The sequence below is a fragment of the Sulfuriflexus mobilis genome (assembly GCF_003967195.1).
Taxonomy (GTDB): Bacteria; Pseudomonadota; Gammaproteobacteria; order AKS1; family AKS1; genus Sulfuriflexus; species Sulfuriflexus mobilis.
The window spans coordinates 2,232,063-2,458,829 of the sequence record NZ_AP018725.1; the positions used below are offsets into that span (position 1 = coordinate 2,232,063).

240 protein-coding genes, 7 tRNA genes and 2 pseudogenes (1 of these 249 cut by a window edge) are annotated in these 226,767 nt (G+C 54.4%); 71 read left to right on the plus strand and 178 right to left on the minus strand.

Translation table 11 applies throughout. The features are described 5' to 3' along the window. On the plus strand, positions 1–630 hold the 3' portion of the coding sequence (folE2, locus tag EL386_RS10895; protein WP_197722067.1) for a GTP cyclohydrolase FolE2. 174 nt of this gene lie to the left of the window's left edge; the window shows 630 of its 804 coding nt (coding positions 175–804); the start codon falls outside the window, past its left edge; its stop codon occupies positions 628–630. A 173-nt stretch (positions 631–803) separates the two neighbouring features. Here the strand turns inward: folE2 and EL386_RS10900 are convergent, their stop codons facing one another. The 23 genes and pseudogenes from EL386_RS10900 to dapA all read right to left on the minus strand — a co-directional run bounded on the left by EL386_RS10900 (position 804) and on the right by dapA (position 28,028). Beyond that, a complete protein-coding gene (locus EL386_RS10900; protein ID WP_126456150.1) occupies positions 804–1,451 on the minus strand; it encodes a retropepsin-like aspartic protease family protein in 648 nt (215 codons plus the stop codon). After that, positions 1,451–1,825, minus strand: a complete 375-nt coding sequence (locus tag EL386_RS10905; RefSeq protein ID WP_197722068.1) for a hypothetical protein — start codon at positions 1,823–1,825, stop codon at positions 1,451–1,453. The genes EL386_RS10900 and EL386_RS10905 overlap by 1 nt, the downstream gene beginning before the upstream one ends. A gap of 107 nt (positions 1,826–1,932) precedes the next feature. After that, entirely contained in the window at positions 1,933–2,421 is a 489-nt protein-coding gene (locus EL386_RS10910) for a phosphatidylglycerophosphatase A family protein (RefSeq protein ID WP_126456152.1), read from the minus strand. Continuing rightward, the gene (thiL, locus tag EL386_RS10915) at positions 2,418–3,410 is read right to left on the minus strand and encodes a thiamine-phosphate kinase (RefSeq protein ID WP_126456154.1); all 993 of its coding nucleotides are present in this window, start codon (positions 3,408–3,410) and stop codon (positions 2,418–2,420) included. Before thiL ends, EL386_RS10910 begins: the two co-directional genes overlap by 4 nt. A gap of 35 nt (positions 3,411–3,445) precedes the next feature. Then, entirely contained in the window at positions 3,446–3,886 is a 441-nt protein-coding gene (gene nusB, locus EL386_RS10920) for a transcription antitermination factor NusB (RefSeq protein ID WP_126456156.1), read from the minus strand. A 30-nt stretch (positions 3,887–3,916) separates the two neighbouring features. Continuing rightward, the gene (ribH, locus tag EL386_RS10925; protein ID WP_197722070.1) at positions 3,917–4,396 is read right to left on the minus strand and encodes a 6,7-dimethyl-8-ribityllumazine synthase; all 480 of its coding nucleotides are present in this window, start codon (positions 4,394–4,396) and stop codon (positions 3,917–3,919) included. 21 nt (positions 4,397–4,417) lie between these two features. Further along, a pseudogene (ribBA, locus tag EL386_RS10930) lies at positions 4,418–5,529 on the minus strand (bifunctional 3,4-dihydroxy-2-butanone-4-phosphate synthase/GTP cyclohydrolase II). A gap of 28 nt (positions 5,530–5,557) precedes the next feature. Then, positions 5,558–6,229 (minus strand): riboflavin synthase, encoded by a 672-nt coding sequence (locus EL386_RS10935; protein WP_126456158.1) that lies wholly within the window; start codon positions 6,227–6,229, stop codon positions 5,558–5,560. Positions 6,230–6,246: 17 nt separating this feature from the next. Continuing rightward, entirely contained in the window at positions 6,247–7,365 is a 1,119-nt protein-coding gene (gene ribD, locus EL386_RS10940; protein WP_126456160.1) for a bifunctional diaminohydroxyphosphoribosylaminopyrimidine deaminase/5-amino-6-(5-phosphoribosylamino)uracil reductase RibD, read from the minus strand. Beyond that, positions 7,365–7,895, minus strand: a complete 531-nt coding sequence (nrdR, locus tag EL386_RS10945) for a transcriptional regulator NrdR (RefSeq protein ID WP_126456162.1) — start codon at positions 7,893–7,895, stop codon at positions 7,365–7,367. The genes ribD and nrdR overlap by 1 nt, the downstream gene beginning before the upstream one ends. Before the next feature lie 67 nt (positions 7,896–7,962). Then, entirely contained in the window at positions 7,963–9,219 is a 1,257-nt protein-coding gene (gene glyA, locus EL386_RS10950; RefSeq protein WP_126456164.1) for a serine hydroxymethyltransferase, read from the minus strand. A 160-nt stretch (positions 9,220–9,379) separates the two neighbouring features. Further along, complete coding sequence (locus EL386_RS10955; RefSeq protein ID WP_126456167.1) at positions 9,380–11,920, minus strand: PAS domain S-box protein; 2,541 nt, start codon at positions 11,918–11,920, stop codon at positions 9,380–9,382. A gap of 53 nt (positions 11,921–11,973) precedes the next feature. Beyond that, positions 11,974–12,417 carry a response regulator gene (locus EL386_RS10960; protein ID WP_126456168.1) on the minus strand — a complete coding sequence of 148 codons (444 nt, stop codon included), beginning with the start codon at positions 12,415–12,417 and terminating at the stop codon, positions 11,974–11,976. Further along, positions 12,414–14,645 (minus strand): sensor histidine kinase, encoded by a 2,232-nt coding sequence (locus EL386_RS10965; protein WP_126456170.1) that lies wholly within the window; start codon positions 14,643–14,645, stop codon positions 12,414–12,416. The genes EL386_RS10960 and EL386_RS10965 overlap by 4 nt, the downstream gene beginning before the upstream one ends. 2 nt (positions 14,646–14,647) lie before the next feature. Next, positions 14,648–15,445: a phosphate/phosphite/phosphonate ABC transporter substrate-binding protein gene (locus EL386_RS10970; RefSeq protein WP_126456172.1), complete on the minus strand. Its 798-nt coding sequence runs from the start codon at positions 15,443–15,445 to the stop codon at positions 14,648–14,650. 203 nt (positions 15,446–15,648) lie between these two features. Further along, the gene (locus EL386_RS10975) at positions 15,649–16,248 is read right to left on the minus strand and encodes a protein-methionine-sulfoxide reductase heme-binding subunit MsrQ (protein WP_126456174.1); all 600 of its coding nucleotides are present in this window, start codon (positions 16,246–16,248) and stop codon (positions 15,649–15,651) included. A gap of 2 nt (positions 16,249–16,250) precedes the next feature. Continuing rightward, positions 16,251–17,234 (minus strand): protein-methionine-sulfoxide reductase catalytic subunit MsrP, encoded by a 984-nt coding sequence (gene msrP, locus EL386_RS10980; RefSeq protein WP_126456175.1) that lies wholly within the window; start codon positions 17,232–17,234, stop codon positions 16,251–16,253. An 83-nt stretch (positions 17,235–17,317) separates the two neighbouring features. Then, the gene (gene purL / locus EL386_RS10985) at positions 17,318–21,208 is read right to left on the minus strand and encodes a phosphoribosylformylglycinamidine synthase (RefSeq protein ID WP_126456177.1); all 3,891 of its coding nucleotides are present in this window, start codon (positions 21,206–21,208) and stop codon (positions 17,318–17,320) included. Between the two features lie 114 nt (positions 21,209–21,322). Next, positions 21,323–22,897, minus strand: coding sequence for a methyl-accepting chemotaxis protein (locus tag EL386_RS10990; RefSeq protein ID WP_126456179.1), 1,575 nt, complete (start codon positions 22,895–22,897; stop codon positions 21,323–21,325). 39 nt (positions 22,898–22,936) lie between these two features. Next, positions 22,937–24,988 (minus strand): methyl-accepting chemotaxis protein, encoded by a 2,052-nt coding sequence (locus tag EL386_RS15640; RefSeq protein ID WP_232020196.1) that lies wholly within the window; start codon positions 24,986–24,988, stop codon positions 22,937–22,939. Positions 24,989–25,192: 204 nt separating this feature from the next. Further along, a complete protein-coding gene (locus EL386_RS11000; protein WP_126456181.1) occupies positions 25,193–25,957 on the minus strand; it encodes an MBL fold metallo-hydrolase in 765 nt (254 codons plus the stop codon). A gap of 9 nt (positions 25,958–25,966) precedes the next feature. Beyond that, on the minus strand, positions 25,967–27,154 hold the full coding sequence (bamC, locus tag EL386_RS11005; RefSeq protein WP_197722072.1) for an outer membrane protein assembly factor BamC: 1,188 nt from the start codon (positions 27,152–27,154) through the stop codon (positions 25,967–25,969). Then, positions 27,144–28,028: a 4-hydroxy-tetrahydrodipicolinate synthase gene (gene dapA / locus EL386_RS11010; RefSeq protein WP_126456183.1), complete on the minus strand. Its 885-nt coding sequence runs from the start codon at positions 28,026–28,028 to the stop codon at positions 27,144–27,146. Before dapA ends, bamC begins: the two co-directional genes overlap by 11 nt. Before the next feature lie 179 nt (positions 28,029–28,207). On the opposite strand from dapA, the gene EL386_RS11015 reads away from it, so the two are divergent. The 6 genes from EL386_RS11015 (at position 28,208) to EL386_RS11040 (ending at position 32,702) form a co-directional block, all read left to right on the plus strand. Continuing rightward, a complete protein-coding gene (locus tag EL386_RS11015; protein WP_126456184.1) occupies positions 28,208–29,305 on the plus strand; it encodes a galactose-1-phosphate uridylyltransferase in 1,098 nt (365 codons plus the stop codon). Between the two features lie 36 nt (positions 29,306–29,341). Then, the gene (locus EL386_RS11020; protein WP_126456186.1) at positions 29,342–29,872 is read left to right on the plus strand and encodes a glycine cleavage system transcriptional repressor; all 531 of its coding nucleotides are present in this window, start codon (positions 29,342–29,344) and stop codon (positions 29,870–29,872) included. A 24-nt stretch (positions 29,873–29,896) separates the two neighbouring features. Next, a complete protein-coding gene (locus EL386_RS11025) occupies positions 29,897–30,376 on the plus strand; it encodes a peroxiredoxin (protein WP_126456188.1) in 480 nt (159 codons plus the stop codon). A 34-nt stretch (positions 30,377–30,410) separates the two neighbouring features. Next, positions 30,411–31,817, plus strand: a complete 1,407-nt coding sequence (locus EL386_RS11030) for a PhoH family protein (protein ID WP_420856716.1) — start codon at positions 30,411–30,413, stop codon at positions 31,815–31,817. A 38-nt stretch (positions 31,818–31,855) separates the two neighbouring features. Next, entirely contained in the window at positions 31,856–32,104 is a 249-nt protein-coding gene (locus EL386_RS11035) for a hypothetical protein (protein WP_126456189.1), read from the plus strand. A 148-nt stretch (positions 32,105–32,252) separates the two neighbouring features. Next, on the plus strand, positions 32,253–32,702 hold the full coding sequence (locus EL386_RS11040) for a L,D-transpeptidase Cds6 family protein (protein WP_126456190.1): 450 nt from the start codon (positions 32,253–32,255) through the stop codon (positions 32,700–32,702). A gap of 22 nt (positions 32,703–32,724) precedes the next feature. Here the strand turns inward: EL386_RS11040 and EL386_RS11045 are convergent, their stop codons facing one another. The 3 genes from EL386_RS11045 to EL386_RS11055 are packed head-to-tail and all read right to left on the minus strand — an operon-like array spanning position 32,725 to position 35,098. Beyond that, positions 32,725–33,789 carry an AI-2E family transporter gene (locus tag EL386_RS11045; protein WP_126456191.1) on the minus strand — a complete coding sequence of 355 codons (1,065 nt, stop codon included), beginning with the start codon at positions 33,787–33,789 and terminating at the stop codon, positions 32,725–32,727. Positions 33,790–33,807: 18 nt separating this feature from the next. Continuing rightward, positions 33,808–34,155 carry a Crp/Fnr family transcriptional regulator gene (locus tag EL386_RS11050; RefSeq protein WP_126456192.1) on the minus strand — a complete coding sequence of 116 codons (348 nt, stop codon included), beginning with the start codon at positions 34,153–34,155 and terminating at the stop codon, positions 33,808–33,810. A 34-nt stretch (positions 34,156–34,189) separates the two neighbouring features. Beyond that, the gene (locus EL386_RS11055; RefSeq protein ID WP_126457338.1) at positions 34,190–35,098 is read right to left on the minus strand and encodes a LysR family transcriptional regulator; all 909 of its coding nucleotides are present in this window, start codon (positions 35,096–35,098) and stop codon (positions 34,190–34,192) included. 147 nt (positions 35,099–35,245) lie between these two features. Between EL386_RS11055 and rnt the strand changes: the two genes are divergently transcribed. Then, complete coding sequence (gene rnt / locus EL386_RS11060; protein WP_126456193.1) at positions 35,246–35,878, plus strand: ribonuclease T; 633 nt, start codon at positions 35,246–35,248, stop codon at positions 35,876–35,878. 66 nt (positions 35,879–35,944) lie between these two features. On the opposite strand, the gene EL386_RS11065 is transcribed toward rnt, so the two are convergent. Next, positions 35,945–36,703, minus strand: a complete 759-nt coding sequence (locus EL386_RS11065) for an SDR family NAD(P)-dependent oxidoreductase (RefSeq protein WP_126456194.1) — start codon at positions 36,701–36,703, stop codon at positions 35,945–35,947. Positions 36,704–36,805: 102 nt separating this feature from the next. Between EL386_RS11065 and EL386_RS11070 the strand changes: the two genes are divergently transcribed. Then, a complete protein-coding gene (locus EL386_RS11070; protein ID WP_126456196.1) occupies positions 36,806–37,150 on the plus strand; it encodes a winged helix-turn-helix transcriptional regulator in 345 nt (114 codons plus the stop codon). Positions 37,151–37,379: 229 nt separating this feature from the next. On the opposite strand, the gene EL386_RS11075 is transcribed toward EL386_RS11070, so the two are convergent. From EL386_RS11075 to EL386_RS11110, 8 genes are all read right to left on the minus strand, one after another. Continuing rightward, positions 37,380–37,895, minus strand: coding sequence for a GlcG/HbpS family heme-binding protein (locus tag EL386_RS11075; RefSeq protein ID WP_126456198.1), 516 nt, complete (start codon positions 37,893–37,895; stop codon positions 37,380–37,382). Between the two features lie 97 nt (positions 37,896–37,992). Beyond that, positions 37,993–38,790, minus strand: a complete 798-nt coding sequence (locus EL386_RS11080) for an AraC family transcriptional regulator (RefSeq protein ID WP_126456200.1) — start codon at positions 38,788–38,790, stop codon at positions 37,993–37,995. 126 nt (positions 38,791–38,916) lie between these two features. Next, positions 38,917–39,936 carry an MBL fold metallo-hydrolase gene (locus EL386_RS11085; protein ID WP_126456202.1) on the minus strand — a complete coding sequence of 340 codons (1,020 nt, stop codon included), beginning with the start codon at positions 39,934–39,936 and terminating at the stop codon, positions 38,917–38,919. Between the two features lie 222 nt (positions 39,937–40,158). Then, the gene (locus EL386_RS11090) at positions 40,159–40,620 is read right to left on the minus strand and encodes a thioredoxin domain-containing protein (protein WP_126456204.1); all 462 of its coding nucleotides are present in this window, start codon (positions 40,618–40,620) and stop codon (positions 40,159–40,161) included. Positions 40,621–40,870: 250 nt separating this feature from the next. Next, positions 40,871–41,209, minus strand: a complete 339-nt coding sequence (gene grxD, locus EL386_RS11095; RefSeq protein ID WP_126456206.1) for a Grx4 family monothiol glutaredoxin — start codon at positions 41,207–41,209, stop codon at positions 40,871–40,873. Between the two features lie 139 nt (positions 41,210–41,348). Beyond that, a complete protein-coding gene (locus EL386_RS11100) occupies positions 41,349–43,130 on the minus strand; it encodes an N-acetylglutaminylglutamine amidotransferase (RefSeq protein WP_126456208.1) in 1,782 nt (593 codons plus the stop codon). Positions 43,131–43,187: 57 nt separating this feature from the next. Next, positions 43,188–43,556, minus strand: coding sequence for a BON domain-containing protein (locus EL386_RS11105; RefSeq protein WP_126456211.1), 369 nt, complete (start codon positions 43,554–43,556; stop codon positions 43,188–43,190). Beyond that, the gene (locus EL386_RS11110) at positions 43,553–45,085 is read right to left on the minus strand and encodes a hydantoinase B/oxoprolinase family protein (protein ID WP_126457339.1); all 1,533 of its coding nucleotides are present in this window, start codon (positions 45,083–45,085) and stop codon (positions 43,553–43,555) included. Before EL386_RS11110 ends, EL386_RS11105 begins: the two co-directional genes overlap by 4 nt. A 151-nt stretch (positions 45,086–45,236) precedes the next feature. Between EL386_RS11110 and EL386_RS11115 the strand changes: the two genes are divergently transcribed. The 5 genes from EL386_RS11115 to EL386_RS11135 all read left to right on the plus strand — a co-directional run bounded on the left by EL386_RS11115 (position 45,237) and on the right by EL386_RS11135 (position 50,007). Next, positions 45,237–45,830 (plus strand): urate hydroxylase PuuD, encoded by a 594-nt coding sequence (locus EL386_RS11115; RefSeq protein ID WP_126456212.1) that lies wholly within the window; start codon positions 45,237–45,239, stop codon positions 45,828–45,830. A gap of 170 nt (positions 45,831–46,000) precedes the next feature. Continuing rightward, entirely contained in the window at positions 46,001–47,197 is a 1,197-nt protein-coding gene (locus EL386_RS11120; protein WP_126457340.1) for an acetylornithine transaminase, read from the plus strand. A gap of 11 nt (positions 47,198–47,208) precedes the next feature. Beyond that, positions 47,209–48,114, plus strand: coding sequence for an ornithine carbamoyltransferase (gene argF, locus EL386_RS11125; RefSeq protein ID WP_126456214.1), 906 nt, complete (start codon positions 47,209–47,211; stop codon positions 48,112–48,114). Positions 48,115–48,158: 44 nt separating this feature from the next. Next, positions 48,159–49,208 carry an ABC transporter ATP-binding protein gene (locus tag EL386_RS11130; protein ID WP_126456216.1) on the plus strand — a complete coding sequence of 350 codons (1,050 nt, stop codon included), beginning with the start codon at positions 48,159–48,161 and terminating at the stop codon, positions 49,206–49,208. Between the two features lie 118 nt (positions 49,209–49,326). Then, positions 49,327–50,007, plus strand: a complete 681-nt coding sequence (locus EL386_RS11135) for a TIGR04211 family SH3 domain-containing protein (protein ID WP_172597711.1) — start codon at positions 49,327–49,329, stop codon at positions 50,005–50,007. Positions 50,008–50,227: 220 nt separating this feature from the next. Here EL386_RS11135 and EL386_RS11140 read toward each other — a convergent pair whose 3' ends face one another. After that, entirely contained in the window at positions 50,228–51,058 is an 831-nt protein-coding gene (locus EL386_RS11140; protein ID WP_126456220.1) for a class I SAM-dependent methyltransferase, read from the minus strand. Positions 51,059–51,165: 107 nt separating this feature from the next. On the opposite strand from EL386_RS11140, the gene EL386_RS11145 reads away from it, so the two are divergent. Both EL386_RS11145 and EL386_RS11150 read left to right on the plus strand, forming a co-directional pair. After that, complete coding sequence (locus EL386_RS11145) at positions 51,166–51,537, plus strand: antitoxin Xre/MbcA/ParS toxin-binding domain-containing protein (protein ID WP_126456222.1); 372 nt, start codon at positions 51,166–51,168, stop codon at positions 51,535–51,537. A 5-nt stretch (positions 51,538–51,542) separates the two neighbouring features. Further along, positions 51,543–52,235, plus strand: a complete 693-nt coding sequence (locus EL386_RS11150) for an MBL fold metallo-hydrolase (RefSeq protein ID WP_126456225.1) — start codon at positions 51,543–51,545, stop codon at positions 52,233–52,235. Positions 52,236–52,430: 195 nt separating this feature from the next. Here the strand turns inward: EL386_RS11150 and EL386_RS11155 are convergent, their stop codons facing one another. From EL386_RS11155 to EL386_RS11165, 3 genes are read right to left on the minus strand one after another with little or no spacing between them, the layout of a single operon-like run. Continuing rightward, on the minus strand, positions 52,431–52,838 hold the full coding sequence (locus EL386_RS11155) for a hypothetical protein (RefSeq protein WP_126456227.1): 408 nt from the start codon (positions 52,836–52,838) through the stop codon (positions 52,431–52,433). Between the two features lie 21 nt (positions 52,839–52,859). Next, positions 52,860–53,189, minus strand: coding sequence for a hypothetical protein (locus EL386_RS11160; RefSeq protein WP_126456229.1), 330 nt, complete (start codon positions 53,187–53,189; stop codon positions 52,860–52,862). Positions 53,190–53,226: 37 nt separating this feature from the next. Continuing rightward, positions 53,227–53,811 (minus strand): hypothetical protein, encoded by a 585-nt coding sequence (locus EL386_RS11165; protein ID WP_126456231.1) that lies wholly within the window; start codon positions 53,809–53,811, stop codon positions 53,227–53,229. A 54-nt stretch (positions 53,812–53,865) separates the two neighbouring features. Between EL386_RS11165 and EL386_RS11170 the strand changes: the two genes are divergently transcribed. After that, the gene (locus tag EL386_RS11170; RefSeq protein ID WP_126456233.1) at positions 53,866–54,765 is read left to right on the plus strand and encodes a TraB/GumN family protein; all 900 of its coding nucleotides are present in this window, start codon (positions 53,866–53,868) and stop codon (positions 54,763–54,765) included. 205 nt (positions 54,766–54,970) lie between these two features. On the opposite strand, the gene EL386_RS11175 is transcribed toward EL386_RS11170, so the two are convergent. After that, positions 54,971–55,318, minus strand: a complete 348-nt coding sequence (locus tag EL386_RS11175) for a gamma-butyrobetaine hydroxylase-like domain-containing protein (protein WP_126456235.1) — start codon at positions 55,316–55,318, stop codon at positions 54,971–54,973. Positions 55,319–55,567: 249 nt separating this feature from the next. Between EL386_RS11175 and EL386_RS11180 the strand changes: the two genes are divergently transcribed. Continuing rightward, entirely contained in the window at positions 55,568–55,762 is a 195-nt protein-coding gene (locus tag EL386_RS11180; protein ID WP_126456236.1) for an Alvin_2107 family globule sulfur oxidation protein, read from the plus strand. Between the two features lie 279 nt (positions 55,763–56,041). Here the strand turns inward: EL386_RS11180 and EL386_RS11185 are convergent, their stop codons facing one another. Then, complete coding sequence (locus EL386_RS11185) at positions 56,042–56,317, minus strand: hypothetical protein (RefSeq protein WP_126456238.1); 276 nt, start codon at positions 56,315–56,317, stop codon at positions 56,042–56,044. A 117-nt stretch (positions 56,318–56,434) separates the two neighbouring features. Between EL386_RS11185 and EL386_RS11190 the strand changes: the two genes are divergently transcribed. Both EL386_RS11190 and ttcA read left to right on the plus strand, forming a co-directional pair. After that, positions 56,435–56,776 (plus strand): DUF1820 family protein, encoded by a 342-nt coding sequence (locus EL386_RS11190; protein ID WP_126456240.1) that lies wholly within the window; start codon positions 56,435–56,437, stop codon positions 56,774–56,776. A gap of 4 nt (positions 56,777–56,780) precedes the next feature. Next, on the plus strand, positions 56,781–57,593 hold the full coding sequence (ttcA, locus tag EL386_RS11195) for a tRNA 2-thiocytidine(32) synthetase TtcA (RefSeq protein ID WP_232020198.1): 813 nt from the start codon (positions 56,781–56,783) through the stop codon (positions 57,591–57,593). Between the two features lie 20 nt (positions 57,594–57,613). Here the strand turns inward: ttcA and EL386_RS11200 are convergent, their stop codons facing one another. The 16 genes from EL386_RS11200 to EL386_RS11275 form a co-directional block, all read right to left on the minus strand. Next, positions 57,614–58,654 carry a thioredoxin family protein gene (locus EL386_RS11200; RefSeq protein WP_126456244.1) on the minus strand — a complete coding sequence of 347 codons (1,041 nt, stop codon included), beginning with the start codon at positions 58,652–58,654 and terminating at the stop codon, positions 57,614–57,616. Positions 58,655–58,731: 77 nt separating this feature from the next. Further along, positions 58,732–59,340 carry a hypothetical protein gene (locus tag EL386_RS11205; RefSeq protein WP_126456246.1) on the minus strand — a complete coding sequence of 203 codons (609 nt, stop codon included), beginning with the start codon at positions 59,338–59,340 and terminating at the stop codon, positions 58,732–58,734. Positions 59,341–59,417: 77 nt separating this feature from the next. After that, positions 59,418–59,855 (minus strand): DsrE family protein, encoded by a 438-nt coding sequence (locus tag EL386_RS11210; RefSeq protein ID WP_172597712.1) that lies wholly within the window; start codon positions 59,853–59,855, stop codon positions 59,418–59,420. Between the two features lie 136 nt (positions 59,856–59,991). Further along, positions 59,992–60,765 carry a substrate-binding periplasmic protein gene (locus EL386_RS11215; protein ID WP_126456250.1) on the minus strand — a complete coding sequence of 258 codons (774 nt, stop codon included), beginning with the start codon at positions 60,763–60,765 and terminating at the stop codon, positions 59,992–59,994. 1 nt (position 60,766) lies between these two features. After that, entirely contained in the window at positions 60,767–61,054 is a 288-nt protein-coding gene (locus EL386_RS11220) for an encapsulin-associated ferritin-like protein (protein WP_126456252.1), read from the minus strand. A gap of 90 nt (positions 61,055–61,144) precedes the next feature. Next, entirely contained in the window at positions 61,145–61,726 is a 582-nt protein-coding gene (locus EL386_RS11225) for a M23 family metallopeptidase (RefSeq protein WP_172597713.1), read from the minus strand. A 120-nt stretch (positions 61,727–61,846) separates the two neighbouring features. Then, on the minus strand, positions 61,847–62,569 hold the full coding sequence (locus EL386_RS11230) for a ZIP family metal transporter (RefSeq protein WP_126456256.1): 723 nt from the start codon (positions 62,567–62,569) through the stop codon (positions 61,847–61,849). A gap of 134 nt (positions 62,570–62,703) precedes the next feature. Beyond that, positions 62,704–63,171, minus strand: coding sequence for a GyrI-like domain-containing protein (locus EL386_RS11235; RefSeq protein ID WP_126456258.1), 468 nt, complete (start codon positions 63,169–63,171; stop codon positions 62,704–62,706). A gap of 137 nt (positions 63,172–63,308) precedes the next feature. Beyond that, entirely contained in the window at positions 63,309–63,740 is a 432-nt protein-coding gene (locus EL386_RS11240; RefSeq protein WP_172597714.1) for a GNAT family N-acetyltransferase, read from the minus strand. A 71-nt stretch (positions 63,741–63,811) separates the two neighbouring features. Next, the gene (locus tag EL386_RS11245) at positions 63,812–64,210 is read right to left on the minus strand and encodes a phosphate-starvation-inducible protein PsiE (protein WP_126456262.1); all 399 of its coding nucleotides are present in this window, start codon (positions 64,208–64,210) and stop codon (positions 63,812–63,814) included. 117 nt (positions 64,211–64,327) lie between these two features. Further along, on the minus strand, positions 64,328–64,930 hold the full coding sequence (locus EL386_RS11250; RefSeq protein WP_126456264.1) for a YdeI/OmpD-associated family protein: 603 nt from the start codon (positions 64,928–64,930) through the stop codon (positions 64,328–64,330). Positions 64,931–64,999: 69 nt separating this feature from the next. Next, positions 65,000–65,854, minus strand: coding sequence for an IS3 family transposase (locus tag EL386_RS11255; RefSeq protein ID WP_126456266.1), 855 nt, complete (start codon positions 65,852–65,854; stop codon positions 65,000–65,002). Then, positions 65,851–66,222 (minus strand): transposase, encoded by a 372-nt coding sequence (locus EL386_RS11260; RefSeq protein ID WP_126456268.1) that lies wholly within the window; start codon positions 66,220–66,222, stop codon positions 65,851–65,853. The genes EL386_RS11255 and EL386_RS11260 overlap by 4 nt, the downstream gene beginning before the upstream one ends. Before the next feature lie 95 nt (positions 66,223–66,317). Further along, the gene (locus EL386_RS11265) at positions 66,318–67,028 is read right to left on the minus strand and encodes a hypothetical protein (protein WP_126456270.1); all 711 of its coding nucleotides are present in this window, start codon (positions 67,026–67,028) and stop codon (positions 66,318–66,320) included. 81 nt (positions 67,029–67,109) lie between these two features. Further along, positions 67,110–67,409 (minus strand): hypothetical protein, encoded by a 300-nt coding sequence (locus EL386_RS11270; protein WP_126456271.1) that lies wholly within the window; start codon positions 67,407–67,409, stop codon positions 67,110–67,112. Positions 67,410–67,506: 97 nt separating this feature from the next. Beyond that, positions 67,507–67,833 (minus strand): hypothetical protein, encoded by a 327-nt coding sequence (locus EL386_RS11275; RefSeq protein WP_126456273.1) that lies wholly within the window; start codon positions 67,831–67,833, stop codon positions 67,507–67,509. A gap of 151 nt (positions 67,834–67,984) precedes the next feature. Between EL386_RS11275 and EL386_RS11280 the strand changes: the two genes are divergently transcribed. Then, positions 67,985–68,974 carry an integron integrase gene (locus EL386_RS11280; protein WP_126456275.1) on the plus strand — a complete coding sequence of 330 codons (990 nt, stop codon included), beginning with the start codon at positions 67,985–67,987 and terminating at the stop codon, positions 68,972–68,974. Between the two features lie 19 nt (positions 68,975–68,993). On the opposite strand, the gene EL386_RS11285 is transcribed toward EL386_RS11280, so the two are convergent. Continuing rightward, positions 68,994–69,284, minus strand: a complete 291-nt coding sequence (locus tag EL386_RS11285; RefSeq protein WP_126456277.1) for a hypothetical protein — start codon at positions 69,282–69,284, stop codon at positions 68,994–68,996. 65 nt (positions 69,285–69,349) lie between these two features. After that, positions 69,350–71,029 carry a dihydroxy-acid dehydratase gene (gene ilvD, locus EL386_RS11290; protein ID WP_126456279.1) on the minus strand — a complete coding sequence of 560 codons (1,680 nt, stop codon included), beginning with the start codon at positions 71,027–71,029 and terminating at the stop codon, positions 69,350–69,352. A gap of 171 nt (positions 71,030–71,200) precedes the next feature. Here ilvD and EL386_RS11295 point away from each other — a divergent pair, with 171 nt between their 5' ends. The 3 genes from EL386_RS11295 (at position 71,201) to EL386_RS11305 (ending at position 73,105) form a co-directional block, all read left to right on the plus strand. Continuing rightward, positions 71,201–71,407: a YgaP family membrane protein gene (locus tag EL386_RS11295; protein WP_126456281.1), complete on the plus strand. Its 207-nt coding sequence runs from the start codon at positions 71,201–71,203 to the stop codon at positions 71,405–71,407. Between the two features lie 356 nt (positions 71,408–71,763). After that, positions 71,764–72,171 (plus strand): hypothetical protein, encoded by a 408-nt coding sequence (locus tag EL386_RS11300; RefSeq protein ID WP_126456283.1) that lies wholly within the window; start codon positions 71,764–71,766, stop codon positions 72,169–72,171. A 67-nt stretch (positions 72,172–72,238) separates the two neighbouring features. Next, entirely contained in the window at positions 72,239–73,105 is an 867-nt protein-coding gene (locus EL386_RS11305; protein ID WP_126456285.1) for a dienelactone hydrolase family protein, read from the plus strand. Between the two features lie 140 nt (positions 73,106–73,245). Here the strand turns inward: EL386_RS11305 and EL386_RS11310 are convergent, their stop codons facing one another. Together EL386_RS11310 and EL386_RS11315 are read right to left on the minus strand one after the other, a co-directional pair. Then, entirely contained in the window at positions 73,246–73,461 is a 216-nt protein-coding gene (locus EL386_RS11310) for a hypothetical protein (protein WP_126456287.1), read from the minus strand. Between the two features lie 128 nt (positions 73,462–73,589). Next, on the minus strand, positions 73,590–74,060 hold the full coding sequence (locus EL386_RS11315) for an Rrf2 family transcriptional regulator (protein WP_126456289.1): 471 nt from the start codon (positions 74,058–74,060) through the stop codon (positions 73,590–73,592). 286 nt (positions 74,061–74,346) lie between these two features. Here EL386_RS11315 and EL386_RS11320 point away from each other — a divergent pair, with 286 nt between their 5' ends. After that, positions 74,347–75,825, plus strand: coding sequence for an AAA family ATPase (locus EL386_RS11320; RefSeq protein ID WP_126456291.1), 1,479 nt, complete (start codon positions 74,347–74,349; stop codon positions 75,823–75,825). Here the strand turns inward: EL386_RS11320 and EL386_RS11325 are convergent. Continuing rightward, on the minus strand, positions 75,822–76,325 hold the full coding sequence (locus EL386_RS11325) for a CBS domain-containing protein (protein WP_126456293.1): 504 nt from the start codon (positions 76,323–76,325) through the stop codon (positions 75,822–75,824). The genes EL386_RS11320 and EL386_RS11325 overlap by 4 nt on opposite strands. A 153-nt stretch (positions 76,326–76,478) precedes the next feature. On the opposite strand from EL386_RS11325, the gene EL386_RS11330 reads away from it, so the two are divergent. After that, positions 76,479–77,435: a 2-hydroxyacid dehydrogenase gene (locus EL386_RS11330; RefSeq protein WP_126456295.1), complete on the plus strand. Its 957-nt coding sequence runs from the start codon at positions 76,479–76,481 to the stop codon at positions 77,433–77,435. Between the two features lie 18 nt (positions 77,436–77,453). On the opposite strand, the gene EL386_RS11335 is transcribed toward EL386_RS11330, so the two are convergent. Beyond that, positions 77,454–78,224: a tetratricopeptide repeat protein gene (locus tag EL386_RS11335; protein WP_126456297.1), complete on the minus strand. Its 771-nt coding sequence runs from the start codon at positions 78,222–78,224 to the stop codon at positions 77,454–77,456. 152 nt (positions 78,225–78,376) lie between these two features. Here EL386_RS11335 and EL386_RS15705 point away from each other — a divergent pair, with 152 nt between their 5' ends. Beyond that, on the plus strand, positions 78,377–79,390 hold the full coding sequence (locus tag EL386_RS15705) for a DUF4870 domain-containing protein (RefSeq protein ID WP_197722073.1): 1,014 nt from the start codon (positions 78,377–78,379) through the stop codon (positions 79,388–79,390). 57 nt (positions 79,391–79,447) lie between these two features. Further along, on the plus strand, positions 79,448–80,773 hold the full coding sequence (gene argA, locus EL386_RS11345) for an amino-acid N-acetyltransferase (RefSeq protein WP_126456298.1): 1,326 nt from the start codon (positions 79,448–79,450) through the stop codon (positions 80,771–80,773). Between the two features lie 97 nt (positions 80,774–80,870). Here the strand turns inward: argA and EL386_RS11350 are convergent, their stop codons facing one another. Then, entirely contained in the window at positions 80,871–81,350 is a 480-nt protein-coding gene (locus tag EL386_RS11350; RefSeq protein WP_232020199.1) for an RNA pyrophosphohydrolase, read from the minus strand. 143 nt (positions 81,351–81,493) lie between these two features. Between EL386_RS11350 and EL386_RS11355 the strand changes: the two genes are divergently transcribed. From EL386_RS11355 to EL386_RS11370, 4 genes are all read left to right on the plus strand, one after another. Next, positions 81,494–82,156: a histidinol-phosphatase gene (locus tag EL386_RS11355; protein WP_126456302.1), complete on the plus strand. Its 663-nt coding sequence runs from the start codon at positions 81,494–81,496 to the stop codon at positions 82,154–82,156. 108 nt (positions 82,157–82,264) lie between these two features. Beyond that, complete coding sequence (locus EL386_RS11360) at positions 82,265–84,643, plus strand: putative bifunctional diguanylate cyclase/phosphodiesterase (protein WP_126456304.1); 2,379 nt, start codon at positions 82,265–82,267, stop codon at positions 84,641–84,643. Positions 84,644–84,695: 52 nt separating this feature from the next. After that, complete coding sequence (locus EL386_RS11365) at positions 84,696–85,253, plus strand: cob(I)yrinic acid a,c-diamide adenosyltransferase (RefSeq protein WP_126456306.1); 558 nt, start codon at positions 84,696–84,698, stop codon at positions 85,251–85,253. 141 nt (positions 85,254–85,394) lie between these two features. After that, positions 85,395–86,168, plus strand: a complete 774-nt coding sequence (locus EL386_RS11370) for a ketopantoate reductase family protein (RefSeq protein ID WP_126456308.1) — start codon at positions 85,395–85,397, stop codon at positions 86,166–86,168. 3 nt (positions 86,169–86,171) lie between these two features. On the opposite strand, the gene ampE is transcribed toward EL386_RS11370, so the two are convergent. The 3 genes from ampE to egtD form a co-directional block, all read right to left on the minus strand. Next, complete coding sequence (gene ampE / locus EL386_RS11375; protein WP_126456311.1) at positions 86,172–87,071, minus strand: regulatory signaling modulator protein AmpE; 900 nt, start codon at positions 87,069–87,071, stop codon at positions 86,172–86,174. 78 nt (positions 87,072–87,149) lie between these two features. After that, a complete protein-coding gene (gene ampD / locus EL386_RS11380; RefSeq protein WP_126456313.1) occupies positions 87,150–87,704 on the minus strand; it encodes a 1,6-anhydro-N-acetylmuramyl-L-alanine amidase AmpD in 555 nt (184 codons plus the stop codon). A gap of 49 nt (positions 87,705–87,753) precedes the next feature. Then, complete coding sequence (gene egtD / locus EL386_RS11385) at positions 87,754–88,758, minus strand: L-histidine N(alpha)-methyltransferase (protein WP_232020200.1); 1,005 nt, start codon at positions 88,756–88,758, stop codon at positions 87,754–87,756. 157 nt (positions 88,759–88,915) lie between these two features. On the opposite strand from egtD, the gene egtC reads away from it, so the two are divergent. Next, positions 88,916–89,695, plus strand: coding sequence for an ergothioneine biosynthesis protein EgtC (egtC, locus tag EL386_RS11390; RefSeq protein ID WP_126456317.1), 780 nt, complete (start codon positions 88,916–88,918; stop codon positions 89,693–89,695). Between the two features lie 2 nt (positions 89,696–89,697). Beyond that, positions 89,698–90,885, plus strand: coding sequence for an SUMF1/EgtB/PvdO family nonheme iron enzyme (locus EL386_RS11395; protein WP_126456319.1), 1,188 nt, complete (start codon positions 89,698–89,700; stop codon positions 90,883–90,885). Here EL386_RS11395 and EL386_RS11400 read toward each other — a convergent pair. The 3 genes and pseudogenes from EL386_RS11400 to EL386_RS15710 form a co-directional block, all read right to left on the minus strand. Then, positions 90,880–91,284, minus strand: coding sequence for a CBS domain-containing protein (locus EL386_RS11400; protein ID WP_126456321.1), 405 nt, complete (start codon positions 91,282–91,284; stop codon positions 90,880–90,882). The two genes, EL386_RS11395 and EL386_RS11400, sit on opposite strands and share 6 nt — an antisense overlap. Continuing rightward, entirely contained in the window at positions 91,281–91,631 is a 351-nt protein-coding gene (locus tag EL386_RS11405; protein WP_126456323.1) for a P-II family nitrogen regulator, read from the minus strand. Before EL386_RS11405 ends, EL386_RS11400 begins: the two co-directional genes overlap by 4 nt. Positions 91,632–91,645: 14 nt before the next feature. Next, a pseudogene (locus EL386_RS15710) lies at positions 91,646–93,186 on the minus strand (DUF1538 domain-containing protein). Between the two features lie 68 nt (positions 93,187–93,254). On the opposite strand from EL386_RS15710, the gene EL386_RS11420 reads away from it, so the two are divergent. Genes EL386_RS11420 through EL386_RS11440 form a run of 5 tightly spaced genes read left to right on the plus strand, consistent with a single transcriptional unit; the run spans position 93,255 to position 97,082 of the window. Further along, the gene (locus EL386_RS11420; protein WP_126456327.1) at positions 93,255–93,782 is read left to right on the plus strand and encodes a retropepsin-like aspartic protease family protein; all 528 of its coding nucleotides are present in this window, start codon (positions 93,255–93,257) and stop codon (positions 93,780–93,782) included. 26 nt (positions 93,783–93,808) lie between these two features. Next, on the plus strand, positions 93,809–95,179 hold the full coding sequence (locus EL386_RS11425) for an alanine/glycine:cation symporter family protein (RefSeq protein ID WP_420856717.1): 1,371 nt from the start codon (positions 93,809–93,811) through the stop codon (positions 95,177–95,179). A gap of 40 nt (positions 95,180–95,219) precedes the next feature. Next, on the plus strand, positions 95,220–95,570 hold the full coding sequence (locus EL386_RS11430) for an FKBP-type peptidyl-prolyl cis-trans isomerase (RefSeq protein WP_126456329.1): 351 nt from the start codon (positions 95,220–95,222) through the stop codon (positions 95,568–95,570). Continuing rightward, entirely contained in the window at positions 95,571–96,413 is an 843-nt protein-coding gene (nadC, locus tag EL386_RS11435) for a carboxylating nicotinate-nucleotide diphosphorylase (protein WP_126456331.1), read from the plus strand. A gap of 3 nt (positions 96,414–96,416) precedes the next feature. Then, the gene (locus EL386_RS11440) at positions 96,417–97,082 is read left to right on the plus strand and encodes a nitroreductase (protein WP_126456333.1); all 666 of its coding nucleotides are present in this window, start codon (positions 96,417–96,419) and stop codon (positions 97,080–97,082) included. A 140-nt stretch (positions 97,083–97,222) separates the two neighbouring features. Here EL386_RS11440 and EL386_RS11445 read toward each other — a convergent pair whose 3' ends face one another. After that, positions 97,223–97,489: a hypothetical protein gene (locus EL386_RS11445; protein ID WP_126456334.1), complete on the minus strand. Its 267-nt coding sequence runs from the start codon at positions 97,487–97,489 to the stop codon at positions 97,223–97,225. A gap of 88 nt (positions 97,490–97,577) precedes the next feature. Here EL386_RS11445 and acs point away from each other — a divergent pair, with 88 nt between their 5' ends. The 3 genes from acs (at position 97,578) to EL386_RS11460 (ending at position 104,603) form a co-directional block, all read left to right on the plus strand. After that, positions 97,578–99,524 (plus strand): acetate--CoA ligase, encoded by a 1,947-nt coding sequence (gene acs, locus EL386_RS11450; protein ID WP_126456336.1) that lies wholly within the window; start codon positions 97,578–97,580, stop codon positions 99,522–99,524. A gap of 400 nt (positions 99,525–99,924) precedes the next feature. Continuing rightward, positions 99,925–102,039: a TonB-dependent receptor plug domain-containing protein gene (locus EL386_RS11455; protein ID WP_126456338.1), complete on the plus strand. Its 2,115-nt coding sequence runs from the start codon at positions 99,925–99,927 to the stop codon at positions 102,037–102,039. 194 nt (positions 102,040–102,233) lie between these two features. Continuing rightward, positions 102,234–104,603, plus strand: a complete 2,370-nt coding sequence (locus EL386_RS11460) for a response regulator (protein WP_172597715.1) — start codon at positions 102,234–102,236, stop codon at positions 104,601–104,603. 20 nt (positions 104,604–104,623) lie between these two features. Here the strand turns inward: EL386_RS11460 and EL386_RS11465 are convergent. The 3 genes from EL386_RS11465 to thiO all read right to left on the minus strand — a co-directional run bounded on the left by EL386_RS11465 (position 104,624) and on the right by thiO (position 106,360). Next, positions 104,624–104,699 (minus strand) — tRNA-Thr (locus EL386_RS11465). 65 nt (positions 104,700–104,764) lie between these two features. Next, complete coding sequence (locus EL386_RS11470; protein WP_126456342.1) at positions 104,765–105,181, minus strand: Fur family transcriptional regulator; 417 nt, start codon at positions 105,179–105,181, stop codon at positions 104,765–104,767. Positions 105,182–105,247: 66 nt separating this feature from the next. After that, entirely contained in the window at positions 105,248–106,360 is a 1,113-nt protein-coding gene (thiO, locus tag EL386_RS11475; RefSeq protein WP_232020201.1) for a glycine oxidase ThiO, read from the minus strand. A 166-nt stretch (positions 106,361–106,526) separates the two neighbouring features. Between thiO and EL386_RS11480 the strand changes: the two genes are divergently transcribed. The 7 genes from EL386_RS11480 to EL386_RS11510 are packed head-to-tail and all read left to right on the plus strand — an operon-like array spanning position 106,527 to position 113,979. After that, positions 106,527–107,021, plus strand: coding sequence for a GspH/FimT family pseudopilin (locus EL386_RS11480; RefSeq protein ID WP_126456345.1), 495 nt, complete (start codon positions 106,527–106,529; stop codon positions 107,019–107,021). Next, on the plus strand, positions 107,012–107,551 hold the full coding sequence (gene pilV / locus EL386_RS11485; protein WP_126456347.1) for a type IV pilus modification protein PilV: 540 nt from the start codon (positions 107,012–107,014) through the stop codon (positions 107,549–107,551). The genes EL386_RS11480 and pilV overlap by 10 nt, the downstream gene beginning before the upstream one ends. Beyond that, entirely contained in the window at positions 107,548–108,654 is a 1,107-nt protein-coding gene (locus EL386_RS11490; RefSeq protein ID WP_126457345.1) for a PilW family protein, read from the plus strand. Before pilV ends, EL386_RS11490 begins: the two co-directional genes overlap by 4 nt. Beyond that, entirely contained in the window at positions 108,655–109,233 is a 579-nt protein-coding gene (locus EL386_RS11495) for a pilus assembly PilX family protein (protein ID WP_126456349.1), read from the plus strand. A gap of 37 nt (positions 109,234–109,270) precedes the next feature. Beyond that, a complete protein-coding gene (locus EL386_RS11500; RefSeq protein ID WP_126456351.1) occupies positions 109,271–113,110 on the plus strand; it encodes a pilus assembly protein in 3,840 nt (1,279 codons plus the stop codon). Positions 113,111–113,158: 48 nt separating this feature from the next. Further along, positions 113,159–113,515 carry a hypothetical protein gene (locus tag EL386_RS11505; protein ID WP_148103031.1) on the plus strand — a complete coding sequence of 119 codons (357 nt, stop codon included), beginning with the start codon at positions 113,159–113,161 and terminating at the stop codon, positions 113,513–113,515. Next, a complete protein-coding gene (locus EL386_RS11510) occupies positions 113,515–113,979 on the plus strand; it encodes a type IV pilin protein (RefSeq protein WP_269471106.1) in 465 nt (154 codons plus the stop codon). The genes EL386_RS11505 and EL386_RS11510 overlap by 1 nt, the downstream gene beginning before the upstream one ends. 6 nt (positions 113,980–113,985) lie before the next feature. Here the strand turns inward: EL386_RS11510 and ispH are convergent, their stop codons facing one another. The 6 genes from ispH to murJ all read right to left on the minus strand — a co-directional run bounded on the left by ispH (position 113,986) and on the right by murJ (position 121,642). Continuing rightward, complete coding sequence (gene ispH, locus EL386_RS11515; protein ID WP_126457347.1) at positions 113,986–114,918, minus strand: 4-hydroxy-3-methylbut-2-enyl diphosphate reductase; 933 nt, start codon at positions 114,916–114,918, stop codon at positions 113,986–113,988. A 5-nt stretch (positions 114,919–114,923) separates the two neighbouring features. Next, complete coding sequence (locus EL386_RS11520) at positions 114,924–115,385, minus strand: FKBP-type peptidyl-prolyl cis-trans isomerase (RefSeq protein ID WP_126456355.1); 462 nt, start codon at positions 115,383–115,385, stop codon at positions 114,924–114,926. A 38-nt stretch (positions 115,386–115,423) separates the two neighbouring features. Continuing rightward, on the minus strand, positions 115,424–115,900 hold the full coding sequence (gene lspA, locus EL386_RS11525) for a signal peptidase II (protein WP_126456357.1): 477 nt from the start codon (positions 115,898–115,900) through the stop codon (positions 115,424–115,426). A 315-nt stretch (positions 115,901–116,215) separates the two neighbouring features. Beyond that, positions 116,216–119,047: an isoleucine--tRNA ligase gene (ileS, locus tag EL386_RS11530; RefSeq protein WP_126456359.1), complete on the minus strand. Its 2,832-nt coding sequence runs from the start codon at positions 119,045–119,047 to the stop codon at positions 116,216–116,218. Positions 119,048–119,080: 33 nt separating this feature from the next. Continuing rightward, a complete protein-coding gene (gene ribF / locus EL386_RS11535; protein WP_126456361.1) occupies positions 119,081–120,016 on the minus strand; it encodes a bifunctional riboflavin kinase/FAD synthetase in 936 nt (311 codons plus the stop codon). A gap of 63 nt (positions 120,017–120,079) precedes the next feature. Next, positions 120,080–121,642: a murein biosynthesis integral membrane protein MurJ gene (gene murJ / locus EL386_RS11540; RefSeq protein ID WP_126456363.1), complete on the minus strand. Its 1,563-nt coding sequence runs from the start codon at positions 121,640–121,642 to the stop codon at positions 120,080–120,082. A gap of 184 nt (positions 121,643–121,826) precedes the next feature. On the opposite strand from murJ, the gene rpsT reads away from it, so the two are divergent. Further along, a complete protein-coding gene (rpsT, locus tag EL386_RS11545; protein WP_126456365.1) occupies positions 121,827–122,090 on the plus strand; it encodes a 30S ribosomal protein S20 in 264 nt (87 codons plus the stop codon). Positions 122,091–122,238: 148 nt separating this feature from the next. On the opposite strand, the gene EL386_RS11550 is transcribed toward rpsT, so the two are convergent. The 12 genes from EL386_RS11550 to EL386_RS11605 form a co-directional block, all read right to left on the minus strand. After that, the gene (locus EL386_RS11550; protein WP_232020202.1) at positions 122,239–122,742 is read right to left on the minus strand and encodes a hypothetical protein; all 504 of its coding nucleotides are present in this window, start codon (positions 122,740–122,742) and stop codon (positions 122,239–122,241) included. A 69-nt stretch (positions 122,743–122,811) separates the two neighbouring features. Further along, complete coding sequence (locus EL386_RS11555) at positions 122,812–123,399, minus strand: DUF302 domain-containing protein (RefSeq protein WP_126456367.1); 588 nt, start codon at positions 123,397–123,399, stop codon at positions 122,812–122,814. A 40-nt stretch (positions 123,400–123,439) separates the two neighbouring features. After that, positions 123,440–123,874: a tetratricopeptide repeat protein gene (locus tag EL386_RS11560; RefSeq protein WP_126456369.1), complete on the minus strand. Its 435-nt coding sequence runs from the start codon at positions 123,872–123,874 to the stop codon at positions 123,440–123,442. A 39-nt stretch (positions 123,875–123,913) separates the two neighbouring features. Then, positions 123,914–124,798 carry a hypothetical protein gene (locus tag EL386_RS11565; RefSeq protein ID WP_126456371.1) on the minus strand — a complete coding sequence of 295 codons (885 nt, stop codon included), beginning with the start codon at positions 124,796–124,798 and terminating at the stop codon, positions 123,914–123,916. Between the two features lie 18 nt (positions 124,799–124,816). Beyond that, positions 124,817–125,440, minus strand: a complete 624-nt coding sequence (locus EL386_RS11570; RefSeq protein ID WP_126456373.1) for a nucleotide-binding protein — start codon at positions 125,438–125,440, stop codon at positions 124,817–124,819. Between the two features lie 3 nt (positions 125,441–125,443). Further along, the gene (locus EL386_RS11575; protein ID WP_126456375.1) at positions 125,444–125,782 is read right to left on the minus strand and encodes a hypothetical protein; all 339 of its coding nucleotides are present in this window, start codon (positions 125,780–125,782) and stop codon (positions 125,444–125,446) included. After that, a complete protein-coding gene (locus tag EL386_RS11580) occupies positions 125,779–126,564 on the minus strand; it encodes a hypothetical protein (protein ID WP_126456377.1) in 786 nt (261 codons plus the stop codon). Before EL386_RS11580 ends, EL386_RS11575 begins: the two co-directional genes overlap by 4 nt. A 69-nt stretch (positions 126,565–126,633) precedes the next feature. After that, positions 126,634–127,116 carry a sulfur globule protein CV1 gene (locus EL386_RS11585; RefSeq protein WP_126456379.1) on the minus strand — a complete coding sequence of 161 codons (483 nt, stop codon included), beginning with the start codon at positions 127,114–127,116 and terminating at the stop codon, positions 126,634–126,636. Positions 127,117–127,237: 121 nt separating this feature from the next. Further along, positions 127,238–127,630, minus strand: a complete 393-nt coding sequence (locus EL386_RS11590) for a hypothetical protein (protein ID WP_126456381.1) — start codon at positions 127,628–127,630, stop codon at positions 127,238–127,240. Then, positions 127,627–128,379 carry a PAT1 family protein gene (locus tag EL386_RS11595; RefSeq protein ID WP_126456383.1) on the minus strand — a complete coding sequence of 251 codons (753 nt, stop codon included), beginning with the start codon at positions 128,377–128,379 and terminating at the stop codon, positions 127,627–127,629. Before EL386_RS11595 ends, EL386_RS11590 begins: the two co-directional genes overlap by 4 nt. A 26-nt stretch (positions 128,380–128,405) precedes the next feature. Continuing rightward, positions 128,406–132,176 (minus strand): efflux RND transporter permease subunit, encoded by a 3,771-nt coding sequence (locus EL386_RS11600; RefSeq protein WP_197722075.1) that lies wholly within the window; start codon positions 132,174–132,176, stop codon positions 128,406–128,408. A 39-nt stretch (positions 132,177–132,215) separates the two neighbouring features. Next, positions 132,216–133,427, minus strand: a complete 1,212-nt coding sequence (locus tag EL386_RS11605; RefSeq protein ID WP_232020203.1) for an efflux RND transporter periplasmic adaptor subunit — start codon at positions 133,425–133,427, stop codon at positions 132,216–132,218. Between the two features lie 291 nt (positions 133,428–133,718). Here EL386_RS11605 and EL386_RS11610 point away from each other — a divergent pair, with 291 nt between their 5' ends. The 6 genes from EL386_RS11610 to EL386_RS11635 all read left to right on the plus strand — a co-directional run bounded on the left by EL386_RS11610 (position 133,719) and on the right by EL386_RS11635 (position 141,833). Next, entirely contained in the window at positions 133,719–135,092 is a 1,374-nt protein-coding gene (locus EL386_RS11610) for a sigma-54 interaction domain-containing protein (RefSeq protein WP_172597716.1), read from the plus strand. Between the two features lie 549 nt (positions 135,093–135,641). After that, a complete protein-coding gene (locus EL386_RS11615; protein ID WP_126456387.1) occupies positions 135,642–135,980 on the plus strand; it encodes a hypothetical protein in 339 nt (112 codons plus the stop codon). A 427-nt stretch (positions 135,981–136,407) separates the two neighbouring features. Further along, positions 136,408–137,151, plus strand: a complete 744-nt coding sequence (locus EL386_RS11620) for an ABC transporter ATP-binding protein (protein ID WP_126456389.1) — start codon at positions 136,408–136,410, stop codon at positions 137,149–137,151. A gap of 4 nt (positions 137,152–137,155) precedes the next feature. Next, on the plus strand, positions 137,156–139,519 hold the full coding sequence (locus tag EL386_RS11625) for an ABC transporter permease (RefSeq protein ID WP_126456391.1): 2,364 nt from the start codon (positions 137,156–137,158) through the stop codon (positions 139,517–139,519). Between the two features lie 6 nt (positions 139,520–139,525). Then, positions 139,526–140,728: an efflux RND transporter periplasmic adaptor subunit gene (locus EL386_RS11630; RefSeq protein WP_126456393.1), complete on the plus strand. Its 1,203-nt coding sequence runs from the start codon at positions 139,526–139,528 to the stop codon at positions 140,726–140,728. Between the two features lie 37 nt (positions 140,729–140,765). Further along, positions 140,766–141,833, plus strand: coding sequence for an alpha/beta fold hydrolase (locus EL386_RS11635; RefSeq protein ID WP_126456395.1), 1,068 nt, complete (start codon positions 140,766–140,768; stop codon positions 141,831–141,833). 325 nt (positions 141,834–142,158) lie between these two features. Here the strand turns inward: EL386_RS11635 and proB are convergent, their stop codons facing one another. From proB to rplU, 4 genes are all read right to left on the minus strand, one after another. After that, complete coding sequence (gene proB / locus EL386_RS11640) at positions 142,159–143,283, minus strand: glutamate 5-kinase (protein WP_420856734.1); 1,125 nt, start codon at positions 143,281–143,283, stop codon at positions 142,159–142,161. Positions 143,284–143,363: 80 nt separating this feature from the next. Continuing rightward, positions 143,364–144,452: an Obg family GTPase CgtA gene (gene cgtA / locus EL386_RS11645; RefSeq protein ID WP_126456399.1), complete on the minus strand. Its 1,089-nt coding sequence runs from the start codon at positions 144,450–144,452 to the stop codon at positions 143,364–143,366. 74 nt (positions 144,453–144,526) lie between these two features. After that, positions 144,527–144,784: a 50S ribosomal protein L27 gene (rpmA, locus tag EL386_RS11650; RefSeq protein WP_126456401.1), complete on the minus strand. Its 258-nt coding sequence runs from the start codon at positions 144,782–144,784 to the stop codon at positions 144,527–144,529. 28 nt (positions 144,785–144,812) lie between these two features. Further along, positions 144,813–145,124, minus strand: a complete 312-nt coding sequence (gene rplU / locus EL386_RS11655) for a 50S ribosomal protein L21 (RefSeq protein ID WP_126456403.1) — start codon at positions 145,122–145,124, stop codon at positions 144,813–144,815. A gap of 214 nt (positions 145,125–145,338) precedes the next feature. Here rplU and ispB point away from each other — a divergent pair, with 214 nt between their 5' ends. Next, positions 145,339–146,307: an octaprenyl diphosphate synthase gene (ispB, locus tag EL386_RS11660; RefSeq protein ID WP_126456405.1), complete on the plus strand. Its 969-nt coding sequence runs from the start codon at positions 145,339–145,341 to the stop codon at positions 146,305–146,307. Positions 146,308–146,313: 6 nt separating this feature from the next. After that, positions 146,314–146,390 (plus strand) — tRNA-Pro (locus tag EL386_RS11665). Positions 146,391–147,330: 940 nt separating this feature from the next. On the opposite strand, the gene ssb is transcribed toward EL386_RS11665, so the two are convergent. The 3 genes from ssb to EL386_RS11680 form a co-directional block, all read right to left on the minus strand. Beyond that, positions 147,331–147,822, minus strand: coding sequence for a single-stranded DNA-binding protein (gene ssb, locus EL386_RS11670; RefSeq protein WP_126456407.1), 492 nt, complete (start codon positions 147,820–147,822; stop codon positions 147,331–147,333). Positions 147,823–147,977: 155 nt separating this feature from the next. Beyond that, on the minus strand, positions 147,978–150,506 hold the full coding sequence (locus EL386_RS11675) for a putative bifunctional diguanylate cyclase/phosphodiesterase (protein ID WP_232020204.1): 2,529 nt from the start codon (positions 150,504–150,506) through the stop codon (positions 147,978–147,980). Positions 150,507–150,728: 222 nt separating this feature from the next. Continuing rightward, positions 150,729–152,102: an MFS transporter gene (locus EL386_RS11680; protein WP_126456409.1), complete on the minus strand. Its 1,374-nt coding sequence runs from the start codon at positions 152,100–152,102 to the stop codon at positions 150,729–150,731. Positions 152,103–152,173: 71 nt separating this feature from the next. Here EL386_RS11680 and uvrA point away from each other — a divergent pair, with 71 nt between their 5' ends. Continuing rightward, the gene (gene uvrA / locus EL386_RS11685; RefSeq protein WP_126456411.1) at positions 152,174–154,999 is read left to right on the plus strand and encodes an excinuclease ABC subunit UvrA; all 2,826 of its coding nucleotides are present in this window, start codon (positions 152,174–152,176) and stop codon (positions 154,997–154,999) included. A gap of 112 nt (positions 155,000–155,111) precedes the next feature. Continuing rightward, entirely contained in the window at positions 155,112–155,825 is a 714-nt protein-coding gene (locus EL386_RS11690; RefSeq protein ID WP_126456413.1) for a response regulator transcription factor, read from the plus strand. Here the strand turns inward: EL386_RS11690 and EL386_RS11695 are convergent. The 51 genes from EL386_RS11695 to birA all read right to left on the minus strand — a co-directional run bounded on the left by EL386_RS11695 (position 155,822) and on the right by birA (position 191,626). Continuing rightward, positions 155,822–156,226 (minus strand): helix-turn-helix domain-containing protein, encoded by a 405-nt coding sequence (locus EL386_RS11695; RefSeq protein ID WP_126456415.1) that lies wholly within the window; start codon positions 156,224–156,226, stop codon positions 155,822–155,824. The genes EL386_RS11690 and EL386_RS11695 overlap by 4 nt on opposite strands. Positions 156,227–156,328: 102 nt before the next feature. Then, positions 156,329–157,051 carry an SAM hydrolase/SAM-dependent halogenase family protein gene (locus EL386_RS11700; protein ID WP_126456417.1) on the minus strand — a complete coding sequence of 241 codons (723 nt, stop codon included), beginning with the start codon at positions 157,049–157,051 and terminating at the stop codon, positions 156,329–156,331. 79 nt (positions 157,052–157,130) lie between these two features. Continuing rightward, entirely contained in the window at positions 157,131–157,532 is a 402-nt protein-coding gene (gene rplQ, locus EL386_RS11705; protein WP_126456419.1) for a 50S ribosomal protein L17, read from the minus strand. 35 nt (positions 157,533–157,567) lie between these two features. Beyond that, a complete protein-coding gene (locus tag EL386_RS11710) occupies positions 157,568–158,569 on the minus strand; it encodes a DNA-directed RNA polymerase subunit alpha (protein WP_126456421.1) in 1,002 nt (333 codons plus the stop codon). A 53-nt stretch (positions 158,570–158,622) separates the two neighbouring features. After that, entirely contained in the window at positions 158,623–159,249 is a 627-nt protein-coding gene (gene rpsD / locus EL386_RS11715; RefSeq protein WP_126456424.1) for a 30S ribosomal protein S4, read from the minus strand. Between the two features lie 16 nt (positions 159,250–159,265). Continuing rightward, on the minus strand, positions 159,266–159,658 hold the full coding sequence (gene rpsK, locus EL386_RS11720) for a 30S ribosomal protein S11 (protein WP_126456426.1): 393 nt from the start codon (positions 159,656–159,658) through the stop codon (positions 159,266–159,268). Positions 159,659–159,685: 27 nt separating this feature from the next. Next, positions 159,686–160,042 carry a 30S ribosomal protein S13 gene (rpsM, locus tag EL386_RS11725; protein ID WP_126456428.1) on the minus strand — a complete coding sequence of 119 codons (357 nt, stop codon included), beginning with the start codon at positions 160,040–160,042 and terminating at the stop codon, positions 159,686–159,688. Between the two features lie 116 nt (positions 160,043–160,158). Further along, positions 160,159–160,272, minus strand: a complete 114-nt coding sequence (rpmJ, locus tag EL386_RS11730; protein ID WP_126456430.1) for a 50S ribosomal protein L36 — start codon at positions 160,270–160,272, stop codon at positions 160,159–160,161. A 55-nt stretch (positions 160,273–160,327) separates the two neighbouring features. Next, the gene (gene secY, locus EL386_RS11735; protein ID WP_126456432.1) at positions 160,328–161,671 is read right to left on the minus strand and encodes a preprotein translocase subunit SecY; all 1,344 of its coding nucleotides are present in this window, start codon (positions 161,669–161,671) and stop codon (positions 160,328–160,330) included. Further along, a complete protein-coding gene (gene rplO, locus EL386_RS11740; RefSeq protein ID WP_126456434.1) occupies positions 161,672–162,106 on the minus strand; it encodes a 50S ribosomal protein L15 in 435 nt (144 codons plus the stop codon). A gap of 2 nt (positions 162,107–162,108) precedes the next feature. Beyond that, positions 162,109–162,294, minus strand: a complete 186-nt coding sequence (gene rpmD / locus EL386_RS11745; RefSeq protein ID WP_126456436.1) for a 50S ribosomal protein L30 — start codon at positions 162,292–162,294, stop codon at positions 162,109–162,111. A 3-nt stretch (positions 162,295–162,297) separates the two neighbouring features. Continuing rightward, entirely contained in the window at positions 162,298–162,807 is a 510-nt protein-coding gene (gene rpsE / locus EL386_RS11750) for a 30S ribosomal protein S5 (protein ID WP_126456437.1), read from the minus strand. A 12-nt stretch (positions 162,808–162,819) separates the two neighbouring features. Continuing rightward, a complete protein-coding gene (rplR, locus tag EL386_RS11755) occupies positions 162,820–163,173 on the minus strand; it encodes a 50S ribosomal protein L18 (protein ID WP_126456438.1) in 354 nt (117 codons plus the stop codon). Positions 163,174–163,183: 10 nt separating this feature from the next. Next, positions 163,184–163,717, minus strand: coding sequence for a 50S ribosomal protein L6 (gene rplF, locus EL386_RS11760; protein ID WP_126456439.1), 534 nt, complete (start codon positions 163,715–163,717; stop codon positions 163,184–163,186). Positions 163,718–163,731: 14 nt separating this feature from the next. Further along, a complete protein-coding gene (rpsH, locus tag EL386_RS11765) occupies positions 163,732–164,127 on the minus strand; it encodes a 30S ribosomal protein S8 (protein WP_126456440.1) in 396 nt (131 codons plus the stop codon). Between the two features lie 21 nt (positions 164,128–164,148). Next, positions 164,149–164,454, minus strand: a complete 306-nt coding sequence (rpsN, locus tag EL386_RS11770; RefSeq protein WP_126456441.1) for a 30S ribosomal protein S14 — start codon at positions 164,452–164,454, stop codon at positions 164,149–164,151. A 12-nt stretch (positions 164,455–164,466) separates the two neighbouring features. Beyond that, positions 164,467–165,006, minus strand: coding sequence for a 50S ribosomal protein L5 (rplE, locus tag EL386_RS11775; protein ID WP_126456442.1), 540 nt, complete (start codon positions 165,004–165,006; stop codon positions 164,467–164,469). A gap of 14 nt (positions 165,007–165,020) precedes the next feature. Next, a complete protein-coding gene (rplX, locus tag EL386_RS11780) occupies positions 165,021–165,338 on the minus strand; it encodes a 50S ribosomal protein L24 (RefSeq protein WP_126456443.1) in 318 nt (105 codons plus the stop codon). 16 nt (positions 165,339–165,354) lie between these two features. After that, positions 165,355–165,723: a 50S ribosomal protein L14 gene (rplN, locus tag EL386_RS11785; protein WP_126456444.1), complete on the minus strand. Its 369-nt coding sequence runs from the start codon at positions 165,721–165,723 to the stop codon at positions 165,355–165,357. 21 nt (positions 165,724–165,744) lie between these two features. Then, positions 165,745–166,014 (minus strand): 30S ribosomal protein S17, encoded by a 270-nt coding sequence (rpsQ, locus tag EL386_RS11790; RefSeq protein ID WP_126456445.1) that lies wholly within the window; start codon positions 166,012–166,014, stop codon positions 165,745–165,747. Further along, on the minus strand, positions 166,014–166,208 hold the full coding sequence (gene rpmC, locus EL386_RS11795; RefSeq protein WP_126457351.1) for a 50S ribosomal protein L29: 195 nt from the start codon (positions 166,206–166,208) through the stop codon (positions 166,014–166,016). The genes rpsQ and rpmC overlap by 1 nt, the downstream gene beginning before the upstream one ends. After that, positions 166,208–166,621, minus strand: a complete 414-nt coding sequence (rplP, locus tag EL386_RS11800) for a 50S ribosomal protein L16 (protein ID WP_126456446.1) — start codon at positions 166,619–166,621, stop codon at positions 166,208–166,210. Before rplP ends, rpmC begins: the two co-directional genes overlap by 1 nt. A gap of 15 nt (positions 166,622–166,636) precedes the next feature. Then, positions 166,637–167,314, minus strand: coding sequence for a 30S ribosomal protein S3 (rpsC, locus tag EL386_RS11805; RefSeq protein ID WP_126456447.1), 678 nt, complete (start codon positions 167,312–167,314; stop codon positions 166,637–166,639). 7 nt (positions 167,315–167,321) lie between these two features. Then, positions 167,322–167,657, minus strand: a complete 336-nt coding sequence (rplV, locus tag EL386_RS11810) for a 50S ribosomal protein L22 (protein ID WP_126456448.1) — start codon at positions 167,655–167,657, stop codon at positions 167,322–167,324. 13 nt (positions 167,658–167,670) lie between these two features. Beyond that, positions 167,671–167,943, minus strand: a complete 273-nt coding sequence (gene rpsS / locus EL386_RS11815) for a 30S ribosomal protein S19 (RefSeq protein WP_126456449.1) — start codon at positions 167,941–167,943, stop codon at positions 167,671–167,673. 16 nt (positions 167,944–167,959) lie between these two features. Beyond that, positions 167,960–168,787 (minus strand): 50S ribosomal protein L2, encoded by an 828-nt coding sequence (gene rplB / locus EL386_RS11820; RefSeq protein WP_126456450.1) that lies wholly within the window; start codon positions 168,785–168,787, stop codon positions 167,960–167,962. An 18-nt stretch (positions 168,788–168,805) separates the two neighbouring features. Next, positions 168,806–169,096 carry a 50S ribosomal protein L23 gene (rplW, locus tag EL386_RS11825; protein ID WP_126456451.1) on the minus strand — a complete coding sequence of 97 codons (291 nt, stop codon included), beginning with the start codon at positions 169,094–169,096 and terminating at the stop codon, positions 168,806–168,808. Then, a complete protein-coding gene (gene rplD, locus EL386_RS11830; RefSeq protein ID WP_420856718.1) occupies positions 169,093–169,716 on the minus strand; it encodes a 50S ribosomal protein L4 in 624 nt (207 codons plus the stop codon). Before rplD ends, rplW begins: the two co-directional genes overlap by 4 nt. A gap of 10 nt (positions 169,717–169,726) precedes the next feature. Then, on the minus strand, positions 169,727–170,371 hold the full coding sequence (gene rplC, locus EL386_RS11835) for a 50S ribosomal protein L3 (RefSeq protein WP_126456452.1): 645 nt from the start codon (positions 170,369–170,371) through the stop codon (positions 169,727–169,729). Positions 170,372–170,399: 28 nt separating this feature from the next. Further along, a complete protein-coding gene (gene rpsJ / locus EL386_RS11840) occupies positions 170,400–170,726 on the minus strand; it encodes a 30S ribosomal protein S10 (RefSeq protein WP_126456453.1) in 327 nt (108 codons plus the stop codon). Positions 170,727–170,731: 5 nt separating this feature from the next. Next, entirely contained in the window at positions 170,732–171,922 is a 1,191-nt protein-coding gene (gene tuf / locus EL386_RS11845; RefSeq protein WP_126456454.1) for an elongation factor Tu, read from the minus strand. A gap of 53 nt (positions 171,923–171,975) precedes the next feature. Next, complete coding sequence (gene fusA / locus EL386_RS11850) at positions 171,976–174,078, minus strand: elongation factor G (RefSeq protein ID WP_126456455.1); 2,103 nt, start codon at positions 174,076–174,078, stop codon at positions 171,976–171,978. A 27-nt stretch (positions 174,079–174,105) separates the two neighbouring features. Continuing rightward, positions 174,106–174,576 (minus strand): 30S ribosomal protein S7, encoded by a 471-nt coding sequence (gene rpsG, locus EL386_RS11855; protein WP_126456456.1) that lies wholly within the window; start codon positions 174,574–174,576, stop codon positions 174,106–174,108. Between the two features lie 19 nt (positions 174,577–174,595). Beyond that, the gene (gene rpsL, locus EL386_RS11860; RefSeq protein ID WP_126456457.1) at positions 174,596–174,970 is read right to left on the minus strand and encodes a 30S ribosomal protein S12; all 375 of its coding nucleotides are present in this window, start codon (positions 174,968–174,970) and stop codon (positions 174,596–174,598) included. A 204-nt stretch (positions 174,971–175,174) separates the two neighbouring features. After that, positions 175,175–179,386 carry a DNA-directed RNA polymerase subunit beta' gene (gene rpoC, locus EL386_RS11865; RefSeq protein ID WP_126456458.1) on the minus strand — a complete coding sequence of 1,404 codons (4,212 nt, stop codon included), beginning with the start codon at positions 179,384–179,386 and terminating at the stop codon, positions 175,175–175,177. A 40-nt stretch (positions 179,387–179,426) separates the two neighbouring features. Further along, complete coding sequence (rpoB, locus tag EL386_RS11870) at positions 179,427–183,500, minus strand: DNA-directed RNA polymerase subunit beta (protein ID WP_126456459.1); 4,074 nt, start codon at positions 183,498–183,500, stop codon at positions 179,427–179,429. Positions 183,501–183,643: 143 nt separating this feature from the next. Beyond that, the gene (gene rplL, locus EL386_RS11875) at positions 183,644–184,018 is read right to left on the minus strand and encodes a 50S ribosomal protein L7/L12 (RefSeq protein WP_126456460.1); all 375 of its coding nucleotides are present in this window, start codon (positions 184,016–184,018) and stop codon (positions 183,644–183,646) included. A 67-nt stretch (positions 184,019–184,085) separates the two neighbouring features. Next, positions 184,086–184,607 carry a 50S ribosomal protein L10 gene (rplJ, locus tag EL386_RS11880; RefSeq protein ID WP_126456461.1) on the minus strand — a complete coding sequence of 174 codons (522 nt, stop codon included), beginning with the start codon at positions 184,605–184,607 and terminating at the stop codon, positions 184,086–184,088. Between the two features lie 284 nt (positions 184,608–184,891). Beyond that, positions 184,892–185,587: a 50S ribosomal protein L1 gene (gene rplA, locus EL386_RS11885; protein ID WP_126456462.1), complete on the minus strand. Its 696-nt coding sequence runs from the start codon at positions 185,585–185,587 to the stop codon at positions 184,892–184,894. A gap of 1 nt (position 185,588) precedes the next feature. Then, complete coding sequence (gene rplK / locus EL386_RS11890) at positions 185,589–186,023, minus strand: 50S ribosomal protein L11 (protein ID WP_126456463.1); 435 nt, start codon at positions 186,021–186,023, stop codon at positions 185,589–185,591. Positions 186,024–186,203: 180 nt separating this feature from the next. After that, positions 186,204–186,737, minus strand: coding sequence for a transcription termination/antitermination protein NusG (gene nusG / locus EL386_RS11895; protein ID WP_126456464.1), 534 nt, complete (start codon positions 186,735–186,737; stop codon positions 186,204–186,206). Positions 186,738–186,753: 16 nt separating this feature from the next. Beyond that, entirely contained in the window at positions 186,754–187,092 is a 339-nt protein-coding gene (gene secE, locus EL386_RS11900) for a preprotein translocase subunit SecE (protein ID WP_126456465.1), read from the minus strand. Between the two features lie 38 nt (positions 187,093–187,130). Continuing rightward, positions 187,131–187,206 (minus strand) — tRNA-Trp (locus tag EL386_RS11905). 75 nt (positions 187,207–187,281) lie between these two features. Next, positions 187,282–188,472 (minus strand): elongation factor Tu, encoded by a 1,191-nt coding sequence (gene tuf, locus EL386_RS11910; protein WP_126456454.1) that lies wholly within the window; start codon positions 188,470–188,472, stop codon positions 187,282–187,284. 120 nt (positions 188,473–188,592) lie between these two features. After that, a tRNA-Thr gene (locus EL386_RS11915) sits at positions 188,593–188,668 on the minus strand. 56 nt (positions 188,669–188,724) lie between these two features. Next, a tRNA-Gly gene (locus EL386_RS11920) sits at positions 188,725–188,798 on the minus strand. Between the two features lie 79 nt (positions 188,799–188,877). Further along, positions 188,878–188,962 (minus strand) — tRNA-Tyr (locus EL386_RS11925). Between the two features lie 126 nt (positions 188,963–189,088). Beyond that, positions 189,089–189,164 (minus strand) — tRNA-Thr (locus EL386_RS11930). A gap of 65 nt (positions 189,165–189,229) precedes the next feature. Then, the gene (locus tag EL386_RS11935; RefSeq protein ID WP_126456466.1) at positions 189,230–189,895 is read right to left on the minus strand and encodes an SPOR domain-containing protein; all 666 of its coding nucleotides are present in this window, start codon (positions 189,893–189,895) and stop codon (positions 189,230–189,232) included. Next, positions 189,892–190,686 carry a type III pantothenate kinase gene (locus tag EL386_RS11940; RefSeq protein WP_126456467.1) on the minus strand — a complete coding sequence of 265 codons (795 nt, stop codon included), beginning with the start codon at positions 190,684–190,686 and terminating at the stop codon, positions 189,892–189,894. Before EL386_RS11940 ends, EL386_RS11935 begins: the two co-directional genes overlap by 4 nt. Beyond that, positions 190,658–191,626, minus strand: a complete 969-nt coding sequence (birA, locus tag EL386_RS11945) for a bifunctional biotin--[acetyl-CoA-carboxylase] ligase/biotin operon repressor BirA (protein WP_126456468.1) — start codon at positions 191,624–191,626, stop codon at positions 190,658–190,660. The genes EL386_RS11940 and birA overlap by 29 nt, the downstream gene beginning before the upstream one ends. 423 nt (positions 191,627–192,049) lie before the next feature. On the opposite strand from birA, the gene EL386_RS11950 reads away from it, so the two are divergent. Further along, positions 192,050–192,250, plus strand: a complete 201-nt coding sequence (locus EL386_RS11950) for a hypothetical protein (protein WP_126456469.1) — start codon at positions 192,050–192,052, stop codon at positions 192,248–192,250. A gap of 2 nt (positions 192,251–192,252) precedes the next feature. On the opposite strand, the gene EL386_RS11955 is transcribed toward EL386_RS11950, so the two are convergent. The 5 genes from EL386_RS11955 to EL386_RS11975 form a co-directional block, all read right to left on the minus strand. Continuing rightward, positions 192,253–193,440: a hypothetical protein gene (locus tag EL386_RS11955; RefSeq protein ID WP_126456470.1), complete on the minus strand. Its 1,188-nt coding sequence runs from the start codon at positions 193,438–193,440 to the stop codon at positions 192,253–192,255. Between the two features lie 43 nt (positions 193,441–193,483). Further along, positions 193,484–195,190: a sensor histidine kinase gene (locus EL386_RS11960; RefSeq protein ID WP_126456471.1), complete on the minus strand. Its 1,707-nt coding sequence runs from the start codon at positions 195,188–195,190 to the stop codon at positions 193,484–193,486. A 110-nt stretch (positions 195,191–195,300) separates the two neighbouring features. Next, complete coding sequence (locus tag EL386_RS11965) at positions 195,301–195,849, minus strand: nuclease-related domain-containing protein (RefSeq protein WP_126456472.1); 549 nt, start codon at positions 195,847–195,849, stop codon at positions 195,301–195,303. A 69-nt stretch (positions 195,850–195,918) separates the two neighbouring features. Next, a complete protein-coding gene (locus tag EL386_RS11970; protein ID WP_126456473.1) occupies positions 195,919–196,590 on the minus strand; it encodes a hypothetical protein in 672 nt (223 codons plus the stop codon). 20 nt (positions 196,591–196,610) lie between these two features. Further along, positions 196,611–197,024 carry an SCP-2 sterol transfer family protein gene (locus EL386_RS11975; protein WP_126456474.1) on the minus strand — a complete coding sequence of 138 codons (414 nt, stop codon included), beginning with the start codon at positions 197,022–197,024 and terminating at the stop codon, positions 196,611–196,613. A gap of 201 nt (positions 197,025–197,225) precedes the next feature. Here EL386_RS11975 and EL386_RS11980 point away from each other — a divergent pair, with 201 nt between their 5' ends. The 4 genes from EL386_RS11980 (at position 197,226) to EL386_RS11995 (ending at position 200,072) form a co-directional block, all read left to right on the plus strand. After that, complete coding sequence (locus EL386_RS11980) at positions 197,226–197,552, plus strand: rhodanese-like domain-containing protein (protein WP_126456475.1); 327 nt, start codon at positions 197,226–197,228, stop codon at positions 197,550–197,552. 13 nt (positions 197,553–197,565) lie between these two features. After that, positions 197,566–197,982 (plus strand): hypothetical protein, encoded by a 417-nt coding sequence (locus EL386_RS11985; protein WP_126456476.1) that lies wholly within the window; start codon positions 197,566–197,568, stop codon positions 197,980–197,982. Between the two features lie 83 nt (positions 197,983–198,065). Further along, positions 198,066–199,127: a quinolinate synthase NadA gene (nadA, locus tag EL386_RS11990; RefSeq protein ID WP_126456477.1), complete on the plus strand. Its 1,062-nt coding sequence runs from the start codon at positions 198,066–198,068 to the stop codon at positions 199,125–199,127. A gap of 99 nt (positions 199,128–199,226) precedes the next feature. After that, positions 199,227–200,072 carry a GNAT family N-acetyltransferase gene (locus tag EL386_RS11995; protein WP_126456478.1) on the plus strand — a complete coding sequence of 282 codons (846 nt, stop codon included), beginning with the start codon at positions 199,227–199,229 and terminating at the stop codon, positions 200,070–200,072. Here the strand turns inward: EL386_RS11995 and phoU are convergent. The 10 genes from phoU to EL386_RS12045 form a co-directional block, all read right to left on the minus strand. Next, positions 199,995–200,690, minus strand: coding sequence for a phosphate signaling complex protein PhoU (gene phoU / locus EL386_RS12000; protein WP_126456479.1), 696 nt, complete (start codon positions 200,688–200,690; stop codon positions 199,995–199,997). The genes EL386_RS11995 and phoU overlap by 78 nt on opposite strands. 29 nt (positions 200,691–200,719) lie before the next feature. Further along, positions 200,720–201,556 carry a phosphate ABC transporter ATP-binding protein PstB gene (pstB, locus tag EL386_RS12005; protein WP_126456480.1) on the minus strand — a complete coding sequence of 279 codons (837 nt, stop codon included), beginning with the start codon at positions 201,554–201,556 and terminating at the stop codon, positions 200,720–200,722. A gap of 42 nt (positions 201,557–201,598) precedes the next feature. Continuing rightward, positions 201,599–203,248, minus strand: coding sequence for a phosphate ABC transporter permease PstA (gene pstA, locus EL386_RS12010; RefSeq protein ID WP_197722228.1), 1,650 nt, complete (start codon positions 203,246–203,248; stop codon positions 201,599–201,601). A gap of 24 nt (positions 203,249–203,272) precedes the next feature. After that, positions 203,273–205,516 carry an ABC transporter permease subunit gene (locus tag EL386_RS12015; RefSeq protein ID WP_126456482.1) on the minus strand — a complete coding sequence of 748 codons (2,244 nt, stop codon included), beginning with the start codon at positions 205,514–205,516 and terminating at the stop codon, positions 203,273–203,275. Positions 205,517–205,717: 201 nt separating this feature from the next. Next, positions 205,718–206,971 carry an OprO/OprP family phosphate-selective porin gene (locus tag EL386_RS12020; RefSeq protein ID WP_126456483.1) on the minus strand — a complete coding sequence of 418 codons (1,254 nt, stop codon included), beginning with the start codon at positions 206,969–206,971 and terminating at the stop codon, positions 205,718–205,720. A gap of 213 nt (positions 206,972–207,184) precedes the next feature. Next, complete coding sequence (locus tag EL386_RS12025) at positions 207,185–208,156, minus strand: PstS family phosphate ABC transporter substrate-binding protein (protein ID WP_126456484.1); 972 nt, start codon at positions 208,154–208,156, stop codon at positions 207,185–207,187. Between the two features lie 107 nt (positions 208,157–208,263). Then, on the minus strand, positions 208,264–209,577 hold the full coding sequence (phoR, locus tag EL386_RS12030) for a phosphate regulon sensor histidine kinase PhoR (RefSeq protein WP_126456485.1): 1,314 nt from the start codon (positions 209,575–209,577) through the stop codon (positions 208,264–208,266). A 2-nt stretch (positions 209,578–209,579) separates the two neighbouring features. Further along, entirely contained in the window at positions 209,580–210,272 is a 693-nt protein-coding gene (phoB, locus tag EL386_RS12035; RefSeq protein WP_126456486.1) for a phosphate regulon transcriptional regulator PhoB, read from the minus strand. Positions 210,273–210,381: 109 nt separating this feature from the next. Further along, positions 210,382–210,561 (minus strand): hypothetical protein, encoded by a 180-nt coding sequence (locus EL386_RS12040; protein WP_126456487.1) that lies wholly within the window; start codon positions 210,559–210,561, stop codon positions 210,382–210,384. 28 nt (positions 210,562–210,589) lie between these two features. After that, positions 210,590–210,826, minus strand: coding sequence for a hypothetical protein (locus EL386_RS12045; RefSeq protein ID WP_126456488.1), 237 nt, complete (start codon positions 210,824–210,826; stop codon positions 210,590–210,592). A 280-nt stretch (positions 210,827–211,106) separates the two neighbouring features. Between EL386_RS12045 and trxA the strand changes: the two genes are divergently transcribed. Next, entirely contained in the window at positions 211,107–211,451 is a 345-nt protein-coding gene (gene trxA, locus EL386_RS12050; protein WP_126456489.1) for a thioredoxin, read from the plus strand. Here the strand turns inward: trxA and EL386_RS12055 are convergent. The 7 genes from EL386_RS12055 to EL386_RS12085 form a co-directional block, all read right to left on the minus strand. Then, on the minus strand, positions 211,448–211,675 hold the full coding sequence (locus EL386_RS12055; RefSeq protein ID WP_126456490.1) for a GDCCVxC domain-containing (seleno)protein: 228 nt from the start codon (positions 211,673–211,675) through the stop codon (positions 211,448–211,450). The two genes, trxA and EL386_RS12055, sit on opposite strands and share 4 nt — an antisense overlap. A gap of 71 nt (positions 211,676–211,746) precedes the next feature. Further along, on the minus strand, positions 211,747–212,139 hold the full coding sequence (locus EL386_RS12060; RefSeq protein ID WP_126456491.1) for a MerR family transcriptional regulator: 393 nt from the start codon (positions 212,137–212,139) through the stop codon (positions 211,747–211,749). 49 nt (positions 212,140–212,188) lie between these two features. Continuing rightward, entirely contained in the window at positions 212,189–213,838 is a 1,650-nt protein-coding gene (locus EL386_RS15645; RefSeq protein ID WP_126456492.1) for a methyl-accepting chemotaxis protein, read from the minus strand. Beyond that, entirely contained in the window at positions 213,835–215,682 is a 1,848-nt protein-coding gene (locus EL386_RS12070) for a GGDEF domain-containing protein (protein WP_126456493.1), read from the minus strand. Before EL386_RS12070 ends, EL386_RS15645 begins: the two co-directional genes overlap by 4 nt. Positions 215,683–215,844: 162 nt before the next feature. Continuing rightward, entirely contained in the window at positions 215,845–216,297 is a 453-nt protein-coding gene (locus EL386_RS12075; RefSeq protein ID WP_126456494.1) for a hypothetical protein, read from the minus strand. Between the two features lie 135 nt (positions 216,298–216,432). Then, positions 216,433–216,801 (minus strand): diacylglycerol kinase, encoded by a 369-nt coding sequence (locus tag EL386_RS12080; RefSeq protein WP_126456495.1) that lies wholly within the window; start codon positions 216,799–216,801, stop codon positions 216,433–216,435. Further along, positions 216,782–217,357, minus strand: a complete 576-nt coding sequence (locus EL386_RS12085) for a mismatch-specific DNA-glycosylase (RefSeq protein ID WP_172597717.1) — start codon at positions 217,355–217,357, stop codon at positions 216,782–216,784. Before EL386_RS12085 ends, EL386_RS12080 begins: the two co-directional genes overlap by 20 nt. A gap of 58 nt (positions 217,358–217,415) precedes the next feature. Here EL386_RS12085 and EL386_RS12090 point away from each other — a divergent pair, with 58 nt between their 5' ends. Continuing rightward, a complete protein-coding gene (locus EL386_RS12090) occupies positions 217,416–217,856 on the plus strand; it encodes a YcgN family cysteine cluster protein (protein ID WP_197722077.1) in 441 nt (146 codons plus the stop codon). Here EL386_RS12090 and EL386_RS12095 read toward each other — a convergent pair. Next, positions 217,853–218,749 carry an ROK family protein gene (locus tag EL386_RS12095; RefSeq protein WP_126456498.1) on the minus strand — a complete coding sequence of 299 codons (897 nt, stop codon included), beginning with the start codon at positions 218,747–218,749 and terminating at the stop codon, positions 217,853–217,855. The two genes, EL386_RS12090 and EL386_RS12095, sit on opposite strands and share 4 nt — an antisense overlap. Positions 218,750–219,182: 433 nt before the next feature. Further along, positions 219,183–219,536: a hypothetical protein gene (locus EL386_RS12100; RefSeq protein ID WP_126456499.1), complete on the minus strand. Its 354-nt coding sequence runs from the start codon at positions 219,534–219,536 to the stop codon at positions 219,183–219,185. Positions 219,537–219,664: 128 nt separating this feature from the next. Here EL386_RS12100 and EL386_RS12105 point away from each other — a divergent pair, with 128 nt between their 5' ends. Beyond that, positions 219,665–220,270 (plus strand): DNA-J related domain-containing protein, encoded by a 606-nt coding sequence (locus EL386_RS12105; RefSeq protein ID WP_126456500.1) that lies wholly within the window; start codon positions 219,665–219,667, stop codon positions 220,268–220,270. A gap of 80 nt (positions 220,271–220,350) precedes the next feature. Here EL386_RS12105 and EL386_RS12110 read toward each other — a convergent pair whose 3' ends face one another. From EL386_RS12110 to EL386_RS12120, 3 genes are all read right to left on the minus strand, one after another. Beyond that, a complete protein-coding gene (locus EL386_RS12110; protein WP_126456501.1) occupies positions 220,351–221,433 on the minus strand; it encodes a hybrid sensor histidine kinase/response regulator in 1,083 nt (360 codons plus the stop codon). A 35-nt stretch (positions 221,434–221,468) separates the two neighbouring features. Then, positions 221,469–221,897, minus strand: a complete 429-nt coding sequence (locus EL386_RS12115; protein ID WP_126456502.1) for a rhodanese-like domain-containing protein — start codon at positions 221,895–221,897, stop codon at positions 221,469–221,471. 143 nt (positions 221,898–222,040) lie between these two features. Further along, positions 222,041–222,934 carry a hypothetical protein gene (locus tag EL386_RS12120; RefSeq protein WP_197722079.1) on the minus strand — a complete coding sequence of 298 codons (894 nt, stop codon included), beginning with the start codon at positions 222,932–222,934 and terminating at the stop codon, positions 222,041–222,043. Positions 222,935–223,205: 271 nt separating this feature from the next. Here EL386_RS12120 and EL386_RS12125 point away from each other — a divergent pair, with 271 nt between their 5' ends. The 3 genes from EL386_RS12125 (at position 223,206) to EL386_RS12135 (ending at position 224,818) form a co-directional block, all read left to right on the plus strand. Next, positions 223,206–223,700: a DsrE family protein gene (locus EL386_RS12125; RefSeq protein ID WP_126456503.1), complete on the plus strand. Its 495-nt coding sequence runs from the start codon at positions 223,206–223,208 to the stop codon at positions 223,698–223,700. Further along, the gene (locus tag EL386_RS12130) at positions 223,697–223,972 is read left to right on the plus strand and encodes a hypothetical protein (RefSeq protein WP_126456504.1); all 276 of its coding nucleotides are present in this window, start codon (positions 223,697–223,699) and stop codon (positions 223,970–223,972) included. Before EL386_RS12125 ends, EL386_RS12130 begins: the two co-directional genes overlap by 4 nt. An 87-nt stretch (positions 223,973–224,059) precedes the next feature. Next, positions 224,060–224,818, plus strand: coding sequence for a carbonic anhydrase (locus EL386_RS12135; protein ID WP_197722080.1), 759 nt, complete (start codon positions 224,060–224,062; stop codon positions 224,816–224,818). A 55-nt stretch (positions 224,819–224,873) separates the two neighbouring features. On the opposite strand, the gene typA is transcribed toward EL386_RS12135, so the two are convergent. Further along, positions 224,874–226,688, minus strand: coding sequence for a translational GTPase TypA (gene typA / locus EL386_RS12140; RefSeq protein WP_126456505.1), 1,815 nt, complete (start codon positions 226,686–226,688; stop codon positions 224,874–224,876). Between the last annotated feature and the right edge of the window lie 79 nt (positions 226,689–226,767).

Here is a 226,767-nt window from a genome sequence, read left to right on the forward strand (position 1 = left end):
CCTCACAATTTCAAGGGCACCCACATGTCACGCTTTGTTGAGATCCTCAACCTGCATGAGCGTGAACTGACCGTGAAGTCCTTCAAGGAAGTTCTGCACGAAATGATTGAGCGCCTCGATGCCGAGGCCGGCCACATTGAGATGAGCTTCCCGTTCTTCGTCAACAAACAGGCCCCCATCTCCGGCGTAAAGAGTCTGCTCGACTATGACGTCACCTTCATCGGTGAGATCAGCCAAAACACCCCGTCTGTAACCGTTAAGGTCGTCGTGCCGGTGACCAGTCTGTGTCCGTGTTCGAAAAAGATCTCCGACTACGGCGCACACAACCAGCGTTCACATGTCACCGTGACCGTACTGCCTAACTGTTTTGTCTGGATCGAAGACCTGATCGATATCGTTGAGAGTGAGGCTTCATGCCAGCTCTATGGCCTGCTCAAGCGTCCGGATGAAAAGCATGTAACCGAATATGCCTATGACAACCCGAAGTTCGTCGAGGACATGGTCCGTGACGTCGCTGCGCGTCTGAATAGCGATGACAGGATCCTTGCCTACACGGTGGAATCCGAAAACTTCGAGTCAATCCATAACCACTCGGCCTACGCCCTGATCAGCAAGGATAAGCGCGACTAATTGGATTGATGATTTATGAATGATGATCGATGAATGAAAAAATCATCATTTATTATTTGGCAGCCGTTCTCAGCCGCACTGTAGAATCCCTTCGGGCTTCATTCAGCACTACTTCACTCCCGTTTAGGTCGTCCATGGCCTTCACGGCATAAGTACATCCCTGTACAAAATCATCAATATTTTTTCTTCAGTTTCATCGCCTCGTTGCTGTTATTCATCTCGAGTCGGCCCAGAAAGGACATGCCAAGCAACACGCCCGAGCTGCTGACGGCATCGATCACCGTACCCTCAACATTGCGAAGTTCCACGTCACCGACCTGGACCTGATCAAGCCGTACCCGCCAGCCACGTTCGAAACCCGAGGCGGTAGAAATCCCAATCGGCGTACCGTGCAGACGGTAATCAATTCCAAGACGATCGGCCTCTTTACGGTTCATGGCCACCGACGAGGCCCCGGTATCGACGAGAAAGTTGACCGGGAAGCCATTGATACTACCGACGGTGGTAAACATGCCACGCTCATTACGAAAAATTGAAACACTCGGTTGCTTATCACGTTTGAAACGTGTGCTGATATGACTGCCGAGTACATAGGTATTGCGACTCCCCTCAAATTCCAGCACCGCGCCGTTACTGTCAGAGGCGATCAGCAATACCCCTTCTGGGCTGGCCTTGCCGGGTTTGAGGATATGTTGCTTGCCATCAATTTTAACAATGGCCTTGTTGCGAAACAGACCCATGACGATAATATCGATGGCCAGTGCATTTGCACTGAGGCCAAACAACAGCGCAAACACGACAAGTCTGAAACGAGGGGACATTACTGACGGCGAATGTGGTAACGATCGCCGCTGGAGGTGCTCAGGTCCACCCTCACCCGCTGCCGGCTCCAGCCATGCTGCTTGTCATGAGCCTCGACAAAGATGATATCGGTGCCTGGCGGGATATTGATATTACTCAGACTGCGGGTAAAGGGCTGTTCATTGACATGTGGGTGATAGAGGACACGGGTAGCGATGAGTTTGCCCGTGGCATTGACGACTCGCCAGGCATCCGCATAATGTTCCCAGCCGGTATCAGCGTGTTTAAGCGTAACCTCGGCCTGCCATGTCGAGTCATGCTGCTGTAAATAGACATTCTGGATCTCGACCTCACCGGCCCGCACCGCAGCCGTGACCAGCAGAGCCGATATCATTGCCCACATCATCGATCGCTTACACAGCCTCACGCGTTTCCCCTTTTCTGAAATTGTCACCGCACCTGACTACTCAGACCGGTATCAGAGCAGAATGTTCATCCTTGTTACAGACTATAGAGGTAGACGGCCAAATGTAACAGGCCCGCGGCATAGATCGCGGCCAGCAGGTCATCAACCATGATCCCGAAACCGCCTCCAACACCTTGATCCAGCAGGCGAATTGGCCAGGGTTTCCAGATATCAAAGAGGCGAAACAGGACAAAACCAAGCGCCATCCAGATCCAGCCGGCCGGTGCCATGAACATGGTCACCAGGTAACCGACCACCTCGTCCCAGACGATGCCGGGATGATCATGCACCTGCAGACGCCTCGCGGCGTGGCCGCACAGGCCGATGCCGAGAATAAAAAAGGCGACCACCAGGAACAGATACAGCCAGGCGGACAGGGGCTGCATGAAATAATATAACGGCAACCCTACCAGGGTGCCGAAGGTGCCTGGCGCCACGCGTGCGGCCCCGGTGCCAAAGCCGCAGGCCAGCCACATGAGCGGGTCACGCCAAATCGTCACAGGCAAAGGTGTTGCCTTGGTCATGAGAGTCCCTCGGTTTCAATCCCGGAAAAGTGTTCGTAGCCCATGCCTGGCGGCGTATAATATTCACCCCGTGCATCGAGGCAACGCAGACCGGCCTCGACTTCGACCTGGCCGATGCGTGTCACGCTGATATCCAGTCCGCTGAGTCTTTCCTGTAAATCGGCTTGCCGTTCCGCAGGCACGCTAAAACACAGTTCATAATCATCGCCGCCGGCCAAGGGCAGACTCCAGTCGCCGCTGTCGGTGATCGCTTGCACCGCGGCAGACAGCGGCAAGGCCTCCAGTTCAAGTCGTGCCCCGACGCCACTCGCCTCGAGGATATGCCCCAGATCGGCCAACAGACCATCGGAGATATCGATCATGGCACTGGCCACGCCGCGCAATGCCTGCCCCAATGCCACGCGGGGCATGGGACGGTGCAATCGCGGCAGGATTTCAGCGATGCCTGGTACGTTCATATTCCCCAATTCATGTTGCAGGGCCAGCCCCGCATCCCCGAGGCGGCCACTGACATAGATCGCATCTCCGGCCCTGGCCCCGTCACGGCGCAACGCCTGTCCTTCGGGGACAAGGCCATGCAGGGTTATGCTCAGGGTCAGGGGGCCTCGCGTGGTATCCCCTCCCACCAGCGCAACATTGTAGGCATCGGCAAGCCCAAACAGACCCTGGCAGAAACCCGTTAGCCAGTCTTCATCCACCCCAGGCAAGGTCAGGGCCAAGGAGGCCCAGCGAGGTACCGCCCCCATTGCAGCGAGGTCACTCAGGTTCACGGCCAGGAGTTTATAACCGATATCTTCGGCAGTGGCGCTGGCGGGAAAGTGCACGCCAGCGACCATCGTATCCGTGGTCACTACCAGCTCATGCCCGGCGGGGACCCGCAAGACCGCAGCATCATCGCCGATACCGAGCACGACGTCATCGTGCCCGCCATGCTGATGGACATGGTGGGCAAAATAACGATCAATAAGGCTGAATTCTGTGCCAGGCATGTGCCTTCCCTATCAGGGGTTCACTCGTGGCCGGTTTATTTTTTTTTCTTCGCCGCAGCAGCAATCTCGACGCTGCGTAACTTGCGAGCCACTCGGTCAAGAATACCATTCACGTACTTGTGGCCGTGTTCTGCACCAAAGGTTTTGGCCATCTCGACGCCTTCGTTGATCACTGCCTTGTAGGGGACATCAAGACGTAACTCAAGTTCGTAGGTACTCATACGCAGGATAGCGCGCTCCACCGGGTCGACTTCATCAATGGGTCTATCCAGATACTCGATAAGATGGTCATCGAGTTCGTGCAAGTGCAAAGGCACCTCACGCAACAACTCGCGAAAATAGTCGACATCGACATTTGCCATATCGTGTTCGACGAGAAACTGTTCTTCGATAGTGCTCACGTCTGCACCAGTCAGCTGCCACTGGTACAGGGCCTGAACAGCATTACGTCGTGCCTTGCTGCGCGCTTTACTCAAAACAGTCTCCTAATAAAGAGAACCGGCATATCAAGCTTCAAACTCACGTAACAGGTTAACCATTTCAATCGCCGACAGGGCCGCTTCACCACCCTTGTTGCCGGCCTTGGTTCCGGCACGCTCGATGGCCTGTTCAATGCTGTCAACAGTCAGCACGCCAAAGGCTACCGGTAACCCATACTGCATACCAACATTGGCCAGGCCCTTGGAGCATTCACCAGCAACAAAATCAAAATGCGGGGTGGCACCACGGATCACGGCACCGAGTGCAATAATCGCATCATAACGGCCACTGGCGGCCATCTTCTGTGCGGCGAGCGGGATCTCGTGCGCACCAGGCACCCAGACGATCTCCATATCTTTCTCGGCAGCGCCGTGCTGCTTCAGCGCATGGGTAGCACCGCTGACCAGCGCATTGACAATAAAATCGTTAAAACGGCTGGCGAGGATACCGAAGCGGGCACCGCGTACTGATAAATCGCCTTCAATAGTCTTAATCGTGGACATCATTCTTACCCCTGCAAAATATTTTTACTCAAAACTCACGTATTCATTTATCTCAAGACCAAAACCGGACAGGCCGTGCAGCTTAATCCTGGAGCCAAGAAGATTCATCTTGCTCACGCCCAGGTCCCGCAGTATCTGAGCACCAAGGCCATAAGTGCGCAAATCATCACTGTGCGCCAATTCTGGTGATTTTACACCTTTATCCTTGTCCTGATAATTCCTGATTTGCTGCAGGATCGCCTCGTTATCATCGGCGTTACGCAATACCAGGATGACTCCGGCCCCCTCTTCGGCGACACACTGCATGGCACTGTGCAGCGGGTGCGAACAACTCTCGAACTGGCCACCGAGTACATCACACAGGGTATTTTGCATATGCACGCGAACCAGTACCGGTTCCTTCATGTCCGGCTCACCATAGATCATGGCCAGGTGCAGGCGTTGATCATAGGCGTCGAGATAAGAGACCAGCCTGAAGTCCCCGAGCGCACTCGTCAGCGGACATTCCTCCATACGCTCGATAGTCTTTTCATTCTCAATGCGGTAGTGAATCAGGTCGGCGATCGTGCCAATCTTCAGACCGTGCTGTGCGGCAAAGACCTCAAGGTCATCACGGCGTGCCATGCTGCCATCTTCATTCAGTATCTCGACGATAACACTGGCAGCCTCGTAACCGGCCAGACGGGCGAGGTCACAACCGGCCTCGGTATGCCCGGCACGAATCAATACCCCCCCGGCTGGGCCATGAGCGGAAAGATGTGACCCGGCATGACGATATCATCGACACCGGCATCCTTGGCTACTGCGGCCTGTACGGTCACGGCGCGGTCCGCTGCAGATATCCCCGTGGTCACACCCTTGGCTGCCTCGATCGAAACGGTAAAGTTGGTGCCATGCATATCACCGGTGTCGGTGACCATGAGCGGCAGACGCAACTGCTGGCAACGTTCCCGGCTCAAAGTCAGGCAGATCAGGCCACGACCATACTTGGCCATGAAGTTGATATCTTCCGGCTTCACGCATTGCGCGGGGATGATCAGATCACCTTCATTCTCGCGATCTTCATCATCCATGAGGACGACCATCTTGCCCTGGCGCATGTCTTCTACAATGTCTTCAATCTTGCTTAATGGCATAAGTTTTACTTCTTGGTCTTGAAATTGTTCAGGCCTTACCGGCAAAGCCGTGTTCAGCCAAAAAGGCGCGGCTCAGGCCGGCGCCACTCACTCCAGGTTGTGCCGCCTTGTCACCGAGCAACATGCGCTCGAGGTAACGGGCGATTACATCGACTTCAATGTTTACATGCCGTCCGACATGATAGTCATTCATGGTAGTCTCGCTCAGGGTATGTGGCACGATGTTCAGTTCGAACACATTACCGTCTACAGCATTCACGGTCAGGCTCACGCCGTCCACGCAAATCGAGCCTTTCTCGGCGATATAACGTGCCAGTTGATCCGGCACACGCACCTTGAAACGTACCGAACGCGCATCCTGACCACGATCAATAACCTCGGCAATACCATCAACATGGCCACTGACCAGATGCCCTCCCAAGGGGGTCGTCGGGGTCAGGGCCTTTTCAAGATTCACCGCATCACCGGGGGCGAGCTTGCCAATGATGGTTCGCGACAGTGTTTCGCCTGAAACATCGGCACTAAAGCCATCGGCATGTTTTGCGATCACGGTCAGGCAGACACCACTGACAGCAATACTGTCACCCAGTTGCACATCTGTCAGCGGCAGCTTGCCCGTGGCGATACGCAACAGGACATCGCCACCCTTTGTCTGGGTACTGGCGATCTTGCCAACTGATTGAATGATTCCTGTAAACATAATCTCTAACTGCCCTTCTAAACCGGCCTGTAAACCGGTCTTGCCGTGATACGCCAGTCGCGGCCCACGGCACGTATATCCATTATTTCCAGATCAATACGATCTGCCATTGCCTCCAGTCCCGGCAGACAGAATAAACCCCGCGCACCATCGCCCATGAGTATCGGCGCCATGTAGATCACCAATTCATCAACCAGCCCCGCCTGCAACATAGCGCCGGAGAGGGTAGCGCCAGCCTCGAGCATGACTTCATTCCTGCCATCCTCGGCAAGCTGCCTGAGCATTGCCGCTAAATCAATCTTGCCATCCACAGCGGCAATGGCGACCACCTCGGCACCGGCCGCGCGCAATGCCGCAGCCTGTGGTGTCGCCGCATTCAGGGTCAGGATACGTGTTGCCCCTGTCTGACGACTTAATATCTTCGCCTGCGGCGACATCTGAAGCTGTGAGTCCAGCACCACGCGTAACGGTGACTCACCATACTGCCCTTCATCGTCTGGCAGACGTACCGTCATCGACGGGTCATCATGCAAGACAGTACCTATACCCGTAACAATGGCAGAACTACGCGCCCGCAGGCGATGTACATCGTTGCGTGCCGCCTCGGCGGTGATCCACTGGCTCTCGCCCGAGGCCATCGCGGTGCGGCCGTCCAGGCTCATCGCCAGCTTGCAGCGCACATAGGGCCGGCCTGTGTGCATACGCATTAAAAAGCCGGGGTTGATGGCCTCGGCCTGTGCCCGCATCAAACCACTTTCGACTGCGATACCCGCCTGCTGCAGACGCGCCAACCCTTGTCCGACCACGCGTGGATTCGGGTCCTGCATGGCGACGACGACACGGCTCACACCAGCATCAATCAAGGCCTCACTACACGGCGGCGTACGGCCATGGTGTGAACAGGGCTCGAGTGTGACATAGGCCGTGGCGCCCCGCGCCTGCCCGGCCCCGGCATTTTGCAAGGCATGCACCTCGGCGTGCCCTTCACCGGCACGCATGTGCCAGCCCTCGCCGACCACATCATTAGCCTTTACCAGTACACAACCCACACGCGGATTCGGGTCAGTGGTATACAAGCCGCGCTCGGCCAACTGCAAGGCACGCGCCATGTAACGATGGTCGTCAGGACTAAACATCAGTCCCTAGACTTTTTATTTTTATTTCTGCCCGCCGAGGGCAGCAGGGACAACTGCTGGCGTCTGACCTCGGCCGAGGGTTCACGCTCGAGCCGTTCGATCTCCTCACGAAAGGCGTTTACGTCTTCAAAGCTGCGATATACCGAGGCAAAACGCACATAGGCGACGTGGTCCAGCTCTCGCAGCTCATCCATAACGTATTCACCCAACAACATCGATGAGACCTCACGGTCACCGGTAGCACGCAGGCGCTGCTTGATGTGATTCAGCGACGCATCTATTTGCTCAGTGATCACTGGCCGCTTCTCCAGTGCCCGCATCATGCCGGCACTGAGTTTCTCTTCGTCAAACGGTACCCGATTGCCATTACTCTTGATGATACGCGGCATCACCAGTTCGGCGATCTCGTAGGTCGTAAAGCGTTCGGCGCAGGTCAGGCACTCGCGTCGACGACGCACCGCGTCACCCTCATTGGCCAGGCGTGAATCAATGACCTTGGTTTCTTCCGCATCACAAAACGGGCAGCGCATGTCAGGACCTTATTACTCTCATGCTTTCTACCTTGGCTACTGTCACGCTGTGATTACCTGTACCCGTTCAGCTACCGTAAACCGGCAGGCGCTGACAGATATCAAGCACCTGCGCCTTAACACGTTCGATTACAGCCGTATCTTCCAGGTTTTCGAGGATGTCACACATCCAGCCGGCCAGCTGGCTGACATCGGCCTCGGTAAAACCACGCGTGGTGATCGCCGGGGTACCAACGCGAATACCGCTGGTCACAAACGGTGACTGTGGATCATTTGGCACAGAGTTCTTATTGGTGGTGATGTTCGCGGCGCCCAGTGCGGCCTCGGCGGCCTTACCGGTAATGCCTTTATCGATAAAGCTGACCAGGAACAAGTGATTATCCGTCCCCTTTGAGACTACATCAAAACCACGTTCCATGAATACCTCGGCCATGGCGCGGGCGTTATCTACCACCTGCTGCTGGTAATCCTTGAAGTCTGGTTGCAGGGCCTCTAGGAAGGCCACTGCCTTGGCGGCGATGACGTGCATCAGGGGGCCACCCTGGCTTCCCGGGAAGATAGCAGAATTCAGTTTCTTTTCGATTTCCGGATTGGCCTTGGCGAGAATGAGGCCGCCACGTGGGCCGCGCAGGGTCTTGTGCGTGGTACTGGTAGTAACGTCAGCGATCTGGGTCGGATTTGGGTAAACACCCGCCGCAATGAGACCCGCAACATGGGCCATATCTACCATCAGGTAGGCGCCGATACTATCGGCAATATCCCGGAAACGTTGCCAGTCAACGATACGGGAATAGGCACTGAAACCGGCAATGATCATCTTCGGCTTGTGTTCCTTGGCCAGTGCCTCGACCTGTGCATAATCAATCTCGCCCGTAGATTCATCAAGACCATACTGCACGGCGTGATAGATCTTGCCAGAGAAGCTGACCTTGGCACCGTGGGTCAGGTGACCACCGTGGGCCAGGCTCATACCGAGCACGGTATCACCCGGCTCGAGCAGAGCCATGTAGACAGCGGCATTGGCCTGTGAACCGGAGTGTGGCTGCACATTGGCATAATCGGCACCGAATAACTGCTTGGCGCGATCGATGGCGAGCTGCTCGGCGACATCGACATACTCACAACCGCCGTAGTAGCGGCGGCCTGGATAGCCCTCGGCATACTTGTTGGTAAGCACCGAACCCTGGGCCTCCATCACTCGCGGACTGGCATGGTTTTCCGAGGCGATCAGCTCAATATGTTCCTCCTGGCGGGTACGCTCGGATTCCATCGCCGACCACAATTCATCGTCAAACCCTGCAATCGTCAAGCTTTTGTCAAACATTCTTCCACCCTCTATTCCACCAGCGAGATTATAACCCACTGTTTAATATAAATAATTTAACTATCTGATAAATGGGCTTCGTGGCCCTGCAAACCCCTAAAAAGGCGCTTAAGGATACCCGATCTGGCCCCCGGTTGCATGGGCTGAAAGCGGGGAGATATCAGTCGCGGGGACCGCAGGGGAGGATAAAACTGAAGGTACTACCCTGGCCGAGTTCGCTCTCGACCCAGATGCAACCGCCATGTAAATCCACAATCTGACGACACAGATGCAGACCCAAACCACTGCCTTCGTAGCGCCGGGTCAGGGAGGCATCGACCTGTACGAAGGGTTTAAAGAGTTTGTCGATATCCTCTGCGGCGATGCCGATGCCGCTATCACTGACACTAAAACGTATAAATACCGACATATACGGTGCCGGCATTTCCGACGCACCACAGTTACTGACAAATTCGTCCATCCCCACCCGCTCAGCCCGGATCGTAATCTGACTGTTCTCGGTGGAGAACTTGATCGCATTAGCCAACAGGTTACTAAGCACCTGCTTTAATTTACGCTCGTCTGCAACAATACTCTTGAGTGACGAGTCTATCTGCGTCAGCAGACTAATGCCGGACTCGCTAGCTTGGCCCTGAAACATGACCAGGGTCGCATCGAGCAATGATTGCACATCAAATGAAGTCGGCTGAATGAGCATCTTCCCGGCCTCGATCTTGCTGAGGTCAAGAATATCATTGATTAACTGCAACAGGTGCCAGGCGCTATCGAGGACATAGCCCAGTTTTTCACGACTTTCACTATTAATGACCTCTTCAGGTTCAATCATCAATAACTCGGTAAAACCGATGATCGAATTCAAAGGGGTGCGCAGTTCGTGTGACATGTTTGCAAGAAATTTGGTTTTCGCCAGATTGGCAGCTTCCGCTACCTGACTGGCACTTACCAATGCCGCTTCAATGCGGCAGCGCTCGGTTATCTCAGATTCCAGCCTGGAGACGACTTCCGTTAACTCCCGGGTACGTTCTGCAACTTTGTCCTCAAGTTGCTCACGATAACGTACCAGTTTTTCATTAGCCTGCTTGCGCTCCGTAATATCCTGACATACCAGCAACACACAAGGCTCAGTGTTAATTTCCAGTAGTTCAATACTACCCAGGGCATAACGGACTTCTTCATTCTTAGTATGAAAGGGGATCTCCAGATCAGTGATACGCCCCTTGCTGCGCAAACCATTAATAATATTTTCCCGCTGTTCCGTATAGATAAACAGGCCAATTTCTACCGCCGAGTGTCCAATCAGTTCCTCTCGGCTATAACCGGTCATGGTAATAAAGCTCTCATTGACATCAACAAATTCACCCTTTGCGAAATCTTCTGTTAAGCGGCTAATACTGATCATTGCCGGGCTGCCATGAAAGGCTTTGCTAAACAATTCTTCCGATTCATGCAAGGCCTGTTCAGTCAATTTACGCGCAGTGATATTTCTTGAAATCCCCTCAACACCTGCCACAGCACCTGAAACAGGGTCATAATAATAATGAGCATTTATTGACACCCAGACAGTGCTGCCATCCTTGCGTCGTAAAGGCGTTTCATAATTAAAAATATTGCCATGACACGCATCGAGTGCCTTTAGAAACTTTTCCCGTCCATCCTCTTCGACGTAAAAGTCAGACAGCCGCTTACCAATAACTTCTTCAGGTCGATAACCCATTAATTGATAGACGGAAGGCGACACATAATCCAGCATGCCATCCCCTCCTACCCGGTAAATGGTATCCTGAATATTGTCGAGGATGCCGCGCAGATATTCTTCAGAGTTCCGTAACTGCGTCTCTACGCTGACACGCTCTATCTCTGCCGCCGCACGCGTAGCGGAATACTGCAGGACATATTCCAGCAAACCGATCTTCGCAAAGGCCTTATCATCCACGGCCACTATCAAACCAATGACCTTGCCCAGGGTATTTCGCAATGGGAAACCCATGTACCCCTGTATAGGCATATCTGCCGGCAGGGAAAACTCCGGATACTGCCCCGCCACATCGTCGAGCAACACGACCTCTCCCTTTACTGTGCGCTCACAGGGCTTGTCAACTAGTGGGTAAGTGAAATTATCCAGAAAAACACCGTCATACCAACTGGACAGGGTATGTACATACTCGCTATCCAAACCAACAAATTCACCGATATGCACATAACGGACACCCAGCACCTGCCCCAGGCATTCACTGAGGGCACAAAAGAAGGCCTCTCCTGTTACCCCATACGTGGCCTGACCAAACATCTCGATCAAATCACGTAGCTGATGGCGTTCGCGACGTAAGGCCGCATCCTTAAGTTCACGTTCGATAGCGGGCATCAGCCGCGCAAGATTATCTTTCATGACATAGTCATGCGCACCCGCCAGCATGGTGGCGACCGCCTTTTCTTCACCGATATTGCCAGAGACAATAATAAAGGGAATATCTTCCCCATGTTCACGGGCAAGCTTGAGTGCATCCAGACCGCTGAAACACGGCATGGTATAGTCGGAAATAATCAGATCCCACTGTTCCGAGGAAAGCGCCGCAAGCATCGTCTCACCGGTTTCAACACGGTGCGCCAGCACTTCCAGCCCCCCCTTTCGCAAGTGCCTGAGCAATAGCTCGGCATCCTGTTCAGAGTCTTCAACAAGTAACAAGCGTAAGGGCGTCGCCAAAAACTTCCCCTGTTATCAACAGCACCTTATATCGGCTGTATTTATCTTCTTATTCAGAACTGTGTCGGACTCTGGTTCAATACCAGCCAGTACATACCCAGTTGTTCTACCGCAGAAATAAACTGCACAAAGTCAACGGGCTTCCGGACATAGCTGTTCGCACCGAGATTATAACTGTCGACGATATCTTTTTCTTCATTCGATGAAGTCAATACCACCACCGGAAGGGCGCTGGTACGCTCATTGGCCCTCATCTCCTTAAGCACCTCAAGGCCATCCACCTTGGGTAATTTCAAGTCCAGCAATACTACCTGAGGCAGGTCATTATCCGTATTCCCGGCGTACTTACCTCTGCAAAACAGATAATCAAGGGCCTCGACGCCATCCCGGGCCACCACAACATCGTTGGCAATATTATGATGTTTCAGGGCACGAATAGTTAGTGCCTCATCATCAGGATTATCCTCAACCAAGAGGATTTTGGTATTCTTTATCATTCATAATCTCCAAGTGTGAAATACACCGTTGCACCCTGGTCAATTTTTCCTTCCGCCCATACATCTCCGCCATGACGGTGCACAATACGTTGCACGGTAGCCAGGCCAACACCTGAGCCCTCATACTCCTGCATGGAATGCAGGCGCTGAAATGGCTCAAAAAGTTTATGCGCATAGGCCTCATCAAAACCCGCGCCATTATCCCTGACATAAAATACCTGCATGCCATCCTGCTCCTGTTTACCAACCTCAACAACCGCCGCAGGCTTGTTGGCAGTAAATTTCCAGGCATTACCCATAAGATTCTCCAGCACCGCGAGCAACAAACGCTCATCACCACGAACATACAAGTCCTCGCCCAGGTGGAATTGCACCTCGCGTTCAGGATAGCGTTCCCGCAACTGGGCATCTACATTGGTGGCAAGCAACGCCAGGTCAACCTGTGCCCGGGTCATCTCTGCACGCACAACCCTCGAGAGCTTGAGCAGGTCATCAATTAATTCTCCCATGCGTTGGGTAGAAGAGCGTACACGACCAAGGTAGTCTTTGGCGGTCCCCTCCAACTGGTCATCATAATCGTCCAGTAATGCCTGACTAAAGCCATCAATACTCCGTAGTGGCGCACGCAAGTCATGTGATACCGAGTAACAAAATGATTCCAGTTCACGATTAACGGCCTTGAGATTATGCGTACGTTCTTCAACCATATCTTCCAGGTGTTCCTGGTAAACATACAATTTCTGTTCTGCCTCTTTACGCTCGGTAATATCCATAATAATGGCAACGAATACCGGTGGGTCTTCCGCACGAGACAATTGCAAATGCACGTCTACCGGGTAGGTCGTACCATCCTTGCGCTGATGCACGGTCTCAAAATTCAGTTCCTCGCATTCATGCCGCAGCAGGGGGCCGACATGCTCGCTGAATTCTTCCTTATCAAAATCCGGCTTGATGTCGTAGACAGTTTTCTGCCGCAGCTCATCGCGGCTATAACCAAGGTTTTCCTGCGCACCTCTATTAACACGCAGAAAATGGAAATCCTCGCTATCAAAAATAAATATCTCGTTTAATGAATCATCGAGAACACGTCCCAGTCTGGCATTGATTTCTTCCGTATGTTTACGTTCAGTGATATCTGTCTGAATGCCGATATACTGATAGGGAGTACCTGCTTCATCAATAAACGGAACGATCGTGGTATCAACCCAGTAGTATTCACCGGTCTTGCGTTTATCCTTTAACTCACCGTACCAGACGCGCCCACTTTGAATGGTCCTCCAGAGATCACTGTAAAGCGATCCCGAGTGTGTGTCAGAGCTGAGCTTGCTATAGCTATTACCCAGTAACTCTTCACGGGTATAACCCGAAATTTCACAAAACCTGTCATTCACATAGGTCAGCTTGCCCTGCTTGTCACTAATACCTACAATCGCATGCGCATCGAGTGCAAATTTGAAGTCATTCAGGGCCTTGTTGATATCATAAAGCCTGCGCGCAGCAAAATTCAGGGCATGCTCAAGTTGCTCGATTTCGTAAGCATTTTTCTCCACCGGCATCATCTTGCCCTGCATCTTATATAACTCGCGGGCAAATTCAGTGGCCTGGTTAATTGACCGCATGGGGCGTCTCAGTAATAGCACCAGTATGGCAATACTGAAGAAAATAGAGATAACTGCAGTAATGATGCCATTTCGCCAGATACTCGTCTGTACGGCATCAATGGTGGCGAGGCTGTAATCCAGCTTTAACCAACCGAGTGTAGCGTTTTCTATTGGCGCCCAGACCACTAGCGCACCGTCCTCAAGGATTGACTGTGTTGCCACCGTCTCGGGCAGGGACAGGGTAGTTTGCTCATACACAGCCTGCGGAATCCCCTGCTGGTTTCTTATTACGTTACCAAAGACCACACCCTCTCTGTCACTCACCTTGATCGCCAGTACTTCACGGTAACTGGCCGACTGAACAAGCAGTTGTTCCAGTGCAGCATAATCCTCAGAGACAATATCGTTTCCAGATGCCGAGGCGATATTTGTTGCCAACGTCTGCGCCTGATCCTGGATCGCACCAAAGGCAAAGTCTGACTGATCATGTACGGTTTTCCAGGCGAACAGGAAGATCGTCATTGCCAGTGCAATACTACCGAGCAGGGTCAATTGTACATAAAGCCGCCGGAAGAACGGCGGCTTACGGCGGCTTACAACTTTCTCTATCTCCGGGTTACGGGTCATGCCTATTCCAGCCCTATTGACTCAAGGGATGAGTAATCACGTTCATAATCTGCATCAATGGGTTGCGTGATTTGCACGGCCTCAAGTAAACCCCGCCCCTCCTCATCTTCAATAAATTTCTTCACTGCACTGACCAGCCGCTCACGGTCTTCCTGCGGTACACGTGCATGCACCGCCAGTGGATGTGCGACAACACCCGGCACCTCGTAGAGGACGCGCAAATGCGCCTGCAGGCGTGGTGGCTGGTTAGCCAGTGTACTGTTTACGCCACTGCCGGCATCCACCTGCCCACGAATCACGTGTCGATAGACATTATCATGCGTGCCGACGTAAAGTGCCTCAAAATCGAGGCCCACCTCTTTGCGCAACCATGCCTGCATATACAGGGAAGCGGCAAAGGCGTTCGGTGACGGGAAGGCGATCGTTTTACCCTGCAACTCATGAATATTGTTGATGGCAGAATCCTTCCTCACCAGCAACAAACCCACCAGCTGCTTGGCAGCATCTCGCAAAAGCGGTTCGTAGTCCTGTGTGCGCCGGGCCAGTACCAGGTGATAGGGGGCAAGGTAACTGAAGTCCGGTTCACCATTACGCAAGGCGTCCAGGAACTGCCGAAAACTTGGGTAAGTTTTGATCTGGAGGTAAATACCGGTTTCCTCAGCCAGGCGTGTCACCAGTGGCTGCCAATTTCGGTAAATCAGTAGTGGCGTATATTGCGGTACCACGGCCAGCGTATAGTGGCGTTCGTCGGCCTGCACCTTGCCCTGCCAGCACAGTGCACAGAATGCCGACAAGAGCATGAGCCAGATCGCCCTATTCCGTCGCCTCACGACTGAGATGTTTGACGTGGATATCCGCAATCCAGCCTCCGCACACAGCTAAACACTGTATTTTATTCTAGTTAATCAGGTAACTATAACAGATGACTCAGGTATTACATCAAGACTAACAGCTATCTCAGCTATTAACCATGTAATTAATGCCAGAACTGCTTGTTTTTGCGTCAAACAGTCCGCTGGTGTCGCTGCCACCAGGCGCGCAGGCCGAGTAATGCGATCAGAATCAGGGCGTAGATAACGGGGTCACGGCTGTCGGCCTTGACCAGCCACAGGTAATGCAACACACCAAAGGCGGCGATCACATAAACACTGCGGTGAAGCCTTTGCCAACGCCGGCCGAGCCGGCGCATGGCATAGCGGTTTGAAGTCAGGGCCAGCGGGATGAGCAAGACAAAGGCAGAAAAGCCCACCGTGATATAGGGGCGCTTACCGATATCGACGAGGATCTCGCTGAAGAGGAATTGCTGGTCGAGCCACAGGTAGGTGAGGAAGTGCAATAACGCATAGAAAAAGGCATACAGGCCGAGCATGCGCCGCAGGCGCAGTAGCCAGACCTGGCCACTAAGCCGTTTTAATGGCGTAACAGCGAGGGTAATGAGCAGAAAACGCAGCGCCCAGTCACCGCTGCGGTGGGTGATATCCTCAATCGGGTTGGCGCTGAGTTGTCCCTGAACAATGTCCCATACCAGCCACAGCAACGGCACCAGGCAGAGGAGGAAGACTGCGGGTTTAATCCCCCAGCGCAGACTACGCTCACTGACCACGCTTAGAAGTATTTACGCAGATCCATGCCTGCATACAGGTCTGCGACCTGTTCGGCATAGCCGTTGAATAGTTTTGTCTCAACCTTCGGTTCGAAGAAACCGGCACCGAGGCGACGCTCGCGGGCCTGACTCCAACGCGGGTGATCGACGCGCGGGTTCACATTGGAGTAGAAGCCGTACTCACGTGGTCCCGCCTTTTCCCACGAGGAGACGGGGCGTTGCTCGGTGAAACGGATCTTGGCAATAGACTTGATGCTCTTGAAGCCGTACTTCCACGGCACAATCAGGCGCAAGGGCGCACCATTCTGATTCGGCAGCACCTCGCCATACAGACCGACTACCATCATAGTCAGCGGGTTCATGGCCTCATCCATACGCAGGCCTTCCGTGTAAGGCCAGTCAAGGACGCGACGGCGCTGACCGGGCATCTGCTCGGGGTCATAGAGGGTCGTGAACTCCACGTACTTGGCCTTCGAGGTCGGTTGGAAACGCTTGATCAGGTCAGCGAGTGGGAAGCCGACCCAGGGCACGACCATCGACCAGGCCTCGACACAGCGGAAACGATAAATACGTTCCTCGAGGTCGTGGGGCTTGAGGATGTCTTCGAGGTCATAGGCACCCGGTTTTTCGACCTCACCCTCGATGCTGACCTTCCACGGCCGGGTCTTCAGGGTATGTGCATTGCGCTCGGGGTCACGCTTGCCGGTGCCAAACTCGTAGAAATTGCAGTAACTGGTGATGTCTTTATAACTGTTTGGGGTATCGGTGCTACTGCTGAACGGGCCGGGCTTGACCCCGGCGATCTTCGCACGCGGGCTGGGTTGTGGCAGTGTGCCGGCCACCAGAGCCGGTGTGGTCAGCGAGGCCGCTGCCGCCAGGGCAAACTGGCCGCTTTGACGGATAAAGTCGCGACGCTGATGATAAACCTCCCGATCCGTGATCTCGGAGGGGAGGATGATATTACGGTCTTTGCTCTTAATCAGCATCGGGCATTCCTTATCACTATAATTATTTTACTTAATCCTATGACCGGTAATGTAGCAAAAAGTTGCGCCCCGTTCTCTCCTGGCTAGCCCAGGGCCACCCGGGCATTACGGAACATGCGCAACCACGGCCCATCCTCGCCCCACTCATCAGGATGCCAGGAGTATTGCAGGCTACGGAAGACGCGTTCCGGATGCGGCATCATGATAGTGAAACGACCGTCGATCGTCGTCAAACCGGTTATACCACCCGGTGAACCATTCGGATTAAATGGGTATTGCTCGGTGGCACGACCGTAGTTATCGACGTAACGCATTGTCACCAGACCCGTTTGCACGGCGCGGTCCTCACTGCTGCGGACAAACTCGGCTCGACCCTCGCCATGTGCGACGGCGATCGGCAGGCGGGACCCGCCCATGCCGGTCAATAACAGGGAGGGTGAACCCAGCACCTCAACCATCGAGTAACGCGCCTCGAACTGCTCGGAGAGATTACGCTCAAACTGTGGCCAGTGTTCAGCCCCCGGGATCAACTCGTGCAGGGATGACATCATCTGGCAACCATTACACACGCCAAGCCCCAGGGTATCGGTACGTTCGAAGAAGCTCGCAAACTGGTCACGCGCCCGCTCGTTAAACAGGACGGATTTTGCCCAGCCCTGCCCCGCACCGAGCACGTCACCGTAAGAGAAGCCCCCACAGGCGGCAAGGCCCTGGAAATCGGCCAGGTCGACACGGCCCTCAATGACATCACTCATGTGCACATCAACCGCCGTAAAACCGGCCCGATCGAAGGCCGCGGCCATTTCCAGCTGACCATTCACGCCCTGCTCACGCAGCACAGCCATACGCGGCCGCTGACCGCTGGCAATATACGCTGCGGCGATATTGTCACTGGCATCAAAACTCAAAAACGGTTGCATGCCCGGATCTTTGGCATCGAGCAGGTGATCGTATTCCTGCCGGGCACAGTCCGGGTTGTCACGCAGGGTCTGCATGCGCCAGGTGGTTTCCGACCAGGCGCGCCGGAAGGCCTGGCGGCTGTCGCTCAGCACCGCCTCGTGATCAAAGGTAAATTCAATCTGGTCCTTGTCATTCAGTGCGCCGATGACATGGCTATAGTGACCGAGACCGGCACGGTGCAGGACCTCCAGCACCTCGTCGGTATCGCTATGCCGCACCTGGATGACAGCACCAAGTTCTTCACTGAACAGGGCCGCCGCCCGGTCATCACCGAGGGCATCGAGTTGCACCGAGACACCCGTGTGGCCGGCAAAGGCCATTTCCGCGATGGTCGCAAACAGGCCGCCATCGGCACGGTCATGGTAGGCGAGCAGTTTTGCCTCGGTATTGAGTTGTTGAATCATCTCGAAAAACGTTTTTAACGCCTGCGGGTCATCGAGGTCGGCCGGGTGATGGCCGACCTGCTTGTAGACCTGGGCGAGGGCCGAGCCACCGAGGCGGTTTTTGCCCTTGCCGAGGTCGATCAGGATCAGGTCTGTATCACCCTTGTCGGTACGCAACTGCGGGGTCAGGGTATGACGACAATCGATAACCGGGGCAAAGGCCGAGATGATCAGCGACAACGGTGCGGTCACGCTGCGCGCCTCGCCGTCCTGCTCCCAGACCGTCTTCATCGACATCGAGTCCTTGCCGACCGGGATACAAATGCCCAGTTGCGGACACAGTTCCATACCCACGGCGCGCACCGTATCATACAGTCCGGCATCCTCACCCGGGTGGCCGGCCGGGGCCATCCAGTTCGCAGAGAGTTTGATATCCGCGAGTCTGCCGATACGTGCGGCGGCGATATTCGTGATCGCCTCGCCGATTGCCATGCGCCCGGAGGCGGCGTGGTGCAACAAGGCCACCGGGGTACGCTCCCCCATGGACATGGCCTCACCGACATAGTGTTCATAACCACTGGCGGTGACGGCGACATCGGCCACCGGTATCTGCCAGGGACCGACCATCTGATCACGTGCGACCAGACCGGTAATACTGCGATCACCTATCGTGATCAGGAAGGTCTTGTCGGCCACACTCGGCAGGTGCAGCACACGCATGGCCGCCTCCTGCAGGTCGATATCTGCGGTATTGAACGCCTGTTTATGGAATGTCCGGTGTTTCACATCGCGTAACATCTTCGGTGGCTTGCCGAGCAGGACATTCAATGACAGGTCGATCGGCGTATTATCAAAATGGCCATCGCCGAGGACGAGTTGTTGTTCCTCGGTGACCTCACCAATCACGGCATACAGGCAGCGTTCACGCTGACAGAGGGCCTCGAATTCTTCCAGACGTGCCGGGTCGATGACCAGCACATAACGTTCCTGGGATTCGTTACACCAGATCTCCATCGGTGACATACCCGGCTCGTCGTTCGGCACGGCACGTAACTCAAATTTACCGCCACGCTGGCAGTCATTGACGATCTCCGGCACAGCATTGGAGAGGCCACCGGCGCCGACATCATGAATACTCATGATCGGGTTGTCGTGCATGGTCGTGCACTGGTCGATCACCTCCTGACAGCGGCGCTCCATTTCCGGGTTACCGCGCTGCACCGAGGCAAAGTCGAGGTCCTCGGCACTGGTGCCGCTGGCCATCGACGAGGCCGCCCCGCCACCGAGGCCAATCAACATGGCCGGGCCACCGAGGACAATGACCGGCGCACCGGCCGGCAGGTCCAGCTTCGCGATATGTTCCTCGCGGATATTTCCCAGGCCACCGGCGAGCATGATCGGCTTGTGGTAACCCCGCACCTCGTCACCGTCCGGGCCCGGGACCCTTTCTTCAAAGGTACGGAAATAGCCGCAGAGGTTCGGCCGACCAAATTCATTATTAAAACCGGCGGCGCCAATCGGCCCCTCGAGCATGATCTCGAGTGCCGAGACGATACGGTCTGGCTTACCGAAATCGGTCTCCCAGGGTTGTTCGCCACCGGGCAGTTTCAGGTTTGAGACCGAAAAACCGGTCAGGCCGGCCTTGAAACGCGAGCCACGTCCGGTGGCCCCCTCGTCACGGATCTCACCACCCGAGCCGGTTGCCGCCCCCGCTGCCGGGGAGATCGCCGTGGGGTGATTATGTGTCTCCACCTTCATCAGGATCGGCATCTCGCCGGCCTCATAGCGATAATCATGCGTTTCCGGGTCCGGCTGGAAACGGCTCGCCGCCGAGCCCGCCATGACGGCGGCATTATCGTGGTAGGCCGACAACACACCCTCGGAGTGCAGTTCATGGGTATTACGGATCATGGCAAACAGGGAACGGTCCTGCTGCTCGCCATCAATGACCCAATCGGCGTTAAATATCTTGTGGCGACAATGCTCGGAGTTGGTCTGGGCGAACATCATCAGTTCGACGTCGGTCGGGTTGCGTTGCAGGGCAATGAAGTTCTCGACCAGGTAATCGATCTCGTCCGCGGACAGCGCCAGACCCAGTTCGGTATTGGCACCGTCCAGCGCCTCACGGCCGCCGCCGAGGACATCGACGCAGCGCAGGGGTGCCGGCTCCGCCTGGCTGAACAGATTGACGGCATCATCGAGGGACGGGAACACCGACTCAGTCATGCGATCATGCAAAAGTGCGGCGACCTTGTTCAATTCGCCCTCGGTCAGTGACTGGTCCTCGGTCTGGATATAGAAGGCCTTGCCGCGCTCCAGGCGCTGGAGCTGACCCAGACCGCAGTTATGCGCGATGTCAGTGGCCTTGCTCGACCACGGCGAGATCGTGCCGGGACGGGGCACCACCAGCAGCAGTTGTCCGCCTGGAAGGCCCTCATCGACCGCCGGCCCATAGCGCAACAGGTGTTCGAGGACCTCGGTCTGGCTGGCAGAGAGTTTCTGCTCAAGCCAGGCAAAGTGCATAAACTCGGCACGGATGGCCGTCACCGCCGGGGCCTGTTCACGAACATTGTTAAGTAACTTATTGAGCCGGAAGGCTGATAGGGCAGGACAACCACGAAGACGCAGCATGAGAACTCTCTTCAATAACGGGGAAATTCCAAGGCTGCTATGATACTGAAAGCGCCGCATCCTAGCCAGCCGCAGCGACCCACGGTTGGCGAAAAAATCCCTACTGGAGCCGATTTACTGAAATTGGCGCACCATGGTCAGCATTTTCGAGGCCAACTGTGCCAGCTGGGCACTGGCCGCCGCCACCTCGCTGCTACTGGCCACGGTTTGGGCACCGGCATCATTGATCGAGGTGATATTACGATTCGCCTCTTCCGTGACCAGGGTTTGTTCTCGGGTGGCATTGGCGATCTGGGTATTCATCTCGTTAATACGTTCAACCGATTGTGTGATGGCGTTCAGTGCCGCCTCGGCCTCGGCGGCCTTCTCAACACCCGTTTGCGCCTGCTCACGGCCGCTCATCATCACCGACACGGCGTTATCAGCGGCCGTTTGCAGGCGTTCAATCATGTCACGGATCTCTTCGGTCGATGCCTGGGTCCGGCTGGCAAGGGTCCGCACCTCATCGGCGACCACGGCAAAACCCCGCCCCTGTTCGCCGGCGCGGGCCGCCTCGATCGCTGCGTTCAGGGCCAGCAGATTGGTCTGTTCGGCAATGCTGCTGATCACCTCGACCACGCCGTTAATGCCTTCACTGTCCTGTTTCAGGGCCTCGATGGCCTCGGCAACACGGTTCACCTCAGCGGCCACCGAACGCATAACGGCAATCGTCGCCTGCATCACCTGTTGCCCTGAAGCCGTATCCGCATTGGCAGTCCGCGCGGCCTCGGAGGCCTGTTCGGTATTGCGTGCCACTTCATGCACCGAGGCGCTCATTTCGTTCATGGCCGTCGCGACCTGGTCGGTCTCACCCTGCTGTCGGGTTATACCATCCAGAGACTGTTGCATGACCTCAGCTGTTTCGGTTGCCGTCTTCTCAAGTTGCTCGGCAGAATAGGCCGTACGTTGCAAAATCGTCGTGCTGCGTGCCTGCAGAAAGTGTTGTACCAGTTGTAACTGGCCGAGTGCGTCCATACGACCACTATAAATAAAACGCATAATCGGGTTATTGAAAATACCCTCGGACTCACGGGCAGCCCTGGTCAGTGGTCTCAGTAACCAGCCTGACAATCCCCAACCAGCGGCCGTCAGACCAGCAAAACCGGCCACCGCGCTCAGCATGTTCATCGAGGTAGTGGCAAACAGGATGCCAAAGGCCAGACCAGCAAGTATGGCAAAACCGAGACTAAAGCGCCCGACCAGACCCGGATGCTTCCAGGCTTGCAGGATCGGCTTGCCGGCATTTATACGCGCATAGAGTTTTTCTGCGCGCTTAACGTGTTCACGATTGGGCACCACCCGCACAGATTCATAACCGGTGATATCCCCCTGTTTATTCAACAGCGGTGTGACATAGGCATCTACCCAGTAGTGATCGCCATTCTTGCAGCGGTTTTTGACGATCCCCATCCAGGGGTGATGACCCTGCTTAATGGTCGTCCAGAGATTATCAAAGGCCGCCGGTGGCATATCCGGGTGACGGACAATGTTATGGTTGGTGCCCTCAAGTTCCTCATGGCTGAAACCACAGACGTCAGAAAAGACATCATTGGCCTCGGTAATAATGCCTTTCAGGTCGGTTGAAGACACCAGCCGATCCGTGTCACTGAAGGTCTTTTCGTTACCCGTGACGGGGAAGTTCTTTTTCATTGTCTTGCTCTCAAGATATTTTTTCCGCGCGCACGCGGCTTATTGCAGTTTGAATTGTGCCAACAAGTCTTGTAACTGCTGTGCGAGTCGTGACTGTTGCTCGCTGGAGGCCGAGGTTTGTTGTGCGTTTTCCATACTCTCATGACCGATGCGGCTGATGTTTATGACGTTACGGTCCACATCCTGGGCGACGTTACTCTGTTGCTCCGAGGCATGGGCGATCTGCGCATTCATGTCATTGATACTGGATACGGCACGGGTGATGGCCTCGAGCGACTCACCGGCCTTGGCCGCCTGTTCGACACTGCCGGCCGCCTGGCTGCGTCCGGACTCCATCGCCGTCACGGCCTGACGGGCGCCCCCCTGGACACGGCCAATGATCTCCATGATCTCTTCGGTAGACTGCTGAGTGCGGCTGGCCAGGGTACGGACCTCATCGGCGACCACGGCAAAACCACGCCCCTGTTCGCCGGCACGCGCGGCCTCGATGGCGGCATTCAGCGCCAACAGGTTGGTCTGCTCGGCAATCCCCTTGATGACATCAATGACCTTACCTATGTCCTCGCTATCCGCTTCAAGCTGATCGATCACCGACGCGGCCTGCTCCACTTCATTGGCCAGGGACTCAATCGAGGATACCGTCGCACTCACCACGCCCTTGCCGTTATTGGCCTCACGATCGGCCTCCTGTGCCGATTCCGCAGCGATCGTGGCATTGTTCGCCACTTCCTGTACGGTGGCCACCATTTCGTTAATCGCCGTCGCCACCTGATCGGTTTCGTTTTGCTGTTCGGTGATCCCGGCATTGGTCTGCTCAGCCGCCCGCGACATCTGAGCCGCCGAGGCAGACAATTCTGAGGTCACACCATTAATGACTATCAACAGGTCAGCCATCTTGCCAACGAAGGTGTTAAAGGCATTGCCCAACTGTGAAATTTCATCACGACCCTTTTCACTCAGTCGCTGAGTCAGGTCACCCTCGCCCTCGGCGATATCCTTCATCGCCGCCACGGCATCGCGCAAACGACCGGTAATGGTAGAGCAGGTCGCCCAGGCACTGCCCAGCCCCATAATCAGGCCAAAGATAAGCATGCTGATCGTCAGGGTGTGCATGGCAGACAGGTCCGCTGACATGGACTCAACCGATTCGTTAACACGACCTTGCTGCAGACTGACCAGTTGCTCAATATTCTTCTTCACCTTGCCGAGCAAGGGGCCGATCTCACTACGCACCAGCCAGGCATCGGTACGCCACTGCTCACTGCCGTGCACGGCGATCAGCTCCTTGAGGTTGCCCATGAACGTCTCAACCAGATCATTGACCTGTGTAAGCGATTCAGACTGATCCAGGGTCAATTCATCGCCGTAGGCGTTCAACCTTCCAATCAGGCTGGTGGTACTCTCGGAATAGAGTTTGACCTCATTCAAGGAAGTCTCGGCACGAAAGGCCATGTAGGCGCGTACGCCATTCATCACATTCGCCCAGGCATAACGCAGGTCATTAATGTCATTGAGGATAGTCTTGCGCCGGGCGCTGGCCTCTTCATCCTCTTCGGCCACCAGCATCTGGCCAAGGTTTTGCAGGATCTGCTGGCTGAGCGGGTTCAGGTTCTGCCCAGCATAGAGCATGCCCGGAATATTCTTTGCCTCATCCCGGGTCAGCTCGATCATCCGCTCCTGATAGCCACGGTAGCTGGCGACATCTTGTGCGATCAAGTCTACCAATGCTGAAGATTCGGCATCGGCCTGCAGACTCGGCATGGCCTGCAACTGACCGACCGTGGCCACGATATCCTTTAAACCATTTTCGTAGGCCACACGGTGCGCGTCCTCTCGACTCAACAGGAAGAAACCCATGCTCTGTGCGCTGCTATTGAGCTGGTCACTCAGTTGCATGGACAGCAACATGGCGGGCTGATTTTCCTCGACAATCCCGGTAAAGGACTTGCGAATCCCCGTTTCGCTGACCAGCACGGTGGTAGAGATCACCACCAGAATGGCCAGGACGGCGATAAAACTTGCCCACAGCTTGTGGCGAATGGAAAAACGTGCAAATAAATTATTCACGGAATCAAACATGACAATCTTCATTGTAACTACCCCGGGGTACTCATCTCGGTCGTAAGGTTAAAGTTTGCATAAGGCGTTCGATCCCTCTCTGCGCACACTGACTGCCCGGTGCGTACTACTACCATTATGCTGCCTTCCTGCTAAGCGTTATCGGCAGGAAAAAAGAAAACTTTATATCCGTAACAAAAAAAAGGTATTGAGATAAATTCTCAGTACATAAGGGGGTTATTGCTGCAGGCTATGCCAGTCGAGGCCGGTGGCCTGCTCGGCGACCCGGACCTCGTCGGCCCGGCAACCCAGCCCCTCCGCGAGGGCCGCACAGGCCAGCGGGGCGGTGTTGTTCTTGTCACTGATATGGGCGGCAACGAGGTAGCGCAACCGTGAGGTATCCAGTTCGGCAATGATATCCCGGGACTGAACATTACTCAGGTGGCCAAAACGTCCGCCGACACGCGCCTTCAGCGAGGCCGGGTATGGGCCTTCGGCCAGCATCCCGGTATCGTGGTTACACTCCAGTATCAGGGCGTCACAGCCGCCCAGGGTATCGAGGATATGCTGGGTGCAACTGCCGGTGTCGGTGAGTACACCCAGGCGCAGGTCGCCATGGGAAAACACAAATTGCACCGGCTCGCGGGCATCGTGGGGAACGGGAAAGGGCTGCAGGTCGATATCGCCAATCGAGAAGGCGTCATGGCTGTGGAACAGGTGGCGCTCGGGCAGTTCACCGGTTTTATTGGCAGCGGCCGTGCCATGCGTCAGGTAAACGGCCAACCCGTGTTTACGTGCCACCGCACCGACACCATTGATATGATCGCTGTGCTCATGGGTGACGACAATCGCAGTGAGATCCGCCGGTGTCAGGCCGAAGGCACCGAGACGCTTGCGCGTCTCGGTCTCGGAAAATCCACAGTCGAGCAGGAGTCGGGTATCGCCTGCCTCAATCAGGGTAGCGTTACCACGACTGCCACTGCCGAGTAAGGCAAAGCGCAAAGGCCGACCTTACTTGAGCTGTTCGTGCAACAGGCTGAGGATACGGTAAGCCGTGTTCGACTTCTCCGTTTCACCCTTGTCATTCAACACCACCACCTGGGTCTGTATATCCTGCTCCTGCAGGCGGATCAGGTAGGTGCTCTTGTCCTGCACGTCGTCATCACCGCTGAAGATGTTGAAGGTCAGCTTGTCGAGCAGGCCTTTCTCTTTCTTCGCATTGCTGTCCTTGATCGGGTCGATGTAACGCACGTAGTACAGGCCACGCGAGCGGTCACGGTCTTCGACAGTAAAACCAACACGGTCCAGCGCCAGGCCGGTACGGCGCCAGGCACGGGCAAAGTCATCCTTCACGGTGAGGCTGGCATCGCCGTCCACACCCTGGCTGAGCACGGCGCGTTCGACCCGGTTCTGACGACTGGCAAACTGGTTGCGGGCCTTGTCTTCCTCGACACCGAAGAACACCATCATACGACGCAGCATTTCCACTTCCAGTTCCGGGTCAGACGGACGCGGTTTCCAGATGGTGCTGCTGCCGGTCGACTGGTCGATAACCTCTTCGGCGCCACGGTGGGTCAGGAACAACTCGGTGGTGCCCGCCTCGCTACCCTGCTCAAGACGCACACGGTACTTGTCGCGCGTGGCCGAGGAATAAATAGAATCAAACAACTTGCTGATATTGCGGGTGATGAAATCCTGCGGGATATCGGCGCGGTTTTCGGCCCAGTCGGTCTCGAGGATACCAATGCGCGGGTCTTCACGTTTAATGAGCAGGCCGCTCTGCAGCCAGAACTCGCGCATGCGCGGCCAGACCTCCTGCGGTGAACCCTGGATCACCAGCCAGCGCGTGTTTTTATCACGCATGACACGGATGTTGTCCTGCTTGGGCAACACACCCGCGGTACGGATGGTCTGCGTATCAACGCGCTCACGACGATAGTCGGAAAGGCTGGCGCTACCTGACGCCGGTGCGATATCGGGCACCACCAGGCCATCATCAATGCTTGACGAGGTCAGGTCGGGCGGGACCTCCAGAGTCGGGGCCTCACTGGCCTCACGGTAATCCGTTTTCTTTTTATCCGGCAGGAACTCTTTCTTAGCCTTATCGAAGGTTCCACAACCGGTCGTCCATGCCAGCACTATACTCACACACAAAATTCTTGCTACGGCCTTCATTATGTTACCCCAGTTACTTTTCATCCAGCACGCCGGCCATTCTCAGCGCAGCGCGTACTGACTCATGATACGGTTCTGACAACAAGGTCATCGGCAGGCGGATGCCGGTCGGGATCTTGCCCATTTCCATTAATGCCCATTTCACAGGGATTGGATTTGCCTCGAGAAACAGGTCCCGGTGCAGTGCCTCCAGTGGCGCATTGATCGCACGTGCCTTGTCGGCATCGCCCGCCAGGGCCGCCGTACACATCGCGTGCATGGCGGCAGGCGCCACATTGGCGGTCACGGAGATATCCCCCTTGGCCCCGGCGAGGATGCAATCCAGCGCGGTCGCATCATCACCACTATAAAGGTCAATCTTATCACCACAGCGGTCAAGAATCTCGCCTGCCCGCGCGAGGTTACCCGTAGCCTCCTTGATACCGACAATATTCGGGATCTCGGCGAGGCGTACCACGGTATCGGGCAGCATGTCACAGGCGGTCCGCCCTGGTACATTGTAAAGGATCTGTGGCACCGGTACGGCCTCAGCCACGGCCTTGTGGTGCAGGTACAGGCCCTGCTGGGTCGGCTTGTTGTAATAGGGCGTGACCAGCAGGCAGGCATCGGCCCCGGCCTGCATGGCGCAGCGGGTCAGTTCAATGGCCTCGCGGGTGGAATTGGCACCGGTGCCGGCAATAACGGGGATCCGCCCGGCGACATGCTGCACGGTCAGGCGGATGACGTGGCAGTGCTCCGCCGGGTCGAGGGTGGCCGACTCGCCGGTCGTGCCAACAATCACAATGGCATCGGTGCCCTGTTCGACGTGCCAGTCGATTAATGCGCGCAGGGATTCCTCATCGACGGCCCCGTCCGGGTGCATCGGTGTGACCAGCGCGACCATACTGCCGTGAAACATCTATAAATCTCCGCAAAAACTTAGCAGGCGCATGGTACTTTCGCCCCCGCCCGAACACAAGCCAAAGCATGCCAACAGGCGATAAACTGTTACTATGGCCGTATTCAGCAATTCAGCGTGTCTTGGTGTAAATAGGCGTGTTTAATGACATAAATCGCCACAGCCATATGGAACACAGCATGAGCCAGGATTCCCCCAAAACGCCGAAAAACGTCCGCGAAATCCGCATCAACCCGGTCCTGCCCAGCGAGTCGGTGCTGGTTGCCACGGCCCGCGGCATGCGCCCACGCAAGGAGGAAGAACGCCTCGAGCGCAAGACCGAGGCCCACGTCGAGCGCTGCCCCTTCTGTACCGGCAACGAGGACAAGACCCCGCCGACTATCGCCGCCTGGCCAAATGAGCAGGACTGGGACGTGCGCGTGGTGGAAAACCTCTACCCGGTGCTCGGCGAAGAACCCCCGGACAGCAACCTGGTCTTCGGCCTGCAACAGGTGATCGTCGGTTATGGTCGCCACGAGGTCATCATCGACCACAGTAACCACGGCATCAGCATGTACGAAATGAGTCGGGAACATCTCGTCACCCTGCTCCTGGCCTACCGCGAACGCATGATTGCCCTTTACGAGGCCGACAAGCGTATTCGCTACGTGCTCGTCTTCAAAAACTTCGGCCCGGCCGCCGGGGCGAGTATCCCGCATACACACAGCCAGGTCATCGCCATGCCGGTGGTACCGGAGAACGTCCTCAACGAGGTGCAATACGCCCGCCTGCATCATGACAAACACCATCAGTGTATCTACTGCTCGCTGATCAACGAGGCCCTGACCTTCGAGGCGACGATTTATGATCGCGACTCCGGCGAGATCCGTCGCAAGATCAATGTTGGCCAGTACATCATCGATCGTGGTGAAAAGTTTATCGCCATCAAGCCCTTCGCCAGTCGTTACGAATGGGAGGTCCACATCCTGCCGCTGCAGCACGAGGCCGATTTCACCAACATCCACGAGGAAGACCTCGAAGACCTGGCGCGTATCCTGAAACGCACCATGGCCCGGCTGGACGCCGTCATCGGTGGCGCGCAGTACAACTTCTTCCTCCACTCGCTACCGCATGGCGAGGAATATGCCGATGGTGCACCGAGTTATCACTGGCACCTGGAGATCTGCCCGCGCACCAGTATCCCCACCGGCTTTGAACTGGGCTCCGGTCTGTTCGTCAGCACCATCAGCCCGGAAGATGCCGCCGCACAACTCCGTGCAGTACAACTTGATGACTGACGTGCTAGACTGGATTTCAGGAGACTGAGCGCGCACATGAATAATTATCTTGTTATATCGGCCATCGGTGCCGACCGGCCAGGCATCGTCAATGCCCTGTCCTCAAACATTCTCGAACATAACTGCAATATCGTCGATAGCCGCATGACCGTGCTCGGTGGTGAGTTCGCAATTATCATCATGATTTCAGGAAGTTGGGACAAGATTGCCAAGCTGGAAGGCTCACTGCCTTCACTCGAAAATAAGCTCGGTTTGACCATCATCAGCAAACGCACCGAACAACGTGGCAAGCCAGGCAAAATGCTGCCTTACCTGGTCGAGGTCATCTCCATGGACCACGAGGGGATTGTCTATAATGTCGCCGAGTTCTTCTCCAGTCGCCAGATCAACATCGAAGACCTGTCCACCGGCAGTTATTCCGCTGCGCATACCGGCACACCGATGTTCAACATGAATATGATCATCAGTATCCCGGCGGAAATCCAGATCGGCGAATTACGTGAACAATTTACTGAATTTTGTGATGCACTAAACCTTGATGCGGTGATGGAACCGGTCAAGGCCTGAGACAAAAAATACGACGAGGACTCTATGGCGAAGGCAAAAACAGGCAAGAAGGTCACCGATATCAAGCTTGAGGCGACCGGTGAACAGGAAATCAAGCTCTCCGACTACCAGGGCAAGAACATCGTCCTGTACTTTTACCCAAAAGACAGTACCTCCGGCTGTACCCGCGAGGGCCAGGACTTTCGCGACAATATTAGCAAATTCCGCCGTGCCGACACCGTGATCCTCGGCGTCTCGCGCGACAGCGTCAAGTCACATGAAAACTTCAAGGCCAAGGAGGCATTCCCCTTTGAGCTGCTCTCCGACAAGGAAGAAAAACTCTGCGCGCAGTTCGATGTCATCAAAGAAAAAAATATGTATGGCAAAAAGGTCATGGGTATTGAACGCAGCACCTTTTTAATAGATAAAAAAGGACTGCTGCGTGAAGAATGGCGCAAGGTCAAGGTCGATGGCCACGTTGATGAAGTCCTTGCCCGCGTCAAGGAGTTGAATAAAAACCCGTAGCAACACCCTCATCGGCAATATGGAGTAAGCAGACTTGCAACACACAGATAGCGGCGAAAAACGCACCTTCGTTCTCGACACGAACGTCCTTATGCACGACCCCACTGCCATCTTTCGTTTCAAGGAACATGACGTCTACATTCCCATGATCGTGCTCGAAGAGCTCGATGACAATAAGCGTGGTACCTCGGAAGTTGCGCGCAATGCCCGTCAGGCCAGTCGTTTCCTTGATGACCTGCTCAAGGGTATGAGCAGTGAACACATCGAGCAGGGTGTCGAACTTCCGCATACGAGTACAACTGAAAACGGTAACGGCATCGGTCGCCTGTTATTACAAACCCAGCTGCTACACGAGGAACTGCCCAACACCCTGCCCGGCGACAAAGCCGATAACCATATATTGGGCACCGCCCTGGCCCTGCAACATACCCGGCCCGAGCTTGCCATCACCCTGGTGTCGAAGGATATTAACCTGCGCATCAAGGCCTCGATCCTCGGTATCCATAACGAAGACTACTACAACGACCAGGTACTCGATGACGTCGCCCTGCTCTATGCCGGTCACAAAGAACTGCCCGACAGTTTCTGGCAGGAGCATGAAAAGAACATGGAGTCCTGGCAGGAAGAGGGTCGGACCTTTTATCGTATCACTGGCCCCCAGGTTGCCGACTGGTATCCGAACCAGTGCCTGTCTATCGGCGGGGAGCGCTTCGAGGCCATCGTTCGTGAAGTCGACGAAGACAGAGCCATCATTGAGCGGAGTGTTAATTACCTGCAACCAAATAATGCCGTCTGGGGGATCATCGCCCGTAATCGTGAACAGAGCTTTGCCCTCAATCTGCTCATGGACCCGGAGATCGATTTTGTCAGTCTGCTCGGCATGGCCGGCACCGGCAAGACCCTGTTGACCCTGGCCGCCGGGCTTGCGCAAACCCTCGACAACAACCTTTATAACGAGATCATCATGACCCGTGTCACCATCCCCATGGGTGAGGACATCGGCTTTTTGCCGGGTACTGAAGAGGAAAAAATGACGCCATGGATGGGGGCGCTGATGGACAACCTGGAGGTACTCACCGGCGTGGAAGAAGAGGGTGAATGGGAACGCGCCGCCACCGATGCCTTATTGCAAAACCGCATAAAGATCCGCTCCATGAACTTTATGCGTGGCCGCACCTTTTTGAACAAATACATCATTATCGACGAAGCGCAAAACCTGACATCAAAACAAATGAAGTCTCTCATTACCCGCGCCGGCCCCGGCACCAAGGTCGTCTGCCTTGGTAATGTCGCCCAGATCGATACCCCGTATCTATCGGAAACCACCTCCGGCCTGACCTATGTTGTAGACCGCTTCAAAAACTGGCCGCACAGTGGACACATTACCCTGCTGCGTGGCGAACGTTCACGCCTGGCGGATTACGCCTCGGATAATTTATAAACCACGCAAGCCAACAACACTATATAGAGGTAATTATTATGACTGGAGAACACATTACAACCGAGGTTGGCGCCCCCGATCCGGAACTGGAAACCTCACCCATTGCCGATGAGGGTGATGAGGAGTTTGACGTCATCGCCCAGGAGGTTGAGGATTTACCCGTCTGTTATTTCAACAGCGTGAGTTACCCGGCGGGTAAATATGTATGCAGCAGCAGCAAGGAATTACTCCAATGCCAGAAAGGCTTGTGGGTACGGATGGGGACCTGTGATCCGGATAACCTGTGACCATACGGGTTTTTTTCATGCCTTCACAGACAGCCTGACCACCTTTTCTGATGAACAGCAGCCTTAACGTTCTTATGCAAATATTTATTCCAGCCCCGGGCCGGGGCGCGGTATTTTTATGTACTGCGGATACCTTTAAGACACTGTTATGTTAATAGCAATAATAAAGAACACTGCACGGTTATTGCTTCCCGGCCTGATCGCATTTGGCATATCTATTCAGCCACTACAGGCCGAAGAGAGTTATATCAATGAATCTCAGCAAATCCTCGATGTCATTGATCGTTGGGCCGAGGCCTGGATCAATCTCGATGCCGAGACCTACATAAGCTACTACAGCAAACACTACCGCCCTGACAACAACACATCACACCGCGCCTGGGTCGGCGGCCGCAAGGAGCGTTTTAGTCAACAGAAATGGGTAAAACTCGGCATCAGCGGCATCGCAATCGCCAAACAGGATGGCGGATTATATACGGCGACTTTTAAACAGCGCTATAAGTCAGACAGCTTTCGTGACAGCGTGCGCAAGGAACTGGTTTTCAAAAGAGAACAGGCACAATGGAAAATCATTGCCGAAAAAATTATCGCCCACTAGGTCTTAGCGTGGTCGAAAAAAACTAGACCGGAGCAACCAGTTCGGCCCTCGGCCAGGCCGTCAACACCGCCTTCACCAGGGTTGCCAGCGGGATCGCGAAGAATACCCCCCACAGCCCCCACAGCCCGCCAAATAGCAGTACCGCAACGATGATCGCAATCGGGTGCAGGTTCACGGCCTCGGAGAAGAGCAGCGGTACAAGTACGTTGCCGTCGAGCGCCTGGATGATGCCATAGGCGACCATTAGATAAATAAACTCATTCGTCGTACCCCACTGGAAGAAGGCGATGATCGCCACCGGAAAGGTTACTACCGCAGCACCGATATATGGCACGATCACGGAAAGCCCGACCAGCGCACCGAGCAGCATCGCATAGTGCAGACCCATGGCTTCAAAGGTGATGTAACTGACCACACCGACAACGAGGATTTCCCAGAATTTACCGCGCACGTAATTGGTTAACTGGCCATTCACTTCTTCCCAGACATTACTCGCCAGGCGGCGGTCTTTCGGCAAGTAACTGCACACCCAGTCGAGAATAAGTTGTTTGTCCTTGATAAAGAAAAACACCAGTAAGGGTAATAACACCAGATACACCACCAGGGTAACGACACTGGTGATCGATGAAAGCGAAAAGGCCAACAGGCCTTGTGCTGCTGCCGCGATCTCGGCACGAATACTGTTCAGCAGGTCGGCCAGTTGTTGCTGGTTGATAAAATCCGGATAGCGTTCGGGCAATTGCATGATTGCGCCCTGCCCCGTGGCGATCATAGTCGGCAGTTCTTTCACAAACTGCGCCACCTGTGTCGATAACAGTGGTACCAGGCCAAAGATCAGGAACACCAACACTACGACAAATAACAGGAAGGCCGTCCATACGCCGATCAAGCGCGGTACGCCGCGCCGTTGCAGCAAACCGATCAGGCCCTCGAGCAGATAAGCAATCACCAGGCCAGCCAATACCGGCGCGAGCATCTCGCCAAGGTAAATAACCACCAGGAAACCAAACAGCAACAGCACGGCCAGCATGACTACCTGCGGGTCGGAGAAGTGTCGTTTAAACCAGCTCCCTATCACCTCAAACATACCAAGCCATCCTTATTATTATTTTTGTTCAATGAGAATTTCGTAATGACGATGAAACAACACCTGAAGGTCGTCAATGACCATATGCGCCTCACGGCCCTGCATGACATGCGCGGACATCAGGCCAGCCGCCTCGTGTAAAATCTTGTCTTTATTCAACATCGGGTAAGTGTCGGATAAGCGACGCATCGCCGCAAGTACGGTCTCTTGCTCGGGACGTGGGATATCCACAGGTTCACGAATCGACAGGGTTTTTGCATGCTCGGAACGTGAGAGCATGAATTCGGCATAGTCGAGCAAGGCCGCTTGTTCATCACGACTCAGTTGGGCGAGGATTTCCAGTAAGCTGTTTTTTACCGATGCCATAATAAGATAAATAAAGACAACGGCTTAACGACCTTCACACCTTGGCTTCTGAATGGGTCTTGCAGTAATTCTGAGCAAACTCAAGCAATTCGTCCATGGCACGCAAGCGGAATTTCTGTTTCTGGTGCACAAAAGAGAACGGCCGTTCCAGAGGCGGTTCCAGTTTCAGCGCCACCAGGGTACCGAGTTTCAGTTCCTTGCTGACTGTGGCGAGTGAGACCACGGAGATCCCCATGCCCGCTTCCACAGCGCCCTTGACCGCCTCGGGGCTGCCCAATTCCATGTTGATATTCAGTGTGCCCTTCATACCATGGCTCTGCATGTACTCGGCGATCACCTCACGGGTACCGGAGCCTTCTTCACGACAGATGTACGGGTAGTCGACCAGCTTGCTGATCTCGACACTGCTTTCCTTGGCCAATGCGTGATCCGTGGGCACGATCAAGACGAGTTGATCCATGCGACAGACTTCCACGGCCAGGTTCTTGTTGCTGACCGGGGCCTCGACCACACCGAGGTCGATGATATTGTTCTCGACCATCTGCACGATGCCATCGGTATTCGACACCTTCAGGCGGACATTCACATCCGGGTACTTGGCCTTGAAGTCACCGAGCAGGGCCGGCAGCATGTATTCGGCGATCGTGGTACTCGCACCGATGATCACCAGGCCGCTGATCTCACCGGTGAGCTCACGCACCGCATTTTCCATTTCCCCGTACAGCTCAAAAATACGATCCGCATAACCATAGACGCGATGCCCGGCATCGGTCAGACTGATGCGATTGTGCGTGCGATCGAACAGACGGGTGTTAAAATACTCCTCCAGTTGTCGAACCTGGAAGGTTACCGCCGGCTGCGTCATATGCAGGGCCTCGGCGGCCTTGGTAAAGCTCAGATGACGAGCAACGGTATGAAAAACTTGTAGTCTGCGATCAGCCATGACGATCCTGTTATCTAATTCTGGGTTATAGTCGACCCACTCAATCCCTGATAGTGGTCTCGGCGCGGTTCCGAACAGGCCGGGTCGGCGATTATATGCCATTTGGCACCCATTAGAACAGTTTATAAAGTATTGACTGATATAGTTATGAGCCCAAGTAACCACACAAAAACTAAAAAATCCGCTATTCACCAGCGTTTCCGCGGCTTTTTGCCCGTCGTCGTCGATGTTGAGACCGGTGGTTTTAATGCCGAGACAGACGCCTTGCTCGAGGTCGCCGCCATTACTATCGGCATGGACAAGGACGGCATGCTCTACCAGCGCGAGAGTGTCTCCGTGCACGTCGAGCCGTTCCCGGGTGCGAACCTCGAGCAGAAATCGCTCGATTTCACCGGCATCGACCCCCATCACCCGTTCCGTTTCGCCAAACGCGAGGACGAGGCGCTGGACAAGATCTTCACACCGATCCGCGCCGAGCTGAAACAGACCGGCTGCAGCCGCGCCATCCTCGTCGGCCACAATCCGTTTTTTGACCTCGGCTTTCTCAACGCCGCCGTCAAGCGCGCCAAACTGAAGAGCCCCTTCCACGCCTTCAGCAGCTTCGACACCGCCACCCTCGGCGCACTCGCCTATGGCCAGACCGTGCTGGCGCGTTCCGTACAGGCCGCCGGCCTCGAATGGGACGAAAAGGAGGCCCACTCGGCCCTTTACGATACCGAGCGGACCGCGGCGCTGTTCTGCAAGATCATGAATACCTGGAATCGCCTGCAACAAAGTTAATACGCCGTAGCCGAGTATAAAAAAACGGCGCCCCGGAAACGGGGCGCCGTACTCTATGGCCCGATTTTAGTGCCGACCTGCAGTAACACCGCCATCAACAGGTAATATTACCCCGGTAATCCAGCCAGACGAATCCTCATCTGCAAGGAACAGTACTGCTCTTGAAATATCATTAGTCACACCATTTCTACCTAAAGGATGAAAACTCTTGAAGGTGGAGAGTTGTTGCCTTGTCATAATCGGGTCATATAGAGGTGTTTCCACAACGGCCGGGGCGATTGCATTAACACGAATATTTTTATGTGCAAACTCGATCGCAAGGTTGCGTGTCAGCGCATGTACTCCGCCTTTTGCCGTTGCCGCAGCACTATTTGGTGTTGCCGCGATGCCCTGCAACGACCACATGGAACCGATATTAATGATAGCGCTATGACGGTTATTCAGCATATTTTTTACTGCCAGTTGAGTAAGAAAGAAGTAGCCGCGTAAAACATTTAAATACTGCTCAAGGTCACTTTCAGTATGTTCAAGAAATGGCTTGGGGAAAAATATACCTGCGTTATTAACCAGGATATCAAGGCCATTAAAACTGGACAGCGCAGTATCGATAATATTCTGACGAGTTTCGTGTTTACCGATATCACCGCTGATACAGGCTATATTATTTCCCTCAGGGTCAATATCCTTGGCAACATCGGATAGTTTTTTGCTATTGCGGCCATTAATGACGACTTTGGCGCCCGAATTAACAAGCTTGCGCGCTATATCGGCACCCATTCCACTGCCACCACCTGTGACTACAGCCACTTTGCCCTGTAAACTCATAAATAGTACTCCCGATTATTAACAAGACTGAAATACTAGGGTGGAATGGATATACTGAACAGCACGCACTTATTTGATAGTCGACTTTCTTTTGTGAAAAAAATGGAAAAAACCAAGACAAAACCAGATGATTTTTCTAACGCCAGCCCGGATGTTGCCCTCACGGTTGAGGCAGTATTTGGCTGTAAGTGGTCATTGCGTATCCTCAAACTGATTTCTGAGGGCACAACGAGACCAGGCGAAATCGAACGTCGCCTGACCGGCCTTACTCCAAAAGTAAAAAATCATTATTTTAAAAGAATGATGGAGTTAGGCATATTAAAGAGAATCGCCTACCCGGAAGTGCCACCCAGGGTCGAGTACCATTTGACAGAATTCGGCAAGGAATTTTTGCCTCTACTGGATGCGATTAAGGAACTACAGTACAAGCTTGAGAGAAAGTCATAATAAAACTCATGTACAAAAGCACAAAAGGGATTGGTGACATATTTAACCTGCAGGATTTGGCTTAGTGCTTATTCCATTACTTAAAGAAACCGTTCCATATGACAATGAATATATACCGGTTAACCAAGGTTCGTAATTAAACTTAAGGACAAATCAAAAAAACGGCACCCCGTTGCCGCGGCGCCCTATTCTGAACCCGGTTTGTCATGTGGCTCAAATGCCGTGCTAACTAGTCAAATTCAAGGTTTTCACGAATAGCCTCAACACCAGCAAGCGCACATGCACCATCAATGCTCTCACGTTCTGATTTCCCGGGAGGCGCCCCAGAGACACCAATGCCCCCAATGATTTCACCCTGTGAGGTTATCAGCACGCCACCACCCACCAGTAATGCCCCAGGATTGTGTTGTACCTGCTCAGGGATAACACCTTGTTTCAGTAATGTCGCCAATTCACCGGTGTTTTGCCGGAAACTGTTTGCTGTCCAGGCCTTGCCTATAGCGGTTTCTGGTGTATGCGGCCCGGCAAACTGATCTCTGAAAAGGGCCTGCACATTTCCACCACGGTCAACCACGGCTGTTGCAACGGAATAACCCCGTTTGCGACAATCCAGTAACGCCTTCCAGGCGGCCTTCGAAGCCAGGTCAACCGATAAACTACGCGTACTAAATATACCAGCGGCTTCTTCTGCCTGAGTTACTGACGATATCAATAAAGTTAACATTAATACTGCTATGCGAGACATGATCGCTTCTCCTGAATGATTGCAACATCCAGTATGGATCAATAGAGACGTGTGAGAATATCCTCAAATAGACACACAATATCGCGTATCAGACATTTCAGTGCAGCGTGAATTTTTTTGCGTAAGTGGAAGGCGTGTGACCCGCTATCTTCTTAAACATGGAAATAAAGGCACTGGCCTGATTGTAACCTACATCAAAGGCCACGCATTTCACGGACTCTCCACCTTCGAGCAACTCAATTGCCTTTAATACTCGCAAATGATGTAGCCATTGCACCGGAGTCAGGCCGGTTTCTTTCTTGAACAACCGTGCAAGAGTCCTCTCACTCATTGATAACCTGGTTGCCCAGTGCGTCATATCAATGCCCTCTGCCGGATTATTTATGAAGTGCTCCACCATCACATACAGGCGTTCCGAGGACGGAACGGGCACCGCAACCTGGGTCGGTTGCAGTAACTGTAATTGATCCAGTATAACCGCATTAAGCCGTTCCTCGGCACCCGTCACACAAGAATGATCATCTTCCGCCGCAGTCCTTGTCAGCTCTTTTAGCAATGGTGTCAAATGCAATAACTGCGATTGCATAGACATCATATCACTTGAGGTTTCATCAATAAATAATGAACAGTAATCAATCGACTGAGAGGCAGTAACAGAGTGCGTTACGCCCGGCGGAATCCAGACGGCGAATTGTGGCGGCACTACAAATACCGGGCCACCACTTTTAATATTCAAGCTGCCGCTCGTGGCATAAATCAACTGCCCTCGCACATGACTGTGCGGCGCAATCGAATGCGGCTCATGCACCCAACTGATATCCGCCAGTACCGACCGCGAGGGATCCCTGATATTTCCGGCATCGGATGATGAAACTACTGGCAAGTGCTTTTTCATGTTTAGCTATTCTTTAATAATGACTACTTCTGATGCAGTATCTTAAACATGGACTTATCATTATCTTTTTCTGAGAACGGTTACCGGTGCATAGCAAACAGACCGCAAGCCAATCCGAGCATAGCATTAATGCGAAGCATTAACGCCAATTTGCTTCAGAAACAGCTGATGCCCGGCCTCCTGGACTACCTGCTGATACATGGCATTAACATTGACTGGAAAACGATTTTCGAAACCAGACATATCCCGGTACATGCCAACATTAATTTTTTCCATCATGTCACGGTCAGTCAGGCCCAAATCGTAATATTTCTTTACCTCTTTATATAATAAAGATAGATAATTACGCATATAATTCAAGCCATGCTTGTTGGTTATCGGGCCATGCCCGGGAATAACATGATCAATATCAAGTTCTATCAGTTTATCCAGGGCTTGGGCATTTCCCTTGGTACTCGCATGCTGCAAACCTGGAGTGCGTTTATAAAAAAACACATCCCCCGTGACTATAGTTTTAAGTTCCGGCACATAAACCATCAGGTCCCCCGTGGTATGTGCATGTCGAGGATGTATAAGCTTGAAGGTCAAGCCCCCAATATTGAGTTCTTCACCCCCATTCACCAAGGTATTCGGTAAAACGGCCCGGGTATCAGCATGCGCCCCCTTAGTCAGATTGTTTAGTCGCTTTATGGCGCTTTCTGAGGTTTTATTTGCCATTACCTTCATATTGGGATGGGCAATAATTTTTGGCGGTGGCATTAATTCAGAAAAAGCCTGATTACCCAGCCAGTGATCGGGATGAAAGTGACTATTGATCACATGTGTTACTGGCTTATTAGTAATCTTTTTGATCTCATTGATTGCCATGCGTCCAATCCGAGCTGAACTTCCCGGATCGACCACGACCACCGATGACCTTGTGATAAAAAATGTAATATTGGAATTAAAACCCTGGTTTTCGACTGTTTGTCTGTCCATGTCCCCCACCAGCACATACGCCTGTCGATTGATCTGCTGCAGGTTTGGGTTTGATAAACTGGGCACACGGGCCAGTACCTGGCTACTATTTACGAGTAACATCACAGGCACAAAAAAAAGGCCAACGGTATTTGATATACGCCTTCGCCATTTTTTATTTATTTTCATTTATCTCTCCCTGTGAGCAAATGACGATAATCTGGCCGACAATAGCGCCGTCCGGCTACAAGTACCACAATGACATATGACACAACCCGGCCTTCGAGGAACCTTCATGGTTGTGTTAATAAGACATACGAAATAAACACTGGCGGTCCGCCTTGAGCTGATGCCAATGTTTTCCTGGGAATACGGCGCTGTATAATCAACAGCTTTTGCTATTGTCTTCAGTTATTGCAGTGCCGCGATAGCATGGCTGCGGTTTTTTTCAGCCGCAGAAACCAGACTGGCTTTATCATTTACAGCATTTTCCACAATGGCTACATTTCCAAGTCGGTCAGTAAAAATAACGGCAGGTAATTTACTGATGCCTTTTATAAACATAAATTCATTATTGGCAAATTCTTCTCCATTCGGGCAAATGACATTAAAACCTGCTGACACATCCGTTTTGTAAAGCATGTAACTGTCATCCAGATCTGTGCCTAAATTTATATCGTTACAGACCGCGCATTCGTCCTGATAATATACAATCATCAGTTGTTTGTTCTTTTCTGCTGCATCTCCTGCAAGTACAGCCAGATCGGCAATATCAACCTCGGGTATAACACTATTTCCTGCATACGATGCATTCACACTGAATCCAAGTATCAAAACCATGGCAGCATAATGTAATTTATTTGGCATTTTCATGATTAACCTCTCGTGTTGTATATGAAAGACATACGGTTGCTGATAAATGACGCTAAATAGTTTATTTCCTCTTGTTTGAAAGTATGCGCACTAATATGCTTAAGTGGTATCGTGATAAAGACATGAAATATCGAAATATGGACAAGCCGCTCAGTAACGGAGGTGACTTGTTGTAATGTGGCACGATGCATAAAAAACGGCGCCCCGGTTTCCGGGGCGCCGTTTTTGCTCAGAGAAATTCCTGAACCTGTTACGCTTCAGAACTCGCTTCTGAACTACCGGCCGCGGCCTGGGCCATTTTCTGCAGCTCACCACTCTGGAACAGCTCGAGGGTGATGTCACAACCACCAACCAGTTCGCCATTGATATAAAGCTGCGGGAAGGTCGGCCAGTCGGCAAAGGCTGGCAGGTTTTCGTAGACTTCCTGGTCGGCGAGGACGTTCACATAACCAAACTCGACGCCACAGTTCTGCAGGGCCTGGGCGGTACGGCTGGAAAAACCACACTGCGGGAACTGGGGCGTGCCCTTCATGTACAGCACGATCGGGGTGCTCTCGACCTGCTGTTTGATGCGCTCTAATGGATCCATAACAAATACAACCTCATGTTTTTACAACGAATACGGGTGCTACCTACCTTTGATATGGGGGCATCTACCCGCATTTCAAATACCTGACTGTTTTACCCTGGATATAGGCGGCTAGTCTACAGGGTTTGGGCGAGGGGTTCTAGCCCGCCCCATCGACGTTACGCTGCAACCAGAATTCCAGCAGGGCCAGGTGCCAGAGCTTACTGCCCATAATCGGCGTCAGGTAGCGTTCCGGGGCGGCCAGCAGCTGCTCGACATAGGCCTGCTGGAATAGGCCCCGCTGGCGGCAGGCCTGTGAGTGCAGGATGTCACGCATGAAATCAAGAAACTCGCCACGCACATACTTCAAGGCCGGCATCGGGAAGTAACCCTTGGGTCGGTCGATAACCGCATCCGGGATGCGACCACGCGAAATAGCCTTGAGCGGGTACTTGCCGCCCTCGCGCAGGCGCATTTCCGGTGGCATCTGCATGGCCAGCTCGACCAGTTCGTGATCGAGGAAGGGCACACGCGCCTCCAGCCCCCAGGCCATGGTCATGTTATCGACACGCTTGACCGGGTCATCGGTGATAAGCATGGTCGTATCCATGCGCAACACCTGATCCATGAAGCTGTCTGCGCCCTCGCGATGCAGGCGCTCGCCGATCAACCCGCCGGTGTAATCCAGCCCATGCCAGACCGGCTCCAGCGCGGCGAGCAATTCGTGATGCGGGCGGTCAAAATAATGTTTACGGAAACGCTCGAGGTAGTCACCCTTTTCAGCGGCCATTCGGTGGTACCAGAAATAGCCGCCGAAGACCTCGTCAGCGCCCTGGCCACTCTGCACGACCTTAACTTCCTGCGAGACACGCTCGGAGAGCAGATAAAAGGCTACTGCGTCCTGGCCCACCATGGGCTCGGCCATGCTGTCCACGGCCTCGGGCAGCCGTGTCAGGACCTGATCGTTGGGGATGAGGAATTTGTAGTGCTCAGTGCCATAGCGTTCCACGACCTGGTCAGAGAACTCAAATTCACTGCCCTTCTCCTCGGGCTGATCTTCAAAACCGATCGAGAAGGTTTTTAAATCTTTCTGCCCCGCTTCGCACAACATCGCCACCAGCAGGCTCGAATCGAGGCCGCCGGAGAGCAGCACACCGACCGGCACATCCGCGGCGAGGCGGCGACGATCCACGGCGGTACGCAGCGCAACATGGGTCGCCTCGACCCACTCGTCTTCACTCATGTCTTGTGCAGGGCGCTGGGCCGTGAGTTGCCAGTAACGACGATGCTCCGTCTTGCCATCGGCCTGGATGGTCAGGGTCGTGCCCGGCTCCAGTTTGCGTACCCCGCTCAGCACGGTGCGCGGCGCCGGCACCACGGCATGCAAGGTCAGTTGATGATGCAGGGCGACTGCATCAAGAGAGGTATCGACGCCGCCCGCGGCGAGCAGGGCCTGCGGGTTGGAGGCAAAGCGCAGACGACCACGTTGACGCGCATAATAAAACGGTTTGATGCCGAGACGGTCGCGGGCCATGAACAACTGACGACGCTTTACATCCCAGAGGGCAAAGGCAAACATGCCGTGAAAATGCTCAACACACTGCTCACCCCACTCGGCATAACTTTTGAGGATAACCTCACTGTCGCCATCACTGGTAAAACTGTGGCCGCGCTTGCGCAGGTCATCGCGCAATGCACGGTAATTATAGATAGTGCCGTTAAATACCAGCCGGTTACCGGTTTCGGTATCAAGCATCGGCTGATTCGCGCGAGCAGACAGATCAATGATCGCCAGACGACGATGTCCGAGCGCTAAAGCCCCTTCCAGATAACTGTCGCCCGAATCCGGGCCACGCGGTACCAGTACCTTGAGCATGCGATCGATCGCCGCCTGCTCGGGTTGCGAGCCATCAAAACGTAATTCACCACAAATACCGCACACAAGGAGCTTCCTGAATATTAATCAAAGAGAAAAAACGATAACGATAAACAATACCGTCTAGGGGGCAACGGACAGCTTCGACACCACCCGGCTGACACCGCTAACCCCACGGGCAATACCCACTGCACGATCGGCGATGCGACGACTGGCGACCTGCCCATAGAGGGTAACGACATTACGATAAGTACTCACCTGGATGTCCGCTGCACTGAGCAGACTATCACTGCGATAACGTGAGCGGATGCTCGAGGTGATGGCACCGTCTGTACTGATTTGTGCATGACTGCGATCCGTGTTCGACCCCTGATACGTCCCCGGTTGTGTGTTACCCACCAGGGCACCTGCGCAACCGCTCAGGCCCATGATCATAATTACACTACTTAGTATGAGTAAACGTGTTGTCATCTTGCCAAACCCCTTGTTCATGGCTTACCCCAACCACCGCCACCCGGCGTGCTGATGCGGATCCTGTCACCGGCTGCAACCCACAGGCTGACCTTACCCGCCACAATCTTATCATTGTAACGGTTCTCACCGGCCTGTCCTGCCTCGCCGTCGGCCACGCCCCAGGGACGATGCCGCCGCCGTTCCGTCAGCAAGGTTACCGAAGTCGGTGCCAAAAATTCATATTCACGCACCAGGCCATCACCACCCCGGTGCTGCCCGCTACCCCCCGACCCCTCTCGGACCGCGTAACGATTAATACGCAAGGGATAGTGCATCTCCAACACCTCGATGGGTGTATTCAGCGTGTTGGTCATATGCGTTTGCACGGCACTCAGGCCACCGCCCTGCTGACCCGCGCCCATGCCGCCGCCGAGGGTCTCGTAATAGTCCCACGGCTGCTCGCCGCGTGCGCCCATGGCGATGTTGTTCATACTGCCGTGACTGGCCGCCGGGATGCGCTGCGGGATTGCCTGCGCCAGTGCCCCCATAATGACATCGACCACCCGCGTGCTGGTCTCGACATTGCCTGCCGCGACCGCGGCCGGGCGCTTCGCATTGAGCAAACAACCTGCCGGCGCGCTGAGGCGGATACTGCGAAAGCTGCCGGCACAGGCCGGCGTATGCGCCGGCATCAGGCAACGAAACACGTAGTAGACCCCGGCCGCGGCGACCGACAAGGGGCAGTTGATGTTGCCCGGCGTCTGCGCGGCCGTGCCGGTAAAATCCACTGCGATGTCATCACCGCTAACCGTAAGCGTGGCGATAATCGGCAAATCTTCATGGCCGAGGCCGTCATCATCCATGACGTCCTCGAAGCGGTACACACCATCGGGGATGTCACTCAAGGCACTCCGTGCCAGGCGTTCGGCATAGTCATTCAGTTCCACCAACCCCTGCGCAAAAGACTCGCGACCCAGGCCGCTAACGAGTTCCTGCAGGCGGGCAAGACCGGCCTGGTTGGCACTGATCTGTGCAGCGAAATCGCCGCGCGCCTGCTGTTCGTGCTGCAGGTGACCGATAATGTGCCTAAACAGGTCTTCATCAATATTGCCGCCACGCAGCAATTTTGACGGTGGGATGATCAACCCCTCTTCCTGCAGGCTGTGGCTGATCGGCATCGAGCCGGGCGAGTCGGCACCGATGTCGGCATGGTGGGCACGGTTGACGACGAAGGCCATTAACTGCCCATCAATAAATAGCGGTGCAATCAGGGTCACATCGGGCAGGTGGGTGCCACCAAAGAAGGGGTCGTTGAGCACGACCATGTCACCGACATGCCAATCCACCTCGGCGACGATATCGCGCATGGCAAAGGCCATGCTGCCCAGGTGCACCGGGATATGCGCGGCCTGTGCGCATAACTCACCCGCGGCATCGAACACAGCACAGGAAAAATCCAGACGGTCTTTTATATTCGGTGAGAAGGCCGCACATTGCAGGCGTGCGCCCATCTCCTCGCAGACGGCCTCGATACGGCTGGCAAATAAAGTCAGTTCAACGGCATCCATGCGAGCAAAGTCTACACAGAGTTGGCCGGGGCGGACAGGGCCGCTCATCCTGGCGAAATAAAAGCCGTTTAACCGTATTGCATTCGCTACCCGCTGGATTATAATGGCCCACTAATTTGCTAAGTTATTCAATAAGAAAGGGGATCCATCCATGAATCCATTAAAGTCTATCCCGGGTACGATTATTTCAGGTGTCATATTGGCCCTCATTATGGTCTTCGTTATGAAGGGCGAAGCCGGAACAGGCAACCCTATTGAGTGGACCATCTGGTTCCATGCCATTGTCGGTGTCCTCTGGATCGGCCTGCTGTACTACTTCAACTTCGTTCAGGTTCCCGGCGTTGGCCAGGCCCTTGCCGAAAAAGAACCCGGTCCAGCGGCTATTAACAAGTATATCGCCCCACGCGCCCTGGCCTGGTTCCGCTGGGCCGCCCTGCTGACCTGGCTGTCTGGTGCTGCTGCCCTGTGGAAACTGGGTATCCTGCACGCCGCCTTCACCCTGCAACCTCACGCTGCCGTTATCGGTGTCGGTGCCTGGTTGGGTACTATCATGCTGCTGAACGTCTGGGGCATCATCTGGCCTTGCCAGAAGCGTATCCTCGGTATGAAGGAAGCCTCACCGGAGAAGATTGCCAAGTGCAAGGTCTGGGCGCTTATGGCCTCACGTACCAACACCCTGTTGTCAATCCCGATGCTGCTGGCCATGACCGCCAGCACCTTCCACAACGGTGGTATGCCACTGTAAGCTCTCTGGCAGGGTCTGAATGCGAAACCCGGTGCCTCGGCACCGGGTTTTGTCTTTTCAAAGCAAGTATTAAATGGCTTGATTTATAGTCATTTAGGTTTAAAATTCAGTCTTTATCTTGATGGCGGTGCCCTTGTGGGACTGCCTTTTTTGTTTTTACGGACACGATGATGATGGATGCACTCATGAACACCTACACCCGCCTGCCGGTAAACTTCACCCGTGGTGAAGGCGCCTGGCTGTGGGACAGTGAAGGTAACAAATATCTCGACGCGCTCGGCGGTATTGCCGTCTGTGGCCTCGGCCATGCCCACCCGGCCGTGACCAAGGCCATTTGTGACCAGGCCGCGACGCTCGTACACACCTCGAACCTGTATGGCATCGAGGTGCAGGGCCTGCTGGCAGAAAAGCTCACCACGCTTTCTGGTTTGCAGCGTGCCTTCTTCAGCAACTCCGGCGCCGAGGCCAACGAGGCCGCGATCAAGATCGCCCGCCTCTATGGTCACAAAAAGGGCATCGCCCAGCCGAACATCATTGTTGCCGATGGCAGTTTCCATGGCCGCACCATGGCCACCCTCTCCGCCACCGGTAACCGCAAGGTGCAGGCCGGCTTTGAGCCACTGGTACAGGGCTTCATCCGTGTGCCGTATAACGACCTCGGGGCAATCCGCAACGTGGCCAGGAACACCGATGGCGTCGTCGCCGTACTCGTTGAACCGATACAGGGCGAAGGCGGGATCAACATCCCCGCCGCCGACTACCTCAACGGCCTGCGTGCGATCTGTGATGAAAACGACTGGTTGCTGATGCTGGATGAAATACAGACCGGTATGGGTCGCTCCGGTAAATGGTTTGCCTTCCAGCACAACGGCATCCAGCCGGATGTCATGACCCTGGCCAAGGCACTCGGCAATGGTGTGCCTATCGGTGCCTGCCTGGCCGGTGGCAAGGCCGCCGAGGTCTTTCAACCGGGTAACCATGGCTCGACCTTTGGCGGTAACCCGCTGGCCTGTCGCGCGGCATTGGCCGTGATTGATAGCATCGAACAGCAAGGCCTGATTGAGCGCGCCAACGTCCTCAGTCAGAAATTCCTTGATGGCTTCAAGGCGCGGCTCGGCGATAACGCCCATGTGGTCGATATCCGTGCCCAGGGCCTGCTGCTGGGTATCGAACTCGATAGCCCCTGTGCGGCGCTGGTAGGCGAGGCCCTGGCGAATGGCCTGCTGATCAACGTCACCGCCGACAAGGTCATTCGTCTGCTGCCACCACTGATCATCAGCGACGCCGAGGCCGACATGATCATTGACAAGGTCAGTAGCCTGGTTGAAGCCTTTGTTGCCGAGCAAGCGACCAGCGCAGCAGTGTAAGGAAACGTATCATGGCCGTCAGACACTTTTTAACCCTCCTGGACCTGGCACCGAATGAGGCACAGGCGCTGATCGATCGCGCCATTGAACTCAAACGCCAGCACAAGACCGGTGATGTTCTTTACGAACCGCTGAAAAACAAGGTGCTGGGCATGGTCTTCGAGAAGTCCTCGACCCGTACCCGTGTCTCCTTTGAAACAGGCATGGCGCACTTCGGTGGCCAGGCGATCTTCCTCTCGCCGCGCGATACCCAGCTCGGCCGTGGTGAGCCGATAGAAGACAGTGCCCGCGTCTTGTCACGCATGGTCGATATCATCATGATCCGGACCTTCGAACATGAAAAGATCGAACTGTTCGCCGAGTACTCACAGGTGCCCGTGATCAATGCCCTCACCGACAGCTATCACCCCTGCCAGCTGCTCGCCGATGTGCAAACCTACATCGAACACCGTGGCTGCATTCAGGGTAAGACCGTGACCTATATCGGTGATGGCAACAACATGTGCCATTCCTATATTAATGCCGCACAGCTATTTGACTTCAAACTACGCATCGCCTGTCCACAAGGTTACGAACCGGATACAACGATTGTCGAGGCTGCCGCCGACCGCGTCGAGGTCATGCGTGACCCGCTTGCAGCCAGCATAGGCGCCGACCTGGTGGTCACCGACGTCTGGGCGAGCATGGGCCAGGAAAACGAGACCGACGGTCGTGCCCGGGCCTTTGACAACTACCAGGTCAATGCCGAGGTCATGGCACAGGCCCATGACAATGCCCTGTTCATGCACTGCCTGCCTGCACACCGTGGTGAAGAGGTCACTGCCGAGGTCATTGATGGCCCGCAGAGTGTGGTTTGGGATGAGGCGGAAAACCGCCTGCATGCGCAAAAGGCCCTGCTCGAATTCCTCATGCGTTAAACCTCCGGTTTAATAGTTTTGCTTAAAGCCTCTATACTCAACGCATGAAACCACTTCTCGAACTCAAGGACATCGATTGCCGCTATGACGACAGGCCGGCAGTCAGCGGCCTGTCGATGCACGTCAACGAGGGTAATATCATTTGTCTGCTCGGGCCCAGTGGTTGCGGCAAGACCACGGTGCTGCGCGCCATCGCCGGCTTCGAACAAATTCATGCCGGTAGTATCACGCTGGCGGGAAAGCTCCTGTCCTCGCCTACGGTATCCGTGCCCCCGCACAAACGTAACCTCGGCATGGTCTTTCAGGACTACGCCCTGTTCCCGCACATGACGGTGTGCCAGAATATTTGCTTTGGCCTGCGTGGTCTGTCGAAGCTAGCCATGAAAACCATAGCCGAGGATATGCTCGAAGTCGTCGGTCTGGGTGGTTATGGCGACCGTTATCCGCATGAACTTTCCGGTGGCCAGCAACAACGCGTGGCCCTGGCGCGCGCCCTGGCACCGAACCCCGATGTCATCCTGCTCGATGAGCCCTTTTCCAATCTCGACGTGGAATTGCGTGAACGCCTGAGCATCGATGTGCGTAACATCCTCAAGGGCCAGGGCATTACTGCCATCCTCGTCACCCATGATCAAAACGAGGCGTTTGCCATCGGTGATCAGATCGGCGTCATGCATGAGGGCCGCATCATGCAATGGGATACGCCCTACAACCTCTATCACGAACCGGCCAACCGCTTTGTCGCCGACTTTATCGGTCAGGGTGTGTTCCTGCCCGGTGAACTGCTCGCCCCGGATACCATCAAGACCGAGGTCGGCAACATTAGTGGCAACCGTGCCTACGAATGGCCACAGGGCAGTCGGGTCGATCTGCTGCTACGCCCTGATGATATCGTCCCCGATAGCAACAGCCCCCTGCTCGGCAAGGTCATCAACAAGGCCTTCAAGGGTGCCGAGATCATGTACACCCTGCAACTGCCTACCGGCAGCCGCATCCTTTCCATGTTCCCGAGCCACCATGACCACAGCATCGGTGAAGAGGTCGCCATTCGCATCGCCGCCGATCATATGGTGGCCTTCCCGCACAAGGCCTGAAATCCGCACAGACTTGCGTTAAACTGTGAACCGTAGCACTCTTTAAACCCTGTATCTGCAACTACAATACCTTTCAGTTATTCCGAATAATAATCTGGGCATCCGGAAGGAGAACGTCGTGAACAGGTGGTTATTTTTTATCGTCCTGCTGCTGGGAAGCACACACCTCATCGCCGATACCCGTTATGTGGTCGATGAACTCATCATTACGGTGCGCAGTGGCCCCAGCAACCAGCATCAGATCGTCAAACTGATCCGCTCCGGCGCCAGACTCAATGTCCTCGAAGAGGTGGAAAACGATGGCAAACAGTATGCCCACGTCCAGGCTGGCGAGATGCAGGGCTGGGTATTATCCCAGTACCTGAGCACCACCCCAATCGCCCGCGATGCACTTGAGGCAGCACTCAACACCACCGAGAAATATCGTGAAGAGAACACTCGCCTGAAAAAGCAACTTGCCGAACTGCAGCGCGCACGCACTACTGTGGAACAACAACGTGATCAGCTCAAGCAGAGCGCGCAAAAAATGGATCAGCAACTGCAGCAACTCAGGCGTGTCTCTGCCCGGCCACTGGACATCGAGAAAAACAATGAACAACTGCGTGACGAACTCGCTACGCGTCTAAGCGAGGTCAAGCTGCTAAGTCAGGAAAATGTCAGGCTGAAAAGCCGGGCTGAACGCAACTGGTTCATGGTCGGTGCCGGGGTCGTGTTTATCAGTATACTGTTCGGCATCATTATCACCCGCATCCGCTGGCGTCGTAATTCTGACTGGAGTGGTAGCTCGTTATCACTATGACATTGATGAATGATGAATGCAGGGTGCGCTTGCGCACCCTGATTTGATTGCCAGAATTAATATCAGTTCCTGTTTTTATTTTTCTGGTGCGCAAGCGCACCCTACTACATTCAGCAAGCCGTTCCCGGCCAGTCACTTCGGGCTCCTGCCCTCACGTGACATTCGTACGTCCATGTACATCATCCATGGCCTTCACGGCATAAGTACATCCTTGTACAAATCATCCATCTCGAGCGGGACACTCGGCGCGGCTGAACAGGACATTCACGTTCAACCAGAGCCCGTCTTTCACTTCATGCTGTTTTATCTCTTCGAGGTGCCTGCTGCGCAGCCGCGCCAGGGCATCGGCCGGTAACTGCATAAGCAGCCCGCGCAGGGCCGTGTGCCAGAGCACCTCCCACCACTCATCGACGTTGCGCAGGTGATAACCCATATTCTTCTCACTGACCTCTATATTTTCATAGCTGGCCGCAGACAATAATTCCTCGCAGGCCTGTTGCGTTGCGACATGCTGCAGGGCATCCAGGCCAAGGTCTGGAATCTCGCCTTGCAAGTGGCCAAGGAAATTATCCATCAATGGCTGAAAGGCGTCTTCGGCAAAGGTGGTGAGCACGATCGGTGCGCCCGGTTTCATGACGCGTTGCCAGCCACGCAAGGCCTGCTGCATATCGGGGAAAAAGAAAATACCGAAGGAACACATGAGGGCATCGAAGTAGTCATTACGAAACGTCAGCTCCATGGCATCCATTTCCTGCAGGTCGATATTGTTGAGGCCGGCTCGTTGTACATTGGCGAAGGCCTGGTCGAGCATGCCGGCAGAGATATCGATGCCCTGCACACGCCCCTTCGGGGCGATCAGGCGCGCTGCCGAGAGTGCTGCCACACCCGTTCCCGTGGCCACATCCAGCAACCGCCAGCCCGGTAACGGGCGCAGGGACTCGATCATGCAGTCGGCACTGAAGGGGAAAAAACGCAATGCCTCACGGTCATAGCCCCCGGCGACGACATCAAAAACATGTGCCGTGCGCGCCTGTTGTTCTTCCAATTGCATACCAACCTCATAGAAATTTTATATAAATCAGTAACTATAGCCAACTTGTGCCCTACGCTGGCAGGGCAGTATAATTAGACCTCATTCTTTCTGTTGTAAATCATATCATGTCAAACCTAAACAATAGCCCCTTGCTGTTAAGCGAGGCATTACGCATCCTCGACAAATGGCGTATTGAACACAGCGCCCAGTTGCAACTGCTCGACCTGCCGGACATGCACCCGCGTATACTCAAGCGTATGCGTCGCGGTGACGGCGTGGTTGAGGAAGACCCCGGCCAGATGCAGCGGATCCACAGCATTTTTGAAATTCACCATACCCTGCAGACCTTGTACCCGCATAACGGTGACATGGCAGACTACTGGGTGACCACACCCAATATACAACTGCAGGAGCGTAGCCCGCTTGAGGTCATGCTTGCTCACGGCCATGATGGCATGCAGACCGTGGCCGACCAACTCACGGGTAACAGCTGGTAAAACCGATGCCTGACAAGACTCCGTTCACTATCGAGGCCATAGAACTCGGGCCGATGGAGAACTTTGTCTACCTCATTGAAGACAAGGCCTCTAAACGTGCGGCCGTGGTCGACCCCGCCTGGGATGTCGACGCCATCATCCAGCGTGCCAAAGAAGCTGGCGTGACGATCACCGACATCCTCCTCACGCACAGTCATTACGATCACATCAACGGTATCAACGCGGTGCTCGAGCACTATGATGCACAGTTACACCTGCTCAAGGCCGAGGCGCAGTTTTGGAACAGCGAACTCGAACATCCCAGCCTGCATCATGGCGGCGACATCATCCAACTCGGTGACACCGAAATAAAGGTGCTGCATACGCCCGGTCACACACCCGGCTCGGCCTGTTACCAGCTCGGTGACGATTTGATCACCGGCGACACCCTGTTTGTCTTCGGTTGCGGCCGCTGTGACCTGCACGGGGGCGACCCGAATGTCATGTACAACACACTAAAGAAACTTGGGAAACTACCGGCCTGCACCTGCATCCACCCCGGGCATAACTACGGTGACAAAACCGTCTCGACCATGCAGGAGCAGCTTGAGGGTAATCCGTTCATGCACTTCGACAAGGCCGGGGAGTTTATCGATTACCGCATGCATGAACACGATCGTATCCGCAGCACGCCTTACCACCCCGTGTTGAAGCGCTGATCTTTTAATAAAACGCCCAACGCAGAGACGCGAAGGCGCAAAGGAAGTAAAAAATATTCTTTCTCTCCGGCGAGAATGAAAATAAAAAATGTTAGGAAAGTAGTTAGAACCTTGAGTAAAACAAGTGGTGCCAGCCACAATAATTATTTTTCTCTGCGTTCTTCGCGTCTCGGCGTTGGGCTTTTAGAAAATTCATCAACCTCTTTTCCGTTTCTTGTTCTGGTGCGCCTTGATATAAGGCAATAAGGCTTCCGCGGGAATGTCCTCGATCGCACCGTAATGGGCTATTGCTTCGTTGAGCAGGGCATGAATATCACTAATAGGCTGTTCCGTTTCTTTTACCAGCACCTGCAGGCCCTGCAACCCCCCGTGCTGTACCCTCATCAACTTGCCATGGGTCAGGCTATCCGTACCTTTGACATACTGCAGGGCAAACTGCGCGGCATTAATCATATGTTCGAGAAGCTGTTCGCACTGTCCAAAGGCATCCGGCGAGGCACAGGTCACGCTGCACCCCGTTGGCAGGTGTGCCATGGCAGCCTGACTGCAGCGGCAGCCACTGCCAAGAATGGTTTTACGAAAGGGGCAATGGGCGCGGCTCATCGATTATGCGCCACATAACATTCAGGACAGGGCACGATAAAAGAACGGTGCCCACAAACCAATCAAGACCAGCAGCACCATGCCTTCCAGCTTAAAGATAAAGGCAAATTTTTTCCGTGCCTCACCCTCACTATCTGTCTGAAAGACACGGCTCATGAGCATGTCGAGCAGTATGCCAAACACCAGCATAAACGACACCACCGGGGCCAGTACATCCGGGAACAGCCCCCAGCCCTCAAGACGAATCTCGTCATTGGTGAACGGGATAAAGGCTATGCAGATCACCGCGGTGGCAATCAACATCGTCCGTAATTCACCTATATAGAGCATAAAGGCCTTTAGCTGTTGCATAATGACTTCCCGGATTCTGAGTACGTAGTGACACAGTTTACCGTGTTACGCGGTAAAAATACTCCCACTCACCGACATCCAGCGCCCGCAGGCAGTTCAACAGGGACTCATTCGGCACGGCCTCGCTCTCGTGTACGCCCCAGATGTGCACGCTGGTCCGTGCCACGGCCGCCGTCCGCCGCCAGTTCAGGGCTGTGTAGGCGTGCTCCTGCCCGCAGTGCTCGCACTGCCAGCACATGCCCTCGCTCACGGTCTGCCAGGGGCTAATCGTCAGTTGCCCGCCCTGCTGGCGCTTGCGGCAGGAAGGACAGCTCGGTGCACCCAGGTTATCACCGGCCAGGAATAAGGGCGCATCGGCAACTAACAGGGAGACATGACAAAACTCGGTATCATACTCCTGCCCGGCCTCGGCCGGTTGCAGGTTGATATGTGGGCTGCAACCGAGAAAACTCACATGCTCGATAAAGCGCTCCCCGGCAAAGTAACGCTTCTCACCCTCGATCATAAAGGGCTCGGCGATAAAATCGATTCCGCGCAGGGCCTCTTCGAGGACCCTCTCGGATACTACCGTCGTCGATTCTCGTGGGTACAACACCAGGCGGTTATCGGCTAAGCTGGACATGGTGACTATTAACCTGCGTGACACATAAAGACCGGATTATAGGATGGAACCCCAATGCAAAGGAAACTGACTGTCCCCCTCGGCCGCTTGCTGTTTGGTCTGCACCTGTTACTGGCGGCCGTGGTGCAGGCCGAACCCACGATCACCTTCCTGCCCGCAGAGGGCAAGGGCATTCTCTGGCAGCTCGATTCCCCACAGGGCAAGACCAGTTATCTGTTCGGCACCATCCATGTCGATGACCCGCGCATCACCAACCTGCACCCGAGTATCAGCCAGGCCATCGCCCGCTCGCGCTCCATGACCCTGGAGCTCGTGCCCGACCCACAGACCCTGCGCGCCTCGATGATGCGCATGTTCTTCTCCGATGGCCAGACCCTGCAACAGGCCATTGGTGACAAGCTCTACAAGGAGGCCAGCCAGGCCATGGCCGGGCACGGTATGCCACCGCAGATGGTCGCGATTATGAAGCCCTGGGCGGTGATGATGACCCTGAGCGTGCCAAAGCAGAAAAGTGGCGAGTTTCTTGACCTGAAACTCTACAACATCGCCAGCCAGCGCGGCATGCAGACCCACGCCCTGGAGAGTTACGAGGAACAGCTCTCCATATTCGATTCCATGAGCCCCGCTGACCAGAAGAAGATGCTCGCCCACACCCTCGCCGATCTCGACCAGCTCCCCGCCCAGTTTGAAAAACTGCGCCGTGCCTGGCTGGATCGGGATCTCGCACAACTGGAAAGAATCAGTAATGAACAACTACCAGGCGATGACCCGGCCGCTGAGCGATTCATGAACAAACTGCTTGATGAACGCAACCAGAAGATGCTGCAACGCATGCAACCGAGGTTGAGAGAAGGCAATGCCTTTATCGCCGTCGGCGCCCTGCACCTGGCCGGTGAACAGGGCCTGTTGAACCTGCTCGAACGGCAAGGTTATATGATAAAAGCGATCTATTGATAAAGAGCTGTATTAATTCTTACAACGCAAAGACGCAAAGACCACTAAGGAAACCAAAAATAAAGCTGTCATCTCCTTCACATCTTTGTATCCTCTGCGCGAAGCACCGAATGTAGGGTGCGCTTTGCGCACCATGGTCTGCTCGCCGATATTAATATCCGTTCCTGTTTCATTTTCCGGTGCGCAAAGCGCACCCTACTGAAAATCAATTACGCAGAAAGAACGCCGTATTACTCTTCATCCAACTTACTTGTTTACATTCATCAATCCAGTCAGTCTGCGTCGGCATTCTGGGCCACCATGGCGATCTCATCGCCATCCCGCAGCACGGCGTAGCCACCGACCGGCTTAATGGCCGTAATCGAGACATTTTCCTTGCCGAACAGAGTTGCCCGGCATCACGCGCATCGGCGACCGGTGAACATACATGCAGGTACTCACAGGGCAGACTGAAGACCTTGCCATCAACAAATGACACCTCCAGTATGCGGCAGGCCTGGTGCAGCGTAAGCTCGACCGGTAACGGCCTGTGGTCTTCTTCACCCCTGTTCATACCCAATAATTCAATGATAAACAGTTAGTTACATGCCAGACCGGGCCGCGCCACCGCGATGACTGAACTTTTCTTTGAATATTAATGAGTTACCCAACAGGTGGGCAAACTTTATACAATGCGACACATTTTTCAGAGTAATTTAGTAAGTATGTAATATTCTAATATTGCATGTTGGACGCGTAGTCTCTACAATTTGCACCCTGATTATTAACACCATAGATTCATAATCTTGCTTAGGAGAAATTTATGGAGCAAAGCTATTACGACACCGTTACTGCCATGGAAAAAGATGGTATTGACCCGGAATACATGGACGGCTGGATGAGCGGCTATCTTCAGAACCCTCTTCGTGAAGAGCAGCGCATCACTGAAGCCTACCAGGCAGGTTATGATGACGGTCAGGAAAAGAAGACTGACAACATGGGTAAGTATAAGAAATAAGTTTCTTTCCCATGTTGGTTAAAAAGGCAGCTTAGGCTGCCTTTTTTATTGCTCGTCCAATAGATTGGTGATTTTGGTAGATTGGTGATTTTGGTGATTAATGATTGGCATGCAATCTTAGCCTATCGACCATCATTATAGGGTCTCAAGTAGGGTGCGCTTTGCGCACCAGAAAATAAAAACAGGAACGGATAGTGATTCTGGCGAGCAAACCATGGCGCGCAAAGCGCACCCTACGACTCACAATGAACACGAAGGGTTCTGTGAGCCAGGCCATCATCAATTACCCTTACGCCTTTCGTGAATCAGCCACAGCACGGCGGAGAGTATCAGGCTGGCCAATACGGTGATCACCAACAAGCCCGGTTCGACGCGGTGCACTGGCGGGGTCTGCAGCATGCCCCTGACCAGGTAGACCGTCAGTGCCAGCGGTGGCAACAGCGGCAGCACGACCCAGTAGCGAAAACGCCCCTGCCAGACCTGCCAGCCACGCAGCGGCAGGTAGAGCGCAAACAAGGCGCAGGCCATAAATACCGTTCCAGTAATGTAGATCACGTTTCCTCCCCACTTAACTAACTGTTTCTCAAAGAATATAGTGCCTGAACTCCGCCTCGACAAGCCACTCGGCTGTGGTATCCTATGCGACCTTTTTCCAGTAATGCGGTTACCAGCATGGCACAGCCACTCTTCAAAGTCGTCTTTGTAAACCAGTCCAGGGTCTACGAGGTCTATGCCCGCCAGGTTCAACAGAGCAGCCTGTTTGGTTTTATCGAGATCGAGGAGTTCGTCTTCGGCGAGCACAGTGGCGTGCTCATCGACCCGAGCGAAGAGCGCCTCAAAGACGAGTTCGGTGCCGTCAAGCGTAGTTATATCCCTATGCATGCGGTAGTACGTATTGACGAGGTCGAAAAGCGCGGCACCGCCAGGATCGTCGCCTTTGATGGCAAGGCCGAGGATGTCTATAGTTTCTCCGCCAGCCCCGCTGCCCATACGCCGGGCAACAAACAGGACTAAACCGATGGCCTACAACAAACTGGAAAAGAAACTTCTCCACTACATGGGCAAGGCGATTGCCGACTACAACATGATCCAGACCGGTGACCGGATCATGGTCTGCCTGTCGGGTGGCAAGGACTCCTTCACCTTGCTGCAACTGCTGCACAAACTGGCCCTGCGCGCGCACAAGAAACTCGAGGTATTTTCCTTCACCCTCGACCAGAGCCAGCCGGGCTGGGACGACAGCAGTCTGCGTGACTGGCTCGATGACAAGGGTTTTAATTACGAGATCCTCACCCGTGATACCTATTCGGTGGTCATTGATAAGGTCCCGGAGGGCAAGACCTATTGCTCGATGTGTTCACGCCTGCGCCGCGGCAACATCTACACCTATGCCGAGCGCAACGGCTTTGTGAAGGTCGCCCTCGGCCACCACCGCGATGACATGATTGAAAGCCTGCTCATGTCGATCATGTTCAGCGGCTCGGTACGCTCGATGCCACCGAAACTGCTCACCGACAACAAGAAGCATATCGTCATTCGCCCACTGGCCTACTGCCAGGAGGCCGACATCGCCGAGTATGCCGAACAACAGCAGTTCCCGATCATCCCCTGCAACCTCTGCGGCACACAGGAAAACATGACCCGGCAAAAGGTGAAGGAACTGATTCGCGGCCTCGCCAGTGATAACCCGAAGATCCCCGGCAACATCCTCGCCGCCATGGGCAATATCAGCCCCAGCCAACTCATGGACCACGCGCATTTTGATTTCAAGGGTCTGGAAGAGGAATTACTCGACGCCGTAGAAGGCATCGACCTGCTCAAGCAGGGTTAGGGGTCAGACAGACGCCTGGCCTATTTCCACAGGTCGACGGTCTTGCCGGTCGCGCGGATACGGCCGGCACGGTGCTCGATATAACGCTGGAAACTGCCCTCGGTCTTGTAACCACCCGATAACACATAGTCGAATACCGACTGCACGTGGAAGGTCTTGAGGAAGGCCTCAATGCGGATGACCTCCTTGCCGCCATCAAACAGCACTACCGAGGGCGCATAGGCGATATTCAGTTTATCCGCCCACTGCCTGGCCGTGGTCTTCTCCCCCGTCGGCGTCAGCAACGGGGTATCGGCATGGCGGTCGAGCTGGATGACGTGGAAACCGTTAATGACCGCCAGCGTGTCCGGGTCTTTCAGTGTGGTTTGATGCATCCGGTCGCATTCGCTACAGCCAGACTGCTCAAAAAACACGGCCACGGGTCTTTCGCCCTTACTCAGGCTCGCCAGGTCGTAAGGGGGGTTACTAAAGAACGCTTCGCTGTTGAGGGCCGCGTGGACCTTTGGTGTGGTGAACTGCTGATAATACTCCGCAAAAGTCATGCGGGTTTCGTGTTTCTCGGCGACATAACGCAACACGTGCATGAACTTCGCCGGGTCATAGTAGCCGTTAATGCGGAGGATGACCTTGCCCTGCTCGTTAAAAAACAGGATGGTCGGCGTAAACCAGACCTTGAGGCCGGCGGCATAGGTCTTTTCGTTATAGTCCTTGCCATCAAGGTCGACCACAGAACGGTCACCCCACATGTTCATGTCGATAACATCGAAGTGTTGCTGGGTATAAGACACGACTTCCCGGCTCTGGGTGAAATTGTCATTCACCAGCTTGGCGCAGTAGGGACAGCCATCCTGGTGGAAATACAGCATTAAGCGCTTGCCGGACTCGGTGGCCTCTTCGACGTCGGCCCTCACATCCAGAAAGGACTGTTTGAACCAGCTGGGCATATCGACAAAGTGCGCGCCTTTAAACTCGCCACGTTTCGGCGCGGCGGCGGGGGCCTCTGCGGCGAAGACCGGCAGCCCCAGGGTCAGTATCACGATAAAGACAAACAGGTTTCGCATTGTTTCGCCCTCGTCACGCGTTGTTGCAGAGTATGGCAGAGCCGACTGCCGACGCAAGGGGGTATCAATACCGATGCCTAGCGAGTCTCCTCCTCTGCCTCATGCATGACCTTATCCGCCTCATCCTTCATGTCCGGTATCACCTTGCAGGCCGGCGCATAACTCGCCGGCAGGTGTTCACGTATCTCCGGCATACAGATGATATCCACCGTCACCAGGCCCGAGCACTTGGTAAACTGGATGGCCGTGCTGCCGTCATAGGCCACCATATATTTCCGTGGCCAATTACCCGCCGGAGTCTCCAGCAGCAGGTGCTTGGCGTAGACATTCTTGTTGCCGGCGCGAAGTTTTTCCAGTTTGCCCAACGAGGCCTGTATATAGGACACCCCGCGTAAGGGGTCGGTCGCCCTGTCCCAGTTAAAAGGATAGTCCTTATTGTATTTACGGAACAGGCTTGCGCGGGTCTTGGAATCGGCACGACAGGACTCCAGCAAGGTCCTCAATGCAGCGGAGACCTTGTCCTGCGTGGCCTCGTCGAGGCTGACCTTTTTCCCCTGGAGATAGATCATGGCCTCCGCCGGAGTCGCGCCGACCTCGTCGATGAGGTCAATCATATCGGCCAGGGAGGCCGCCGGGGGCAATAATGCCGCACACAGGCCCATGACTTGAAGAATTCTATATGCCACAGCAACTACCCTTAATGGCCCTGCTGGAATGAGGGCTTCCCTATCTATATCGTCAGATCGCCGGAATTATTTAATATTCAGGGCCGCCAATAGCGGTAGCCCTCCATTTGCAGGCGGATCATCTCCACCGCACCGGCCGGGACAAACTCGACTTCAAGGGGAAAATCGTCGTCTACCAGCTCACTGGCACGCATGCTGATACGACAGGCCTTGAATACCACACCACGGCGGTTCAGGGCCGCGAGCAGTCCGGCCGTTTGTTCATTATTTTTCAATAGCGATAATATCCCGCCCTCATAGGCCACTACCTCAATGTGCACCTTGTCTTCGCCGATATCATCCAGCACCTTGGCAATCTGTAATAAGGCACGGCGATGCGAGAACCCCTCGCCGGAGCGCGTCAGCTGCATAACAAAGGGGACTGGCGCCGTCGTGTCGGCGGGTGCCGCCCAGAGGGTGTCGGAGACAAACATCGTCGGCATCACGATGACCAGCATAGCCAGAATTCTTTTCATAGACGGTGTCCTGCTCATTCAAGGTTGGGTATGACGGGCAATACGCAAAAAAACCACGGCATCAAGGCCTGACAGGCCATAGTGCACCAACCGTATCCATCTGGCCGTTTCAGGCCGGCACGCCCTCGTCGGCGGCTTAATAGTCCAGCCTGTAGTGCTTCCTTATTTTCTCCACCTCTGCCCGTTGCGCGTTAAGAAAACGGTTGAACAGCCTGATCAATTCCGGGTGGCGTGTCGAGGCCAGCAGGAAATCTCCACGGGTAGAGGGTACGGAGGTATCAAACACCAGGGCACCGGGCCGCTTAAGCACCTCGCGCAAGATGTACTCACCCACCGAGCGTTCGACGTAGGCCGCATCACTGCGGCCATCAAGGGTTGCCCGCAGCACATCAGCAGTGGTGTCGAATGCCAGGAACTCGACAGTGCCGGCATTGCGTTGGGCCTCGTAGCCGGTGGGGGTAAAACCGCGCAGGATGGCAATACGTTTCACCGCCACCAGGCCCGCACCACGCCGTTGCGGGCGCACCATCAGACCTTCGACATAGGTCACCACCGGCTGGCTATACGCCACACGGGCACCATGTTTCTGCCCAGTATGCCAGGCCGGATTGGCCGGGTACTTGAGATCGACTGTTCCGGATAGCAACGCATCGAACAGGCGGTTTACCGTCAGGCCCCGATACTGCAGCGTCACACCGGCCCACCGGGAGAAGGCATCCAGCAGGTCCCGGCCATAGCCACTGTAACGGCCATCCAGATAGCGATAGTGGGGAAAGTAATCCTCATTCTCGACACCCACCACGTAGCCGGCCGGCTCATCATCCGCGCGGACACTCTGCCACGGCAGGCCAACAAACGTGAGGATAAACGCCACAAGCAGCCAGCGGTGTTTCACTGTATTCCACAGCATCTTATTTGTGCGCTATAGGTTTATCCGTGAAAAGATAGTCCTTTAACTCTTTATCCATAGCCGGGTCCTGTCGGCGTATCCACTCCAGAACCATGGCGGCATGTTCTTTTTCCTCGTCTCGGTTATGCGCGAGGATTGCCCTTAACTCAGCATCTTTACAGGCATCCACCCGCTGGTTGTACCAGTCGACGGCCTCCAGTTCTTCCATTAGGGATGTAATGGCGCGATGCATATCGCGTGTTGCATCAGTCAGCTCATCAATGGGTTCATGGTAACCTTCATTTGACATGGTTCTCTCCTGTAAATAACCTCATGGTGTCTACTTTTCCTCGCCAGACCAGTCATCTAACGATAACCGCTTGAGCGCCGGTTAGGGCCTTTATACCCTAAATTTTTCATAATTACCTGGCAACGCTGAATTTATCATTTCCCATGCGCCATTCTTAGTAACTTCGCAGGAATCGAACACAAATGGAACCGGCGTCGCCCTGCGCAAGTCGTATTCTCGCATGAGTTGAAAGTGCAGATGAGGCTGGATGGTGTTACCCGAGTTGCCCACTTTGCCAATTAACTCGCCCGCCCTCACGCTCTGTCCTTCACTTACCGTCATACTTCCCTGCTGTAGATGTGCAAATACCGCGAGCACACCGTCTTCTGACTCTATCACGACGTAATTACCCAAGAAATAGCCAACATCTTTGTTCCGGAGTCTTCTGGCCAGCACCAAACCCTTAACCAGGTCGTGTACCAGGTTCAGATAAATCCTGTCAGGGGCGGTATTTTCGGCTTTAAGCACAAGCCCGCTAAAGGGAGAAAACACCTCTTTGCCCCATGCATAGGTGTCTGTCACGCGTAGTTTATAAAACAGGTGTTGCAAGACCCTGAGGCGATTATATGGCGCACCCTGCGCATTCACGGCGACGAAGTCTTTTGCATCAGGATGGTGTCCGGGCGGGTTCATAAATGACCAGGTTCCCTTCACCGGGCTGTGAATTCTAACGGGGCGCATGCATGTCACTATTCAGGCATCACTATTATACCAACAGGCAGGTGTTTTTCGCGCGTCTGACTGAGTCGCTCATTAAACACCCAACAGTATATTATTGCCCAGCATTGCTACGCTAAATCCCAGCACAGCCCCTAAAGGTGGCGCCCAATGACGTTGCATACGCGACTGGGGGGCAATATCCTGAAAAATTAAATACAGGATCCCGCCGGACGCAAACAACATTGTTGCACCCAGGAGCAGGACGTTATGACTAAAATATACCCAGCCGAGAATGGCGATAACCGGTCCTAATGGCACAAGCAATAACATAAAAACAAGGATTTGCCGACCGTTAAACTGTTGCGTAGAACGTAATTCACGGTAAGCATTAAATCCTTCAGGGATATTTTGTAACCCTATAAATAATGCTAGCAAGGGTGCGGATTGGGCGCCTATTGCGAAGGCACCACCTAAGGCCAATGACTCCGGCACATAATCCAACAGCATTGCAGTAAATTGTGGCTTTTCCCGACGCCGCGTCCCCAGGAAACGTTCCAGGGCAAAAAAACAAAGCCCCCCAGAGAGCAAAAAGATCACACTTAATACAGCGTGATCGACATATTCAATACCCTCCGGCACAAGCACCAAAGCGACGGCGGCAACTAAAATACCGCCGCCAAAAGCGATAATAGAATGCCGAAACTCATTTTCCAGCCACCCGGGGCGAATCCGTTCAATCTTCGCAAGCATTCCCCCCAGCGGAATGCATGCGCCTGCACCCAGGGTATACAGAATTATTTTTATCACATCATCCATTTTTCGTGGGTAGGTCGGGTATATAACGGCTAGGCTGAGGGTTTTGTTACTGCAGAGTGTCGCGCAGCGGAACGACGCGGTAACAAGTCCCTCTCTAGCCTTTTGTTAGGCGAGGGCATATTTCAATTTTCTTTCTATCGACCAGTCTTGATTGGCAGAAAGATCTTGGTTTCTAATTTTTCTGGCGGTGTTTGATCTGGATCGTTCAAATACATTTCGTATGCTACCCCAGTTGCCTCATAGCCACTATCTTTAATCCATTTGAAAAGCGCATTGTATGTAGATTCTACGTCACTATATGGACCAATATGAAGACAGGATACTGATTTCCCGCTTGGTGTTTCATTAGAGTGTATGTTGTCTCTTCCCGTAAGATTCGTGGAAATAGGAAAGCCAAATTCCACATCTAAGTCTTGCATATCCATATTGTAATATATAGCAAATGGAGGTCCTGCAGGCTGCGCCTGAACTTCCCCTAGATACTGAGCTATCTCGCCATACCCTTTGCCAAAAATCTGCGGCAAATCTTCTGCGGCAGCTCTCATACGAATTGACAATGCAGGCTGGGGGGCAAGTTCCACAAGTTCACATCTAAATGACATTTTCTTTCCTCCTTTATAACTACTCTCTTTGAGTGTTATTCGCCTAACGGTTGAGTTAAATAGCAATTAACTGTGAGCAAAGCGAGCGGTTAACTGTCCAAGTTGCGCGTTTTTTGCGCAGCGGTTTAAGTGACTTGTTATGTGTTAATTGCGCCATAATTAAATTTATAAGGACTATCCTTTTTGAACCCCATTTTTTCATAAAAACCTGATGCGCTAGTATTTTCGTTAGCTACTAGCCAAGCCCTGGCATTTTTTCCGTTACCCGCACTATTTAATAATGGTTTAGCAATGCCTTTATTTCTATGTTTTATTGAAACAAATAGCTCTTGAATATATACCAATGTTTCAGATTGCCAAGGATATGAATATGAAAATATTGCACCAACTATTTCATTATTGATAATTGCCACGAAACAACCAGATGGCTCTATTTCATAAAATCTTTTGATATAATTGTATGCATCAGCATGCTTCCAGTTTTCTTCATACTCTGGTTCAGCATAAACTTGTGTTAACAAGGATGCACAAGTTTTTATATGTTCTGTTAAGCAAGGCACTATGTTCATGTTTTTATTTTTACACATAACGTTTTAGTTAAAAGGCGCGACGCTTTATCGCGTCATTTTTGAAAGACCTGTTAGCTGTTTTTTGTATTATCATATGGGAACTTAGTGTGACCATATCTAATTGCAAGTATAGATATAGCAAGAATTAGCACAGCACCAGTGAGACCAAGCACTCTTAATGTATCTAAGTTCTTCATATCAAGTATCATATAGCGAGCTATCGCCACTATCGCAATATAAAGCGGAACGCGAACAGGTAACTTCCCCGTTTTAAGATATATTCCAACCATTGCTAATACTTCAAGATATATAAAAAGCAATAATAAATCTGCAAGTGTCACTTTCATAGCCTTGAACATTTCTACAACTTCAAAACTAATTGCAATAACAGTTGATAAAGCAATAATTAATAGTCCAATATCTTCAACTAAAACTAGAGCTTTATATCCAGATTCTTTTAACTTGCTCATTTATTTATTCCTATTTTTTTGCAGCTAACGCCTGGTTAAGTTGCGGAGAGAACGGGCGAATTTTTTGCGTTCTTTGCAAAAAACGCGCGGGTTCTCGGAGTCAACTTGAACCTATTATTATGCCTTTTTCCCCTTGTTGAAGCCAAGGTCAGGCTTCTCTTTGCGGATTAGCTTATCCATGAATTTTTTGAACCTCCTCTGTCTGGTTTCAGGTTTCTTTGCAGATTCCAATCCATAAGCAATTGCGTAGCGATTGGATTTGGTTAGCGTCTCATAGAACTGTTTCGCCTTCGGCATGCTCTCAAGAGCGGCTAGAAAGTCCGCTGGAACCTTCATCTCACTAGTGGTATAGGCGTTTTTCCAACGACCGTCCTCTTTCGCCGCACGAACATGCACAAGCCCCGGCTCCTTCACCCGTCCCTCAGTTATCAAGCGATCGACATGTTCGGTATTCCTCTTTGACCAATTGCTTCGAGCTTTTCTCGGAGTAATCCGTTGAAGGTAGGCTTGGTCATCGAGTGACTTCTTGACACCGTCAATCCACCCCCAGCACAGCGACTCAATCACGACTTCGTTCCAGTTCACGCTCGGAATCCCAGATCCCTTTTTGAACATCTTGATCAAAAGTTCGCTTTCGGTGGCATGGTTCGCTTGCAGCCACTTACTCAGCTCTTTTGGTGACTTAAAGGTCATCGCTTTAGGTGCATCGGGTTTAGGCATGAAATCAGATTCTCTTGGCATAACGGTTGAGCTAAAAGACGTGAACTGGCACCACTTTTGTGGACACTTTTACGCACACAGTTTTTCATAATTATCGGGAGATTGATAGCCTATACCTGAGTGTAATCGCTCTCGATTATAGAACTCTGTAAACTCTACAATATGCGCTACCGCCTCAATTTCATTTTCAAATAACTTATGATGGATAAGTTCTGCCTTCATCGTATGGAAGAAAGATTCCGCAAACGCATTATCCAATGGATTGCCTTTACGACTCATGCTGCGCACTAACCCAGCACCTTCAACCATGTCACGGTATTCATGCGCCGCATATTCAATACCCTGGTCTGAATGGAACAGACAACCCGATTTCGGTGGATAGCGATGCAGCGCCATCCTTAATGCGCTTTTCGTTAACTCGGCATTACGTTTTCGGCTAAATGACCAACCCACGACTTTGCGGCTAAATAAATCCAGCACCACCGCATGATAAAACCAGCCCGTTTTTGTTTTGATATAAGTAAAATCACCGACCCATTGCTCACCCGCCTCAGTCGACTTAGCCAGTTTTGATAATTGATTGCCTGTTGAGGAATAAAAAACATGCTGTCCTGGCCGCCACGCATATAAACCCGTTGTAGAAGCTTTTATACCCATCTCACGCATCAGTCTGTTTATACGTCTGCGGCTACAGTGATAGCCTTTATGGCGAAGTTCTTGATGCAGTCGTGCCGCACCATAGGCGCGTCGATAGCCTTGATGCAGCTCCCTGATCAACGCTTTGAGTTGTTCATCATGCTGCCGATGGGCACTGACAGGGCGTTCACGCCAAGCATAGCAGCCACTGGTGGAGACATTAAATAACTCACAGAGTCGTCTAACTTTATATTGGTGCCGGTTCTTCTCGATAAACGCAAAGATCATCGTTTTGTTTTCTCGAAGAACCGCTGGGCTTTTTTTAATATATCAAGCTCCTCTTCCCGAGAGGCCAATGACCGCTCCAATGCCTTAATGCGTTTGTTGGCTTTTGTCAGTTCATCTTCTTTTGCCTTGGTCGGATCAGTACGTTTTTTGACTTTTTTAGGCGGGGCGGCGCTTTTCTTCATGTGTTTATTCTCACGTAGGGTGCCGTTCTTTAGCTCCATTCTCCACCGATACAACATGACCACATGGATCCCTAATGTGTCGGCAATATCCATGGCTGTAACGTTTGGATGGCCAGCCAACCTAACGGCTTGCTCTTTGAACTCAAGTGTATATCGATCGTAATGACGCTTCCTGGTTTGTCCCATTGCCTTTACCCTTTGATGTTTTAGTCATATGACTGTCCATCAAAGTGGTGCTAGTTCAGCGCGACGCTTTTTCGCGTCCCTGCTTGAGCGCCTTGTTAGGCATTTAATTTGTAGTATTCGCCACATAACTCAAAACCTTTTTCGATACTTATATTTAAACCAGTAACCGCTTCTTCTAGTGCGGATGTTGTGCTTTCTAATAATTCGTGACCACGGTTAAATACTTTATCATTAGTCCAATTATCACCTTCCTTACCAAGTAGCCACAACTCTATATACCGCGGATAGTTTGGGTGAGATGATTCACATAAATACTCATATTTATTCATGGCATGGCTATGACTATTTGATAACTCACGAAATGCGTCTAAAACGTGGACCGGTGCTTCCGTTGCAGGGCTGCCCCATGGCATAAGAATTTCTATTTTTGCCCCCTCAAACACTTTGTTAACAACTTTTGCTAACGTTTCTATATTTTTATTAGCTTGATATTTCTCTAGCTTTATTACAAGAAAGTTAGTTACAGCCCAGATTTCATATACTAAACGAACCAATGGTGCGGCTGCAGATATATTGCCATGCTCCCATAACTGTAAAATTGCAGACGTTGTTTCTCTTGCTCTAATCCAAGAACCTAGTTGTAAAAAGTGAACAGCTCGATGTACATATGATTGGAGCTCTGTCGGTTGATTGGTCAATGGGCCCTTAGGAATATGAACTGGTGGCTCAGATACTTTATCTAGCAGCTCGCTAACATTTTCAATGCGGTTAATGTATCGACCAGTTTCAGTTTCCCAATTTCGCATAATGGTTTTGTTGCCTAACGTTAGAGTTGTGGGGGCGGATAAAGCGCACAGCGCTTTAGACGGTCCCACACGAACGACTTGTTATAAGGCATTGTTATTTTCCACCTTCTCAACTGTGTACCAATACTCTCCGTGCTGACCGCCTGCAGAAAGACTAAAAATAACAGTGGTTGGTGTATTGCATTTTTGGCAATAAAAATCGAGAAAACCTTTGCCTTCAGGCGCCCCCTTAAAATCTTCCGATTTTAGATTGCTATATTTGCTATTCCAGTGTTTATCAAAGTCACGGATATAGAATTTCACTGACTCACCACAATGAGGACACGTATATACCGTGCCTGTATCATCATCGTATTTATTTACCGTGTCTCGACTAAACATCTAATGCTTTCATGCCTTATAACGTTGAAGCTGTGCGGCGCAAACGAAGCGCAGCGTAGTTTGCGTCCGAACGAGCGACTTGTTAGCCGCTACAGGCTTAATATCTCGCTGATTTATAGATAAAGTGAATGTTGTTTTTATCACTATATTCTGCCTCATTAATTAGTGGCTGTATTTCGTTTGTTTTAATTTCTGCAATTTCTATTTTGTTTAGTACGCAAATCCAAGAGTGACCAGAACCAGCTACATTTGGTAAATAACTTGTTGACGCCTCGCGCGCCAACACCACGGGATCAGTAAATGATTTGATCTTTATTTTCTTTTCGTGTGGCGCATCAATATCGTCTCCCGCCGCGACAGAATCTCGTGTAAGGGTGATTGGCACCTCTGGCCGATCTTTCAAAATGCTGAATTCTTTCTTCATCTTTCTATACGGCTAACTATAATTAGACGGCCTAAAAGGCCGGTTTAAAAGCGGCCTTTTAGGCCAAAATAACTCTTGATTTCAATATAATCAATGGGTTATTTTCTATTAGTACGTCTTTTCGTACTAAAAAAACTGCAAGGAGGCAGTCATGGAAGAGCCACGCCTGATGGACCAGGTGCTTTATGCCCTGCGCACGCATCGTTATAGCCTGAGAACTGAACAGTCTTATATTCAATGGATTAAGCGGTATATTTTCTTCCATAATAAGCGCCACCCTCGGGATATGGATGCTAGCCATATTGCGTCCTTTCTTTCTTATCTCGCTGTCGAAAAGCATGTAGCAGCTTCCACACAGAATCAAGCACTTTCTGCGCTGTTATTCCTATATAAGAAAGTGCTTAACATTGAACCTGCCTGGGTAGACGATGTTATTCGTGCAAAACGCCCTGCACGCCTTCCTGTCGTACTGGATCGAGAAACAGTTACACTATTGCTAAGTCACATGCATGGTGTACACAGACTTATGGCCAAATTGTTGTACGGTACAGGTATGCGGCTTATGGAAGTAATACGTTTACGCGTCAAAGATGTCGATTTCTCCTATTCACAAATATATATTCGTGGTGGCAAGGGAAATAAAGACCGCACCACTGTTCTCCCAACAACACTTATTGAACCGTTAAAGAAACAACTGGAGTATTCTCGTACGCTATATGATATTGATCGGATAGAAAATGCTCCAGGTGTTGAAATGCCTGACGCCTTGGGAAGAAAGTACCCCAATGCTGCAACCGAATGGGCATGGCATTGGGTGTTCCCGTCTAAAAAACATTCTCAGGATCCAAGATCAAAGATTATTCGGCGTCACCATCTTTATGAAAGGAATCTCCAACGAGCAATTAAAAATGCTGCGAGATCGTCAGGTTTATCAACTATGGTTAATACGCATACATTACGTCATTCCTTTGCTACCCACCTACTGGAAGATGGTTACGATATTCGCACCGTGCAGGAACTGCTCGGTCATAAAGACGTCAAGACGACACAGATGGTCGCTCCCGGCGTCCTGCCTCACGCGACACTAGTACATCCTGTACGTCGTATACCCATGTCATGGGCAAAGGTTGCAATGGTGTAAAAAGCCCGCTGGAACGACTTTAAAACAACTTGCACACCGGCCCACCCTTGCTGGCCAGCACGCTGCTGATGTGCGGGTGGCTCTGGAGTTGAGTAAGTATGTCTTCGTATAGCTTGTCCGGTGTGTTGCTGGCGAAGATGAGGTCTACCGAGCCGTCATCATTGACTTTGTAGGTGGCGTATTCCTCACTGCCGTCGTAGTCAAACAGGGTGTTGGCGACGGCGGCATCGGCCTGTGATTGTTCGTCGGCATGCAACATACCGACACTCAACAGACAGCACAACAAAACTCCCAGTAAGCGTGTTTTCATGACACCCCCCGTATGAAATGCAGCATGAAGCTCCCCCTCCCCAAGCAGGGGAGAGGGAACAGTTATTACTCGTCCGTCACACAGCCCTCGGAGGCGTTCTTGACGTTTTTGATGAACTTGTAGAGTGTGCCACGCGTGGCCTTGTACGGCGGCATGACCCACTCGGCCCTGCGCTTCGCCATTTCCTGTTCGGAGACGGCGACGTCCAATACACGGCTTTCAGCGTCGATGGTGATCTCGTCGCCATCTCTGACCAACGCTATCGGCCCGCCCTCCTGTGCCTCGGGCACAACGTGGCCGATGATGAAACCGTGCGAGCCGCCGGAGAAGCGGCCATCGGTAATGAGTGCCACGTCCTTGCCGAGGCCGGCGCCCATGATGGCGGAGGTCGGCGTGAGCATTTCCGGCATGCCGGGGCCACCCTTCGGGCCCTCGTTACGAATGACGATGACATCGCCCTTCTGGATCTGGCCGTCTTCGAGACCCTTGAGCATGTCTTCCTCGCAGTCATAGACACGCGCCGGGCCAACAAAGCGCAGGCCCTCCTTGCCGGTGATCTTGGCCACCGAACCACCCGGGGCCAGCGAGCCCTTCAGGATCTGAATGTGCGCGGTCTGCTTGATAGGCTTCTCCAGCGGCAGGATCACGTCCTGGCCCTCGGTCAGGCCCGGCAGGTCGGCGAGGTTCTCGGCGATGGTCTTGCCGGTCACGGTCAGGCAGTCACCATTGAGCAGGCCCTTTTCGAGCAGGTACTTCATCACGGCCGGAATGCCACCGACGTTGTGCAGGTCTTCCATGACGTACTTGCCGGAGGGTTTCAGATCGGCAATGAACGGGATGCGATCAGAGACGGTCTGGAAGTCATCAATGCTGACATCGACATCAACGGCTCGCGCCATGGCGATAATATGCAGTACCGCATTGGTGGAACCACCGAGTGCCATAATAATAACAATGGCGTTTTCGAAGGCCTCGCGGGTCATGATGTCGCGTGGCTTGATGTCTTTCTCGAGAAGGTTACGCACGGCGGCACCGGCACGGAGACACTCGTCGAGCTTGCCCTGATCGACGGCCGGGGTGGAGGAACTGTACGGCAGGCTCATGCCCAGCGCCTCGATCGCCGAGGCCATGGTGTTGGCGGTGTACATGCCCCCACAGGCACCCGCACCCGGGCAGGCGTTCTCGACAATACCCTGACGCTCGTCATCCGAAATTTTACCGGCCAGAAACTCGCCGTAACTCTGGAAGGCCGAGACGATGTCGAGGGTCTGGTCTTTCAGGTGGCCCGGTTTGATGGTGCCGCCGTAAACCATGATCGCGGGGCGGTTCAGGCGACCCATGGCGATCAGCGCGCCGGGCATATTTTTGTCACAACCGGGGATGGTTACCAGACCGTCGTACCACTGACCGCCCATGACGGTCTCGATGGAATCGGCGATGATCTCGCGGGATTGCAGCGAGTAGCTCATGCCACTGGTGCCCATGGAGATACCGTCGGAAACGCCAATGGTATTGAAGCGCATGCCGACCATATCGGCCTCGACCACACCCTTTTTCACCACGGCGGCGAGGTCGTTCAGGTGCATGTTACAGGTATTACCTTCCCACCAGACGCTGGCGATGCCAATCTCGGGCTTGGCCATGTCGGCCTTGCCGAGGCCGGTGCCGTAGAGCATGGCCTGTGAGGCGCCCTGTGACTTGGGCTCGGTGATACGGGAACTGAATTTATTGAGTTTTTCGCTCATTACCATCTCCGGGACTAGGAATTTCTCGGTCAGACCGGCACACTATCCGGATGACCGACCTGAAACAGGCGGCAAAGGATAGCAGAAAAGCCCGCCGGACGCCTCGCCTGGCAGACCGGGCGGGGGCAATCTGCCAGCCTTCTACACACCATGAATTAAGGAAACATACTTATGAGCATTGATCGTCTGGTTTTTGTCATCGCCGGTACCTTTATCCTCGCCAGCGTCGCCCTGACCCACTACCACAACCCAAACTGGATGTGGCTGACCGTATTTGTTGGCGCCAACCTGCTACAGGCCGGTTTCACCCGCTTCTGCCCGCTGGCCATGATCCTGAAGAAGTTCTGCGGCGCCAAGCCCGGCAACGCCTTCGACTAGACACACCTTTCGCTATGCGGTGGCCACCCACGGCGGCCACCGCCATATCGGCCCGCTTGGCTTAAAGGTCATCGCCGACGGCGGCCATCATGACAACCTCCGCAGTATTCGCACAACATGACGTGCCATACCCTGTTCTGGATCCTCTCCCTGGAAATTTTTAGCCTACTCATTGACTTACGCACACAACGGCACGTCTGAGCCCTATCTCCTTAATAATATTGTTGGATAATAGCTGAGTGCGGCACTCGGTCATGCGAAACATTCCTTAACAATAACCGCCTACAGATTAGTGCGGTTGCGGCCGACAATATTAATACCTAAGGACACCATTATTTTGTAAGGATGTGATGACAATGGACTTTCAGCAACCGTACGAGCCAGGCAGCGTCAAGACCCTGTTCTACATTGAGAATGAGGCCATTAATACCCGCCTGCTGCGCAAGATTATTCTTCAGCATAAGGATGTCGCCCTGCTCACCGCCCATTACGATAGGCAAGCCCTGGACTTTATCCGTGACCAACAGCCCGAACTTATCGCCGCAAATATCCATGCCCTCGGCAATCACGTCAACCAGATCTACAAGGCCCTGGTCAAACTGCATGAGGTCAGCGAGGGTCAGATCATCGCCACCGGCTTTGACACACGCGCCATCCGCGTCCTCACCAGCTGGATGAAGCGCCTGCACTTTATTGATTTTCCAATGGATAACCAGGAGCTGCTCAGCCTGGTCAATAAATCGTCACGCATCAAGGCGGCCTGAGTCACCCTGACATCCCCCAGCGGTTCAGGTAAAATCCCATACTTTAGCCCGGATGAGTATGTCTGCCATGCGCACAACCTTGAAATCGCTTTTAGTTTCAGTGCTTTGCACTGCCCTTTTTGCCCCCCTCCCGGCGCAAGCCGAACTGCCCTGGTGGTGGAGTGAGGCCTGGTGGAACGCCGGTCAGCTTGAGGTCCCGGCCAATCACCCGGTAAAAACCGAGTGGTCGAGCGTGATCAATCCTGGTGTTGAGGATATCGAGATCCCGATCATGATCGCCCGCCCGGACGACAATAAAAAATACCCGGCAGTACTCTTCCAACATGGCCGCCGTGGCCTTGATGACCTGATCCAGTTACACGTCAAACGCCTGGCCGCACAGGGATTTGTAGTGGTGGCCGCAGACGTCTTCAGTGGTCGCTTTATCGAGAAATACCCGATTGAACACGACTATGCGGTGGAAGGTGATGTCAACAAGGCGCTGGACTTCCTCATGGCGCGCAAAGATATCAGCAGCAAGCAGGCCTGTGTTTATTCACATACGCGTGGCGGTTACATGAGCCTGAAGGTCGCGGTGAAATACCAGCGCCAGGACAATGACCTGGCCTGCTATGTCTCTTACTACCCACACTTTCAAGACCCGAATGCCCCTGAGGCCATGCAGGTGTACCGTTATGCGCTTGAGGCCGATGAGCTGAAGATCCCGACCCTGATCTTTATCGGCGAGGACGAGCAATATCAGCGTCGCCGCCCGATTGAAATGGCGACGGCCTCCCTGCAGAAAAAGAAACGCCCGGTACGCCTGATTATTTATCCCGGTGTCGGACGTGGCTTTGATTTCCGTCCGGACAACGTGCGTACCTTTGCCGATGACCTGGCCGCCAAGGATGCCATTCAACGTGCATCACGGTTTATGAAACAAAACCTGCAATAGGCCTGTTGGGTGATGGGTGATGGGTGATGGGTGATGGGTGATGGGTGATGGGTGATGGTCTCACCGTTCATTAATCATCAATAAAAAAGGCGTCAGGAATGACGCCTTTTTTATTGACCATAGGTATCTCACAATCATTATCACGCCGCCTGCGAGGCAACCAGTTTCTGTAATTGTCGTTGACGGTGTGCCAGCAGGCTTTCGTAGATCGGAAACAAGGCCTTGTATTCCGGGTCGTTACTGCCACGTATCTCATCGAGACAGCCGCTGTAGTAACTGATCTCATTACGAATGCCGTCTTCCCATGTGTGTTCGCTGTTAACGCGACTTCCCTGGCTTTCCTGACTATGCGCCATTGCCCTACTCCTGTCTCTGCTTGGTGATGACCCTGGAAAATCTAACAAGCCACCGGCCAGGAAAACAGGAACCCGATCAGGTACCGACTGTGACATGGGTCACAAACTGGAGAATGCCGCTTACCGTTTCAGGCGCTATTACGCTGGCGGTCTGACAACTGACCAGGCTGCCGTCCCTTGAGCAAACGCTGCTCATGCAGGTGTTGCTGTACATCCTCACGGGCCATGAGATCGGCCAGACTGATACCGGTTAAAAACGTCTGCAGGCGTTCGCTCAGGTCCCACCACATCTCGTTGTACAGGCTGTCTGCATGCCCGGACTGGGGTGGCCGGGTGACGTGCTCCTCGTGTACCGAGACGATAATATCCTCAATAGATATCTTGTCCGCCGTGCGCGCCAGGCGATATCCACCACCCGGCCCCCGAACACCGGTTACCAGGGCCTGCCCACGCAGGCCGGCCAGTAACTGCTCGAGATAGGAAGGTGAGATACCCTGTTGCTGAGTGAGTTGCGTCAGGGTGACGGGGGCACCCCCGGGGCTCAGGGCCAATTGCAACATCGACTGGATTGCATAACGTGCCTTAGATGAAATCTTCATGTCTGACCTTCCTTTCCCACCTGGGGATATTTTCTGACATCATAAGTAAGGATTCTAAGATTCCCGACATAGCCGGTCAACTATACGGCACTTTTAATAGGGTAATTCAAGTCGTTGGCATTTACTCTATATAAATCATAGTGATAGATGGGTTACAAAACAGCTTATGCAGGCTCAACCGGGCTGTCTATAGCTCCAAAGGACTAGGCTATCACAATCATGCGCTTCAACTCCGGCAGGACAGTGTTTAGACTCCGGGTAAGAAAAAAAACAGTGATGAAACTCTATGGACCCGCAACGTGACCTTGAGCTGCTGCTCACCTCACACATCCCCATCATCATCATCGAGACCCATGAGGAACGTCGGGTGATGAAGATGCTCAGCCGCATGCTGGTGAAGCAGGCCCGACCGCTGTTCCAGTGGACTATCACCGAGGGCCTGGCCCGGATCGATATCCAGTTGGGTACCCAACGCCATAATAGCGAACCCGACCAGGTACTGCGGCATATCAAGTCGGCAGAGATAAATGCCGTCTACGTGCTGGCTGACTTTCACCCCTACCTCGACACCCCCATGCATGTGCGCCTGCTCAAGGACATTGCCCTCGATGCCCCGATTACCGACTCGCATATCATTCTTATGAGTCATGGTGTTGAAGTGCCCGATGAGTTACAAAAATTCAGCGCCCGCTTTGTACTCGCCCTGCCTGATAAAAAAGAATTGGAAAAACTCGTCCGTGACACGGCCGATGAGTGGTTACTCAAGCACCCCGGCAAACAGGTGCAAACCGATCGCAAGACACTCGATGCCCTGATTAATAATCTTTCCGGTTTAAGCCTGCGCGATGCGCGACGCCTGGCACGCAACGCGATCTTTGATGATGGTGCAATCACGCAAAGTGACCTGCCCAAAGTCATGAAGGCCAAATATGATCTGCTCAATACCGATGGTGTGCTCGCCTTTGAATATGATACCGCTGACTTTTCCGATGTGGGCGGCCTGTCCAGGCTAAAGGCCTGGCTGGAACAGCGCCGCGCCGTATTCCATGGCGAATTGCCCAGACCCGGCATGGATATCCCCAAGGGTATCCTGCTACTCGGTGTACAGGGTTGCGGCAAGAGTCTTGCCGCCAAGGCGGTCGCCGGGATATGGAACGTGCCCCTGTTACGTCTCGACTTCGGCGCGTTGTATAACAAGTATCATGGAGAGAGTGAACGCAATCTGCGCGAGGCACTGAAGACGGCAGAAATTATGGCACCGTGCGTATTATGGATGGACGAGATTGAAAAAGGCATTGCCGTCGGTGATAACGATGGCGGTACCTCGCGGCGCATGCTCGCTACCCTGTTAACCTGGATGGCCGAAAAGAAAAGTCCTGTATTCATTGTTGCCACGGCCAATGATATCGAGCGTCTGCCGCCTGAACTGGTTCGCAAGGGGCGCTTTGATGAAATCTTTTTTGTTGACCTGCCAACAACCGAGGCACGACAGACCATCTTTACCGTGCACATGAAACGCCGCGGTATAACGCCGGAAGAATTTGACCTGCCGCTACTGGTCAGTCAGAGCGAGGGCTTCTCCGGCGCCGAGATCGAACAGGCCATTGTCGCTGCCCTGTATGCCGCACATGCACAAGCGCAGACACTCCGTAACCAGCACCTGCTCGATGAACTCCAACAGACCAGGCCACTTTCCGTGGTCATGGCCGAACCGATTGCCCGCCTGCGTAGCTGGGCGGCAGACCGTACGGTTGCCAGTGACTAGTGTGGCCCGCCCGACGCCAGCGGTCTTGAGAAGGTAAGCTTTTCCAGATTCGCGGAACGCCTGGCAAGGCTTTGCTGAAATACCGCCTTGTGCACATCGCCAAGGGTAACAATGCCCACCAGTCTTCCCTTGTCACTCACCGGTGTGCGCCGGATACTGTTCAGGCACATGATGGATGCGGCCTTGAGCACCGGCAGGTCGGGCGTCATGCTGAAGACCTTGTCGCTCATGAGTTCGGCGACGTGATAATTCAGCACGTCGGTGTAACTCTCTTCCAGGGTCTCAAAATTAAGGCATCCCTGTTCCATGTATTCATTCACACCCGGATACATGGCGCGGAGTATATCCTTCTCCGAGATCACCCCCACCACCACATCGTTGACATCCACCACCGGCATACCGCTGATGCGGTTAAAACACATGGTGATGGCGACCTCGTGGATACTGGAATCCGGCATGGCCGTTTTCACATCTGTATTCATAATATCGCCGATTCGCATACGCCCCTCCTGAGAATGATCCACCACCCGCGTTCACTATAAAACTTTCCCCATCAAAGCCTATTCATATAATTTAATGCGCCACGTATACTGATTAAAAAATTTTACTCGACAACCAACAATCAACCAGTTGCGAACAAAAGGCGTGATTTAATGCGGGGCATTTTTCTCGATAAAAGCTCTCTCGACCGTGACGACCTCGACTTTTCGGCGCTAAATAACGCCGTTGACACATGGTACAACTACGAGGTAACGGCGCCACATGAACTGGCCGAACGGCTGCGTGATGTCGAGGTCGTGGTGACGAACAAGGTGGTGCTCGACGAACAGGCCATCACCACGGCCAATGCCCTGCGGCTCATTTGCATCGCCGCCACCGGCACCAATAATGTCGACCTTGATGCCGCCCGCCGCGCGGGTATTGCCGTGTGTAATGTTGAACGCTATGCCACGCCCTCGGTGGCACAACACACCTTTGCCCTGATCCTGTCGCTGACCCGACGCCTCACTGAATACGCACAGGCGATTGACCGTGGTGACTGGCAACGCAGTGAACAGTTCTGCCTGCTCGACTATCCGATACGTGAACTGAACGGGCTGACGCTTGGCATTATCGGTTACGGTGAACTCGGCCAGGCCGTGGCCAGGACGGCGGCGTGTTTTGGCATGCACGTCATCATTGCGCAACGCCCCGGAGGCAAGGGCCCCGCAACGGAGCGGGTAGACCTGGCTACATTATTAGGTCAGGCCGATATCGTCAGCCTGCATTGTCCACTGGCCGATAACACCCGTAACCTGATCGGTGCCGGTGAACTGGCCCTGATGAAACAAGACGCCTTGCTGATCAATACCGCCCGCGGTGGCATTGTCGATGAGGTGGCACTGGCACTGGCCATTGCCGAAGGCCGCATCGGCGGTGCCGGTATTGACGTGCTGGCCGAGGAACCCCCAAAGCCTGACAGCCCCTTGCTGGCTATCGATTCGCCGCGCCTGCTGCTGACGCCGCACGTGGCCTGGGCAAGTCGTGCCGCGCGACAACGGCTGCTCGATGAAGTCGTCGAGAATATCCGCGCCTTTGTTCACGGCGAACCACGTTATCGCATCGTGTGAGGTAAAAAACGCGTGGCCTCAACGACGGCTGGCCACCTCGCCCATGCCTGGCCGCTCACGTAAGAGTTGAATGGCCTGTGCAAAACCCTGGTCCGCGGCACGCCGCCACCACATCAGGGCCTTTTGCATGTCTGCTGTCACGCCCTGACCATTCGCATACAGGGCACCGAGATTGAACTGCGCCGCCGGGTCACCTTGCCTGGCAGCCATCTGCCACCAGGAAAAGGCCTCATTGGCATCCTGTCTGATGCCGTCACCCCTCAGATAAACAATACCGAGATTGAACTGGGCATTGAGGCTGCCGTTATTGGCGGCCCTGCGCCACCAGCGTACGGCATTCACGGTGTCCTGCACGACACCGTCACCGTTGGCATAGGCCACACCCATATTGTATTGCGCATCGACGTGCCCATGTCTGGCGGCGCGCTGGAACCAGTGTGCCGCCATCGCCGCATTGGCCTCGATGCCGTTACCGCCGGCATCGTAGAGGCTGCCCAGATAAAATTGCGCCTCGATATCACCGTTTTGTGCCAGCGGCAACAGGCGGGCATGGGCGCGGGCATAGTCCTCGCGGGCGAAGGCCAAAAGCGCATGGTGCAACATGGCCTGCTCGACCGCCTGTCCATGTGTCATGGCCCGGTCTCCGGGCATGGCGGCCTCTGTGCCGGTAACAAGGAGCATGGCCGTCATAAAGACCAGCAGGGAAAGGATTAACGCAGGGCGCAGGGCTCGAGCAGGCGCGCGGCTTACGTTGGCGATATAACGGTGCGGTCGGGACTTGTGCATCATGTACTCCTGTCGTTCAGGCTGGGGATTACCCTCCTGTATAATCTGTATCGACCTCGACGCCAGAAATCTTAACCACAGAAATCCTGTAACTTCCTGATTCTCTGGGATATAGTTGTTACAAACTGTTAAAGATTCATATTTGGGACAATGCTATGCGCAGAACGGGTTTTCTCTTGGGTCTGCTCGGCCTGGTCATGTTTATCGGCGGGGTGGTGAGTTTTTTCGTGGCCTACTTTCATTCCTCGCAGGAGAACGAGGCCGGACGCCTCCGCCTGCAGGTGAACCAGGGCTACCAGAGCGCCGCTATCCGGGTCGATAACCGGCAACGGGTGCGCCTGGCGGTACGCATGCAGGTCACGAGTCGTTCGGTGCAGGAAATAGACCGAGCAGAAGGCAAGGGGTTTCAGGCCCGTTATCGTTTTCCCTTGCGGGTGGATGTGAAAGACCCTGAAGGCAAACTCCTGCATAGCTATGAATGTGATCTTGCCTGGGACCGTTGCGGCAACCGCTCGCAAAAGAACGCCGACATTAATAGTCAGGGTGGCAGCCTGCAGGTCACACACCAACTCGACAGCTTCGGGGTCGGCGCGGCCGAGGCGATTCACCTGGAGGCCCTGCTCGGTAGTGACAACCGCTACGCCGCCACGGCCAGTAACGTGCAGCTCATTATCTATGATCAGGTCGAGAGTCCTGGCGGCTGGTACATCAGTGGTTTTGCCTTATGCCTGCTCGGCCCGATCCTGTTTATTGTCGGCCTGCTCATGTTCCTCCTCGCCCCGACCGCAAAGGGCGCAATGCCTGCAGCACCCACCGAGGACACGCCGACGGATGTCAGTAGCCGCAACATGGCCATGGCCGTACACCTGAGTGCCCTCATAGCCTGGGTCGGAGTCCCGTTCGGGCATATCATTGGCCCACTGGTGGTATGGCTGACACAAAAGGACAAGTCCGCGTTTATCGACCGGCATGGCCGGGAATCGCTCAATTTCCAACTCAGTATCACCCTCTATTCGCTGCTGGCCTTGGTGTTGTGTTTTATCTTTATCGGCTGCCTGTTACTGCTGGCGATCTTCGTTATGCACCTGACCCTGAGTATCATCGCCGCCATGCATGCCAACGAGGGCCAGCATTACCGTTATCCGATGACGATCAGGTTTATTCCCTGAGCAGTCGCCGACCTGTATAGATAAAGGTATAATTGCCCGGTCTTATGGAGAACTGCAGTGAGCAAGACTGATAACCACCAAGCATTCGTCGACTGGTTCCGCCATTCCTCGCCCTACATACATGCCTTTCGTGGTCGCATGTTTGTCATCGCCTTGGGTGGCGAGGCCGTGGCCGATACAGGGTTTGCCGAACTGGTACAGGACCTCGCCCTGCTCAACAGCCTCGGCGTGAAACTCGTGCTCGTGCACGGCGCACGTCCGCAGATCGAGCAACGTCTGCGCGAGGCCGGGGCCAAGATCGAATACGTTAATGGTTTGCGTCTGACGGATGACGAGGCCCTGCCCTGCGTGAAGCAGGCGGTGGCCACCGTACGCGTCGAGATCGAGGCGCTGTTATCCATGGGCCTGGCCCATTCACCGATGGCCAATGCCAGGATCCGCGTTGCCTCGGGTAACCTCGTTACCGCACGCCCACTCGGTATCCTCGATGGTGTCGATTACCTGCACACCGGCGAGGTACGCCGCATTGATGTCCGTGGTATTGAACAACACCATGCGCACAATGCCATCGTCTTGCTCTCGCCCCTGGGGTATTCGCCCACTGGCGAGGTCTTTAACCTGAGTGCCGAAGAGGTTGCCACCTCGGCGGCCGTGCAGTTGCAGGCCGACAAGCTGATCTTCCTCACCGAGGACAATGGTCCGAAGGGTGTGCGCAAACAGCTCTTGCGCCAGTTATCCGTGAAGGAGGCTGAACAGTTTCTTGCACGGAAAAAGAAACTGACCGGTGACTTCGTTCACTACATGCAAAGTGCAATTCATGCCTGCCGGCATGGCGTGCAGCGCACACACCTCGTTGATCGTCACATTAACGGTGGCCTGTTACTGGAACTGTTTACCCGTGACGGTATCGGCACGCTGATCACCGACGACCTTTATGAGGGTACGCGTCGCGCCGGCATTGATGATGTCGGCGGCATACTCGAATTGATCAGCCCGCTCGAGGCAGAAGGGACCCTTGTGCGGCGTTCACGCGAGCGCCTGGAAACCGAGATTGAACACTTCACCGTGGTCGAACGCGACGGCCTGATCATCGCCTGCGCCGCACTCTACCCGACGGAGAACAAGGACTTTGCCGAACTGGCCTGCCTCGCCGTGCACCCGGATTACCGGAATGAAGGCCGTGGCGACACCCTCCTCGCCTGTATCGAACAGGAGGCCCTCGCCCGTGACGTACAACAGTTGTTCGTACTCACCACACGTACCGCACACTGGTTCCGCGAACGCGGTTTCAGTCATGCCGGACTGGATGCCTTGCCGGTAAAACGCCGCTCGCTGTATAACTACCAGCGCAACTCGAAGATCTTTATCAAGCCTCTAGCCTGAGGACCGGGCCTTGCCCTGCCGTAAAGGCAACGCGACCTGTCGCTGGTGCCTCAAGATTACTGTCTTACAGAAGAAAAGCCGCTGACCGGTTACGGTCTTAGGCGTTTGAAAACAACAAGGGCTCGAGTTCCTTCAAGGCGCTTTCATAGACCTCGCGCTTAAAAGAGACGACTTCATTCAGGGGATGCCAGTAATCGACCCAGCGCCAGTGATCAAATTCCGGTTGCTGGCAGGTATCCAGGCAGACATCACGATCCTCACCGAGCAGTCGCAACAGGAACCAACGTTGTTTCTGGCCGATGCACAGCGGCTGCCGGTCATGCCGGATGAGTTGTTTGGGCAGGTGATAATGCAACCAGTCATGGGTCATACCGACGATCTCGACATGCTCTTGCTGCAGGCCAACCTCTTCGTGCAGTTCGCGGTACAGGGCCTGCTCGGGGCTCTCGTTCTCACGGATGCCCCCCTGCGGGAATTGCCAGGCATTCTGGCCAATACGCCGCGCCCACAACAGGTGATTGTCATGGTTGCAGAGAATAATCCCTACGTTGGCGCGAAAACCTTGTGTATCGATCACAGCCCGTTCTACCCGATAAATCGTCCAATGGCACTTGCTGGCATTGTCACATGAATGCCCCATATCCGGCAAATGAGGGCATAATAGCGGGCCTGAATGCACCGTAGGCACCCTGTGGTGCTGAAAATGTCTGGAGACCTGGCGTGGCACTGGCGATTTTTGATTTGGACAACACCCTGCTCAATGGTGACAGCGATTACCTCTGGGGCCGGTTTCTGGTGGAGCTTGGCGTCGTCGATGGCGACTGGTATGAAAGTGAAAACCAGCGCTTTTATGATGAATACAAGGCCGGCACCCTGGATATCTTTGAATTTCTGCGCTTTTCCCTGAAGCCGCTGGCCGAGCATGACCTGCCCACGCTCAACGACTGGCATGCGCGCTTCATGGAGGAAAAAATCCGCCCGATCATGCAGCCCAAGGCCCAGGCCCTGGTTGACCGCCACCGTGAGGACGGTGATACCCTGCTCATCATCACCGCCACTAACCGTTTCGTGACCGCGCCCATCGCCGCCGCCCATGGTATTGACAACCTGCTGGCCACCGAGCCCGCCATGCAGGGCGGCCGCTACACGGGCGAGGTGGCCGGCACGCCCTGTTTCCGTGCCGGCAAGGTCGAGCGCCTGAATCGCTGGTTGCAGGAGACCGGGTTCAACCTCGAGGGCGGCTATTTCTATTCCGACTCGCACAATGACCTGCCGCTGCTGGAAAGGGTCCCACACCCGGTGGCCGTCGATGCCGACGATACCCTGCAACAACACGCCGAACAGCTTGGCTGGGATACCATCAGCCTGCACGACGGTGCCTGATGCGGGTGACAGGCCGCGCCGATAGCGCGATAATGTGCATTCTTCGTCAAGGTACCGGGACGGTACCTGTCACCATGACTGAACCACTGCGCTGAAGGAGCTTGTCTGTTGAAATTACCCGGCACATTACGCAGCCGTCTTGTGCTTGCCTTCGCGCTCATGCAGGTCCTGGCGGTCAGCCTGCTCGGTCTTTTCCTCGTCCACCAGGGCGCGCGCAGCGAGATCGAGACACAACACAGTCTTGCCCGTAACCTCATGGCCCTCGCCGAACCCAACGTACAGCGCATGCTCACCTCACACCATACCGTTGGCCTGAAGCGTTACCTGGACAACCTCATTACCAATACCGGGGTCGCCGGGGTATTTGTCAGCAACCCGACCGGGACACTGATCTATTCCCTCGACCAGAACGAACCACCGGCAGACCTCCTGACCCGACTGTTTGTTGACAAAGACGAGGTCAATGTCGTACTCGAATCTACCCTCACCGAGGATGGCGTCAGCCATGGTACCTTTGAGATCAAACTCTCCAGCCAGCCGATCAGCGAGCGTCTGCACAGCATCTTTATCAACAGCCTGTTGATCCTTACTGGCCTGCTGTTTTTCACCATTCTCATTACTTACCGGGTGATCTCAAGCTTCACTGCGCCGCTGAAACGCCTGGTCAAGCTCGCCTCACAGCTCGGGCGCGGCGACTGGCAGCATCACATCGTCACACCCAAGACCGGTTACAGTGAAATCCAGACCCTCGGTAATGCACTCACCGAAGGTGCGCGTCTGATGGCCGAGCAGATCAGCAACCTGGAAAACACCCAGGAAAAACTCCTCAGTAGCGAACAGCAGTTGCGTTCACTGGTAAACAATATGCGCGAGGCGCTGTTTGAACTCGACGCCAAGGGAAACATTTCGTTTTTGAACCCGGCCTGGCAACAGATCACCGGCTACAATGACACTGACTCCTATGGCAAAGCCTTTGCTTCGTTCCTGCCTGAATCCGAAGACCACAAACTGTTTCTCGCCGAGCACCTGCCCGAGCTCGACATCAGTAACCATGAGATGGAGATCCGTTCGGCCGACAACCAGGCGGTTCGTGTCGAGGTCGATGCCCATGCCACCTTTGACTCGCACGGTAACATCATCGGCGTCGTCGGCCGCTTTCAGGATATCAGTGAGCGCTTTGAACTCGGTCAGACACTCGAGGAACACCGCCACCAGTTGTATCACATCTCGATCACCGATGAACTCACCGGCCTCTACAACCGCCGCCACTTTGAAAAAATCCTGGCGCAGAAACTGCCTCAGAGCCTGGAACAGAATCACTCGCTCTGTCTCGCCCTCATTGATGTCGACGGTTTCAAATTTATCAATGACACCTACGGTCACCCGGTCGGTGACAAGGTGCTGAAGACTATCGCCAACCTGCTACGTACCATGGTAAGACCGAATGATATGGTCGCGCGCCTGGCCGGTGACGAGTTTGCCCTGCTGCTGGACAATACCGCGATCGAGGACGCCCATGACGTCTGTAGCGCCCTGCTGGAAAATATCAACAGTACCCGCGTGCGCCTGACCGTCGGCCACCTACAACTGCGCGCCAGTATCGGCATCTCGGTCGCGCCCTTCCATGGCAGCACGGTACAGGAACTGATCGGTGCAGCCGACGTCGCCCTCTACCACGCCAAGCGTCGGCACCGTGGCCATGTCGAGGTGCTCTCCACAGACCTCAGCCAGGGCATCATGGAGGTCTTCAGTCGCGGTTTTGAACTGCGTAATGCGATCGAAAACGGCGATATCGAACCGACCTTCCAGCCGATCACCGACCTCGCCACCGGCCGCCCCATCGCCTATGAAGTCCTCGCCAATATGCGCCGTGGTGATCTCATGTTGCCGGCCTCGCAATTCATCATGGTCGCCGAAGACCTCGGCCTGGTCCGCGAGATCGACCTGTGTGTGATCGAAAAGGCCCTGCATCAGGCCCCGGCCGGGGTTGAATTGTTTTTGAATATCAGCCTGCTGTCCTTCCACGACAGTAACTTCGGCGGAGAACTGCTGCGCCTGCTCGGCCCCGCCTGTCGGGCGGGACGCCCGGTGACCATCGAGATCACCGAGCGCGAGACCATCAGCCTCAGCGAGAAGATACTCGCCGACATCCAGGCCCTGCGTAAACAGGGCTGCAAACTGGCCCTGGATGATTTCGGCCAGGGCTATTCCACTTATAGTTATCTGCGCAGTTTCCGTCCGGAGTACCTGAAGATCGATGGCAGTTTTATTGAGAAGATCCTCGACAGCCACGCCGACCACACCATCATTCAGCATATTCATGGCCTCGCCCAGTCCTTTGGTGCCATCAGTATCGCCGAGAGCCTGGAGAATGAGGCCATCCGCGAGGCAGTGATGAAACTCGGCATCCACTGTGGCCAGGGCTATTACTACGGTCGCCCCAGCACCGCCGACAAGGTCTTTAACCAACCTGAGACCGCCGCGTAAAAATTATTTCTTCTGTACTTGTCTGTTGTACAGTGCCCACCAAGGAGCCGCTATGGGACACCGTTTATCAAAAATCTATACCCGTACGGGTGACGCCGGTGAAACCGGTCTCGGTGACGGTTCGCGTGTGGCCAAAGACTGCCTGCGCGTCGAGGCCTATGGCAGTGTCGATGAACTGAACAGCATTATCGGCATGGTACTGGCGCATGCCATCCCCACGGCGGTCAGGGATTGCCTTGAGGACATACAACACGACCTCTTCGACCTTGGCGGCGAACTCTCGGTCCCCGGTTATGAAAAACTCACACCCGCCTACAGTACGCGCCTGGAACAGCAACTGGATGGTTTTAACGCCGAACTGCCGATGCTTAAAGAGTTCATCCTGCCTGCCGGCGGCCATGCCACCAGTGCCTGCCACCTGGCGCGCACCGTCTGTCGGCGTGCCGAGCGTCGTGTGGTCAGCCTGCAGCGCGAGGAGGCCATTAACCCGGCCATCATCACCTACCTGAACCGCCTCTCAGACCTGTTGTTTGTGATTGCCCGCGTACTCGCCCGACACGAACACGGCCACGAAGTACTCTGGCAACCCGGGCGTAATGGAGGGGAATGAGGCGCCCCGCGCCCCGCAAAGGACCGTACCCTTGAAGCCTCGGGCAACGCCAGTATGTGCCCACCAGCATTGCGATTAACCCCCTTTCTGCGCGTCTTCGGCTATAATCGCTGACTGTTTGTTTCAGACCTAGAGTAGCCTATGAAAGATCCTGTAGTTATCGTTGGTATGGGTGAGATGGCCGGTGTTTTTGCCCGGGGATTTCTGCGTCTTGGCCACCCGGTGTATCCCATCACCCGGGACACCTCGCTGACCACCATGGCCGGCGAATTGCCAACCCCGGCGATGGTTCTGGTCGCTGTGGCGGAGAACGACCTGCACCCCGTACTCGAACAACTACCGAGTCTCTGGCAGGAGCGCATCGTCCTGCTGCAAAACGAATTGCTGCCGCGCGACTGGCGTGCCCATGACCTGGCCGACCCGACCGTGATCTCGGTCTGGTTTGAGAAAAAAAAGGGTCAGGACTACAAGGTGCTGATCCCCTCGCCGGTATTCGGCCCGCATGCTCCGCTGATCGCCGATGCACTCCATGCCATCGACATACCTTGTAACGTAATAGATCGGACAGAGGAACTCGAATACGAACTCGTGCGCAAAAACGTCTATATCCTTACCACCAATATCGCCGGCCTGGAGGTTGGTGGTAATGTCAGTGAACTATGGAACAATCACCCGCAACTGGCGCGCGATGTCGCCAATGACGTCATGGATATCCAGGCAACCCTGGTGAATCATTCGCTCGACCGCGACAGACTGATTAGTGGCATGCTTGAGGCCTTTGAGGGTGACCCGGAACATGGCTGCATGGGACGCAGTGCCCCGACACGCCTGGCACGTGCCCTCGAGATCGCCGATCAAGCCGGGCTGGAAGTGAAGACCCTGCGCGCCATCAGCAAGAGACCGACACCGAACTGAGCCCTAGCGCAGCCCGCCGAACAGGGTCATCAGCGCGATCAGTACGACACTGACCACCAGTGCGCGCAAGACGATGCCCTTGGCTGAACTCACTGCCTCCTGCACATCGTCAGTGCTCACTTCGGTGTCTCCGACACCTTCGTGCATTTGCAGGGCCCCCAGTCCACCGGCCAGCACCGTGGCCTCGACACTGGCCTGCCAGTCATCACGCCATGCCGGGCGGCGCTCGCGCCAGGCATGGAAGGCATCGACAAAACTGCCGGCCATGGCAAAGGCCAGTGCGGTCATGTGCGCGGGTAACCAGGCGAGGATGTCATGCAGACGTTTGGCCGCCTCGGCGAAGGCCGAATCCGTGTCCGCAAAACGATGATGTAACTGATAGGCGAGCCGGTACATGACCACCCCCAGCGGCCCGGCGCCGAGGACACTGAATACCGTGAACCAGAATATCGGCGCCAACAGCCGGTCATGACCGGCTAACAGGATCTTTTCCAGCAGTGCCTGTTGCAGGTCCGGCAAGGCTTCCGGTGGTGTGGATTCGAGCAGGTCTTCCGCCGCCTGTCTTGCTGCGGCCTCATCACCCTGTTTCCAGGCCTCAAGAAAACTGTCAATCTGTCCATCGAGGTCCTTCGGACCCAGACAGATAAACAACACCAATATGCTAAAGGCCAGTGACAACAGACCAAGCAAGACATCATGCAGGATCATGTTGATCAGGATCACCGCCAGCACCGGCACGAGCATCACCAGCAACACCTGTAACGGCCCACCCAGCCGGTAGTCTGCCAACCAGGCCATGAGCTTGTCGGTATAGCGTTCAAACCAGTCGAAGCGGCGATAGGCACGCAGGCCCTCAACAGAGTGTTCCAGGATCAGACTGATTAGAATGGCGAGGAGTGTCATAGCCGTGGTATTTCCCGTAAGTGGACTTTAAGTTTCATTATTACTGTAAAGCCTTACCATGCCAAACAAAATCATGGCCTAGAGACCATGTACGCGTAACAGGCCATGCAGGCGCCTCCAGTCAAACGACTCACCGGGGTCGGTCTTGCGCCCCGGGGCAATATCACAATGCCCGGCGATACGTTCCGTGCTGATAGCCGGGTAGGCCTGCATCAGGCAGGCAATGACATCGGCCAGTTGCTCGTACTGCACAGGGGTATAGGCGATATCGTCAGCGCCTTCCAGTTCGATGCCAATGGAAAAATCGTTACAACACTCGCGGCCGGCGAAGGTCGAGACACCGGCATGCCAGGCACGCTGGTCAAAGGGCACGTATTGCACCAGTTCACCATCGCGACGTATTAACACATGGCTGGAAACACGTAATGCCTGGATCTCCTGAAAATAGTCATGCGCCTGCGGGTCGAGCTGGTTAGTAAACAGGGCGTCGATATAGTCGCCGCCGAACTCACCCGGCGGCAGGCTGATAGCATGGATCACCAGCAGGTCAACCGGCACACCAGCAGGCCGCGCGTCGCAATTTGGCGAGGTCACCTGGCGGGCGCAATCAAGCAGGCCGTTGTCTATCTGCATGTCCCTGTATCCAGGCAACTATCGGTAACGGCAGTATAACAGGCTTGTCTCAGCCATTCGGCCTGGCCAGTACCAGTGAAAAGAAACCGTCATCCGGTTCATAGTGGCGTTGAATCCTGAAACCCGCCTCGGCCAACAGGGCATCGAGCGAATCCGGGGTGAACTTGCGACTGATCTCGGTCAGGATTGACTCGCCCTTGCCAAACGCGATGGTTTCATCGAGGGCATTCAGGCTTACGGTTTGTTCCTGTTTTGATACCAGGTGCATTTCAATCCGCGAATCTTCACGGTTAAAAATGGCCTTGTGCTCAAAGGCATCGAGCTCAAAGTCTGCATCGATCTCGCGATTCAGCACCCGCAACACATTCAGGTTGAATGCGGCGGTCAGTCCTTCGCTGTCGTTATAGGCGGCATGTAACACCCCGCTATCCTTGACCCGATCCGCCCCCATGAGCAAGGCATCGCCGTCTCCCATGGAACGGCGCAATTCACTCAGAAAGGCCACGGCCTGCTCGTGATCGAGGTTGCCAATCGTTCCGCCAAGAAATACAAACAGGGAACAACCATCAAAACCCGGGAAGTGTTCAAAGCCGGCATGATAGTCGCCGACCAGACCCTGCACACGCAGCCACGTATATTCATCCATGAGGGCCTCGGCCGTGCCCTGCACCATGCTCTCGCAGACATCAAAGGGCCAGTAGGTGGCATGGCAACCCTGTTCTTCACAGGCATCCAGCAGGCGGCGGGTCTTGCGTGAGGTGCCGCTGCCCAGCTCCACGACATGCGCGGGTTGCAGGCTGGCGATAATATCTTTCGCGCTGCGCTTGAGCAGGGCGTCTTCGGTACGGGTAGGGTAATACTCTTCAGTATCACAGATCGCGTCGAACAGGCGTGAGCCCTTGTCATCGTAAAAGTATTTCGGTGGTAGTGAACGGGGTGAGGCCAACAGGCCTTTGCGTACATCATCGATGAGACTGGGCACGGCACGTGCAGGGGGGACCGAGCGGTAAAACCGTGGCGATTGCGCCTTTACAGACGAGGTGGTCATACTCATGCTGAACTCCATATCATTGCTTGTGTGTACCCCGGGTACTGCACAATCCCACACACGTTTTTTTCTTGGTTCGATTCGGCGTAATAGGCTAACATTGACGACAGGCTGGTGTCGAACCGATACCGCCGTTTTTGGCAATTTTGTGGGAGATATACACATGTGCCGCATGGCCGCCTACCTTGGCCCCGCTATCCGCTTGCAGCAGTTTCTGCTGCAGCCTGAGCACAGTCTCGTCGTGCAGGCCTATGCCCCGCAAGAACTCGTTTATGCCAAGGTCAATGCCGATGGCTTTGGTATAGGCTGGTACAACCAGGACAATCAGCCCACCAACTATCGCAACACCCAGCCTATCTGGGCCGATCCCAACCTTGGCAGTCTGGCCAGTGTGCTCGAGGCCGACCTGTGGCTGGCCAATATTCGCAGTGCCACCCCGGGCAATTCCATAAATCACAGTAATACCCAGCCCTTTCACGATGCCGAGCTGTTGTTTATGCACAATGGTTATATCGGCGGTTTCATTGAACATATCCGCCCACGCCTGTTCGAATTCCTGGATAACGCTATTCTTGCCGGAGTCCAGGGTACCTGCGACTCGGAATACCTGTTCGCCCTGATACGTCACTTTCTTGCCGACAACGAAGACATGGCCATTGAAGAGGCCATTGCCGAAAGCTTTTCCCTGCTGGGTGACTGGCTGGGTAATAACGAGGCATTATTAAATGTCATCATCAGTGATGGCGAACTGCTGTACGCCGCCCGGCATGGCATCAACCATGACAGCCCGTCACTGTATTACACCACCGATGATGAATCTTTTGCCGATGCGCAACTGATCGCCTCGGAACGCCTGACCGAAGACGGCCTCTGGCAGCCCGTACCCGAACACGAGATCCTCGTCCTCAGCGCCGACGAACCCCCTGAGTTATTGGCACTTTAACCATGTCTATCATCACGGCGGACACGCTTGAACAACTCCAGGCCGTGCAGAGACTCATCAATGATACCGGCCGCCGGTTAAACGAGGCCGATTACCGCCGGCAATACCACACCGACCTGAGCCCGCTCGGCTGGCACGTCGGCCACTGTGCCTTTCTCGAAACCTTCTGGCTACGCGAGACCCTGCTCGGCGATGACCGTGCCACCGCCGGACTGCACGAACTGTATTTCCCGGAGAATATGCCCAAGCCCGAGCGCGGTGCGGCCCTGCCGGGGCATGGCACGCATATTGAATGGTGTGAACAGCTGCAAGCGGAAAATCGTGCGCTATTGCTCGACCCACCGGCCAGGCTGCGTGCACAGCCGCTGACAGAGAATGACTACCTGGCGCGTTTTCTCCTCCAGCATCATGCCCAGCATTATGAAACCATGGTCATGGTCCTGACCCAGCGCCAGCTGCAACGGACACATGCCGACTTTACCGTTGCTGAAAGCCTTGAGCCCCGCCTGCCCGGGACAGAGATCCTTTGCCTTGCCGCGGGTGACTACCGTATTGGTAACGCACGGGGTGTTGATGCCTTTGATAATGAAGTCCCGGTGCAAGAGGTTAGCCTCCCGGCAACCCGGCTCGCCGGACAACCGGTCAGCAACAGCAACTGGCTGGCCTTTATGCAGGCTGGGGCCTACCAGACCTCGCAATTCTGGTCAGCGGAGGGCTGGCAGTGGTGCCATGAAAACCGGGCTCAACACCCCGAGCAATGGCGCAAGAATCATTACGGTGAGTGGCTGGGGGTGGCTGCTGAAGGACCACATGAACTGGATGGCGACGCCGCCGTCAGCGGGATTAACTATTACGAGGCGACCGCCTTTGTGAACTGGTTACGCAAAACAAGCCCCTGCTTTGCCGAGGCAAGACTGCCGCACGAATATGAACTGGAGATCGCCCGAGGGCAGGAAACCTTGCAAGCCGGCGGCCAGGTCTGGGAGTGGTGCGCCAACACCTTCCATCCCTATGCGGGCTTCAACCCCTTCCCCTATGATAGTTACTCAAAGCCCTGGTTCGACGGCAGGCACTATACGCTACGGGGTAGCAGCCCCTATACCCAGGCGGCGGTAAAACGTCCCAGCTTCCGCAATTTCTATACCGCCGACAAGCGGCATATCTTCTCCGGCTTACGCCTGGCCTTATAAGTGGTTCGCCAGCCCCTTAAGTACCATATCGGTATAACTGACCACACCGATAATCCTGCCCTTCTCCACCACCGGTGCACGTGACAGGCCGACCTTCTCGAACAACCGTGCGCAATAACGGATATCCATTTGCGGGTCGACACTGATCACCGGCTTGGACATGATCTCATAAATATTGACACGTTCCGGTGCGCGATCTTTGGCCAGCACCTCGCGGGCAATATCCGACATGAGCACAATACCGTATTCATCATCATCATGTCGCTTGTCGACGATCAGTGATTTGGTATCAACATGCTTCATCTTTTCCAGCGCCTCACGCACGGTCAAAATACCTTCGACCAGATCAAATTTTTCCTTCATGACGTCGCGTACGCGAGTCAGTATTTTGTCATTCATAGCTTTTCCTCCACAACCTCTGTCAGGGTTTCAATCTGATGCCCTACCCCCACGGCATCTTCCACGTCTATCTGAAAGGCGATGCCGCTACCCGGTTTACTATCGAATTCTCCGACCACGGCAATATCCTCGAGGATGTGGCGACTCAGGTGTTCCTCAACCAGGAACAACAACATATCGCGTTGTGTCTCCAGGCTCAGGCCAAAGAAGGTCTTGGGCTTTTCCAGCCCTTCACCCCGAGCCTGACTGATCACCGTCGCCCCGGTGGCCCCGGCCTTGCGTGCCGCATCCAGTACTGCGTTGGTTTTATCATCTTCGACCAAGGCAATGAGCAATTTAAAATGCATGGTAATGCCCTCCGTTATTCACTGTTAGGTTGTTTTTCAGTTGTTTTCTTTTTTATACCGCGTTTGTAACGCCACGCACTGATCTGTGCATAAGCCATCACACTCATAATCGGAAACAGGCTGGCAAAGGCGATCAGGCCAAAACCGTCGAGCAAGGGGCTGCGCCCCGGTACCGTATTGGCCAGGCCCAGGCCCAGCGCGGCAACCAGCGGCACGGTCACCGTCGAGGTGGTCACACCACCGGAGTCATAGGCCAATGGGATGATCATGCGCGGCGCAAAGGCCGTCTGGATGATCACGAATACATAACCAACAATAATGTAGTAGTGCAGCGGGGTGCCCGTAACAATACGATACGTCCCCAGCGCGATGCCGAAGGCCACACCAATGGCCACCGCAATGCGCAGACCCCATACCGTGATCGCACCACCGGATACCTGTCTTGCCTTGATGGCTACCGCGATCAAGGCGGGTTCAGCAATGGTCGTCGCAAAACCAATCGCCCCGGCAAACACGTATACCCAGCCATAATCCTGCCAACGCAAGACCTCACCAAGCTTCTCGACCCCGGAGTGGATAAAGACCGGGTCGGTAAGTTGTTCGGCCATCAGCTGGCCAAGCGGGAACAAGGCCTCTTCAAGCCCGACAAGAAACAGCCCCAATCCCAATACAACATAAGCGAGTCCAATCAGGACCTGTTTCAGTTGCGGAATAGACTGACGCAGGACCAGAAACTGGAAGGTGAAGATAATGACGATGATCGGCAACACATCGCGCAAGGTCAGCAGCAGGGTGTTAAAGATATGATTGAGCAATGCCATTAGAGGATCACCATCCCGTAGCCCATGACAAAGATGATCGGTGTTAAGGAGGCAAAGGCAATCAGACCAAAGCCATCAATCATCGGATTACGCCCGCGGATACTCGAGGCCAGACCGACGCCGAGTGCCGTCACCAGTGGCACGGTCACGGTCGAGGTGGTCACACCACCTGAGTCGTAGGCAATGCCGATGATCTCTTTCGGTGCAAAGGCGGTCATGACCACCACGCCAAGGTAACCGGCGATGATTAGATACTGAATCGGCCAGCCACGGACAATACGCACCACGCCGAGGACAATGGCAAAACCGACCGAAACGGCCACGGTCATGCGCAAGCCCAGTGCGTAGGAGGCCTTGGCTGCCACCGCATCGTCTATCATGCCACCCGTGGCTGCCACCTTGGCCGCCTCAGCCGCCACGGCAATGAGCGCGGGCTCCGCCACGGTGGTGCCAAAGCCCAGGGAGAAGGCAAATAACAGCAACAGGGAGGGACTGCCTTTCTTGGCAAAGGCATAGGCGATACTTTCACCGATAGGGAACAGGCCCATCTCCAGCCCTTTCACAAACAGGGTCAGGCCGACGACCACCAGCAAGCTCCCCATCAGAATACGTTCAAGGTTCGGAATAGGCTGCTGCAGAACGGCAAATTGGAAAAAGGCAACCACGACAATGATCGGCAACAAATCACGCACGCTGTCAAAAAGCGCACGGAAGATATTCTTTAGCAATCTAATCAAGGGAGGGCCTGCCGGTTCATTAGTATAACCTTACACCATCACGGGGGTGGTGTTAACATGCCGTTATGGACGACCGTCAATCGCACTCGACCCAGGGTATCGGCAAGGCCATGACCACCGTGGCGTGGTTGTTGGCACTGGCCCTGTTTGCCTGGGTCTTCGCCGGACTGGAAGAACGCGAGAATAATCCCAATCAGTTTATTGCCACGCAACAACTCGATGATGGCGGCAAGTCCATTACCCTGCAGCGCAACCGTTACGGGCACTACGTGGCCGATGGTTTTATCAACGATGTGCGCGTCACCTTCCTGCTCGACACCGGTGCCAGTGATATCTCCGTGCCTGGCAGCCTCGCCGAGAAACTTGGTCTACGTCGTGGCCCGGCACAACAATACAATACCGCCAACGGCGTCATTACCGGTTACCTGACCCGACTAGACTCGGTCAGGCTGGGCGACATCGAGTTACACGATGTCCGTGCCAGTATTAACCCGCGCAACCAGGGCGATGAGTTGTTACTCGGCATGAGCTTTCTCCGTGACCTTGAATTCACCCAGCGCGGCCACACACTGACCATACAACAAAACCAATAATAGAAATAATAAACAGGGGATAACACTTGGATACCTGGCTGACTGACTTAACCTCGCTAACCGGCACGATCGCCGGTGAACTCTGGGGCATCCCGGCGATTGTTTTACTCGTTGGTACCGGTTTATACCTGACATTGCGTTTAAGGTTTATCCAACTGCGTGGTTTCAAACACGCTATCGATCTCGTCCGCGGCAAGTATGACAGGCCCGATGACGAGGGTGAGGTCAGTCATTTCCAGGCCCTGTCGACGGCCCTCTCGGCCACGGTCGGCACGGGGAATATTGCCGGCGTCGCCACCGCCATCACCCTCGGCGGCCCGGGTGCGGTGTTCTGGATGTGGATCACGGCACTGGTCGGCATGGCCAGCAAGTACACCTCCTGCACGCTGGCGGTAAAGTTTCGTATCGTGCACGAAGACGGCAGTATCTCCGGCGGGCCGATGTATACCCTGGCCCGTGCCCTGAACCTGAAGTGGCTCGGCGTGCTGTTTGCGCTGTTCACCCTGATCGCCTCGTTTGGCATCGGTAACATGGTGCAGGCCAATTCGGTGACCGATGGCCTGCGTTATATCTTCCCGCAGGTAGACGACTACCGGCTCGGCATTGGTGTGGTCATGGCGATCCTCGTTGGCCTGGTCATCATCGGTGGCATTCGCCGCATCGCCAAGGTCGCCTCGCGCATCGTGCCGTTTATGGCTATTGTCTATTGCGGTGCGGCCCTGGTGGTCCTTATTCTCAATGCCAGCGCCGTTCCCGAGGCCTTTGTCACCATTATCAACCTGGCCCTGAACCCGACCGCTGCCGGTGGTGCGGCGGTGGGTGCGGCGATCCAGTACGGTGTCGCCCGTGGTGTGTTCTCCAACGAGGCCGGGCTCGGTTCGGCACCGATGGCGCATGCCGCCGCAAAAACCAATGAGCCGGTACGCGAGGGACTGGTCGCCATGCTGGGGCCGTTCATCGACACGATTATTATCTGCACCATGACCGCACTCGTGATCGTCATCGCCGGGGCCTGGGGTGAGGCCCGCCCCGAGGCCTATAGCGGTGCCGCCCTCTCGGCCTATGCCTTTGAACAGTCACTCGGCCAGTTCGGCGCCTGGGTGGTCGGCTTCGGCCTGATGTTCTTTGCCTTCTCGACCATCATCGCCTGGTCGTATTACGGCGACCGCAGTGCCGAATTCCTGTTCGGCGAACGTGCCGTGCTGCCCTATCGTATGGTCTACACGGTGCTGGTCGTGGTTGGCGCCTGGGTGCCGCTGAACCTGGTGTGGAACATCGCTGATATCACCAATATCCTCATGGCCGTGCCTAACTTGATCAGCCTTATCCTGCTCGCCGGCCTGGTGAAAAGGCTCAGTGACGACTACTTTGCCCGCCCGCAGACCCCGGTTCGCTAAATATTGGGTATAATGCGCAGCCATTGTTAAGGAGAGTCACATGAGCGAAATCACTACTGACACCGGCCTGCGTTATGAAGAAATCACCGAGGGCGAGGGCACCGAGGCCACCGGCAAGGGCCAGACCGCCGTGGTCCACTACACCGGCTGGCTCGAAGACGGCACCAAGTTCGACTCCAGCGTTGACCGCAACGACCCGTTCAGCTTCCCGATCGACGGCGGCTATGTCATCAAGGGCTGGGACCAGGGCGTGGTCGGCATGAAGGTCGGCGGTAAACGCAAACTGACTATCCCTTCTGAGCTCGGTTATGGTGCAAGGGGTGCCGGTGGTGTCATCCCACCGAACGCGACTTTGGTCTTCGAAATCGAGCTACTGGAAATCTCCGAGTAAGTGATCGACAGCGAGCTGCAAGCCATCATCCGCGAGGATGTTCGCCGCGCGCTGGCCGAGGATGTTGGTAGCGGCGACATCACCGCGGCGCTGATCCCGGAAAACGCCACTTCCACCGCCACGGTCATCAGCCGCGAGGCGGCAGTCATCTGCGGCATTGAGTGGGTCAACGAGGTCTTTCACCAACTCGGCACCGATATATATATAGAATGGCAGGTCGGGGATGGTGACGCGGTTGTGCCCAACCAGTGCCTGTGCAAGATCAACGGTCCCGCCCGCGCCCTGCTCAGCGGTGAACGCACCGCGCTGAACTTCCTGCAGACCCTGTCGGCGACGGCAACCCTGGCAAAACGTTATGCCGAGGCCGTCGCACACACCAAGGCCAAGGTGCTCGATACGCGCAAGACCATTCCCGGCCTGCGCCGCGCACTGAAATACGCCGTGACCTGTGGCGGCTGTCATAACCACCGCATTGGCCTCTATGACGGCATCCTGATCAAAGAGAATCATATCGCCACCGCCGGTTCGATCACGGCCGCCGTGGAACAGGCCAAGGCCATGCAGGTCGGTGTGCCGATCGAGGTCGAGGTGGAAACCCTTTATGAACTTCGCGAGGCCCTCGATGCCGGGGCCAATATCCTGCTGCTGGATAACTTCAGCCTGCAAGACCTGGTCGCGGCCGTGGCCATGAACAAGGGCCAGGCCAAGCTCGAGGCCTCCGGCGGTGTAACCCTGGAAAGCATCCCCGGCATCGCCGAGACCGGGGTCGACTATATCTCCAGCGGCGAGCTGACCAAACATATCCACGCCATCGACTTGTCGATGCGCTTTGAAGATAGCTGAGCCATGAATATCCTCACCGCGATTCGCGAACGCCACTCGACCCGTGCCTTTCTCGACCGCGATGTCGCGGATAACCTCATTGAACAAATCCTTGCTGCCGCCCGTCAGGCACCCTCCGGCGCCAATACCCAGCCCTGGCAGGTCTGCATCGTTAAAGGTGACAGCAAACAGACCATTACCGATAGCATCATTGCCGCGCGTGAGGCCGGGCAAAAAGAAAACCCCGATTACCAGTACTATCCGCGCCACTGGCGCGAACCCTATAAGAGCCGCCGCTTCGCCACCGGCATGGCGCTGTATTCTGCACTCAACATCGGCCGCGACGACACTGAGCGCCGCACCCAGGCCTGGTATGATAACTACCGTTTCTTTGGCGCCCCGGTCGGCTTGTTCTTTTTCATCGATAAGGACCTCGCCCAGGGCAGCTGGCTGGATCTAGGCATGTTTATCCAGAATGTCATGCTCGCCGCAATTGAATTTAATCTTGCCACGGTACCGCAGGCCGCACTCGCCGAATACCCGGACATCGTCCGTCATACCTTGCAAGTCCCTGAGACACAAACCCTGGCCTGTGGCATGTCTCTCGGTTATGCCGACAAAACAATGGCGGTCAACCAGTACCGCGTTGAACGCGTAGACGTTGCCGGTTTTAGCCGCTGGTATAAATAATCCCGTTTGTTACATTTCTATTGCCGTTCTGCTAGTCTCGATGGCGCCTGCACCAATCTAATCTGGCGCAGCGCATACAAGCTTTACTGGCCAGGAGATTGACCTACTCCGCATGCCAGTATCCCGCTTCGATATCGGTATTACGCCAGTAATACTTCATCGGGGGGCACATGCTTGAAACCAGCGGCCTCGACAGCCGCAACGACCGCATCCTCAGCATTGGCCATGTCAGCATCCACGCGCAACGCATCCACCTCGACACGGCCCGCCATACCCTGTTGCAGACCCCGGTACCACTGCAGGGCGGCAACATCGGCATCCATCGCCTCACCGACGATATGCTCGCCGACGGACAGGCGCTCGCCACCGCCGAACTGTTTCTGGCCGAAACCGCAGACCTGCGGCAAGTCTGCCCCGATTGCCCTGAAAAGAATTTTTATCCCACCTGCATTTCCGTTACAGTTAACGGGCTATTGATTCGGAGAGACCCTATCCATGTCTGACAAACGTTACCCTGTCCCCGCGGCCTTCGCCGCCAAGGCCTATATTGATGAGGCCGCTTACCGCTCCATGTACCAACGCTCTGTTGAAGACCCGGATAGCTTCTGGGCCGAACAGGCCGAAACCTTCCTGACCTGGTACAAACCCTGGGACAAGGTTTCTGACTGCAGTTTTGACACCAAGGACCTGCACATCCGCTGGTTTGAGGGCGGCAAACTCAATGTCGCCTACAATTGTATCGACCGCCACCTCGATAGCCGTGCCGATCAGGTCGCCATCATCTGGGAGGGTGACAACCCGGACGATGATAAAAAGATCACCTTCCGCGAACTCCACGAACAGGTCTCGAAACTGGCCAACGTGCTCAAGGCCCGTGGCGTCAAGAAGGGCGACCGCGTCTGCATCTACATGCCGATGATCCCCGAGGCCGGTTACGCCATGCTCGCCTGCGCCCGTATCGGTGCCGTGCACTCGGTCGTGTTCGGCGGTTTCTCGCCGGAGTCGCTGAAGGACCGCATCCTCGATTCGGATTGTCACGTGGTCATCACCGCCGATGGCGGCGTGCGGGGCGGCAAGGCCGTGCCCCTCAAGGCCAATACCGACAAGGCGGTGGAAAACTGCCCGAATGTACACACCGTGCTGACCGTCAAGCGTACCGGTGACGACATCCACTGGGCAGCAAATCGTGACGTCTGGTATCACGAGGCGATGGCCGAGGCCTCCGCCGACTGCCCACCGGAGGAAATGGACGCCGAGGACCCGCTGTTCATCCTCTACACCTCCGGCTCAACCGGCAAACCCAAGGGCGTGCTACACACCACCGGTGGCTATTTACTGTATGCCGCCATGACCACCCGCTACACCTTCGACCTGCGTGATGATGACGTCTACTGGTGTACCGCCGATGTCGGCTGGATCACCGGTCACAGTTACCTGCTGTACGGCCCCCTGGCCAACGGCAATACCACCGTGTTCTTCGAGGGTGTGCCGAACTACCCGGATGCCTCACGTTTCTGGCAGGTCGTTGACAAGCACAAGGTCAGTGTCTTCTACACCGCGCCCACCGCGATCCGTGCACTCATGCGCGAAGGTGACGGGCCGGTCAAGAAGACCTCACGCAAATCCCTGCGCCTGCTCGGCACCGTCGGTGAACCGATCAACCCCGAGGCCTGGGAGTGGTATCACAAGGTCGTCGGTGACGAGCGTTGCCCGATCGTCGATACCTGGTGGCAGACCGAGACCGGTGGCCACATGCTCACCCCGCTGCCGGGTGCCACCACCCTGAAGCCGGGCTCCGCCACCTGTCCGTTCTTCGGTATCGTACCCGGGATTGTCGACACCACGACGAACAAACTCATTTCGGACACCGAGGCCAGCGGCGCCCTCGTCATCACCCGTTCATGGCCGGGGCAGATGCGCTCGGTGTACGGTGATCACCAGCGCTTTGTCGACACCTACTTCAAGACCTACCCCGGTTACTACTTCTCCGGTGACGGCGCACGCCGTGATGCCGATGGCGATTACTGGATCACCGGACGCATGGATGATGTGCTGAATGTCTCCGGTCACCGCATGGGCACGGCCGAGGTGGAATCGGCACTGGTCCTGCATGATGCGATTGCCGAGGCCGCCGTGGTCGGCTATCCGCATGAGATCAAGGGCCAGGGGATCTACGCCTATGTCACGCCTGTGCTCGGTGTCGAACCCTCTGATGCCCTGCGAGATGAACTCATCGCCCTCGTTCGCCAGGAGATCGGTCCGATCGCTAAGCCGGATGTCATCCAGTGGGCCCCCGGCCTGCCTAAGACCCGCTCCGGCAAGATCATGCGCCGTATCCTGCGTAAGATCGCCGAGAACGACCTCGGTAACCTCGGTGACACCTCGACACTTGCCGACCCCTCCGTCGTCGATGACCTGGTCAAAAACCGGGCAAATCAATAACCACTGTCTCTGCGAAAAAAAAGGCCTGCATTGAATGCAGGCCTTTTGCTTTTGTCGATGCATTTCGACAAACACTGCTTACGAATACCTCTACGGTAATAAGCCGGTACATAGGTCTGCATCACTGCACAGGCAATCTCTAAGGACCGATTATTCAGCTGGATAATGCTTCATACATCACATTGATTTTATTTTATCTGTTATATGCTTTTTTTATTTTGGCTCGCACTTTTACAAACAAGGCTTTTTAACAATGCCCCCGTATTTAAAAACCCTGTCATGGCAATATAAAATATGGCCTAATAAGGTATTGAAAAATAAACTGAAATAGCCAGGCAAGGGAGTTGGTTGTTTGAATACCTATCGACTACGAATTAAGACCTTAAATGGATTAAGACACATGAAGTTGTTTTCCCGACAGGTGTGCCGTGCCTATGTTTTGCCGGCCTTACTGACTGTTATTACGCAGTCTGGACAGGCTAGTCCCGAACTCCCCCTGCTGAACGAAGAAGACCTCTACCGTGAACTGCCCTTTACGCTCACCGCCACCCGCCTGTCCCAGACGGTAAGAGACAGTCCGGTTTCCATCACGGTCATCGACCGTGTAATGATCGAGGCCTACGACCCACAGGAACTCATTGATGTACTGCGCCTGGTACCCGGGTTCCAGGTCGCACACCCCAAGGGCTATCGTGTCAGCACCAGTTACCATGGTCTCGGCAGCGAGTATGCCCAGCGTATGCAGGTACTCATTGATGGTCGTTCGGTGTATTCCCCCATGTTCGGCCATGTGCAGTGGACGGACCTGCCATTGCAAGTCGAAGACATCGAACGTATTGAGGTCATTCGCGGCCCCAACGCCGCCAGTTATGGTGCAAATGCCTTCAGTGCCATTGTCAACATCATCACCCGTCACCCGCTTGATACCCAGGGTAGTTATTTCAAAGTGGTGAGTGGATCACAGGCTACCCAACGTTATGTGGCGCGCTTTGGCGGCCGTACCGACAAGCTGGACTATCGTCTCAGTCTGGGGCATCGCAGTGATAACGGCTTTGACAGTAGCGAATTCCCGGATGACAAACGCCTCTCCACTCTCAGCTTCCGTGCGGATTACCAGGCCGACCTGGATAACCGTTTCCAGTTTCAATTTGGCTATAGCGAAAAACAACATCAGGAGGGTGATACAGATGCGAAAGATCTCATTGATGACCCGCCACGTGATGTTGATACCAGCAGCAATTTTCAATTACTCAAATGGCATCACCAGCTTGATAGCACACAGGAGTTCAGCCTGCAGTTTTACCATAACTATCAGCGTGTAAAAGACAATTACTTTACCGCGCCGATCAATACGCTTGCCGGCGGCCTGGATGTGGCGGGCGCGATCTTCCTGAATACCGGCATAGCCACCGCCAATGAGCCACTGGCCATTCAAAATGGTTTTCTGGCGCAGCGCTATGACCTGGAATTTCAGCATACGCTTGAACCCATTAATCGCCTGCGACTGGTATGGGGTGCCAGTGCGCGTCTCGATCAGGTCGGTGCCAAGGGGTTTTTCAACCGGGATAGCGACAAGGACTACTTCAGCAACCATACTTACCGATTGTTCGCCCACAGCGAGTGGCGCCCTTCTGAGAAATGGACCCTCAATGCCGGGCTGATGCTGGAGAACAATGACCTGACCGGCACAGACCTGTCACCACGCCTGTCGCTCAATCATCATCTCACCGACAACCATACCCTGCGTGCCAGCTACTCCAGGGCCTTGCGCACCCCCTCCATCCTCGAGGAGTACGCCGATGCCGTGACCAAACTCAGTGATGGCCGCGAGCTTGACCAGCTCCTGACGAGCACGGGCAACCTGCAGCCAGAAAAAATTACCTCGCTGGAACTGGCCTATATAGGCCGTTTTCCCAGATACGGTCTGGATGTCGACGTAAAATTATTTTACGACCGTATTCGCAGTGTACTGAATGAATATGAAGACGAGGCCTATAACGACCCGCTTAATGACCTGGTTGGTGCCAATATCTCCGATCGTGCCTTTGTTTTTGACAACGACGGTTATGCCAACCTGAGAGGCCTGGAGGCACAACTCCGCTATGACATGTCTCGTGGCACACGCATCCACCTGGGGTATACGCTCCTGGATGTCGAAGGCCGCAGGATACGTGATATTAATGACAACGGCATTATCGGCAACACCACCTTCACGGATGCCAGATTTCAGGCCCCACGGACTATTGCTACCCTGCAATTAATCCAGGACATCGACCACGACTTGCAGGGCAGTGTCGCTTTTCACCGCTACAGTCGCTATGAGTTTGATGGCGGAGACCCTACTGGCGATTTCAAGATCCTGAACTGGCGTCTGGCGAAGAAATTTCGTGCCACCAACAGTCGCGGGAAAATAGCCCTGAGCTTTCAGAATATGCTGGATGAATATTTTGATTTTGAGAGAGAACAGGTATTCGGCAGCCGGGTATTTTTATCTCTGGAACTGGGCCTTGACTAAGATGCCAATAACAAGCTTACTATGACAATATAAAGAACATATATGCGCTGGCTAGCCGGCATGGTGTTACCGATGATTTCATACATTCACCTGGCGCAAATACCCTGATGAAGTCGATTTACGAGGTCGGCTAGTCCATAATGCAATACCATAACATTATGAATAACTGGCCCATCAAATATAGGTTATTGTTTTTGGCATTACTGCCTTTGACCGTCACGGTTATTATTCTCTCTGTCTTATTCACTGTCACCCATCTGCAACAATTTGAGCAGGAACAGGACCGTCGCGGCAATGCTATCGTCAGACAACTGGCACCCGCCAGCGAGTACGGGGTCATTTCCGGCAATAAGGCCATTCTCAGCAGCCTGGCGAGCGCCGCGCTTAACGAGCCCGATGTCATCAGCGTCAAGATCACCGATAGTGACAATGAAACCCTAATGCAACTGGTCAAACCCAACACTACCCTGATTGATCCTGCCGCCACGCATCAATATATGGCTACTGTGTTTGCCAGCCAGATTGAAATCAGTGACTACCCACTGAATGAGGCTGAAAAAAATATCCCGGCCGAGGTCATTGGCCAGGTTAGCATCATACTGAGTAATGAAAGCACCACCCGATTACAGCAAACGGTGCTGGTAGAAAACTTTTCAATTGCCGGAATCGTCTTGTTTCTGACTATATTTTTTGCACTGCGCATAGCCCGTTCACTTTCTCAACCCCTGCATGAAATGACCACGGCAGTTAGCCATATTAGCGAAGGTGAATTCGCCCACCCGCTCCAGAGCCTCTCTCGCGGCGAACTTGGGGAGCTGGAAAAAGGCATCGCAAGCATGGCAGAACGCCTCTCTGCGGCAATGGCGAATGAACAGGAACAACGTCAGCACCTCGAGAACACTAACAAGGAAATGAACATTGAGATCGAACAACGGAAAATGGTCGAGACAGAATTACGCGAGGCGACAAATCAGGCGAATCAGGCCAACCAGGCAAAAAGTGACTTCCTTGGCAACATGGGCCATGAATTACGCACCCCGCTTAACAGTATTATAGGTTTTTCTGAACTACTGCAAATGGGCGAACTGCAGCCCAAACAAAAAGACTATGCCCACAGCATTAATAAATCCTGCAATGATTTACTGCATCTCATCAAGGACATCCTGGACTTCTCCAAGCTGGAGGCCGGCAAGTTATCGATCCTCTCCCTTGCCTTTGACCTGCGGGAAACTATTGAAGAAGTTGCCGATGCGGCGGCTATTCAATGTGCAAACAAGAATATCGAATTAATTATTAATTACCCCCCTGAGCAACCGCATAATTTGTTTGGTGACCCGGGGAGAATTCGTCAGGTACTCAGCAACCTGGTAACGAATGCCGTCAAGTTTATCGAACACGGGCATATCATTATACGTGTGCAGGTGAGTAAACAGTCTGGCAATACGGCTAGTATCAATATCAGTGTTGAAGATACCGGGATAGGCATTGCCCGCGAGAAGCTCGACTCCGTCTTTGAACGTTTCACCCAGGCAGACAGTTCGGTTACTCGTGCCTATCAGGGGCTTGGACTGGGTCTTTCCATCAGTAAGCAATTGATTGAACTCATGGGAGGGCATATAAAGGTAGAAAGCACCCTCGGGCAAGGAAGTGTTTTTAGCATTCATTTTAATCTGCCCATAAATGCCATTGAAGACGACTATAGGACCTCAGGCCTTGTCGGCAAACACGTCCTCGTCGCTGATGATAATGCAGAGAGCAGAAATAGTCTGGCACAGACACTGCGTTTTTTTGGCATGCGTGTAGACACGGTAACGGATGGCGCCACTGCGCTTGCCACCATGCATACTGCGAATGCGGAAATGAGAAACTATCACCTGGCGTTTATCGACTCTGAAATGCCCGGCATGGACACAAACAGTCTGCGCACGATAATCCGGCAAAATAATCAACTCTCCAGGACACGCCTGGTTTTGCTAACACCGGTAAACCGTCTACGGGAGAGAAATCAGGACTGGCACAGCCATTACTCCGCCATCCTCACCAAGCCCGTTCGCTTTAACGATCTCCTCGATGCCCTGCAACGTGTGTTTAGTGACTTTGATGGTTTTAGCCTTGCAGGCACTATGCGCACAAGGCTTACCCAGCCCACGTGTGACATAAACGGCCCTGGTCAGGTAACGACTTCTGCAAACAATATTCTGATTGTCGATGATAACCCCATGAATTTGAAGCTGGCCATCAACATCCTGAAGAATATGGGCTATACCGTTGATACCGCCCGTGATGGCAGGCAGGCCGTTCAACGGGCGAGTGAAACCTTCTACAATATTATTCTTATGGATATCCTTATGCCCAACATGAATGGCTTCGATGCCACACGGGCGATACGCAAGATGCAAAAAGGTGCCGACAAACGTTCCGTCATTATCGCCCTCACAGCCAAGGCGCTGGAAGGTGACCGTGAGCAATGTTTCGATGCCGGCATGGATGACTACATCAGCAAGCCCCTGCATATCGACAAGCTGCAAGACATCCTCAAACAGTACATCATCGACGCGGAGTAAGCCCCCTGCGCAGGCAAAAATGGTGCCGGAAAGAGGAATCGAACCTCCGACCCCTTCATTACGAGTGAAGTGCTCTACCGACTGAGCTATTCCGGCAATCAAGACTGGCGCATTATACAGAAATTAATCTGTGCGCAGAACAAACGGGGGGATTTAGAAGGTCAGGCGGTCTGGTTACGAATGCGTACAATGACATCAACGCCATCGACTTCGGTACCGTCTGGCAGTACCGGCAAATCACCAATCGACAATTCAGCGGCATCAATATCACTGAGTGTGCCGGTATCGACATTGAAAAAGTGATGATGCTGACCAATGTTGGAATCGTAAAACACCCGGGTCGGGTCGACGATGACCTCGCGCAACAAACCCTTCTCCGCAAACAGGCCAAGGGTGTTATAAATCGTCGCCTTGGAGACCTTCGTCTGGCTGTGCTGCACCCTCTGCATCACCTGCTCGGCAGACAGGTGCTGATCACGCGAAAGCATGATCTCGGCAAGCTCGATACGCTGCTGGGTCGGGTAAATCCCGTGGGCCTGCAAACGCTCGATGATTTGTTCCTGGCTGAAAATATTCATTAGGCTAAGTATATGTGGAGTTCCTACCTAAAGCCAAGCCCCTTACTCGGAAATTCATATTTTCTGCTACATTTTCACATACTTAGCAGGGTCATAAGCCGTCAGGGGGATCAAGGCTGGCTGCCCAAGCAACTGCCCGGCGAGTAACTGCGCCGAGGCCGGTCCCAACACCACGCCGTTGCGGTAATGCCCGCTATTTATATAAATACCTGATATATATGGATGTTTTCCAATGAAGGGGGTGCCATCCGGCGAACCCGGACGCAGCCCGGCCCAGTGCATTTCTACCGGGAAATTGGCCAGCGCCGGCACGATCTCCGTGGCAGCGGCCTCCAGGTCGACCCTCGCCGTCTCCGTAGTCTGTTTATTGAAGCCGACACGCTCGAGTGTGCTCCCCACCAGCACATGGCCATCACGGCGCGGGATCACGTAACGGTCTTTATATAAGAGTATGCGCTGCACCGTTCCGGGCGCCGTGCGATACAGCAGCATCTGGCCGCGAACGGGTTCGACCGGCAGATCCAGCCCCAGGGGGCGCAACAATTCACCGCTCCAGGCCCCGCCGGCCACCACCAGTTGCTTACAGGCGAGGTGTTCACCACTGGCCAGGCGCAAACCACTCAATCGGTCCCGCGCATGTTCAATACTCATCACCTCGCAACCCGGGCGGATCTCCGCCCCCAGCGCGAGCAGACTGGCACGCAGGGCCTGGGCCAGGCGCGGGTTGCGCACCTGGGCCACCTCCGGCAGAAAAATCCCCGATTCCACTGCCAGGGTCCCCATTTCCGGGGCACAACGGGCCATTTCATCGGCCGAGAGGCATTCATAGGTCACGCCATAGCGGGCCGCCCACTCATGTGCCGCGGCCACTTCCCCACAGCCCGGCATGAGCAGGCCGCTCTGTGTCCACTGCGCATCGCCACCGCCTTCCGCCTGCACGGCCTCGAGCAGCGCGGGGTAAAGCCGCTGGCTGGCCTGGGCCAGCTCAGAGACCGGGTCGGGGTAGCGCCACGGATACAGGGGCGAAAGGATCCCGCCCCCCGCCCAGGAAGATTCACGGCCGATCTCGCCCCTCTCCAGCACCTGCACCGACAGACCCGCGAGCAGCAACTCGCGCGCCGTCAGCATGCCGATAAGGCCGCCGCCAATAATGGTGCAATCCGGGATCCTGGACATCATGATTTCGGGCCAAAACAACCGCTTAAACGGTCATTTCCGCTGACTGGTCTATAGTAAAAGAGGTAATTATACCCGAGTCTGAGCCGCTTGACCGCCTGTCCGGGCATCCACGCAGCTGGTCGGAATCCGGCAGACAAGCCCCCGGGCAATTGCTACATATACAGTTATGAAGAACTTACGTGGTTTTACACTTATTGAACTCATTATCACCATGGCGATCGCCGTGGTGCTGCTATCGATTGCCGTGCCCAGTTTCACCACTATGATCAGGAACAACCGTGTTACGACCTTGGCCAATGAATTCATTACCACCATCAACCTGGCGCGTAGCGAGGCCATCCGCCGCGGCACAACGATCACGGTTAGTGCTACCAGTGGTAACACAGCTTGGCATAATGGCTGGTCCATGACCCCGGCCGCTAGCAGCACCGTACTACGACAAACACCGGCACTACCGAGCGGCAATACCCTGATTGCTTCGGCGGCTACCCCCAGCATCTCATTTGATTCCCTCGGCCGGGCCTCTAACCTGAGCCAGGTTGCCAGTACCCAGGATGAAAGAACCTTCACCCTGTGTAACAGCAACACCACTACCGGGCGAGAGATCAAGATCCTCTTTACCGGTCGGCCGACGATTACAACCATTACCACATGTCCCTGATTATGATGCATAGCAAACCTGACATACGCGGTTTTTCCCTGGTCGAAGTACTGGTCGCCGTTTTTGTGCTGGCCATTGGCCTGCTGGGCCTGGCCGGGCTGCAGGCAAAGAGCCTGCAGTTTAACTACAGCGCCTATCAGCGTTCACAAGCCACCATGCTGGCCTACGACATCATCGACCGCATGCGCGCCAACCTTGGCGAGGCCCAAGCGACCCCTAGCAGTTACGATATCGCCGATAACGTGGCCCCATCGACCAGTAAAAACTGTCAAACCAACGACCCAATGGTAACCTGCACCGCCGCCGAGATGGCCAGCTTTGACCTCAACCAGTGGAAATGTGCACTCAGCACTACCTACGACGCAAATACCGTCTGTACCGGCTTAGGTATTAAGGGTGCCCTCCTTGAGGCCACAGGCAGCATTGCCACTGCCGGCGGCATCACCACGGTGACTATTGTGTGGGTGGATGACCGCACCAAGACGGGCGATGACCGCAAGACGACCTTTACCGTGAGTACCAAGCTATGAGTACGGCCAACAGACAACACGGCCTGTCACTGATTGAACTCATGGTCGCCGTCACCATCAGCCTGATCCTGCTCAGCGGCGTTATCCAGATGTTTATCAGCAGCAAGCAGAGCTATAGCTCTGCGGAAAGCCTGTCGCGCATGCAGGAAAACGCCCGCTATTCCATGGACGCCCTAAGCAAGGACCTGCGCTCAGCCGGTTTCCAGCCCTGTAAGCAGACGAGCAAGCAGGGCAACGTACTCAATAGTACCCCGGCCGGCGTGAATTTCTTTGGCGCCCCGCTGCAGGGCTATGACGGCAGCAGCGCCTTTCATGCCGACTTCCCGGCGGTGGGCACGGCGGCCGGTGATCGGGTTGCCGGTGCCGATGCCGTACGCATCATCCGCGGTGGCAGCACCGGCTTCAGTGTCAAAAAACACACCGAAAGCTCTGCGAATTTCGAGCTCGTGGGCGGCACACATAACTTCGTAGATGGCGATATCGTCCTGGTCTGTGACAGTGAAAATACCTCTATCTTGCAAATCACTAACGCTAACCAGATGAATGTCACGATTGTGCATAACACAGGTACCGGCACCCCGGGCAACTGCAGCAAGGGCCTCGGTTACCCGACTGACTGTAGTTCGGTAAACGGCAACGGAAAGACATATGGTCCTGGTTCACAGATCGTCAGCCTCGAGTCCTTTATCTATTACCTCGGTATCAGCGCCTCCGGCAATGGTCATTCGCTGTACCGCAATCGTTTTAACACGACTACTACACCCTTTGACCCGGCTAACAGAGAAGAACTCGTTGATGGCATCGAGACCTTGCAAATCGTCTACGGTCTCGCCCCTGACGCGCTCAGCCCCGCACAGCGTTATGTCACCGCTGACCAGCTGACCACCGAGGCCCAGTGGAAGAATGTGGTCAGTGTGCGCATCGGTATGCTCATGGTCGCCCCGGACCAGACCGCCGCCGAGGCCGACACTACCGCCTACAATGTCGTCGGTACCAGTGTCGAACATGACAACACCGGCACGGATCCGGCCTATACCTCTGACCGCCGTCAGCGCTACATCTTCACCTCCACGGTAAAACTGCGTAACCGAGGAACCCTGTAAATGTTTATCATGCCCACAACCCCGGCCCGTCATCAGCAGCAAGGCGCAGTATTGATCATCAGCATGATCATCCTCCTGCTCCTCACCATACTCGGTGTCACCAGCATGCAAGGCACCAACCTGGAAGAGCGTATGGCCGGTAACATGCGCGACCGCCACGTCGCCTTCGAGTCCGCCGAGGCCGCCATCGCCGATGCCGAGGCCTTCCTCGATACTATCGCGCTCACCAGTGCCTTCCGCTCCAATACCGCCGGGCTTTATGATGGCACCCACCTCGACCTGTGGAAGACCGTCGACTGGGCAGATGCCGATAAATACCGTTACGCTAGTGATATTACCAGCAGCCACGGGGTAGGCACCTCGCCGAAATACATTATTGAATATATCTCCGAACCGACTGACTCAAGTGATACCAAGACCAATCTGGATAACTATGGGGGTAATTCGGGTGGCGCCGGGGTCGCTCTATTCCGGGTCACCGCACGCGGCACCGGTGGCTCGGATAACAGCGTGGTTTTCCTGCAGACCGTCTACGGTGTGAGCGGTGTAACCGGCAGTAACAACCTGCCGTCATCGTGATAGGTCATACGCAACTTTTGAAAGATACGGGAGCACCATGATGAGTTTCCTCCACAAACAACTATCCCATAAACTGTTCCCCGCAACAGCCGCCTTGTTAAGCCTGTTCGGCACGCCGCTGGCCGCCGGCACACTGGATATCGCCAAAAACGCCCTTGAAATCTCCACCGGCGTTGACCCGAATATCCTGATCCTCGCCGATGATTCCCTCAGTATGGACCTCGGCATCATCACCAGTGAGGCTGGCCTCTCCATGCACCTGCCGGATACATCCAGTGATTTCGCTAATAGGTACTACTACACACACCCTTCCACAAGCACTGATACTGCCCCGGCTAAAAACGCAGCGGCATTCGGAACAAACACCAGGATCATGCCAGACCCCGAGTTTATGGCCACGCAAGGCCTCGCTGACGATGGCGGTGCCTGGCGTGCCTGGAACAGCGACTACAACAAGATCTATTACAACCCGAATGTTGAATATACCCCCTGGAAGGGCGTAAATACTGCCGGTGCCACCTATGCAAACATGTCCGAAACTGTGGCGCTCTACGACCCGTTCGAACCCAGCCACGGCTCGCTGAACCTGACCACGACCCTCAGTTATACCGCCAAATGCACCCTTCCAGCCTGTACGACCATTCCTGCGCTGACGGGTAACTTTACCGTTACCGACTTTTACCCGGCCCGTTATTACACCTGGACCGATAGCAACACTGATGGCATTGTCGATGCCAGTGACGCCCACACCCTGGTCGAGATCAAGTCTGCCAATTTCCCGAAGGACCGCGCCGGCACCCGTACCGATTGCGGCGGTGATGGTGAGGCAAGTTCCACCATATCCTGCAGCTACGCACAGGAAATCCAAAACTTCGCCAACTGGTTCAGCTATTACCGCAAGCGCGACCTGACCGCAAAGAATGCCTACAGCAAGGTCATCGAACCCGTCACTGGCGCCCGGGTCGGCTTCATCACTATTAATAAGGCCAATCCCATCCAGGTGGCACCGATGAATGTGTCCATCAACAGTGGCAACAAGCGGACCCTGATGGATGAGATATTCGAGGTACAGCCGATTATCACGAGTACTCCACTACGTGAGAGCCTGAGGGATGCCGGCCGCTATTTCGAGTGCGTCGCCGACAACATCTACGGCCTGACGGCCGCATCCCCCGCCGAAAATCCCACGAACCGTGCCACGGCCAATAATTGTCCGGTATTTGCCGCCCCGGCCGGGACCTGCCAGCAACATTACACCATCCAGTTGAGTGATGGGGAGTGGAACGGCAGTTCCCCCTCTGTCGGCAATACCGACGAAGATGATGGTACAGCCGATTTTGATGGCGGCTCCTTTGCCGATACCGCCAGCGATACCCTGGCCGACGTCGCCATGCACTACTATGAGCGCGACCTGCACGGTCTCACTGACAGTGTGCCGACTACCGCACGCGATCGGAACCTCTACCGGGGTGCCACCAATCCGTTCCGGACCATGCATCAGCACATGGCCACCTACACCGTTGGCCTCGGCGTTAGCGGCACGCTGACCGCCGGCCCGACTGACAAAAACACAGCGTTTACCTGGCCGGACCCTACCGCTGGTGCCGCTGAAAAGATCGATGACCTGCGCCATGCCGCCTGGAATGGCCGCGGTGATTTCCTCAGCGCCAGCGACTCGGTCGCCCTGACGTCCTCACTCGAGGATATCTTTAGCGAAATTTCCGCAGGTACCGGCGCCGCCTCCTCGGTGGCCTTTAATACCCAGAACCTGGAGAGTGGTGCGCTCATCTTCCGCGCCTTTTTTGACACAACGACCAACACTGGTAGCCTGGTCGCACAGGATGTGAGTATCACTGGAGCCATCTCACCCACGCTGCGCTGGGATGCCGCCGAGCGGCTCGATGATAAAACCGGTGCCAGCTCAGACAGTCGCGAGATCGTGACTTACAATGCGACCTCACTCGCCGGTATCCCCTTCCAGTGGACCGACCTGGATGCCACCCAGAAGACCCAACTGGAAACACCCGTAGTCGGGACCGGGACCGCCGGCGAACGTGGTGAGGCTCGCCTCAACTACCTGCGTGGCCAGAGTGAAAAAGAGGCCAGCAATAATCCGGCCAGCAATGAGGACTTCCGCGACCGTCCCAGCGCTGGCGGCAAACTCGGTGATATCGTCCACTCAACACCGGTCTTTGTTGGTGAACCTCCATTCAGGGGTCGGGATCAAGGGCTCTTCCCGACGCACGCGCCCGCCATACCCATTGTCACGACAGACCTCTACAGCACCTTTGAGACCATGTATCGAAACCGACGTGAAATCGTCTATATTGGTGCCAATGACGGTATGCTGCACGGCTTTGATGCCAATACCGGCGAAGAGGTCATGGCCTATGTGCCGAACGTCGGCTTTGACCAACTGACCAAGCTGACCGACCCCAACTATACCCATCAGTATTTTGTCGACCTCTCGCCCGCCGTCAATGACATCTTTGCTGATCTTATGGATGGTGATGGTAAGAAATGGCATACCGTGCTGGTCGGTGGCCGCGGTGCAGGCGGCCCGGGCCTGTTTGCCCTCGATGTCACCGACCCGACCACACTCGATACCGAGGCCGAGGCCAAGGACAAAGTGTTGTGGGAATTCACCCAGGCCGACGATATTAATATTGACACTTCATTAATTGCTGATAATTCGAATCTTGGTACCCTGATCAGCGAGCCCCTTATCGCCATGACTAATGTCAGCGATGGTGGTAGCCCAAGTCGACAACGCTGGGCGGCGATCTTTGGTAACGGCTATAACAGTGCCAGCACCAACGGCAATGCCGAACTGTTCATCGTCTTCCTCGACGGCGGTGTGAATGGCAGCTGGACACATGGAACTGACTACATAAAGATCAATACCGGTAAGGGCAAAGTGGATAGTGCAGATGGCACAACCCCGAACAGCCTCGGTGGTGTACGCGGTATCGATACCGACAACAATGGTACCGTGGATGTCGTCTATGCCGGCGACCTGCAGGGCAATGTCTACCGCTTTGACCTGAGCGGCAATACGATTGGCAGCTGGGACCTGCCAAGCGGCAATCCGCTGTTTACCGCCACGTATAAGAGTGGCGGCCCGATCCAGCCGATCACAAATCGGCCGATAGTCATCAAACACCCCTCAGCGGCGGGTTACCTGGTGATCGTCGGCACCGGCAGCTACTTTACCACCGACGACATCACGGACACCTCCATCCAGTCGATCTACGGCCTATGGGATGACTTAGGCAGCACCATCAATCCCGTCGACTACGCCCGGCTGGTGGAACAAAGCTTTACCAACCAGGCCACGGCGATCAGTGGCTTTACCGTGCGCACCCTGAGCAATATTACAATTGACGATTGGGCTCATAATGGCTCTGGAAAAAAAGAAGGCTGGGTCATCGACCTCGACGTGCCACCGGCAGGTGGGGTTGATGGGGACCCGGCTGAATTCCCCGGCGAACGTGCCGTGCGTAACTTCATCCTCCGCGGCGGCCTGTTATTCGTGAATACCGTTATCCCCAAGAGCCAGTCTGCCTGCACCACCGGCGCGGGTGGTTTTGAATTGGGCTTTAACCCGGCAAACGGCGGTTCCGGTACTAATATCATCTTTGACGTCAATAATATCAGCGGCTTTGATGATAATGATAATGTCGGCGGCAGTGCTACTGCTATGGATGGTTCCAATGTTGTCACGGGCATACGATTTGATGACTCGACCCCGACCGATTCCTCCTTCATCGGCAACCGCAAGGTCACCCAGACCAGTGACAAGTCTATCCGCAGTATCGCCACTAATACCGGCAACGATAATGCTATTGGTCGCAATTCCTGGCGTGAGCTCGAATAACCGGTCGCACGCAACGTATTACGGAGAGAAATGGTAATGAATATATCCATGTATAAATCAGCACCGGGTTGGCTTCCAGTTATGCTGCTGGCAATACTGGCACTTGCGGTATCAATGCCGCTGTTTGCGACCAGCAGCCAACTCCCCTCCTACTACCCGGATACTTTCCAGGCCACCGGTATTATCACCGACCCGAAGGACAATCGCAGTGTCATTATCAGTGGCTTACGCTACTATGTTACTAACAACACCAGGGTACACACGACCCGCTCACAGACGGGTTCTCTATATGAACTCGACAAGATAGGCACCGAGCTCGGCTTCACCTATGTCGAAGACAATCAACGTCGGCGCTTTCTCGTTGAGGCCTGGACCCTGCCGAAAGGCACCGTTGAGTTAGACTGATGAAATCATTACGTGATATGACAAAGGCAACCCGCATGAAACACCGTCACCTCGGTTTCACCCTTATTGAAGTCATGATTACTATAGCCATCATCGGTATCCTGGTGGCCGTGGCCCTGCCGTCCTATCAGGACCAGGTGATCAAGACCCGTCGCTCCGATGGCAAGGCGGCATTAACCCGTGTCGCCCAGGCGCTTGAGCGTTGTTTTAGTCAGAATGGGAGATACACGGGTGCCACTTGCCCAGCCGCCACAGGTACAGGCACTCCCCCGGTGCCACCACCACAAGATTCAGAAGAAAAGTTTTATAAAATAAGCATCGCTACCACTGCCAGCACCTATGATTTAACCGCCATGCCACAGGCCCCGCAGACCGCGGATACCAAGTGCGCCAACCTGACCCTGGATCAAACTGGAGCTAAGGGAAAATCTGGCACCGGGACGATTGCCGACTGCTGGAATTAAGCCAGGTTATTTCTGCAAGGCCTTCGGCAGGTTAAAGGTGACTCGCTCAGGTTCACCCTGGTCTTCATTCACCACACTCGCCCCCATCTCTCTCAGATGTGCAATGACATCTTCAACCAACACTTCCGGGGCCGAGGCGCCGGCGGTGACACCGACCAGCATGTCTTCCGTAAACCAGTCAGGCTGAATATCTTCCGGACCATCGATCAACCAGGCGGGGATGCCCTGTTTCTCGGCAATCTCACGCAGGCGATTTGAATTGGAGCTGTTCGGTGAGCCGACCACGAGCATGGCCTGGCATTCTTTCGCCAGACGTTTCACCGCATCCTGGCGGTTCTGCGTCGCGTAACAGATATCATCCTTCTTCGGGCCGACGATATTCGGGAAACGTGCCCGCAGGGCCTCGATGACACGCTGGGTATCATCCATCGACAGGGTCGTCTGGGTCACAAAGGCAAGCCTGTCTTCATCGTGCACCACCAGGCCGGCGACATCCTCCGGCGTTTCCACCAGGTGCATGGTACCGTTCTGTTTCTCCACCTGGCCCATGGTGCCCTCAACCTCCGGGTGCCCGGCATGACCGATAAGGATACAGTCACGTTGTGCCTTCACATGCCGCACGACCTCCATGTGCACCTTGGTCACCAGCGGGCAGGTGGCATCAAACACCGTCAGGCCGCGCCGCTCTGCCTCGGCACGCACGGCTTTGGCCACACCATGGGCACTGAAGATCACCGTAGCCCCGTCCGGCACCTCATCGAGTTCCTCGACAAACACCGCGCCCTTGTTGCGCAGGTCGGTGACCACAAAACGGTTATGCACGACCTCGTGACGCACATAAATCGGCGCGCCAAACAGTTCGATGGCGCGTTCGACGATCTCTATCGCGCGGTCAACACCGGCACAGAAACCCCTGGGGTTGGCGAGCAGCACCTGCATGGTCATTACTCGATCTCGTCCTGTTCGCCGACGGCCAGCACCTCGGCATCGAAGGTAATGCTGTGCCCGGCCAGCGGGTGATTAAAATCGATCACAACCAGGGTTTCATCCGGCAACTCAAGAATCTTACCCGGCACCTCTTCACCCGATGGCGTGGTAAATCCGATAATCAAGCCCGGTTCGAGTTCCATATCGGCCGGGAACTTATCACGCGTCATCAGGTGGACATTGGTCTCATCGGCAAAACCGAAGGCCTCGCGCGGGTCGAGTTGTACGCACTGGCGATCACCTGCACCCAGGCCCACCAACGCAGCCTCCAGTCCTTCGATCAGCGCACCGTCACCGACGGTAAAACGTAGCGGGTCACTGCCCTGGGTCGACTCGATCACGGTACCGTCCTCAAGCGCCAGGGTGTAATTAATTAATACACTGCTGCCAGCCTGAATCTTTTCTGCATTTTTACTCATACTATTTAATAAACTCTTAAGATTAAACTTATACTTTGTTAATCCTGTGCAGACGCTTTCTTCGAGCCAAACAGCCCGTCGATGATCAATATGGCCGCGCCTACGCTGATCGCCGCATCGGCAATATTAAAGGCCGGCCAGTAATAGCTCGCGTAATACCACTGGATGAAGTCGATGACATAACCATGGTAGATGCGGTCAATGGCGTTGCCAATGGCGCCACCGAGGATCAACGCCAGCGCCGCCGCCAGCCAGGTCTGCCAACCTTCCAGTTTCCTTAGCCACGAAACAATGATCACCGCCACCAGCGCTGCCAGGCCGATAAAGAACCAGCGCTGCCAGCCACCGGCATCACTCAGGAAGCTGAATGCAGCACCGGTATTATGCGCCAGGAACCAGTTAAACGATGGCATCACCGCCACCGGCACATGGAACTGCAACTCGGTACTGGCCAGATACTTCGTTGCCTGATCCAGACCAATCACGACTGCCGATAACCATAACCACTTGAGCATATATTAAGTCCTGTAATTTAACGCAAAGCTCGCAAAGACGCAGAGGCCGCAAAGAAATTAAAAAGTAAATCCATGTAAATACAAGCTAAAACCTCAAATACTATTTAAATACTTTGTATTACGATGTTTATAATAAACAATGGTAAGCACTCGCACTCTCAACACCCTAACCACAACCGATTGAGGTATGCCTTTAGCCTCTAACTTAACGCAAAGATGCAGCAAAGTAATAACGGGAAATTTTAACAGCTCATACGCTTCCCTTTGCGCCCTCTGCGTCTTTGCGGCCTCCGCGCCCCTTCCAGAGAATTAAACTCAGGCAAAGCGACGTTGCTCGCCTTCACCCTCAACATTTTCCACACAGCGGCCACACAGTTCCGGGTGTTTGCTGTGGCTACCGACATCCTCACGATGATGCCAGCAACGTGCACACTTCTCATGTGCCGAAGCCGATACGGAAATCCATAGCTCATCGCCATTCGACAAGCTGCAATGCTGCGCCTCGGCAGGCGGTTCGCCGGCGAGGTAGGTGCGCGCCTCGGAGGTAATGAGCACAAAGCGCAATTCATCCTCAAGCGCATTCAGCTTGTCAAGAATCTCACGGCCGCAATACAGGCCGACCTCGGCATCCAGGGCGGAACCGATTACCCCGGCCTTGCGCGCGGTCTCGAGTTCCTTGTTGACGGCATCACGGACTTCAATTATTTCATCCCAATATTTCAGGTTCATCCCATCACTTATTGGCATCGGTGGTAAGTCATACCACTCTCCAAAGAACACCGAATCGCTCCGTTCACCTGGAAGATGCTGCCAGAGTTCTTCCGCGGTGAAGGTCAGGATAGGTGCCAACCAACGGGTCAGTGCCTCGGCAATATGATAGGTCGCCGTCTGTGCCGAACGACGTGCGACACTATCAGCCTGCATGGTGTATTGACGATCCTTGGTGATATCCAGATAGAAACCGCCCATGTCTACGGCACAGAAGTTATGCACGAGCTGGTAGATGCGGTGGAATTCGTAACTATCATAGGCATCAAGTACCTGTTTCTGAATCTGCGCAGTGCGCATAACGGCCCATTGATCGAGTGCGAGCATCGCAGATGGCTCCAGCATATTATTTGTCGGGTCAAAGTCGCTCAGGTTCGAAAGCAGGTAACGTGAAGTATTGCGCAGGCGACGATAGGTATCGGCCGAACGTTTCAGGATCTCATCGGAGACAGCCATTTCTTTGCTGTAGTCTGTTGCCGCCACCCACAGGCGCAGGATATCGGCACCGAGGGACTTGATGACCTTCTGCGGCGCAACCGTGTTGCCCTTCGACTTGGACATCTTGTGGCCTTTGGCATCAACGGTGAAACCATGCGTCAACGCAGCCTTGTAGGGCGCATGAGCGCGCATGGCTACCGAGGTCAGCAGGGAGGACTGGAACCAGCCGCGGTGCTGGTCGGAACCTTCCAGGTACAGGTCGGCCGGGCAGGTCAGTTCGTCACGGCGATCCAGCACGGCACGATGCGTGACGCCGGAATCAAACCAGACATCCAGCGTATCGGTAACCTTGTCATAATCATCGGCCGCATCACCAAGCAGCTCTTTTGGTTCGAGTTCGAACCAGGCATCAATGCCCTGCGCTTGAATACGCGTGGCGACCTGTTCAATCAGGTCTTGCGTATCCGGGTGCAAGGCACCCGTGGTCTTGTGCACAAAAATCGGGATCGGCACACCCCAGGTACGCTGACGTGAGACACACCAGTCCGGGCGCCCCTCGACCATGCCCTCGATACGTGCCTGACCCCAGTCCGGCATCCAGCTGACCTTTTTAATCTCTGCCATGGCCTGCTTACGTAGACCCTTCTGTTGCATGCTGATAAACCATTGCGGCGTGGCACGAAAGATGATCGGCGTCTTGTGACGCCAGCAATGCGGGTAGCTGTGACGCAGCGCGGCATGGTGCACGAGCTTGCCGTGCGCCTTTAAGGTATCCACGACCTTGTCATTGGCCTTGAAGACGTGCTCACCGGCAAACAGCGGCGTATCCGGCAGGAAGCAGCCATTGCCACCGACCGGGTTATCGACCTTGAGCTTGTAACGCATGCCGACGACGTAGTCGTCCTGACCATGACCCGGGGCGGTGTGCACACAACCGGTACCCGCTTCCGTCGTCACGTGCTCACCGAGGATCACGGGCACCTCACGTTCGTAGAACGGGTGGCCCAGCATCAGACCCTCGAGCTCCGAGCCCTTGCAGTAGGCGACGACGCGGTAGTCATCAATTTCATAGCGAGCCATGGCCTCTTTTATCAGCGCCTCGGCAAGGATCAAACGCTCGGCACCGAGCGCACCGTTGCACTGCACCACGGCATACTCGAGCTCAGGATGAACGGCCACGGCCTGATTGGCCGGCAGAGTCCACGGGGTCGTCGTCCAGATGACGACCGAGACCGGCCCTTCACCCTTGTGCTCGGTATGACGACAACGCGCCATCAGGGCCTCTTCCTCGAGTACCGTGAAACGCACATCGATCGCCGGCGAGGTCTTGTCTTCGTATTCGACCTCGGCCTCGGCGAGTGCCGAGCCACAATCGGTACACCAGTGCACCGGCTTCACGCCCTTGTGCAAGTGACCATTATCAATGATGGTGCCGAGGCTACGGATGATATCGGCCTCAAAGTCATAGTCCATGGTCAGGTAGGGATTATCCCAGTCTGCGATCACACCGAGGCGCTTGAAGTCTTCGCGTTGCTTGTCGACCTGCTTACCCGCGTATTCACGGCAGGCATTGCGGAACGTGCGTGCATCGACCTTGTGACCGGCCTTGCCGACCTTCTTTTCCACGTTCAGCTCGATCGGCAGGCCATGACAGTCCCAACCCGGTACGTAAGGGCTATCAAAACCCGACAAGGTCTTGGACTTAATGATGATGTCCTTGAGTATCTTGTTTAGCGCATGGCCAATATGGATCTCGCCATTCGCATACGGCGGACCGTCATGCAGAATAAACTTGTCCCGCCCCGCGCAATGGGCGCGCAGCTTTGCGTAAATATCCAGTTCCGCCCAACGCTTGAGCAGTTCCGGTTCACGTTGTGCCAGGTTGCCCTTCATCGGGAAGGCCGTGTTCGGCAGGTTGAGTGTGTTTTTATAATCAGCCATGGTGTTTTCTGTCAACTTAGTATTTTCAAAAAATTATTTATCGCGCTGCGTAAAAAAGGCCCGCGCATCCTCTGCATCAATATCGATCTGTTTGCGTAACTCGTCAAACGAATCAAAACGCCGCTCATCGCGCAGCTTGTGCACAAACTCGACATTTACATACTCACCATAAATATCGGCATCAAAATCAAACAGGTGCACCTCGAGCAGGCTACGCGTGCCGTCCACCGTCGGTCGCGTACCGATATTCGCCACGCCCTGCACCGGCTCACCCTCGATGCCAAACATCTCCACCGCAAACACACCCTTCACCGGCGTATTGTTGCGATGCAGGTGAATATTCGCGGTCGGGAAACCGATGGTACGTCCGCGTTTGTCACCGTGCGCCACCCGCCCGCACATGCGATAGGGCCGGCCGAGTAATTGTTCGGCCTGCGCCATATCCCCCGTTGCCAGCGCCTCGCGCACCCGGGTGCTGCTGACCCGCTGCCCGTCAATCATGAAGGTGTGCAGGTGCACGACCTTGAAACCACGCTGCTCACCGACCTTGCATAACAATTCAAAATCCCCGGCGCGATCTTTACCAAAGCGAAAGTCATCACCGACGACAAGGTAACGCACATCCAGTCCGTCGATCAGCACGCGCTGAATAAACTCTTCCGGCGGCTGCGCGGCAAATCTGGCATCGAAGGTCAGGCACAGCATACGATCGACCGCATAACGTGTCAGGGCGCGAACCTTCTCGCGCAGGCGTGTCAGTCGCGCCGGAGCCCTGTCCGGGGCAAAAAACTCCATCGGATAAGGTTCGAAACTGATCACCACCGAGGGCACGCCGAGTTCGGCGGCCTTTTCCGACAACTGGCCAAGCACCGTCTGGTGGCCTAAATGGACACCGTCGAAATTGCCAATGGTTGCGACACAGCCACGATGCCGTGGGCGCAGATTGTAATATCCACGAATGAGTTCCATGCGTGCTCAGACCTGACGAAACAATATATTATAAAGCATACTCGGCACGTAGAAGTGTTGATTTTACGCGCCGCGGCGCAAAGCCGCCGGTCGCAGGCCCATGAGCCCGAGCACCAGCACATAACTGGCCGCCGCAATGGCGATCCACAGTAGCAACTGCGTCGCCCGCGCCGACCAGCCCCAGACAGACCACTGACCCGCCCCGGCCACGCCCAGCCAGAGTACGGCAAACATGGCCAGTAATGCCACGACTACCTGCGTGGCCAGGCGTGGCCAGCCGGGCTGGGGGTGATAAATCTTCTGTTGCCGCAGGCCGCGCCAGAGCAGGCTCGCATTCAACCAGGCCGCCAGACCCGTGGCCAGGGCCAGCCCGGCGTGCGGACCGCTAATGCCATAGACCACCATGGGCACGACAAACAGCAGGTTCAGGCTGATATTGGCAAACATGGCGCGAATGGCGATCTTGACCGGTGTCTTCGTATCCTGGCGGGCGTAATAAGCCGGTGCCAGCACCTTGATGAGGATAAAGGCCGGCAGACCAACCGAATAGGCCATCAGGGCCAGGGCGGCCATTTGCACATCGACCGCGACAAAGGCCTCGTACTCAAAAAGTGTCGAGATAATCGGCGTTGCAAGCACAAACAGGCCAAGGGTGGCCGGCAGGCCGATGAGCAACACCAGTCGCAGGGCCCAGTCCAGCGTACGCGAAAAGGCCTCCGGGTCGTCCCCGGCGTGCTGCTGTGAGAGCTTGGGCAGGATCACGGTGGCCAGGGCGATACCGAACACCCCGAGCGGGAACTCGACCATGCGGTCGGCGTAATACAGCCAGGTCACGCTGCCTGTGACCAGAAATGAGGCGATGATGGTATCGATAAGCAGGTTGATCTGCACCACCGAGGAACCGACGATGGCCGGCAACATCAGGCGCATAATCTTGCGAACCCCGGCATGGGTCTGCCCCCAGCGCGGCCAGCGCAACAGACCGAGACGGGCCAAAAACGGCAACTGGAAGGTCAGTTGCACCAGCCCGGCGATGAACACCCCCCAGGCCAGGCCGGTCACGGGCTCGGCCATCTGTGGTGCCAGCCAGACGGCCGCGCCGATCATGCTCAGGTTGAGCAGGATCGGCGTGAAGGCCGGCACGGCAAAACGGCCGAAGGTGTTCAATACCCCGCCGGCCAGCGCCGTCAGCGAGATCAACATTAGGTAGGGAAAGGTGATGCGCAGCATGTCCACGGTGAGGACATACTTGTCACCACCCTCAAGGTAGAACCCCGGGCCAAACACGATCGCCAACCACGGCGCGGCAAGCTCAGCAATGATAGTAAGCACTAACAAAACACCACCAAGGGTACCGGCCGTATTCGCAATCAGTGCCTTCAGGGCCGGCTCGTCTCCCTTCGCCTTATATTCGGCCAGCACTGGCACAAAGGCCTGTGAGAAGGCGCCCTCGGCAAACAGGCGACGGAAGAAATTGGGGATTTTGAAGGCGACAAAAAAGGCGTCCGTCCCCGCCTCGGCACCAAAGATTCGGGCGATGACGATGTCACGCACCAGGCCCAATACACGGGAAATCAGGGTATTTCCGCCCACCACGGCGGTCGATTTCAGCAGGCGGCCACTCATTCGGCCTGCGCCCTCGGAAACAGGCTATAACTAACTGTTTTTATTTCTTTTTTCACGGCGCATAGCATAGCACGACGGCCGCCCGCGCCCAAACGAGCAATTGCTCACGCAGATTTGACAAGTGCGACGAAAATCATCATAGTTACGCGCTTTTCCAGACAGATTTTTAGCAGGAGCTTTAACCGTGGCCAATTCTGCACAAGCAAAAAAGCGTGCTCGCCAGGCGGAAAGAAATCGCCGTAGCAATACAAGCCAGCGTTCCATGATGCGTACCCACATCAAGAACGTCTACAAAGCCATCGAAGCAAGCGATAAAGCCGCTGCCGAAGCTGCCATCAAGGCCGCCGGTCCGGTTATCGACAGCATGGCCGGTAAGGGTCTTATTCACAAGAACAAGGCCGCTCGCCACAAGAGCCGTATGAACGGACATGTTCGCGCCATGGCCTAATCCGCCATACTGCGTTCAATAAAAAAGGAGCCTGATGGCTCCTTTTTTTGTTGAATTGATGAATTCCTGGCTCACAGAACCCTGCATGTTCATTGTGAGTACCCTAACCTTCTTTCAGAAGGTTTAGGGCAATCATCAATCGCCTTTCTCACCACGGCATAAACTTGTTTATCTTGTTCATCGGCCGTGACACGTTATAGTTCATTACCGACATATCCTGACGCATCTGGTTCATTGATGCATTCATACCGTGCATATTGATAACCATCTCGTGCATGGCAGTGGCCTGTTTTTCGGTCGTCTGAGAAACGGCGATCATGCGTTCAGAGATCACCACCATGTTGTTGGATATCTCCTGCATGTTTTTTGCCATATGATGCGCATCCTGGGTCAGGCTATAGATCAGATAAAAGCCGTAACCAGCCAGCAGGATAAAGGCGAACAGCGAGGGGTAGACGATCATCTCCCAGCGTCGGGCACTGGCCTGGAAGGCATTCGACAGCGTCTCCATACTACGGCCCATGCAGTCTTCCATAGACTTTGTTTCAGCTGTTCTATTTTCCTGGCAGGTCTCACAGTCTTTCTGACCACAATCGCCGGCCTCGCACTTCTCTACCGGTATATCGCCTGGCGCATTGATTTCATTACTCATAGCAAACCCCTAAGTTCAAACATAATTGCTAACACACTGCGCAGGCATCCATTTCCACAAACAGCTTGATTAAAAGTCACCCGCCGCACCACGGTGCATGATGGCGAGAATGGTATCCTTGACCTTTTCCGCTTCGGCCTTCAGCGCCGGTGGTAAGGGCGTGCCACCATGGATCATCAGGTCCATATTCAGGCTATACAACCAAACCTTCCCTTGCTTGTCCTCAACCATGGCCACCCGGCAAGGCAGGTAGGCGGAGAAGGCATCACTGAAATCCAGCATCTTGACCGCGGTCAAGGGGTCACAAAACATATATATCTTCAGGGTGCGATAAGGCTTGCCGATCATGACCTCGACCTGCTGGCTCAATGGCAACTCGCCAACATTCTTGATGTTATACTCATTCGCCACTGCCCGCATTGCCTCTTCGGCATCCTTGGGGCTCACACCGTCCGTAAGCGGCACACGCCAGACCGTAGCTTCGGCTGCATTGCCGGTCTTCAACACGGTCTTCATCATGTCCAGATAGACACTACCGGCCTTTTCATCAAAACTTTGTGCAGCGCGTATTTCATCTTTGAAATAGATAGCACCAATCATACCTGCCAGCACGACAATAAAACCGATCAAAGCAAACAGTCTTCCGACAATACTCATTATTCTCTCCTTAAATAAAATATATCAGCACGTCGATGAACTAGCCTTGCGTACTGGATTGCTGAGAACGCAGGCGTTCATGAATGCGTAGTGCCTGTTTACCGTCCAGGCGGCTGACCAGTTGCTGCAAATACACGGCCTGAGGGATATCGCCCATTTCCACCAAGCGTAATGCGACTTCGGTGTACGCCGCTGCCGCATCCTGCCAACGCGATTGTAAATAATAGATATTACCCAATTCCCCCCAAGCATTGATATTACCCTCATCTGCCGTGGTGATTTTTCGGTAAAGACGCTCGGCCCTGGCCATATCCCGTGCCCAGAAGGCCTGACGGGCCTCAGCCAGCGACATTTCCTCAACCGCGACCTGCTGGGCCACTGCCTCGACCTTATCATCGCGGATAAACACGTAGGCTACCGTGATACCCACCGCAATATAGGCCAACAGTACGAATAAAACATTCTTGTTTAACATCTTATTGTCTCCTTCTTATACCTGTCTCGTCGTAACTACCTAACCCCGTGGTGCAGCCTGCATGGCACGCATTTTTTCATCAATCCGCATGGCCTGCGCCGAGTCCAGACCTCGTACGACATAGTGCAGGAACATGGCCTGTGAGTACTGTCCCTGATCCAGTAACTGCATGGCGGCCTCCGCATAGGCCTTGGCTGCTTGTTGCCACTTGGCCTGACCGTAATAAAGGTTACCCAACTCGCCCCAGGCATCTGTCGCCGTCGGCTCGCGCTTGAGGAGTTCATGGTATAAATTCTCGGCCGCTGTCAGGTCACGCGCCCAGAAGGCCTGCCGGGCCTGTGCGAGGCTGGCCGTACGGATTCTATCCTGAGTCCCGGCCGCTGATGGAATAACGGCTACAGGCGCCATCGAGGCGGCATAGTCATTGTTAGTTACCGGCACGGCATCACCACCTGACGGCACTACCGGTGCGGAAGCCTCTTCGACCTGTGTTGATAAGGTCGGCGCAGGTCGAGGGGGGGCAGTCTTGGCCAACATGACCGGCACGTCTGCTTTAGCACCTTCAGGCATTTGTTCTGCGGGTTTTTCCTCTGTGATCGCCGAAAGGACATAACCGGATGATTCCTGCTTAGTACTGGCCTGACCTGTCTCGATGCCGCGTGGTCGTGGGGCCGCCATAGGGTCGCCCTGTTCCTGCGCCGGCATGAGCCCTGCCCACCACTGCTGCGCCTGTGGTAACCACATCGACTGGTAATACCAGGCGGCCACCGCGGTACCGATCAAAATCGCAACCAGCAACAAGCCCCCAAGATAGCTGCCTTGTTTTTTCGCTGCCCGCTGCTCAGTGACCTGTTCCATCACCGCAGCATCATTGGCAACACCGCTGTCCTCGGTAGGCTTGGTATTCTGCTTGTCTTTACTCATTGTTCATTCTTCCCCAGATTATTGATAGAGGGCACTGGCCAAGGCCTCGAATTCATCGGCGCCCTTACTGCCACGCCATAATTCAAACACTGCCATGCCTTCACTCATGGAACGACGATACAACGTCCGCTGGTACAATCGCAGTGGTAACACTGTTATCCCCGGCAATTGCTGCAGTGCCGCCTCGGTATCATCAGACTCACGTACGGCATGGTGCGTATCGGCACGATTCACAAACGCAATAATCTCCAGTGTCTTTTCCGTGCCATTACGCGCATCGGCAACGATCTTCAAAAAACGTTGCGTTGCCCAAACATCCGGTTGACTCGGTGGCACCGGCACGATCACGCGGTCGGCATGGCGGATGGCCTCGCGCATGCCTTCCAGATTTGCCGCGCCGACATCGATAATCACCTCTACCTGCGCTGCGTGATCGAAACTTGGCCTGTCTACAGCGGCTACCTGCAAGGCGGGGACAATTCCATCTTCCTTGCGCACCTGTGCCACATCCGACAAGGTTCGCTGCGGGTCAAGGTCAAAGGCCTTCACTTCTCGTCCCTGCCCAACCAACCAGGCCAGCAGATTGAAGCTCACCGTACTCTTGCCCGAACCACCCTTCAGGTTTGCCACCACTGTAATCATATCTTATCGCCAACCATAACCATAAAAAGCGGGAGGTGGCCGCCGGTAAGCATTGTAGCCAGGATGCCAGTCATTCCCACCCAAAAAATTGTTATTTATGTTGCCGTGATACTCGATCACGACATGCATATCACCCCATTCCGTCATGTAACCACGCATGTTCCAGTCGGGGCCACCATAACCCCAGCGGTGAACGCCATTGCGGTAACCACCCGGCTGCGAGTACTGCCCCGGCCAGGCATTTGGCCAGTACCCGCCATAGGGCATCCCCCCCCATGCCTGTGCATGGCCGGCCACCGTCAGCAACAAAAGCGCCAGACTGGTTGATAAAACTCGTATCAAGGTTTCCCTCCCTCTACTGGCGCCGGCGGCCCGGGTGGTGGCAGTTGTGGCGGTTGTGCACGGCGCACATAGCCCTTCGGTACACTGAACAGGCCCTTGCCTTGTTTACCCACCTTGATGTCACGCAATTCGCGGACATAACCATCATTGTGCTCTTCACGTACGACAATCTTTATCTCCGGGTCATACCACTGTAAAAATTGTTCACGCTGGCCACTCGCGGCCATGATCTGCATGCGCCACTTCTCTGTCTTGCGCCCATTCAGGGTTTCATCCTCAAGCAGGGTCATCTCGATGGCCGTGCCATCGGCGAAAAACTCGCGCACCGGCAGGCGGCGCTGGCTGTCTATCCAGTGCAGGCTATGCACAGGGCGACCCTTTTCAACACGACTGAATTCCCACTTCTCGGTTTCCAGCCCATTTATCTGCTCCTTGCCCAGCATCCGGCACAAGGTACCGGGGAATTTTGCGCAAGGCGTATCATTATTCGTTACACGCCGATCCGGAAAGGCCGGTGCATGTTGTTCCACAAAGACCTTCTCTGCCGGAAATAACAAGGTACGCTTGTTTGTCTCCGCGTCGATGATCTCGATCATCTTGTGACCGTTTTGCTCGTACTCGTTACGAATAGCCTTATCACTGATATACACACGTGTCTGGATCGCGCCCTGCGGGGTCAGTTGCACGGCCGTCGCGGAAAAAGGCTCAGCCTTTTCCCCTGCAGAGACAGGCATTGTCACCATCATCAACGATGCCAGTATAAATGGTGCGTAACGGGCCATTCGGATTCTCCTTGTTGTTATTTAATAACCGGTACACGCCCTGCCTCTGCAGGACGTGTACCGACAGTCTTACTTGGCCGGTGCCGCCGGTGCCGCCGGCGCAGCTTGTGGCGCATAGCCATATGGGGCATAGCCATATGGGGCTGGTGCAGGAGGTGGTGCATAACCACCGCCATATGGGGCACCATAACCTGGGCCATAACCACCGCCATACGGGGCACCATAACCTGGGCCATAGCCGCCATAACCTGGGCCATAACCACCGTAGTACGGATTGTTATAACCATAACCACGACCGTAGCCGCTACCATAACCGTCACCACGACCATAGACATTACTGCTACCACGGCCACCCATGTTGAAGGACATGTTACCGTCACCCCAGCCACTGCCATCACCCCAGCCGCTACCTCTGTTGTTGTTGCCCCAACCGCTGTTGTTGCCCCAACCATCGTTATTCCAAGGTCCCCACCATGCCTGCGCAGTAGAGAAAGGTACGGCAGCGGCACCAACAATAATGGCAGCAGCCAACATCTTGCTTACTTTCTTCATGACACTCTCCTAACTAAATTACACATCACACCTAAACGAAAAGAATGCGACCTGCTCTCCCCACGATAATGCAGACGATAAGTGCGGGAAGTAACACTCACCATCTGTTCCAGAAACACTGTTACCAAAGACCATTTGACCCACCGTTGTCTATTGCCCAGGGCCCGTAGGGCACGGCGACCGGGTCGGCCCACCAGGGGATCCCGCCATTACCGTAATAGGGGTTCACCTGTTGTATATAGTTTCGATACTCATATTGCCGCGCATGAATCGGATGTAACGGCACCGCATAAGCCGGTGTATAACCCTGCTGCTGTACCGCAGCAGTCCGTTGCTTGTACCGACCTCCCCACTGCCGGGGTACCGGACGCCACGGGTTGTACTGCCGGTGTTGCGACGCGCCCATGGATGCCATCGCCGTTGCCCCATAACCGTCATGCGCCCGGGCAGGCAGGCTGACACCTGACAGGCCGGCCAGAAGCAGAACCGGCAAGGCCCTGCACAGGACTCTCATCGAGGCCACCCATAGGGACCTGGTCCATAAGGGCCCGGGCCATAAGGACCGTATGCCGGTGGCATCGGCGGATAGGGTTGCGCCCAGGCCGGTTGCTGCGGGGCCTGTTGCACCCAGGCCGGGGGCTGCGGGCGTTCCGGTTGTTGAGCCCATTCCGGGCGTGCCGGCGGCTGCGACATAGCCTCACGTTGTTGCTGCACCCACTCTGGCGGCTGCGGACGCTCCGGGTGCTGTTGCGGCTGGGCCCAGTCCGGACGTGCCGGCGGCTGCGACATAGCCTCACGTTGTTGTTGCACCCACTCTGGTGGCTGCGGACGTTCCGGGCGCTGTTGCGGCTGGGCCCAGTCCGGGCGTGCCGGCGGCTGCGACATAGCCTCACGTTGTTGTTGCACCCACTCTGGTGGCTGCGGACGTTCCGGGCGCTGTTGCGGCTGGGCCCATTCCGGGCGTGCCGGCGGCTGTGACATGTTCTCACGTTGTTGCTGCACCCACTCTGGCGGCTGCGGACGTTCCGGGCGCTGTTGCGGCTGGACCCAGTCCGGGCGTGCCGGTGGCTGTGACATAGCCTCACGTTGTTGCTGCACCCACGCCGGTGGCCGCGGACGCTCCGGCATCTGTGAACGGTAAGGTCCCGGCGGTGGCGGTACAAAGGCCTGCGCGTTTTGTTCCGTCTCGGCCATTGCCGGTGCTACCGACATCAGGCTGGCGAACACCGCGGATGCTATCAGAGTAAATGTCTTGGTCTTCATAGTTCGTCCCCGTTTCAGTAATACATTCATTCGTCAAAATTCTGTTTTAAGCGAATACCACGCCGTTCTGTCTTGGCCCTGGCCTTTTTCCTCACGGCAGCCTTTTTCTTAACAACAGCCTTCTTCGTTATCGCCTTTTTCGGCGCAACTTTTTTCCTGGCCGCCTTTTTCGTAATGACTTTCTTCGCCGCCGTTTTAGCGACCGGCACCGATGTCTCTTTAAGCTGCCCGCCCTTGGCCGTTACCGTTTCCGGTGATGGGGATGTCGGCGGGCTACCTGCAGGTGGCACACCACCCCCCTCATTCCCTGCCGAACCGCCGGGGCCACCACTTGATGGCGGGCTACCGCCACCATCGCCGCCCTTATTACCAAAGCGCGCCATCAGTGCCAGGAACAGCTTGTTCAGCCAGCGGACAAAGTTCTCGATCGCGATCGAACCCCGCAATAACAGGTTGCCGATCCGCATCTCGCGTTCAAGACGTCGTGTATGACGGTCCTTGACTACCGGTTCGTTCAGTTCGCAGTTCGCATCCCCTTCTTCCGGGTTCACACCCGCCATGCGATAAAACTGCCGTTGTGCACTGATACACCCCATGGGTATTACCACCAGGGTCAGCACCGTGGCCACACCGGTACCAAACAACAGGGCCGCTGCCATGCCCTGGAAGATCGGGTCGGTGACAATTGCCCCGGCGCCCGCCATCAGGGTCAGTGCAGTAATAAAGATCGGCCGCATACGTGTCTGCCCGGCCGAAATCACCGCCTCGCGGATCGGTGTACCGCGTTCCACCTCGTTATTGACAAACTCCACCAGCAGGATCGAGTTACGAACGATGATCCCGGCCAGGGCAATAAAGCCAATCATCGAGGTTGCAGTAAATTCTGCACCCAAAATCCAGTGCCCGGGTATGATCCCGATCAAGGTTAGGGGAATTGGGGCCATAATCAGGCCACCGATGATGAAATTTCGAAACTCCCAGACGATCAGGCCGTAAATCAGCACCAGTGCGGCCATAAAGGCCAGCCCCATGTCACGGAAGGTCTCGTAGGTCACCGTCCATTCGCCGGTCCATTCGAAACCGGAGACATCATCACTGGCCGGTGGACCGAGCAGGCCGCCCGGCATGCCGCTGATCTTCACGCCATCCGGGGTCGTGTAGTTTTCCAGCAGGTCTTCGACACCGAACATACCGTAGATCGGCGCGCCGAGACGGCCTTCCATCTCGCCGGTGACATATTCCATTGCCCGCAGGTCTTTGTGGTAGATAATCCGTTCTTCGAGGTGACGCACAAAGCGACCCAGTTCAGCCAGCGGCACCGGCGTGCCATCACGGGCACGTACCGGCAGGTTACCCAAACGTTGCAATTGCGCGCGCACGGCCAGCGGCACCTGCATGATGATCCAGGTCGGCTCGAGCACCGCGGCACGCTTCACGTCGCCCAGGCGGAAGTCACCCATGGCCATGTCGAGGTTGCGGTTGATGTCGTCGACACTGATGCCGTGGCGGACGGCCTTTTCAACATCGACCTCGAAACGCCAGAACTCATAGTCACCGGTGACATAGTTATCGACATCAACGATGTTCTCGACCTGTTCGAACATGCGTGTCATATCACGTGCTACCTGGCGACGTGTCTCGGCATCCGGTCCATAGACCTCGGCGACCACAGTCTGCAACACGGGCGGACCCGGCGGCATCTCGACGACCTGGATTCTGACATCGAGATTATTTGCCTTGATGAAATCCCACAGGAGCTTACGAGCATCGACTGCGATCTTATGACTGCCATGTTCACGCTCTTCCTTGTCCAGCAGCATGACCTGGATATCGGCATGCCAGGGCTCCTTGCGCAGGAAGTAGTGACGGACCATGCCGTTAAAATTAAACGGTGACGAGGTCCCGGAATAAGTTTGCAGGGCGGTGACTTCCGGGATCTTGCGCAGTTCTTCGGCCAGTTGCGCGGTGACATTGGCCGTAACGGGCAGGGCCGTGCCCTCCGGCATGTTGATCACGACGTTGAATTCCGGCTTGTTATCAAACGGCAACATCTTCACCGTGGCCGCATTGGTATAAAACATCGAACAGGCCAGCAGGGTCAGCACAACCAAACCAATGAGGAAACCAATACTCAGGGGCCGGCTTGTGCACAGGCGCTGCATGAACGGCTGGTAGTAGCGGCCGATCCGTTCACGTGAACGGGCCTCACGTTTCTCCGCCGCCTCCAGGGCATGCAATTTCGGTCGCACGCGCATGGCCAGCCAGGGCGCAAAGACAAAGGCCGCGATCAACGAGAAGACCATGGCCGCGGCACCGAGCACCGGGATCGGCCGCATGTACGGCCCCATCAGGCCACTGACAAAACCCATCGGCAGCATCGCAGAGACAATGGTCAGCGTGGCGAGGATAGTCGGGTTACCGACCTCACGCACGGCATCAATGGCGATCTCCACGGTTGTCTTGCCCGCCTCCAGCCAGCGCCGGAAGATGTTTTCCACCACCACGGTGGCATCATCGACGAGGATGCCGATCGAGAACACCAGTGCGAACAGGCTGACGCGGTCAATCGTGTAATCGAGGACCCAGGCCGCCCAGACGGTGACAAGGATGACGATCGGGATCACGGTGATCACGACCGAGGCGGCGCGAACACCGAGACCAATCAGGCACAATACACTGACCGCGATCGCAGCCTCGAACAGGGCCAGGAGTAATTCATTAACCTTGTCGTCGGCGGTCTTGCCGTAATTACGGGTGATGGTGACATTGACATTATTTGGGATCAGCGCGCCCTTCAGGGATTCCAGCTTATCGAGGATCGCCTCGGCAACCGTCACGCCGTTGGTGCCAACCTTTTTTGCCACGGCGATGGTCACGGCCGGGGCGCCGCTGACCACTGTGCCTTCGTGCGCGGCACCGGTGTAAAAGGTCACCAGTTGTGAGGAGTCGGCCGGGACCTGCTCCACCGAAGCGACATCGCGCACATACACCGGCGCATCGTCACGAATGCCGATCACCAGGTTGGCAACATCCCGGGCCGTGTTCAGAAACGCACCACTATAAACGGTAAAAGAAAGACCGCGGGTCTCAATGCCACCGGCATCGAGTTCGGTGTTGGCGGTACGAATGGTTTGTGCCAGTTCATCGAGGGTAATGTCATGACCACTCAGACGCTCCGGCGAGACCTCGATACGGATCTGTTCACGACGCCCACCGGTGACAAAACCGTTACCGGTGTTGGGCACCTGACTGAGTCGTTGCAGGACATCGAGACCGAGGGCACGCATACTGGCATCATCGACCTCTTCCGACCACAGGGTGGCGGTGACAATCGGTACATCATCAATGCCCACCGGCTTCACCAGCGGCATGGCCACGCCCGGCGGGATGCGATCGAGGTTCGACTGCACCTTGTCGTGGACCTTGACGATGGAGGCACCGAGTTCCTCACCGACCTTGAAGCGCACAGTGACGATCGCGGCACCGCGCATAGTCGCCGAGTAGACGTGTCGCACACCCGGGATCTCATCCATGATGCGTTCCAGCGGCTCGGTCACCAGCCGGCTGACCTGTTGCGCCGAGGCGCCCGGGTACTGCACGTAGATGTCGACCATGGGCACCGATATCTTCGGGTCTTCCTGGCGAGGGGTAAACATCAGCCCCAGCAGGCCAATGGCGAGGAAGGCGAACATCAACAGGGGGGTGACCGGCGAGTCAATAAACTGCGCGGCAATCCGCCCGGCCATGCCTGGGTCATTGGCCACAATCGTATCGGTAGAAGAGGGCTTATCTGTCATGAAAGGTCTTTTTTTATGTTTAGGCTTTTTTTGCTGGCCTTAACGCGGCAGGCCACCGTTACTGAAGGCATCCTGGCCGGCGCGGTGTCCCGGTCGCGGTGCGGCAAGGATATGTTCCCCGGGCTGCAGTCCCGAGAGCACCGGCACAAAACCGTTACCCATTGGTTCACCCAGGCGCACCAGGCGTAACTGGGTCTTGCGATCCTGACCTATCACAAATACCGCCGGCAGGCTGCCGCGGCGTACCGCCGAGTATTCCGGGATCACCGGCATCAGTTGCCCGCGCGAATCACCATCCGGCAACATCACCTCGGCATACAGACCCGGTCCGGCCGGGGTGCCCTCCGGCAGGTCAAGTTTCACACTCACGGTATGGCGATTGGCATGCGCGGCCGGGTAGATCTGCGCCACCTGCACCTCGACCGGGCCGCCAACATCAAGACGCGCCGGCACAGACATACCGATTTGCAGGGCGCCGACGATACGCACCGGGACCTCAATCTGGATTTGCAAGCGACTGACGTCGGCAAAACTGATCAACGGCTCACCCGGCTGCACCGTGTCACCGACCTCGACAAACTTCTCTGTGATCACCCCGGCAAACGGCGCCACCGTGCGGGCATCGCGCAGTTTTGCCTCAACGGCATCGATACCGGAGTGGGCCTGTAACATCTGCGACTGGGCCTCGTGGATCCGACTGCCCTCGCCATACAGGTCGGCCTGCCGCTCCAGCCACGGGTTGCCCATACCAAAATTGCTACCCATGCCGCGGGTAAAAAACTGGTCAAACATTGATGGCAGGCCCATGCCGGGCGTACGCCCGATATCGCGGGAACGCGGCGCCCACAGCTCACGCGAATATTGCACGCGGCTGTTACGTAACATGCTTTCCGCCGAGCCTAACTGGGCCAGGGCACGGCGACGCTCGGCCGCGAGGCCGTCGTCACTCAGGCCGATAATCAGTTGTTTGTCATCAAACCAGTCGCCCTCACGCCCGCCAAGAAACTCGACGCGACCCGGCAGTTGTGCGGTCAGGGTGACTTCACGGGTGGCGACGACACTGCCGCCCAGGATCATGTTGCTGCCCTGGGGCGCGGCCATGACCACATACACGCCATTGGCAGCATAACCCGTGGTCATGCCCGGGTAAGCGGGCTGGCCCGACATTGGCGGCATGGCCTGCAGCGCGGGCAGGGTCACGAGACAGGCCGCAGCGACCAGTATTTTGATTGATTTTTGCTTGATTTTCATTGTCTTACCCGAGTGATCCCTGTGTTTGTGACCGACTGGGCACCCCGCCCATTGAGCCACGTATTAACACTTATATAAATACAGTGCAGACATTGTGCCAATTAGTATCTTATTGTTTTCAGAGGTTTTATTTTCATGACGTTGCAGGTGGTCTGCAACACCGGTAAACCCCACTGGCACAGATAATGGCTAGTATCTCAGTCTATTAGCGAATACTTATTGTTGTTGCACCCGTTGCAACGTCAGTGCAACATGACTGTTAACTACTATTCACACTATTGGTTATATCACATGTCACAGCTGGATCAATTCGTCGCCGCCCTGGAATCCATTTTGCATCACGTCGAGGACGGGATCCTCATCGCCGATAACGAGCAGACCCTGCTCTATCACAACCAGCTGTTCCGCGACCTGCTCGCGATCCCAGAGGACAAATCGCTGCTGCATATGCGCGACCTCGAGGGGTTAAACCTGAAAAAGGAATTACTGCGCGCGGCCATCGAGGCCGGGCAAACCGATGCCGCCAGCCGCCCCATCGACAGTTTTGTCGAGTTTGAGCATGTTCACGTAGCCGGGGAGTCGGCCCGCCACCTGCGCATTCGCAGTGGTGTGGTGCGTTCCCCCTGCACCACGGCACCGCTACGCCTACTCATCGTCCGTGACTACACCGAACAGCAGCAGCTGCGCGCCGTGCTCTCGCACGCCGATGAAAGCGGCATGGTCACCCATGACCCGCAAATGCTCGAGATCATCGCCCGCCTCGAGCAAATCGCCCCCAGCCCGGCCTTTGTCCTGCTGCAGGGCGAATCCGGCACCGGCAAGACCCAGCTGGCCCGCTATCTGCACAACAAGAGCGCCCGCCGTGATGGCCCCTACGTGGAGGTCAACTGCGCTGCCATCCCGCACAGCCTGATCGAGTCGGAGTTATTCGGTCATGTAAAAGGCGCCTATACCGGTGCCCATCAGCAACGCGCCGGACGCTTCCAGGCCGCCCATGGCGGCACCCTGTTTCTCGATGAGATCAGCGAGGTGCCCATCGAACTGCAGGCCAAGCTGTTACGCGCCGTGCAGGATCAGAAGTTTGAGATGGTCGGTTCGGATAAAACCATTAGTGTCGATGTCCGCGTGATCACGGCGAGCAACCGTAACCTGCGCGAGGCCGTTGATGATGGCAGCTTCCGCGCAGACCTTTACTATCGCCTCGCCGTGATCCCCATCCACATCCCCGCCCTGCGCGAGCGCCCCGGCGATATCCCGACGCTGATCCAGCACTTCACGCAGCAACTCGCCGCGCGCGGCTACCCGAGCAACACCGAGTGGGACCAGGAGGCCATAAACCTGATGATGAATTACCCCTGGCCCGGCAACGTGCGTGAACTCTGCAATGCCGTCGAACACGGCATCATCTGTGCCGAGGCCGGGCGGGTCACCGCACACAGCCTGCCGCAAGACCTGCTCCACTACACCGGGCGAGGCATGGCAGCAAATAGCCACTACCTACAAGCCGAGCAAAATGAACTGCAACGCGAAGCGATCATGACGGCCCTTCGTGAGGCCAACGGCAACCGCGCCGAGGCCGCCGACAAACTCGGCATCAACCGCACCACCCTGTGGCGACGCATGCAAAAACTCGGCATCGATGAAGCCGCGGTGATGTCGCATTGAGTTGTGGTATTGGTTTAAGGCTAAAATAATCGGATGGAGTCAAGATAAGGTTCTGCTTACGACCCAAAGCGGACATTGGGAATATTGTTTTTTTAGCTTTGGTTGACGTTATCGACTCAGCAGAAGTAGAGTCAATTGAAGTGACTTCTTAAAAAGAAGAGTGATATCTCATTTTCATCAAAAGTGAGACATAACACACCTTAATTAATACGGAATATTGGTGGGTAAGAATATTAAAGCAAAGGAATTGTTTCAAAGCATGATCCTAAAATCACAAAAATCTGGCGTGTTATGTGGCAGTAATGACATATATATAGTTATGTTTTTTTGAAGTGATAGGTTTCGAGTCATAGAGGACACTATTAGTCCTGCTGATGAAAAAAAGTTTAAAAAAGGAGTAGAAGCGCTAGGAGTTCAGTGCTCTATTATGCACGCTGGGGATACTATAGATTTAAACGGTGAATAACACATAACAAGTCATCCAAACCGTCGCCAAAAAGCGGCGCGGCTTAATTCAACCGTTAGGCAGGATACATAAGGAGTAATTATATGAAATTAAGCTTGAAATATTTTGCATGCCTTAGCATGCTTCTATTCACGCCAGTTACTACATTTGCTAACTCAGGGTGGACAAATCACGTCCAAGTAACAGAGCTTACGCCAACTACCCATGAACGCTTCCTTGTTACATTAAATGTAACTAAAAACCCTAGTGGTTGTAAAAATAAGGAAATATTTTATCAAGACTATAGCTCTTCTGGTTCTGAAAAAATGTTCCACACACTTTTGGAAGCAGTTGTTTCAGGTAAAAAAGTCCGTGTTTTTGTAACAGGTAAATGTGAACTTAATGGATACTCAGAGATATCGTCGGTTGGTATAACACTATAAAGCTGTTGTGTATACCGCCTAATAAGCGCATCAAGTTCGTTCCTGTGTGAGTAGCTGGGTGCGAAAAAAATCACGCGCCACTTATGTAAACGTTGAACTCACAATACTGTGTGGTCATTCGGTAAATTCGATTAATTGTGATTCAGGAGTTTCCGGCTGACATTACTATTTTATGTGAACGGATTGTTTTAATTGTGGCTTCTGAAAGCAGACGTTTTTAAGGAAACTCTCTACCACGGATCTGAGTCGCATAAACAATATTAAGTATCTTATATGTTGCGCCATAGAATGAGTATAAGAGATGAAATAACCACTCAATAAAGTTACTGTGATAAAAAGCATTGACCTTTCTTTCCACCGTGCAACATAAGTAAAAGCGAGTACGACGTATTGCTATATTGTTCCCAGGTGGTAATGGAGTAACCGCATGCCCCAAGACAAGCTAACCAACCATGAGCCACTGAATGAGGGCGTGGTGTTTCATGTTCATGGTGTTACCAAGGCGTACCAGATGGGCGAGGTACAGGTGCATGCCCTGCGCGGAGTGGATTTGGACCTATATAGTGGTGAATTTACGGTACTGTTGGGGGCCTCGGGTAGCGGCAAATCCACTCTATTGAATATCCTTGGCGGACTGGATACCCCAACTGAAGGGCATGTGTTTTATGGCGAGCGCGATTTGACCCGTGCTACCGAGACTATGCTGACCGAATACCGTCGTTACCATGTCGGTTTTGTCTTCCAGTTTTACAATCTGATCCCAAGTCTCACCGCGCGAGAAAATGTCTCGGTTGTTACCGAGATTGCACAGACTCCCATGCAGCCGGAAGAGGCCTTGCGACTGGTTAACCTAAGTGATCGCATGGATCATTTTCCGGCACAGCTTTCCGGTGGCGAACAACAGCGGGTCGCCATTGCCCGCGCGATTGCGAAACAACCGGATGTATTGTTATGCGATGAACCAACTGGTGCACTCGATTCCAAAACAGGCATCGTGGTACTGGAAGCCCTGCAACGGGTCAACCAGGAACTGGGCACCACCACGGCGGTGATTACTCATAATGCGGGTATTGCCCAAATGGCGGATCGGGTAATTCATCTGGCCGACGGCCGTATTAGCCAGGTGTATGCCAATGAAACCAAACTCGCTCCCAGTGAACTGAGTTGGTGAAACGATGAAGGCCATCGACAAAAAACTCTGGCGTGACCTTTGGCAATTGCGTGGTCAGGCCTTCGCCATCACGCTGGTGCTTGCCTGTGGTGTAGCGACATATGTTATGTTTTTAAGCACACTGGATTCGTTGAACCAGACAAGGTCAACGTTTTATCGTGACTACCGTTTTGCCGATGTGTTTGTCTCACTGGTACGGGCGCCGGAGTCAGTGCGGCAGAGAATCACCGAAATACCAGGTGTTGCTGATGTGGTTACCCGGGTTGGGGGAAGCGTTACGGTCGATCTTCCCGATTTCCCCGAACCTGTATCCGGATTTATCATTTCGGTACCGGATCAGGGGGAAATACATCTAAATGATATGTATCTACGTGAAGGTCGTAAAATAGATAGTGGCAATAATGATGAAATTGTCATTAGTGAAGGATTTGCAAAAGCACACGGTCTTCATCCTGGTGATCGGCTCAGTGTTATTATTAAAGGGATTCGCAAAGAACTTCGCATTGTCGGCACCGGCATGTCACCGGAGTACCTTTCTTTGGTACCGCCAGGCAGCTTCTTCCCTGATCCGAAACGACAGATTTTTATTTGGATGGCCCGTACGCCGCTTGGCCATGCCTTTGACATGCATGGCGCATTCAACAGTGTCGCGCTGCGGCTCGATGCCGGGGTGAAGGTGCAGGATGTGATCACGCATCTCGATGATCTACTGAAACCTTACGGGGGAGGGGGTGCGATATCCCGTGAAGATCAACCGTCGTACAAGTATCTATCACATGAAATCGATCAATTTGACAACCTGTCTAATGTCTTTCCCGGAATTTTCCTGGGCGTCGCCGCATTTTTATTAAATGTGGTAATAACCCGTCTTGTAGCAACGCAGAGAGAACAGATCGCTGTCCTGAAAGCCTTTGGTTACAGCAATACCGACGTGACCCTGCATTATATACAGTTGGTATTGGTAATCGTAACCATTGGTACGGGCTTGGGAATAGTGCTTGGCTTATGGTTGGGGAACATGCTGGCGGAAATATACGTTGCATATTTTCGCTTGCCTTATCTGCAATTTGTCTTACAACCTGTGGTCATCATCAAGGCGGTATTTGTAAGTATTGCTGCTGCAATGATTGGTGCCATATTTGCTGTGCATAGAGCAGCGCAGTTACGTCCGGCCGAGGCGATGCGCCCTGAAGCACCTGCAGTGTATCGGCAAAGTATATTGGAGTATACCTGGCTGAAGTCCAGGTTCTCCTCTCCGACCCGTATGATCCTCCGCCATATGGAACGACACCTGATTAAATCGGCACTGTCAATTATCGGGATAGCCCTGGCATGTGGTGTTGTGATGTCAGGGCGTTTTACAGAAGATAGCGTGAGCTACATCATGGATGTGCAATTCAAATTTTCCCAACGCCAGGATTTGTTACTTTCCTTTATTGAGCCGACAGAATACCGGTCTTTATATGATTTATTAAATATGCCCGGCGTCGAGCATGGTGAGGTATTTCGTAGTGTACCGGTAAGGTTGCATCATGGACATCTCAATTTTCGAACAGCAATTACAGGACTGGAGCCGGGGGGGCATATTATCCAATTCCTGAATGCTGATCTCAAACCCTTTCGGCTACCTGCATCGGGTATTGTCTTGTCGGATTATTTTGTGAATATCCTCGACGTAAAACCCGGCGACTGGATCACCGTTGAAATATTGGATGGCAAAGGCACCCGACGGCAAGTACAGGTTGTCGCACTCGGCAGGCAATATCTCGGCCTTACCGGCTATATGGCCATCCAATCCCTTAACCGCCTGTTACGAGAACCTCATGCAATCAATGGCGCACTACTGAGTGTTGATGAACGTGAAATGCCTGATATTTTAAAACGCCTGAAAAAAATACCACGAATAGCAGCGAGCAGCGTGCGGCAACAGGAGATTAAAAACTATCGTAAGACTATGGATCAGACCATGCTGTTTTACACGACGATAGCAAGCATTTTTGCAGTGGTGATTGCAGTGGGTATTGTTTATAACAGCGCGCGGATCATGCTCATCGAGCGTGGTCGCGAACTGGCCAGTTTGCGTGTGCTCGGACTGAAGCGCAGTGAAATTTCATATATTTTGCTGGGTGAACTAGCAATACTGACCCTGTTGGCGATTCCCTTGGGCTTTTTATTTGGTTACGGGCTTTGTGGTTACATCGCGAGCACTCTTCAGAACGAGATATTCCGTGTTCCATTGGTTCTGGAACCGGATACCTATGCTTTTGCCGCGCTGGTGGTTCTGGTTGCCGCAACGGCATCCGCTTTTATGGTACACCGTCAATTAGATAAACTGGATTTGATCGCCGTGCTGAAAACGAAGGAATAATCCATTATGAAACTACCTCATCACACCGGATTGATTGGGACAATCGTTGCCATCATCGTCGGTCTGGTTATTGGATTCTGGCCACAACCGAGTTGGGTGGAGGTGGCAAGGGTTTCACGCGCTCCACTGCTGGTGACGGTAGTCGAAGAGGGCAAGACCCGCGTGATCGACCGATACATAATTTCGGCACCGGTGACCGGTGTGGCCTGTCGTGTTGACATGAATGTTGGGGACAACGTGACGCAAGGCCAGGTATTACTGGGGCTTGACCCCATGCAATCGGAAGTGCTGGATCCACGACGTCGGGAGGAAGCAAAAGCAAGGGTGGCCGCAGCGGCTTCAGCCTTGCGCGCTGCTGAAGAAAATGCCCGCGCAGCCAAGGCAGATGCCGATTATGCCGCAACCGAGCTAACTCGAATTAAAAAGCTGTTTGAGACAGGGCATGTTTCTCATGATGTCATGGACAAAGCGAACACAGCTGCGCACAGTACCAGTGCGGCCCAGCGTTCTACAAATTTTGCAGTGGACGTTGCCCGATATGATCTGGCGGCTGCCAAAACCGCCCTGAAATATTCAGCGGCACAGGAAATCGATGCTGCCGAAAAAGTCCCGATTCGAGCACCGGTTACCGGACAGATTTTGAAGATCCACCATGAATGCAAGGGTGTGGTGACGGCTGGTCAGCCGATCCTTGAGGTGGGTGATACAAGTCAACTGGAGGTGGAAATCGAGGTTTTATCTGAGGATGCAGTCAGTATTATACCCGGCATGCGCGTGTTGTTTCACCGATGGGGAAAAAACCAACAGCCACTAGAAGGCCGTGTCCGCACGATTGAGCCGGTCGGTTTCACCAAAGTATCGGCACTGGGTGTTGAAGAGCAGCGTGTGTTAATCATTGCCGATATTACTTCACCATATGAACAATGGTCACGGTTAGGAGATGGCTATCGCGTCGAGGCACAGTTCATTCTCTGGGAAGAAAAAAATGTCTTGCAGATCCCTGCCAGTGCACTGTTTCATTATCAGGATGCCTGGGCCGTATTTGTACTGGAAAATGGCCGTGCCTACCGACGGGTAATTAAAATTGGCCAGCGTAACGGGCTGGTGGCCCAGGTGTTCGACGGATTGACCATGGAAGAAAAAGTTATTTTGTATCCCGATGATACGATCAGTAACGGTAAGCGAGTGAAGGTGCGTACGTATAACTAAAAATATTTAATCGGTAGCAAGTAGGGCAGGCACTGAAATGAAAAAATTCTTAAAGTGGATTGGAATAACATTTGTTTCTCTGGTTATATTGAGCGGAATATTTTTAGTGATAAGTTACTCCTACAACAAATACACAGTGCAACAGTGGCTGAAAGATCCATTCTCACGAGGAGAAATGATAGACATTGGCACCCACAAACTCTATGCCGCAGTTAAGGGGGAGGGTTCTCCAGCCGTTATTTTAATAGCGGGTGGAAATTCCTTCTCGTGGGGTTGGTGGGATATCCAGGATGAACTGGCCAAAACGACTAAAGTGCTTACCTATGATCGGGCAGGTTATGGATGGAGCGAGGTAAGTCCCGAGCCGTACTCAAGTAAACAGATCGTTACAGAGTTGCATACTTTATTGCAGAAGTTGGCCATTGATCCACCTTATATTGTTGTGGGCGCCTCCATGGGTGGTATCTATACAAAACACTTTGCAAAACTTTATCCCGATGAAATTAGTGGTGCCGTATTTGTTGATCCATCGGCCCGGGATGAGAAAAAATTGCGCGATCCAAAATACCAGCAGGGGGTATTGAGGCAAAGTAAAAAGATTTCGCGGAACGAAATTTCCGCCAAACTGGGCCTGTTCAGATTTTACGCCGATTATTTACTTCGCATGCACAAGGTTCCCGAATTTCAAAGGGCCTTTGGTGTTGAAGCACTTTCTAATCCTATTCAACATAAACAATTCTCGAAGCATTTTTCCTCACTTTACCGGATAGATGGCAACCACTATTTGAATGCTCCAACTGGTTTTCCGAATGTGCCAGTAAAAGTAATTGTTCAGGATAATGAAGTGACAATTAAATACGCATATGAGGTTGATGAAATAAATAAAGGAAATCCAGAACAAAAAGTAAGAGCCTATTTAAAGGCCGCCAAGGAACGGCAACGACAAAATTACATGACGCTATCTAGTAATAGCGAGTGGGTGTTGGCAAAAGGAAGCGGGCATAATATTCAATTTGACCGTCCTGACTTGGTTATAAGCTCAGTTAACAAAATAATACGCGATATCAAGAATTCGAGCCAGGATATGTCTGACGGGAAAAACTAATATACAGTTAAATTCATTTTGTGGTCGACCAACTGTCAACACAAAGTACTAAAAGAATAGCTAGGATAGTTAGTTTCAGCTAAATACAATTTATGTTCACAAAAGGCCAAAAATTTATGACCATGTGTAGGGGATGCATAAAGTTTTAATTTGGATAAGTCGATCTTTAACCTTGCACTACATAGGAAAAAATTGAATGACCGCTTTCGCTGAAAAACAGTCGTCCATGGTGACAACACGAGCGACCGCTTCTGGCCGGAAGTAGCCGTTTAAAACCTGCAGATTTCTGAACCCGTCAGTTTGATCAAACCGAGACTACTGCTACCTATGACAGCACCAGGTTATCGCGGTGAATCAGCTCTGGCTCACCGACATAACCGAGCAAGGCTTCAATACGCTCACTGGTCTGACCCATGATGCGGCGTGATTCTTCGGCGTTGTAATTAATCAGCCCGCGTGCAATCTCCCGACCCGCGGCATCAACACAACGCACCACCTCACCACGGGCAAACTCCCCCTCTACTGCCGTGACACCGACGGCCAGCAGGCTGCTGCCCGACTGGCTGAGTTTTGTCACCGCGCCGGCATCGATTTGCAGGCTGCCGCGCATCTTCAACTGCCCGGCCAGCCATTGCTTGCGTGCGGCGAGCACTTCACTCTCGGCGGTAAGGAAGCTGCCGACTTCATCACCGCCACGAATAGTTGATAAGACCTGTTCGCTGCGACCGGAGGCGATCACGGTGGCAGTGCCGGAACGCGAGGCCAGCCGTGCGGCACGGATCTTGGTGAGCATGCCGCCACGGCCGAGTGCCGAGCCCTCACCGGCCATGGCCATGAGTGAATCGTCCTTGGCCTCGGCCTGGTGGATTAATTTTGCATCAGCGTTACTGCGTGGGTCGCTGTCGAACAGGCCCTGTTGATCGGTAAGGATCACGAGCAGGTCGGCCTCAACGAGGTTGGCGACCAGCGCGGCGAGGGTATCGTTATCACCAAAGCGGATCTCGTCGGTGACCACGGTATCGTTTTCATTGACGATCGGGATCACATTGACGCCATGCAGGGTACGCAGGGTACTGCGGGCATTGATGTAACGCTCACGACTGGAGAGGTCTTCGTGGGTCAGCAGGATCTGCGCGGTATGGATACCGTGTTTCTGAAAGGCCGACTCGTAACACTGCACCAGGCCCATTTGGCCAACGGCGGCGGCGGCCTGGAGTTTGTGAATTTCATGCGGACGTTTTTGCCAGCCGAGACGTTGCATGCCTTCGGCGACCGCACCGGAAGACACCAGTGTGATCTGCACGCCACTGTTACGCAGGGCGACGATTTGTTCGACCCAGGTATTAATGGCGGCGGTATCCAGACCGCGGCCGTCATTGGTCAACAGCGCGCTGCCGATCTTGACGACCCAGTTTTTTGTCTTGGAGATGTCGGCGCGGATTTTCATTATTCTCGATTCTAATAGAGGCCAGCGGCAGAGGCCAGTAGCATGAATTGGCAACACAGATTAGCGATATCTGAACGTAAAACTTATGACTCGTCCTTTGACGCCTGTTTTTCTCTTTGTGCCTCGTACGCTGCCTGCTCGGCACGTTCCCTCTCATCCCTGGCGCGCTGTTCAATATAGTCCATGATCGCACCCATTAATTCTTTTGTGCCCATGCCGCTGACGGCGGAGATCTTGAACACCGGCCCGGACCATTCGAGGCGATCAATAATGCCCTGGCAGTGTGCCTCACGTTCGGCTTCCGGCAACACGTCGAGTTTGTTCAGCACCAGCCAGCGCGGCAGCGCGGCCAGTTCCTCACTGAACTTTTCCAGTTCGGCGGCCAGCACCTTGACATCCTCCGCCGGGTCACTGAGCCCGCCCGGAGGCTGCACATCAACCAGGTGCAAGAGCAACCGCGTACGTGCCAGGTGCTTGAGGAAACGAATACCCAGGCCGGCGCCTTCCGAGGCACCTTCGATCAGCCCGGGGATATCGGCAATCACGAAACTGCGGTGTGTCTCAATACTGACCACGCCCAGGTTCGGGTGCAGGGTCGTAAACGGGTAGTCGGCCACCTTCGGGCGTGCCGCCGAGACCCGGCTCAGCAAGGTCGACTTGCCGGCATTCGGCAGGCCCAGCAGCCCGACATCGGCCAGTACCTTCAATTCCAGGCGCAGACGGCGACGTTCTCCCTCGGTGCCCGAGGTCGCCTGACGCGGCGCACGATTGGTACTGCTCTTGAAGTGAATATTGCCGAGGCCGTGATGCCCGCCCTGCGCCACCTTGAGGGTCTGTCCCTGTTTGGTGACATCGCCGATCATTTCTTCGGTGTCTCTATCCCAGACCATGGTGCCGAGCGGCACCTGGATATAAATATCCTCACCACCCTTACCGGTGCACTGCCGACCCTTGCCATTCTCACCACGCTCGGCGCGGAAGGATTTGGTAAAACGAAAATCGGCGAGGGTATTCAGGCCCTGCTCACCGACAAAATAAACGCTGCCGCCATCGCCGCCGTCGCCGCCATCCGGGCCGCCTCTGGGGATGTACTTCTCACGGCGAAAACCGACACAGCCATTACCGCCGTCGCCTGCCTCTACCTTGATGTTTACTTCATCGACGAATTGCATGGTTTACATCTCGAGTAAAACGAAAAAAGCCCCGTCAGCAGACGGGGCTTCTTGTTCTGGCCTAGGCCAGAAATTTATGCCGCGACAATGCTGACAAAGGTGCGCTTCTTCGGGCCCTTAACTTCAAAAAGTACCTTGCCGTCTGCCTTCGCAAACAGGGTGTGGTCACGACCACAACCTACGTTGCTACCAGGATTGAACTTGGTACCACGCTGACGAACCAGGATGTTACCGGCCAGGACTGCTTCACCACCGTAACGCTTCACGCCAAGTCGTTTCGACTCTGAATCGCGACCGTTACGTGTACTACCGCCTGCTTTTTTATGTGCCATGAGTGCTGCTCCTCAATCTGTTCGGACTTCAGCCGGCGATGCCGGTGATTTCGAGTTCTGTATAGGACTGACGATGGCCCTGTGTCGTGCGCGAATGTTTACGACGACGGAACTTGATAATGCGAATCTTTTCGCCGCGACCGTGTGATTTCACCGTGGCCGTTACCTTGCCGCCATCAATATAGGGCTTGCCAATCTTAACATCGTCGCCGTTCGCAACCATGAGTACCTTATCAATATCGAATGAGGCGCCTACATCAGCGGTCAGCTTCTCGACCTTGAGGGTCTGGCCTTCCGTTACTCGATACTGTTTGCCACCGGTCGCAATTACCGCGTACATATTGTTTCTCCAAAAGGGCCCGCCCATGCGAACCACAGATAACCTGAAAGGGCGGAAATTTTATACATATCGAGACCTTAGGTCAATCCGCAATTTCATTCCCCCGATTACGCTTGCGCCATCATAAGTCATTGATTATTATATAAATCAATCATTACTTGACCGATTCGGGCCACATCCCTAGCATGCAGCCTGCTTTAAAACGAGAATTATAATGGATTTGAACGCTGTACAGGCCCTGATCGCCGAGGATATGCAGGCGGTCGACACGCTCATCAAGACCCGACTCCACTCTGAGGTGGCGCTGGTTAACCAGCTTGGTCATTATATTGTGCACAGTGGCGGCAAGCGCCTGCGACCCATGCTGCACCTGCTCTGTGCCCGTGCCGCCGGTTATGAGGGCCAGCACCACCACGCGCTAGCGGCGATCATCGAGTTCATCCATACCGCCACCCTGCTCCACGATGACGTTGTAGATGGCTCCAGCCTGCGCCGTGGCCAGGACACCGCCAACGCCCTGTTCGGCAATGAGGCCAGCGTGCTGGTCGGCGATTTCCTCTATTCACGCGCCTTCGAGATGATGGTCGAGATCGGCGAGATGCGGGTCATGGATATCCTCTCGCACGCCACCAATACCATCGCCGAGGGCGAGGTCATGCAGCTGATGAATGTGCATGATGCCGACACCACAGAAGAAAATTATCTGAATGTCATCCACTGCAAAACCGCCAAGCTGTTCGAGGCGGCCGGTCAATTAGGCGCCGTGATCCAGGGCGCCCCGGCCGAGCAGGAACAGGCCCTCTCCGACTACGGCATGTACCTGGGTTCGGCCTTCCAGCTCATCGATGACGTGCTCGACTACAGCGCCAGCAGCGAGGATATCGGCAAGAACATTGGCGATGACCTGGCCGAGGGCAAACCCACCCTTCCCCTGATCTATACCATGCGTTACGGCACACCCGAACAGGCCGTGCTGGTGCGCACGGCCATTGAGAGCGGCGGCCTGGAACAAATCGATGCGGTAATGGAAGCCGTTGAATCTACCGGGGCCATCCAATACACTGCCGATTCTGCACGGCAGGCGGCCGACAAGGCCATTGCCGCCCTGCAGGTCCTGCCGGATTCGAAATACCGCGAGGCCTTACAGACGCTCGCTGAATTCTCGGTGAACCGCAGTTTTTAAACTCTACGGCGTGTAGCGCAGCCTGGTAGCGCACTTCGTTCGGGACGAAGGGGTCGGAGGTTCGAATCCTCTCACGCCGACCATTTTATTTCTAAAAAGAACGTGTTCGGATTACATCACAGCATAGAACCCCTTCGGGTTTCATTATGCATACCCTAACCTTCTCCGAAGGTTCAGGGCATCTCACGCCGACCATTTTATTTCTAAAAAGAACGTGTTCGGATTACATCACAGCATAGAACCCCTTCGGGTTTCATTATGCATACCCTAACCTTCTCCGAAGGTTCAGGGCATCTCACGCCGACCATTTTATTTCTAAAAAGAACGTGTTCGGATTACATCACAGCATAGAACCCCTTCGGGTTTCATTATGCATACCCTAACCTTCTCCGAAGGTTCAGGGCATCTCACGCCGACCATTTTATTTCTAAAAAGAACGTGTTCGGATTACATCACAGCATAGAACCCCTTCGGGTTTCATTATGCATACCCTAACCTTCTCCGAAGGTTCAGGGCATCTCACGCCGACCATTTTATTTCTAAAAAGAACGTGTTCGGATTACATCACAGCATAGAACCCCTTCGGGTTTCATTATGCATACCCTAACCTTCTCCGAAGGTTCAGGGCATCTCACGCCGACCATTTTATTTCTAAAAAGAACGTGTTCGGATTACATCACAGCATAGAACCCCTTCGGGTTTCATTATGCATACCCTAACCTTCTCCGAAGGTTCAGGGCATCTCACGCCGACCATTTTATTTCTAAAAAGAACGTGTTCGGATTACATCACAGCATAGAACCCCTTCGGGTTTTATTATGCATACCCTAGCCTTCTCCGAAGGTTCAGGGCATCTCACGCCGACCAACATAAAAGACATTGATGATTTCGGAATGATGATTGATGAATAGATCGAATCATCCGTGTTTCCTACTTAGCGTACCTTCGCGTCCTTTGCGGTAAAGTTTTTTCCAAAAAAAAACGCCCAACTAAGCCGGGCGTTTTTTTACTACTGCGAGACTCCTAGAACGGAATATCGTCATCAAAGTCATCAAAGCTGCCGCCACCGGAACTGCCGCCAGACGGTGCTGAGCCACCGGATGGCGCACCGCCGCCACTCGGCTGTCCACCACCACTGTTGAAGTTACCGCCACCGCCAGCGCTTCCCCCGCCGCCACCTTTGCTGCCTAACATCTGCATCTCGTTGGCGACGATCTCGGTTGTGTAACGGTCCTGGCCACTCTTGTCCTGCCACTTGCGCGTCTGCAGGCGGCCTTCGACATAAATCTGTGAACCCTTTTTCAGGTATTCGCCGACGATCTCGGCAAGGCGGGCAAAAAACACGACGCGGTGCCATTCGGTCTTTTCCTGGTTTTCGCCACTTTGTTTATCTTTCCAGGATTCGGTGGTGGCCACGGTGACATTCGCCACGGCGCCGCCGTTTGGCATGTAACGTACCTCCGGGTCTGCGCCCAGGTTGCCCACCAGAATTACCTTGTTTACTCCTCGAGCCATCTTCGTTTCTCCGTATCGTTCATCGTATGATATTTAGCTTGTTTTTCCTGATCGGACGCTCACGTGGCCGACACAATCAAAGCCGTACTATTACAGCGTGCAAAAGGCCGTGCAAGCAAAAAATAAACCTGCTACAAAACAGGGAGATAAGCTACTCAGGAGGCGAGCCGGGATTCGTATTCCTTGAGCCATACGGCCAGTTCATCGGCCGGGATCGGCCGCGACAGGAAGTAACCCTGGGCGACATCGCACTTCAGCTTGAGCAACTGCAACATGGTGGTCTGGCTTTCCACACCCTCGGCCACAACCTTGAGACCGAGGTTATGTGCCAGCTCAATGGTGGAGTGAACAATAATGGCATCGTTCTCATCTTCGAGCATGTTGATGACAAACGACTTGTCGATCTTCAGTTCACCAACGGGCAGCATTTTCAGGTAGCCCAGCGAGGAAAAGCCAGTACCAAAATCATCCACGGATAACTCGATGCCCATGGCGTTCAGTTCGGACATGATCATCCTGGCCCGCACCGGGTCATTCATCATCGCACTCTCGGTGATCTCGAGGGTGATAGCGGCGGGTTTGACGCCGTATTCCGTCAGGGCCTTTTCGATATCCATGGGCAACTGACTGTCCTGCAGATTGCGCGCCGACAGGTTCACCGACAGGCGAATACCGTAGCGGTTCAGGTAGCCGGCACAATCACGCAAGGCGGTATTCACCACCCAGCGCGTCAGGGTATCGATCTGCCCGGTGTGCTCGGCCATGTTGACAATATGCTCGGGGGAGATGTAACCCAGCTGTGGGTGTTCCCAGCGCAGCAGGGCCTCAATGGCGACAATTTCACGACTGACGATATCCACCTGCGGCTGGTAGTACAACTGCACCGCGCTGGCCACATCAAGCTCGTTATGTAGGTCACTGACCAGGGTCAGCTTGTCGACGCTGCCCTCGTCCTGTGACTGCTTATAGACGCTGTGACCAAGCTTGTTGCGCTTGGCGTGATACATGGCCACATCGGCATGCCGCACCAGGGTATCGGCATCATCACCATGCTGAGGGTACACGGCCACACCGATGCTCACCCCGACGTAGAGGTCCTGCCCCTCAATCGAGAAGGCCTCGTTGATGACACTGATGATCTTCTCGGCAAACTGGCTGGCCTGCACGGCAGTTGCATTCGGCGCGACGATGGCAAATTCGTCACCACCGAGTCGGGCCACCGTATCCGAGTCACGCAATACCCCCTTCAGGCGTTGCCCAACATGTTGCAACAATTGATCCCCAACCGGGTGCCCCAGCGCGTCATTGACCTCCTTGAAGCGGTCCAGGTCGAGTAGTAACAGCGCTATCGGCTGGGTGTTGCGACGCATGATGTGGATCGCCTGTTCAATACGGTCATTGAGCAGGGCCCGGTTGGGCAAACCGGTCAGGGCGTCATGCAGGGCCTGGTCTTCCAGGGCCATTTGCCGCTGATGGATCTGCTGACGCATGCGGTTAAAGGCCGACACCAGTTTATTCACTTCCTGGCTGCTATAATCTTCGAGATGGTATTGACCCTTTTCGCCGTCTTCGGTGATCGCCTTCGAAATCCTTTCAATCGGCTTTAATACGGAACGCTCTATCATCAGGTAAATCAAGCCCAGGAAGAACAGTGCCAGGCCGGCCAGCCCCCATAAGATGTAACTAATCGTCGTCGCGGCCGCCTGGACAAGCTCAACGTTCTTTTCCATCCATACATGAACACCGCTTTCCAGGGCGTTCAGCGCTTCATAGACCAGTTGCTGGTTGGGGCGAATCACATTACTCATGTATTCGAGGTCGGCACGCCACAACTTGGAACTGCGCAGTTGCTTGGCCGTCTCCCAGTTTTCCCGCCACGCGCGTGTGGCCTGCTGCATGGTTTCCAGTGCCTGCTCAGACTCGAAACCGAGTTCGCCGGCATTGTGCAACTGTTGCAATAAGGCGAGTTTCGCCACGATCGCGGTATGAAAACTCTCGATATTCGTTTCCTGCGAGATCTCGTTGGTCGCATTCAGGCCGGCAAAACGGATGATCACGGCGCGAAAATCCAGGATCATTTTCCGCCACAGGTCACCGGCCTCATCAAACTGTCCGTACAACTCGGAGGCATAGCTGCGTCCATCCAGTTCTGCAATCTCATTCAGGGCCTGCTGCACGGCAGTTTCAAAATTTTGATTCGGCTCCAGCAAGCGTTCAGTGATATAAGGCAGCAGTGGATAGACCCAGTTTGCGTCACGGCGTTTTTCCACCAGGTACTCAACTTTGTCCTGCAACAGGCTGAAGCTCACCTCGAGGGTCTTCAGGTCATCGCTCAAGCCCGTTACATGCAGGGCTGGTATCACATTCAAGGCTGATAATTTTCGCTGTGCGTGGTGCATGTTACGGGCGATGATCAGTTCATGCTCGGCCTCAGGGCTTAGCAGCATCGCGTTCAGCGCGCTGTCTGCCGCCCAGATGCCGTTGCGGATCTCGGCCATGAGTTCCTCGGCCTGGTTTTGCAGGCTCAGGCCACGGGTATTTTGCCGGGAGACATCATTCGCATACCAGTTGGCCAGTAACGCCCCCCCCAATAACAACACGGCCAGTATCCCGGCGATGCTCAGGTAACGGCGTCGCAGGCTACACAGGCGTAGAGCGTCTTTGCATTCAGGATTTATCGGCATTCTGCTAAATATTTCTTTAAACGTGGCAATCAACCATGCCCAAACTGACCGCCTGACTCCTGTCACGCGGTTTGAGAGATATCTTTAATAATATATCGGCCAGGTGCGAGTCCGATTAAAGATCTTAATAAAGGTTATTACATAGAGTAAAACTACGTTTAAGCACCCGCAAGTAAAAACCGGCATCGACAGCGGCCATTTGACCAACTGTTTTTGTAGGGTTTATTCCCCGGCCAGACAGGTGTCCAGCGCTGCCTGGTCAAGCCGTTGGCTATCGACCTTGAGATAAACAGCGCGTTCTTCAGGCACGACCACAGCCTCCCTGACCCCGCCAATGGCGCGCAAGTCCCCGGCAAGCACCTCGGCTGAACGCCGTTCGTCCTCGGCGAGATGTCGCACCAGATTGGAGAGGTAACGCGGTGCCTGCATGCTCACCGCCAGCAACCACCACAGGCCGACCATGGCCGCACAGAAGATAAACACCCCACTGACCCCAAACTCGCCGTAGGCCCAGCCGCCGACCCCACCGCCGAGGAAGGCGCCAAAAAACTGCGAACTGGAGTAGATGCCCATCGCCGTGCCCTTCTTCTCGGCCGGCGCCGTCTTACTGACCAGTGAGGGCAGACTGGCCTCGAGGAAGTTAAAAGCGGTGAAGAACAGCCATAGAATGACTACAAAGGCCGACATATTTGTATACCACTGCGACAGGGCCAGCAGGCTCAGGCCCAGCACACTCACAGCACCGACAAAGATCGGCTTCATGCGTCGTTTGCGCTCGGCGACGATGATAAACGGCACCATGGCCACTGCCGAGAGCAGCAAAATGGGCAGGTACACCCAGCTGTGATGCGCGGCGGCGATGCCCAGTTCGTCGCGCAGTACCAGCGGCAGCACCACAAAGGTGGCGGTGAGGATCGTATGCAGGATCAGGATCCCGGCATCGAGTCGCAACAACTGCTTGTCATGCAGCACGATGCCGGCCTGTCCGGGCAATAATTCCGCATCACGGTGCATGGAACACTGTTCTGGCTGGGGCACGCGTAACCAGAGCACTGCAATGCCGCCCAGGGCCAGCACGGCAGTCAGCCAAAAAATGCCCTTTACGCCAATCATTTCATTCAGCAGTGGCCCGGCCACCAGCGCCAGGGCAAAGGCCGAGCCAATGCTCATGCCGATCACGGCCATGGCCTTGGTACGCTGTTCCTCACGGGTCAGGTCGGCGGTCAGGGCCATCACCGCGGCGGCCACGGCCCCGCAACCCTGCAGGGCGCGGCCCATAATGATGCCGGTCAGCGTGTCTGACATGGCCGCCACCACACTACCCGCGGCGAACAATAACAGGCCGATAGTGATTACTCGCTTACGGCCAAAGTGATCGGAGGCCATACCAAAGGGGATCTGCAACAGGGCCTGGGTCAGGCCATAGGCACCAATGGCCAGGCCTATCAGGAGCGGTGTGGCATCCGGCAGGTCCTGGGCATGAAGGGCAAAAACGGGCAGGATCATAAACAGACCCAACATACGGGTCGCCATGATCGAGGCCAACGACAATGCCGCGCGTCGCTCGGTGGGGCTCATACCTGTAGATCGCTGCATGGGTTATTCTACTTTGTGCCTTGGCTAAAAATCAGCGTATATTAGCAGGTTGATTTAGCGCTGGAAATTTAATGGATACGATACACATTCGCGGTGCCCGCACCCACAACCTGAAAAACATCGATATTGACCTGCCCCGTGACAAACTTATTGTCATTACCGGCCTATCCGGTTCAGGCAAGTCCTCACTCGCCTTTGACACCATATATGCTGAGGGCCAGCGCCGCTACGTCGAATCGCTGTCGGCCTATGCCCGCCAGTTCCTGTCGATCATGGAAAAACCCGATGTCGACCACATCGAGGGGCTGTCGCCGGCGATCTCGATCGAGCAGAAATCGACCTCGCACAATCCGCGCTCGACGGTCGGTACGGTCACCGAGATCTACGACTACCTGCGTCTGTTGTTCGCCCGTGTCGGTGAGCCCCGTTGCCCCGAGCATGACATCGGCCTTGATGCGCAAACCATCAGCCAGATGGTCGACCACACCCTGGCGCTCGAGGAAGGTACCAAGCTCATGCTACTCGCCCCCGTGGTGTCGAACCGCAAGGGTGAACACGTGCAGTTACTGCAGGAGATGCACAGCCAGGGTTTTATCCGCGCCCGCATTGATGGCGAGGTTTGTGAACTCGACAAACCACCGGCACTCGACCTGCGCCGCAAACACACCATCGAGATCGTTGTCGACCGCTTCAAGGTCCGTGATGACCTGCAACAACGCCTCGCCGAATCCTTCGAGACCGCCATTCACCTGACCGACGGCCTCGCCCGCATCGCCTGGATGGAGGGCGGCCACGACGACATCGACTTCTCGGCCAAGTTTGCCTGCCCGGAGTGCGGCTACAGTATCAGTGAGCTCGAACCTCGCATCTTCTCCTTCAACAACCCGGCCGGTGCCTGCCCGGAGTGTGACGGCATCGGCGTACAGCAGTATTTCGACCCCGAGCGCGTGGTCCTGCACCCCGAGTTGAGCCTGGCCGGGGGTGCCGTGCGCGGCTGGGACCGCCGCAATGCCTATTACTTCCAGTTATTACAGGGCCTGTCAGCGCACTATGGCTTCGATATCGAGCAGCCCTTTAACAAACTACCCGAGACGGTCCAGAATGTGATCCTGCAAGGCAGTGGCGAAGAGGAAATCAGCTTTACCTATTTCAACGACAAGGGCCGGGGCACAAAACGCGAACACAGTTTCGAGGGCATCATCCCGAACATGAAACGCCGCTACCGCGAGACCGAATCCAATGTCGTCCGCGAGGAACTGGCGAAATACATCAGCCACCAATCCTGCAGCAGTTGCCATGGCACCCGCCTGACCACGGCGGCACGGCATGTGTTTATCGACAATAACACCCTGCCCGAGATCACCGCCCTGCCGGTGGGCCGGGCGCGGGACTTCTTCTCGACGCTGCAACTGCCGGGGCGACGCGGCGAGATCGCGGGCAAGATCCTCAAGGAGATCAACGAGCGCCTGACCTTTCTCGTCAACGTCGGCCTCGATTACCTGAGCCTGCAACGCAGTGCCGAGACCCTCTCCGGCGGCGAGATGCAACGTATCCGTCTCGCCAGCCAGATTGGTGCCGGCCTGGTCGGGGTCATGTACGTGCTCGATGAGCCCTCCATCGGTCTGCACCAGCGCGACAACCAGCGTTTATTAGATACCCTGTTCTACCTGCGTGACCTCGGCAACACCGTCATCGTCGTTGAGCACGACGAGGATGCCATTCGTTGTGCCGATCACGTCGTCGATATCGGTCCCGGTGCCGGCGTGCACGGTGGCCGGATTGTTGCCGAGGGCCGGGTGGAGGCGATCATGGCCAACCCCGATTCACTGACCGGTCAATTCCTCTCCGGTGTCGAGTCGATTGTCATACCGGCACAGCGCACACCGGTCGATACGACGCGCCTGATCGGCATCCGCGGGGCCACGGGCAATAACCTCAAGGATGTCGATGTCGATATCCCGGTGGGTCTGATGACCTGTGTCACCGGTGTCTCCGGCTCGGGCAAGTCGACACTGGTCAACGACACCCTCTATCGCGCCGCCCACCTGGCGATTAACCGCAGCGGTGATGACCCGGCCCCGCACGGCACCATCGAGGGGCTGGAGCATTTTGACAAGGTCGTCAATATTGACCAAAGCCCGATCGGCCGCACCCCACGTTCCAACCCGGCCACCTACACCGGCCTGTTCACGCCGATCCGTGAGCTGTTTGCGCAGACCCCCGAGGCCCGCTCACGCGGTTACACGCCGGGGCGCTTCAGTTTTAACGTCAAGGGTGGGCGCTGCGAGGCCTGCCAGGGTGATGGCGTGATCAAGGTCGAGATGCACTTCCTGCCGGATATTTATGTACCCTGCGATGTCTGCAAGAGCCAGCGCTACAACCGCGAGACGCTCGATATCCGCTACAAGGGCAAAAATATCCACGAGGTCCTCGACATGACCGTCGAGGCGGCGCTGACCTTTTTCAGTAACGTGCCGGTCGTGGCCCGCAAGCTGCAAACCCTGCTCGATGTCGGCCTGACCTATATCCGCCTCGGCCAGAATGCCACCACGCTCTCCGGCGGTGAGGCGCAGCGAGTGAAGTTGTCACGCGAGCTTTCCAAGCGCGATACCGGTCGCACCCTGTATATCCTCGATGAGCCGACCACCGGCCTGCACTTTCACGATATCCGTCAGTTGCTCGCCGTGCTGCATCGTCTTCGCGACCACGGCAACACCGTGGTCATCATCGAGCACAATCTGGACGTCATCAAAACGGCCGACTGGCTGCTCGACCTGGGACCTGAAGGGGGCGATAAGGGAGGTGAGATCCTGATCACGGGTACACCGGAAACCGTTGCCGCACACCAACCTTCATATACCGGACAATATTTAAGTCCATTACTCAAAAAACCTTAAAGTCTGCTAGGCTATTACCGATAAGAACTATTGTGGGTAGTAGCCAGACGTATAGCCATTCAGGCAACAGCTATCTGGCTTAGTATTTTGGCAGTTAAGAGGGGAAGCTGTTTTGCGCATCGCATTACTCGAAGATGATGAACATATCGCCAAGCTCATCAGTCTATGGATAGAAGAGGAAGGTCACCACTGCACGATTTTTGCCAATGGGCGACAAATGTTGAATGCCCTCAAGGCAGATTCTTATGACTTGCTCCTGCTCGACTGGATGGTCCCGGAAATCGATGGTGAGGGGGTACTGGTCTGGGTACGCGAGAACCTCAACTGGCGTATCCCCATAGTCTTTTTAACCATGCGTGACAACGAGGAGGACATCGTCAAGATCCTTGACCTCGGTGCCGACGATTACATCACCAAACCGGTTCGCCAGAAGGAGATGATGGCCCGCATCACGGCCCTGGCCCGTCGTGCCAACGTGCTCGACACGGAAAAGAGCCCGGGCAATGAACTCGACTACGGCCCGTATACCATCAACCTGAAAAACAATACCGTGACCCGCAATGGCAACTCTATCAAGCTGACCCAGAAGGAATTTGAGCTGGTGCTGTTCCTGTTCCGCAACCTCGGGCGTATCGTCTCACGCGGCCATATGCTGGAGAGTGTCTGGGGGCATAGCCAGGACATCAACACCCGCACGGCCGACACTCACATCAGCCGCATCCGCAACAAACTTGGGCTGGTACCCGAGAATGGCTGGCGCATCAGTGCCATCTATCACCACGGCTATCGCCTCGAACAGGTCGAGGGCGACGAGGCCGTACACTAACGGCTGGTCGTCAGCTCCTTAATCACTTTGCGTATCGCCAGCCGCTGGGATGGCGGCAGCCGCACCCACTCCGAGGCCACCTCAAAGGCCTCCTGGCTGAGGGCATCGGCATGACGCTGCACCGCCGTCTCCGCCTCATCCAGACCAGCCTCAAACTCGATGCGCTTCTCACCTTGACCGGAAAACAACCAGTTCGAACGCACCTGTAATGCCGTGGCCAACTTGACCATCTTCGAGGTCGGCGGGAACTCCTCACCCTCGAGCCATTTCTTGGCCACGCGGTGGCTGATGCCCAACATCCTCACCAGGGTCGACTGACGCCCCATGCCCTTCTGGGGTACCCCCGCATCATCAAGGGCCTCATTCAGGCGTGCCGAAAATTTCTGCTTTTCATTGTTCATCCTGTGTCCACCGGCCTGCATGCCCTAACCTTTTCGTTTAAACACAATGATCACAATTTAACCGGATATTCACTACCATTGGCAAGGCCCAGTGGCGAGGTTTTAGAGGATGTCTACCGTGCCGCCCGGGATAATCCCCGGCAGACGGTCGGCACGGCCGCAATTGACCGCGATCTCGACCAGGCCATTGGCATTCTCGTACCAGAAGGCCTGCCCGACCCCGACATCGGCGAAGGTGCGCGCACGACTGAGCACCTGCGCACCAACCTGGATACGTGAGGAGGTCTCGACGCAGGAGACCCTCAGCCCCGTGATCGCGTTGCCAAAATGGTCGATATAGAGGATCTGGGCAAGGTCATCGGGCCAGAGCCCCACGGGGCGCGGCTCATCGATAGATTCGCCCTCTGGCGCCTCACCAAGGGCCAGACGCGCGGCGACGGGGGCAAACAGGTCACGACCATGGAAACTGGCTGAAAGACGCTCAGGGCGCCAGTCAATGCGCCAGAAACGCGCCTGACTGGCGCGCCGGGCGAGGATATGCAACACACCGTTACCGGGACCGACGAACCAACGGCCATCCAGGCGGGCGATGACAGGCAGGCGCTGTTCGCTGCCGACGCCCGGGTCAACCACCACCACAAAAACACTATCGAGGGGGAATTCATTGACAAAGGCCGGCAGCAGATAGGCCGCGGCGCGGATATCCCAACTCGGCAGGTCATCGAACAGACTGATGACCGGCACCCCCGACGCCTGCTGCTGCAAGACCGCCTGCATCTGCCCCGTATAGGGGCAGCGACCAAAATCCGTGCAGAGAATAATCATAAACACAGCATACCCGGAATAGTGGGCATAAAAAAAGCCGGGCACAGGCCCGGCTTTTTATGCAGCAAGGGGGGTGTGATTAGGCCTCGGCGGTCTCAACCACCTCGGCATCCTCACCACCCGCCGGGCGATCCACCAGCTCGACATAGGCCATCTGGGCCTTGTCACCGGCACGCAAGCCACACTTGAGAATGCGCAGGTAGCCACCCGGACGCTCGTTATAGCGTGGACCCAGTTCATTGAACAGCTTGGTAACCAGAGCTCGGTCACGCAGGCGATCAAAGGCCAGACGACGGTTGGCAACAGTGTCTGTCTTCGCCAGGGTGATCAAGGGCTCAGCAACACGACGCAGCTCTTTGGCCTTGGGTAGTGTTGTCTTGATCAGTTCATGTTCGAACAGTGACGCAGACATGTTGCGAAACATGGCCTTACGGTGGCTGCTGTTACGGTTTAGTTGTCGACCTGATTTACGATGACGCACGTTTATTACCTCAAAACTGGAACGGGTGTCGGCCCTTAGGCAGACTGCTTTTCTTTGTCCTGCAGGCTGGCGGGTGGCCAGTTCTCCAGACGCATGCCAAGCGACAGACTACGCTGTGCCAGCACTTCCTTAATCTCAGTCAGCGACTTCTTGCCCAGGTTAGGAGTCTTGAGCAACTCAACCTCGGTGCGCTGAATCAGATCACCAATATAGTAAATACTCTCTGCCTTCAGACAGTTAGCTGAACGAACGGTCAGTTCAAGATCATCAACCGGACGCAGCAGGATAGGATCAATTTCATCTTCCTTGGCCTCCGGTTCTGCCTCTTCCTTACCCTTCAGGTCAACGAAAGTAGACAGCTGTTCCTGCATAATGCTCGCGGCACGACGGATAGCCTCTTCCGGATCAATCGTACCATCGGTCTCGATGTCGATGATCAGCTTGTCCAGGTCGGTGCGCTGCTCAACACGGGCACTGTCAACGGTGTAGTTAACACGGTGAACCGGACTGAATGAGGCATCCAGAAGCAGGCGGCCGATAGGACGCTCTTCTTCTTCGAATGTCGCACGCTGTGCAGCCGGCTGGTAGCCGCGACCACGCTCAACCTTCATGGTCATGTTCAGGTCACCGGCCTTGGTCAGGTTGGCAATAACCAGATCAGGGTTAGTGATCTCGACGTCATGCGACAACTCGATATCCGCCGCGGTGACGATACCCGGGCCCTTCTTGCTCAGGCTCAAGGTGACTTCATCACGACCACCCAGCACAATAGCGAGGTTTTTCAGGTTAAGCAGGATATCGATAACATCTTCCTGCACACCTTCGATCGAGGTGTATTCATGTAATACACCATCAATTTCAACTTCTGTTACCGCGCAGCCTGGCATCGAAGACAGCAGAATACGACGCAGTGCGTTACCCAGTGTATGACCAAAGCCACGTTCCAGCGGCTCAAGGACAACCTTGGCATGACGCTCGTTTTTAACCTGTACGTCTACAACGCGTGGTTTCAGGAATTCCGAAACTGAACCTTGCATATAAAAGGTCCTCTCTCCAATGTAGCTAAATGAGTTAAGCCAAAATACCCGAATTACTTCGAGTAAAGTTCGACCACAAGGTGTTCATTAATTTCTGCCGACAGGTCGCTGCGCTCAGGTGCACTCTTGAAGACACCACTGAGCTTGCTCAGGTCAACATCCAGCCAGTCCGGGATAGTACGCTGTTCAGAGAACTTGGCAGCATGCTTGGTGCGCAGTTGCTCCTTACCCTTATCAGAAACAGCAACCTTGTCACTGGCCTTTAACTGGTATGACGGAATAGTCACGCGTGTATCATTCACAGTAATGGCACCGTGACGAATCAGCTGACGTGCCTCGTTACGGGAGATACCAAAGCCCATGCGATACACTACATTGTCCAGACGCGACTCGAGCAGCTGTAACAAGTTGTCGCCGGTTGAACCCTTGCGACGGTCAGCTTCCTTGTAGTACATACGGAACTGCTTTTCGAGAATGCCATACATGCGACGCAGCTTCTGTTTTTCACGCAGCTGCGTAGCATAATCCGACAGACGTGTACGACGCTGACCATGCTGCCCCGGAGGGAAAGGACGGGTTTCAATTGCGCACTTGCTGGTGAAGCACTTCTCGCCCTTGAGGAACAATTTCTCGCCCTCACGACGGCACAAGCGACATTTAGGACCAATATATCTAGCCAAGGTACTATCTCCTGCCTTAAACGCGGCGTTTTTTCGGTGGACGACAACCGTTATGCGGGATCGGCGTCACATCAGTAATGTTGGTAATCTTGAAGCCTTGTCCGTTAAAGGCGCGGACAGCGGACTCACGACCAGGACCCGGACCCTTGACGTTGACTTCCATATTCTTCATGCCCATGTCTTGCACCATCTTGCCTACACGTTCGGCAGCAACCTGTGCAGCAAACGGGGTGCTCTTACGTGAGCCGCGGAAACCGGAACCGCCGGCGGTCGCCCAGGCCAGGGCGTTACCCTGACGATCGGTAACCGTGATAATAGTGTTGTTGAAGGACGCATGAATGTGCGCAATCCCGTCAACGACGTTCTTCTTAATCTTCTTGCGAGGGGCCTTGGAAGCTGGCTTTGCCATAACTGTAACCTGTTATCCTAAAAAATCTTATCGACGGATCGGCTTACGCGGACCCTTACGTGTACGGGCGTTGGTCTTGGTACGCTGGCCACGCAGTGGCAGACCACGACGATGACGCAAACCACGGTAGCAACCCAGATCCATCAGTCGCTTGATGTTCATTGACACTTCGCGGCGCAAATCACCTTCCACGGCGGTCTTGCTCACTTCAGTACGCAGGGCTTCTACCTGGTCTTCGGTCAGGTCTCTGACCTTGATCTCAGGCGCTACACCGGCAGTGCTGCAGATATTACGTGCACGGGTGTTACCAATGCCGTAAATCGAAGTCAGCGCTATGACCGTGTGCTTCTGCGCTGGAATGTTAATTCCTGCTATTCGGGCCATTCTCAATACTCTCCAACAATCAATCGCTTAAACGGGCGATACAACCGGCCACAATGGCTGGCTGAAAAGCCCGCAAGTATACTGTTTTTACTTCCGAAACACCAACCCCGTCAAGGCTAACCCTGACGTTGTTTATGGCGAGCGTTCTTACAAATAACTCGCACAACACCCTTACGCCTAATAACACGGCAATTACGGCACAACTTTTTAACGGAGGCACGCACTTTCATCGTCTTGCTCCAGCAATCTACTATTAAATCAAAAACTTACCACGCAAACCGGAGTTTAGCGCAACCCGCCACCCTTAAGGTTGGCCTTTTTCAGTAACCCCTCATACTGGTGTGACATGAGGTGAGACTGCATTTGTGCCATGAAATCCATCACGACAACCACAATAATCAGCAGTGATGTACCACCAAAATAAAATGGCACCTGCCAGGTCAAAATCAAAAATTCGGGCAACAGACAGACGCCGGTAATGTAAATCGCACCCACCATCGTCAGTCGCGATAGCACACCATCAATATACTTGGCTGTCTGCTCACCCGGACGTATACCCGGAATAAACGCCCCGGACTTCTTCAGGTTGTCCGCCGTGTCCTTGGAATTGAACACCAGCGCCGTGTAGAAGAAGCAGAAAAATATAATCGCTGCCGCGTAAAAGGCGACATACAGCGGCTGGCCCGGGCCAAGCTTGGCTGCAATATCCGCCAGCCATTCCATACCCTCTGACTGACTGAACCAGCTACCCAGGGTAGCCGGGAACAAAATAATACTCGAGGCAAAAATCGGTGGGATCACACCGGCCATGTTCAGTTTCAGTGGCAGGTGTGAGGTCGTGCCACCGTACATCTTTCGGCCCTGCTGGCGCTTCGCATAATTCACCGTGATGCGACGTTGGCCCCGTTCAACAAACACCACAAAGGCGATCACGGCGATAGCGAGGACAAACAGGAACAGGGTCAGGGCAGAGGGCAGCTGCCCGGTACGCGCTAATTCCAGTGTGCCGCCAATCGCAGCGGGTAGACCGGCCGCAATGCCGGCAAAAATAATCATCGAGATACCGTTGCCGATACCCCGTTCCGTCACCTGCTCACCCAGCCACATCAGGAACATGGTACCTGTCACCAGGGTCACAGCCGCGGTGAAGATAAAACCTGTTCCCGGGACAGGTACGACTGCACCACCGGCAATCGTCTGGTTTTGCAGGGCAACGGCAATACCAATGGCCTGAAAAGTCGCCAATACTACGGTACCGCGACGCGTGTACTGGGTAATCTTGCGCCGACCCGCTTCACCTTCTTTCTTCAACTGTTCCAGCTTTGGCAATACCACCGTCAGCAGCTGCATAATAATCGATGCCGAAATATATGGCATGATACCGAGCGCAAACAGCGACATACGTTCCAGTGCACCACCGGAAAACATGTTAAACATGCCGAGGATGCTGTCGCGTTGCTGGTCAAATAGCGCGGCCATTGCAGTGGGGTCTACCCCGGGCACGGGGATAAATGTCCCGATGCGGAAGATCAGCAATGCGCCGAGCAGAAAAAACAGACGTTGTCTGACCTCGGTGAGGCGCCCGGCGCCACCGAGACCTGCGGCCATTGTTGAACCAGAAGCTGACATTTATTCTTCGATCTTTCCGCCAGCGGCTTCGATGGCTTCACGGGCACCCTTGGTGCACTTGATACCCCGAACCGTTACTGCAGTAGCGATTTCGCCAGAGAAGATAATCTTTACCCGTTTGGTGTTGTTGCCAATGACATTGGCCTTTTTCAGGTTATCCATGTCAACAATGCCACCTTCGCACTTGGCCAGCTCGTGCAGACGAATTTCACCCGTTGTCATGCCTACACGTGAGATAAAACCACGCTTGGGCAGGCGACGCTGAATTGGCATCTGTCCACCTTCGAACCCGACCTTATGGAAACCACCCGAGCGGGAGTGCTGGCCTTTATGACCACGACCACAGGTCTTGCCCAGACCTGAGCCGATACCACGGCCAACGCGCTTGGGGTCTTTCTTGCTGCCTGCGGCAGGCTTTAATGTATTCAGGCGCATCTTTATGCTTCCTCTACCTTGAGCATGTATGCAACTTTGTTGATCATGCCACGATTCTCAGGCGTATCAATAACTTCTACAGTGTGGTGCATGCGACGCAGACCTAGACCAGCAACACAAGCCTTGTGCTTGGCAAGTCGCTTACAGGTGCTACGCACCAGTGTTACCTTGAGCATTTTATTGGCCATAACTTACCCCAGGATCTCATCAACTGTCTTGCCGCGCTTAGCAGCCATCTGAGCAGGTGAAACCATGCTCTTTAGACCGTTCATGGTTGCGCGAACAACATTAATCGGGTTGTTGGTACCAATGCACTTGGCCAGCACGTTGTGCACACCGACCACTTCAAATACTGCGCGCATTGCGCCACCGGCGATAATACCGGTACCGGCAGAAGCTGGCTGCATATGCACCTTGGCCGCCCCATGCTTGCCGAGGATGGTGTGTTGCAGAGTACCACCGTCTTTCAGGTCAACAGTTATCATGTTGCGACGGGCCGCTTCCATGGCCTTGGAAATAGCCGCAGGAACTTCACGCGCCTTGCCGTAACCAAAACCAATCTTGCCATTACCGTCACCGACCACAGTCAGTGCGGTAAAGCTAAAGATGCGACCACCCTTAACTACCTTGGCTACACGATTAACGTTAACCAGTTTTTCGATGTAGTCGTCTTGCTTCTGTGCATTATCAAACTTAGCCATGACTTAACCCTGTTAAAACTGCAGACCATTTTCACGGGCTGCATCAGCCAGTGCTTTGATTCGACCGTGGTATTTGAACCCGGAACGGTCAAATGCCACTTCTGTGATGCCGGCCTTTTTGGCACGTTCAGCTATCACCTTACCCACTTCAGCAGCAGCAGCAACATTACCACTACCCTTGAGCGCCTTTTTAACTTCGGCATCAAGTGTTGAGGCACTGGCCAGCACTTCGCTGCCGTTAGGCGCGATTAACTGTACGTACATGTGACGCGGTGTGCGATGCACGCTCAGGCGATGTGCGCCCAATTCGCGAATTTTGCTGCGCGCACGCAGTGCACGACGTATACGAGAAGCTCTTTTATCCATTGTCGCCACCTTACTTCTTCTTCGCTTCCTTACGGACGATATGTTCACCCGCAAAGCGAATACCTTTACCCTTGTACGGCTCCGGCGGACGCCATGCACGGATTTCCGCACACACCTGACCGACGAGCTGCTTGTCGACACCCCTGACAAGTATTTCTGTCTGCGAGGGTGTTTCAATTGTGATCCCTTGCGGAATCGCATAGTTAACCGGGTGCGAAAGACCAAGCGTCAAGTCCAGGATCTGACCCTTGGCCTGGGCACGATAACCCACACCAACCAGTTCCATCTTGCGCTCGAAGCCCTGGCTGACACCAGTAACCATGTTATTAACCAGTGCACGGGTTGTACCCGCAAGCGCATTCGCCTGCTTGTCTTTACTGCGTGCCGCAAAGGTCAGCACATTATCCGCCTGCGTGACTTCTACAGACTGATGAATGTCATGGGCCAATACGCCCTTGCCGCCTTTTACATTAATCTGCTGACCGTTCAGGGTGACTTCTACACCACTAGGCAGTTCAACAGGTTGGTTCGCTATTCTGGACATTTGACTGACCTAACTTATGCTACGTAACAAAGAATCTCGCCACCGCAACCTTCCTTGCGTGCAGCGCGATCTGTCATCACACCCTTTGAGGTGGAGACAATGGCAATACCCATACCATTAACAACTTTTGGTATCTCATCGGAGGCCTTATAAGTGCGCAGCCCTGGACGGCTAACGCGCTTGAGCATCTCGATCACAGGCTTTCCTTCATAGTACTTAAGGGTAATGCTCAGCTCAGGCTTGGCACCGTTTTCGGTGACAGCGTAACCTGAGATGAAACCCTCATCTTTCAGTACCTTGGCAATAGCAACCTTCTGTTTAGAGGAAGGCATGCTTACATCAACCTTTTTTGCCATCTGACCGTTACGAACACGGGTCAGCATATCGGCGATTGGGTCGTTCATACTCATGGGCTTATTCCTAAATCCTGATTACCAGCTGGCCTTGACCAGACCTGGAACATCACCACGCATGGCAGCTTCACGAAGCTTGTTACGTGACAAACCAAACTTACGATAATAACCGTGTGGACGACCGGTCAGATTACAGCGGTTGCGCTTGCGCACTACACTGGAATCACGTGGCAGAGAGTGAAACTGCTTGTAAGCCAGCTCATACTCTTCATCACTCAGGCTCGGGTCCTTGAGTTTGGCCTTAAGCTCAGCACGCTTAACAGCATACTTGCTAACAAGCTTTGCACGCTTGAGCTCACGGTTAATCATCGATTTCTTTGCCATGCCAGTCTTTCCTCAGTTCTTGAACGGGAAGTTGAACGCCTTCAGTAGCGCACGACCTTCCTCATCACTCTTTGCAGTGGTAGTAATAGTAATATCCATACCACGCAGCGCATCAATCTTGTCGTAATCGATTTCTGCAAACATAATCTGTTCTTTGACACCCATACTGTAATTACCACGCCCATCGAAGGATTTACCGTTCAAACCACGGAAATCTCGAATACGCGGAATCGCAACACTAATCAGGCGATCCATAAACTCATACATGCGTTTACTACGCAGGGTCACCTTGCAGCCAATTGGATACCCTTCACGGATCTTAAAGCCGGCAACTGACTTACGAGCCACTGTCACTACAGGCTTCTGACCGGATATCTGGGTCATGTCACTAACAGCATGCTCCATAACCTTCTTGTCATCTATAGCTTCGCCGACACCCATGTTGAGTGTGATTTTTTCGATACGAGGCACTTCCATCACGCTCTTGTAGCTGAATTCATCCATCAGCTGCTTGACGATAGTGTCACGATACTTTTCTTGCAGTCTTGCCATGCTCTGCACCCGATTTACGCGTCAACAACTTCGTTGTTGGATTTGAAATAACGTACCTTGCGACCGTCGTCCAGGACTTTAAAGCCAATACGATCGGCTTTACCGGTTGCAGGGTTGTACAGGCCAACATTCGAAGCATGCAAAGGCATTTCTTTCTCAATGATGCCACCAGCAATACCCGCTTGCGGGTTTGCCTTAGTGTGACGCTTGGCCATATTAATGTTCTCAACCAGAACACGGTTGTCTTCCATAACGCGAATCACGTTACCGCGACGACCCTTGTCCTTGCCGGTCAGAACGATGACTTCATCACCTTTTTTGATTCTATTCATAATTGAATCCCCAGGCTTAAAGCACTTCTGGCGCAAGAGAAATAATTTTCATAAATTTCTCTGTACGCAATTCACGAGTTACCGGGCCAAAGATACGAGTACCAATTGGCTGGAGGTTAGCATTCAGCAGCACTGCTGCGTTACCGTCAAAACGGATCAAAGAACCGTCTGGACGACGAACACCTTTTCTTGTACGAACAACAACGGCATTGTAGACGTCGCCCTTCTTAACCTTGCCACGAGGAATCGCTTCCTTGATGGTGACCTTAATAATGTCACCGACACGGGCGTAGCGACGATGTGAGCCGCCGAGCACCTTGATGCACATGAGACGACGTGCGCCACTGTTGTCAGCCACATCAAGCATTGTTTGCATCTGAATCATGGTCTTACTACCTTTTCGCCTTTACGCCTGATTCGCTTGTTCAACAACCTTAACCAGGGTCCATGACTTGCTCTTGGACAATGGACGGCATTGAGCGATTGTAACGATGTCACCCTGACGGCATTCGTTGTTCTCATCATGCGCATGCATTTTTGTAGAACGACGAATGTACTTTTTGTAAAGAGGATGCGGCACCTTGCGCTCTACGAGCACAGTAATACTCTTATCCATCTTGTCGCTTACCACACGGCCTGTAACCGTGCGTTGCAAGTCTTCCTGCTTTTCACTCATTACGCGGCACCTGCTTTCTGGTTCAACACGGTCTTGACGCGCGCTATGTTGCGACGCACTTCTTTAAGCAGATGTGGCTTGGCCAGCTGACCGGTACCCTTCTGCATGCGCAGGTTGAACTGCTCACGTGCCAGCTCAAGCAGATCTTTGTTCAGATCTTCTACGCTCTTATCTTTCAATTCACTTGCCTTCATCACATCACCGTCCGCGTCACAAAGGTGGTCTTAAGTGGAAGTTTGGCTGCCGCAAGACGAAACGCCTCACGCGCAATCGACTCATCGACACCTTCCATTTCGTAAAGCATGCGGCCTGGCTGAATCTGTGCTACCCAGTATTCAACATTACCCTTACCTTTACCCATACGTACTTCAAGTGGCTTCTTCGAAATTGGCTTGTCCGGGAACACACGGATCCAGATCTTACCACCACGCTTGACGTAACGTGTCATTGCACGACGAGCCGCTTCAATCTGGCGCGCGGTAATGCGCCCACGATCAACAGCACGCAGGCCAAACTCGCCGAAGCTGACCTTGTTACCACTTTGTGCAAGACCGCGGTTGCGGCCCTTCATCTGTTTGCGGAATTTTGTTCGTTTTGGCTGCAGCATCTATCAATACCCCTATCAGCTTGCCGCGGCCTTCTCAGGAGCAGCTTCTACGGCGTCTTGCTGACGACCGATAACTTCACCCTTGAAGATCCAGACTTTTACACCAATGATGCCGTAGGTTGTATTCGCTTCGGCAAAGCCATAATCGATATCAGCACGCAGTGTGTGAAGTGGTACACGACCTTCGCGATACCACTCGGTACGAGCGATTTCGGCACCGTTCAAACGACCAGCGACATTAATACGAATCCCTTGTGCACCAAGACGCATGGTGTTGGTTACCGCGCGCTTCATGGCACGACGAAACATAATACGACGCTCGAGCTGTTGGGCGATGTTCTCAGCCACCAAGTAGGCATCCAGTTCCGGTTTGCGAATCTCTTCGATACTGATGTGAACAGGCACACCCATCATCTTCGAAACGGACTGGCGCAGAACGTCGATATCTTCACCCTTCTTGCCGATAACGATACCCGGGCGCGCAGTGTGAATCGTAATGCGCGCATTGTTCGCAGGACGCTCGATCTGGATGTGACTCACCGATGCGCCGGCAAGCTTCTTCTTCAAAAACTCGCGCACCTTCAGATCGGTGAACAGCATACCTGCGTAATCTTTGCTATCCGCGTACCACTTCGACGTCCAGTCTTTGACGATGCCGAGGCGAATACCAATTGGATGTACTTTCTGACCCATTACAACCTCACTTCTCGTCGGAAACCGTCACAGTAATGTGACAGCTACGTTTCAGAATCTGATTGGCACGACCACGTGCGCGGGCACGCCAGCGCTTCATAGTCTTACCTTCATCAACAAAAATTGTTGATACTTTTAACTCATCAATATCAGCACCTTCATTGTGCTCAGCATTTGAAATCGCTGACATCAATAGCTTCTTGACGATAGTAGCGGCCTTCTTCGGGCTAAAAGCCAGAATATCAATCGCTTTTTCTACGGACTTGCCGCGGATCTGGTCTGCAACGAGACGACACTTTTGCGCCGAAATACGTGCACCACTTAGTTTTGCGTTGACCTGCATGCTCGTAATCTCCTTACCTGGACTTCTTGTCGGCCACGTGACCCTTAAAGGTACGTGTGCCAGCAAATTCACCCAGCTTGTGACCTACCATGTTCTCAGTGATAAGCACTGGCACATGCTGACGTCCGTTATGCACGGCAATGGTCAGACCGAGCATATCAGGCACGATCATGGAACGACGCGACCAGGTCTTGATTGGGCGCTTGTTGTTGGTCTCGACAGCCTCATTCACCTTCTTCGTCAGATGAAGGTCAACAAAAGGCCCTTTAGTAATGGAACGTGGCACGCTTCTATTCCTCTATTTACTTAGCGCTACGACGGCGCACGATCATTTTATCGGTACGCTTGTTGCTGCGCGTCTTGTAACCCTTAGTGGGTACACCCCAAGGTGAAACCGGGTGACGACCACCAGAGGTACGGCCTTCACCACCACCATGTGGATGGTCTACCGGGTTCATTACCACACCGCGAACGGTCGGACGAACACCGCGCCAGCGCGTAGCACCGGCCTTACCCAGCTTGCGCAGGTTATGTTCTGACATACCGACTTCACCAATGGTGGCACGGCAGTCAATGTGAATCTTGCGCATTTCACCGGAACGCAGTCGCAGGGTGGCGTATTGACCTTCACGCGCAACCAGCTGTGCAGAGGTGCCGGCACTTCGTGCAATCTGCGCACCCTTGCCTGGCTTCATCTCAATGCAATGAACCGTACTACCGACCGGGATGTTGCGCAGTGGCAGGCAATTGCCCGTCTTGATAGGCGCATCCGTACCAGATGCCAGCACGTCATCGGCCTTCACGCCCTTAGGCGCGATAATGTAGCGGCGTTCGCCATCCGTATACAGTAACAGGGCAATATGGGCCGTACGATTTGGATCGTACTCAATACGCTCTACCTTGGCATCAATACCATCTTTGTCGCGACGGAAGTCCATAATACGGTAATGCTGTTTATGACCACCACCACGATGGCGCACAGTGATGCGGCCATTGTTGTTGCGGCCCGCATTCTTTGACTTCTTCTCAAGCAGCGGTGCATGAGGTGCACCCTTGTGCAGATCCGGCGTCTTAATCTGGACGACGAAACGGCGACCCGCTGAGGTTGGTTTTGCCTTTACTACTGCCATTGCCCTAACCCTTATTTATCAGGCTGATACGAAATCGATGTCTTGACCCGGCTTCAGGCAAACAATCGCCTTTTTCCAGTTCGGACGTTTACCAGGGGTGCGCGTATATTTCATCTTGCCGCGCACGGTCATCGTTTTCACATCAGCAACTTCAACTTCAAACAGCTGTTCAACAGCGCTCTTGATCTCACGCTTGGTGGCATCAATCGCAACCTTAAAGATAAACTGACCAGCCTTGTCGGCCGACATAGTGCTCTTTTCAGAGATATGTGGCGCGACGATTACTTTCAGCAGGCGTTCCTGATTCATGCCAGGTTCTCCTCAATCTTCTTCAGTGCATCCACAGTCACCAGCACTTTATCAAAACGCACCAGGTCAAGCGGGTTCACACCGGAAACATCGATAACATCGACCTTCGGGATATTTCGTGCTGACAAATATAGGTTCTCATCCATGGCTTCGGTAACAATCAGTACATTATCAACAATACCCAGCTTACCCAGCTTGTCAGTGACTTCCTTGGTCTTCGGTGCCTCGGTGTCGAACTTATCGACAACAACCAGACGTTCCTGACGAAGCAATTCCGACAGAATTGACTTGATTGCACCGCGATACATCTTGCGATTTACTTTCTGCGACCAGTCCTTGGGGACGGCTGCAAAAGTTTTACCACCCGTACGCCAGATTGGGCCACGTGTTGTACCTGCACGGGCACGACCAGTACCTTTCTGTGCGAAAGGCTTGGCACCACCGCCGCTAACTGCGCTGCGATTCTTATGCGCGCGAGTACCGGCACGGCCACCTGCCTGGTAGGCAGTTACAACCTGGTGCACGAGTGCCTCATTAAAATCACGACCAAATACATCATCAGAGAGAGTAATACTCTTTGATGAAGCCTTGCCCGTTGCCGTTGTCAGTTTCAGATCCACAACTATGTCCTCAACTACGTGCCTTAACGGCAGGTGTCACCATTACATCGCCGTTCTTGGAGCCTGGTACGGCACCCTTGATCAGCAGCAAGTTATTTTCAGCATCAACGCGAACCACTTCGAGAGTCTGCTGTGTTCTGCGTACGCTACCCATGTGTCCTGACATCTTTTTACCCTTGAACACACGACCCGGTGTCTGGTTTTGACCAATCGAACCATTTGAGCGGTGCGAAAGTGAGTTACCGTGTGTGGCGTCTTGCATACTAAAGTTATGACGCTTGATACCACCCTGGAAACCCTTACCAATACTGGTACCGGTAACATCAACTTTCTGACCTTCCTGGAAGATGTCGACCTTGATTTCGCCACCGGCGGCAAAGTCATCACCCTCACCGTCAGCCAGACGGAATTCCCAAACACCGCGACCTGCCTCAACACCCGCCTTGGCAAAATGACCTGCCTGGGCCTTGGTGACACGAGATGCGCGACGTGTGCCGGTAGTTACCTGTACTGCACGGTATCCATCGCTGTCGTCCGCCTTCATCTGCGTGATGCGGTTTGGTTCCACTTCAATCACTGTCACAGGAATAGAGGCACCTTCATCTGTAAAGATGCGTGTCATTCCAACCTTGCGACCAATTACACCGATAGTCATTGCTTTATCTCTCTCGGGCCTACAGCTGTTAATTCAGCTTGATTTGCACATCAACACCGGCTGCCAAGTCCAGCTTCATCAAAGCATCTACGGTCTTGTCTGTCGGGTCGACGATATCCATCAGGCGCTTGTGCGTACGAATTTCGTACTGGTCACGCGCATCCTTATTGACATGTGGCGAAATCAGCACGGTAAAACGCTCTTTACGCGTAGGCAGTGGAATAGGACCACGAACCTGCGCACCAGTGCGACGTGCGGTTTCAACGATTTCACGAGCAGACTGGTCGATCAGGCGATGATCGAAAGCCTTCAGGCGAATACGTATGCGTTGGTTTTCTGCAGCTGCCTTAGCCATTCTATTTACTCTATAATCTTCGCGACGACGCCGGCACCCACGGTGCGGCCACCTTCACGAATTGCAAAACGAAGACCTTCTTCCATCGCAATCGGTGCGATTAGGGTCACGGTCATCTTAACGTTGTCACCCGGCATCACCATCTCGATACCTTCCGGCAGGTCACAGGCACCTGTGACGTCGGTGGTACGGAAGTAGAACTGCGGACGGTAGCCGTTGAAGAACGGGGTATGACGACCGCCTTCATCTTTGCTCAACACGTAGACTTCGGCTTCAAACTTGGTGTGCGGCTTGATGGAACCCGGCTTACACAGTACCTGGCCACGTTCTACGTCTTCACGCTTGGTGCCTCGCAGCAAGATTCCAACGTTGTCACCGGCCTGACCCTGGTCAAGCAGCTTGCGGAACATTTCAACACCGGTACAGGTGGTGGTCACGGTATCTTTGATACCGACAATTTCAATTTCTTCACCCACCTTGACGATGCCGCGCTCGATACGACCGGTCACCACGGTGCCACGTCCGGAGATGGAGAAGACGTCTTCCACCGGCATCAGGAAGTCACCGTCTACGGCGCGTTCCGGCAGTGGAAAGTATTCGTCCATGGCGGCGACCAGCTTGAGGATGGACGGGGCACCAATTTCGGAGGTGTCGCCTTCCAGGGCCTTCAGCGCGGAACCGCGGATGATCGGGGTGTCGTCTCCCGGGAAGTCGTACATGTCGAGCAGTTCACGAATTTCCATTTCGACCAGTTCGATCAGTTCTTCGTCGTCGACCATGTCGGCCTTGTTCAGGAATACGACGATGTGCGGGACGCCAACCTGACGCGACAGCAGGATGTGCTCACGGGTCTGGGGCATGGGGCCATCGGCGGCACTACAGACGAGGATCGCACCGTCCATCTGCGCCGCACCGGTGATCATGTTCTTTACGTAGTCAGCATGGCCCGGGCAGTCAACGTGGGCGTAGTGGCGGTTCTCAGATTCGTACTCAACGTGTGAGGTCGCAATCGTAATACCGCGCTCGCGTTCTTCCGGGGCGTTGTCGATTTCGTCAAACGCCTTGGCTGTTCCGCCCATCGCCTCTGCCATGACCTTGGTGATCGCCGCCGTCAGTGTCGTCTTACCATGGTCAACGTGACCAATCGTTCCCACATTTACATGCGGTTTCGTTCGTTCAAATTTTTCCTTGGACACGCTGTTACCCTCTTTCTCGATTCAACTGTTACGTTTGTAATAAAAACCAATTATCAAGAAGTCTTCCTAATCACCGCATCTGCGACTTTATTCGGAGCTTCACCATACTTCTCAAATTCCATGCTGTAACTGGCGCGGCCCTGTGTGGCACTACGCAAGTCAGTGGCATAACCAAACATCTCACCTAACGGCACTTCAGCACGAATAATCTTGCCCGAAGGCGAATCATCCATGCCGGTTGGCAAACCGCGGCGGCGACTCAGGTCGCCCATGACGTCACCCATGTAATCTTCCGGGGTAACGACTTCAACCTTCATAATCGGCTCAAGCAGGACCGGATCGGCCATCTTGACACCTTCCTTGACCCCCATCGAGCCGGCGATCTTAAACGCCATCTCGGAAGAGTCAACATCATGGTAGGACCCGTCAAACAGGGTGACCCTGATGTCTACCAACGGGAAGCCGGCGATAACGCCGTTTTCCAGCTGTTCCTTAATTCCTTTATCTACGGCACCGATATATTCCTTCGGTACCACACCGCCAGCGATGTCGTTGACGAACTCGTAACCAGCACCTCGCTCCCGTGGTTCCAGCTTGAGAACCACATGGCCATACTGACCACGACCACCTGACTGGCGAATAAACTTGCCATCCACCTTGTCTACCACGCTGCGAATCGTTTCGCGGTAGGCCACTTGTGGTTTACCCACATTGGCCTCAACACCAAACTCACGCTTCATGCGGTCGACAATAATGTCGAGGTGCAACTCACCCATCCCGGCGATGATGGTCTGACCGGTCTCCTCATCCGTGTTAACACGAAATGATGGGTCTTCCTGCGCCAGCTTCGACAGGGCAAGCCCCATCTTCTCCTGGTCAGCCAGGGTTCTGGGTTCCACGGCCACCGCAATCACCGGCTCCGGGAACTCCATGCGCTCTAAGGTAATCACGTTACCCTGATCGCAGAGGGTGTCACCCGTGGTGACATCCTTTAGTCCCACCGCAGCGGCAATATCACCGGCACGGACTTCTTTAATCTCTTCTCGACTGTTGGAGTGCATCTGCAGGATGCGACCAACGCGCTCTTTCTTACCCTTTACCGGGTTGTACACCGTATCACCCGACTTCAACACGCCGGAGTACACGCGGAAGAAGGTCAGCGTGCCGACAAACGGGTCGGTCGCGATCTTGAAGGCCAGCGCCGCAAAGGCCTCGTCATCCGAGCTTTTACGCGAACCTTCCGATTCTTCCTTATTATCAAGGATGCCGGTAATCGCCGGGACCTCGACCGGTGACGGCATAAACTTGATAACCGCATCGAGCATGGCTTGCACGCCCTTATTCTTGAAGGCTGAGCCACACAGACAAGGAACAACCTCGTTCCTTAGTGTCTGCAGGCGTAAACCTTCAACAATATCTTCTTCCGAGAGGTCACCTGTCTCCAGGTACTTCTCCATCAATTCTTCGTTGGCTTCGGCGGCTGACTCGACCATCTGCTCATGCAGTGTATTGGCCTTGTCCAGCAGCTCGGCCGGAATATCTCTGGCCTCATAGGTCACGCCCATATCGGCCTCATTCCAGTAGATAGCCTGCATGCGGATTAAATCAATCACGCCCTCAAAACCATCTTCTGCACCGATGTTCAGCTGAATCGGTACAGCATTCGAACCGAGGCGCTCTTTAATCTGCTTAACAACACGCAGAAAATCTGCCCCTGCACGGTCCATCTTGTTGACGAAGGCCATGCGCGGTACGTGGTACTTGTTTGCCTGTCGCCATACGGTTTCAGACTGTGGCTCTACACCACCGACAGCGCAAAATACTGCACAGGCGCCATCCAATACTCGCAGCGAACGCTCCACCTCAATCGTGAAGTCGACGTGCCCAGGCGTATCAATAATGTTGATACGGTGCTCCGGGTACTGCTTGTCCATCCCGGACCAGAAACAGGTTGTGGCAGCGGAGGTAATCGTAATTCCGCGCTCTTGCTCCTGCTCCATCCAGTCCATGGTGGCAGCACCATCGTGCACTTCACCAATCTTGTGCGAGACGCCTGTATAAAACAGAACGCGCTCGGTGGTCGTCGTCTTGCCGGCATCGATATGCGCCATAATGCCGACGTTTCGATAGCGTTCGATAGGTGTCTTGCGTGCCACGACGAACCGCCTCTATCGATCTAATCCTTACCAGCGATAGTGCGAGAAGGCCTTGTTCGCATCAGCCATGCGATGTGTTTCTTCACGCTTCTTCACAGCCGAACCGCGCTGCTCAATGGCGTCCATGACTTCACCGGCCAGACGCATACCCATCGATTTTTCACCACGCTTGCGGGCGGCTTCTACCAGCCAGCGCATAGCGAGTGCGGTACGTCGATGAGGACGGACTTCGCAAGGCACCTGGTAGGTTGCACCACCCACACGGCGAGACTTCACCTCAACCATTGGGCGGATGTTATCCAGCGCCTTGGTGAAACCCTCAAGGGCATCAGCCTTGGTACGCTCAGCAACCGTGCCCAGCGCGCCGTAAACGATGCGCTCAGCAACAGACTTCTTGCCACTTTCCATGACCACGTTAATAAATTTTGCCAGCATTTCGCTTCCGAATTTCGGATCCGGCAAAATAATGCGTTTCGGTACTTCTCTTCTTCTCGGCATCTCTAAAATCCCGACTCAATTAGCTTTTAGGGCGCTTGGCGCCATACTTTGAACGACCCTGCCTACGCTCAGTAACACCGGAGGTATCCAGCGTGCCGCGCACGGTGTGGTAACGCACACCAGGCAAATCCTTTACACGACCACCACGAATCAGGACCACAGAGTGCTCCTGAAGGTTATGGCCCTCACCACCAATATAAGTAGTGACTTCCTGACCATTGGTCAGACGCACACGAGCAACCTTACGCATCGCTGAGTTCGGCTTTTTCGGTGTCGTTGTATATACACGGGTGCAAACGCCACGCTTTTGCGGGCATGCTTCCAGTGCAGGCACTGTACTTTTTTCAATCGGGCGCTTACGTGGCTTGCGCACCAGCTGATTAATCGTGGCCATTAACTCTGTTCTCCAGCCCTAAAATAAACTAAGCGCCCAGCCCTGGCTGAACGCTTGCTATTAATATATTTCGATTCTGACCGGTCGGGGTTATCTGCCCAGCTGGTCAATGAAGGCGCGTAATTTTAGGGAGAGTTGCCCTCCCTGTCAAGCCGTTTCGGGGGCCGATTGGCCCCCGAACAACGCATTTGCTGGCCTTGAGGCTTATTCCGCTGCTGGCGGCACCGTCTCGTCAATAACAACCTCTAATTCCGGGGTTTCCGGGACAGAGAGTGCGATGGCGGCTTCCTCTACGCTCTCGCGCCTACGACGGCGCTCGGCATGGTAGGAAAGACCGGTACCGGCCGGGATCAGGCGGCCAACGATGACATTTTCCTTCAATCCGCGCAGGTCGTCCTTCATACCGCGAACCGAGGCCTCGGTAAGGACACGGGTGGTCTCCTGGAAGGAGGCCGCAGAAATGAAGGATTCGGTCGCCAGCGAGGCCTTGGTAATACCCAGCAGCATGCGTTCATATTTGGCCGGGTCTTTGCCAGCGGCAATGGCGGCCTCATTCTCATCCAGCAAACGGGCATATTCGACCTGCTCACCCTTGAGGAACTTGGTATCCGCACCATCGGTCACTTCGGCCTTGCGCATCATCTGGCGGACAATGACTTCGATATGCTTATCGTTAATCTTCACACCCTGCAGGCGATACACCTCCTGCACCTCGTTAACGATGTAGTTGGCCAGTGTACTCACACCCTGCAGACGCAGGATATCGTGCGGAACCGGGGCGCCATCGACGAGGACTTCACCCTTTTCGACATGCTCACCCTCGAACACATTCAGGTGACGCCACTTATGAATGGCCTCGGTGTGTGGCTCGCTGCCATCAGACGGCGTGATCACCACGTTTTGCTTGGCCTTGGCCTCTTTACCCATACTAACAGTACCGGAAATCTCCGCCATCACGGCCGGGTCCTTTGGCTTACGGGCCTCGAACAGGTCGGCCACCCGAGGCAGACCCCCGGTAATATCACGGGTCTTGGAGGATTCCTGCGGGATACGGGCAATCACATCACCCACACCGACCTCGGCGCCATCCTCGATATTCACAATCGAGTTGGCCGGCAAGGCGTACATGGCCGGGATCGTCGTACCTACCAGATTCAGCGGCTCACCCTTGTCATCAAGCAGCTTCACCGTCGGCTTCAGGTCCTTACCGACTGTGCCACGTGTCTTCGGATCGGTGATGCTGAGACTGGACAGACCCGTCACCTCATCGACGACCTTGTTCACGCTCACGCCATCGACGAAGTCGCTGAATTTCACGCGACCCGCCACTTCGGTAACAATGGGGTGGGTATGTGGGTCCCAATTGGCGATAATCTGGCCCGATTCGATACTGTCACCGTCATGGATGCTCAGCACCGAACCATAAACGACCTTGTAACGCTCACGGTCACGGCCCTGCTCATCAATAACGATGATTTCACCGGAACGGGATACCGCCACCAGGTTGCCCTCTTTGTTTTCAACCGTCTTCAGGTTGTGCAGACGTACGCTACCCTTGGACTTGACCTGAATACTGTTCACCGAGGCGGCACGCGATGCCGCACCACCAATGTGGAAGGTACGCATGGTCAGCTGGGTACCCGGCTCACCAATAGATTGCGCGGCGATAACACCAATCGCTTCACCCCGGTTAACGAGGTGGCCACGACCCAGGTCACGACCGTAACAGGCCGAACAGATACCGTGACGGGTTTCACAGGTGATCGGTGAGCGAACGACAATCTCGTCGATACCCATTTCATCCAGACGCAGCACCCAGCTTTCATCCAGCAGGGTACCGGCCTCAACACCGGTGCTACCGTCCCTGAGAACCACATCCTGCGCCACGACACGACCCAGTACACGTTCACTCAAAGGCTCAACCACGTCACCGCCTTCAATCAACGGCTGCATAACCAAACCTTCGCTGGTACCACAATCATCATCGGTGACGACCAGGTCCTGGGCGACGTCGACCAGGCGACGGGTCAGGTAACCGGAGTTAGCCGTCTTCAATGCGGTATCGGCCAGACCCTTACGGGCACCATGCGTCGATATGAAGTACTGAATAACGTTCAGGCCTTCACGGAAGTTGGCCGTGATCGGCGTCTCAATAATCGAGCCATCCGGCTTGGCCATCAGGCCACGCATACCGGCCAATTGACGAATCTGCGCGGCACTACCACGAGCTCCGGAGTCAGCCATCATGTAGACGGAGTTGAAGGAGTCCTGCATCACCATGTTGCCCTTGGAATCTTCAACTTCGTACTGACCGAGCTTGTCCATCATGGCCTTGGCAACCTGATCATTAGTATGTGACCAGATATCCACAACCTTGTTGTAACGTTCACCATTGGTCACCAGACCGGAGGTGTACTGGTGCTGAATTTCACGCACTTCGGCCTCGGCACGACCCAGGATCTCTGCTTTGCTCTCCGGGATAACCATGTCATCAATACCGAAAGAAACGGAGGCTTTAGTTGCATAAGAGAAACCGGTGTACATGAGCTGGTCGGCGAAGATAACAGATTCCTTCAGACCCACCTTGCGGTAACACTCGTTGATCAGCTGTGAAATGGCCTTTTTCTTCATGGCCTTGTTGATCAAGTCAAAGGACATACCTTCCGGCAACAGCTCAGACAGGATCGAACGACCGGCAGTCGTTTCTACGCGTCGGAAGGTTGTCTCTCTATCACCGTTTTCGGCGATAGTCGTTTCCTTGATGCGAACACTGACCCGGGCGTGCAGGTCGACAACACCATTGTCATAGGCACGATGCACTTCGGCGACGTCTGTGAAGTACATGCCTTCACCCTTTGCGTTCACACGATCACGCGTCATGTAGTACAGGCCCAGCACCACGTCCTGAGACGGTACGATGATAGGCTCACCGTTGGCTGGCGACAGCACGTTATTGGTCGACATCATCAGGGTACGCGCTTCCAGCTGTGCTTCAATAGACAGCGGAACGTGTACAGCCATCTGGTCACCGTCGAAGTCGGCGTTGTAGGCAGTACAGACCAGTGGGTGCAGCTGAATGGCCTTGCCTTCAATCAGGACTGGCTCAAAGGCCTGGATACCCAGACGATGCAAGGTTGGCGCACGGTTGAGCATGACCGGGTGTTCGCGGATAACCTCTTCAAGGATATCCCAGACTTCCGGACCTTCGCGCTCAACCAGCTTCTTCGCCGCTTTAATCGTGGTAGCGAGACCACGCAATTCCAGCTTGCCAAAGATGAACGGCTTGAACAGTTCCAGTGCCATTTTCTTCGGTAGACCACACTGGTGCAGCTTCAGGGTCGGGCCCACCACGATCACGGAACGACCGGAGTAATCGACGCGCTTACCGAGCAGGTTCTGACGGAAACGACCCTGCTTACCCTTGATCATGTCGGCCAGTGACTTCAGCGGACGCTTGTTGGTGCCGGTGATGGCCTTGCCGCGGCGTCCATTGTCCAGCAACGCGTCAACGGCTTCCTGCAACATACGCTTTTCATTGCGGGCGATGATGTCCGGGGCGTTCAGGTCCATCAGGCGCTTGAGGCGATTGTTACGGTTAATCACACGGCGGTACAGATCATTCAGGTCGGAGGTGGCGAAACGACCACCATCGAGTGGTACCAGTGGGCGAAGTTCCGGCGGTAGAACCGGCAACACACTCATGATCATCCACTCCGGCTTGTTGCCGGACTCGATGAAGGCCTCCATCAGCTTGAGACGCTTGGTCCACTTCTTGATTTTTGTTTCCGAACCGGTTGTCGGCAGGTCTTCACGAATCTGGGCAATTTCTGCCTCCAGGTCCAGGTCCTTCAACAGAATCAGGACAGCCTCGGCACCCATACGGGCATCAAACTCATCACCATTTTCTTCAATGGCGTTGAGGTAGGCCTCTTCTGACAGCAACTGCCGCTTTTCAAGGGTGGTCATGCCCGGGTCGACGACCACGAAGGCCTCGAAGTAGAGCACGCGTTCGATATCGCGCAGGGTCATGTCTAGCAACAGGCCCATGCGTGAAGGCAGAGACTTCAGGTACCAGATATGTGCAACCGGACTGGCCAGTTCAATGTGCCCCATACGCTCACGACGGACCTTGGCCAGGGTGACTTCAACGCCACACTTTTCACAGATCACACCGCGATGCTTGAGGCGCTTGTACTTGCCACAAAGACACTCGTAGTCCTTGACCGGACCAAAGATCTTGGCACAGAACAGACCATCACGTTCTGGCTTAAAGGTACGGTAGTTAATGGTCTCCGGCTTTTTCACTTCGCCGAATGACCATGAACGAATTTTATCCGGTGAGGCCAGGCCGATGCGAATCGCATCAAACTCTTCTGTCTGACCCTGTTGCTTAAGTAGATTTAACAGATCTTTCATGTTCTTTCCGCCTTACGAAAGATTGATCCAATACTGCGCATTAGTCTTGTTCCAGCTCGATATCGATAGCCAGTGAACGAATTTCCTTCAGCAATACATTAAAGGACTCCGGCATACCCGCCACCATACGATGATCACCGTCAACAATGTTCTTGTACATCTTGGTACGACCCTGAACATCGTCCGATTTAACCGTCAGCATTTCCTGCAAAGTGTAGGAAGCACCGTAGGCCTCGAGTGCCCAGACTTCCATTTCACCAAAGCGCTGACCACCGAACTGTGCCTTACCACCCAACGGCTGCTGGGTAACGAGACTGTATGGCCCGGTTGAACGAGCGTGCATCTTGTCATCAACAAGATGGTTCAGTTTCAGCATGTACATATAGCCGACCGTAACCGGACGCTCGAACTCGTCACCGGTGCGACCATCCTTGAGAAGGGTCTGGCCGGAACGTGGCAAATTCGCCAGTTCAAGCATATGACGAATATCATCTTCCGAGGCACCATCGAAGACCGGTGTCGCCATCGGCACACCGCCACGCAGGTTCTTCGCCAATTCAGTGATCTCGTCATCGTTGAATGACTTCAAATCTTCCATCACACCACTGCTGTTGTAAACCTTGTCGAGGAACTTGCGCATCTCTTCGACCTTGCAGTGCTCGTCAAGCATGTCACCAATGCGGTGACCCAGGCCCTTCGCGGCCCAGCCAAGGTGGGTTTCCAGCACCTGCCCCACGTTCATACGCGAAGGCACGCCGAGTGGGTTCAGCACCACGTCTACCGGGGTACCGTCATCACCGTATGGCATATCTTCAACCGGCACGATCATGGAGATCACACCCTTGTTACCGTGACGACCCGCCATCTTGTCACCCGGCTGGATACGACGCTTGACGGCAACGTAGACCTTGACCATCTTCAGCACGCCAGGGGCGAGGTCATCACCCTGAGTGATCTTGGTCTTCTTCTCATCGTAACGGGCATCGAAGTCCTTGCGCTGTTGCTTAAATTGACCGGCAAGGGCCTCAAGCTGACTCGCAGCGGCTTCGTTATGCAGACGCACATCAAACCACTTGGAACGCTCCAGCTCGGTCAGGTAGGCCTTGGTGATCTTGTCACCAGACTTCAGTCCGTTCGGTCCACCGTCTGCCTGTTTGCCTGTTAACAGCTTCTCGGCGCGCGCGTAAAGGTCTTCTTCAAGGATACGCAGCTGATCGTTTAGGTCCTTCTTGACCTTGGCCAGTTCGCTTGCCTCGATTTCCAGGGCACGGGCATCTTTCTCGACACCGTCGCGGGTGAAGACCTGCACGTCGATAACCGTACCGGTCATGCCGGATGAAACGCGTAGCGAGTTATCCTTTACGTCCGAGGCCTTCTCACCAAAGATGGCACGCAGGAGCTTTTCTTCCGGTGTCAGCTGGGTTTCACCCTTCGGTGTTACCTTACCAACGAGGATATCACCCGGTTTGACCTCGGCACCGATGTAGACAATGCCTGACTCGTCGAGCTTGGCCAGTGCCGACTCACCGACGTTGGGGATATCACCGGTGACTTCTTCCGGACCGAGCTTGGTGTCGCGTGAGACACAGGTCATTTCTTCGATATGAATGGTGGTGAAACGATCTTCCTTGACGAGACGTTCTGAAATCAGAATCGAGTCCTCGAAGTTATAACCGTTCCAGGGCATGAAGGCGACCAGCATGTTCTGACCGAGGGCCAGTTCGCCCATGTCGGTAGAAGGGCCATCGGCCATCACGTCACCACGGGTCACTGTGTCACCGTTTTTCACCAGCGGGCGCTGATTGATACAGGTGTTCTGGTTGGAACGCGTGTACTTGGTCAAGTTGTAGATATCGACACCTGGCTCACCGGCAACGGTTTCGTCATCGTTAACACGAACCACGATACGACCGGCGTCAACGGAGTCGACCACACCACCACGGTCGGCAACCACGGTCACACCGGAGTCGATGGCAACGGTACGCTCTATACCAGTACCCACCAGCGGCTTTTCGCTACGCAGGGTCGGTACAGCCTGACGTTGCATGTTCGAACCCATGAGGGCGCGGTTGGCATCGTCGTGCTCGAGGAACGGGATCAGGGCCGCGGCCACGGATACGATCTGACGTGGTGAAACGTCGATGTAATTGACGTTCTCTGGGGTAGACAGGGTAAATTCGTTCATGTGGCGGCAGGAAACCATTTCGTCCTGCAGCTTACCCTTGGCATCCACCTCGGCATTGGCCTGAGCGATGACGTAACCACTTTCCTCGATCGCCGACAAGTACTCGATTTCGTCGGTAACCTTGCCATTCACCACCTTCTGGTAAGGAGTTTCGAGGAAGCCATAATCATTGGTTCGTGCGTACACGGCCAGTGAGTTAATCAGACCGATGTTCGGGCCTTCAGGTGTTTCAATCGGACAAACACGACCGTAGTGAGTCGGATGCACATCTCGTACCTCAAAGCCGGCACGTTCGCGGGTCAAACCACCCGGGCCAAGCGCCGAGATGCGACGCTTGTGGGTCACTTCTGAGAGCGGATTGTTCTGGTCCATAAACTGCGACAGCTGTGAAGAACCAAAAAATTCCTTGATGACAGCTGAAACAGGCTTGGCGTTAATGAGTTCCTGCGGCATCAGGCCTTCGCTCTCGGCAATGCTCAAGCGTTCCTTGACGGCACGCTCGACACGCACCAGACCCACACGGAACTGGTTCTCGGCCATTTCACCGACACAACGTACACGGCGATTACCGAGGTGGTCGATATCATCGACGACACCGTTACCGTTACGGATGTTAAGCAGCGTCTTGATAACATCAATAATGTCATCATTGGACAGGGTGCCTTCACCGACAACTGCATCACGACCGACACGACGGTTGAACTTCATGCGACCGACAGCGGACAGGTCATAACGATCGGCATTGAAAAACAGGTTGTTGAACAGATTCTCGGCGGCATCCTTGGTAGGCGGCTCACCCGGGCGCATCATACGGTAGATCTCGACCATGGCCTCGAGTGCATTGGTGCTTGCATCGATGCGCAGGGTCTCCGATATGAACGAACCTCTATCAAGATCGTTGGTGTAGAGTGTTTTGATCTCCGGGACACCGGCTTCAAGCAGGGCTTCAAGCAGCTCTTCGGTGATCTCAGCATTCGCCGCACAGACTAGTTCACCCGTTTCGGTGTTGACGATATCGTTGGCGATGACCTTACCCATCAGGTATTCATTAGACACCTTCAGGGAAGTCACTCCGGCCTTTTCGAGTTCGCGAATGTGGCGTGCAGTAATGCGGCGACCGGATTCGACGATTACCTTGCCCTTGGCCTTGATGTCGAAGCTGGCGGTTTCACCACGCAATCGCTCTGGCACGAGGTCGAGAACGATATCGTCCTTAACAAACTTCAGGGTGTCCGTTTCGAAGAACATCTCCAGCATCTGCTCATTGTTGTAACCGAGCGCACGCAACAGGATCGATACCGGCAGCTTGCGACGACGGTCGATACGAACAAAGACGTTATCCTTCGGGTCAAATTCAAAGTCCAGCCAGGAACCACGGTACGGAATCACACGGGCATTGAACAACAGCTTGCCGGATGAGTGGGTCTTGCCCTTGTCGTGGTCAAAGAACACGCCAGGTGAACGATGCAACTGGGAAACGATGACACGCTCGGTGCCATTGATAACAAAGGTACCGGTATCGGTCATGAGCGGCAGTTCGCCCATGTAGACTTCCTGTTCCTTAACTTCCTTGATGTCCTTGCCGCCGCTGGACTCCTTGTCATAAATCACAAGGCGCAGCTTGACGCGTAACGGTGCCGCATAGGTGACACCGCGCATTTGACATTCCTTGACATCAAATACCGGGGTTCCAAGACGGTAGCTGACATATTCCAGCGCAGCGGTTCCCGAATAACTTACAATTGGGAAAACCGAGCTAAACGCGGCATGCAGCCCCTGCTCTTTGAGATTATCATCCGCAGCGCCAGCCTGGAGAAAACTCCGGTAGGAATCCACTTGAATGGCCAACATATATGGCACATCCAGAATCCCCGGGCGCTTGCCGAAATTATTACGGATGCGTTTCTTTTCAGTAAACGAGTACGCCATCTCGAACCCTCAGCAAAAAATAGTAATTCTGTAATCGATACCTGATAAAACCATCAAGCAACGACAAAAAGGCAGAGGGTTGGTGACTTTTGGTCACCAACCGCAAACTGCCAGGTGTTGTCTCGCAATACGCACAGACGAGCTTATTTAAGCTCGACTGCGGCGCCTGCTTCTTCCAACTTTTTCTTAACGTCTTCAGCTTCATCCTTGGAAGCGGCTTCCTTAATAGTTGAAGGGGTGCCTTCAACCATGTCCTTGGCTTCCTTCAGACCGAGACCGGTGATAGCACGAACAACCTTAATGACAGAAACCTTATTGTCACCAAAACTGGTCATTACTACATCAAACTCGTCCTTTTCGGCAGCGGCTTCACCAGCAGCAGCTGGAGCAGCTGCCATGGCAACCGGTGCGGCGGCGCTTACATTGAACTTCTCTTCCATTGCTTCGATGAGATCAACAATCTCTACAACGGTCATGTTGGAAATAGTTTCCAGGATATCGTCTTTACTGACGGCCATGATCTTACTCCTAAAATAAAACCTAAAATCTACTCAGACCGCTAAGCGGCCAATTCGGTTAAAAGCCTTACGCTGCCTTGGTGTCGCGAACAGCACCCATCACACGGGCAAGCTTGTTGTTCGGTTCTGCCAACGTACGGACAAACTTGCTGATTGGTGCCTGTATAACGCCACACAACATGCCAAGGGCCTGATCGCGTGTCGGCATACTTGCCAGCGTTGCAAGTTGCGAGGCATCCATAAGTTTGCCGCCCAGTGCAATACTCCGCACCACCAGCTTGTTATGGTCTTTCGCAAAATCCTTGAAAATTCGAGCCGCTGCAGCCGGGTCTTCTTTTGAGAAGGCCAACATTAACGGACCGGTCAAGGTGTCCTGTAAGCAAGCGTAATCGGTGCCTTCCACTGCACGACGTGCCAACGTGTTCTTAACGACGCGAAGATAGACGTCTGCACCGCGCGCTTGTTTGCGCAGGGCGGTCATCTCGTCAACGGTCAGACCACGGTACTCAGCTGCAATTGCAGACTGGGCACTGGCCGCGACTTCAGCGACTTCAGCAACGATTGCCTTTTTTTCCTCAAGGTTCAGCATTGTGCCGTTCCCTCCAGGTTGCATTCGGAAACACGATACTCAAACCAGCTATCGCCACGGACCCCTTGTCCGGTTTCCTTTGTCACACAGAATACCGCGTGCGGTATTCCACCCGTTGGTGACCTTCGCCAGTAAAAACTGTCTAGGGCTTCACCATCTGCGCAGGCCGGGATGCATCCCATTAAGCGCCATGCACCTCCTGTGCATGCCTCACCTGCGGTCTTTGACGCACCTTCAGCTCATTAAATAACCGAAGGGGCCCAAAGCCTGTTGACCGGTCCCGATTAGATCTCGAGACTGGCCTTATCTACCGGAACACCCGCACCCATGGTGGTGGAGAGGGTGATCTTCTTCATGAATATGCCCTTCGCTGAACTTGGCTTGGCCTTATTCAGGTCGGCGATCAGTGCGTCGAGATTTTCGCGCAGTGCCTTCGGTTCAAAATCAACCTTGCCGATGGTGGCGTGAATGATACCGCCCTTGTCAGCACGGTAACGGATCTGACCGGCCTTGGCATTCTTCACGGCCGTTTCAACATCAGGTGTCACCGTACCGACCTTCGGGTTAGGCATCAGGCCACGTGGGCCGAGGATCTGACCCAGTGTGCCGACAACGCGCATGGCATCCGGTGTCGCAATGACGACATCAAAGTCCATGACGCCACCCTTAATAGTTTCAGCCAGGTCTTCAAAACCAACGAGGTCTGCACCGGCTGCCTTGGCCTTGTCGGCGTTTTCGCCCTGGGCGAATACGGCAACACGGATGGTCTTGCCGGTACCGTTTGGCAGTACCGTCGCGCCACGCACGTTCTGGTCGGACTTACGTGGGTCAATACCGAGGTTGATACTGACATCAACGGACTCGACAAACTTGGCCTTAGGAAATTCTTTCAACAGGTTCAGTGCGTCGTCGATAGCATAGGACTTGCCGGCTTCGACCTTCTCGCGGATGGCCTGTGTGCGTTTACTCAGCTTTGCCATCTTACTTTACCCCTTCTGTTTCAATGCCCATGCTGCGAGCACTACCGGCGATAGTTCGCACAGCGGCATCCATGTCAGCAGCAGTCAGGTCTGGCATCTTGGTGTTCGCAATCTCTTCGAGTTGCGCACGGGTCACCTTGCCAACCTTGTCACGATTAGGCACGGCACTACCACTTTTCAGACCAGCGGCCTTCTTCAGCAAGATAGCAGCCGGCGGCGTCTTCATGATGAAGGTGAAGCTCTTGTCACTGTAGACAGTAATAATGACCGGAACCGGCATGTTTGGTTCCAGATTCTGTGTCTGGGCGTTAAACGCCTTACAGAAATCCATGATGTTCAAACCATGCTGACCCAGGGCTGGGCCGACTGGCGGACTAGGATTCGCCGCGCCTGCAGCAACCTGTAGCTTTACGTAGGCTTCAATCTTCTTTGCCATGTTAGTACTCCTAAAGTGGGTACAAGCGCCTGATACTTACGGACCAGGCTCCCCTGTTAATACAATTGATAACGACCGAGGTAACTATCAATCTCGTTATCCCTTAATAACGGCACAAAAACATAAGTTACTTCGTAACTGAGTTTTTGCGCCTTCCTCGAAAAGGGTTAAAACAACGTTTTAACCCTTTTCGACCTGCCCGAATTCAAGTTCGACCGGGGTAGAACGACCAAAGATCAGGACTGCTACACGCAGCTTGCTCTTCTCGTAGTTGACTTCCTCAACCACGCCGTTGAAATCATTAAATGGCCCATCGGTAACACGAACCACTTCGCCTGGCTCAAACAGCACCTTCGGCTTCGGCTTATCAACACCTTCCTGCACGCGATTAAGAATGGCATTGGCCTCTTTCTCGCTGATCGGTGCTGGGCGGTCACTGGTGCCGCCAATAAAGCCCATCACCTTCGGCACATCTTTCACCAGATGCCAGGTGTCGTCGTCCATTTCCATTTCCACCAGTACATAACCGGGGAAAAACTTGCGTTCTGACTTGCGCTTCTGGCCCTCACGCATTTCCACAACTTCTTCAGTCGGCACCAGGATCTCGCCAAACTTATCTTCCATGCCAGCGAGCTTGATGTGCTCGACAAGCGAACGCTTGACGGCATTTTCAAAACCCGAATAGGCATGTACTACGTACCAACGCTTAGCCATGAAATATATTCCTGCCTTAACCGATCAGTTTTTGTACTAACCACGCCAGAAACGAGTCAAAGCCCCAGAGGATCAACGCCACTATAATCACCATGGCGATAACCGTCAGGGTCATCTGTACTGTTTCCTTACGTGTCGGCCAGACAACCTTACGTACTTCGACGCGCGCATCCTGGATAAATGCCCAGGCATCGCGACCCGCAGTTGTCTGCAAAGCGACGACCATAGCCACAATTGCCATTACCAGAACACCAACGACACGCAATACCATCTGCTGGTCGGCGAAATAATAAAAGCCTGTTATGCCTGCACCCAGAATAAGCAGTGCGAAAAGCATTTTAATTTTGTCTGCCATGCCTTACGTAACCTTGTTGCCGTCCGTTCAAACCATTCTGGCAGGCCAGGAGGGAATCGAACCCCCAACCCTCGGTTTTGGAGACCGATGCTCTGCCAATTGAGCTACTGGCCTATTACCTTGTTGCTGGTGATGCACAAAAGAGCGCTCGCGGCACGAGCGCTCTTTATGCAATTTTAAAAACCAGCTTTACTCTATGATCTTCGCGACGACGCCGGCACCCACGGTGCGGCCACCTTCACGAATTGCAAAACGAAGACCTTCTTCCATCGCAATCGGTGCGATTAGGGTCACGGTCATCTTAACGTTGTCACCCGGCATCACCATCTCGATACCTTCCGGCAGGTCACAGGCACCTGTGACGTCGGTGGTACGGAAGTAGAACTGCGGACGGTAGCCGTTGAAGAACGGGGTATGACGACCGCCTTCATCTTTGCTCAACACGTAGACTTCGGCTTCAAACTTGGTGTGCGGCTTGATGGAACCCGGCTTACACAGTACCTGGCCACGTTCTACGTCTTCACGCTTGGTGCCTCGCAGCAAGATTCCAACGTTGTCACCGGCCTGACCCTGGTCAAGCAGCTTGCGGAACATTTCAACACCGGTACAGGTGGTGGTCACGGTATCTTTGATACCGACAATTTCAATTTCTTCACCCACCTTGACGATGCCGCGCTCGATACGACCGGTCACCACGGTGCCACGTCCGGAGATGGAGAAGACGTCTTCCACCGGCATCAGGAAGTCACCGTCTACGGCGCGTTCCGGCAGTGGAAAGTATTCGTCCATGGCGGCGACCAGCTTGAGGATGGACGGGGCACCAATTTCGGAGGTGTCGCCTTCCAGGGCCTTCAGCGCGGAACCGCGGATGATCGGGGTGTCGTCTCCCGGGAAGTCGTACATGTCGAGCAGTTCACGAATTTCCATTTCGACCAGTTCGATCAGTTCTTCGTCGTCGACCATGTCGGCCTTGTTCAGGAATACGACGATGTGCGGGACGCCAACCTGACGCGACAGCAGGATGTGCTCACGGGTCTGGGGCATGGGGCCATCGGCGGCACTACAGACGAGGATCGCACCGTCCATCTGCGCCGCACCGGTGATCATGTTCTTTACGTAGTCAGCATGGCCCGGGCAGTCAACGTGGGCGTAGTGGCGGTTCTCAGATTCGTACTCAACGTGTGAGGTCGCAATCGTAATACCGCGCTCGCGTTCTTCCGGGGCGTTGTCGATTTCGTCAAACGCCTTGGCTGTTCCGCCCATCGCCTCTGCCATGACCTTGGTGATCGCCGCCGTCAGTGTCGTCTTACCATGGTCAACGTGACCAATCGTTCCCACATTTACATGCGGTTTCGTTCGTTCAAATTTTTCCTTGGACATGGATACTCTCCAACCTTTTATCTACGTCGGCCACTTGCGTGAACGCCGACACTGGTTTCACATAAAATAACTAATTCTTTACTATTCAAGCCCGCTACCCGGTAGCCAGCTTGTCGTATCTGGAGCCCATAACCGGATTTGAACCGGTGACCTCTTCCTTACCAAGGAAGTGCTCTACCGACTGAGCTATATGGGCCAAACTTTTCTGAGCCAGCCCCGGAACCCTCAACAGGCCCCCTGTCCTTATATATATGGAGCGGGTGATGGGAATCGAACCCACGTATTCAGCTTGGAAGGCTGAAGTTCTACCATTGAACTACACCCGCGCTGTTCTACACTATGTCCGCAAACTCACCACGTCTCACTGGTATTCTCATTCCTTTGCGCTAACCTTATCCTTATATATGGTGGAGGGGGGTGGATTCGAACCACCGAAGGCGGAGCCGTCAGATTTACAATCTGATCCCTTTGGCCACTCGGGAACCCCTCCAAAAATAAGCCGCCTATTCTGCTTGAGAATCGGGACGCTGTCAATCGCGTTTATGCTGAAAACCGCATCAGGACTGACGCGGCGGCAGATGGTCATGCCGCCGCGATGCAACGGCATGCCCGGAATTGGTGCCGGAGAAAGGAGTCGAACCCTCGACCTTCGCATTACAAGTGCGCTGCTCTACCAACTGAGCTACTCCGGCGTTGCCATACTGGCCTGGCAAGGCGGGCATTCTAATGAAAACTGCGAGCGGATACCACCGCATTTTTAAGAACAATTCCGCTCATGCATCGCGATACCACCATATTGTTGTTGCAGGGCATCGACGATGGCCTCTGGCAGTGGCGGCCGATTCGGGCTGCTGAAATCAAGCCACAAGCCGCTGTTTTCCCTGTAATTTTCCTCTTTCACGGGATTCAGACCCAAGGCACTGATACGTGCATAATGCTGCTCAGCCGAGTCATGACTGCGGAAAAAACCCAGTGAGATGGCATTCTTTTTTGGTCCGGTGGAGACAATCTGGAAATCTTTGATGCCGCGCGCCTTGAGCATTGCCGTGACCTCTCTCGCCTCATCCCGGCTCAGCAAAGGCGGGATATAAACCCAGTATCCTGTCAGTTCACGCCGCGTGCCTTCACGCTGCTGGGTGGCCAACCCGAGACCAGCAAGGGTCTCGTTGGCCTCTCGTGCCCCCGCCTCGCTGACAAAGGGCCCGAGGGAATAACAGGCCACGCCAACAAAGGTCACCCTTGGTGCGACCCGCTCGTTTGCCGGCTCCAGGGCAGGCGTGTCGGGCTGTTCGGCGAGCAATACCAACTGTTTCCCGCTAAGCGGGCTGACCCTGGCCGTATCGCCAAACGGCTCTGGCTGGGTTTGCAGCCAGGCAAACACGAACAGGTTTAACAGCAGCAGGCCAAGAGTGAGGTATTTCATAGCTGTTCCGCCACCAGCGCCAAGCCCTCTAACACCAACATCGGCTCATGTTCGACCTCGACCGCCAACAAGGGCAGGATATTCTCGGCATCACCTCCTGTGAGCAGGCAGGTTACGGGCTCATCCAGCTCCTTTTCCATATCGGTACAAACGCGGTCAATAAAGGCCACCACGGCATACAGTGAACCTCCTTCGACTGCCCCGGCGGTATCACTCGCCAGAAAACCGTTATGCATTGATTTTGTAGGAAATTCCTGAACACCATGGGCACCTGCATAAAGGGCCTCACGCATCATGCCGAGCCCCGGCACGATCAAACCACCAAGGTGTTGCCCGGAGCTGGCCATGACATCGACCGTAATGGCTGTGCCGCAATCGATAATACAAACCGCCTGCCTGCTTATCTCATACGCCGCTAACAGGGCCAGCCAGCGATCCACGCCCAGGCGCGCCGGTTCCTTGTAGGCATTTCGTACCGCGCCAAAGACCTCGCGACTTGTGGCATATTGCGGCAATAGCCCCCAGGTCTGTTGTAACCATGTTTCCAGCGCCCCGGCCATGTCACTGCCGGCAACATTGCTCACCCACACCGCCTCCGGCCGTGGCAAGTCTTGCCAGGCCTCGTCAAAGACCTCGGCCAGGTCCTCATCGGCGTGCAGTGCCTCACCCGCATCACAAAGTTGACCGTCATCAAGCCCAGACCACTTGATAAAACTATTGCCGATGTCGAGTAACAGAATCATGTCATTGTGCCCCGGGCCATTATCGACTGCGTAAACTGACTTCGCCACAATTGAAACGCTGCACCTTGCCGGCCAGTTCCAGTAACAGGGCCCCTTGCGAGTCTATGCCACGTGAAATACCCGTGATGCGACGTTCGTCTGGTAACAGCAAATCTACCTGTTTACCTGCATGCACATCATAATCCTGCCAGTCTTCAAGATAGACGGTGATCCCGCCTTGTTCACAGGTCTGACAGACGCGTATCAACTCCGACAGGACCGCGACCGCCAGGGCATTTCTCGATACCCGGGAGTCGGCACACTGCTGCAGGTCAGACCAGGGCTGGTCGATATGCGCGGCGGCCGCCCCCGGCATACGCACGTTCAGCCCCACTCCGATCACGACCTGGCTCGGGCCGCCTGTCTCACCGCGCATCTCGATGAGGATACCGCCAAGCTTGCCCGACGCCGCAACTATATCATTCGGCCACTTTAACTGGACAGACGGGATACCCAACCCCTCCAGGGCACGCATGACCGCCACCCCCGCCGCCAGACTCAGACCGGACAGCGACGCCGCATCAAGGGAAAAATGCCAACCCAGGGATAGATAAAGATTCGCCGCAAACGGTGACAGCCAGGCCCGGCCACGTCGCCCGCGACCGGCATGCTGATATTCCGCCAAACAGGCCCGGGCATGCCAGTCGGTCCGCTGCATCAGCCAGGCATTGGTGGAATCCAGCTCAAGCTGCAGGTCGAGCTTGATACCGGCCTCTTGCGCCACACCGTGCAGACCGGCCAGGATCGTCTCAATACAGAGTAAATCGAGTGCCTCGCTGAGGCGATAGCCCTTGCCTTGCACGGCATGCACATCCAGGCCCAGTGCCTCGAATTGCTGCAGGGTCTTCCAAACGGCACTACGCGTCACGCCCAGTTGCTGTCCCAGTTCTTCCCCGGAATGAAAGCGACCATCGGCAAGTTGTTCGAGCAAAGGACGGAGCAAAGACATGCTCAGATTATAACATGCGCACCCATCGGCTATGTGTATAAACGCTGCCTGCCAGGGATATCTCCCCGTATATCGCCAGCGCGCTGACACTCGGGCCGGATCGAACGGCTATGTAGTGGCAACGACGCTGACACGGTGCAACCGGATGAACCCTTGTCTCAATTTGTCCGACGTACCCGGCGGAACACAAAACCCTGTGACGATTTTTGTGACGATTTTTTTGCATTCTGAAAAAATATCCCTACAAAGAAGTTTTTTTCTTTCACAGCAATTAATTAAGTACTGTCTTATATAGTGGCCGGTAAAACGTCAATATTTTGTATATAGGCACTGCCTGGGCAGATTGCTAAAATCACAAGCTGTAAATAAATACCTGTTTGACAGGACGCCTGATTTTATGAGACTTGTCACCGAGGAGGTAGCATGCAAGTAGGTAGTGCAAACAGTAATCTGATAGTACAACTTTCACAGGCGTTACAGTCTTCTGCCCAGCATACCGTTCGCCAGATTCAAGTCGTACAGTCGGATATCCAATCCGCAAAAGATCAGGTTCTGAAAAGTGCTGTACAACAAACCGTCAATTCCGCAGAACTCAAGGGACGCCTGATCGACGTCACCGTTTAAATTTAAAATGCGCGTCGGTAACGGCGCGCATTCTTCTGCAAACGATCACGTGTCGTTTTCCAGGGGTCTGCCCACGGCAGATTGCTTCTCATCAGGGCTTTACACAGCGTTAATTCCCCCGCGATATCCGACAGGTGCACAAACTCCGGTGCCGGTCCCCGTGGCCTCGCACAGTCCGGCCCGCCTTCATAACCCTCGTTATGGTAATTACCCAGCGGGATAGAAATGCCCACTGTAGGGATCCCCCAGGCGGTAGCGGCCGTGGCCTCACAGGCGCCGCCATCCATGACCCGACGTTGATGGGCAGCCGGTAATACGCGTTCGGCCAGTTGGCTGAGTACCTGCAGTCCCCCGGCATCAAAGACCGTGCGCCGGTCCCCCAGTCTCACTACCGGTCCCTTGCCGATGACGGCACCTGGCAGGGTCCGCGAGGCCTCAAGGCTCACTGCGAGCAGTGGTCGTTTTGCCTTCGCCAGGTAACCGGACTCGAAATGCTTAACGGCACCGACAAAACCCACCTCTTCGCCGCGTGTCAGCAGACCAATAAAAGGGACGTCGCCACCGCGACGGCGGGCGGCCCGTAAACTACGCGCTGTCTCAAGGATGGCAAACACCCCCACCAGATCATCGGCAGCACGGGTGTACAGACGTTGTCCCTGTTTCCAACAGGGGGCTCGAAAGGCAAAACCACCATAGAGTTTATTGGCGGCAGGCCGGTGCGTAGCGATGCAATCCTTGTCGAGGGTCACTTCTGCCGTCGCGATAGCGTAGCGCCCGCTATTCAGTATCGGCTTGCCGAGTTTGCCCTGCCCCAGGTCCGCCTCTGCCGTCGCCAGCCAGACCCGGCTACCGGCCAAGTGACGCAGCGGTGAACCCCCATACCAACGTACGGCCAGGCGGCGCGCCGACAGCCACTCCACGCCATGAAAGCCCGGGTGGTCCATGTGGGCGATAAAGAAGCGTACGGGTTCCGCGTTATGTTGCCTGAGCAAGGCCCGGTATTCCCGCACCGAACCGACACCGACAATGCGATTACCGTGTTCATCAACACACCAGGGGGTCTTGGCCGCATCCAGCTGCGCCTCGACCTCACGCATAACATGGTGTTCACAAAACGGCGCCGTGGAACAGGCCAACAGTTTCAGCAGACGTTGATAGGCCGCCGGGGCAAGAGACACGGATGGGTGCATAGAAGATAACCGCGATGATTAACAATACCGCTACAGTATCGTCTCAGGCTGATTCAGTACAGACCTGTTCCGCGTTATCCACCAGGGGTAACTCAAACCAAAATAATGAACCCTGGTTCGATTCAGTGTGATAATGGATCTCACCACCCATGTAATGGAGCAGTCGCCGACAGACCGCCAGGCCAACACCTGCACCTTCATCATCTTTGACCCGCTCAGCGGAATGGATAAAGGGTTCGAAGAGTTTTTGCTCTATATCCTCCGCGATTCCGTGACCATCATCACTGACTTCAACATAGACCATCTTTTGCCGCTTCTCGATCCGTATCCTGACCTGCTTGCGGGCATACTTGAAGGCATTCGATAACAGGTTGTTTAACACTTTCGATAATTGTTCTGCGTCTGCATGAAGTGCCAGCGGCGCATCGGGGAATATCGTCTCCACCTGAATCCCCCGTTGCTGACGACGCTCGTCCATCTGGCAAAGACTGTCAGCGACCAGGTTAACGACATCCACTTCCTGGATGCTTAAAGATAACTCACCGGACTCCATTTCCGATAAGGTCAGTACTTCTTCGATTAATTCCAGCATGTGGCCACTCGCCTGCATGATCTCCCTGACGTAGGCATGGGACTCATCGTCAAGTTCAGCTTTCTTATTCACTTCAAGCAATTGCGAAAAACCCATAATCGCGTTCATCGGCGTGCGTAACTCATGACTCATACGGGAAAGGAAATCAGATTTGGCATGACTGGCCCGTTCAGCGGCATCCTTCGCCACAAACATCTCATCCATAGCCTTGTTTCTGGCGCGGATTTGTCTACGCAATTCAAGATTCAAGCCTTGCAAACTGTGAGTACGTTCTGCCACCTGCCTTTCCAGTTCACTCAGCAGATTGACCTTCAATCTCTCCGTGCGCATGCGTATTATCTCTGCCGCACTTCGCGCGGCAAATGTCTCCATCAGGGGAATAACAAAATCTGCTTGTTTCAAGGGCGTATCATTTAATAACACCAGATGCCCGAGTATCGTGTTATCACTATCACGCAGTGGCACACCGTAATAACAGTTCACACCCATCGCCGGAAAGTCGGGGGTTTCAGGAAACACCTCTTGCAGGTTATCGGGGAAATAACAACTCTCACCTTCCATCAGGCTCTCACAGGGGGAACCTTTTATGGCATAGGTAAAATTTTCAGCCAGTCGATCAAACTTCCAGAATGCCAGCGTCGTGGCCAACTTATTATCATCATTTCCACACTCGGTGATAAAGGCACACTTCACCGCCGCCGCGCTGGCCAGGTAACTCACCAGCGAGGCAAAATAGTCCTCGGATTTGACTACTGCCGTGCCTACTGCCAGTTCCTTCAGCGCGGATTCAAGTGACTGAATACGTTCGGACTGCAGGTTCTGGGGGTCGGTCTCAAGGGTACAGCGCAGCAAAATACAGCGCCCCTGATCGACATCTTCATAAACGGCTGCATAGGCCCGGCAAATCTGTCCATTTTTCAATTCCAGTTCATGCTGGCTAAAGGTCCTGCTGTTAGCCCAATCATGCAACAGGCTATGCAGGCGTGCCCGCTCCATCGCCAAATGACCCTGTAAGGGTTGTTGCAACAGCGAGGCCGCAGGGCAGGCAAACAACCGCTCGGCGTGCCGGTTCACGGCCAGCACCTGACCGCGGCTATCGAGTAGCAACATTGCCTCGTTAAAGGCCTGGGAAAAGCTTTCGAAATGACTGCCTGACATAACCAACCAGAAAGGAGACACCAATATGCAAATGTCCCAACATTATCAAGCTTTTGCAAGAAACCTTAGTTGGCTTATGTATTAAAAAACCAGGAGAAGAATATGGGATATTAACGCCGGCAGACGGCCGCACTGACCACCGACCAGGCCTCATCCAGACGACTCTCAGGCAATGCCGGGCGAAGGAAACCACTGAGCCGCTCATAGACCTCGTCGACCATGCAAACGCCCTCCGGCAGACCCTTGGGGAAATGTCCACGGCGTGTAAACACCACCTGCCCGGTCACAGGGATATCGCCGGCCAGGGCCTGCACGGCTTGAATGCGTGCGGGCAGTTCCAGTAAGGGATTATTGAACTTGTGACTTTTCACGCCAATTAACTGGGTCCATTCATTAATGGACTCACCACCAAACAGGTTGCCCGTGTAATCACGGATATCGAGCACCAGCAAACCTCCATCGGTGAGCAGCAGGTAGTCGATCCAGACCTCGCCATCGACGCTATCCGGCACGAGGATATCGGCCAGGCTGTCTCGTGACAGGTCACGGATCAGCTTGTGTATCTGGCGGGCATGCTGGCTACGCCTCAGGTAGCGCAACAACATCACAACCAGCAACAAGACGCTGACAACTGCCAGGCCGATGAAAAGCCACATCATATTTTGTTCACTCAACACAGGGATGTCGTTCTGTCTGTCTAAGGGGAGTCGCAGTATAACAGTTAACCATTACATCAGTCCGGCCGCCCCGGCAATCTGGTGCAGGCGCTGCCAGGCCTGCGGCGCCTCGTGGCCCTCTTGCCGGCAAGCATCCAACAGCTTCTGTGCCGCGCTGTGCAGGTAGAGGATTTGTTCGGTATCGAATAATTGCAGGGCCATAGCCAGTTCTTCCTCATCACAGCTGAGCAAGGTCGGGGCAAGACTGTCAGGGTCTATTGGTGAATCCGGGCGCAACAAGTCCGCAACCAACGGATACTCGAGCAGGGCCATATGCATCTGCCGGGCCTCGGTCTCCTGTTCGATCTCCGACAGGGCCTGCGGGTCGTTAGCGGCGCCGGCACGCACGGCGCGCATCAGCACGTCGATTAATTTCAGTAATGATTGTTGTGCCTGCCGGTTATCACCGGCCAGCCCTGCGGCCTGTTCATAGAGTTTATCGGCGCCTTGTTTTAGCTCAAGGATGATATCACTTTGCACATTGGCATCGAGATGTACCGCCTTCTCAAACAGGGTACGAAAGGCCTCCGTAAAGGCTGCCGCCTCTTCGGCATCCGCCCTCTGCGCGGCCTGCAACTGCTCAGCGCTAACGCTACGTTTGCCCTCGGGGTACAGGGGGTTATCATGCCGACGTTGCAAGTCACGCTCACGACAACCCGGACGCTGACTAAAATTCAGATACATTAACGCTATTCCCTGACGGTCTAACGGGTGAACTCAGTCTTCAGCTTGCCCATTAATTCAAAATGACGCAGAAAGGGTTTGGCCATATTCGGATAACGGATCATCTGCCGGTAATCCCCGGCGACAAAACTGAGTTTTCCGGTCGAGATCGAGACACCGAGTTTGTCGAAACCAAACCCCTCAGTCAGCCATTCTTTCCAGGCATCGACCTCGGCACGCAGGTCCCAGTCCAGCGCCTGGCCCTGGAATTCACCGGCATAGACCACACGCCCTTCCTTGACCTCGACAATTCCCACGGGTTTTTTATCGCCGACACAACCAAAACCAATACTGGAACTAAAACCCGCCTCGGAAAGATTTTCGACCATGTCACGGTCGGCATTCCATAGTTTGGCAAAGGACTTCATCCACTCATCAGAAAACAACTTGGCCATTTCAACCCCTTAATTTATGTATATTTTTGTTGGTAATTCTACCAGAAGACCGCCTGCCGCCCACTGCCTTTCTGTATCCGAGTGTAGCCATCCTGCACCATCCAGCCCCCTGAAATCCAGAGTAAAACACGCGGGCATTGAGTATTAGAAGACACTTATATATTATAACAGGCTTGAATACAGAGTTTTGGAGCAATACGTATGTATATCAACGAAATCGATGTCGGTGAGCTGGTGAATTTATTGGAAACCGATGCCGGGCAACTGGAGGTCATCGATGTTCGCGAGGCCCCGGAAATCGTCCACGGTGCCATCCCCAATGCCCGCCATATCCCCATGGCGACTATTCCCTTGCGCCTGCAGGAAATCAGCGCAGACAAGCAGGTCGTGCTGGTGTGTCGTAGTGGTGCCCGTTCCGGCCAGTGCTGTGCCTGGCTGATGCAAAATGGCCGCGACAACGTCATCAACCTGCGTGGTGGTATGATGGCCTGGACCCGCAGTGGTCTGCAATTGGGTAAAACCGCTTAATTTAATGATAGGCTTGCTGAAAAGGCTTTTCAGTACCACCGATAACACCACGGTCATCGAGGCCAGTGCCCAGGCGGTGCTACCCTTTCTACGCAGCAGCCACCAGGCGGTGGAACTGCGCGCCTTCATGACCCCGCGCCTGCATACCCTCATATACTGTTTCGCCTATGGTGCCCTCGAGGTCGAGGCACTGGAACGCGACATGAACGAGACCCAACAGCTCGCCGCCCTGTTCCAGTTGCTCAAGGGCCTTTCCCAACTCGAGACCCGGGATGCCAGTGCCCTGCTCAACAACTGCATGACCGCCATGCAGGCGGACGAAGGCCGCAGCTTTGTCCTCAGCGGCAGCCATGCCTACCGCGCCTGGCAGGAGGCCGACCCCGGCGCAGCGAGACAACTGGCCGAAAAGCTGCATAGCCTCAACTTGTGAGCACGGGAACTACCCCCGATGGTATATAATCCTCGCTCAAGCAAGCTGATTAAATAGCCAAATACTGGCTAACCGAGATCCGGATGCCCATCACTACTCACATGCCCGCTGTCGATCACGATACCGTACGCCGTGCTGCGGCCGAGGCCGCCGATATCGCCTACTCCATCCCGCCAATCAGTGATACTGAGCGCCAGCAACTCAAGGCGCGCATCCACGAGCAACTGGTGAAACAGGACGCGGTGCTGGTCGCCCATTATTATGTCGATGCCGAGTTACAACAACTTGCCGAGGAGAGCGGTGGGTACGTCTCCGACTCGCTGGATATGGCACGCTTTGGCCATGAACATCCTGCCAGCACCCTGGTCGTTATCGGCGTGCGCTTCATGGGTGAAACCGCCAAGATCCTCAACCCTGAAAAGCGTGTCCTCATGCCGGACCTGCGCGCCACCTGTTCCCTCGATATGAACTGTCCGGCCGATGAGTTCAGTGCCTTTTGTGATCAATATCCCGACCACACCGTCGTCGTCTATGCCAATACCAGTGCGGCAGTGAAGGCCCGTGCCGACTGGATGGTGACCTCGGGCAGTGCCGTCGCCGTGATTGAACACCTGCTGAAAAAGGGTGAAAAGATCATCTGGGGCCCGGACAAACACCTGGGCCGTTATATCGAAAACCTCACCGGTGCCGAGATGAAGATCTGGCAAGGCAGCTGTATCGTGCACGAGGAATTTCGTGCCCTTGAGTTAAAGCAGCTAAAAGCACAACACCCTGAGGCCGCCGTGCTGGTGCACCCCGAATCGCCTGAGGCGGTGATCGCCCTGGCCGATGTGGTCAGCTCGACCACGGGACTTATCAGGGCCGCCGCCGAGATGGACAACCCCAGTTTTATCGTCGCTACCGACAATGGCATCTTCTACAAGATGCAAAAGGCGGCACCGGGCAAAACCCTGATCGAGGCACCGAATGCCGGTATCGGCGCGACCTGCCAGAGCTGTGCCCACTGCCCATGGATGGCCATGAACAATCTGCGCAATCTTGCCGAGGTACTGGAGACGGGGGCTAACGAAATTCACATCGACAAGCCCATCCGCGACCGCGCCGTGAAATCCATCCAACGGCTGCTCGACTTTAGTCAACGCTAACCCCCTGGCTGTCATCAAACTGTCAAGGCGGTTTCATCTCGTCGTCATCTCAAAACACTACCTTTATTAGTTAGTGTTTGACAGCGAGGGGAAATCGCTATGGGCAGTAGTCACTTTGATTATGCAGATATGGCCAGAGGTACGCATCAGGATACACACACACTGCACGCATCTCTGGTGAATTCGATCATCGATATCCGCCAGACATTTACATTACGCCGGTTTGTGACCGCGGGAAGCCACTCAAGCCCCCATCACGCGACAGAAGCGTTTTTTGAACGGGACAACTTTGATGTGCATAGTCGGCATATCGTCGTCAAGGATGGGCGACAGGTAGTGGCCACCGCAAGGCTCTGCACGCGTGAACATGCGGAAGAAATCGGGCGCTTCTATTCGTCCACAAAATTCGATATCGGGCCTATCATCTCCCAGACCGGAAACCTGCTCGAACTCAGTCGTATCAGTATCCACCCTGACTATCAGGACGGTACCGCATTACAAAGCTTATGGCAGGGTATCACGCAGTTCTGTGACGATAAACGGATTGACCAGCTGATAGGTAATGTGGGCATCCCGCTGAAATATGCTTACACTCAGGCAGTGATAGATACACTCCGGCGACACTATCCGGCAGGTAAACACCAGCATGTCCAGCCTCGTGTGCCACTGACACACATGCAGGTACCGCAGGCGACCAGTGCCATCATGCCACTATTGCTACAGAGCTACCTGCAGCGGGGCGCACGCCTTTGGGGGCCGCTCACTGGGATGCCGCGACCAACAGCGCCGAGCTGTTACTCATACTCGGGCCCAGCCAACTCAACAAGGCACAAAACCGCAACTTCGCCTAAGCAGAAAGATACACCTTTAAAATTGCTCAGCGCTGATATGCCGTACGTCTTTGCCTTTGACCAGGTAGATCACGTATTCGCATATATTGCTTGAACGGTCACCGATGCGCTCCAGCGCGCGCGCCGACCACATCACGTCCAGCGACCAGGGGATAGAACGCGGGTCTTCCATCATATAGGTGATGAGCTGGCGCATGATGCTCTCATACTGGGTATCGATCTTGCTGTCCTTGAGCCAGACCTCGGTCGCCGCCGCCGGGTCCATACGCGCGAAGGCATCGAGTGCGCCGTGCAGCATTTGCTTTACCTGCTCACCCATGTTCTCGATGCTACCGGTGAGGCTAGAGGATTTATCCTCACCACTATGGCGCAACATCATTTTGGCAAATCGCTCGGCCTCATCACCGATACGTTCCAGGTCGGTAATGGTCTTGATCACGGCCATGATCAGGCGTAGGTCACTTGCGGCGGGCTGACGACGGGCAATGATCTGGGTGCACTCTTCATCAATAGAGACTTCCATTTCATTGACCAGGTAGTCACGCCCAATAACCTGTTCGCCGAGCTCCATATTACCGTCGACGAGCGCCTGCAGGGCGTCATTGAGTTGCTGCTCGACCAGGCCACCCATGGTGAGGACGCGGTTGCGCACATCCTCGAGTTCGCTATTGAACTGTTGGGAAATATGTTTGCCGAGATCGTTCTTTTCCATGCTGTGCCTCTCTTGTTGTTCTTTCCGTCTTAACCGTAACGACCGGTAATATAGTCTTCAGTTTGTTTCTTTTCCGGATTAGTAAATAGCGTCTTGGTATCGTTGACCTCGATCAACTCTCCCAGATACATGAAGGCCGTGTAATCTGAAACACGCGCCGCCTGTTGCATATTGTGTGTCACAATCACGATCGTGTAACGACTCTTCAATTCGTAAATCAATTCTTCGATCTTCAGTGTCGAGATCGGGTCGAGTGCCGAAGCCGGTTCGTCAAGCAACAATACCTCGGGTTCAATCGCAATGGTACGCGCGATCACAAGACGCTGCTGCTGACCACCGGACATACTCAGCGCATTATCATGCAGGCGGTCCTTCATCTCATCCCATAGCGCGGCACCCTTGAGGGCGTTCTCTACGGCCTCGTCCAGGGTGCGACGGTCCTTGATACCCTGCAGACGCAGGCCATAGGCGACATTTTCATAAATGGTCTTCGGAAACGGATTGGGCTTCTGGAACACCATCCCTACATGACGACGTAGCTCGGCCACATTCACCGATTTGGCATAGATATCGTCTTTCTCAAGCAAGACCTCACCCTCGATACGCACGCCATCAACGAGGTCATTCATGCGGTTAAAGCAGCGCAACAGCGTCGACTTGCCACAACCACTCGGGCCGATAAAGGCCGTCACCCGATGTTTCGGGATCAGCATATCGATGTCCTTCAAAGCCTGCGAATCACCATAATAGAGGTTCAGGCCCTTTGTCTCGATACTGATCTGCTCGTCGGCCAGACGCTTCACCGCCTCGTTACGGCCAAGGGCATCCATATTGATGCCATGGGTGATGGTCGTTTTATCCTGCATGCTTCAATCCCATTATCTTTAAATACAGCTTAAATACAGCATTTAATCCAGCGCCTTGTACTTTTCGCGCAGGTTATTGCGAATCCAGATCGCCGTCAGGTTCAACACCACGATCACGGCAACCAGCAACAGCGCCGTCGCGTACACCAGCGGCCGGGCCGCCTCGACATTCGGGCTCTGGAAGCCGACGTCATAGATATGGAAACCGAGGTGCATGAACTTGCGGTCCAGATGCAAAAACGGTGCGTTCATATCCAGCGGCAGTGAGGGTGCCAGCTTGACCACACCGACCAGCATCAGCGGCGCCACTTCACCGGCGGCACGCGCCACGGCGAGGATCATACCGGTCATAAGTGCCGGGCTGGCCATCGGCAAGACGATACGCCACAGGGTCTCGGCCTTGGTCGCTCCCAGCGCCAAGCTACCCTCACGGATTGAACGCGGGATACGTGCCAGGCCCTCTTCCGTGGCAACGATCACCACCGGCAGGGTCAGTAATGCCAGCGTCAGCGAGGACCACAACATCCCGCCCGTGCCAAAGGTTGGTGCCGGCAGGGCCTCGGGGAAAAACAACTGGTCGATATTACCACCGAGGAAGTAGACGAAAAAACCCAGGCCGAAGACGCCATAGACAATCGATGGTACCCCGGCGAGGTTGTTGACCGCGATACGGATAATGCGCGTGACCGGCCCCTGCTTGGCATACTCACGCAGGTAGACGGCGGCGATGACACCAAACGGTGTGACCAGGATCGACATAATGATGACCATGAGCACGGTGCCGAAGATGGCCGGGAAGATGCCACCCTCGGTATTCGCCTCACGCGGCTCATCACTGACAAACTCCCAGAGCTTTTCGGCATAGTGGAGGCTCTTGGCGAACACGCCCATGGCATTCGGTCGGTAGGCACGCACAACCTTGGACAGCGGCACGTCGACCTCACGGCCATCTGACACCCTCACGACTATACTGTCCCGTTCGATATCCTGATACATCGTGTCGAGCTGTTTTTGCAGCACCAGGTATCTCTCGTTCAGAACCTCACGTCGATGCTCAATATCTTTATAAGGGCCCGCTGCCTTCACGCCATCGAGTTCAAGCCGGCGCTTTTCAAGGCGCAGTGCTTCAATCTGATAATTGATGGCACCGATATCACCGCGTTGTATATCACGGATATCGGCAAAAACCTGATTGGTTCGTTCGAGACGTTCCATCAACACATCCCAGGCGGCGTTACCTTCAGCAATGACCTTGTCCTGCTGTTTTACCGCGACCAGATAGCCATAGAGGTTACCCCATTCACGGCGTTCAATGGCGAGCAGGGCCTCCGGGCGTTGCTCACTGACGATATCAGGACGGTTGACCCAGCGAAAATCCAGCCCGCCGATATCACGGTTACCGATCTTCAGCAGCAGGCGCTCTACCGTCTCCACACCTTCAGCGACCTTGGCACCTGAACCACGTATGCGTTCCGCCGAGACATCCTCACGGCCCTGCGCCTCACCAATGAGACGCACAATCCGGTTATCCGCCTCGCGGTGCTCGATCTCTAATATATCGGCTGGCCAGAAGTAACCCAGACCACGCAAGGCGATCAGGATCAGCAGGCCAAACACCATGATCAGACTGGTACTCACTGCGGCGGCACTCAGCCATACCCAGGGAGAACCACTCTTGAACCAGCTTTTGATTGAAGGCTGTGCCATGTCTATGCCCTACAGGCTGCTGTACTTACGACGCAGACGCTGGCGCACCAGCTCGGCGATCGTGTTAAAGAAAAACGTGAACATGAACAATACCAGTGCCGCAAGGAACAGCACGCGGTAGTGAGTGCTGCCAACCTCTGATTCCGGCATCTCCACGGCGATATTCGCCGACAGGGTACGCATGCCCTCGAAGATACTGAAATCCATCACCGGGGTATTACCCGTGGCCATGAGGACGATCATGGTCTCACCGACAGCGCGACCAAAGCCGATCATAATCGCAGAAAAGATACCCGGACTGGCAGTGAGCAGGACCACACGCCACATGGTCTGCCATGGTGTCGCGCCGAGTGCCAGCGAGCCGTGCGAGAGTTGTTTCGGTACGCTAAAGATCGCATCCTCGGCAATCGAGAAAATGGTCGGGATCACAGCAAAGCCCATCGCCAGGCCAACGACCACGGCATTACGCTGGTCGTAGCCAATGCCGAGGTCATTGCTCAACCAGGCGCGCATGTCGCCCTTGAACAACCATTGTTCCAGTAGCGGGCTCATGGCAACAGAGAGCCAGCCAATCAGCAAGATCACCGGCACCAACAGCAGCGCCTCCCAACCCTCCGGGACGCGGTGACGCATGGCAGATGGCAGACGCGTCCATAGCCAGGCCACGAGCAGCACGGCCAGCGGCATGATCATAAGCAGGCTGAAGATCCCCGGCATATGGGTCTCGACGGCCGGCGCCAGCCACAGCCCCGCGAGGAAGCCGAGGATCACGGTCGGCAGGGCCTCCATGATCTCGATACTCGGTTTGACCAGGCTGCGCATGCGCGGGGCCATGAAATAGGCCGTGAAGATAGCCCCCATAATTGACAGCGGCACGGCAATCAACATGGCATAAAAGGCGGCCTTGATGGTACCAAAGGAGATTGGCATCAGACTGAATTTCGGCTCAAAGTCATTCGAGGCCGATGAAGACTGCCAGATATAGTCCGGTTCCGGGTAACTCTCGTACCAGACCTTGCCCCACAGCGAATTCCATGAGATCTCGGGGTATTCATTCTCTACATGCCAGAAGTGTAACTGCCCCGCCTTGTCTTCCAGCAACAAGGCATTGGCCCGTGGCCCGAAGGCGAGGCGTGACAGACCCACCTCGGCAACACGGGTAGTCAGAACCTTGTGCCCGGCGGTGGTATGAAAAATGTTCAGACCACCCTGGTCATCGGCAGTGGCAAAACCTTTGCGATTGTGTTCTATAGCGATGGCCCGCAGGCTCAAACCGGCATTATCAAACTGGCGGATACGGGTCAGAACGGTATTATTTTCGGCATCACGCACCGGGAACCACTGCGTCACGGTGCCGGCAGAATCGGCCACCAACAGGGAAATACTGCCGGTAAGAAAGCCGATGTCGACAACCTCACGATCACCCTTCAATAGATCATAGCGTTGCAGGATAGTCGGCGCCTCGCGGTCACTGATATCGTATTGCACCAGTTGCCCACTGCGATCAGCGGCATAGAGCAGGCGCTGATCACTGTCCATGAGTAAAAACTCAATCTCAAAACCCGCCGCAGGTAGCTCGACACTCTCGCGTAGCAGCTCGGTATTCTCGTCATCATCCAGCGCCGAGCCTTGCTTGGTAAAACCCGTTAACAACAGACGACCATCGGCGGTCACCGCGGCGACACTGTGCTGTTCCTCACCCAGTTGGAAGGCCACTAGCTCCAGTGCCTGACCGGCGTCATCGATCAATAACGGCTGCTCACCGAGTGGGTACTCGATCATCGGCGTGATCAGTCGCTGGTCATTGGGAAAACTGCTGCGATATCGATGCCGGGCGACCAGCAAGCGTCCATCGTTCAGGCCATAACCCACCACAGGCAGGGCCGGGCTGACGACATGAAAACTGCTCAACTCGTCGGCAGCCAGCGGCAGGTCGATACTTTTGATGACCTGTCCGTCTTCCGTGTCAAAAAAGACTGCCTTGCCGGCCGTCGTGAAACGTACCCCGATCTCGGCCTGTTCCTCCATGGCCAGGTGCAGGGTCTGGCCCTCGCCGGGCAGGGCATAGTGACCGCCGGCCGCCGCTGTGGCAGAGGCAAACATGGGCATCACTACGTAAAATAAATAAAAGAAGATCAACAGGATAGCGATAATCACACCGACCCCACCAATACCCACGAGGTGCCGGAGCAGGTGATCCTTAAGATCCCGCCAACGCTGATGGGTGCTGCCTGAGGTCGCTGAAATTGACATGCCGCAAGGGTAGCTCGCTTATGTGACAGGAATATGACAATCCGAGCAGCCCGACACGCGCTTGTCATAAATCGGCGGCACGCCGCGGCCCCATTTGCTATCCGCCTTGCATAAAAAAACCCCGCCAGGCGGCAGGGTCAATATTACGACGACGGGCTTCCCTGCCCAAACTTCTCCTATTAGAGGGGTGTCGACAGGGTCTTAAAAATCGATCTGGGCACGCATGGCGAAGATGTTTGGATCATCATCCACACCGGCGACCTCGGCATCAACATCGATGTAGTTGGCCATGATGCGTACATTCGGGTTCACATACCAGTTCAGACCGAGGGTCAGGTTATCTTCTTCCCCACCCTGGATGGCGCCGTCGTCCAGGTCCAGCGTGCTGTAACGCACCGCCAGTTCCCAGGCACCGCTCTTGGCCTTCGGCTTGACCCGACCAAACTTGCCCTTCTTGGCACTATAAGGACGTGACTCACCGGTGAGGAAGTAGCTGGCCGTGAGGTAGGCACCATCAAAATCGGCATCATCAAAACCACTTTCACGTGACACGTCGACTTTCAGGTACTCACCCTGCAGGGAGAATGGGCCAAACACGGCGGCGGCTTCCAGGCCGAACTTCTCGATGTCTTCAACGTTGCTGATGCTGCCGGTATCGATGATGCGGGTACCGGTGGCATGGAACTCCGGACGCTGACGGAAACGAACGACATCAGCATCATCGAGAGGCTCTTCATGGGCAACCGCGGCACCAAGGTGAATGGCACGGGTCTTTTCTGCAATCGGAGCGAAGGTCACACGGGCACCGAGACCATAACCTTCCTGGCCGTCCTCATTATCCTCAGAGTTACCACCGTAAATACTCGCCGCGGCACTCCAGTTATTGCCGCCCTTGTTGATACCGACACCGATACGGTGACTGGTAGCAAATACGGTTGGCAATGAACGCTCCATGAAGGTGATGTACTTGGAACTGGTCAGCTCTTCCAGACTGATTGGCTGCTTGAAGTTACCGATGGTGACACCCCAGGGCTTGTACTTGAGGTAGGCATCCTTGATGGCCAACGCATCATCAGAGTAATCAACCTGCACCTTGTAGCCCCAGTCACGGTAGAGAGTGCCCTTGGCGAACATGCGCAGGCGACGGAATTCGGTACCGGAATCGTGCTTGGAAACATCTTCATCCACATAACCGGCATCAACCATGACACGCCCCCCAAACTGGAAGCTAAAGTCACCGTCTTCACTCTTGGCCTTGATGCCACCCTTGGTGCTGATCTGAGTGCCGGAATTTTTACCATATTGTTTCTTTAATTCCTGATGTTGTTGCTTGCTGATGACACCATTTTCCAGCAACACCTCCAGCAATTCTTTGTCACCGGCCTCTGCAGGCAGACTCATGGTGGCCAGCATGGTGGCCGCCGCGAGGGTAGACAGTTTTTGATTCATTTTCATTGTCAAGCTTCTCCCAAGAAGTACATATAAGTTTGAGCAGCTATTCTCTAAAACAGATGTGACAACTCTGTGATAACAATATGAAGCTTGTGTGTATAAATTATTACGCGCTGATGACAGTAAGCTTGCAGACAACAAAGACAGCAATAAAAAAGCCCCGCCAGGGCGGGGCTTTCATAATCCATTCCATGAATGGATATACTGGCATACAGATTACTTAAGCCTGGCCAGTTCCTTTTCCACAATCTTGTTTGATAGCGGGATGTAGCCATCCTTGATGACAACCTGCTGACCCGCCTTGGACAAGACCATCTTCACAAACTCACGCTCCAGCGGGGCCAGCGGCTTGTTCGGGTGCTTGTTCACGTAGACATACAGGTAACGGGACAGCGGGTAGCTACCATTCGCGGCATTGTCGGCGGTTGCCGGGATGAACGCTGTGCCCGCCTTCTTGGTCAGAGGCACGGCCTTTACGCCCGAGGTCTTGTAACCAATACCGGAGTAGCCAATGCCATTGATAGAGGCCGTTACTGACTGCACTACCGAGGCGGAACCGGGCTGCTCATTAACGTTGGACTTGAAGTCACCCTTACAGAGGGCCTTCTTCTTGAAGTAACCATAGGTTCCGGAGACGGAGTTACGGCCGAAGATCTGGATATCACGGCTGGTCCAGGCGCCACGCAGGCCAAGCTTGCCCCAGCGACTAACATCTTCATCGGCTCCACACTTGCGGGTAGATGAGAATACCGCGTCCACTTGCGGGATGGTCATACCTTCAATCGGGTTGTCTTTGTGTACATAAACGGCCAGGGCATCAATAGCGACACGAATCTCGGTAGGCTTGTAACCATGTTTCTTTTCAAAGGCCTCAAGTTCCTTGCTCTTCATCTTACGGCTCATCGGGCCGAAGTTAGAGGTGCCTTCAGTCAATGCGGGCGGCGCAGTAGAAGAACCGGCTGCCTGGATCTGCACATTTACATTTGGATAGACCCGCTTGAACTCTTCAGCCCAAAGCGTCATCAGATTGGCGAGCGTATCGGAACCGACACTGGAAAGGTTACCGGATACACCACTGGTGCGTGTATAAGTCGGCAGTGATGGGTCAAGCTTGGAGTCGGCCAATGCAGAACCCGCCATAAATGGCACGCTGCACAAACTAACCAAGGCAATTAAGGTTTTCTTCATTTCTGTTTACTCCTTAGAACAAGAATATCTCGACGATTGCTTATCTATACTACTGTATACAGTTTCATTAATTCCCATGACAGCTTGGTGAATGATATATGACAGTTTTATGAAACTTTTTCTGTGACTGTGACAATCTGTTCAGGGGGGAAATCACAGCGGAACACACTGCCCTGACCGACCTGGCTTTCTATGTGCAAGTGGGCACGGTGCCGTTGCAGGACATGCTTGACAATGGCCAGCCCCAGACCCGTGCCCCCGCTATGCCGGGAACGGCCGACATCGACACGGTAAAAACGCTCGGTGAGGCGATCAATATGTTGTGTCGGGATACCTATGCCGGTATCACGTACGGCGAAGTGTGCGCCTTCATCATCGCGACACCACGACAGGCTGATCTCGCCGCCGGCGGGGGTATAATTCACTGCGTTGAATACCAGATTGGAGAAGGCGCTACGCAGCTCTTGATCATTACCGGTGATAAATAACTCGTCATCACACTCCAGGCTGATCTGTTGATTCTTGTAACCGCTCAGACTGCGTGCCTCCTCCAGCAGCATCTTTAATAATTGCGCGACATTAACCGCCTCATGGCTCGCCGTGTACTTCTTCTCGGACTCGAGGCGGGATAGCAGTAATAAATCGCCGATAATACTTTGCAGGCGGGAGGCCTGTTCACTCATGCGCACAACCACATCATCGAATTCATCGCTATCACGGTTATCCGCCTCGGCAAACAATTCCAGGTAACCACTGATAACAGTCAACGGGGTGCGCATTTCGTGCGAGACATTAGCAACAAAATCGCGACGCATTTCTTCCAGGCGCTGCATATGGGTGATGTCACGAGCAATCAACAGACGTTGATCGGTACCATAGGCAACCACGCGTATCGAAAGTGTCCGGCTATCATCAATGGGCGAGAGCAGCGTCAAGGGCTCTTCAAACTCTGCCCGCAGCATGTAGTTCACCAGGGCCGGGTTGCGAATCAGGTTCAATATGCGCTGTCCCAGGTCATGGGTGGTATGTATGCCGAGCAGGCGCGTGGTGGCACTGTTACACCACTCTATGGACCCCTCGTTATTTAACACCACAATGGCATTGGGCAGGGCCTGCGATGCCTCCTGGAAACGGCTCAGGCGTGAGACCAGGCGTTTATGCCGCCGCCTGTTGCGCTGACGGAAGCGGTGCAACTGAATAAATATCTCTTCCCAGATGCCGCTACTTTGCGGCGACTCACCGCTCAGGCGCTTTTCTATCCAGCGGCCCAGCTTGGCCAGGTTATGGATGTGCCAGGCCAGGTAGAGGAGGCTGACCAGCAACAGCCAGGAGAAGAAGTTTCCGAATAGTCCACTCAGTACCAGGGCGACACCGGCCAGCAATCCCATGCGCCAGATTTCTTCTACCCAGAATCGATTCATTATCAGTTCCGTACAGAGAAGCGGTAACCTGCGCCGCGCACGGTTTGCACCAGGTTGTCATGTCCACCTGGGGCCAGCACCTTACGCAGGCGGCGGATATGTACATCGACGGTACGTTCTTCAATATAGACGTTGTTGCCCCATACCAGGTCGAGTATCTGCGCACGACTGTATACACGCTCGGGGTGAGTCATGAAGAAATGCAGGATACGAAACTCGGTTGGACCAATCTCCAGTGCCTCATCATTGGCAAATACACGATGACTATCCGGCTCGATACGCAGGCTCTCCACTTCTACCGGTTCATCCGATAATTGTGGCTGGGTACGACGCAATACCGCCTTGATACGCGCATTCAGTTCCTTCGGTGAAAAGGGTTTGCAGACGTAGTCATCGGCACCGACTTCAAGTCCCTTGACACGGTCATCTTCCTCGATACGCGCCGTCACCATGATCACCGGGATATCCCTAGTCAGATCTTCACGCTTGAGTTGGCGTACCAGTTCGACACCGCTTTCGCCCGGCAACATCCAGTCCACCAACATCAGGTCCGGTAATTGTTCCTTGATAGACTCTCTCGCCTCGCGCGTATCGGCGGCCTCGCTGACCGTGTAACCGAACTTACTCAGGGCCAGACGCAACATCTCGCGAATCGGTGCTTCGTCTTCAATAAGCAATATGTGAGGTTTTGCCATATTCATGCTCGCCAGTCTGCCAGGCAACGAATGATTACCTGGGAAGCGATTCTATGTCCGGGATATGACAATTCTGTGACATGCAGAAAAGTTCTGTCACAATTCGACGTCAGGGCATCGACAAGCTGTCGCCATAAAAGGTCTGATAGTACTCGCGCATGGCAGCCTCAAGTTCTACGAGCTTGCGTGCATAGGCCTGTGGCCGGGCCTCTTTTAACACGGCACCCGGCACACCACTGGTCTCGGCACGCAGGCGACGAATCTGTGCGTCCAGTTCGTTCACCGTCATTCCTGCTACCTCCGAACCCTCATAGTCGTTAAAAGGCCTTGTCGGTTTCGAGCAGGATATCCCCCTGTTCATGCCGGGGGATGACCAGGTCCAGGCACTGCCAGTCTTCGATGCTGATGGTCTGGGTGGCACCTTCAACATACTCGAGCAGTATCAACTCGATGCCCTCGTGGCCCAACATGACCATTTTGACCTTCATCAGCTTGCCGGTACGATTGATGTACCAGTAACCGGGCAGGGGTTGTTGCAAATCCAGATTATCCATTGCTCTCGTCACTCAGGGTTAATTGGCGAGCCCGTTTATTAACGGGAGTTAACAATTGTTAACAATTTGGATTTTAAGCGGCTAACCCTCGTCTGGCAAAAATTTCTCTGTATACCCTGCCAGCTATAGGCTATCCCGGCCCCCAATCTACCCCTATCCATATGTTTCATAAAGAAATTATGTTTTTTTCACGATTCTGTCTCGCGGGCGAGATAATCCCCCTTGTCATGCGGGGTTACGCGGGCGAAAATGCCCGACTTTTAATATAGGCGAAGACGCTATGCCAGACGCAGTGGACATCTTTGACGTCACCGAGGACAATTTTAGTGAGCGGGTCGTGGCCGCCTCACGACGACAAGCCATCATGGTCGACTTTTGGGCCGACTGGTGTCCGCCCTGCCGTGCCCTGACCCCGGTGCTGGAGAAACTCGTCGCCGAGGCCGATTGCCGGGTAAGACTGGCCAAGGTTGAGGTCGATGACAATATGCACCTGGCCGGCCACTATGGCCTGCGTGGCTTCCCGACCGTGATCCTGTTTAAGGATGGCGAGGAACGTGGTCGTTTCAGTGGTTTCAAACCCCGTGCCGAGATCGAAGACTTCATCGCCCAACAGCTGCGGTCTTAAACCTCGCTACAACAACCACGCTGGTTTTCCAGCTGGACCGGTGGACACGGTACTGAGCCATAGGAACAAAATACACAGCAATCACCCGGTTTCGGTTTTAGCAGTGTTCCACAACCCTTGCATGGGTAAAACCACTGACAGGCGTCGGTCGGCATGGTCTCGGTCTCACGATGACCACACTGCGGACAGGTCAGGGTCGATTGCAGAATAACTTTATCGTTCATGATGATACCTGCTCATGTTTTCTGACTGTGAGCAAGTGTAAGGGCCGTACCGCGGTACGGAGTCAAGCCGCTTAGGGCTTGTTGAGGCTATCGATGATCGGACAGGCGGCCGTCGTCGCGTGCCCCTGACAGGACCGCAGCAGGTGTTCCAGGGTCTCGGCCATCGCCGTGAGGTCATGGATACGAGCATGAATGCTCTGCAACTTCTGGCCCGCGATCTCCTGGGTCTGCTGGCAATCGGCATTATCCAGCAGTAACAGCTCTTTTATCTCATTCAGGGTAAAACCCAGTTCCTTGGCCCGGGCAATAAACTGCAGGCGACTGAGGGCCTGCCCCGGGTAAACGCGATACCCCTCCGCGGGTTTCGGCGGTTCTTCCAGCAAGCCGATGCGCTGATAATAACGAACCGTTTCAACACCGACCCCCGCTTCGCGGGCGAGCCGGCTAATGGTCAATGCGGGCATACTAAACACCTGTTATCGTCAGCCATGACTATAACATTCCTGGCGACAACTATTTAAAGGCATTCACCATGGTCTGCAGGGCATCACTCTGCGTTGCGGTATGTTCTGCCAGGACCATGGCCTGTTGAGAATCCGTTGCCGTTTGTATAGATAGACCGGAGATGGCATCAATACTGCGCACGATCTCCTCGCTCACTGCAGTCTGCTGCTCCACCGCACTGGCTATACACTGGTTGGTCAGGTTAATCATGGCCAGAGCCTCATCGATCCCGTTAAGCACACGATTCGCCTCGCGGGCGTGTGTCATGCAGTCAACGGACGCCTCACGCCCCTTGTCCATGACCACAACCGCCTCGCTCGCGCCTTGCTGGAGTTCCTGGATGATCACCTGTATCTCACGCGTCGAGGCCTCGGTGTTACCCGCCAGCACCCGGACCTCGTCGGCGACCACGGCAAAGCCCCGGCCCTGCTCACCGGCACGGGCCGCCTCGATCGCCGCATTCAATGCCAGCAGGTTGGTCTGCTCGGCAACACCACTAATGGTCTCGAGTATCTTGTTAATGCCCTGGGCCTGCTGGTTGACACTGCGAATCACCTCACTGGCCTGTTCCACCTCACTGGCCTGTTCCACCTCGCTGGACAAACCCTCCATGGTATCGACCACCCGCTGCACCACCACACGCCCTTCACCGGCCTGGGTAACGGCGCCCCCCGTGGACTCTGAGGCCTGATGGGCGTTACCGGAGACTTCCCTGACTGCCGCCGACATCTGCGACATAGACAAAGACACATGTTCAATGCCTTGCTGTTGCTGCTGCATGCCCTGGTAGTTTTCTTCTGCAGCCAGTAGCAGACCGGCAGCTGAGTTATTTAATTGTCGGGTCGAATCCTTGATCCTGTCGACCAGCGCCTGCATTGCCGACATAAACACATTAAAACTGTCCGACAGGGCTGCCAGTTCGTCCTTTGAGTTGATCGGCAGGCGGTAACCCAGATCGCCCTGGTTATTGCGCACATCCGCCGCGACAGCGGTAATCGACTTGACGACCCGGTCCAGGGGATTGAATACCATACGCCCAATCAACCAGAAAAATATCACGGCAAGGACAAGCGTGACCACGACCAGTACCACCATCACGTTCCGGCGCTCTGCAGCCATATCATTATGTATCTGTGCCAGTGTGGCATCGCGCTTGACCCACACTGCGGCCACGATCTCGCTGAGAATGCGTACGGGTTGACGGTCCATGCCGCGCACGTACTTGTCGGTGGTGATGTGCGGCTTGTGCTCGGCCAGTTTGTATACTGGCAAAGCCGTACGATAGCGCTTGCCCATTTCCTCATGTGCATGGGAAAAGGCCAGTATCTTTTCATACAATTCCTGATCGTCTTCCAGTTCCAGCAACAGTTCATCGACCAGTTCACGGGTTCGGCGCTCCTGCTCATTAAAACCGCCCAGGTGCTTGTCATACAGGGCATCATCATAACCACGCAGGAGGATATTCTTCCATTCCTGTACCTGGGTCTTGAACTCCACCTGCGCCCGCAAAGCCAGCGACATCTGCCTGGCATTGGCATTATTCACCTCATCCGCCTCGGTAAAGGCGGCCTCATAATGTTTTGCGATTAACATCATGGCCACAAGAAAGACAACGATCGATGAAATGAATATCGTAATCAGTTTACCCTTGATGCTCATAACAGACCCTCCTGTCCGTCGGTTTTGGGTGGCGTAGCAAAGGCCCGCTGTACACGCCGCTCAATGAACAGGCTGTTGCCAACTATATTCTTGGCATGATGCTTGGCATGGCTGGCCAGCTCGGCGATATCGGCATGAGAAAGATACTGTTCAGGGTTCACCATAATGACGCCAATCGACAGGCTCATAATCGGGTAGAATTTTTCATCCCCATCCCGGGATATGGCAAGTATTCCGCCTCGCTCATTATCCGTATGGTTATAGAACTTGACTATCTCCTTCTCAAAACTGCGCAGGATGTTATTACAGCGTTCTGCCCAGTTATCACTGAGAAAAATAACGATAAAATCATCACCCCCAACATGACCAATAAAGTCTCCAGATGTATCGATATGCTGGGAAAGGATATCGGCGATCAACTTTATTACCTGGTCCCCTTTTCCATAACCATAGACGTCGTTATACGGTTTAAAGTTATCAATATCGCAATAGGCCACGGCAAAGCGACTTTCGCCGAGCATCAATTCATCCAGCCTTTCGTAAATCGGCACATTGCCCGGCAACAGGGTTAGGGGATTGGCATAGCGGGCATTACGTATTTGCAGCTTGGTGATCTTGCGTAACAGGTCCAGGACCTTGCCAAGGCCTCTGTATTCACCGCCTTCGACAATAATAAAGTCCGCCTCGAGCTGCGACTTCATGCTGTCGGTAACCAGTTTACTAACTTGTTCGATGCCCCACTGTTTTTCCACAATCACCACTGATTTGTCGGCAATATCAATAACGGATTTGTTTGCATACAGTGAACGTCCATACTGGGTCGAAAAGGTTGCAAGCAGCTGGTTGCGACGAATCAGCCCCAGGGCCTTATTATTGTTATCGACAACCGGGATTGCTGTCAGCGATTCATTTTCATGAAACAACTGGTGTGTCGCATCCAGGGTTGTGTCAGGGCGCACATGTGCAGTTTGCACCAGCAGATCCGCGACACTTTCGGACGTTTGCTTCAGGTGTTTCTTGCATTCATGTGATACTGCGCACTGAAACAGCTTGCCGGGGATTACATAAGGGGGCGATTCGGCAGGACGAGCGAAGTAATAGCCCTGGCCAAAGGGGATACCCATGGCCGAGATCGTTCGACACTCGTCCTGGGTTTCTATGCCCTCGGCTATAACCTTGCAATCAAGTCCCCGTGCGATGTCTACAATCGAGCGCAGGAAGGATTGCTTGACCTTGTCTTCATGGATGTTCTGGATAAAATGCCGATCGACCTTGACATAATCCGGGCGCAGTTCGGACCAGGTACGCAAGCCTGAGTAACCGGCGCCGAGGTCATCAATGGCGATCTCAAAGCCCATTGTCTTGTAATGATCAATCGCCTTACGCATGACCTCAAAGTCATACAGGGGATACTGTTCGGTCAGTTCGATGACCACATTCTCAGGTCTGATACCAATCTGATTAAGTATCTCCAGGGTCAGGCCTGAACGGTGTTGTGGTCCGAGCAAACTTTGCGGGGTGGCATTGAGAAACAACTTGCCCTGCAAGCGCCTGGACTGAAAACCCTTGATGCCACACTTGCGGCATAACATATCCAGTTCATTCAGCCTGTCTTCACGTATGGCCATATCAAATAGTGTGACCGGACTATGGAAGGCGCTGTCTGAAGGCCCCCTGATCAGGGATTCATAACCGTAGATGGTCTGCTGATTCAGGTCGACAATGGGCTGGTATATAGCCGTCAGAGATTCTGTTTCAAGAATATCCAGGAAGACCAGGCTTATCCAATCAGCATCCTGCTGTGCATGCTCCATGCACAGTTCGTTAGTGCATTGGCTAGTCATGGCAAATATTCCTATAAAAGTGTGGTTTTATAGGCAGCCATGATCGGCACAAGCAATGACAAACAGATGTCAGTTATATGACAAAATTATGAAATATCCTCTCGCCTGGCAGCCGCAACAAGCGATATGGTCATAAGACTGTCACACAGGGGAGATTTCTCTTTAATGCCCCGGGAATATCGTACGACTGATATTTTCTTCCGTCGGGTCGGTGATCTGGCTCAATGCCACGACCTGGTCAGCGGCCTCCTTGACGATAGCATCGAGCTTGCCCACCAATTCGGGATTGTGTGGTGCGTTTTTCTGTTCCACCATCCTGAACAACTGCATCTGGTTAAGAAAATTATTCAGGATATGCTGTGTGGCACGTGAGGTCTGCATGAACACCTGGATGCGTTGTTGCTCTTTTTCCAGTAAGCGCTGGGTGTTGTGGCAGGCATAAAAGCCAAACCCTATCACCAGCAGGGCGATAACCGTGCGCATGTATATCTCGTTCGGATCGGTCGGGATAAGCGCAAACGCTTCACCAAAGACAATAGTGTGAACCCAGGATTCAATCACCCAGTAGAGTATGGCGACGAAAAAACCTATGCGTCTGTATTTTCCAGCTTGCATGGACCACCTGTTATCTAAAAATATCATCACAAGGATCGGCGACCTCGTCGCACACCCAGCCAGTAACAATGGAAAAGTCTAGCAAAATGGTCGTGTTTGTATAGAAACCGCTGTATAGCAACGGAAATGGAGCCTTTATATCGGTGTCAGGACAATCAGGAACCAAACCAGGAGGGCCAGCACCAGTGACAGGAATACGGCGGCCGAGGCAATATCTTTGGCACGCCCGGCGAGTTCATGCCATTCATCACCGAAGCGGTCGACCACGGCCTCGATGGCCGAGTTCAGTAATTCCGTGATCATGACCAGTAGCCATGCACCAATCAACAAGGACCGCTCTATCGGGCTGGCCGTGAGGTAAAAGGCCAGTGGCACAAGAATAAGGCCCAGCCACACCTCCTGGCGGAAGGCCTGTTCATTCCTGTACGCGGCGCGCAGGCCAACCAGTGAATAACCGCAGGCCTTGTAGAGGCGATCAAAAGGATTATTGGGGGCCTTCTTCATGACGACTTCCTGATGGTTTCTTGTTCAATTGATCTCGCAACACCCTGACCTTTTTATACCAGGCCACCAGGTCATCGAGTGAATAACGGGCATTGGCCGGGCTCGGGTTCGGCGTGACCATCACGCGTGATTTGCCGATGCGCAGTGGTTGCAAACCCCAATCAATACCGTCGACCTTTTCACCCGTGTACTTGAGGTAATTCTTGTAGGCCACCTTGCCGTGAAACCAGCAAATGCGCGGCTGATACCTGAGTAATTTTTCTTTCAGCAGCGGTGCCCCGTGTCGGTAGTCACTGGCACGCAACTGCGCGACCCCCGCTGTCGGCGGTTTAACGACATCCGTAAAACCAAAACGATACGTCCCCAGCAGGCGTTGCAGGGCCACCGCCCCGGGCTGCAAGGGTTCATCCACCAGCCCCGAGGCGTTTAGTGCCTTCCAGAAACGGTTTTGTGGGTTACCATAATAACACTGTACGCGTATGGAATAGGGTGAGGGGTTACTACCAATCGAGACAATATCGAGGTCTTCCGCCAGGTAGTCAGGTAATGTTTCCATTTTTTCCATTCTTCTCCCACACTACGGCCTTGCCATCAGCCATATGAAAACCCTAGCAATGAAGCCTTTCTGGGAACACAAGAGCCTCGCCGAGATGAACGCCGAAGAGTGGGAATCCCTCTGCGATGGCTGCGGCCGCTGCTGCCTGCACAAACTCGAAGACGAGGACTCGGGGCAGGTCTACTTTACCAGCGTCAGTTGCCGTTTACTCGACAGCCACAGCTGTCGCTGCCAGCGCTATACCGAACGCCTCCGCTACGTCCCAGATTGTATCGTACTCGAGCCATCGCAATGCCTCGACTCAACGGCACTGCCCAGTAGTTGTGCCTACCGTCGTCTCGCCGAAGGGCGGCCCCTGCCCGACTGGCACCCCCTGCTCTCCGGCGACCCGGAGTCCGTGCACCGGGCCGGGATGTCGGTGCGTGACCGCGTCATTAATGAAACCCGGGTTGCCGAAGAGCAACTCGAGGACTACCTGCTCGACTGGCCGGATAACTAAGGCCATAACCAGGCGGCACCACGCACCCCGCTCGAGTCGCCGTGTTGAGGGGGACGCAAGGCGGTCAGCACCTGGTCAGAAAACACCCAGGCCGGCCATAACGCGGGCACATCGGTGTACAGACTCTCAATATTCGACAGCCCGCCGCCCAGGACGATCACCTCCGGGTCGAGGAGGTTGATGACATGGGCCAGGGCACGGGCCAGGCGCTGTTTATAGGTCAACAGGCTGGCCTGGCAATCGGCATCCCCCTCGCCCGCCCGGCGGAGCAATTTCTCGACCGAACCCAGGGTCTGGCCGGTGTGTTGCGAATGCCGCGCCAGCCAACCCGGTCCGGATAAATAGGTCTCAATGCAGCCCTGCCGCCCGCAATAACACTCGGGACCCGGCCACTCTGCCGAAGTCGGCCAGGGCAAGGGGTTATGCCCCCACTCACCAGCGATGGCATTCGCCCCCTCGAGGATCTGGCCATTGATGACCACCCCGCCGCCGGTACCCGTCCCCAGGATCACGCCAAACACGCTACCAGCCCCGGCCGCGGCGCCATCAATCGCCTCGGAGAGGGCAAAACAATTGGCATCGTTGGCCAGGCGTACCTTGCGCTGCAGGGCTGCCTCGAGGTCCTGTTTGAGCGGCTGACCGTTCAGACACACCGAGTTCGCATTCTTGACCCGCCCGTCGCGCGCCGAAACAGCCCCCGGCATGCCGACCCCAACCGTAGCGGTCTGTGCCAGCGCAGCCTCGGCGGCCTGTACCAGTTCGGTAATTGCCTTGACTGTAGCCGTGTAGTCTCCTTGTGGCGTAGCGATACGCCGACGTAAGCACTCACTTCCATCTTCGTCGAGGGCGACGATCTCTATCTTCGTCCCACCCAGATCGATACCTAGCCGCATCGTCTCACCACTTTATTCATTGCGCTGTCGAGCATAAAAACGCATCTTCCCAAATCAGCTGGTCCTTTGTATTTTCTGTCTCTTAACGTATGAGAACAAGCCACCCTGGTTATCCATCGCGTAAGCATTTTCCTACAATCTTCATCGGCATTTCACTACACCTCACCGGGAGTATAAAGAGTATCTTTAAGATTCAATCTTGCACGGGGGGAGAGGGGAATGCCCGGCAAGATAGGTATGGATACAGTGCCTCGGCAGGGACGCGCCGAATGAGGAAGAAATTCAGGCACGCGATTCACTTGCTGCGCGTCTGTCTGCACCCCCCAATCTCCCACCACTGACCGCAACAATCCAGCATACCTTGCGACGGGAATAGGTAGTCTTGGGCCTGATGGCCAAATCCGCTTGCAGCCTGTCTACACGTCAACCCGACTTAATTCAGATACAGCGTCTTTTGTGCCGATTGGCGTGAGGCCCGTTTCAGCATCGCCTTCAGATGAACCGTGTCCATACGCGACTCTTCAACGAGGTTCAGGAGGTCCCATTTCAGGAATTCGAGCGGCAACGACCCTGCCCATTTGCCCTCTTCGGGAGTGTCTGCCCGCGCGGTCTCGTAATCCCGCAGCACCTTGATGAGTTCGCAGACATACAGTTCAATGGCCTCCATGCGCTCGAGTAGCGATCCGGCAATTTCATTACCTGCTGAAATCTGCACATGATTACCTACATCAATGGCCTCATCGTCGATCAGGGACAGGGTCTCTCTCATTTCTGCGTAACGGCTCATAGGGCGGCCACCTTGTGTAAAGTTGCATGGCAACGTAACGTATGAGAACTCTAGCAAACTATGCTTACACCAAGGTTTCATCAGCGTGAACAATTGTAAACAGACAACCTCGTATATTTACCTAAGCCATGTCAGGTAATTCTGGCAAGTGGCCGGACCATAACGGCATAGAAGACCCCTTCCTGCGGCAGTTGTGTGATATTTTACGCGCGCACCCGGCCGGCATCAGTGAGTATGAACTCTTCAATGCCCTCGCCGAACAGGGCAAGGCAGAATATGATCGCAGTGCCTGGCAATCCGAACATGCCCTGTTCTGTCGCCACTTTCTGTTATTTAACGCCCTTTACCGGCTTCGCGAACAACTGCATACGCAGCAATGTGCGCAGATAGAGATCAGCGCCCTGAAGATTTGCCTGTCTGAATGGCAGGCCAGTGAACGCGGTCTGCCTGCCGAGGGCGACCTGCTACGCGAGTTTTATCTCGACATTACGCAACTGGAAAAGATGTCCGCTGATGATGTTAAAAACATGCTTGGCGATTTCTGGTCAGGCTTTTATTCTAATGAGAGTCGCCGCGAAGCCCTGTCTGTGCTCGGTCTCGAAGACCCGGTCAGCAATACCGACATCAAACAACATTATCGCCGGCTGGCCATGCAGCACCACCCCGATCGCGGCGGCGATGACGAACAACTCAGCCGCATCAATGCCGCAATGAATATCCTCTCACGCGGCTAAACCGCACCGCTGTCATGGCAACTGCTGCTGGACAGCAAAGACCTTCGCGGCCAATCCCGTAGTCAACTTAATGCGAGACTTCAGTCTACGACACAGGCTGGCAGACGCAACCAGAATGTCGCCCCTGGTCCCTCGTTGTTGCTGACGCCAATCTCCCCCTTGTGCAGTTGGACAAAGCGGGCGCAGATTTTCAGCCCCATCCCGGAACTGATTTCACCGCCGGTAGGGCGATTACTCAGACCGATATATTGATGAAAAACGCGGTCTATCTCCTCAGGCAGAAAACCCGGGCCCTCATCACAGACCTCGATCAAGACCTCACCGGCTTCCTTCCTGGTGCGCACGCAGGTCGTCGTCCCTGGCTGGCTGAACTTGATGGCATTGCCAATCAGGTTCGCCAGCACCTGCTCAATACGCATAGCATCGACGTCTATCTCCACCAGTTTTTTATCCAGGTCGGTTGTCAGCCTAACCCCCTTGCGCCGGGCATAGCCATTGTCCTGTTCAATCAACTTCATTATCAGGGCATGGATGTCCACACCGGTTTTGAACAAGCGGATATTGCCATCATGGATAACCTGCAAGGCGAGAAAATCTTCGGTGATCTGTTTCATGCTCTCGGCTGAGGTCTTAATCAGCGAGCAGGCCTCATGGAAATCCTCAGCCAGATTTTCTTCCTTAAGTCTGTCTCCCATAACCGAGACCACATCTGTAATCAGGGCCACGTTCTTTCTCAGGTCATGACTGGTGATACCAAGAAATTCACTATTCTGATCAGCCAGGCGTTTAAGTGTTAGTTGCGTATTCACACGTGCCTGCACCACGCCAAAATCAAAGGGCTTGGGCACAAAATCATTCGCCCCCATCTTCAGAGCCTTAAGCACAAAATCACTCTCGGATAGTGCCGTCACCATGATGACCGGCAATTCCACCATTGAGTAACGCTCACGGATCCATGCCAATACTTCGAAACCATCAATCACCGGCATCATCACATCCAGCAAGACCATGTCGATGTGCTCACGTTCAATGATGTCCATGGCCTCACCACCATTTTCTGCCGTCAGGACATGGCTACCCAACCGCTCGATAACCTGTCTCATCAGCAGACAGATATCTTCATCATCTTCAACGACAAGAATACTGGATGTTTGTCCGTCCACCCTCTTCCCTTTTTATTATTACTGTCTTTAAATAACTAACACTGTTCCCACGGCAGATTATGAAATCGCCAGCCACCGAGGGCACTGCGATGATGCTGTTCATCCAGATCGCCCTCAAAGCCATCGAGAACATTATAGACTTCCGTAAAGCCATCCTTAATCAGGTGTTCACCGGCTTCGAGAGAACGCTTACCACTACGACAAATAAGGATCACCGGTGCACAACCCACATCATCATGACAGGAGACACCGCCCAGGAGCAGCTTACGCACATCAGTAGTAAAGTGTGGATTGATTGTCCAGTCAGGTTCATCGATCCAGGGAAGACTAATCGCCCCCTTGGGGTGACCGACAAACAGGAATTCCATATTTGAACGCACATCCACCAAAATGGCGCGATGCTCATCCTCCAGCTTCTGGTAAGCCTGTGTTGGCGTCAGTGAAATAATCTCGGTCTGTGCCATTGCCTTCCCCGCTAGTTTTATTCTTAACTCTATGCACTATGGCAAAAAAAGCCCGGGGATACCAAATAATCGACGTTTATGCCGGCAAAAAAAACGGGGCCCGGCAATGGGCCCCGTTGCAGACAAACCATAATAGAAAAAGCTTAATTACCGCCTGCGGCCTGCTGTAGAGATTCCTCAATGGCGTCCGGGGCATCGTTAATGTGCATAAAGGTGCCCATGTCCAGGTCCGGGAAGTTCACGGCAATACGGAACTTGGCATGCAGTGCATAAACATTACCGCCACTGACCAGCAGTTCGTACGGCAAGTGAGCCGTCTGCTTGACAGGCGCCTTATCGATGATCTTCATAATGTGCTCATCACCGGCCGGCGCACCGCCGATGGCAACACCGAAAACCGTCTGCTGCTTACCCGGTATATCAACGCGATAGACCTTTGCCGTATTGCCTTTACCCGCTGCCAGATTCATTTCAACGGCCCTGAGGGCGGCCTCGTAGGAATCATGTTCTGCGAGTTTATTGTGGTCATCAAAATAGGGCATAAAGACCATGAAGTGGTAATTATTCAACTGATTGGCCTTCCAGCCCGGGGCCTCTGAACCAAATGCCCGTTGCATACCCAATGCCTTTTCCAGCCCCTGACGTACCCCCGACAGGTCTGCCTGCATACGGTAGGCCTCAGCCATCCAGTCCGGGTTAAAAAACGAGACCTGTGTCTTGCCGCCAACCTTGGTCACGGCAACACGCACTACGGCACCATAACCACCAAACTCGGTACTGGCCGCAGCGGCCTTTAGCGCGGCATTCGTCGCGGCGATGACCACGGTATCCGCATAAGGGGAGTAGCTGCCTACCAGCTCAAAACCAGCGGCCTTAAGTGCCGCCTTGGCCCGTTCAGCCGTGGCATTCACATTACCTTCAGTTTCTGATGCCAAAATATAGGGGTACAACCACTTGTCTTCAGCCTGCGCGACCCCCGCCAGGGTAATCAAAGACAAAAAGGCTGTCACAATAAAAGACCATCTCATTCGTTGCATGGGGACTACCTCATTAAGAATATTATTATTCGAGCACCGATTATGACAACCGCGGCCTTAACCACAAGCCCCCTGCCTGGGCGAAAAACTGACAACACTCGAGGTTTTATGACTAGGCTAATGATTCATTAGACTTTTATTGTATTATTAAATCCTTATTAAAATTTCTAATTATAGGTAATAAACTTTCCTGATAATCAGGCCTGATTGCTGGAACTTGTTGATTAAGCACACATCAACACGCATCATCTCATTCATAGGCGGACCTATTATGCGCAGCTTTAAACGAATTGCCCACTGGACCTTACTGGGCCTCGCCCTGCTTTTTGGCAGTTATCGCCTGTTTGCCTCCGGTCTCGAACTTGACGAGGTTTTGTTATTATCCGAGGCCCCACCCGGGGTTGTCTTTGAGATCGTCAGCGGCGATAACGACTACCTGCGCTGGGCCATTCCTGCCGTGCAACAACACATCCAGCAACTGCGCGAGCGCTTCCCCGAACTGCCTGTTGCCGTTGTTACCCATGGCAGGGAGCAGTTTGCCCTGACCCGCGACAAACAAACCCAGTATGCCAAGGTCCATCGTGGTATTCAGTCACTGGTCAAGGATAATGATGTCAGCGTCCATGTTTGTGGCACCTATGCCGAACGACATAACGTCGACGAGAATGAATTCCCCGATTACATTAACGTCTCCGCCGCAGGCCCGGCGCAGATCAATGATTACCGCCAACTCGGCTACCTGTTGATAAAACTGAAGCGTCCATGAAGCCCTGTTTAGCTCGGCACAGCGCGATCCCCCTTGCCCTGCTCCTGCATTCGGGCCTGGTCAGTGCCGAACAGCCCTTTACGATCGATGAACTTGAACGTCGCCCGCAGGTGGCAGACTGTCGAATTTTTGAATTCACCTGCGCGACCTGTGGTCATATCATTGACAGTGAGCAGTGGGACGAGCAGAACCGTTTAATCAGCGATGTCGAGGCCTGTGAAAAACAACGTATTAAAACATCAGGCCACAACCCGCCTCCGTCCAGCAATTGACCGGCCATGGAGTGAGGCGTAACGTAGCCGGCCTCTGGCTGTTCCAGAACCAATAAATAACCAATAAATAGGGAGAAGTAACAACACATGAAAGCCCGTATGATTAAAACCGGCCTGGCGACAGCGAGCCTGTTCCTCGCCAGTAGTCTCGCCTTTGCCGCAGCTGCCGGCAAACCCCACTGGGGCTATGAGGGCCATGAAGGTCCTGCACACTGGGGCGACCTCGCCGCAGAATACGCCACCTGCAAGACCGGCAAGAGCCAGTCACCGATCAATATCAGCGGCGCCAGGCCTGCCCAGCTGGCTGATATCCGGTTCAGCTACCAGCCCACTACCCTGGACGTCGTCAATAATGGCCATACCATCCAGGTTAACTATGCCGCTGGCAGTAGTATCGAAGTCGGTGGCAAGCAATACCAGCTGCTGCAATTCCACTTCCACAGCCCGAGCGAACATACCGTTGACGGTCAGCCTTATGACATGGTTGCCCACCTCGTCCACCAGGCCGGTGATGGCCAACTCGGCGTGATCGGCGTACTCATGAAAAAAGGCAAGGCCAATCCGGTGATTGATGCCATTTGGGCCAGCTTGCCCACACAGGCCGGTGAGCACAAACAATCTGATACGCAGCTCAATGTTGCCGATCTGTTACCTGCCAAGCAGAGTTTCTACAACTACAGCGGCTCACTGACCACACCACCTTGCAGTGAGGGCGTGAACTGGATGGTGATGCAGGCACCGGTTGAAGTCTCAGCCGAACAGGTTGCGGCCTTCACCAATATCTTCAGCAAGAGCGTGCGCCCGGTACAGCCCCTGCATGAACGCCTGATTCACCTTAGTCAGTAAATTTTGCTGTTCACTAATAAAAAAGGCCGGTCAGTGACCGGCCTTTTTATATGCTTTATGCTGAGCGGCTGCTGCGTTTACGCTCATGCTCCTTAAGGAACTTTTTACGTATACGGATATGGTTCGGCGTCACTTCCACCAGTTCATCTTCATCAATAAACTCTAGCGCCTGTTCCAGGGTCATGCGAATCGCCGGGGTGAGGACAATATTCTCATCGGTACCCGAAGCGCGTACGTTGGTCAGCTGCTTGCCCTTGAGCGGGTTCACGACCAGGTCATTGGCACGTGAATGAATACCAATAATCATGCCTTCGTAGACTTCCTCATTCGGGCCGATAATCAAACGACCTCGTTCCTGCAGGTTGAATAACGAAAAGCCGAGTGCCTTACCCATGCCGTTGGAGATCAACACACCTCGGTTACGTTGACCAAAGTCACCGCCCTTGATCGGTCCATAGTGGTCAAACACACTATAGATCAGACCCGTACCCTGGGTAGCGGTCAGGAACTCGGTGCGAAAACCGATCAGGCCGCGTGCCGGGATGATAAAGTCGAGGCGCACCCGTCCCTTGCCATCCGGTGACATGTTCTTCAGTTCAGCACCACGAGTACCCAGTTTCTCCATAACCGTACCCTGGTGCTGTTCTTCCACATCGGCAGTCAGCTGCTCGAAAGGCTCACAACGTACGCCATCGATTTCCTTAATGATCACCTCTGGACGTGAAACGCCCAGCTCAAAACCTTCGCGACGCATGTTTTCAATAAGAATCGACAGGTGTAATTCACCGCGCCCGGAAACGCGGAATTTGTCCGGGTCTTGGGTATCCTCTACACGCAGGGCGACGTTATGTTTTAGCTCACGGTCAAGGCGCTCACGTATCTGGCGGGTGGTGACAAACTTGCCATCCTTACCTGCAAACGGTGAGTTATTGACCTGGAAGGTCATGTTCACGGTCGGCTCATCAACACTCAATGCCGGCAGGGCCTCGACATGATTCGGGTCACAGAGCGTATCGGAGATATCGAGCCGTTCCATGCCGGTAAAGGCAATGATGTCACCGGCATAGGCCTCAGGGACTTCGATGCGCTCAAGGCCAAGGAAACCCAATACCTGTAAAATACGGCCATTACGGCTCTTGCCTTCACGGTCGACCACGGTCACCGGGCTATTGGTCTTGACCTTACCGCGCGTAATACGGCCAATGCCGATAATGCCGACATAGCTATTGTAATCGAGCTGACTGACCTGCATCTGGAACGGCCCATCAACATCGACCTTGGGTGGCTGCACATGCTTGATGACGGTTTCGAACAGCGGCGTCATATCACCCTCCCGAACATCCGACTCCAGCCCGGCAAAACCATTCAGCGCCGAGGCATACACGACCGGGAAGTCGAGTTGTTCATCGGTGGCACCGAGGCGATCGAAGAGATCAAAAGTCTGGTCGACGACCCAGTCCGGGCGTGAACCATCACGATCGATCTTGTTGACGACGACAATCGGCCGCAGGCCACGTGCCAGTGCCTTCTGCGTCACAAAACGTGTTTGTGGCATCGGCCCTTCGCGGGCATCGACGAGTAACAGCACGGAATCGACCATCGACAGCACGCGTTCAACCTCGCCCCCGAAGTCGGCGTGCCCCGGGGTGTCGACGATATTAATGCGCTGGCCCTGCCAACGGATAGCGGTGTTCTTGGCAAGGATCGTGATGCCACGTTCCTTCTCCAGGTCATTGGAGTCCATCACCCGCTCCTCGAAATCACCACGGCTTTCCAGTGTCCCGGACTGCTGCAGCAACTTGTCAACCAGGGTGGTCTTGCCATGGTCAACGTGGGCGATAATGGCGATATTACGAATTTCTTCTGTCACGATATTTTCCGTCCTGCCGGAGGCCTGCATGAAAGCGGCGCATTATAGCGGAAACTCTCTGCCAGGGTATTTATAAAAA

What these genes read in the sequence shown, in the direction of transcription:
- EL386_RS10900 (WP_126456150.1), bottom strand. Translation starts at nt 1,451, where the DNA reads ATGTCCCCTCGTTTCAGACTTGTCGTGTTTGCGCTGTTGTTTGGCCTC.
- EL386_RS10905 (WP_197722068.1), bottom strand. Translation starts at nt 1,825, where the DNA reads ATGATATCGGCTCTGCTGGTCACGGCTGCGGTGCGGGCCGGTGAGGTC.
- EL386_RS10910 (WP_126456152.1), bottom strand. Translation starts at nt 2,421, where the DNA reads ATGACCAAGGCAACACCTTTGCCTGTGACGATTTGGCGTGACCCGCTC.
- thiL (WP_126456154.1), bottom strand. Translation starts at nt 3,410, where the DNA reads ATGCCTGGCACAGAATTCAGCCTTATTGATCGTTATTTTGCCCACCAT.
- ribH (WP_197722070.1), bottom strand. Translation starts at nt 4,396, where the DNA reads ATGATGTCCACGATTAAGACTATTGAAGGCGATTTATCAGTACGCGGT.
- EL386_RS10935 (WP_126456158.1), bottom strand. Translation starts at nt 6,229, where the DNA reads ATGTTTACAGGAATCATTCAATCAGTTGGCAAGATCGCCAGTACCCAG.
- ribD (WP_126456160.1), bottom strand. Translation starts at nt 7,365, where the DNA reads ATGTTTAGTCCTGACGACCATCGTTACATGGCGCGTGCCTTGCAGTTG.
- nrdR (WP_126456162.1), bottom strand. Translation starts at nt 7,895, where the DNA reads ATGCGCTGCCCGTTTTGTGATGCGGAAGAAACCAAGGTCATTGATTCA.
- glyA (WP_126456164.1), bottom strand. Translation starts at nt 9,219, where the DNA reads ATGTTTGACAAAAGCTTGACGATTGCAGGGTTTGACGATGAATTGTGG.
- EL386_RS10960 (WP_126456168.1), bottom strand. Translation starts at nt 12,417, where the DNA reads ATGATAAAGAATACCAAAATCCTCTTGGTTGAGGATAATCCTGATGAT.
- EL386_RS10965 (WP_126456170.1), bottom strand. Translation starts at nt 14,645, where the DNA reads ATGACCCGTAACCCGGAGATAGAGAAAGTTGTAAGCCGCCGTAAGCCG.
- EL386_RS10970 (WP_126456172.1), bottom strand. Translation starts at nt 15,445, where the DNA reads ATGCTCTTGTCGGCATTCTGTGCACTGTGCTGGCAGGGCAAGGTGCAG.
- msrP (WP_126456175.1), bottom strand. Translation starts at nt 17,234, where the DNA reads ATGCTGATTAAGAGCAAAGACCGTAATATCATCCTCCCCTCCGAGATC.
- purL (WP_126456177.1), bottom strand. Translation starts at nt 21,208, where the DNA reads ATGCTGCGTCTTCGTGGTTGTCCTGCCCTATCAGCCTTCCGGCTCAAT.
- EL386_RS10990 (WP_126456179.1), bottom strand. Translation starts at nt 22,897, where the DNA reads ATGAAAAAGAACTTCCCCGTCACGGGTAACGAAAAGACCTTCAGTGAC.
- EL386_RS15640 (WP_232020196.1), bottom strand. Translation starts at nt 24,988, where the DNA reads ATGAAGATTGTCATGTTTGATTCCGTGAATAATTTATTTGCACGTTTT.
- bamC (WP_197722072.1), bottom strand. Translation starts at nt 27,154, where the DNA reads ATGAAAAGTAACTGGGGTAACATAATGAAGGCCGTAGCAAGAATTTTG.
- dapA (WP_126456183.1), bottom strand. Translation starts at nt 28,028, where the DNA reads ATGTTTCACGGCAGTATGGTCGCGCTGGTCACACCGATGCACCCGGAC.
- EL386_RS11015 (WP_126456184.1), top strand. Translation starts at nt 28,208, where the DNA reads ATGAGCCAGGATTCCCCCAAAACGCCGAAAAACGTCCGCGAAATCCGC.
- EL386_RS11020 (WP_126456186.1), top strand. Translation starts at nt 29,342, where the DNA reads ATGAATAATTATCTTGTTATATCGGCCATCGGTGCCGACCGGCCAGGC.
- EL386_RS11025 (WP_126456188.1), top strand. Translation starts at nt 29,897, where the DNA reads ATGGCGAAGGCAAAAACAGGCAAGAAGGTCACCGATATCAAGCTTGAG.
- EL386_RS11035 (WP_126456189.1), top strand. Translation starts at nt 31,856, where the DNA reads ATGACTGGAGAACACATTACAACCGAGGTTGGCGCCCCCGATCCGGAA.
- EL386_RS11040 (WP_126456190.1), top strand. Translation starts at nt 32,253, where the DNA reads ATGTTAATAGCAATAATAAAGAACACTGCACGGTTATTGCTTCCCGGC.
- EL386_RS11045 (WP_126456191.1), bottom strand. Translation starts at nt 33,789, where the DNA reads ATGTTTGAGGTGATAGGGAGCTGGTTTAAACGACACTTCTCCGACCCG.
- EL386_RS11050 (WP_126456192.1), bottom strand. Translation starts at nt 34,155, where the DNA reads ATGGCATCGGTAAAAAACAGCTTACTGGAAATCCTCGCCCAACTGAGT.
- EL386_RS11055 (WP_126457338.1), bottom strand. Translation starts at nt 35,098, where the DNA reads ATGGCTGATCGCAGACTACAAGTTTTTCATACCGTTGCTCGTCATCTG.
- rnt (WP_126456193.1), top strand. Translation starts at nt 35,246, where the DNA reads ATGAGCCCAAGTAACCACACAAAAACTAAAAAATCCGCTATTCACCAG.
- EL386_RS11065 (WP_126456194.1), bottom strand. Translation starts at nt 36,703, where the DNA reads ATGAGTTTACAGGGCAAAGTGGCTGTAGTCACAGGTGGTGGCAGTGGA.
- EL386_RS11070 (WP_126456196.1), top strand. Translation starts at nt 36,806, where the DNA reads ATGGAAAAAACCAAGACAAAACCAGATGATTTTTCTAACGCCAGCCCG.
- EL386_RS11075 (WP_126456198.1), bottom strand. Translation starts at nt 37,895, where the DNA reads ATGTCTCGCATAGCAGTATTAATGTTAACTTTATTGATATCGTCAGTA.
- EL386_RS11080 (WP_126456200.1), bottom strand. Translation starts at nt 38,790, where the DNA reads ATGAAAAAGCACTTGCCAGTAGTTTCATCATCCGATGCCGGAAATATC.
- EL386_RS11085 (WP_126456202.1), bottom strand. Translation starts at nt 39,936, where the DNA reads ATGAAAATAAATAAAAAATGGCGAAGGCGTATATCAAATACCGTTGGC.
- EL386_RS11090 (WP_126456204.1), bottom strand. Translation starts at nt 40,620, where the DNA reads ATGAAAATGCCAAATAAATTACATTATGCTGCCATGGTTTTGATACTT.
- grxD (WP_126456206.1), bottom strand. Translation starts at nt 41,209, where the DNA reads ATGGATCCATTAGAGCGCATCAAACAGCAGGTCGAGAGCACCCCGATC.
- EL386_RS11105 (WP_126456211.1), bottom strand. Translation starts at nt 43,556, where the DNA reads ATGAACAAGGGGTTTGGCAAGATGACAACACGTTTACTCATACTAAGT.
- EL386_RS11110 (WP_126457339.1), bottom strand. Translation starts at nt 45,085, where the DNA reads ATGGATGCCGTTGAACTGACTTTATTTGCCAGCCGTATCGAGGCCGTC.
- EL386_RS11115 (WP_126456212.1), top strand. Translation starts at nt 45,237, where the DNA reads ATGAATCCATTAAAGTCTATCCCGGGTACGATTATTTCAGGTGTCATA.
- EL386_RS11120 (WP_126457340.1), top strand. Translation starts at nt 46,001, where the DNA reads ATGATGGATGCACTCATGAACACCTACACCCGCCTGCCGGTAAACTTC.
- argF (WP_126456214.1), top strand. Translation starts at nt 47,209, where the DNA reads ATGGCCGTCAGACACTTTTTAACCCTCCTGGACCTGGCACCGAATGAG.
- EL386_RS11130 (WP_126456216.1), top strand. Translation starts at nt 48,159, where the DNA reads ATGAAACCACTTCTCGAACTCAAGGACATCGATTGCCGCTATGACGAC.
- EL386_RS11140 (WP_126456220.1), bottom strand. Translation starts at nt 51,058, where the DNA reads ATGCAATTGGAAGAACAACAGGCGCGCACGGCACATGTTTTTGATGTC.
- EL386_RS11145 (WP_126456222.1), top strand. Translation starts at nt 51,166, where the DNA reads ATGTCAAACCTAAACAATAGCCCCTTGCTGTTAAGCGAGGCATTACGC.
- EL386_RS11150 (WP_126456225.1), top strand. Translation starts at nt 51,543, where the DNA reads ATGCCTGACAAGACTCCGTTCACTATCGAGGCCATAGAACTCGGGCCG.
- EL386_RS11155 (WP_126456227.1), bottom strand. Translation starts at nt 52,838, where the DNA reads ATGAGCCGCGCCCATTGCCCCTTTCGTAAAACCATTCTTGGCAGTGGC.
- EL386_RS11160 (WP_126456229.1), bottom strand. Translation starts at nt 53,189, where the DNA reads ATGCAACAGCTAAAGGCCTTTATGCTCTATATAGGTGAATTACGGACG.
- EL386_RS11165 (WP_126456231.1), bottom strand. Translation starts at nt 53,811, where the DNA reads ATGTCCAGCTTAGCCGATAACCGCCTGGTGTTGTACCCACGAGAATCG.
- EL386_RS11170 (WP_126456233.1), top strand. Translation starts at nt 53,866, where the DNA reads ATGCAAAGGAAACTGACTGTCCCCCTCGGCCGCTTGCTGTTTGGTCTG.
- EL386_RS11175 (WP_126456235.1), bottom strand. Translation starts at nt 55,318, where the DNA reads ATGAACAGGGGTGAAGAAGACCACAGGCCGTTACCGGTCGAGCTTACG.
- EL386_RS11180 (WP_126456236.1), top strand. Translation starts at nt 55,568, where the DNA reads ATGGAGCAAAGCTATTACGACACCGTTACTGCCATGGAAAAAGATGGT.
- EL386_RS11190 (WP_126456240.1), top strand. Translation starts at nt 56,435, where the DNA reads ATGGCACAGCCACTCTTCAAAGTCGTCTTTGTAAACCAGTCCAGGGTC.
- ttcA (WP_232020198.1), top strand. Translation starts at nt 56,781, where the DNA reads ATGGCCTACAACAAACTGGAAAAGAAACTTCTCCACTACATGGGCAAG.
- EL386_RS11200 (WP_126456244.1), bottom strand. Translation starts at nt 58,654, where the DNA reads ATGCGAAACCTGTTTGTCTTTATCGTGATACTGACCCTGGGGCTGCCG.
- EL386_RS11210 (WP_172597712.1), bottom strand. Translation starts at nt 59,855, where the DNA reads ATGAAAAGAATTCTGGCTATGCTGGTCATCGTGATGCCGACGATGTTT.
- EL386_RS11215 (WP_126456250.1), bottom strand. Translation starts at nt 60,765, where the DNA reads ATGCTGTGGAATACAGTGAAACACCGCTGGCTGCTTGTGGCGTTTATC.
- EL386_RS11220 (WP_126456252.1), bottom strand. Translation starts at nt 61,054, where the DNA reads ATGTCAAATGAAGGTTACCATGAACCCATTGATGAGCTGACTGATGCA.
- EL386_RS11225 (WP_172597713.1), bottom strand. Translation starts at nt 61,726, where the DNA reads ATGAACCCGCCCGGACACCATCCTGATGCAAAAGACTTCGTCGCCGTG.
- EL386_RS11230 (WP_126456256.1), bottom strand. Translation starts at nt 62,569, where the DNA reads ATGGATGATGTGATAAAAATAATTCTGTATACCCTGGGTGCAGGCGCA.
- EL386_RS11235 (WP_126456258.1), bottom strand. Translation starts at nt 63,171, where the DNA reads ATGTCATTTAGATGTGAACTTGTGGAACTTGCCCCCCAGCCTGCATTG.
- EL386_RS11240 (WP_172597714.1), bottom strand. Translation starts at nt 63,740, where the DNA reads ATGAACATAGTGCCTTGCTTAACAGAACATATAAAAACTTGTGCATCC.
- EL386_RS11245 (WP_126456262.1), bottom strand. Translation starts at nt 64,210, where the DNA reads ATGAGCAAGTTAAAAGAATCTGGATATAAAGCTCTAGTTTTAGTTGAA.
- EL386_RS11250 (WP_126456264.1), bottom strand. Translation starts at nt 64,930, where the DNA reads ATGCCTAAACCCGATGCACCTAAAGCGATGACCTTTAAGTCACCAAAA.
- EL386_RS11255 (WP_126456266.1), bottom strand. Translation starts at nt 65,854, where the DNA reads ATGATCTTTGCGTTTATCGAGAAGAACCGGCACCAATATAAAGTTAGA.
- EL386_RS11260 (WP_126456268.1), bottom strand. Translation starts at nt 66,222, where the DNA reads ATGGGACAAACCAGGAAGCGTCATTACGATCGATATACACTTGAGTTC.
- EL386_RS11265 (WP_126456270.1), bottom strand. Translation starts at nt 67,028, where the DNA reads ATGCGAAATTGGGAAACTGAAACTGGTCGATACATTAACCGCATTGAA.
- EL386_RS11270 (WP_126456271.1), bottom strand. Translation starts at nt 67,409, where the DNA reads ATGTTTAGTCGAGACACGGTAAATAAATACGATGATGATACAGGCACG.
- EL386_RS11275 (WP_126456273.1), bottom strand. Translation starts at nt 67,833, where the DNA reads ATGAAGAAAGAATTCAGCATTTTGAAAGATCGGCCAGAGGTGCCAATC.
- EL386_RS11280 (WP_126456275.1), top strand. Translation starts at nt 67,985, where the DNA reads ATGGAAGAGCCACGCCTGATGGACCAGGTGCTTTATGCCCTGCGCACG.
- EL386_RS11285 (WP_126456277.1), bottom strand. Translation starts at nt 69,284, where the DNA reads ATGAAAACACGCTTACTGGGAGTTTTGTTGTGCTGTCTGTTGAGTGTC.
- ilvD (WP_126456279.1), bottom strand. Translation starts at nt 71,029, where the DNA reads ATGAGCGAAAAACTCAATAAATTCAGTTCCCGTATCACCGAGCCCAAG.
- EL386_RS11295 (WP_126456281.1), top strand. Translation starts at nt 71,201, where the DNA reads ATGAGCATTGATCGTCTGGTTTTTGTCATCGCCGGTACCTTTATCCTC.
- EL386_RS11300 (WP_126456283.1), top strand. Translation starts at nt 71,764, where the DNA reads ATGGACTTTCAGCAACCGTACGAGCCAGGCAGCGTCAAGACCCTGTTC.
- EL386_RS11305 (WP_126456285.1), top strand. Translation starts at nt 72,239, where the DNA reads ATGCGCACAACCTTGAAATCGCTTTTAGTTTCAGTGCTTTGCACTGCC.
- EL386_RS11310 (WP_126456287.1), bottom strand. Translation starts at nt 73,461, where the DNA reads ATGGCGCATAGTCAGGAAAGCCAGGGAAGTCGCGTTAACAGCGAACAC.
- EL386_RS11315 (WP_126456289.1), bottom strand. Translation starts at nt 74,060, where the DNA reads ATGAAGATTTCATCTAAGGCACGTTATGCAATCCAGTCGATGTTGCAA.
- EL386_RS11320 (WP_126456291.1), top strand. Translation starts at nt 74,347, where the DNA reads ATGGACCCGCAACGTGACCTTGAGCTGCTGCTCACCTCACACATCCCC.
- EL386_RS11325 (WP_126456293.1), bottom strand. Translation starts at nt 76,325, where the DNA reads ATGCGAATCGGCGATATTATGAATACAGATGTGAAAACGGCCATGCCG.
- EL386_RS11330 (WP_126456295.1), top strand. Translation starts at nt 76,479, where the DNA reads ATGCGGGGCATTTTTCTCGATAAAAGCTCTCTCGACCGTGACGACCTC.
- EL386_RS11335 (WP_126456297.1), bottom strand. Translation starts at nt 78,224, where the DNA reads ATGATGCACAAGTCCCGACCGCACCGTTATATCGCCAACGTAAGCCGC.
- EL386_RS15705 (WP_197722073.1), top strand. Translation starts at nt 78,377, where the DNA reads ATGCGCAGAACGGGTTTTCTCTTGGGTCTGCTCGGCCTGGTCATGTTT.
- EL386_RS11365 (WP_126456306.1), top strand. Translation starts at nt 84,696, where the DNA reads ATGGGACACCGTTTATCAAAAATCTATACCCGTACGGGTGACGCCGGT.
- EL386_RS11370 (WP_126456308.1), top strand. Translation starts at nt 85,395, where the DNA reads ATGAAAGATCCTGTAGTTATCGTTGGTATGGGTGAGATGGCCGGTGTT.
- ampE (WP_126456311.1), bottom strand. Translation starts at nt 87,071, where the DNA reads ATGACACTCCTCGCCATTCTAATCAGTCTGATCCTGGAACACTCTGTT.
- ampD (WP_126456313.1), bottom strand. Translation starts at nt 87,704, where the DNA reads ATGCAGATAGACAACGGCCTGCTTGATTGCGCCCGCCAGGTGACCTCG.
- egtD (WP_232020200.1), bottom strand. Translation starts at nt 88,758, where the DNA reads ATGAGTATGACCACCTCGTCTGTAAAGGCGCAATCGCCACGGTTTTAC.
- egtC (WP_126456317.1), top strand. Translation starts at nt 88,916, where the DNA reads ATGTGCCGCATGGCCGCCTACCTTGGCCCCGCTATCCGCTTGCAGCAG.
- EL386_RS11395 (WP_126456319.1), top strand. Translation starts at nt 89,698, where the DNA reads ATGTCTATCATCACGGCGGACACGCTTGAACAACTCCAGGCCGTGCAG.
- EL386_RS11400 (WP_126456321.1), bottom strand. Translation starts at nt 91,284, where the DNA reads ATGAATGACAAAATACTGACTCGCGTACGCGACGTCATGAAGGAAAAA.
- EL386_RS11405 (WP_126456323.1), bottom strand. Translation starts at nt 91,631, where the DNA reads ATGCATTTTAAATTGCTCATTGCCTTGGTCGAAGATGATAAAACCAAC.
- EL386_RS11420 (WP_126456327.1), top strand. Translation starts at nt 93,255, where the DNA reads ATGGACGACCGTCAATCGCACTCGACCCAGGGTATCGGCAAGGCCATG.
- EL386_RS11430 (WP_126456329.1), top strand. Translation starts at nt 95,220, where the DNA reads ATGAGCGAAATCACTACTGACACCGGCCTGCGTTATGAAGAAATCACC.
- EL386_RS11440 (WP_126456333.1), top strand. Translation starts at nt 96,417, where the DNA reads ATGAATATCCTCACCGCGATTCGCGAACGCCACTCGACCCGTGCCTTT.
- acs (WP_126456336.1), top strand. Translation starts at nt 97,578, where the DNA reads ATGTCTGACAAACGTTACCCTGTCCCCGCGGCCTTCGCCGCCAAGGCC.
- EL386_RS11455 (WP_126456338.1), top strand. Translation starts at nt 99,925, where the DNA reads ATGAAGTTGTTTTCCCGACAGGTGTGCCGTGCCTATGTTTTGCCGGCC.
- EL386_RS11470 (WP_126456342.1), bottom strand. Translation starts at nt 105,181, where the DNA reads ATGAATATTTTCAGCCAGGAACAAATCATCGAGCGTTTGCAGGCCCAC.
- thiO (WP_232020201.1), bottom strand. Translation starts at nt 106,360, where the DNA reads ATGATGTCCAGGATCCCGGATTGCACCATTATTGGCGGCGGCCTTATC.
- EL386_RS11480 (WP_126456345.1), top strand. Translation starts at nt 106,527, where the DNA reads ATGAAGAACTTACGTGGTTTTACACTTATTGAACTCATTATCACCATG.
- pilV (WP_126456347.1), top strand. Translation starts at nt 107,012, where the DNA reads ATGTCCCTGATTATGATGCATAGCAAACCTGACATACGCGGTTTTTCC.
- EL386_RS11490 (WP_126457345.1), top strand. Translation starts at nt 107,548, where the DNA reads ATGAGTACGGCCAACAGACAACACGGCCTGTCACTGATTGAACTCATG.
- EL386_RS11495 (WP_126456349.1), top strand. Translation starts at nt 108,655, where the DNA reads ATGTTTATCATGCCCACAACCCCGGCCCGTCATCAGCAGCAAGGCGCA.
- EL386_RS11500 (WP_126456351.1), top strand. Translation starts at nt 109,271, where the DNA reads ATGATGAGTTTCCTCCACAAACAACTATCCCATAAACTGTTCCCCGCA.
- EL386_RS11505 (WP_148103031.1), top strand. Translation starts at nt 113,159, where the DNA reads ATGTATAAATCAGCACCGGGTTGGCTTCCAGTTATGCTGCTGGCAATA.
- EL386_RS11510 (WP_269471106.1), top strand. Translation starts at nt 113,515, where the DNA reads ATGAAATCATTACGTGATATGACAAAGGCAACCCGCATGAAACACCGT.
- ispH (WP_126457347.1), bottom strand. Translation starts at nt 114,918, where the DNA reads ATGCAGGTGCTGCTCGCCAACCCCAGGGGTTTCTGTGCCGGTGTTGAC.
- EL386_RS11520 (WP_126456355.1), bottom strand. Translation starts at nt 115,385, where the DNA reads ATGAGTAAAAATGCAGAAAAGATTCAGGCTGGCAGCAGTGTATTAATT.
- lspA (WP_126456357.1), bottom strand. Translation starts at nt 115,900, where the DNA reads ATGCTCAAGTGGTTATGGTTATCGGCAGTCGTGATTGGTCTGGATCAG.
- ileS (WP_126456359.1), bottom strand. Translation starts at nt 119,047, where the DNA reads ATGGCTGATTATAAAAACACACTCAACCTGCCGAACACGGCCTTCCCG.
- ribF (WP_126456361.1), bottom strand. Translation starts at nt 120,016, where the DNA reads ATGGAACTCATTCGTGGATATTACAATCTGCGCCCACGGCATCGTGGC.
- murJ (WP_126456363.1), bottom strand. Translation starts at nt 121,642, where the DNA reads ATGAGTGGCCGCCTGCTGAAATCGACCGCCGTGGTGGGCGGAAATACC.
- EL386_RS11550 (WP_232020202.1), bottom strand. Translation starts at nt 122,742, where the DNA reads ATGAGTAATGAAATCAATGCGCCAGGCGATATACCGGTAGAGAAGTGC.
- EL386_RS11555 (WP_126456367.1), bottom strand. Translation starts at nt 123,399, where the DNA reads ATGAGTATTGTCGGAAGACTGTTTGCTTTGATCGGTTTTATTGTCGTG.
- EL386_RS11560 (WP_126456369.1), bottom strand. Translation starts at nt 123,874, where the DNA reads ATGTTAAACAAGAATGTTTTATTCGTACTGTTGGCCTATATTGCGGTG.
- EL386_RS11565 (WP_126456371.1), bottom strand. Translation starts at nt 124,798, where the DNA reads ATGAGTAAAGACAAGCAGAATACCAAGCCTACCGAGGACAGCGGTGTT.
- EL386_RS11570 (WP_126456373.1), bottom strand. Translation starts at nt 125,440, where the DNA reads ATGATTACAGTGGTGGCAAACCTGAAGGGTGGTTCGGGCAAGAGTACG.
- EL386_RS11580 (WP_126456377.1), bottom strand. Translation starts at nt 126,564, where the DNA reads ATGGCCCGTTACGCACCATTTATACTGGCATCGTTGATGATGGTGACA.
- EL386_RS11585 (WP_126456379.1), bottom strand. Translation starts at nt 127,116, where the DNA reads ATGAAGAAAGTAAGCAAGATGTTGGCTGCTGCCATTATTGTTGGTGCC.
- EL386_RS11590 (WP_126456381.1), bottom strand. Translation starts at nt 127,630, where the DNA reads ATGAGAGTCCTGTGCAGGGCCTTGCCGGTTCTGCTTCTGGCCGGCCTG.
- EL386_RS11595 (WP_126456383.1), bottom strand. Translation starts at nt 128,379, where the DNA reads ATGAAGACCAAGACATTTACTCTGATAGCATCCGCGGTGTTCGCCAGC.
- EL386_RS11600 (WP_197722075.1), bottom strand. Translation starts at nt 132,176, where the DNA reads ATGACAGATAAGCCCTCTTCTACCGATACGATTGTGGCCAATGACCCA.
- EL386_RS11605 (WP_232020203.1), bottom strand. Translation starts at nt 133,427, where the DNA reads ATGAAAATCAAGCAAAAATCAATCAAAATACTGGTCGCTGCGGCCTGT.
- EL386_RS11610 (WP_172597716.1), top strand. Translation starts at nt 133,719, where the DNA reads ATGTCACAGCTGGATCAATTCGTCGCCGCCCTGGAATCCATTTTGCAT.
- EL386_RS11615 (WP_126456387.1), top strand. Translation starts at nt 135,642, where the DNA reads ATGAAATTAAGCTTGAAATATTTTGCATGCCTTAGCATGCTTCTATTC.
- EL386_RS11620 (WP_126456389.1), top strand. Translation starts at nt 136,408, where the DNA reads ATGCCCCAAGACAAGCTAACCAACCATGAGCCACTGAATGAGGGCGTG.
- EL386_RS11625 (WP_126456391.1), top strand. Translation starts at nt 137,156, where the DNA reads ATGAAGGCCATCGACAAAAAACTCTGGCGTGACCTTTGGCAATTGCGT.
- EL386_RS11630 (WP_126456393.1), top strand. Translation starts at nt 139,526, where the DNA reads ATGAAACTACCTCATCACACCGGATTGATTGGGACAATCGTTGCCATC.
- EL386_RS11635 (WP_126456395.1), top strand. Translation starts at nt 140,766, where the DNA reads ATGAAAAAATTCTTAAAGTGGATTGGAATAACATTTGTTTCTCTGGTT.
- cgtA (WP_126456399.1), bottom strand. Translation starts at nt 144,452, where the DNA reads ATGCAATTCGTCGATGAAGTAAACATCAAGGTAGAGGCAGGCGACGGC.
- rpmA (WP_126456401.1), bottom strand. Translation starts at nt 144,784, where the DNA reads ATGGCACATAAAAAAGCAGGCGGTAGTACACGTAACGGTCGCGATTCA.
- rplU (WP_126456403.1), bottom strand. Translation starts at nt 145,124, where the DNA reads ATGTACGCGGTAATTGCGACCGGTGGCAAACAGTATCGAGTAACGGAA.
- ispB (WP_126456405.1), top strand. Translation starts at nt 145,339, where the DNA reads ATGGATTTGAACGCTGTACAGGCCCTGATCGCCGAGGATATGCAGGCG.
- ssb (WP_126456407.1), bottom strand. Translation starts at nt 147,822, where the DNA reads ATGGCTCGAGGAGTAAACAAGGTAATTCTGGTGGGCAACCTGGGCGCA.
- EL386_RS11675 (WP_232020204.1), bottom strand. Translation starts at nt 150,506, where the DNA reads ATGCCGATAAATCCTGAATGCAAAGACGCTCTACGCCTGTGTAGCCTG.
- EL386_RS11680 (WP_126456409.1), bottom strand. Translation starts at nt 152,102, where the DNA reads ATGCAGCGATCTACAGGTATGAGCCCCACCGAGCGACGCGCGGCATTG.
- uvrA (WP_126456411.1), top strand. Translation starts at nt 152,174, where the DNA reads ATGGATACGATACACATTCGCGGTGCCCGCACCCACAACCTGAAAAAC.
- EL386_RS11695 (WP_126456415.1), bottom strand. Translation starts at nt 156,226, where the DNA reads ATGAACAATGAAAAGCAGAAATTTTCGGCACGCCTGAATGAGGCCCTT.
- EL386_RS11700 (WP_126456417.1), bottom strand. Translation starts at nt 157,051, where the DNA reads ATGATTATTCTCTGCACGGATTTTGGTCGCTGCCCCTATACGGGGCAG.
- EL386_RS11710 (WP_126456421.1), bottom strand. Translation starts at nt 158,569, where the DNA reads ATGCAAGGTTCAGTTTCGGAATTCCTGAAACCACGCGTTGTAGACGTA.
- rpsK (WP_126456426.1), bottom strand. Translation starts at nt 159,658, where the DNA reads ATGGCAAAGCCAGCTTCCAAGGCCCCTCGCAAGAAGATTAAGAAGAAC.
- rpsM (WP_126456428.1), bottom strand. Translation starts at nt 160,042, where the DNA reads ATGGCCCGAATAGCAGGAATTAACATTCCAGCGCAGAAGCACACGGTC.
- rpmJ (WP_126456430.1), bottom strand. Translation starts at nt 160,272, where the DNA reads ATGAAAGTGCGTGCCTCCGTTAAAAAGTTGTGCCGTAATTGCCGTGTT.
- secY (WP_126456432.1), bottom strand. Translation starts at nt 161,671, where the DNA reads ATGTCAGCTTCTGGTTCAACAATGGCCGCAGGTCTCGGTGGCGCCGGG.
- rplO (WP_126456434.1), bottom strand. Translation starts at nt 162,106, where the DNA reads ATGCGCCTGAATACATTAAAGCCTGCCGCAGGCAGCAAGAAAGACCCC.
- rpmD (WP_126456436.1), bottom strand. Translation starts at nt 162,294, where the DNA reads ATGGCCAATAAAATGCTCAAGGTAACACTGGTGCGTAGCACCTGTAAG.
- rpsE (WP_126456437.1), bottom strand. Translation starts at nt 162,807, where the DNA reads ATGGCTAAGTTTGATAATGCACAGAAGCAAGACGACTACATCGAAAAA.
- rplR (WP_126456438.1), bottom strand. Translation starts at nt 163,173, where the DNA reads ATGGATAAAAGAGCTTCTCGTATACGTCGTGCACTGCGTGCGCGCAGC.
- rplF (WP_126456439.1), bottom strand. Translation starts at nt 163,717, where the DNA reads ATGTCCAGAATAGCGAACCAACCTGTTGAACTGCCTAGTGGTGTAGAA.
- rpsH (WP_126456440.1), bottom strand. Translation starts at nt 164,127, where the DNA reads ATGAGTATGAACGACCCAATCGCCGATATGCTGACCCGTGTTCGTAAC.
- rpsN (WP_126456441.1), bottom strand. Translation starts at nt 164,454, where the DNA reads ATGGCAAAGAAATCGATGATTAACCGTGAGCTCAAGCGTGCAAAGCTT.
- rplE (WP_126456442.1), bottom strand. Translation starts at nt 165,006, where the DNA reads ATGGCAAGACTGCAAGAAAAGTATCGTGACACTATCGTCAAGCAGCTG.
- rplX (WP_126456443.1), bottom strand. Translation starts at nt 165,338, where the DNA reads ATGAATAGAATCAAAAAAGGTGATGAAGTCATCGTTCTGACCGGCAAG.
- rplN (WP_126456444.1), bottom strand. Translation starts at nt 165,723, where the DNA reads ATGATTCAGATGCAAACAATGCTTGATGTGGCTGACAACAGTGGCGCA.
- rpsQ (WP_126456445.1), bottom strand. Translation starts at nt 166,014, where the DNA reads ATGAGTGAAAAGCAGGAAGACTTGCAACGCACGGTTACAGGCCGTGTG.
- rpmC (WP_126457351.1), bottom strand. Translation starts at nt 166,208, where the DNA reads ATGAAGGCAAGTGAATTGAAAGATAAGAGCGTAGAAGATCTGAACAAA.
- rplP (WP_126456446.1), bottom strand. Translation starts at nt 166,621, where the DNA reads ATGCTGCAGCCAAAACGAACAAAATTCCGCAAACAGATGAAGGGCCGC.
- rpsC (WP_126456447.1), bottom strand. Translation starts at nt 167,314, where the DNA reads ATGGGTCAGAAAGTACATCCAATTGGTATTCGCCTCGGCATCGTCAAA.
- rplV (WP_126456448.1), bottom strand. Translation starts at nt 167,657, where the DNA reads ATGCAGGTCAACGCAAAACTAAGTGGTGCACGTATTTCGGCGCAAAAG.
- rplB (WP_126456450.1), bottom strand. Translation starts at nt 168,787, where the DNA reads ATGGCAGTAGTAAAGGCAAAACCAACCTCAGCGGGTCGCCGTTTCGTC.
- rplW (WP_126456451.1), bottom strand. Translation starts at nt 169,096, where the DNA reads ATGAATCAGGAACGCCTGCTGAAAGTAATCGTCGCGCCACATATCTCT.
- rplC (WP_126456452.1), bottom strand. Translation starts at nt 170,371, where the DNA reads ATGACTATCGGTGTAATTGGTCGCAAGGTTGGAATGACACGCATCTTT.
- rpsJ (WP_126456453.1), bottom strand. Translation starts at nt 170,726, where the DNA reads ATGGCTAAGGCAGCTGCAGAAAACCAACGCATACGTATTCGCCTGAAG.
- rpsG (WP_126456456.1), bottom strand. Translation starts at nt 174,576, where the DNA reads ATGCCGAGAAGAAGAGAAGTACCGAAACGCATTATTTTGCCGGATCCG.
- rpsL (WP_126456457.1), bottom strand. Translation starts at nt 174,970, where the DNA reads ATGGCCACGATTAATCAGCTGGTGCGCAAGCCACGTAAGCGCCCGATT.
- rpoC (WP_126456458.1), bottom strand. Translation starts at nt 179,386, where the DNA reads ATGAAAGATCTGTTAAATCTACTTAAGCAACAGGGTCAGACAGAAGAG.
- rpoB (WP_126456459.1), bottom strand. Translation starts at nt 183,500, where the DNA reads ATGGCGTACTCGTTTACTGAAAAGAAACGCATCCGTAATAATTTCGGC.
- rplL (WP_126456460.1), bottom strand. Translation starts at nt 184,018, where the DNA reads ATGGCCGTCAGTAAAGACGATATCCTGGAAACTATTTCCAACATGACC.
- rplJ (WP_126456461.1), bottom strand. Translation starts at nt 184,607, where the DNA reads ATGCTGAACCTTGAGGAAAAAAAGGCAATCGTTGCTGAAGTCGCTGAA.
- rplA (WP_126456462.1), bottom strand. Translation starts at nt 185,587, where the DNA reads ATGGCAAAGCTGAGTAAACGCACACAGGCCATCCGCGAGAAGGTCGAA.
- rplK (WP_126456463.1), bottom strand. Translation starts at nt 186,023, where the DNA reads ATGGCAAAGAAGATTGAAGCCTACGTAAAGCTACAGGTTGCTGCAGGC.
- nusG (WP_126456464.1), bottom strand. Translation starts at nt 186,737, where the DNA reads ATGGCTAAGCGTTGGTACGTAGTACATGCCTATTCGGGTTTTGAAAAT.
- secE (WP_126456465.1), bottom strand. Translation starts at nt 187,092, where the DNA reads ATGGCAGACAAAATTAAAATGCTTTTCGCACTGCTTATTCTGGGTGCA.
- tuf (WP_126456454.1), bottom strand. Translation starts at nt 188,472, where the DNA reads ATGTCCAAGGAAAAATTTGAACGAACGAAACCGCATGTAAATGTGGGA.
- EL386_RS11935 (WP_126456466.1), bottom strand. Translation starts at nt 189,895, where the DNA reads ATGAAATACCTCACTCTTGGCCTGCTGCTGTTAAACCTGTTCGTGTTT.
- birA (WP_126456468.1), bottom strand. Translation starts at nt 191,626, where the DNA reads ATGTCTTTGCTCCGTCCTTTGCTCGAACAACTTGCCGATGGTCGCTTT.
- EL386_RS11950 (WP_126456469.1), top strand. Translation starts at nt 192,050, where the DNA reads ATGCAAGTAGGTAGTGCAAACAGTAATCTGATAGTACAACTTTCACAG.
- EL386_RS11955 (WP_126456470.1), bottom strand. Translation starts at nt 193,440, where the DNA reads ATGCACCCATCCGTGTCTCTTGCCCCGGCGGCCTATCAACGTCTGCTG.
- EL386_RS11960 (WP_126456471.1), bottom strand. Translation starts at nt 195,190, where the DNA reads ATGTCAGGCAGTCATTTCGAAAGCTTTTCCCAGGCCTTTAACGAGGCA.
- EL386_RS11965 (WP_126456472.1), bottom strand. Translation starts at nt 195,849, where the DNA reads ATGATGTGGCTTTTCATCGGCCTGGCAGTTGTCAGCGTCTTGTTGCTG.
- EL386_RS11970 (WP_126456473.1), bottom strand. Translation starts at nt 196,590, where the DNA reads ATGTATCTGAATTTTAGTCAGCGTCCGGGTTGTCGTGAGCGTGACTTG.
- EL386_RS11975 (WP_126456474.1), bottom strand. Translation starts at nt 197,024, where the DNA reads ATGGCCAAGTTGTTTTCTGATGAGTGGATGAAGTCCTTTGCCAAACTA.
- EL386_RS11980 (WP_126456475.1), top strand. Translation starts at nt 197,226, where the DNA reads ATGTATATCAACGAAATCGATGTCGGTGAGCTGGTGAATTTATTGGAA.
- nadA (WP_126456477.1), top strand. Translation starts at nt 198,066, where the DNA reads ATGCCCATCACTACTCACATGCCCGCTGTCGATCACGATACCGTACGC.
- EL386_RS11995 (WP_126456478.1), top strand. Translation starts at nt 199,227, where the DNA reads ATGGGCAGTAGTCACTTTGATTATGCAGATATGGCCAGAGGTACGCAT.
- phoU (WP_126456479.1), bottom strand. Translation starts at nt 200,690, where the DNA reads ATGGAAAAGAACGATCTCGGCAAACATATTTCCCAACAGTTCAATAGC.
- pstB (WP_126456480.1), bottom strand. Translation starts at nt 201,556, where the DNA reads ATGCAGGATAAAACGACCATCACCCATGGCATCAATATGGATGCCCTT.
- EL386_RS12015 (WP_126456482.1), bottom strand. Translation starts at nt 205,516, where the DNA reads ATGTCAATTTCAGCGACCTCAGGCAGCACCCATCAGCGTTGGCGGGAT.
- EL386_RS12020 (WP_126456483.1), bottom strand. Translation starts at nt 206,971, where the DNA reads ATGAAAATGAATCAAAAACTGTCTACCCTCGCGGCGGCCACCATGCTG.
- EL386_RS12025 (WP_126456484.1), bottom strand. Translation starts at nt 208,156, where the DNA reads ATGAAGAAAACCTTAATTGCCTTGGTTAGTTTGTGCAGCGTGCCATTT.
- phoR (WP_126456485.1), bottom strand. Translation starts at nt 209,577, where the DNA reads ATGAATCGATTCTGGGTAGAAGAAATCTGGCGCATGGGATTGCTGGCC.
- phoB (WP_126456486.1), bottom strand. Translation starts at nt 210,272, where the DNA reads ATGGCAAAACCTCACATATTGCTTATTGAAGACGAAGCACCGATTCGC.
- EL386_RS12040 (WP_126456487.1), bottom strand. Translation starts at nt 210,561, where the DNA reads ATGACGGTGAACGAACTGGACGCACAGATTCGTCGCCTGCGTGCCGAG.
- EL386_RS12045 (WP_126456488.1), bottom strand. Translation starts at nt 210,826, where the DNA reads ATGGATAATCTGGATTTGCAACAACCCCTGCCCGGTTACTGGTACATC.
- trxA (WP_126456489.1), top strand. Translation starts at nt 211,107, where the DNA reads ATGCCAGACGCAGTGGACATCTTTGACGTCACCGAGGACAATTTTAGT.
- EL386_RS12055 (WP_126456490.1), bottom strand. Translation starts at nt 211,675, where the DNA reads ATGAACGATAAAGTTATTCTGCAATCGACCCTGACCTGTCCGCAGTGT.
- EL386_RS12060 (WP_126456491.1), bottom strand. Translation starts at nt 212,139, where the DNA reads ATGCCCGCATTGACCATTAGCCGGCTCGCCCGCGAAGCGGGGGTCGGT.
- EL386_RS15645 (WP_126456492.1), bottom strand. Translation starts at nt 213,838, where the DNA reads ATGAGCATCAAGGGTAAACTGATTACGATATTCATTTCATCGATCGTT.
- EL386_RS12070 (WP_126456493.1), bottom strand. Translation starts at nt 215,682, where the DNA reads ATGACTAGCCAATGCACTAACGAACTGTGCATGGAGCATGCACAGCAG.
- EL386_RS12075 (WP_126456494.1), bottom strand. Translation starts at nt 216,297, where the DNA reads ATGCAAGCTGGAAAATACAGACGCATAGGTTTTTTCGTCGCCATACTC.
- EL386_RS12080 (WP_126456495.1), bottom strand. Translation starts at nt 216,801, where the DNA reads ATGAAGAAGGCCCCCAATAATCCTTTTGATCGCCTCTACAAGGCCTGC.
- EL386_RS12085 (WP_172597717.1), bottom strand. Translation starts at nt 217,357, where the DNA reads ATGGAAACATTACCTGACTACCTGGCGGAAGACCTCGATATTGTCTCG.
- EL386_RS12090 (WP_197722077.1), top strand. Translation starts at nt 217,416, where the DNA reads ATGAAGCCTTTCTGGGAACACAAGAGCCTCGCCGAGATGAACGCCGAA.
- EL386_RS12095 (WP_126456498.1), bottom strand. Translation starts at nt 218,749, where the DNA reads ATGCGGCTAGGTATCGATCTGGGTGGGACGAAGATAGAGATCGTCGCC.
- EL386_RS12100 (WP_126456499.1), bottom strand. Translation starts at nt 219,536, where the DNA reads ATGAGCCGTTACGCAGAAATGAGAGAGACCCTGTCCCTGATCGACGAT.
- EL386_RS12105 (WP_126456500.1), top strand. Translation starts at nt 219,665, where the DNA reads ATGTCAGGTAATTCTGGCAAGTGGCCGGACCATAACGGCATAGAAGAC.
- EL386_RS12115 (WP_126456502.1), bottom strand. Translation starts at nt 221,897, where the DNA reads ATGGCACAGACCGAGATTATTTCACTGACGCCAACACAGGCTTACCAG.
- EL386_RS12120 (WP_197722079.1), bottom strand. Translation starts at nt 222,934, where the DNA reads ATGCAACGAATGAGATGGTCTTTTATTGTGACAGCCTTTTTGTCTTTG.
- EL386_RS12125 (WP_126456503.1), top strand. Translation starts at nt 223,206, where the DNA reads ATGCGCAGCTTTAAACGAATTGCCCACTGGACCTTACTGGGCCTCGCC.
- EL386_RS12130 (WP_126456504.1), top strand. Translation starts at nt 223,697, where the DNA reads ATGAAGCCCTGTTTAGCTCGGCACAGCGCGATCCCCCTTGCCCTGCTC.
- EL386_RS12135 (WP_197722080.1), top strand. Translation starts at nt 224,060, where the DNA reads ATGAAAGCCCGTATGATTAAAACCGGCCTGGCGACAGCGAGCCTGTTC.